General features: G+C 65.6%; 234 protein-coding genes, 3 tRNA genes and 8 pseudogenes (1 of these 245 running past the window's edge). 136 read left to right on the top strand and 109 right to left on the bottom strand.

Features of this window, described 5'->3' with window-relative positions; all coding sequences use genetic code 11:
• Window positions 1-836, bottom strand: the 5' portion of a protein-coding gene (locus WH5701_RS03500) for a hypothetical protein (RefSeq protein ID WP_006170553.1). It extends 142 nt beyond the left edge of the window; 836 of the gene's 978 nt are visible here — the first part of the coding sequence; it begins with the start codon at window positions 834-836; its stop codon lies off the left edge, out of view.
• Window positions 837-892: 56 nt separating this feature from the next.
• Complete coding sequence (locus WH5701_RS17450) at window positions 893-1,138, bottom strand: hypothetical protein (RefSeq protein ID WP_156776516.1); 246 nt, start codon at window positions 1,136-1,138, stop codon at window positions 893-895.
• 19 nt (window positions 1,139-1,157) lie between these two features.
• On the opposite strand from WH5701_RS17450, the gene WH5701_RS03495 reads away from it, so the two are divergent.
• Both WH5701_RS03495 and WH5701_RS03490 read left to right on the top strand, forming a co-directional pair.
• The gene (locus tag WH5701_RS03495; RefSeq protein ID WP_006170552.1) at window positions 1,158-1,505 is read left to right on the top strand and encodes a DUF1254 domain-containing protein; all 348 of its coding nucleotides are present in this window, start codon (window positions 1,158-1,160) and stop codon (window positions 1,503-1,505) included.
• 120 nt (window positions 1,506-1,625) lie between these two features.
• The gene (locus tag WH5701_RS03490; protein WP_006170551.1) at window positions 1,626-1,982 is read left to right on the top strand and encodes a hypothetical protein; all 357 of its coding nucleotides are present in this window, start codon (window positions 1,626-1,628) and stop codon (window positions 1,980-1,982) included.
• A gap of 135 nt (window positions 1,983-2,117) precedes the next feature.
• Here the strand turns inward: WH5701_RS03490 and WH5701_RS03485 are convergent.
• Window positions 2,118-2,189 (bottom strand) — tRNA-Lys (locus WH5701_RS03485).
• A gap of 118 nt (window positions 2,190-2,307) precedes the next feature.
• Here WH5701_RS03485 and WH5701_RS03480 point away from each other — a divergent pair.
• From WH5701_RS03480 to WH5701_RS03455, 6 genes are all read left to right on the top strand, one after another.
• On the top strand, window positions 2,308-2,811 hold the full coding sequence (locus WH5701_RS03480; RefSeq protein WP_006170550.1) for a gamma carbonic anhydrase family protein: 504 nt from the start codon (window positions 2,308-2,310) through the stop codon (window positions 2,809-2,811).
• A gap of 86 nt (window positions 2,812-2,897) precedes the next feature.
• A complete protein-coding gene (locus WH5701_RS03475) occupies window positions 2,898-3,020 on the top strand; it encodes a photosystem II protein Y (protein ID WP_006170549.1) in 123 nt (40 codons plus the stop codon).
• Window positions 3,020-4,381, top strand: a complete 1,362-nt coding sequence (gene trmFO, locus WH5701_RS03470) for an FADH(2)-oxidizing methylenetetrahydrofolate--tRNA-(uracil(54)-C(5))-methyltransferase TrmFO (RefSeq protein ID WP_006170548.1) — start codon at window positions 3,020-3,022, stop codon at window positions 4,379-4,381. Before WH5701_RS03475 ends, trmFO begins: the two co-directional genes overlap by 1 nt.
• 28 nt (window positions 4,382-4,409) lie before the next feature.
• The gene (gene crtH / locus WH5701_RS03465; protein WP_006170547.1) at window positions 4,410-5,975 is read left to right on the top strand and encodes a carotenoid isomerase; all 1,566 of its coding nucleotides are present in this window, start codon (window positions 4,410-4,412) and stop codon (window positions 5,973-5,975) included.
• Window positions 5,976-6,083: 108 nt separating this feature from the next.
• Window positions 6,084-6,317 (top strand): hypothetical protein, encoded by a 234-nt coding sequence (locus WH5701_RS03460; RefSeq protein WP_037980183.1) that lies wholly within the window; start codon window positions 6,084-6,086, stop codon window positions 6,315-6,317.
• A 5-nt stretch (window positions 6,318-6,322) separates the two neighbouring features.
• Window positions 6,323-6,892 carry a hypothetical protein gene (locus WH5701_RS03455; RefSeq protein WP_050751372.1) on the top strand — a complete coding sequence of 190 codons (570 nt, stop codon included), beginning with the start codon at window positions 6,323-6,325 and terminating at the stop codon, window positions 6,890-6,892.
• Window positions 6,893-6,905: 13 nt separating this feature from the next.
• Here WH5701_RS03455 and WH5701_RS03450 read toward each other — a convergent pair whose 3' ends face one another.
• Entirely contained in the window at window positions 6,906-7,643 is a 738-nt protein-coding gene (locus tag WH5701_RS03450; RefSeq protein WP_006170544.1) for a response regulator transcription factor, read from the bottom strand.
• Between the two features lie 175 nt (window positions 7,644-7,818).
• Between WH5701_RS03450 and WH5701_RS03445 the strand changes: the two genes are divergently transcribed.
• Window positions 7,819-8,085, top strand: a complete 267-nt coding sequence (locus WH5701_RS03445) for a DUF6761 family protein (RefSeq protein WP_006170543.1) — start codon at window positions 7,819-7,821, stop codon at window positions 8,083-8,085.
• A gap of 64 nt (window positions 8,086-8,149) precedes the next feature.
• Here WH5701_RS03445 and grxD read toward each other — a convergent pair whose 3' ends face one another.
• The 4 genes from grxD to WH5701_RS03425 are packed head-to-tail and all read right to left on the bottom strand — an operon-like array spanning window position 8,150 to window position 10,140.
• The gene (gene grxD / locus WH5701_RS03440) at window positions 8,150-8,473 is read right to left on the bottom strand and encodes a Grx4 family monothiol glutaredoxin (protein ID WP_006170542.1); all 324 of its coding nucleotides are present in this window, start codon (window positions 8,471-8,473) and stop codon (window positions 8,150-8,152) included.
• A 47-nt stretch (window positions 8,474-8,520) separates the two neighbouring features.
• The gene (locus WH5701_RS03435; protein WP_006170541.1) at window positions 8,521-8,763 is read right to left on the bottom strand and encodes a BolA family protein; all 243 of its coding nucleotides are present in this window, start codon (window positions 8,761-8,763) and stop codon (window positions 8,521-8,523) included.
• A gap of 55 nt (window positions 8,764-8,818) precedes the next feature.
• Complete coding sequence (locus WH5701_RS03430; RefSeq protein ID WP_037980181.1) at window positions 8,819-9,355, bottom strand: hypothetical protein; 537 nt, start codon at window positions 9,353-9,355, stop codon at window positions 8,819-8,821.
• A gap of 29 nt (window positions 9,356-9,384) precedes the next feature.
• The gene (locus WH5701_RS03425; protein WP_006170539.1) at window positions 9,385-10,140 is read right to left on the bottom strand and encodes a 1-acyl-sn-glycerol-3-phosphate acyltransferase; all 756 of its coding nucleotides are present in this window, start codon (window positions 10,138-10,140) and stop codon (window positions 9,385-9,387) included.
• 162 nt (window positions 10,141-10,302) lie between these two features.
• Between WH5701_RS03425 and WH5701_RS03420 the strand changes: the two genes are divergently transcribed.
• Both WH5701_RS03420 and WH5701_RS03415 read left to right on the top strand, forming a co-directional pair.
• Entirely contained in the window at window positions 10,303-11,052 is a 750-nt protein-coding gene (locus WH5701_RS03420; RefSeq protein ID WP_006170538.1) for a pyridoxine 5'-phosphate synthase, read from the top strand.
• A complete protein-coding gene (locus tag WH5701_RS03415; RefSeq protein WP_006170537.1) occupies window positions 11,049-11,387 on the top strand; it encodes an MgPME-cyclase complex family protein in 339 nt (112 codons plus the stop codon). Before WH5701_RS03420 ends, WH5701_RS03415 begins: the two co-directional genes overlap by 4 nt.
• 5 nt (window positions 11,388-11,392) lie before the next feature.
• On the opposite strand, the gene WH5701_RS03410 is transcribed toward WH5701_RS03415, so the two are convergent.
• Window positions 11,393-11,584 carry a hypothetical protein gene (locus tag WH5701_RS03410; protein ID WP_006170536.1) on the bottom strand — a complete coding sequence of 64 codons (192 nt, stop codon included), beginning with the start codon at window positions 11,582-11,584 and terminating at the stop codon, window positions 11,393-11,395.
• 103 nt (window positions 11,585-11,687) lie between these two features.
• Entirely contained in the window at window positions 11,688-12,029 is a 342-nt protein-coding gene (locus WH5701_RS03405; protein ID WP_037980177.1) for a hypothetical protein, read from the bottom strand.
• Between the two features lie 147 nt (window positions 12,030-12,176).
• On the opposite strand from WH5701_RS03405, the gene WH5701_RS03400 reads away from it, so the two are divergent.
• The 4 genes from WH5701_RS03400 to WH5701_RS03385 are packed head-to-tail and all read left to right on the top strand — an operon-like array spanning window position 12,177 to window position 21,794.
• The gene (locus tag WH5701_RS03400; protein ID WP_037979536.1) at window positions 12,177-12,857 is read left to right on the top strand and encodes a metallophosphoesterase; all 681 of its coding nucleotides are present in this window, start codon (window positions 12,177-12,179) and stop codon (window positions 12,855-12,857) included.
• 44 nt (window positions 12,858-12,901) lie between these two features.
• A complete protein-coding gene (locus WH5701_RS03395) occupies window positions 12,902-16,234 on the top strand; it encodes an exodeoxyribonuclease V subunit gamma (protein WP_006170533.1) in 3,333 nt (1,110 codons plus the stop codon).
• Window positions 16,231-20,088, top strand: a complete 3,858-nt coding sequence (locus WH5701_RS03390) for a UvrD-helicase domain-containing protein (RefSeq protein ID WP_006170532.1) — start codon at window positions 16,231-16,233, stop codon at window positions 20,086-20,088. Before WH5701_RS03395 ends, WH5701_RS03390 begins: the two co-directional genes overlap by 4 nt.
• Entirely contained in the window at window positions 20,085-21,794 is a 1,710-nt protein-coding gene (locus tag WH5701_RS03385) for an AAA family ATPase (protein WP_006170530.1), read from the top strand. The genes WH5701_RS03390 and WH5701_RS03385 overlap by 4 nt, the downstream gene beginning before the upstream one ends.
• A 16-nt stretch (window positions 21,795-21,810) precedes the next feature.
• On the opposite strand, the gene WH5701_RS03380 is transcribed toward WH5701_RS03385, so the two are convergent.
• Window positions 21,811-23,979, bottom strand: coding sequence for a glutamine synthetase III (locus tag WH5701_RS03380; protein ID WP_006170528.1), 2,169 nt, complete (start codon window positions 23,977-23,979; stop codon window positions 21,811-21,813).
• Window positions 23,980-24,148: 169 nt separating this feature from the next.
• Between WH5701_RS03380 and WH5701_RS03375 the strand changes: the two genes are divergently transcribed.
• The 4 genes from WH5701_RS03375 (at window position 24,149) to WH5701_RS03360 (ending at window position 27,255) form a co-directional block, all read left to right on the top strand.
• Window positions 24,149-24,370, top strand: coding sequence for a hypothetical protein (locus WH5701_RS03375; RefSeq protein WP_006170527.1), 222 nt, complete (start codon window positions 24,149-24,151; stop codon window positions 24,368-24,370).
• 6 nt (window positions 24,371-24,376) lie between these two features.
• Window positions 24,377-24,742 (top strand): phosphomannose isomerase type II C-terminal cupin domain, encoded by a 366-nt coding sequence (locus WH5701_RS03370; protein ID WP_006170526.1) that lies wholly within the window; start codon window positions 24,377-24,379, stop codon window positions 24,740-24,742.
• A 174-nt stretch (window positions 24,743-24,916) separates the two neighbouring features.
• The gene (locus WH5701_RS03365) at window positions 24,917-26,854 is read left to right on the top strand and encodes a DEAD/DEAH box helicase (protein ID WP_006170525.1); all 1,938 of its coding nucleotides are present in this window, start codon (window positions 24,917-24,919) and stop codon (window positions 26,852-26,854) included.
• A 41-nt stretch (window positions 26,855-26,895) separates the two neighbouring features.
• On the top strand, window positions 26,896-27,255 hold the full coding sequence (locus tag WH5701_RS03360; protein WP_006170524.1) for a hypothetical protein: 360 nt from the start codon (window positions 26,896-26,898) through the stop codon (window positions 27,253-27,255).
• Window positions 27,256-27,287: 32 nt separating this feature from the next.
• On the opposite strand, the gene WH5701_RS03355 is transcribed toward WH5701_RS03360, so the two are convergent.
• Window positions 27,288-27,488 carry a hypothetical protein gene (locus WH5701_RS03355; protein ID WP_006170523.1) on the bottom strand — a complete coding sequence of 67 codons (201 nt, stop codon included), beginning with the start codon at window positions 27,486-27,488 and terminating at the stop codon, window positions 27,288-27,290.
• A gap of 218 nt (window positions 27,489-27,706) precedes the next feature.
• Here WH5701_RS03355 and WH5701_RS17445 point away from each other — a divergent pair.
• The 4 genes and pseudogenes from WH5701_RS17445 (at window position 27,707) to WH5701_RS03340 (ending at window position 31,681) form a co-directional block, all read left to right on the top strand.
• Window positions 27,707-28,005, top strand: a pseudogene (locus WH5701_RS17445) (RNA recognition motif domain-containing protein).
• A 42-nt stretch (window positions 28,006-28,047) separates the two neighbouring features.
• Window positions 28,048-29,844 (top strand): ABC transporter ATP-binding protein, encoded by a 1,797-nt coding sequence (locus tag WH5701_RS03350; RefSeq protein WP_006170521.1) that lies wholly within the window; start codon window positions 28,048-28,050, stop codon window positions 29,842-29,844.
• 60 nt (window positions 29,845-29,904) lie between these two features.
• A complete protein-coding gene (locus WH5701_RS03345; protein ID WP_006170520.1) occupies window positions 29,905-30,546 on the top strand; it encodes a ParB/Srx family N-terminal domain-containing protein in 642 nt (213 codons plus the stop codon).
• Between the two features lie 265 nt (window positions 30,547-30,811).
• Window positions 30,812-31,681, top strand: coding sequence for an LCP family protein (locus WH5701_RS03340; protein WP_156776515.1), 870 nt, complete (start codon window positions 30,812-30,814; stop codon window positions 31,679-31,681).
• A gap of 7 nt (window positions 31,682-31,688) precedes the next feature.
• Here the strand turns inward: WH5701_RS03340 and WH5701_RS03335 are convergent, their stop codons facing one another.
• On the bottom strand, window positions 31,689-32,867 hold the full coding sequence (locus WH5701_RS03335; RefSeq protein WP_232201837.1) for an FAD-dependent oxidoreductase: 1,179 nt from the start codon (window positions 32,865-32,867) through the stop codon (window positions 31,689-31,691).
• Window positions 32,868-32,879: 12 nt separating this feature from the next.
• A complete protein-coding gene (gene psbP / locus WH5701_RS03330) occupies window positions 32,880-33,464 on the bottom strand; it encodes a photosystem II reaction center PsbP (protein WP_006170517.1) in 585 nt (194 codons plus the stop codon).
• Window positions 33,465-33,588: 124 nt separating this feature from the next.
• Here psbP and recR point away from each other — a divergent pair, with 124 nt between their 5' ends.
• Both recR and lipA read left to right on the top strand, forming a co-directional pair.
• Window positions 33,589-34,158, top strand: a complete 570-nt coding sequence (gene recR, locus WH5701_RS03325; RefSeq protein WP_037979512.1) for a recombination mediator RecR — start codon at window positions 33,589-33,591, stop codon at window positions 34,156-34,158.
• Window positions 34,159-34,175: 17 nt separating this feature from the next.
• The gene (gene lipA, locus WH5701_RS03320; RefSeq protein WP_037980171.1) at window positions 34,176-35,078 is read left to right on the top strand and encodes a lipoyl synthase; all 903 of its coding nucleotides are present in this window, start codon (window positions 34,176-34,178) and stop codon (window positions 35,076-35,078) included.
• Between the two features lie 34 nt (window positions 35,079-35,112).
• On the opposite strand, the gene WH5701_RS03315 is transcribed toward lipA, so the two are convergent.
• The gene (locus WH5701_RS03315) at window positions 35,113-35,379 is read right to left on the bottom strand and encodes a hypothetical protein (protein ID WP_006170514.1); all 267 of its coding nucleotides are present in this window, start codon (window positions 35,377-35,379) and stop codon (window positions 35,113-35,115) included.
• Between the two features lie 109 nt (window positions 35,380-35,488).
• Here WH5701_RS03315 and WH5701_RS15620 point away from each other — a divergent pair, with 109 nt between their 5' ends.
• The 5 genes from WH5701_RS15620 (at window position 35,489) to WH5701_RS03295 (ending at window position 38,712) form a co-directional block, all read left to right on the top strand.
• Complete coding sequence (locus tag WH5701_RS15620) at window positions 35,489-36,265, top strand: hypothetical protein (RefSeq protein ID WP_050751371.1); 777 nt, start codon at window positions 35,489-35,491, stop codon at window positions 36,263-36,265.
• On the top strand, window positions 36,266-36,808 hold the full coding sequence (locus tag WH5701_RS15615; protein ID WP_050751370.1) for an adenylate/guanylate cyclase domain-containing protein: 543 nt from the start codon (window positions 36,266-36,268) through the stop codon (window positions 36,806-36,808). It abuts the gene before it with no gap.
• 177 nt (window positions 36,809-36,985) lie between these two features.
• Complete coding sequence (locus tag WH5701_RS03305; protein ID WP_006170511.1) at window positions 36,986-37,921, top strand: phycobilisome rod-core linker polypeptide; 936 nt, start codon at window positions 36,986-36,988, stop codon at window positions 37,919-37,921.
• A gap of 171 nt (window positions 37,922-38,092) precedes the next feature.
• Window positions 38,093-38,419 (top strand): hypothetical protein, encoded by a 327-nt coding sequence (locus WH5701_RS03300; protein WP_006170510.1) that lies wholly within the window; start codon window positions 38,093-38,095, stop codon window positions 38,417-38,419.
• 53 nt (window positions 38,420-38,472) lie between these two features.
• Entirely contained in the window at window positions 38,473-38,712 is a 240-nt protein-coding gene (locus WH5701_RS03295; RefSeq protein ID WP_232201773.1) for a hypothetical protein, read from the top strand.
• A gap of 28 nt (window positions 38,713-38,740) precedes the next feature.
• On the opposite strand, the gene WH5701_RS03290 is transcribed toward WH5701_RS03295, so the two are convergent.
• Window positions 38,741-39,391 carry an HAD family phosphatase gene (locus WH5701_RS03290; protein ID WP_006170508.1) on the bottom strand — a complete coding sequence of 217 codons (651 nt, stop codon included), beginning with the start codon at window positions 39,389-39,391 and terminating at the stop codon, window positions 38,741-38,743.
• 47 nt (window positions 39,392-39,438) lie between these two features.
• On the opposite strand from WH5701_RS03290, the gene acs reads away from it, so the two are divergent.
• Entirely contained in the window at window positions 39,439-41,406 is a 1,968-nt protein-coding gene (gene acs, locus WH5701_RS03285) for an acetate--CoA ligase (protein WP_006170507.1), read from the top strand.
• A 24-nt stretch (window positions 41,407-41,430) separates the two neighbouring features.
• Here the strand turns inward: acs and WH5701_RS03280 are convergent, their stop codons facing one another.
• The 3 genes from WH5701_RS03280 to WH5701_RS03270 are packed head-to-tail and all read right to left on the bottom strand — an operon-like array spanning window position 41,431 to window position 43,064.
• Window positions 41,431-41,817 carry a DUF805 domain-containing protein gene (locus WH5701_RS03280; RefSeq protein WP_232201772.1) on the bottom strand — a complete coding sequence of 129 codons (387 nt, stop codon included), beginning with the start codon at window positions 41,815-41,817 and terminating at the stop codon, window positions 41,431-41,433.
• 21 nt (window positions 41,818-41,838) lie between these two features.
• Window positions 41,839-42,588: a DUF1350 family protein gene (locus WH5701_RS03275; RefSeq protein ID WP_037979509.1), complete on the bottom strand. Its 750-nt coding sequence runs from the start codon at window positions 42,586-42,588 to the stop codon at window positions 41,839-41,841.
• Between the two features lie 5 nt (window positions 42,589-42,593).
• On the bottom strand, window positions 42,594-43,064 hold the full coding sequence (locus WH5701_RS03270) for a peroxiredoxin (RefSeq protein WP_006170504.1): 471 nt from the start codon (window positions 43,062-43,064) through the stop codon (window positions 42,594-42,596).
• Window positions 43,065-43,206: 142 nt separating this feature from the next.
• On the opposite strand from WH5701_RS03270, the gene WH5701_RS03265 reads away from it, so the two are divergent.
• The 6 genes from WH5701_RS03265 (at window position 43,207) to WH5701_RS03250 (ending at window position 46,960) form a co-directional block, all read left to right on the top strand.
• Window positions 43,207-44,100, top strand: coding sequence for a 3'-5' exonuclease (locus tag WH5701_RS03265; protein WP_006170503.1), 894 nt, complete (start codon window positions 43,207-43,209; stop codon window positions 44,098-44,100).
• A gap of 108 nt (window positions 44,101-44,208) precedes the next feature.
• Window positions 44,209-44,466, top strand: coding sequence for a hypothetical protein (locus WH5701_RS03260; RefSeq protein WP_006170502.1), 258 nt, complete (start codon window positions 44,209-44,211; stop codon window positions 44,464-44,466).
• 2 nt (window positions 44,467-44,468) lie between these two features.
• Window positions 44,469-46,103, top strand: coding sequence for a Na/Pi cotransporter family protein (locus WH5701_RS03255; RefSeq protein ID WP_006170501.1), 1,635 nt, complete (start codon window positions 44,469-44,471; stop codon window positions 46,101-46,103).
• A gap of 52 nt (window positions 46,104-46,155) precedes the next feature.
• Window positions 46,156-46,308 carry a hypothetical protein gene (locus tag WH5701_RS17440; protein WP_006170500.1) on the top strand — a complete coding sequence of 51 codons (153 nt, stop codon included), beginning with the start codon at window positions 46,156-46,158 and terminating at the stop codon, window positions 46,306-46,308.
• Window positions 46,309-46,420: 112 nt separating this feature from the next.
• The gene (locus tag WH5701_RS17435; protein ID WP_006170498.1) at window positions 46,421-46,579 is read left to right on the top strand and encodes a hypothetical protein; all 159 of its coding nucleotides are present in this window, start codon (window positions 46,421-46,423) and stop codon (window positions 46,577-46,579) included.
• A 120-nt stretch (window positions 46,580-46,699) separates the two neighbouring features.
• Entirely contained in the window at window positions 46,700-46,960 is a 261-nt protein-coding gene (locus WH5701_RS03250) for a Nif11-like leader peptide family RiPP precursor (RefSeq protein ID WP_006170497.1), read from the top strand.
• A 5-nt stretch (window positions 46,961-46,965) separates the two neighbouring features.
• Here the strand turns inward: WH5701_RS03250 and WH5701_RS03245 are convergent, their stop codons facing one another.
• Window positions 46,966-47,370 (bottom strand): hypothetical protein, encoded by a 405-nt coding sequence (locus tag WH5701_RS03245; protein WP_006170496.1) that lies wholly within the window; start codon window positions 47,368-47,370, stop codon window positions 46,966-46,968.
• Between the two features lie 156 nt (window positions 47,371-47,526).
• Between WH5701_RS03245 and WH5701_RS03240 the strand changes: the two genes are divergently transcribed.
• Both WH5701_RS03240 and WH5701_RS03235 read left to right on the top strand, forming a co-directional pair.
• Window positions 47,527-48,564, top strand: coding sequence for a PstS family phosphate ABC transporter substrate-binding protein (locus WH5701_RS03240; protein ID WP_006170495.1), 1,038 nt, complete (start codon window positions 47,527-47,529; stop codon window positions 48,562-48,564).
• A gap of 53 nt (window positions 48,565-48,617) precedes the next feature.
• A complete protein-coding gene (locus WH5701_RS03235) occupies window positions 48,618-49,601 on the top strand; it encodes a CHAD domain-containing protein (protein WP_006170494.1) in 984 nt (327 codons plus the stop codon).
• A gap of 4 nt (window positions 49,602-49,605) precedes the next feature.
• Here the strand turns inward: WH5701_RS03235 and WH5701_RS03230 are convergent.
• The 8 genes from WH5701_RS03230 to WH5701_RS03195 form a co-directional block, all read right to left on the bottom strand.
• A tRNA-Pro gene (locus WH5701_RS03230) sits at window positions 49,606-49,679 on the bottom strand.
• 15 nt (window positions 49,680-49,694) lie between these two features.
• Window positions 49,695-50,060, bottom strand: a complete 366-nt coding sequence (locus tag WH5701_RS03225) for a hypothetical protein (RefSeq protein WP_037979507.1) — start codon at window positions 50,058-50,060, stop codon at window positions 49,695-49,697.
• A 5-nt stretch (window positions 50,061-50,065) separates the two neighbouring features.
• Window positions 50,066-50,251 carry a hypothetical protein gene (locus WH5701_RS03220; protein ID WP_006170492.1) on the bottom strand — a complete coding sequence of 62 codons (186 nt, stop codon included), beginning with the start codon at window positions 50,249-50,251 and terminating at the stop codon, window positions 50,066-50,068.
• Window positions 50,252-50,255: 4 nt separating this feature from the next.
• Window positions 50,256-50,612: a hypothetical protein gene (locus WH5701_RS03215; protein WP_006170491.1), complete on the bottom strand. Its 357-nt coding sequence runs from the start codon at window positions 50,610-50,612 to the stop codon at window positions 50,256-50,258.
• Between the two features lie 97 nt (window positions 50,613-50,709).
• Window positions 50,710-51,510 (bottom strand): ABC transporter ATP-binding protein, encoded by an 801-nt coding sequence (locus WH5701_RS03210; RefSeq protein ID WP_006170490.1) that lies wholly within the window; start codon window positions 51,508-51,510, stop codon window positions 50,710-50,712.
• Window positions 51,507-51,923 carry an NUDIX hydrolase gene (locus tag WH5701_RS03205; protein WP_006170489.1) on the bottom strand — a complete coding sequence of 139 codons (417 nt, stop codon included), beginning with the start codon at window positions 51,921-51,923 and terminating at the stop codon, window positions 51,507-51,509. The genes WH5701_RS03210 and WH5701_RS03205 overlap by 4 nt, the downstream gene beginning before the upstream one ends.
• Before the next feature lie 25 nt (window positions 51,924-51,948).
• On the bottom strand, window positions 51,949-52,950 hold the full coding sequence (locus tag WH5701_RS03200) for an NAD(P)-dependent alcohol dehydrogenase (RefSeq protein ID WP_006170488.1): 1,002 nt from the start codon (window positions 52,948-52,950) through the stop codon (window positions 51,949-51,951).
• A gap of 37 nt (window positions 52,951-52,987) precedes the next feature.
• Window positions 52,988-53,530, bottom strand: a complete 543-nt coding sequence (locus WH5701_RS03195; RefSeq protein ID WP_037980158.1) for a DUF4334 domain-containing protein — start codon at window positions 53,528-53,530, stop codon at window positions 52,988-52,990.
• A gap of 102 nt (window positions 53,531-53,632) precedes the next feature.
• On the opposite strand from WH5701_RS03195, the gene WH5701_RS03190 reads away from it, so the two are divergent.
• On the top strand, window positions 53,633-54,079 hold the full coding sequence (locus tag WH5701_RS03190; protein WP_037980156.1) for a TspO/MBR family protein: 447 nt from the start codon (window positions 53,633-53,635) through the stop codon (window positions 54,077-54,079).
• On the opposite strand, the gene WH5701_RS03185 is transcribed toward WH5701_RS03190, so the two are convergent.
• The 3 genes from WH5701_RS03185 to WH5701_RS03175 all read right to left on the bottom strand — a co-directional run bounded on the left by WH5701_RS03185 (window position 54,069) and on the right by WH5701_RS03175 (window position 55,908).
• On the bottom strand, window positions 54,069-54,278 hold the full coding sequence (locus WH5701_RS03185; protein ID WP_006170485.1) for a hypothetical protein: 210 nt from the start codon (window positions 54,276-54,278) through the stop codon (window positions 54,069-54,071). The genes WH5701_RS03190 and WH5701_RS03185 overlap by 11 nt on opposite strands.
• Window positions 54,279-54,365: 87 nt before the next feature.
• Window positions 54,366-54,587 carry a hypothetical protein gene (locus tag WH5701_RS03180; protein ID WP_006170484.1) on the bottom strand — a complete coding sequence of 74 codons (222 nt, stop codon included), beginning with the start codon at window positions 54,585-54,587 and terminating at the stop codon, window positions 54,366-54,368.
• Between the two features lie 229 nt (window positions 54,588-54,816).
• A complete protein-coding gene (locus tag WH5701_RS03175) occupies window positions 54,817-55,908 on the bottom strand; it encodes an IS630 family transposase (protein WP_037979344.1) in 1,092 nt (363 codons plus the stop codon).
• A 150-nt stretch (window positions 55,909-56,058) separates the two neighbouring features.
• Here WH5701_RS03175 and WH5701_RS03170 point away from each other — a divergent pair, with 150 nt between their 5' ends.
• Window positions 56,059-57,057 (top strand): cyclopropane-fatty-acyl-phospholipid synthase, encoded by a 999-nt coding sequence (locus tag WH5701_RS03170; protein ID WP_198005122.1) that lies wholly within the window; start codon window positions 56,059-56,061, stop codon window positions 57,055-57,057.
• 495 nt (window positions 57,058-57,552) lie between these two features.
• Here WH5701_RS03170 and WH5701_RS03165 read toward each other — a convergent pair whose 3' ends face one another.
• Together WH5701_RS03165 and WH5701_RS03155 are read right to left on the bottom strand one after the other, a co-directional pair.
• Window positions 57,553-58,290: a tetratricopeptide repeat protein gene (locus WH5701_RS03165; RefSeq protein ID WP_083781808.1), complete on the bottom strand. Its 738-nt coding sequence runs from the start codon at window positions 58,288-58,290 to the stop codon at window positions 57,553-57,555.
• Window positions 58,291-59,102: 812 nt separating this feature from the next.
• Window positions 59,103-59,762 (bottom strand): cupin domain-containing protein, encoded by a 660-nt coding sequence (locus tag WH5701_RS03155; protein WP_006170479.1) that lies wholly within the window; start codon window positions 59,760-59,762, stop codon window positions 59,103-59,105.
• Between the two features lie 75 nt (window positions 59,763-59,837).
• Between WH5701_RS03155 and WH5701_RS03150 the strand changes: the two genes are divergently transcribed.
• Window positions 59,838-60,113: a hypothetical protein gene (locus WH5701_RS03150; RefSeq protein WP_006170478.1), complete on the top strand. Its 276-nt coding sequence runs from the start codon at window positions 59,838-59,840 to the stop codon at window positions 60,111-60,113.
• A gap of 337 nt (window positions 60,114-60,450) precedes the next feature.
• Window positions 60,451-60,756: a hypothetical protein gene (locus tag WH5701_RS18775; RefSeq protein ID WP_367279698.1), complete on the top strand. Its 306-nt coding sequence runs from the start codon at window positions 60,451-60,453 to the stop codon at window positions 60,754-60,756.
• A gap of 444 nt (window positions 60,757-61,200) precedes the next feature.
• Here WH5701_RS18775 and WH5701_RS03140 read toward each other — a convergent pair whose 3' ends face one another.
• From WH5701_RS03140 to WH5701_RS03125, 4 genes are all read right to left on the bottom strand, one after another.
• The gene (locus WH5701_RS03140) at window positions 61,201-61,449 is read right to left on the bottom strand and encodes a hypothetical protein (protein ID WP_006170475.1); all 249 of its coding nucleotides are present in this window, start codon (window positions 61,447-61,449) and stop codon (window positions 61,201-61,203) included.
• Window positions 61,450-61,664: 215 nt separating this feature from the next.
• Window positions 61,665-62,693 (bottom strand): DUF389 domain-containing protein, encoded by a 1,029-nt coding sequence (locus WH5701_RS03135; protein WP_232201771.1) that lies wholly within the window; start codon window positions 62,691-62,693, stop codon window positions 61,665-61,667.
• Window positions 62,694-62,961: 268 nt separating this feature from the next.
• Window positions 62,962-63,513, bottom strand: a complete 552-nt coding sequence (locus tag WH5701_RS03130) for a hypothetical protein (RefSeq protein ID WP_006170473.1) — start codon at window positions 63,511-63,513, stop codon at window positions 62,962-62,964.
• Complete coding sequence (locus WH5701_RS03125) at window positions 63,514-64,122, bottom strand: alpha/beta fold hydrolase (protein WP_006170472.1); 609 nt, start codon at window positions 64,120-64,122, stop codon at window positions 63,514-63,516.
• An 18-nt stretch (window positions 64,123-64,140) separates the two neighbouring features.
• Here WH5701_RS03125 and WH5701_RS03120 point away from each other — a divergent pair, with 18 nt between their 5' ends.
• Window positions 64,141-64,488 carry a hypothetical protein gene (locus WH5701_RS03120; RefSeq protein WP_006170471.1) on the top strand — a complete coding sequence of 116 codons (348 nt, stop codon included), beginning with the start codon at window positions 64,141-64,143 and terminating at the stop codon, window positions 64,486-64,488.
• 68 nt (window positions 64,489-64,556) lie between these two features.
• On the opposite strand, the pseudogene WH5701_RS18770 reads toward WH5701_RS03120, so the two are convergent.
• Window positions 64,557-64,625: pseudogene (locus tag WH5701_RS18770) on the bottom strand (DUF1651 domain-containing protein); the annotation flags it as partial.
• Window positions 64,626-64,928: 303 nt separating this feature from the next.
• On the opposite strand from WH5701_RS18770, the gene WH5701_RS16600 reads away from it, so the two are divergent.
• The 3 genes from WH5701_RS16600 (at window position 64,929) to WH5701_RS03115 (ending at window position 68,581) form a co-directional block, all read left to right on the top strand.
• Window positions 64,929-65,723: a 1-acyl-sn-glycerol-3-phosphate acyltransferase gene (locus tag WH5701_RS16600; protein ID WP_083781807.1), complete on the top strand. Its 795-nt coding sequence runs from the start codon at window positions 64,929-64,931 to the stop codon at window positions 65,721-65,723.
• 15 nt (window positions 65,724-65,738) lie between these two features.
• Window positions 65,739-66,578: an alpha/beta fold hydrolase gene (locus tag WH5701_RS16595; RefSeq protein WP_156776512.1), complete on the top strand. Its 840-nt coding sequence runs from the start codon at window positions 65,739-65,741 to the stop codon at window positions 66,576-66,578.
• A 461-nt stretch (window positions 66,579-67,039) separates the two neighbouring features.
• The gene (locus WH5701_RS03115) at window positions 67,040-68,581 is read left to right on the top strand and encodes an IS5-like element ISSysp4 family transposase (protein WP_006170113.1); all 1,542 of its coding nucleotides are present in this window, start codon (window positions 67,040-67,042) and stop codon (window positions 68,579-68,581) included.
• A gap of 137 nt (window positions 68,582-68,718) precedes the next feature.
• Here the strand turns inward: WH5701_RS03115 and WH5701_RS03110 are convergent, their stop codons facing one another.
• Window positions 68,719-72,117, bottom strand: a complete 3,399-nt coding sequence (locus WH5701_RS03110; RefSeq protein WP_006170467.1) for an efflux RND transporter permease subunit — start codon at window positions 72,115-72,117, stop codon at window positions 68,719-68,721.
• A gap of 15 nt (window positions 72,118-72,132) precedes the next feature.
• The gene (locus WH5701_RS03105; RefSeq protein ID WP_006170466.1) at window positions 72,133-73,125 is read right to left on the bottom strand and encodes an efflux RND transporter periplasmic adaptor subunit; all 993 of its coding nucleotides are present in this window, start codon (window positions 73,123-73,125) and stop codon (window positions 72,133-72,135) included.
• A gap of 252 nt (window positions 73,126-73,377) precedes the next feature.
• Between WH5701_RS03105 and WH5701_RS18765 the strand changes: the two are divergent.
• The 4 genes and pseudogenes from WH5701_RS18765 to WH5701_RS03085 all read left to right on the top strand — a co-directional run.
• Window positions 73,378-73,545: pseudogene (locus WH5701_RS18765) on the top strand (DUF1651 domain-containing protein); the annotation flags it as partial.
• Between the two features lie 12 nt (window positions 73,546-73,557).
• Window positions 73,558-73,812, top strand: a complete 255-nt coding sequence (locus tag WH5701_RS03100) for a hypothetical protein (RefSeq protein ID WP_006170464.1) — start codon at window positions 73,558-73,560, stop codon at window positions 73,810-73,812.
• 11 nt (window positions 73,813-73,823) lie between these two features.
• Window positions 73,824-76,103, top strand: a complete 2,280-nt coding sequence (locus WH5701_RS03095; RefSeq protein WP_006170463.1) for an ATP-dependent RecD-like DNA helicase — start codon at window positions 73,824-73,826, stop codon at window positions 76,101-76,103.
• Between the two features lie 284 nt (window positions 76,104-76,387).
• The gene (locus WH5701_RS03085) at window positions 76,388-79,186 is read left to right on the top strand and encodes a cation-transporting P-type ATPase (protein WP_037979492.1); all 2,799 of its coding nucleotides are present in this window, start codon (window positions 76,388-76,390) and stop codon (window positions 79,184-79,186) included.
• Between the two features lie 260 nt (window positions 79,187-79,446).
• Here WH5701_RS03085 and WH5701_RS17425 read toward each other — a convergent pair whose 3' ends face one another.
• Window positions 79,447-79,623 (bottom strand): hypothetical protein, encoded by a 177-nt coding sequence (locus WH5701_RS17425; RefSeq protein ID WP_006170461.1) that lies wholly within the window; start codon window positions 79,621-79,623, stop codon window positions 79,447-79,449.
• Window positions 79,624-79,896: 273 nt separating this feature from the next.
• Window positions 79,897-80,247: a hypothetical protein gene (locus WH5701_RS03080; RefSeq protein ID WP_006170460.1), complete on the bottom strand. Its 351-nt coding sequence runs from the start codon at window positions 80,245-80,247 to the stop codon at window positions 79,897-79,899.
• 471 nt (window positions 80,248-80,718) lie between these two features.
• On the opposite strand from WH5701_RS03080, the gene WH5701_RS03075 reads away from it, so the two are divergent.
• From WH5701_RS03075 to WH5701_RS03070, 3 genes and pseudogenes are all read left to right on the top strand, one after another.
• A complete protein-coding gene (locus tag WH5701_RS03075; RefSeq protein WP_050751368.1) occupies window positions 80,719-81,822 on the top strand; it encodes a transporter substrate-binding domain-containing protein in 1,104 nt (367 codons plus the stop codon).
• A 276-nt stretch (window positions 81,823-82,098) separates the two neighbouring features.
• Window positions 82,099-82,288 (top strand): annotated as a pseudogene (locus tag WH5701_RS16580) (transposase); the annotation flags it as partial.
• Between the two features lie 223 nt (window positions 82,289-82,511).
• A complete protein-coding gene (locus tag WH5701_RS03070; protein WP_006170455.1) occupies window positions 82,512-83,546 on the top strand; it encodes an IS5 family transposase in 1,035 nt (344 codons plus the stop codon).
• 207 nt (window positions 83,547-83,753) lie between these two features.
• Here WH5701_RS03070 and WH5701_RS03065 read toward each other — a convergent pair whose 3' ends face one another.
• Window positions 83,754-84,125 (bottom strand): transposase, encoded by a 372-nt coding sequence (locus tag WH5701_RS03065; protein ID WP_006170458.1) that lies wholly within the window; start codon window positions 84,123-84,125, stop codon window positions 83,754-83,756.
• 199 nt (window positions 84,126-84,324) lie between these two features.
• Here WH5701_RS03065 and WH5701_RS03060 point away from each other — a divergent pair, with 199 nt between their 5' ends.
• Window positions 84,325-85,866 carry an IS5-like element ISSysp4 family transposase gene (locus WH5701_RS03060; RefSeq protein ID WP_006170457.1) on the top strand — a complete coding sequence of 514 codons (1,542 nt, stop codon included), beginning with the start codon at window positions 84,325-84,327 and terminating at the stop codon, window positions 85,864-85,866.
• Between the two features lie 72 nt (window positions 85,867-85,938).
• Here the strand turns inward: WH5701_RS03060 and WH5701_RS03055 are convergent, their stop codons facing one another.
• From WH5701_RS03055 to WH5701_RS16575, 3 genes are all read right to left on the bottom strand, one after another.
• A complete protein-coding gene (locus WH5701_RS03055) occupies window positions 85,939-86,154 on the bottom strand; it encodes a transposase (RefSeq protein ID WP_006170456.1) in 216 nt (71 codons plus the stop codon).
• Between the two features lie 401 nt (window positions 86,155-86,555).
• Window positions 86,556-87,590, bottom strand: coding sequence for an IS5 family transposase (locus WH5701_RS03050; protein ID WP_006170455.1), 1,035 nt, complete (start codon window positions 87,588-87,590; stop codon window positions 86,556-86,558).
• A gap of 37 nt (window positions 87,591-87,627) precedes the next feature.
• Entirely contained in the window at window positions 87,628-88,266 is a 639-nt protein-coding gene (locus WH5701_RS16575; RefSeq protein WP_083781804.1) for an arsenic resistance protein, read from the bottom strand.
• On the opposite strand from WH5701_RS16575, the pseudogene WH5701_RS03045 reads away from it, so the two are divergent.
• From WH5701_RS03045 to WH5701_RS03035, 3 genes and pseudogenes are all read left to right on the top strand, one after another.
• A pseudogene (locus WH5701_RS03045) lies at window positions 88,265-89,071 on the top strand (IS1595-like element ISSysp1 family transposase); the annotation flags it as partial. The gene WH5701_RS16575 and the pseudogene WH5701_RS03045 overlap by 2 nt on opposite strands.
• A 118-nt stretch (window positions 89,072-89,189) precedes the next feature.
• On the top strand, window positions 89,190-90,731 hold the full coding sequence (locus WH5701_RS03040; RefSeq protein WP_006170113.1) for an IS5-like element ISSysp4 family transposase: 1,542 nt from the start codon (window positions 89,190-89,192) through the stop codon (window positions 90,729-90,731).
• A gap of 67 nt (window positions 90,732-90,798) precedes the next feature.
• A pseudogene (locus WH5701_RS03035) lies at window positions 90,799-90,948 on the top strand (IS1595 family transposase); the annotation flags it as partial.
• On the opposite strand, the gene WH5701_RS18760 reads toward WH5701_RS03035, so the two are convergent.
• Complete coding sequence (locus WH5701_RS18760) at window positions 90,941-91,219, bottom strand: arsenic resistance protein (protein ID WP_367279712.1); 279 nt, start codon at window positions 91,217-91,219, stop codon at window positions 90,941-90,943. The pseudogene WH5701_RS03035 and the gene WH5701_RS18760 sit on opposite strands and share 8 nt — an antisense overlap.
• A 217-nt stretch (window positions 91,220-91,436) precedes the next feature.
• Between WH5701_RS18760 and WH5701_RS17420 the strand changes: the two genes are divergently transcribed.
• The 3 genes from WH5701_RS17420 (at window position 91,437) to WH5701_RS18755 (ending at window position 92,883) form a co-directional block, all read left to right on the top strand.
• The gene (locus WH5701_RS17420) at window positions 91,437-91,703 is read left to right on the top strand and encodes a hypothetical protein (protein WP_156776511.1); all 267 of its coding nucleotides are present in this window, start codon (window positions 91,437-91,439) and stop codon (window positions 91,701-91,703) included.
• A gap of 285 nt (window positions 91,704-91,988) precedes the next feature.
• The gene (locus tag WH5701_RS03030; RefSeq protein ID WP_006170453.1) at window positions 91,989-92,168 is read left to right on the top strand and encodes a hypothetical protein; all 180 of its coding nucleotides are present in this window, start codon (window positions 91,989-91,991) and stop codon (window positions 92,166-92,168) included.
• Window positions 92,169-92,256: 88 nt separating this feature from the next.
• Window positions 92,257-92,883 (top strand): thermonuclease family protein, encoded by a 627-nt coding sequence (locus WH5701_RS18755; protein WP_083781802.1) that lies wholly within the window; start codon window positions 92,257-92,259, stop codon window positions 92,881-92,883.
• Window positions 92,884-92,927: 44 nt separating this feature from the next.
• Here WH5701_RS18755 and WH5701_RS03020 read toward each other — a convergent pair whose 3' ends face one another.
• The 5 genes from WH5701_RS03020 to WH5701_RS03000 all read right to left on the bottom strand — a co-directional run bounded on the left by WH5701_RS03020 (window position 92,928) and on the right by WH5701_RS03000 (window position 96,754).
• On the bottom strand, window positions 92,928-93,134 hold the full coding sequence (locus WH5701_RS03020; protein WP_006170451.1) for a hypothetical protein: 207 nt from the start codon (window positions 93,132-93,134) through the stop codon (window positions 92,928-92,930).
• A 67-nt stretch (window positions 93,135-93,201) separates the two neighbouring features.
• On the bottom strand, window positions 93,202-93,405 hold the full coding sequence (locus WH5701_RS03015) for a hypothetical protein (RefSeq protein WP_006170450.1): 204 nt from the start codon (window positions 93,403-93,405) through the stop codon (window positions 93,202-93,204).
• Between the two features lie 477 nt (window positions 93,406-93,882).
• On the bottom strand, window positions 93,883-94,641 hold the full coding sequence (msrA, locus tag WH5701_RS03010) for a peptide-methionine (S)-S-oxide reductase MsrA (protein ID WP_006170447.1): 759 nt from the start codon (window positions 94,639-94,641) through the stop codon (window positions 93,883-93,885).
• Window positions 94,642-94,665: 24 nt separating this feature from the next.
• Window positions 94,666-94,929: a hypothetical protein gene (locus WH5701_RS03005; RefSeq protein WP_006170446.1), complete on the bottom strand. Its 264-nt coding sequence runs from the start codon at window positions 94,927-94,929 to the stop codon at window positions 94,666-94,668.
• A gap of 73 nt (window positions 94,930-95,002) precedes the next feature.
• The gene (locus WH5701_RS03000; RefSeq protein ID WP_006170445.1) at window positions 95,003-96,754 is read right to left on the bottom strand and encodes an ABC transporter ATP-binding protein; all 1,752 of its coding nucleotides are present in this window, start codon (window positions 96,752-96,754) and stop codon (window positions 95,003-95,005) included.
• Between the two features lie 38 nt (window positions 96,755-96,792).
• On the opposite strand from WH5701_RS03000, the gene WH5701_RS02995 reads away from it, so the two are divergent.
• From WH5701_RS02995 to WH5701_RS02955, 9 genes and pseudogenes are all read left to right on the top strand, one after another.
• Complete coding sequence (locus tag WH5701_RS02995; RefSeq protein WP_006170444.1) at window positions 96,793-97,122, top strand: DUF3288 family protein; 330 nt, start codon at window positions 96,793-96,795, stop codon at window positions 97,120-97,122.
• Between the two features lie 169 nt (window positions 97,123-97,291).
• Window positions 97,292-98,338 carry an anthranilate phosphoribosyltransferase gene (trpD, locus tag WH5701_RS02990; protein WP_006170443.1) on the top strand — a complete coding sequence of 349 codons (1,047 nt, stop codon included), beginning with the start codon at window positions 97,292-97,294 and terminating at the stop codon, window positions 98,336-98,338.
• A gap of 14 nt (window positions 98,339-98,352) precedes the next feature.
• Window positions 98,353-99,567, top strand: a complete 1,215-nt coding sequence (gene carA, locus WH5701_RS02985; RefSeq protein ID WP_006170441.1) for a glutamine-hydrolyzing carbamoyl-phosphate synthase small subunit — start codon at window positions 98,353-98,355, stop codon at window positions 99,565-99,567.
• Between the two features lie 125 nt (window positions 99,568-99,692).
• Window positions 99,693-100,043 carry an STAS domain-containing protein gene (locus tag WH5701_RS02980; protein ID WP_006170440.1) on the top strand — a complete coding sequence of 117 codons (351 nt, stop codon included), beginning with the start codon at window positions 99,693-99,695 and terminating at the stop codon, window positions 100,041-100,043.
• Between the two features lie 19 nt (window positions 100,044-100,062).
• Complete coding sequence (locus WH5701_RS02975) at window positions 100,063-100,485, top strand: ribonuclease III domain-containing protein (RefSeq protein ID WP_006170439.1); 423 nt, start codon at window positions 100,063-100,065, stop codon at window positions 100,483-100,485.
• The gene (gene rlmB / locus WH5701_RS02970; protein WP_006170438.1) at window positions 100,482-102,125 is read left to right on the top strand and encodes a 23S rRNA (guanosine(2251)-2'-O)-methyltransferase RlmB; all 1,644 of its coding nucleotides are present in this window, start codon (window positions 100,482-100,484) and stop codon (window positions 102,123-102,125) included. Before WH5701_RS02975 ends, rlmB begins: the two co-directional genes overlap by 4 nt.
• Window positions 102,126-102,177: 52 nt before the next feature.
• Window positions 102,178-102,426 (top strand): DUF1816 domain-containing protein, encoded by a 249-nt coding sequence (locus WH5701_RS02965; RefSeq protein WP_006170437.1) that lies wholly within the window; start codon window positions 102,178-102,180, stop codon window positions 102,424-102,426.
• A 29-nt stretch (window positions 102,427-102,455) separates the two neighbouring features.
• Window positions 102,456-103,917 (top strand): annotated as a pseudogene (gene gatA, locus WH5701_RS02960) (Asp-tRNA(Asn)/Glu-tRNA(Gln) amidotransferase subunit GatA).
• A gap of 77 nt (window positions 103,918-103,994) precedes the next feature.
• The gene (locus WH5701_RS02955; RefSeq protein WP_006170434.1) at window positions 103,995-107,534 is read left to right on the top strand and encodes a DNA polymerase III subunit alpha; all 3,540 of its coding nucleotides are present in this window, start codon (window positions 103,995-103,997) and stop codon (window positions 107,532-107,534) included.
• A gap of 4 nt (window positions 107,535-107,538) precedes the next feature.
• Here WH5701_RS02955 and WH5701_RS02950 read toward each other — a convergent pair whose 3' ends face one another.
• From WH5701_RS02950 to ruvA, 3 genes are all read right to left on the bottom strand, one after another.
• Entirely contained in the window at window positions 107,539-107,982 is a 444-nt protein-coding gene (locus tag WH5701_RS02950) for a PAM68 family protein (protein ID WP_006170433.1), read from the bottom strand.
• A gap of 8 nt (window positions 107,983-107,990) precedes the next feature.
• The gene (gene rpsO, locus WH5701_RS02945; RefSeq protein WP_006170432.1) at window positions 107,991-108,260 is read right to left on the bottom strand and encodes a 30S ribosomal protein S15; all 270 of its coding nucleotides are present in this window, start codon (window positions 108,258-108,260) and stop codon (window positions 107,991-107,993) included.
• Between the two features lie 71 nt (window positions 108,261-108,331).
• Window positions 108,332-108,997 (bottom strand): Holliday junction branch migration protein RuvA, encoded by a 666-nt coding sequence (ruvA, locus tag WH5701_RS02940; protein WP_006170431.1) that lies wholly within the window; start codon window positions 108,995-108,997, stop codon window positions 108,332-108,334.
• 23 nt (window positions 108,998-109,020) lie between these two features.
• Between ruvA and WH5701_RS02935 the strand changes: the two genes are divergently transcribed.
• The 3 genes from WH5701_RS02935 to WH5701_RS02925 all read left to right on the top strand — a co-directional run bounded on the left by WH5701_RS02935 (window position 109,021) and on the right by WH5701_RS02925 (window position 111,904).
• Window positions 109,021-109,530, top strand: coding sequence for a hypothetical protein (locus WH5701_RS02935; protein WP_006170430.1), 510 nt, complete (start codon window positions 109,021-109,023; stop codon window positions 109,528-109,530).
• A gap of 87 nt (window positions 109,531-109,617) precedes the next feature.
• Window positions 109,618-111,018, top strand: a complete 1,401-nt coding sequence (locus WH5701_RS02930) for a glutamate decarboxylase (protein ID WP_006170429.1) — start codon at window positions 109,618-109,620, stop codon at window positions 111,016-111,018.
• A gap of 10 nt (window positions 111,019-111,028) precedes the next feature.
• Complete coding sequence (locus WH5701_RS02925) at window positions 111,029-111,904, top strand: hypothetical protein (protein WP_006170428.1); 876 nt, start codon at window positions 111,029-111,031, stop codon at window positions 111,902-111,904.
• Window positions 111,905-111,924: 20 nt separating this feature from the next.
• Here the strand turns inward: WH5701_RS02925 and WH5701_RS02920 are convergent, their stop codons facing one another.
• The gene (locus WH5701_RS02920) at window positions 111,925-112,803 is read right to left on the bottom strand and encodes a DMT family transporter (protein WP_006170427.1); all 879 of its coding nucleotides are present in this window, start codon (window positions 112,801-112,803) and stop codon (window positions 111,925-111,927) included.
• 109 nt (window positions 112,804-112,912) lie between these two features.
• Between WH5701_RS02920 and dnaG the strand changes: the two genes are divergently transcribed.
• Together dnaG and WH5701_RS15605 are read left to right on the top strand one after the other, a co-directional pair.
• Complete coding sequence (gene dnaG, locus WH5701_RS02915; RefSeq protein WP_006170426.1) at window positions 112,913-114,985, top strand: DNA primase; 2,073 nt, start codon at window positions 112,913-112,915, stop codon at window positions 114,983-114,985.
• A 28-nt stretch (window positions 114,986-115,013) separates the two neighbouring features.
• Window positions 115,014-115,751 carry a hypothetical protein gene (locus WH5701_RS15605; protein ID WP_006170425.1) on the top strand — a complete coding sequence of 246 codons (738 nt, stop codon included), beginning with the start codon at window positions 115,014-115,016 and terminating at the stop codon, window positions 115,749-115,751.
• A gap of 27 nt (window positions 115,752-115,778) precedes the next feature.
• On the opposite strand, the gene WH5701_RS17415 is transcribed toward WH5701_RS15605, so the two are convergent.
• A complete protein-coding gene (locus WH5701_RS17415; RefSeq protein ID WP_156776510.1) occupies window positions 115,779-116,027 on the bottom strand; it encodes a hypothetical protein in 249 nt (82 codons plus the stop codon).
• A gap of 81 nt (window positions 116,028-116,108) precedes the next feature.
• Between WH5701_RS17415 and WH5701_RS02905 the strand changes: the two genes are divergently transcribed.
• The 3 genes from WH5701_RS02905 to WH5701_RS02895 all read left to right on the top strand — a co-directional run bounded on the left by WH5701_RS02905 (window position 116,109) and on the right by WH5701_RS02895 (window position 117,820).
• Window positions 116,109-116,402 (top strand): hypothetical protein, encoded by a 294-nt coding sequence (locus tag WH5701_RS02905; protein ID WP_006170422.1) that lies wholly within the window; start codon window positions 116,109-116,111, stop codon window positions 116,400-116,402.
• Between the two features lie 105 nt (window positions 116,403-116,507).
• Window positions 116,508-117,245: a hypothetical protein gene (locus tag WH5701_RS02900; protein WP_006170421.1), complete on the top strand. Its 738-nt coding sequence runs from the start codon at window positions 116,508-116,510 to the stop codon at window positions 117,243-117,245.
• Between the two features lie 221 nt (window positions 117,246-117,466).
• Entirely contained in the window at window positions 117,467-117,820 is a 354-nt protein-coding gene (locus WH5701_RS02895) for a hypothetical protein (RefSeq protein WP_037979485.1), read from the top strand.
• An 8-nt stretch (window positions 117,821-117,828) separates the two neighbouring features.
• On the opposite strand, the gene WH5701_RS02890 is transcribed toward WH5701_RS02895, so the two are convergent.
• On the bottom strand, window positions 117,829-118,119 hold the full coding sequence (locus WH5701_RS02890) for a hypothetical protein (RefSeq protein ID WP_006170418.1): 291 nt from the start codon (window positions 118,117-118,119) through the stop codon (window positions 117,829-117,831).
• Window positions 118,120-118,511: 392 nt separating this feature from the next.
• Between WH5701_RS02890 and WH5701_RS02885 the strand changes: the two genes are divergently transcribed.
• Both WH5701_RS02885 and WH5701_RS02880 read left to right on the top strand, forming a co-directional pair.
• Window positions 118,512-118,730: a type II toxin-antitoxin system VapB family antitoxin gene (locus WH5701_RS02885; RefSeq protein WP_006170416.1), complete on the top strand. Its 219-nt coding sequence runs from the start codon at window positions 118,512-118,514 to the stop codon at window positions 118,728-118,730.
• On the top strand, window positions 118,727-119,116 hold the full coding sequence (locus WH5701_RS02880) for a PIN domain nuclease (RefSeq protein ID WP_006170415.1): 390 nt from the start codon (window positions 118,727-118,729) through the stop codon (window positions 119,114-119,116). The genes WH5701_RS02885 and WH5701_RS02880 overlap by 4 nt, the downstream gene beginning before the upstream one ends.
• Window positions 119,117-119,724: 608 nt before the next feature.
• Here WH5701_RS02880 and WH5701_RS02870 read toward each other — a convergent pair.
• The 17 genes from WH5701_RS02870 to WH5701_RS02805 all read right to left on the bottom strand — a co-directional run bounded on the left by WH5701_RS02870 (window position 119,725) and on the right by WH5701_RS02805 (window position 135,483).
• Complete coding sequence (locus tag WH5701_RS02870) at window positions 119,725-120,231, bottom strand: cupin domain-containing protein (protein ID WP_006170412.1); 507 nt, start codon at window positions 120,229-120,231, stop codon at window positions 119,725-119,727.
• Window positions 120,232-120,768: 537 nt separating this feature from the next.
• Window positions 120,769-121,080, bottom strand: a complete 312-nt coding sequence (locus WH5701_RS17405; protein WP_156776507.1) for a cupin domain-containing protein — start codon at window positions 121,078-121,080, stop codon at window positions 120,769-120,771.
• Window positions 121,081-121,554: 474 nt separating this feature from the next.
• Window positions 121,555-122,568 (bottom strand): methyltransferase, encoded by a 1,014-nt coding sequence (locus WH5701_RS02865; protein ID WP_006170410.1) that lies wholly within the window; start codon window positions 122,566-122,568, stop codon window positions 121,555-121,557.
• A 676-nt stretch (window positions 122,569-123,244) separates the two neighbouring features.
• On the bottom strand, window positions 123,245-125,539 hold the full coding sequence (gene hsdR / locus WH5701_RS02860; protein ID WP_006170409.1) for an EcoAI/FtnUII family type I restriction enzme subunit R: 2,295 nt from the start codon (window positions 125,537-125,539) through the stop codon (window positions 123,245-123,247).
• Window positions 125,536-125,919, bottom strand: a complete 384-nt coding sequence (locus WH5701_RS02855; protein ID WP_037979481.1) for a HEPN domain-containing protein — start codon at window positions 125,917-125,919, stop codon at window positions 125,536-125,538. The genes hsdR and WH5701_RS02855 overlap by 4 nt, the downstream gene beginning before the upstream one ends.
• Window positions 125,906-126,289, bottom strand: a complete 384-nt coding sequence (locus WH5701_RS15600) for a nucleotidyltransferase domain-containing protein (protein WP_006170407.1) — start codon at window positions 126,287-126,289, stop codon at window positions 125,906-125,908. Before WH5701_RS15600 ends, WH5701_RS02855 begins: the two co-directional genes overlap by 14 nt.
• Entirely contained in the window at window positions 126,286-126,810 is a 525-nt protein-coding gene (locus WH5701_RS02845) for a DUF429 domain-containing protein (protein ID WP_083781801.1), read from the bottom strand. Before WH5701_RS02845 ends, WH5701_RS15600 begins: the two co-directional genes overlap by 4 nt.
• A complete protein-coding gene (locus WH5701_RS02840; protein WP_006170405.1) occupies window positions 126,773-126,967 on the bottom strand; it encodes a hypothetical protein in 195 nt (64 codons plus the stop codon). The genes WH5701_RS02845 and WH5701_RS02840 overlap by 38 nt, the downstream gene beginning before the upstream one ends.
• Window positions 126,968-127,216: 249 nt before the next feature.
• Window positions 127,217-128,548, bottom strand: a complete 1,332-nt coding sequence (locus WH5701_RS02835) for a DUF1254 domain-containing protein (RefSeq protein ID WP_006170404.1) — start codon at window positions 128,546-128,548, stop codon at window positions 127,217-127,219.
• Between the two features lie 139 nt (window positions 128,549-128,687).
• Window positions 128,688-129,146, bottom strand: a complete 459-nt coding sequence (locus tag WH5701_RS02830) for an RES family NAD+ phosphorylase (RefSeq protein WP_006170403.1) — start codon at window positions 129,144-129,146, stop codon at window positions 128,688-128,690.
• Complete coding sequence (locus WH5701_RS02825; RefSeq protein WP_083781800.1) at window positions 129,146-129,598, bottom strand: antitoxin Xre/MbcA/ParS toxin-binding domain-containing protein; 453 nt, start codon at window positions 129,596-129,598, stop codon at window positions 129,146-129,148. The genes WH5701_RS02830 and WH5701_RS02825 overlap by 1 nt, the downstream gene beginning before the upstream one ends.
• Window positions 129,555-129,740, bottom strand: coding sequence for a hypothetical protein (locus WH5701_RS17945; RefSeq protein ID WP_006170401.1), 186 nt, complete (start codon window positions 129,738-129,740; stop codon window positions 129,555-129,557). Before WH5701_RS17945 ends, WH5701_RS02825 begins: the two co-directional genes overlap by 44 nt.
• Before the next feature lie 221 nt (window positions 129,741-129,961).
• On the bottom strand, window positions 129,962-130,792 hold the full coding sequence (locus tag WH5701_RS16560) for a type I restriction enzyme HsdR N-terminal domain-containing protein (RefSeq protein WP_198005121.1): 831 nt from the start codon (window positions 130,790-130,792) through the stop codon (window positions 129,962-129,964).
• A 230-nt stretch (window positions 130,793-131,022) separates the two neighbouring features.
• Complete coding sequence (locus WH5701_RS02820; protein ID WP_006170400.1) at window positions 131,023-131,388, bottom strand: TMEM175 family protein; 366 nt, start codon at window positions 131,386-131,388, stop codon at window positions 131,023-131,025.
• A 49-nt stretch (window positions 131,389-131,437) separates the two neighbouring features.
• On the bottom strand, window positions 131,438-131,686 hold the full coding sequence (locus tag WH5701_RS02815; protein ID WP_006170399.1) for a hypothetical protein: 249 nt from the start codon (window positions 131,684-131,686) through the stop codon (window positions 131,438-131,440).
• Window positions 131,687-131,736: 50 nt separating this feature from the next.
• A complete protein-coding gene (nrdJ, locus tag WH5701_RS02810) occupies window positions 131,737-134,073 on the bottom strand; it encodes a ribonucleoside-triphosphate reductase, adenosylcobalamin-dependent (protein WP_050751427.1) in 2,337 nt (778 codons plus the stop codon).
• 111 nt (window positions 134,074-134,184) lie between these two features.
• Window positions 134,185-135,483 carry a serine hydrolase gene (locus WH5701_RS02805; protein WP_006170397.1) on the bottom strand — a complete coding sequence of 433 codons (1,299 nt, stop codon included), beginning with the start codon at window positions 135,481-135,483 and terminating at the stop codon, window positions 134,185-134,187.
• A gap of 54 nt (window positions 135,484-135,537) precedes the next feature.
• Between WH5701_RS02805 and WH5701_RS02800 the strand changes: the two genes are divergently transcribed.
• The 3 genes from WH5701_RS02800 (at window position 135,538) to WH5701_RS02790 (ending at window position 138,277) form a co-directional block, all read left to right on the top strand.
• A complete protein-coding gene (locus WH5701_RS02800; protein WP_006170396.1) occupies window positions 135,538-137,196 on the top strand; it encodes a peptide chain release factor 3 in 1,659 nt (552 codons plus the stop codon).
• 60 nt (window positions 137,197-137,256) lie between these two features.
• Window positions 137,257-137,481, top strand: coding sequence for a hypothetical protein (locus WH5701_RS02795; RefSeq protein WP_006170395.1), 225 nt, complete (start codon window positions 137,257-137,259; stop codon window positions 137,479-137,481).
• Window positions 137,482-137,587: 106 nt separating this feature from the next.
• Window positions 137,588-138,277: a CPP1-like family protein gene (locus tag WH5701_RS02790; RefSeq protein WP_006170394.1), complete on the top strand. Its 690-nt coding sequence runs from the start codon at window positions 137,588-137,590 to the stop codon at window positions 138,275-138,277.
• On the opposite strand, the gene hslO is transcribed toward WH5701_RS02790, so the two are convergent.
• The gene (hslO, locus tag WH5701_RS02785; RefSeq protein ID WP_006170393.1) at window positions 138,274-139,188 is read right to left on the bottom strand and encodes an Hsp33 family molecular chaperone HslO; all 915 of its coding nucleotides are present in this window, start codon (window positions 139,186-139,188) and stop codon (window positions 138,274-138,276) included. The genes WH5701_RS02790 and hslO overlap by 4 nt on opposite strands.
• A 19-nt stretch (window positions 139,189-139,207) precedes the next feature.
• On the bottom strand, window positions 139,208-139,855 hold the full coding sequence (locus WH5701_RS02780; protein ID WP_006170392.1) for an ABC transporter ATP-binding protein: 648 nt from the start codon (window positions 139,853-139,855) through the stop codon (window positions 139,208-139,210).
• Window positions 139,856-139,939: 84 nt separating this feature from the next.
• On the opposite strand from WH5701_RS02780, the gene WH5701_RS02775 reads away from it, so the two are divergent.
• Window positions 139,940-140,392 (top strand): DUF3531 family protein, encoded by a 453-nt coding sequence (locus WH5701_RS02775; RefSeq protein ID WP_006170391.1) that lies wholly within the window; start codon window positions 139,940-139,942, stop codon window positions 140,390-140,392.
• An 8-nt stretch (window positions 140,393-140,400) separates the two neighbouring features.
• Window positions 140,401-141,183, top strand: a complete 783-nt coding sequence (locus WH5701_RS02770; protein ID WP_037980124.1) for a 16S rRNA (uracil(1498)-N(3))-methyltransferase — start codon at window positions 140,401-140,403, stop codon at window positions 141,181-141,183.
• A gap of 14 nt (window positions 141,184-141,197) precedes the next feature.
• Here the strand turns inward: WH5701_RS02770 and WH5701_RS02765 are convergent, their stop codons facing one another.
• Window positions 141,198-141,581 carry a hypothetical protein gene (locus WH5701_RS02765; RefSeq protein WP_006170389.1) on the bottom strand — a complete coding sequence of 128 codons (384 nt, stop codon included), beginning with the start codon at window positions 141,579-141,581 and terminating at the stop codon, window positions 141,198-141,200.
• A gap of 113 nt (window positions 141,582-141,694) precedes the next feature.
• On the opposite strand from WH5701_RS02765, the gene WH5701_RS02760 reads away from it, so the two are divergent.
• Complete coding sequence (locus WH5701_RS02760) at window positions 141,695-142,492, top strand: DUF92 domain-containing protein (RefSeq protein WP_083781799.1); 798 nt, start codon at window positions 141,695-141,697, stop codon at window positions 142,490-142,492.
• Here the strand turns inward: WH5701_RS02760 and WH5701_RS15590 are convergent.
• From WH5701_RS15590 to WH5701_RS02725, 7 genes are all read right to left on the bottom strand, one after another.
• A complete protein-coding gene (locus WH5701_RS15590; protein WP_006170387.1) occupies window positions 142,410-143,366 on the bottom strand; it encodes a sigma-70 family RNA polymerase sigma factor in 957 nt (318 codons plus the stop codon). The genes WH5701_RS02760 and WH5701_RS15590 overlap by 83 nt on opposite strands.
• Window positions 143,367-143,497: 131 nt before the next feature.
• Entirely contained in the window at window positions 143,498-144,178 is a 681-nt protein-coding gene (locus WH5701_RS02750; protein ID WP_006170385.1) for a GDSL-type esterase/lipase family protein, read from the bottom strand.
• 11 nt (window positions 144,179-144,189) lie between these two features.
• Window positions 144,190-145,761: an ABC transporter permease gene (locus WH5701_RS02745; protein WP_006170384.1), complete on the bottom strand. Its 1,572-nt coding sequence runs from the start codon at window positions 145,759-145,761 to the stop codon at window positions 144,190-144,192.
• Window positions 145,758-146,513, bottom strand: a complete 756-nt coding sequence (locus WH5701_RS02740) for an ATP-binding cassette domain-containing protein (protein ID WP_006170383.1) — start codon at window positions 146,511-146,513, stop codon at window positions 145,758-145,760. The genes WH5701_RS02745 and WH5701_RS02740 overlap by 4 nt, the downstream gene beginning before the upstream one ends.
• 58 nt (window positions 146,514-146,571) lie before the next feature.
• Window positions 146,572-146,829, bottom strand: a complete 258-nt coding sequence (locus WH5701_RS02735) for a hypothetical protein (RefSeq protein ID WP_232201769.1) — start codon at window positions 146,827-146,829, stop codon at window positions 146,572-146,574.
• 16 nt (window positions 146,830-146,845) lie between these two features.
• Window positions 146,846-147,811 (bottom strand): putative selenate ABC transporter substrate-binding protein, encoded by a 966-nt coding sequence (locus tag WH5701_RS02730; protein WP_050751367.1) that lies wholly within the window; start codon window positions 147,809-147,811, stop codon window positions 146,846-146,848.
• Window positions 147,812-147,817: 6 nt separating this feature from the next.
• On the bottom strand, window positions 147,818-148,996 hold the full coding sequence (locus tag WH5701_RS02725; protein ID WP_037979476.1) for a pyridoxal phosphate-dependent aminotransferase: 1,179 nt from the start codon (window positions 148,994-148,996) through the stop codon (window positions 147,818-147,820).
• 151 nt (window positions 148,997-149,147) lie between these two features.
• Here WH5701_RS02725 and WH5701_RS02720 point away from each other — a divergent pair, with 151 nt between their 5' ends.
• The 3 genes from WH5701_RS02720 to WH5701_RS02710 all read left to right on the top strand — a co-directional run bounded on the left by WH5701_RS02720 (window position 149,148) and on the right by WH5701_RS02710 (window position 152,588).
• Window positions 149,148-149,855, top strand: a complete 708-nt coding sequence (locus WH5701_RS02720) for a uracil-DNA glycosylase family protein (protein ID WP_156776505.1) — start codon at window positions 149,148-149,150, stop codon at window positions 149,853-149,855.
• A gap of 40 nt (window positions 149,856-149,895) precedes the next feature.
• Window positions 149,896-151,140 carry a (E)-4-hydroxy-3-methylbut-2-enyl-diphosphate synthase gene (ispG, locus tag WH5701_RS02715; protein ID WP_006170378.1) on the top strand — a complete coding sequence of 415 codons (1,245 nt, stop codon included), beginning with the start codon at window positions 149,896-149,898 and terminating at the stop codon, window positions 151,138-151,140.
• A gap of 101 nt (window positions 151,141-151,241) precedes the next feature.
• Window positions 151,242-152,588 (top strand): S41 family peptidase, encoded by a 1,347-nt coding sequence (locus tag WH5701_RS02710; RefSeq protein ID WP_006170377.1) that lies wholly within the window; start codon window positions 151,242-151,244, stop codon window positions 152,586-152,588.
• A gap of 65 nt (window positions 152,589-152,653) precedes the next feature.
• Here WH5701_RS02710 and WH5701_RS02705 read toward each other — a convergent pair whose 3' ends face one another.
• Together WH5701_RS02705 and mfd are read right to left on the bottom strand one after the other, a co-directional pair.
• Window positions 152,654-152,833, bottom strand: a complete 180-nt coding sequence (locus WH5701_RS02705; RefSeq protein ID WP_037980114.1) for a hypothetical protein — start codon at window positions 152,831-152,833, stop codon at window positions 152,654-152,656.
• 138 nt (window positions 152,834-152,971) lie between these two features.
• The gene (mfd, locus tag WH5701_RS02700; protein ID WP_006170375.1) at window positions 152,972-156,535 is read right to left on the bottom strand and encodes a transcription-repair coupling factor; all 3,564 of its coding nucleotides are present in this window, start codon (window positions 156,533-156,535) and stop codon (window positions 152,972-152,974) included.
• A 140-nt stretch (window positions 156,536-156,675) separates the two neighbouring features.
• Between mfd and WH5701_RS02695 the strand changes: the two genes are divergently transcribed.
• Window positions 156,676-157,545, top strand: coding sequence for a hypothetical protein (locus WH5701_RS02695; protein ID WP_156776504.1), 870 nt, complete (start codon window positions 156,676-156,678; stop codon window positions 157,543-157,545).
• Here the strand turns inward: WH5701_RS02695 and WH5701_RS02690 are convergent.
• Entirely contained in the window at window positions 157,511-158,326 is an 816-nt protein-coding gene (locus WH5701_RS02690; RefSeq protein ID WP_037979473.1) for a hypothetical protein, read from the bottom strand. The genes WH5701_RS02695 and WH5701_RS02690 overlap by 35 nt on opposite strands.
• Before the next feature lie 60 nt (window positions 158,327-158,386).
• Here WH5701_RS02690 and WH5701_RS02685 point away from each other — a divergent pair, with 60 nt between their 5' ends.
• Both WH5701_RS02685 and WH5701_RS02680 read left to right on the top strand, forming a co-directional pair.
• Window positions 158,387-159,172 (top strand): DUF475 domain-containing protein, encoded by a 786-nt coding sequence (locus WH5701_RS02685; protein ID WP_006170366.1) that lies wholly within the window; start codon window positions 158,387-158,389, stop codon window positions 159,170-159,172.
• 5 nt (window positions 159,173-159,177) lie between these two features.
• Complete coding sequence (locus WH5701_RS02680) at window positions 159,178-159,531, top strand: DUF6464 family protein (protein WP_006170365.1); 354 nt, start codon at window positions 159,178-159,180, stop codon at window positions 159,529-159,531.
• A 29-nt stretch (window positions 159,532-159,560) separates the two neighbouring features.
• Here WH5701_RS02680 and WH5701_RS02675 read toward each other — a convergent pair whose 3' ends face one another.
• The 6 genes from WH5701_RS02675 to WH5701_RS02650 form a co-directional block, all read right to left on the bottom strand.
• On the bottom strand, window positions 159,561-160,208 hold the full coding sequence (locus tag WH5701_RS02675; protein WP_006170364.1) for a TMEM165/GDT1 family protein: 648 nt from the start codon (window positions 160,206-160,208) through the stop codon (window positions 159,561-159,563).
• 20 nt (window positions 160,209-160,228) lie between these two features.
• Window positions 160,229-160,510 (bottom strand): hypothetical protein, encoded by a 282-nt coding sequence (locus tag WH5701_RS02670; RefSeq protein ID WP_006170363.1) that lies wholly within the window; start codon window positions 160,508-160,510, stop codon window positions 160,229-160,231.
• A gap of 27 nt (window positions 160,511-160,537) precedes the next feature.
• The gene (locus WH5701_RS02665) at window positions 160,538-161,533 is read right to left on the bottom strand and encodes a sodium-dependent bicarbonate transport family permease (RefSeq protein ID WP_006170362.1); all 996 of its coding nucleotides are present in this window, start codon (window positions 161,531-161,533) and stop codon (window positions 160,538-160,540) included.
• 147 nt (window positions 161,534-161,680) lie between these two features.
• Window positions 161,681-162,445 (bottom strand): carbohydrate ABC transporter permease, encoded by a 765-nt coding sequence (locus WH5701_RS02660; protein WP_050751424.1) that lies wholly within the window; start codon window positions 162,443-162,445, stop codon window positions 161,681-161,683.
• Window positions 162,446-162,510: 65 nt separating this feature from the next.
• Entirely contained in the window at window positions 162,511-164,133 is a 1,623-nt protein-coding gene (locus WH5701_RS02655; RefSeq protein WP_006170359.1) for a 2-isopropylmalate synthase, read from the bottom strand.
• A gap of 39 nt (window positions 164,134-164,172) precedes the next feature.
• Complete coding sequence (locus WH5701_RS02650; protein WP_369791631.1) at window positions 164,173-164,823, bottom strand: NYN domain-containing protein; 651 nt, start codon at window positions 164,821-164,823, stop codon at window positions 164,173-164,175.
• A 99-nt stretch (window positions 164,824-164,922) separates the two neighbouring features.
• On the opposite strand from WH5701_RS02650, the gene WH5701_RS02645 reads away from it, so the two are divergent.
• From WH5701_RS02645 to WH5701_RS02635, 3 genes are all read left to right on the top strand, one after another.
• Window positions 164,923-166,536, top strand: coding sequence for a glycoside hydrolase family 57 protein (locus WH5701_RS02645; protein ID WP_006170357.1), 1,614 nt, complete (start codon window positions 164,923-164,925; stop codon window positions 166,534-166,536).
• On the top strand, window positions 166,529-167,563 hold the full coding sequence (locus WH5701_RS02640; RefSeq protein ID WP_006170356.1) for an acyltransferase: 1,035 nt from the start codon (window positions 166,529-166,531) through the stop codon (window positions 167,561-167,563). Before WH5701_RS02645 ends, WH5701_RS02640 begins: the two co-directional genes overlap by 8 nt.
• 75 nt (window positions 167,564-167,638) lie before the next feature.
• Window positions 167,639-168,082 carry a universal stress protein gene (locus tag WH5701_RS02635; RefSeq protein WP_006170355.1) on the top strand — a complete coding sequence of 148 codons (444 nt, stop codon included), beginning with the start codon at window positions 167,639-167,641 and terminating at the stop codon, window positions 168,080-168,082.
• A 15-nt stretch (window positions 168,083-168,097) separates the two neighbouring features.
• On the opposite strand, the gene crtL is transcribed toward WH5701_RS02635, so the two are convergent.
• Window positions 168,098-169,336, bottom strand: a complete 1,239-nt coding sequence (crtL, locus tag WH5701_RS02630; RefSeq protein ID WP_037979462.1) for a lycopene beta cyclase — start codon at window positions 169,334-169,336, stop codon at window positions 168,098-168,100.
• Window positions 169,333-171,933 (bottom strand): DNA gyrase subunit A, encoded by a 2,601-nt coding sequence (gyrA, locus tag WH5701_RS02625; RefSeq protein ID WP_006170353.1) that lies wholly within the window; start codon window positions 171,931-171,933, stop codon window positions 169,333-169,335. The genes crtL and gyrA overlap by 4 nt, the downstream gene beginning before the upstream one ends.
• A gap of 68 nt (window positions 171,934-172,001) precedes the next feature.
• On the opposite strand from gyrA, the gene WH5701_RS02620 reads away from it, so the two are divergent.
• The 7 genes from WH5701_RS02620 to WH5701_RS02590 all read left to right on the top strand — a co-directional run bounded on the left by WH5701_RS02620 (window position 172,002) and on the right by WH5701_RS02590 (window position 177,974).
• Entirely contained in the window at window positions 172,002-173,165 is a 1,164-nt protein-coding gene (locus WH5701_RS02620) for a homocysteine biosynthesis protein (RefSeq protein ID WP_006170352.1), read from the top strand.
• 402 nt (window positions 173,166-173,567) lie between these two features.
• The gene (locus WH5701_RS17940; protein ID WP_198005120.1) at window positions 173,568-173,936 is read left to right on the top strand and encodes a CAAD domain-containing protein; all 369 of its coding nucleotides are present in this window, start codon (window positions 173,568-173,570) and stop codon (window positions 173,934-173,936) included.
• A 45-nt stretch (window positions 173,937-173,981) separates the two neighbouring features.
• Window positions 173,982-175,145, top strand: coding sequence for a GuaB3 family IMP dehydrogenase-related protein (locus WH5701_RS02610; protein ID WP_006170350.1), 1,164 nt, complete (start codon window positions 173,982-173,984; stop codon window positions 175,143-175,145).
• A gap of 213 nt (window positions 175,146-175,358) precedes the next feature.
• On the top strand, window positions 175,359-175,682 hold the full coding sequence (trxA, locus tag WH5701_RS02605) for a thioredoxin (RefSeq protein WP_006170349.1): 324 nt from the start codon (window positions 175,359-175,361) through the stop codon (window positions 175,680-175,682).
• Window positions 175,683-175,717: 35 nt separating this feature from the next.
• A complete protein-coding gene (locus WH5701_RS02600; protein WP_006170348.1) occupies window positions 175,718-176,773 on the top strand; it encodes an LOG family protein in 1,056 nt (351 codons plus the stop codon).
• A complete protein-coding gene (gene hisH, locus WH5701_RS02595) occupies window positions 176,770-177,402 on the top strand; it encodes an imidazole glycerol phosphate synthase subunit HisH (protein ID WP_006170347.1) in 633 nt (210 codons plus the stop codon). The genes WH5701_RS02600 and hisH overlap by 4 nt, the downstream gene beginning before the upstream one ends.
• The gene (locus WH5701_RS02590) at window positions 177,399-177,974 is read left to right on the top strand and encodes an RsmD family RNA methyltransferase (protein ID WP_006170346.1); all 576 of its coding nucleotides are present in this window, start codon (window positions 177,399-177,401) and stop codon (window positions 177,972-177,974) included. Before hisH ends, WH5701_RS02590 begins: the two co-directional genes overlap by 4 nt.
• 1 nt (window position 177,975) lies before the next feature.
• Here WH5701_RS02590 and petG read toward each other — a convergent pair whose 3' ends face one another.
• Complete coding sequence (petG, locus tag WH5701_RS02585) at window positions 177,976-178,089, bottom strand: cytochrome b6-f complex subunit V (RefSeq protein ID WP_006170345.1); 114 nt, start codon at window positions 178,087-178,089, stop codon at window positions 177,976-177,978.
• Window positions 178,090-178,162: 73 nt separating this feature from the next.
• Between petG and WH5701_RS02580 the strand changes: the two genes are divergently transcribed.
• From WH5701_RS02580 to WH5701_RS02515, 14 genes are all read left to right on the top strand, one after another.
• Window positions 178,163-178,561, top strand: a complete 399-nt coding sequence (locus WH5701_RS02580) for a cytochrome c (protein ID WP_006170344.1) — start codon at window positions 178,163-178,165, stop codon at window positions 178,559-178,561.
• On the top strand, window positions 178,558-179,346 hold the full coding sequence (locus tag WH5701_RS02575; protein ID WP_006170343.1) for an RNA methyltransferase: 789 nt from the start codon (window positions 178,558-178,560) through the stop codon (window positions 179,344-179,346). Before WH5701_RS02580 ends, WH5701_RS02575 begins: the two co-directional genes overlap by 4 nt.
• 33 nt (window positions 179,347-179,379) lie before the next feature.
• The gene (locus tag WH5701_RS02570) at window positions 179,380-180,468 is read left to right on the top strand and encodes a serine hydrolase (protein ID WP_006170342.1); all 1,089 of its coding nucleotides are present in this window, start codon (window positions 179,380-179,382) and stop codon (window positions 180,466-180,468) included.
• Window positions 180,469-180,474: 6 nt separating this feature from the next.
• A complete protein-coding gene (locus tag WH5701_RS02565; protein ID WP_006170341.1) occupies window positions 180,475-181,941 on the top strand; it encodes a DUF3370 domain-containing protein in 1,467 nt (488 codons plus the stop codon).
• Complete coding sequence (gene bchI / locus WH5701_RS02560; RefSeq protein ID WP_006170340.1) at window positions 181,938-183,023, top strand: magnesium chelatase ATPase subunit I; 1,086 nt, start codon at window positions 181,938-181,940, stop codon at window positions 183,021-183,023. Before WH5701_RS02565 ends, bchI begins: the two co-directional genes overlap by 4 nt.
• Window positions 183,024-183,027: 4 nt before the next feature.
• The gene (gene ruvC, locus WH5701_RS02555) at window positions 183,028-183,489 is read left to right on the top strand and encodes a crossover junction endodeoxyribonuclease RuvC (protein WP_006170339.1); all 462 of its coding nucleotides are present in this window, start codon (window positions 183,028-183,030) and stop codon (window positions 183,487-183,489) included.
• Window positions 183,489-184,097, top strand: a complete 609-nt coding sequence (locus WH5701_RS02550; protein ID WP_006170338.1) for a 5-formyltetrahydrofolate cyclo-ligase — start codon at window positions 183,489-183,491, stop codon at window positions 184,095-184,097. Before ruvC ends, WH5701_RS02550 begins: the two co-directional genes overlap by 1 nt.
• A 50-nt stretch (window positions 184,098-184,147) precedes the next feature.
• Window positions 184,148-184,363, top strand: coding sequence for a hypothetical protein (locus WH5701_RS02545; RefSeq protein WP_156776503.1), 216 nt, complete (start codon window positions 184,148-184,150; stop codon window positions 184,361-184,363).
• Window positions 184,364-184,486: 123 nt separating this feature from the next.
• The gene (locus WH5701_RS02540) at window positions 184,487-184,936 is read left to right on the top strand and encodes a hypothetical protein (RefSeq protein WP_198005119.1); all 450 of its coding nucleotides are present in this window, start codon (window positions 184,487-184,489) and stop codon (window positions 184,934-184,936) included.
• Window positions 184,937-184,979: 43 nt separating this feature from the next.
• A complete protein-coding gene (locus WH5701_RS02535) occupies window positions 184,980-185,399 on the top strand; it encodes a SufE family protein (protein ID WP_006170334.1) in 420 nt (139 codons plus the stop codon).
• 34 nt (window positions 185,400-185,433) lie between these two features.
• On the top strand, window positions 185,434-186,738 hold the full coding sequence (locus WH5701_RS02530; protein WP_006170333.1) for a homoserine dehydrogenase: 1,305 nt from the start codon (window positions 185,434-185,436) through the stop codon (window positions 186,736-186,738).
• Between the two features lie 291 nt (window positions 186,739-187,029).
• The gene (locus tag WH5701_RS02525; RefSeq protein WP_006170330.1) at window positions 187,030-187,302 is read left to right on the top strand and encodes a hypothetical protein; all 273 of its coding nucleotides are present in this window, start codon (window positions 187,030-187,032) and stop codon (window positions 187,300-187,302) included.
• A 47-nt stretch (window positions 187,303-187,349) separates the two neighbouring features.
• Window positions 187,350-188,936 (top strand): ABC transporter substrate-binding protein, encoded by a 1,587-nt coding sequence (locus WH5701_RS02520; protein WP_006170329.1) that lies wholly within the window; start codon window positions 187,350-187,352, stop codon window positions 188,934-188,936.
• Window positions 188,933-189,952, top strand: coding sequence for an ABC transporter permease (locus WH5701_RS02515; RefSeq protein WP_006170328.1), 1,020 nt, complete (start codon window positions 188,933-188,935; stop codon window positions 189,950-189,952). The genes WH5701_RS02520 and WH5701_RS02515 overlap by 4 nt, the downstream gene beginning before the upstream one ends.
• A gap of 9 nt (window positions 189,953-189,961) precedes the next feature.
• Here WH5701_RS02515 and WH5701_RS02510 read toward each other — a convergent pair whose 3' ends face one another.
• On the bottom strand, window positions 189,962-191,560 hold the full coding sequence (locus WH5701_RS02510; RefSeq protein ID WP_232201767.1) for an alpha/beta fold hydrolase: 1,599 nt from the start codon (window positions 191,558-191,560) through the stop codon (window positions 189,962-189,964).
• On the opposite strand from WH5701_RS02510, the gene WH5701_RS02505 reads away from it, so the two are divergent.
• On the top strand, window positions 191,536-192,792 hold the full coding sequence (locus WH5701_RS02505) for an MFS transporter (RefSeq protein WP_232201766.1): 1,257 nt from the start codon (window positions 191,536-191,538) through the stop codon (window positions 192,790-192,792). The two genes, WH5701_RS02510 and WH5701_RS02505, sit on opposite strands and share 25 nt — an antisense overlap.
• 16 nt (window positions 192,793-192,808) lie before the next feature.
• On the opposite strand, the gene WH5701_RS02500 is transcribed toward WH5701_RS02505, so the two are convergent.
• Window positions 192,809-193,033, bottom strand: a complete 225-nt coding sequence (locus WH5701_RS02500) for a hypothetical protein (protein WP_006170325.1) — start codon at window positions 193,031-193,033, stop codon at window positions 192,809-192,811.
• Window positions 193,034-193,142: 109 nt separating this feature from the next.
• Here WH5701_RS02500 and WH5701_RS02495 point away from each other — a divergent pair, with 109 nt between their 5' ends.
• The gene (locus WH5701_RS02495) at window positions 193,143-193,874 is read left to right on the top strand and encodes a peptidase (protein ID WP_037979458.1); all 732 of its coding nucleotides are present in this window, start codon (window positions 193,143-193,145) and stop codon (window positions 193,872-193,874) included.
• A 41-nt stretch (window positions 193,875-193,915) separates the two neighbouring features.
• Window positions 193,916-194,152, top strand: a complete 237-nt coding sequence (locus WH5701_RS02490; protein ID WP_156776500.1) for a hypothetical protein — start codon at window positions 193,916-193,918, stop codon at window positions 194,150-194,152.
• 48 nt (window positions 194,153-194,200) lie between these two features.
• Here WH5701_RS02490 and ychF read toward each other — a convergent pair whose 3' ends face one another.
• Window positions 194,201-195,292: a redox-regulated ATPase YchF gene (gene ychF / locus WH5701_RS02485; RefSeq protein ID WP_006170322.1), complete on the bottom strand. Its 1,092-nt coding sequence runs from the start codon at window positions 195,290-195,292 to the stop codon at window positions 194,201-194,203.
• Window positions 195,293-195,455: 163 nt separating this feature from the next.
• On the opposite strand from ychF, the gene WH5701_RS02480 reads away from it, so the two are divergent.
• Window positions 195,456-196,589 carry an efflux RND transporter periplasmic adaptor subunit gene (locus WH5701_RS02480; RefSeq protein WP_156776499.1) on the top strand — a complete coding sequence of 378 codons (1,134 nt, stop codon included), beginning with the start codon at window positions 195,456-195,458 and terminating at the stop codon, window positions 196,587-196,589.
• Between the two features lie 18 nt (window positions 196,590-196,607).
• Here the strand turns inward: WH5701_RS02480 and wecB are convergent, their stop codons facing one another.
• The gene (gene wecB / locus WH5701_RS02475) at window positions 196,608-197,732 is read right to left on the bottom strand and encodes a non-hydrolyzing UDP-N-acetylglucosamine 2-epimerase (RefSeq protein ID WP_006170320.1); all 1,125 of its coding nucleotides are present in this window, start codon (window positions 197,730-197,732) and stop codon (window positions 196,608-196,610) included.
• A 104-nt stretch (window positions 197,733-197,836) separates the two neighbouring features.
• On the opposite strand from wecB, the gene WH5701_RS02470 reads away from it, so the two are divergent.
• Window positions 197,837-199,045, top strand: a complete 1,209-nt coding sequence (locus WH5701_RS02470; RefSeq protein WP_006170319.1) for a type IV pilus twitching motility protein PilT — start codon at window positions 197,837-197,839, stop codon at window positions 199,043-199,045.
• 35 nt (window positions 199,046-199,080) lie between these two features.
• Here the strand turns inward: WH5701_RS02470 and WH5701_RS02465 are convergent, their stop codons facing one another.
• The gene (locus WH5701_RS02465; RefSeq protein WP_006170318.1) at window positions 199,081-199,263 is read right to left on the bottom strand and encodes a hypothetical protein; all 183 of its coding nucleotides are present in this window, start codon (window positions 199,261-199,263) and stop codon (window positions 199,081-199,083) included.
• 42 nt (window positions 199,264-199,305) lie between these two features.
• Window positions 199,306-200,361: a tRNA (adenosine(37)-N6)-threonylcarbamoyltransferase complex transferase subunit TsaD gene (gene tsaD / locus WH5701_RS02460; RefSeq protein WP_006170317.1), complete on the bottom strand. Its 1,056-nt coding sequence runs from the start codon at window positions 200,359-200,361 to the stop codon at window positions 199,306-199,308.
• Between the two features lie 108 nt (window positions 200,362-200,469).
• On the opposite strand from tsaD, the gene WH5701_RS02455 reads away from it, so the two are divergent.
• Both WH5701_RS02455 and WH5701_RS02450 read left to right on the top strand, forming a co-directional pair.
• A complete protein-coding gene (locus tag WH5701_RS02455) occupies window positions 200,470-200,967 on the top strand; it encodes a photosystem I reaction center subunit III (PsaF) (protein WP_006170316.1) in 498 nt (165 codons plus the stop codon).
• A gap of 11 nt (window positions 200,968-200,978) precedes the next feature.
• The gene (locus WH5701_RS02450; protein WP_006170315.1) at window positions 200,979-201,095 is read left to right on the top strand and encodes a photosystem I reaction center subunit IX; all 117 of its coding nucleotides are present in this window, start codon (window positions 200,979-200,981) and stop codon (window positions 201,093-201,095) included.
• A gap of 169 nt (window positions 201,096-201,264) precedes the next feature.
• Here WH5701_RS02450 and gmk read toward each other — a convergent pair whose 3' ends face one another.
• Window positions 201,265-201,837, bottom strand: a complete 573-nt coding sequence (gene gmk, locus WH5701_RS02445; protein ID WP_037980098.1) for a guanylate kinase — start codon at window positions 201,835-201,837, stop codon at window positions 201,265-201,267.
• 67 nt (window positions 201,838-201,904) lie between these two features.
• Between gmk and WH5701_RS02440 the strand changes: the two genes are divergently transcribed.
• Together WH5701_RS02440 and tatC are read left to right on the top strand one after the other, a co-directional pair.
• Window positions 201,905-203,701 (top strand): NFACT family protein, encoded by a 1,797-nt coding sequence (locus WH5701_RS02440; protein ID WP_156776498.1) that lies wholly within the window; start codon window positions 201,905-201,907, stop codon window positions 203,699-203,701.
• Window positions 203,698-204,513: a twin-arginine translocase subunit TatC gene (tatC, locus tag WH5701_RS02435; RefSeq protein WP_006170312.1), complete on the top strand. Its 816-nt coding sequence runs from the start codon at window positions 203,698-203,700 to the stop codon at window positions 204,511-204,513. The genes WH5701_RS02440 and tatC overlap by 4 nt, the downstream gene beginning before the upstream one ends.
• A gap of 16 nt (window positions 204,514-204,529) precedes the next feature.
• Here the strand turns inward: tatC and WH5701_RS02430 are convergent, their stop codons facing one another.
• A complete protein-coding gene (locus WH5701_RS02430; protein WP_037979451.1) occupies window positions 204,530-204,880 on the bottom strand; it encodes a DUF3067 family protein in 351 nt (116 codons plus the stop codon).
• 147 nt (window positions 204,881-205,027) lie between these two features.
• Here WH5701_RS02430 and petC point away from each other — a divergent pair, with 147 nt between their 5' ends.
• From petC to WH5701_RS02405, 5 genes are all read left to right on the top strand, one after another.
• Window positions 205,028-205,564, top strand: a complete 537-nt coding sequence (gene petC / locus WH5701_RS02425; protein ID WP_006170310.1) for a cytochrome b6-f complex iron-sulfur subunit — start codon at window positions 205,028-205,030, stop codon at window positions 205,562-205,564.
• Window positions 205,565-205,610: 46 nt separating this feature from the next.
• On the top strand, window positions 205,611-206,543 hold the full coding sequence (gene petA / locus WH5701_RS02420; RefSeq protein WP_006170309.1) for a cytochrome f: 933 nt from the start codon (window positions 205,611-205,613) through the stop codon (window positions 206,541-206,543).
• A gap of 69 nt (window positions 206,544-206,612) precedes the next feature.
• Entirely contained in the window at window positions 206,613-207,473 is an 861-nt protein-coding gene (lgt, locus tag WH5701_RS02415; protein WP_037980093.1) for a prolipoprotein diacylglyceryl transferase, read from the top strand.
• A gap of 38 nt (window positions 207,474-207,511) precedes the next feature.
• Window positions 207,512-208,282 (top strand): precorrin-4 C(11)-methyltransferase, encoded by a 771-nt coding sequence (gene cobM, locus WH5701_RS02410; protein ID WP_006170307.1) that lies wholly within the window; start codon window positions 207,512-207,514, stop codon window positions 208,280-208,282.
• Window positions 208,283-208,310: 28 nt separating this feature from the next.
• A tRNA-Val gene (locus WH5701_RS02405) sits at window positions 208,311-208,382 on the top strand.
• A gap of 40 nt (window positions 208,383-208,422) precedes the next feature.
• Here WH5701_RS02405 and WH5701_RS02400 read toward each other — a convergent pair.
• Window positions 208,423-208,842 carry a tellurite resistance TerB family protein gene (locus WH5701_RS02400; RefSeq protein ID WP_006170306.1) on the bottom strand — a complete coding sequence of 140 codons (420 nt, stop codon included), beginning with the start codon at window positions 208,840-208,842 and terminating at the stop codon, window positions 208,423-208,425.
• A 68-nt stretch (window positions 208,843-208,910) separates the two neighbouring features.
• Entirely contained in the window at window positions 208,911-210,539 is a 1,629-nt protein-coding gene (locus tag WH5701_RS02395) for a Ppx/GppA phosphatase family protein (protein WP_006170305.1), read from the bottom strand.
• Between the two features lie 111 nt (window positions 210,540-210,650).
• On the opposite strand from WH5701_RS02395, the gene WH5701_RS02390 reads away from it, so the two are divergent.
• Together WH5701_RS02390 and WH5701_RS02385 are read left to right on the top strand one after the other, a co-directional pair.
• Window positions 210,651-211,532 carry a 4-hydroxybenzoate polyprenyltransferase gene (locus WH5701_RS02390; RefSeq protein WP_006170304.1) on the top strand — a complete coding sequence of 294 codons (882 nt, stop codon included), beginning with the start codon at window positions 210,651-210,653 and terminating at the stop codon, window positions 211,530-211,532.
• Window positions 211,529-212,458 (top strand): LD-carboxypeptidase, encoded by a 930-nt coding sequence (locus WH5701_RS02385; RefSeq protein ID WP_037979444.1) that lies wholly within the window; start codon window positions 211,529-211,531, stop codon window positions 212,456-212,458. Before WH5701_RS02390 ends, WH5701_RS02385 begins: the two co-directional genes overlap by 4 nt.
• Here WH5701_RS02385 and ispD read toward each other — a convergent pair.
• Window positions 212,455-213,144: a 2-C-methyl-D-erythritol 4-phosphate cytidylyltransferase gene (gene ispD / locus WH5701_RS02380; RefSeq protein WP_037979441.1), complete on the bottom strand. Its 690-nt coding sequence runs from the start codon at window positions 213,142-213,144 to the stop codon at window positions 212,455-212,457. The two genes, WH5701_RS02385 and ispD, sit on opposite strands and share 4 nt — an antisense overlap.
• Before the next feature lie 78 nt (window positions 213,145-213,222).
• On the opposite strand from ispD, the gene WH5701_RS02375 reads away from it, so the two are divergent.
• From WH5701_RS02375 to fabG, 3 genes are read left to right on the top strand one after another with little or no spacing between them, the layout of a single operon-like run.
• The gene (locus WH5701_RS02375; RefSeq protein WP_037979438.1) at window positions 213,223-214,071 is read left to right on the top strand and encodes a glycosyltransferase family 9 protein; all 849 of its coding nucleotides are present in this window, start codon (window positions 213,223-213,225) and stop codon (window positions 214,069-214,071) included.
• A gap of 29 nt (window positions 214,072-214,100) precedes the next feature.
• Window positions 214,101-215,231 (top strand): TrkA family potassium uptake protein, encoded by a 1,131-nt coding sequence (locus WH5701_RS02370; protein WP_006170300.1) that lies wholly within the window; start codon window positions 214,101-214,103, stop codon window positions 215,229-215,231.
• 48 nt (window positions 215,232-215,279) lie between these two features.
• Window positions 215,280-216,038 (top strand): 3-oxoacyl-[acyl-carrier-protein] reductase, encoded by a 759-nt coding sequence (gene fabG, locus WH5701_RS02365; protein ID WP_006170299.1) that lies wholly within the window; start codon window positions 215,280-215,282, stop codon window positions 216,036-216,038.
• Between the two features lie 7 nt (window positions 216,039-216,045).
• Here fabG and WH5701_RS02360 read toward each other — a convergent pair whose 3' ends face one another.
• Window positions 216,046-216,294, bottom strand: a complete 249-nt coding sequence (locus WH5701_RS02360; RefSeq protein ID WP_006170298.1) for a hypothetical protein — start codon at window positions 216,292-216,294, stop codon at window positions 216,046-216,048.
• Between the two features lie 199 nt (window positions 216,295-216,493).
• On the opposite strand from WH5701_RS02360, the pseudogene groL reads away from it, so the two are divergent.
• Window positions 216,494-218,154: pseudogene (gene groL / locus WH5701_RS02355) on the top strand (chaperonin GroEL); the annotation flags it as partial.

Raw genomic sequence — 218,154 nt, 5'->3', positions numbered from 1 at the left:
ATGGGAACCGTCCATTCTTCGTCCCCCTCGGGGGCTTGCCAATTGGAGGTGATGATCGGAGCCGACACCAGGTACCACCCCTTGGGCAGGTTGTAATTCAGGAAAGGCTGCACCAGGAACTGATTGACCGACTGGCGATCACTGGCCCCGGCAAACGACCAGACATTGTTACCGACGGCGCCGAAGACCATGTGCTTGGTGGTGACCACCACCACAGCGGCTGGGCCTGCGCTCCATTTACCCTGGCCGGTGAGCGACTGTGTGGCCGTAGGAAGAACAAATGTAGGCCCGAGGCCCCAGGTGATGTTGCTGTTGGTTCTTGGGCTGAAATAAAACTGGGGATTGATGTCCCCAAGGCCAAACTCACCTGTATTCCCTGATGCCGAAGTGGGTTGATAGATGAATGGAACAATCGTGCGGGTGACCAACAGCAAATCCTTGCTGAGTGGAACCGGTATGACCGGTTGAATGTTGAGAACATTCTGGGTTCGCTTTCCCAGCGGTCCGTAACCGAAAATGGTGTTGTTCTGAAAGGGCAGACTGATCAGGTTGGCGATCGGATTCTGTGCTGCCTTGGCAAGTGCTGCCGCTGCTTCCTCTGTCGATTTGCCATCGCCCGAATCCGATGCACGTTGCTCGCTCTCTGGCGAAGCCTGGACCAACGACGCAGGGGTGGAGTCCTGATCGACCGTCACGGTCTGATCGAGTGTCAGGAGTTGAAGAAAGGGCGCAGGGATGCCCGATGGATCAGCGGCCTTGGACTGGCTCGAAGGATTGGGACTGGCGATTGCCGCAGGTGTCAGTGCGAAGGACAACAGCAAGAGAAAACGCTTCATCTCGGCCGACAGTTTTCAAGGAGAACCACACCTGCAGCAAACCAGAACTCGTGCAATCAACTTCTTGGCGCATTGGGAAAGCCTGACAATCGCCAAGGCAATGATTGCAAATTCCAGGCAACTCTAAAAATGCCAAACGGGATTGCATCAATTGCATTCCCCATGGGCTTGACATTCAGCGCAGGTGCAATGAAGTTTAGCGTGGCTTTGATGGCCTTGGCATTAGGCTTTGCGATGGCTGCGCCAAGAATCTCAGTCCTGGCGAAACAACCGGAAGCCTCACCAGAGTAGGCGAAGGCCATCGAGGACTGGACTGATCCCATGGCGGTTCAGGCCGCGACCTACGGCGCCCCGCTCTTCGCCATGTACAGCCTGCGCTCCACCGTGGCCGTTGGCCCTAAGCCCAAGGCGGCACCCAACAGCATCTGGCGCATGGAGGACACCTCCACGCCACAATTGGCCACTGAATCGGGCTACGTATCACCGAACTTCGATGTGATCGATGGCTTTGGCTTTGCTGATCTTGGGGCCGAACCCGTCATCCTCACCGCGCCCGACTCCGGCAGTCGCTCCTGCATGATCGAAATTGTCGACATGTGGACCAACGCTTTCGCCTATCCGGCTGGCGGAGCCTCCGGCTACACAAGGACGGCAAGTTTGCCCTTGTAGGACCAAGCTGGAAGGGAGAGTATCCGGCAGCTCTCGCAATACAAGGATGGCGCTGCGCCGAAGCCCATCGCCTACGGCTACGAAGTCTCGAAGTTGAAGCCGGAGGTAGCCACCAGCCACATGGAGTTCGACGACCCTCTGCAGTTCTGGTCGATCTTTTCGGCAGCCATGAATGAGAACCCGCTGCCGGCCAGCCAGATCAACGCGCTGCTGCAGTCGTTCAACTATCTCGGCATTCAGCTGGGCAAGCAGTGGAAGCCGGAGAACGTGAATCCGATGATCCTCGGCCAGATGAAGAAAGCGTCCTCCCAGATCGGAGATTTGGCGCTCGGCACCATGCCGCTGGCGGGGACGCTGAAGAACAGCTGGGTCATTCCCCGCCAACACCGGCTTCGCTGGTACGGATTACAAGTCACGCCTCGACGTGGCGGTGTTCGGGCTGACGGCGAACACAACCGGGCAGTGGTTGGTGCCTAAGGACAGAAAACAGCCTCATGCTGGATCCGCCTGACACCGTGTGACTGTCTCAGGCACAAGAACTGAGCCGATTCAGAACCTAGAAAACCTGCTGAGTACTTGGTTTTTGACTGAGATCCCAGTCGTTGCCAAAGATGGGTCGCCTGAGATTCGAACTCAGGACCAATCGGTTAAAAGCCGAGTGCTCTACCGCTGAGCTAGCGACCCGCCCTGGTGGGCTGCCCTCGCGGGCACCCCTGGAACGTATCACCCAGGGGGCACCTCCTCCAAGGGAGCATGGTCGGGTCATCAGGGGGCCCTGATCCCCCGTTGCCCCCGTGACGCCATGTCTTCCTTTGTCTGGCCCGAGCCCAGCGTTCACCCTGAAGCCTGGGTGGCCCCCTCAGCGGTGCTGATCGGGGATGTGAGCCTCGGCCCAGGAGCGAGCCTCTGGCCGATGGCCGTGGCCCGGGGCGACCTCTGCAGCATTCAGATCGGGGCCAACAGCAACGTCCAGGACGGAGCCGTGCTGCATGGGGATCCAGGCCAGCCGGTGCTGATCGGCGCGGGGGTCACCATCGGCCACCGTGCCGTTGTCCATGGAGCCACCCTGGGGGATGGCTGCCTGATCGGCATCGGCGCCATCGTTCTCAATGGGGTGCAGGTGGGGGAGGGAGCACTGGTGGCCGCAGGGGCGGTGGTGACCAGAGACGTTCCCGCCCGCACCCTGGTGGCGGGAATCCCAGCAAAGGCCAAGCGCAGCCTCAGCGAGCTCGAAGCCGCCGAGCAGCTCCAGCACGCCCTGCGTTACAGCCAGCTGGCCGCTGCCCATGCCGGCCGCGGGACCTGAATGCTGCGATTTGGATCAACCGCTCAGGAGCCCTTCTGAGGCGGCAGCGGTTGTCCGTAAGATCGCCCCACGATGATTCTCCCTCGATGGACGCTCGGCTGCTGCTGGTTACCGCCCCGATCCTGCTCGCCGTGGCCTGGGCCGTGTTCAACATCGGCCGTGCGGCCATCGGTCAGTTGCAGCTGATGCTCAAGCGTTCTCGCGCCTGATGGTTCTGGTGATCGGTGCCGGCCTGGCCGGCACTGAAGCGGCCTGGCAGATCGCCCAGGCAGGGCTGCCGGTGCGGCTGGTGGAGATGCGGCCCGTACGGCGCTCTCCCGCCCACCACAGCGCCGAATTCGCTGAACTTGTCTGCAGCAACAGCTTTGGAGCCCTCTCCAGTGATCGGGCCGCCGGGCTGCTTCAGGAGGAACTCCGCCAGCTGGGGTCACTGGTCATCAGCACAGCTGACGGCCACTCGGTGCCGGCCGGCGGTGCCTTGGCTGTGGATCGCGGCCGGTTCAGCGCTGATCTCACCCGCATCCTTGAAACCCATCCCCTGATCCAGGTGGAGCGTGTCGAGCAGCTGCGGCTGCCCGAGCCCGAGGAGATCACCGTTCTGGCCACCGGCCCCCTCACCAGTGACTCCCTGGCCGAGGATCTGCGCCGTTTCACCGGCCGCGACGACTGCCATTTCTTCGACGCGGCCAGCCCGATCGTGGCGGGCGAGAGCATCGATCTGGGGGTGGCCTTCCGCGCCAGCCGCTACGACAAGGGCGACGCCGACTACATCAACTGCCCCATGAACCGGGAGCAGTACGAGCGGTTCCGGCAGGCCCTGCTGGCGGCTGAGCAGGCCGAACTCAAGGATTTCGAGCAGGAGAGCGCCAGCTACTTCGAGGGCTGTCTGCCGATCGAGGAGCTGGCCCGTCGCGGCGACGACACCATGCGCTACGGCCCGCTCAAACCCATCGGCCTCTGGGATCCCCGCTGGGGCGACCTTCACGACCGCGACGTGCGCCGCGCCAAACGGGCCTATGCCGTGGTGCAGCTGCGCCAGGAAGACCGCGACGGTCGCCTGTGGAACCTGGTGGGCTTCCAGACCAACCTGAAATGGGGGGAGCAAAAACGCGTGCTGCGCCTGATCCCAGGCCTGGAGAACGCCGAGTTCGTGCGCTTCGGGGTGATGCACCGCAACACCTTCCTTGAAGCTCCGCAGCTGCTTGATCCCACCCTGCAGTTCCGGCAGCGGCCCACCCTGCTGGCAGCGGGGCAGATCACCGGCACCGAGGGTTATGCCGCCGCGGTGGCCGGCGGCTGGCTGGCGGGCACCAACGCCGCCCGCCTCGCCCATGGCCGAAGCCCGATCGCCCTGCCGCCCACCACCATGATCGGCGCCCTCACCCACTTCATCGCCGAAGCCCCCAGCGCGAAGTTCCAGCCGATGCCCCCCAACTTCGGCCTGATGCCCGAACTGAGCGTGCGGGTGCGGGAGAAGCGGGCCCGCTACGGCGCCTACCGCGATCGCTCCCTGGCCGATCTGGCACCGTTCAAGCCCGAAGCCCGCAGTGCTGCGCTGACCTTTGCCTAGGGTCAAGCCTGCCAGCCGGCCCACCCCCGTGAGCGTCCTCTCCAGCCCTGACAGCTCGGCCACCGCCAGCACAGCCAACCCCCAGGGCTGGGACGCGCTCGTGATCGGCTCCGGCATCGGCGGCCTGGTGACGGCCACCCAGCTGGCCGCCAAAGGGGCGCGGGTGCTGGTGCTGGAGCGCTACTTGATCCCCGGCGGCAGCGGCGGCAGTTTCGAGCGCCAGGGCTACACCTTCGACGTGGGCGCCTCGATGATCTTCGGCTTCGGGGAGAAGGGTCACACCAACCTGCTCACCCGCGCCCTGGCCGACGTTGGCGAACGGCAGGACACCATCCCCGATCCGGCCCAGCTCGAGTATCACCTCCCCGGCGGTCTGACCGTGGCGGTGGATCGCGACTACGACACCTTCATCGAGCGGCTTTCGGCCAGCTTCCCCCATGAGGCCGTCGGCATCCGCCGCTTCTACGACACCTGCTGGAGCGTGTTCCGTTGTCTCGACGCGATGCCGCTGCTCTCACTCGAGGATCCGGCCTACCTGGCGAAGGTGTTTGTGCGGGCACCGCTGGCCTGCCTCGGCCTGGCCCGCTGGCTGCCCGTGAATGTGGGCGATGTGGCCCGCCGGCACATCAAGGATCCGGCGCTGCTGAAGTTCATCGACATGGAGTGCTTCTGCTGGTCGGTGATGCCAGCGGATCGCACGCCGATGATCAACGCCGGCATGGTCTTCTCCGACCGTCATGCCGGCGGGATCAACTATCCGCGCGGCGGCGTGGGCTCGATTGCGCGCCACCTGGTGAGGGGTCTGGAGCGCCACGGCGGCTCGATCCGCTACAGCTCCCGGGTCACCCGGGTGCTGATTGAAGACGGCAAAGCCGTGGGGGTGGAGCTGGCGGGGGGTGAAACGATCCGGGTCGGCCGGGTGATCTCCAACGCCACCCGCTGGGACACCTTCGGCGGGCTGGTGGAGGAGGCCAAGGTGCCGGCCGCGGAGCACACCTGGCGGCGTCGCTACAAGGCCTCGCCCTCCTTCCTGTCCCTGCATCTGGGAGTGAAGGCTGAAGTGATTCCCGCAGGCAGCCACTGCCATCACCTGCTGCTGGAGGACTGGAGCGCGATGGAGGCGGAGCAGGGGACGATCTTCGTCTCGATTCCCACCCTGCTCGATCCGGCGCTGGCACCGGAGGGAAGGCACATCGTCCATGCCTTCACTCCCTCGAGCCTGGAGGCCTGGCAGGGGCTCTCCCCCAGCGACTACCGCGCCGAAAAAGAAGCGGCGGCCGATCGCCTGATCCTCCGGCTGGAGCAGATCCTGCCCGGCCTGGGCGCGGCGATCAGCCACCGGGAAGTGGGCACCCCCCGCAGCCACCGGCGCTTCCTCGGGCGTCACCAGGGCAGCTATGGACCGGTGCCGGCCCTGCGCCTGCCGGGGCTGCTGCCTATGCCCTTCAACCGCAGCGGCATTCCCGGGCTGTATCTGGTGGGTGATTCCTGCTTTCCCGGCCAGGGGCTGAACGCGGTGGCCTTCAGCGGCTTCGCCTGCGCCCACCGGGTGGGCGCCGATCTGGGCCTCAACCCCTGGGCCCTGCCCGACTGAACCGCCATCAAGGCCCAGCGCGGGCACCAAGCCGGAAACCCGACCCAGGCACGCTCGCATCCATCACTCACGCTCCATAGGGTGAGCGCCATTGATGGTCATGCCTCCATGGGTCCTGTCCCCACCCCCAACCACGAGGATCTCGCCCGCTATCTGGAGCAGAACGACGCCCTCAGCAAGCCCTGGATGCTGCTGCAGTTGCGTCTGAGCCGGCTCAAGGAAGAGAAGGAGTCCCTCGGGGCCGATGAATACCTGCGCAGGGTGCAGGACGCCCACAACGACCTGATGCGTCTGGGCACCTTCTGGCGCGGTCGCGAAGCCGAACTGTTCGGTCACAGCTGAGCCCCATGGCCTCCAATCCGCCAGGAGATGTACCGGATCAGCCCCAGACGTACCCGGTGGCTCCGCTGATTCGCTTCACCCTGCTGGGGCTTTACCTCGCCCTGGTGCTGCCCCTGCCGCTTCTGGCCACGCCCCCATTGCGGCCGTCACTCACAGCCGCCCTGCCGTTGGGCTTCGTTTTGGTGGCCGGCCTGCTCAGCGAGCGGGTGAGGCTGGATCAGGAGGGCATCACGGTGGGCCATCCCCGCTGGTGCGCCTGGCTGCTGCGCCGGGGCTGGCAGCTGCCCTGGCAGCAGCTTGAGGCTCTCACCAGCGTCGGCACCAGCCAGGGCGGACGGGTCTATTACCTGCGCTCCCGGGATGGCCGCCGCCTGCTGCTGCCCCAGCGGGTGGCCCGCTTCCCCGCCTTCTTGCTGCAGGTGCAGCGCACCAGCGGCCTGGATCTCTCGGGCGTGGGCAGGATATCGCCTGCGTGGACCTACTGGGCCCTGGCTGGTCTCTCGCTGACCATGCTGCTGGGGGAGCTGGTGGCGATCACCACCTGGCCCATGGACAAAGTTCCGAGCCTGGGCTGAGCCAAGCTCGGCGTCAGCTGGCGCCGGCGGCCTGGGAACGCACACCACCGGCCGGGCTGAGGGAGGGCTCAGGGGCTTCAGGGAGGGTTTCAAGGCTGAAGCGATAGCCCTGCTGGCGCACGGTTTCGATGCCACCTCCTTCGCCAAGACCGGCCAGCTCAAGCTTGCGGCGCAGGGTGAGCACCTGGGTGTCGACGGAGCGGGGACCGCCGCTGAACGGGGGCCAGGCCATGCGCAGCAACTCCTGGCGGCTGCGCACCATGCCGGGGGGCATCAGCAGGGCACAGAGCAGGGCGAATTCCCTTGGGCTGAGCTCCACGGGTTGATCGCGCAGGGTCACCTGGCGCAGGAGCAGATGCACCTCCAGCGGACCGACACAGACGCGCTCCTGCAGACCGGTGCCGCTGCGGCGCAGCAGGCTGCGGCAGCGGGCCGCCAGCTCCTCAAGCCCGAAGGGCTTCCGCAGCACGTCGTCGGCACCGGCATCGAGCAGAGCCACCACCGGATCAGCGCCGCTGCGGGCCGTGAGCACCATCACCGGGGTGCGCAGATGGGCCGCCAGGCGCAGGGCTGTGCTCTCTTCGAGCAGTTCGGCGCTCACCAGCAGATCGGGGGTCTGGTCGTCGCAGAGCTGAAGGGCTTCAGACGCCGTTGCCACAGCAGCGGCCAGGTATCCATCCTGACGCAGTCTCTGGGCCAGGACCGTGCGTAGGGTTGGATGAGGGTCGACAACCAGAACACGCTTCAACATCGCTGAACCACCGGAACGTGGCTCCAGCGTCAGCTTGATGGACGTGGGATCACTGGAATCAGGCTTTGGTGTGAGCTCCACACGCGGCCACGGGTGAGTCCCTAGGCTACCCGATACACCCCGGGAGCAGTCGGTATCGATCGATGCCACCCCCGCCCAGACAGCCTGTGCCCCTATGACCGCGCTGCAGAATCCAGACGCCATCCGTCACTTCCAGTCGATCTGTGACGCCTGCCAGGACCTGGCCAGCCGCTACCACAGCCCCTCCGAACTCAGGCTCTACGCCGATGGCTATCTGCATGCCCTGCGCCGCGGTTCCGTGCTGCAACCTCTGGATCAGCGCCGCCTGGAAGACCTGATCGAGCGTTGGATCATGGACCCCTCCAGCTTCATCGGCCCCGACGGCAACCTCAGCACCCTGTTCGAGAACAGTCGCAACTGATCAGTGGCGACTGTTCAGCGCCCTGGAGGCCGGCCGGCTCGATGATGTTTCGTGAGGAGAATCCCTAGCTGGCCAGTGCCACCGTGAGGGTTTCACGCAGTTCGCCGGAGTTGTACATCTCGATGAGGATGTCGGAGCCGCCAATGAACTCGCCGTTCACATAGACCTGGGGAATGGTGGGCCATTCCGAATACTCCTTGATGCCCTGGCGAATCTCCTGATCGGAGAGCACATCGAAGGTTTCGAAGGGCAGACCCAGGGAGTTGAGGATCTGGACCACATTGTTGGAAAAACCACATTGCGGCATCAGCTTTGAGCCCTTCATGAACACCACGATCGGGCTGCTGCTCAGAAGGCTGTCGATGCGTTGCTTGACGGCGCTGTCCATGGATGCCAGGGGTAAAAGAGTTGGGGGAGTAAGGAGGAGCGGAAGGATCAGCCCACGCCAACGGGCGTTGTGGTCTGCAGGGCCAGGGCATGGATGGCCTCGCTGGCCAGCTCCCGGCGCAGGGCTGCGTAAACCAGCTGGTGCTGTTTGATCCTCGAGAGGCCGGCAAAGGCGGAGGACACCACTTTCACCTGGAGATGGTCGCCACCCCCGGTGAGATCCTCCACCTCCACCTCGGCATCAGGGAGGCTGGCGCAGATCGCTTCTTTCACCTGCTCCGATTGCACCATGACAGGGAATCCATCCACTTGAGGTGGAATCTAGAAGCCGGAGCGCCCAGCTGCCTTACGGCGTTGCCGGGGAGTCGCTCACGGCGGTGTAGGGAATGGTGGCGAAGCCGAGTTCCACCAGGGTCTGGTAAGCGCGACGCCCCTCCTCGCGGGTCGGGGTCATCACCTTCACCACCTCCACCAGAAGGGGCACGGCCACCTCAGGCTGGTTCTGTCGGCGCAGCAGGGCGGCCAGACGCAGGTTGGACTGAGCCAGCAGCTCCAGCGACTCACGGCCCTTCTGGTCCATCTCGCGGGGAATGCGCGCATCGAGACCACGGAAGGAACCGCTCAGATCTCGGTAGAAGCCGAGCAGCTTCAAGCTGGCATCCCTGGCCTGGTCGTAGTCCTTGCGGGCGGAAGCCAGATCACCACGGGCCACGGCTGCATCACCACGGCTGAGGAGGTCCTTGACGGCCTGCAGGTTGAAGGTTCCAGCCGAACCCTCAAGCACCTTCGGGGGCTCACCCTGGGCCTGAAGGGGCAGAATCGGGGCGAAGGGGAGCAGGGTTGCCGCCAGGGCAAGCCCGAGGGCAACGTAGGGCCGGCGCACGGAGAACAACACCGAAAGTTCGTCGGACTCTACGGGGAAGCGAAGGGACGACCCACAGCGATGCGGGCCGCTTCCTCAGCTGATTGCATCGCCACCGCCAGCCGGTCGTTGAGGGCGCGGACCGCGGCGCGGCCGCCATCGCCCTCCACCGCCAGGGCAGGAGCAAAGGCCAGGGCGGCCCGGCTCCTGAAGCTCGGAGGGGCCTTGCCGTAGCCGATCCCGACCGGAACCACCCGCACATCCACCCCCTGGCTGGCGGCCAGAAGCGCCAACCGTCCCAGACCCTGGTGCACCCGAATCGGTTCATCCTGACGGCGGATCTGGCCCTCGGGAAACACCACCAGCTGCTCCGAAGCGGCCAGCAGGTCGACGGCATAACGAAGGGAGCTGGTGCCCGGCCGTCCCTGGTCGATCGGGAAGCAACCCAGACGGTCGAGAAACCAGCCCTGGATCCCCCTCATCTCCGTGACGGTGACCATGAAGCGGCAATCGCGGCCACTGATCCGACGGCCGGCGGCGTAGGGCAGGAGCAGGGCGTCCCAGCGGGCCCGGTGGGTGGGAGCCAGCAGCACCGGACCCTCCAGAGGCAGGTGCTCGGATCCCAGCACCTCGATCGAGCTGAAGAACCCCGGAAGGGCCAGGTCCTGGGTCACCAGCATCGCCAATGGGGACAGCACGGGACTGATGCCCCGACAGACGCTGCTCTCCCGGGCCACCAGGCTGGAGAGATGCTTCGGCTCGGTCCTCAGTGGTCCCTCGATCACTTCCGTCGTCTTGGCCGTCACCAGAAGCCGTATCCCCCAATCGCTGCAAGTTAGAGGGCGCCGCAGTGCTTCGTTTCAGGGCACGGGCAGTTGCCTCTGCGGTTGAGCGCGACCCCGCAACGGCCTCGGAGAGACCGGGCCTGATCCATAGGATCAAAGCTTCATCGAGCACATCCGCTAGCCATGGCCAGCCTTGGCGTGAACATCGATCACATCGCCAACGTGCGTCAGGCCCGCCGGGCCCTGGAACCAGATCCGGTCACCCTGGCGCTGCTGGCGGAGCTGGGGGGCGCCGATGGGATCACCGTGCATCTGCGCGAAGACCGGCGCCACATCCAGGAGCGCGACGTCGAGCTGCTGCGGGCCACCGTGCGCAGCCGCCTCAACCTGGAGATGGCTGCCACCCCTGAGATGGAGGCGATCGCCCTGCGGATCCGCCCGGACATGGTGACCCTGGTGCCGGAACATCGCCAGGAGGTCACCACCGAAGGCGGACTCGACGTGGTGAGCCAGCTCGGCACGCTCCAGGCACTGGTGGGCCGCCTGCAGGGCTCAGGCATCCCGGTCAGCCTGTTCGTGGATCCGGAGGTCACTCAGCTGGAAGCCAGCCGTGCCAGCGGTGCCCGCTGGGTGGAGCTGCATACAGGCGCCTACGCCGAGGCCGACTGGGCTGAGCAGCCGCGGGAACTGGCGCGGCTCGAAGAGGGCAGCTTCGTGGCCCGTTCCCTGGGGCTGCGGGTCAATGCTGGCCACGGGCTCACGTACCAGAACGTGGAGCCGATCGCCGCGATCGAGGGGATCGAGGAGCTGAACATCGGCCACACGATCGTGGCCAGGGCCCTGGCCGTGGGGTTGCAGAGCGCTGTGAGGGAGATGCGCTCCCTGATTCAGAATCCACGCCGCGACCCCCTGTTCAGCAGCAACACCCCATGAGCGCCTCCCCAACCACCACCTATCACTTCATCGCCGCCAGTGAGCAATTCCTGACGGTGGAGGAACCCCTGGAGGAGGTGCTGCGCGAGCGGGTGCGCAACTACGGCGAAGTGGGCAAGGCGATCGATTTCTGGCTGCTCAAGCGTCCAGCCTTTCTGAGCGCCCCTGAGCTTTCGGCACTGGCCACCAAGGTGCCAAGCCCTGCAGCGGCCGTGGTCTCCACCGATCCCAAATTCATCGATTTCCTCAAGCTGCGGCTGGAATTCGTGGCCAAAGGCAGCTTTGAAGCCCCCAGCGCCTCAATTGAGGATCCCCTGGCCCAGCAGGCCGTCTGAGCGGCTCAGGCCGGCTGCTTCTGCTTGGTGACCATCCAGCCATCCAGCAGCTGAAGCTGGATTGGGTTAAGGGCGGCATCAGCGAGGAGCCGCTCCCTCAGACGTGCGACATCGTCTGGATGGAGCTCTCCATTTTCTTGCCAGTGGAGATCCGTGGTGATCAAGGTGTTGACGTGCTGACGTCTGGGTTGGTTCATGCTCTCAGCCTGAAGGTGGCCTGAGCGGCATGAAATCCAAGGATTTTCTTGAGAGATCCGCTGGATGTCTCAGATCACGCATGTTGCCCTGATTATCGGCCGCTCAGAACAGCCCGAGGAAGCGACGCCGAGGTTCCTGCTCCCCCCCGGCTGCCTTGGGCGCTCGCCCCTGGCCCCCGTCCTGCTGGTAACGGGGAAGGTTGTCGCCGATGGTGAGCAGCGCTTCCTTGTTCTTCCACCAGATCCAGTCGCGGATCGGCGGTGTCGCCAGCAGATCCTCGCGGCTGAGCCCCAGACCGAGCTTGCGGGAGGCGTCCACCAGCACCTCGATCATCGCGTCGCCGTCACGGCAGCGGGCCAGCGCCTCATTGGTGCGTTTCGCCCCGTTCAGGGCCTTCACCAGGGCCTGCACTCTCTGGGACACCGGCAAGGAAGCAGGATTCATCGGACCCCAGCGGCATGATTCGGACCGTACCAGCTTCAGAGGGCCGGCGAAGGATCTGGGCCAGCGCTGATCGCCATCGGGCTGACAGAAGTGGAGATCAGAGGCCACACTGGATACAGCGCAGTTCCCCTTCGGCGCATCCATTGCATGGCGTCCCCAACGCAGTCCCCCCGTCACTGGGTGATCGGTGACGTCCATGGCTGCGCCACCGCTCTCCAGGATCTGATCAGCCGACTGCCCGGCAGCGAACGTTTGATCTTCTGCGGTGATCTGATCAATCGAGGGCCCCAGATTGAGCGCACCATGCTCCTGGCCTGGGCGCTGGTGGAGCAGGGGCGGGCCGTCTGGTTGCGGGGAAACCACGAGCAGAGCCTGCTCAAGGCCCTCAGCAGGCAACGGGGGACCAGTGATCCGGCCCTGGCGGGGTCCGACACCTACCGGCAGCTGGGCAGCCGTCAATGCCGCCTCTGGCGCGAGCGGCTGGAGAGCCTTCCCCTGGCCTATTGGGGCAAGGGCTGGGTGGCCACCCATGCTGGCTTTGATCCCAGCAGCTGGTTGCCCGACCTCTCCATCCGTCATCCCTTCTGGAGCCGATACGACGGCCGCTTCGGGGACGTGATCATTGGCCACACCCCCGTGGCCCGGGTGGAGCGCAGTGCCAACGGCATCGTCAAGATCGACACCGGCGCCTGCTACGGCGGACGGCTGAGCGCCTACTGTCCGGAAACCGGCGAACTGTGCAGCGTGCCTGGCCTGCGCAGCATCGAGGCACAGCTACCGGCCCCGGGCCAGCGGCGTTCATCCAAGGTGGTGGCCGGCTCCCGCTGACGGCGATCCCATGCTGACGGCGATCCCATGCTGATGGCTGTCCAATGCTGACGGTGTATCGCAGCAACCGGGCCGACCTGCTCGCCCAGCTGCTGGGACAACACCTGCTTCTCGCCCCCCCCGACCCCTTCGAGACGGTATCGGTGGTGGTGAACACCTGGCCCACCAGCCGCTGGCTGGGGGAGCAGCTGGCCCTGGAGCTGGGGGGCATCGCCGCCAACATCCGCTTCCCCTTTCCAGGCAGCCAGCTGCGCGCCATCGTCGAGCAGCTCCTTGGCGAGAGCACCGAGGGAAGCGACCCCTGGCGGGCGGGCGACCTGGTCTGGCCGGTGCTGGAGCTGCTGCCGCAGCTGGTGGAGGCGCCGGAAGCCGCGCCGCTGCGGCGCTGGCTGGAGCACCGCGACGACGGGGGCGAGCTGGATGCCCCCCTCTGGCAACTGGCCCGCGCCATCGCCGATGGCCTCGATGACCTCAGCCTCTACAGGCCAGCGATGGCCCTGGCGTGGTGGCAGGGCGGCAGTGGTGACAGCCGCGGGAATGCCCTGCCGGAGTCGCTGGCCTGGCAGCCCCTGCTGGTTCAGCACTTGCGGGACCGCCTGGGTCAGAAGCCCTTCGGGCTCAAGGCCCTGGACCTGATCGAGCGCTTGCGCCAAGGACAGATCAGCGGCGAAGCGATCGCCTCCCCCTTGCGCCTGTTCGGCCTCAGCAGCGCCCCGCCGGTGCAGGTGCAGCTGCTCCAGGCCCTGGCCCTGGTGGTGCCCGTGGACCTCTACCTGCTCACCCCCTGCGCCGACCTCTGGCAGCGCTGCATTGAGCGCCGCCGCGAACTCCAGGACGCCCTGGCCCTGGAGCAGCCCTTCGGCCTCGACTGGTTGCTGCAGACCCCGGGTCTCGAGGCCCGCTTCGGCCGCCTGGGGGGGGAATTCCAGCAGTTGCTGGAGGGCACCGGCGAGTCGGAGCTGGGCAGTGCACAGGAGCGGGATCTGTTCCTGTTGCCGGCCACGGCGGCGGCCGCCGCCCAGCGCAACCCCAGCCTGCTGGAGCAGCTGCAGGAGCAACTCGCCCAGCGGGCGGCAGCCTCTCCCCTGAAGCGCTCTGGGGAGGACCACTCCCTGGAGTTCCACCCCTGTCCGGGGAGGCTGCGGCAGGTGCAGATCGTGCGGGATCGCCTGCTGCAGCTGCTGGCCTCGGACCCCAGCCTCGAGCCGCGCCACATCCTGGTGATGACTCCCCAGGTGGACCAGCTGGCGCCCCTGCTGGCGTCGGTCTTCTCCGACAGCGACGCCACGGGAGTTGAGCTGCCCTGGCGGCTCACCGACCGCAGCCAGCTCGATGACGCCGGCATCGCCCAGTCGTTGCTGCAGGTGCTGCGGCTGGCGGGAGAGCGCCTGACGGCCTCGGGCCTGGAAGGCCTGCTCGAGAGCACTGCCCTGCAGGAGCACCATCAGCTGGAGCCCCACGAGGCTGCCGCCATCACCAGGGCACTGCAGGCCAGTGGCTTCCGCTGGGGGCTGGACGGGAGCGAGCGCGGCGGCGCCGAGCAGCACAGCCTGAGCTGGGCGATCGATCGACTGTTGCTGGGCCTGGTGCTCCCCGACCAGCCCGGGCTGGCCATCGGCGACTGCGCGCCCCACCCCCTGGCCGGCACGCCTGAGAGCCAGGGGCGCTGGATCCTGCTGCTCACTCGCCTCAGGCGGGCGTTGGCGGAGCTGCGCCACAGCCGCCGCGCCGAGGAGTGGGGCCCCTGTCTCAGGGGCCTGCTCGAGGACCTCTTCGGCGACGGCGGCGAGAGGGCCTGGGAGCTGACAACGATCCACCAGGCCATCGCCGAGTGGACGGCCGGGGCCGCCGGCTGCACCCTGACGATCCCGCCAACGGTGGTGGCGGCGGTGCTGCAGGAGCGGCTGGCCGCCGACAGCGGCCGCTTCGGCCACCGCAGCGGCGCCCTGACGATCAGCGCCCTCGAGCCGATGCGGGCCATCCCCTACCGGGTGATCGTGCTGATGGGCCTCGATGCGGAAGTGTTCCCACGCCGCCGACAGCGGCCCAGCTTCCATCCCATGGAGCATCAGCGCCTGCTGGGGGACCCCGATCCGGCCGACCAGGACCGCTATGTGCTGCTGGAGGCGCTGCTCTCGGCCCGCGATCACCTGCTGGTCAGCTGGAGCAGCCGGGACGAGCGCAAGGGCGATCCCCTCCCACCGCCGGCCCCGGTGCGCCAGTGGCTGGATCAGCTGCGGGCCGACCTCGGTGCCGAGGGCTTCGAGGGTCTGGTGGTGGACCACGCCGTCAACCCGCTCGATCGCCGCAATTTCCTGCCGGCAGGTCACCGGCCGCCACCCAGCTGCGACCAGCGCCTGCGCCAGGCCCGCCAGCGCCTCGAGGATCCGGCGCTGGCGGTTCAACCACTTCAACCCCTGGCCCGGCGTCAGCCACCCGAGCCAGTCGCTGCAAACGGCACCAGCGCGCCTGAGGGGGATCCCACCACTGATCCCTTTGAAGACCTGCGCCGCTGGCTGATGGCGCCCCAGGACAGCTGGCTGCAGCAGCTGGGCCTGCGGCCGCGGGAATGGGCCGACCCGGTGGAAGACCTTGAAGCCCTCAGCCTCGATGAGCTGCGGCGCTCCCAGCTGCTGCGCGATCAACTGGCCCGCGGCAGCCATGACCCTGACCCGCCCGACTGGCTGCGGCTGTGGCGCGGCCGCGGCCTGGCCCCTCCCCTGACGGCGGGGGAGCTGGAAGGCGACGCCCTCAGCCAGCGCTGGTCATCGCTGCAGGAACTCCTGGTTCGGCTGGGGGAACCCCGCCGCCAGCGGCAGCGGTGGCCGGAGCGGCAGGGGGCACCACTGAGCAGGGTCCTGGAGGCGGATCTTGACTGGCGCGACGATCTGCTGGTGCTGGTGCACACCGCCCGGGCCCGCACCCCCCACCGGCTCGATCTCTGGCTGCGGCTGTTGCTGGCGGGTGCCAGCGGCCAGGCCCCGCGGCAGGCTCTCCTGATCGCTCGCGACAAGGATCGTTTCGTGGTGGCGCAGCGGTTGCAGGCCGTCGGAGCGGAGGCCGCGGCCGAACAGCTGCAGCAGTTGCTCAGCTGGCGGCAGAGCCATCGCCACCACTGCTGGCCGGTGCCCCCGGAAACCGGCTGGGCCTATGCCCAGGCTGAGCACAGCCGCCCCGGCGATGGCTCCGCCAAGGCGTTGCAGAGCTGGGAGGGGGCTCCCCCCTGGACCGACGGCGAACGGCAACAGGAGGCGATGGCCCTCTGCTTCGGCCGAGAGTGTCCGGCTGACTCCCTCCTCCGAGGCGATTTCGGAGCGTTCTCCTCCCTGGCCATGGCCCTGCATGAACCGCTGCTGGAGCAGCAGCTGAAGCCATGAGCGGCGCCGGAGCCCAGGCAGCCAATGGCCTGCCCCTGGATCCAGGGGTGCACCTGATCGAGGCCAGTGCCGGCACCGGCAAGACCTTCACCCTCGCCCACCTGGTGCTGCGGTTGGTGGGTGAGCGGCAGCTGTCGCTGCGTGCCCTGCTGGTGGTCACCTTCACCAAGGCCGCCGCCGCCGAGCTCAGGGACCGGATCGGCCGGCGGCTGCAGCAGGCCCAGCAGCTGCTGCAGACCCCTGATCCGGCAGGCCACGAGGGTCTTGATCAGGAGCTGAAGGAGTGGCTGGGGAACATCCCCCCGCAGAACTACGAGCGGCTGCGCGCCCAGCTGCTGCTGGCCCTCGAGGAACTCGACGCCGCCGACATCACCACGATCCACGGGTTCTGCCACCGCAGCCTGCAGCGTCAGGCCCTGGAGGCGGGCCTGGCCCCTGAGGTGGAGCTGGACAACGACGGGGCACTGCTGCAGGAGCAGGTGGTGCACGACTACTGGCAGCAGCAGGTGCTGCCCCTGCCCGCCCACGCCCTGCGGGGACTGATCAGCAAGGGGGTCCAGATCCAGGCGCTGCAGAGCCTGCTGGCCACCCTGGAAGGGGATCCGACCCTGGCCAGCCCGGAGCTGCCGCCGCGCTGGGACCCCGAGCGCCCCCTGCCCGACCAGTGGCTCGCCCAGTGGAAGGCCGACTGGCAGCGCTTTCAGGCCCTCTGGGAGCAGCAGGGGGAGGCGCTGGAGCAGGCTCTCTGCGCGGCGGCGGCGGAACGCAAGCAGGCCGGCCTCAAGAGCAAGGGGCCCTACAGCGCCAAACCCCGGCACAAACGCGCCCAGCTGCTGAGCGCCTGGCTGCAGCATCAGCCGTGCCCGGGCTCCTACACCGAGCTGCTGGAGGAGAAAACCAGCTGGATTCCCGACTACTTCCACCCGGGGCCGATTAGCCAGGCAGCGGCAGCGCTGGAGGGTCCGCGGCCGAAGCTGCCCCAACCCCGCTTGCTGGAAGCGGCGGCGGCCCTGGTGGACGGCCCTGCCGAGGCGGTGCTCGGCCATTTCTGCCACTGGGCCCGGGCGGAGCTGGCGCGGCGGCGGCAACGGGGAGGGCGCATGAGCTACGGCGACTTGCTCGTTGGCCTCGATCCCGGTGGCGACGGCAGCCAGCGGCCTGGCCTGATCGAGGCCCTCTCCCAGCGCTACGGGGCAGCGCTGATCGATGAGTTCCAGGACACCGATCCCCTGCAGTGGCGGATCCTGCACCGGGCCTTCGCAGCCGCTGCTGCCCAGCCCCGGCACCTGCTGGTGCTGGTGGGAGATCCCAAGCAAGCCATCTACCGTTTCCGAGGAGGCGATCTCGACACCTACCGAACGGCCAGCAGCACAGCCGCGACCAGTCACCGGCTCGCGCGCAACTTCCGCTCCTCGCCGCCCCTGCTGGAGGCGCTCAACCGTCTGATGGCCCCGGGCCTGCCGCGCTCGCAGCTGCCTGTGCCGCCCCTTCAGGCCGCCCGCCCTGAGGGGGGAGAGCCCTTGATCCTGCCGGCGGGACAACATCCCCTTCAGCTGCTCTGGCTGGGGAGCGATCGCGCCGCCGCAGAGGCGCTCCCCAGCCGAGGCGAGCTGGAGAACCGGGTGGGTGATCGGGTGGCGGCCCTGGTGCTGGATCTGCTGCTGAGGGGATGGCGGATGGGTGAAGGGGAGGGGAGCCGGCCTCTGCAACCCTCCGACCTCTGCCTGCTGGTGGACCGGCACCAGCAGGCCGAAGACCTGCGCGAGGCCCTGGAGCGCCGTGGGCTCCCCAGCCGCCTGCTCAGCCAGGGGGATGTGTTCGCCGGTGAGGGGGCCGCCCTGCTGCAGCGGTTGCTCGATGCCCTGGCGGAGCCTGGTAGCGGCCCACGCCTGCGGCTGCTGGCCGCCTCCCCCCTGCTGGGCTGGAGTCCACAGCAGCTGGCGGCCGCCGGCAGCCAGGAGTGGGATCGCCTCTCCGGCCAGCTGGCCCGCCTGGCTGAGCGCCTGCCCGACGACGGACTGCTGGCCACCCTGGGGCGACTACTGCGCAGTGAGGAGCTGGCCCGGCTCTCCCTGCAGGGTCGCTGGCTGGCCGACCTGCAGCAGTGCGCGGAGCTGGTGCAGGAGCGGCTGCACCAGCAGCGGCTCGGGGCGGCCGCCAGCGCCGACTGGTTGCGGCGGCGGCGGCTGCACCCGCCCGAGACCGCGCCGGAGAACCAGCAGCCCCACAGCGATGCGGTCGCCTCCGCGGTGGGGGTGGTGACAGTGCACCGCAGCAAGGGACTGGAATTCCCCGTGGTGATCTGTCCCTACTTCTGGCAGGGGGTAGGGAGCACCAACCGCCGGGGGGGCCGGGGCATCGGGCGCCGTTGGACCCCGCCGCAGGCCAGCGGGCCCCAGCTCGATGTGCATCTCGATCAGCGCTGGGGGCCTGGCCAGGAGGCAGCGGAGCAGGAGCAGGCCGCCCTGACGGCGGAGCGGGAACGGCTGGCCTACGTGGCCCTCACCCGCGCCAGGGAGCTGCTGGTGCTCGGCTTCGGGCCGGCCCGGGGCCAGGGCAGCAACCCCCTGATCCCCTGGCTGTTCAGCGACCAACCCCTGCCAGCCCTGGAGGCCGACGACGACATTGATGCCGGTCGCTCCGATCAGGAGTGGCTCGAGCATCTCGAGGGAGAGATCGAGCGGCGCGCCCTGCCGATCACCCTGATCAGCGGCGATCCCGAGCAGCCGGCCGCGCGGCGCTGGCAGGTGCCGGCGGAGGCCGGAGATCTGCGCACCGGCCCGGTCCCCCGCTGGTCACTGCTCTCGGGCTGGGGGCGCAGCAGCTACTCCAGCTGGACCCAGGGGGCCCATGGGGAACCGCTGGCACCGGAGGCGATCGAGGAGGGCCGCGAAACCGATGGCTTCGATCGCACCGCCAGTGATGCGGATGGCCCAGGCCCTCAGGCCACAGATCCCGTCAGCCCGAAGCAGGGGCCAGAGACCTGGGGGGGCCGCAACGGCCCTCTGGCGATGTTTCCCCGCGGCGCCGCCGCCGGTGATTGCCTGCACCGCATCCTGGAGCGGGTCGATCACCGCCAGCCTGGTGACGACCCTCTCCACCGGGAGCTGGTGGAGAGGGAGCTGGAGCGGGCTGGACTGGATCTGGAGCACGCTCCGGCCACCCTGCAGTTCCTCGAGCAGCTGCGTCACACGCCGATGGGAGGAGCGCTGGGAGAGGTGTGCCTGGCCCAGCTGGATCCTCGGCGGCAGCTGCGCGAGATGCCCTTCGATCTGCCCCTGGCCCTGGGCGCAGACGCCTCAGCAGGGCGAGCCCTGGTGCGGGCCCAGGGGTTGGCCGAGGTGTTCAGCCGGCACCCCGAGGGGAGCGTCAGCGGAACCTACCCCCAGCGGCTGGCGGAGTTGAACGTGGCCAGCCGCGGATTCCTCACCGGCTCGATCGATCTGGTCTTCACCGCGCCCGGGGGGGACGGGCAGGAGCGCTGGTGGGTGGCCGACTGGAAAAGCAACTGGCTGGGGCAGCGTGACCCCCAGGGCCAGCCGGTCGCCTGCGGGCCCCTCGACTACGGACGGGACGAGATGGCAGCTGTGATGGAGAGCCACCATTACCCGCTGCAGGCTCACCTCTATCTGGTGGCCCTGCACCGCTACCTGGGCTGGCGCCTGCCGGGCTACAACCCCCAGCGCGATCTCGGCGGCTCTGTGTACATCTTTCTGAGGGGCGTCCCCGGTGCCATCAGCCCGCCACCGGACCTGACGATGGCGGAGTTGTCGGTGCCCGGGATGTTCGTGGAGCCGGCCCCGCTGGGGCGGCTCGAAGCCCTCGATGCCCTGCTGCGGGAGGGCCAGCGATGACACCAAAAGCCCCCCTCACCCCCCTGGGGCCCGCCCTGGCCGAAGCCCTTCCCAGGCTTTACGGGATCAAGAGCGATCCGTTGCTGGCCGAGCTGATTGGGGCCCTGAGTGCGGCCCTGGTTCGTGGTGAGTTGCACCTGCCCCTGGACGGGCCAGCCCCCGAGGGCATCGTCAGCGTGGAGCACTGGCCTGAGGGTCACCGCCAGGTCCTGGTGCGCTGCGGTTGGATCCAGGGCCCAGACCAGCCTGGGGCGCCTGGCGACGACTCCCCGTCCCCGCTGATGCTCAGTGGACGGGGTGTGGGCTGGCGTCGCTGGCTTTTGCAGCTGGAGGGCACGATGGCCGAACTGGAGCGGCGGGCCACAGCCAGCGTGCAGCCGCCCCTGAGTCCCGCTTGCCGGCAGACCGCCGCCCAGCGGGCCCAGCGGCGGGGCGCGCTGGATCCCCGTCAGCAGGCGGCGGTGGCGGCCCTGCTCAGCCAGGGGCTGGTGTTGCTCGGGGGCGGCCCCGGCACCGGCAAGACCAGCACGATCGTGCAAATGCTGGCAGCGGTGCTGGAGGAACGCCCCGGCTGGAGGCTGCAGCTGGCGGCACCCACCGGCAAGGCCGCCGCCCGCCTGCGCCAGGCCATCGCCGCCGGAGGATCCACCCTGCCGCCGCCCCTGGGCGCCCAGCTGGCGGCCAGCCCCTGCACCACCCTGCATCGCCTGCTGGAGAGCCGCGGTGAGCGGTTCGGACGCAACCGGGAGCACCCCCTGGCCCTGGATCTGCTGGTGGTGGATGAGGTGTCGATGTTGGATCTCCCCCTGATGGCCGCCCTGCTGGAGGCCATGCCCGACCAGGCTCAGCTGGTGCTGGTGGGGGATCCCGATCAGCTGGCCCCGGTGGGGCCCGGGGCGGTGCTGCAGGAACTGCAGGCCCCCGCCAGGCGCCAGGCCATGGGCGATTCGGCGATCGAACTGAGCACCACCTACCGCAACGATGGGGCCCTGGCCCTGGCGGCCGGCCGGCTACGGCGCGGTGACGCCCATGGGTTTCTGCAGGACCTGAGCCTGCTCAAGGCCTCGGACAACCTCAGCTGGTGGCCTTGCCCAGCCGGCCGGTTGCCCGCCGAGTTACTCGAGCGGCTCAGGGCCCATCAGGCGCAGCTGGCTCAGCTGGCCGCCCGCTGGAGTGAGAATCCTGATGGCTTGACCCAGGAGCTGCTCGACGAGGTGGAGCGCTGCGTGGTGCTGGCCCCCACCCGGCGCGGGCGCTGGGGGGTTGAGTCGCTGAACCAGCGGCTGCTGGGCGACGACTGGAGCCGGGGACCAGCGAGCTGGCCCCCCGGCACGCCGGTGCTGTGCCAGCGCAACCTGCCGGAGCAGGGGCTCGCCAATGGCGATGTGGGGGTGGTGGTTGACGTGGAGGGCCAGCGTCAGCTGCTGTTCTGGGGAAGCCAGGATCCCGGTGACGGCAGAAATGAGGGCACCAGCGCCACCGGAGGGGGGTCGCGGCTGGTTCATCCCAGCCGGATGGCCGCCGCAGAGGTGGCCTTCGCGATCACGATCCACAAGTCGCAAGGCAGTCAGTACCAGCAGGTGCTGGTCCTGATGCCGGAGGGGGAGGGGCGCTGGGACCGGCGCCTGCTCTACACCGCGCTGACGCGGGCCAGGCAGCAGGCGGTGCTGATCACCCCCGAAGGCCAGGGGTGGCTGCCCGCCTGAGGGCAGCCGGACAGGTTCAGCGGACGAACAGCATCTCCTGGTAGGTGGGCAGCGGCCAGGTGTTGTCATCCACCAGGGTCTCGAGGCCGTCGACGGCCTCGCGGATCTTGTGCATCAGCGGCAGCAGGGTGTCGGCACAGTGGCGCATGTGGGCGACTGGGCCGTGGGGGGGATTCGGCAGGGCCGACTCCAGTGCCGTGCAGTTGGCCAGGAGCTCCTGGTTGAGGCTGGCGATACGGCCGGCCATGGCACGATCGGGGGGAAGGCCCAGATCTTCCTGGTAGCGCAGGGAATTGGCCAGACTGCCGAGATACTCCATCACCGCGGGATAGACCTGGGTGCGGGCGATCTGCAGGGCCAGCTTGGCCTCCACTTCCACCGCCAGCACGTACTGCTCGGCATAGACCTCGAAGCGGCTCTGCAGCTCCACCGGGGTGAGTACCCCCATGCGCGAGAACAGGTCCTTGATGGAGTCGCGCTCAAGCACGAGCAGGGCATCGGCAGTGGTGGGCAGGTTCTCAAGACCCCGCTCGTTAACCGCCATCTGGTGCCACTCGCTGGAGTAGCCGTCGCCGCCGAAAACGACGTTGCCATGCTCTTCCATGATCGTCTTGAGCACGGACGAGGCGGCGTCCTCCAGGCTGGCTCCGGCGGCCATCTTGGCCTCCATCTCATTGCAGATGTATTGGAGCGAATCGGCCAGCATCGTGTTCATGGCCACGAGCGGGCCAGCCACCGACTGGTTCGAGCCCACGGCCCTGAATTCGAAGCGGTTGCCGGTGAAGGCGAAGGGGGAGGTGCGGTTGCGATCGCCGGGATCCTTGGGGAACTCCGGCAGGGTGTCGACACCCAGCTGCATCAGGCCACCGTGATCGGTGCTGCCGATGTTGCCGTTCTTGATCATCGTGTAGACCTCCTCCAGCTGGCTGCCGAGGTACACGGAGATGATCGCCGGAGGGGCTTCGTTGGCACCCAGGCGGTGATCATTGCCCGCCGTGGCCACCACGGCACGCAGCAGTGGTCCGTAGAGATGAACGCCACGGATCACTGCTCCACAGAACAGCAGGAACTGCATGTTCTCCTCGGGGCTGCTGCCGGGATCGAGCAGGTTGCCCTGGGTGGCGTTACCCACCGACCAGTTCACGTGCTTGCCGGAGCCGTTGATACCCTCGAAGGGCTTCTCGTGCAGCAGGCAGTTCATGCCGTGCTTGCGCGCCGTGTTCTTCAGCAACGTCATGGTCAGCTGCTGGTGGTCGGTGGCCACGTTGGCCGCCTCAAAGAAGGGGGCCAGCTCGAACTGACCAGGCGCCACTTCGTTATGGCGAGTCTTGGCGGGAATGCCCAGCCGGTACATCTGGTACTCCACGTCCTGCATGAAGACCTGGACCCGCTGGGGGATCGCACCGAAATAGTGATCGTCGAATTGCTGTCCCTTGGGGGACGGGCTGCCGAAGAGGGTGCGGCCCGAGAGCAGCAGGTCGGGGCGGAGGCTCACGAAGGCGCTGTCCACCAGGAAATACTCCTGCTCAGCGCCACAGCTGGAGTTCACCGGGGCCACGTCGGTGTTTCCCAGGAGCTTCAGCAGACGCTGGGCCTGCTTGTTCATGGCCGCGTTGGAGCGCAGCAGCGGCGTTTTCTTGTCGAGGGCCTCCCCGGTCCACGACACGAAGACTGTGGGGATGCAGAGGGTGACGCCATTGGGCGTCGACATCAGGAAGGCCGGGCTGGTGATGTCCCAGGCGGTGTAGCCACGGGCCTCGAAGGTGGAGCGAATGCCGCCGTTGGGGAAGGAGGAGCCGTCCGGTTCGCCCTGCACCAGCACCTTGCCGGTGAATTCACAGATGGCGGAGCCGTCGCTCTGGGTGGAGATGAAACCGTCGTGCTTCTCGGCGGTGGAGTTGGTGAGCGGATAGAAGACGTGGGCGTAGTAGAGGGCACCGCGGCTCACGGCCCAGTCCTTCATCGCCTGGGCCACCACGTTGGCGACGCTGACATCGAGCTTGCCTCCCTCCTTGATGGTCTTCTGAACCGACTTGAAGATCTCCTTGGGCAAGGACGACTTCATCTTCGAGAGATTGAAGACGTCAGCGGCCCAGATCTCATCAAGGGAGGCGATGGGTGCCGTGACCGTCGCGGGGCGCTCCTGGGTGCGCTGAATGGCGGCAAGGCGATTGGTGCTGGGCATCTCAGACCATGTGTCTGGAAGACATCCAAGTCGGCAGGCAACCCCTGAGATGAAGCCGTTGCTACAGAGGCACCGGGCGCCCATGGCTCTGGAGCTGAAAGCAGGGCACTTGGGCGCTGACGCCCATGCCGCGATGAGACAGACTGGAGTTGTCCCCAGCCCGGTCCCCATGATCCGCTATTACCTCCTGCTGCCGGGACCCCAGGGAGGGGAGCCGACTCTGGGCCGGATGCTGGATGACCGAAGCGAAGCCTGCTTCGACGCCAGCACCACACCCCCCACCTGGCAGGGCTGCAGCAATCAGATTCAGCGACGTCTCCACGCCCACGACAAGATCGCTGAAATCAGCCAGGTCAGAGCCCAGGCCTGGAAACCAGCCGCCTTCGACTGATCTGCGATGGCGGAATCCGGCGGGGAAGTCGAGCGCCGCAGCGAACGCCCCTGGGGCTGGTTCGAAATCCTCATCAGTGCCAAGGGCTACCTGATCAAGCGGCTGTGGCTGCATCCTTCCAGCCGCATCAGCCTTCAACGCCATCACCACCGCAGCGAACACTGGGTGGTCGTCGAAGGCGATGGCGTCCTGGAGTGTGAGGGCGGGCAGCTGAGCGCATCTCCGGGCGTCACCCTGACCATCCCCAAGAGGGCAGTTCACCGGGCCAGCGCCGGCGAGCAGGGGCTGATGATCGTGGAAGTGCAACGGGGCGACGACCTCAACGACGACGACATCGAGCGCTTCGCCGACGACTACGGACGCCTGGGTTGACCATCCGGTTGTTCTGCAGCCGTATGGGGAGCTTCAGGGCTGGGTGTTACGATAATTGCTCACCCTTTGATTAAGGGCAAGGCAGTCTTTTTTCAGGCCCTGTGGCCGCGAGATACGGGTACCTGCCGGCCTGCGTTGAAGGAACTCCCAGGCCAAGGCCCCCATCAACTCATCGTGACCCAGTTCAACGCTAGCGAGAGCTTTGCGTGCTCCATCGACCTGAGCGCCCATCCCGCCCAAGCCCCCATCCAACCCATCGCGAGCGATCCCATCACCACCACCCCCTCCATTCAGCCCAGCACCCTCTCCAGCTGTGTCGACCTGAGCGCCCTTGAAGGGCAGTCATCGGCAGAAGCCACTGCCGTCGAATCGACCTTGATCGGCCCGCTCGATCAGCCCGGTGAAGCCGCTGAGGAAGCTCCGGCCGGCGCATTCGCCGGGTTTGGTCTGGGGGCTGAGATTCTCGCCGCCGTGGCCGACTGCGGCTATAGCGACCCGTCTCCCATTCAGAAGGCCGCCATTCCCGAGCTGATGCTCGGCCGCGACCTGGTGGGCCAGGCCCAGACCGGCACTGGCAAGACCGCCGCCTTCGCTCTGCCCCTGCTGGCGCGCCTCGATCCGCAGCAGCGCACCCCCCAGGTCCTGGTGCTCACCCCAACCCGTGAACTGGCCCTGCAGGTGGCTGAAGCCTTCAACGGCTATGCCGCCAAGCTCCCCCAGGTGCGCGTGCTGCCGATCTACGGCGGTGCTGATTTCCGCGACCAGATCGTTCGCCTCAAGCGCGGCGTGCAGATCGTGGTGGGCACCCCGGGGAGGGTGATGGACCATATGCGCCAGGGCACTCTCGACCTCTCCGGGCTGCGCTGCCTGGTGCTCGATGAAGCCGACGAGATGCTGCGCATGGGCTTCATCGATGACGTCGAATGGGTGCTTGAGCAACTCCCCCAGCAACGGCAGGTGGTGCTCTTCTCCGCCACCATGCCCTCGGAGATCCGCCGGCTCTCGCGCAAATACCTGCAAAACCCGGCTGAGGTCACCATTCAGCAGAAGGGTGCTGAAAACAGCACCATCCGTCAGCGTCACCTGGTGGTGCATGGCGCCCAGAAACTGGAGGCCCTCACGCGAGTGCTGGAGGCCGAGAGCAGCGAGGGGGTGATTATCTTCGCCCGCACCAAGGCGATCACCCTCACCGTCTCCGAAGCCCTGGAACAACAGGGTTACGACGTAGCCGTACTGAATGGTGATGTGCCCCAGAACCAACGGGAGCGCACGGTTGAGCGGCTGCGCAGCGGACAGGTGAACGTGCTCGTGGCCACCGACGTGGCCGCCCGGGGGCTGGATGTGGACCGGATCACCCTGGTGATCAACTACGACATCCCCTTCGACAGCGAGGCCTACGTGCACCGCATCGGCCGCACCGGCCGGGCGGGCCGCCAGGGCGACGCCATCCTCTTCCTCACCCCGCGGGAGCGCCGTTTCCTGGGCGGACTGGAGCGGGCCGTCGGTAAAGCCATCACTCCGATGGAGGTGCCTACCAATGCCGACATCAACCAAAGCCGGCTCGATCGCCTGCGCGAACGCGTCACCGCCCTGGTGGGAACCCCCCGCTCCGACGAGCAGGAACTGGCCCTGCTCAGCGAAATCCTGCAGCGGGTGGGCAGCGAGATCAGCGCTACCCCCGAGCAACTCGCCCTGGCCGCCCTGCAACTGGCGGTGGGCGATCGCCCCTTGCTGGTGCAAGGCGCTGAAACCTGGCGCCAGCCCACCCCCAGCCGGGAACGGCAGCGCAGCGGCGACGACGACCGACGCGGTGATCGCCGCTCACCCTCCCGCACGGGCGGCAGCCGACTGGACGCCTCCACACCTCCGGATGCCGACATGGAACGGTTCCGGATTGAGGTGGGCTGGCAGGACCGGGTCAAGCCCGGAAACATTGTCGGGGCTATCGCCAACGAAGCCGGCCTGAACGGCCGCAGCATCGGCCGCATCCAGATCTTCGACACGCACAGCACCGTGGATCTTCCCAGTGGGATGCCCGAAGATGTCTTCAACGCTCTGCGGCGTTTGCGGGTGATGAACAAAGAGCTTCAGATCACCCGGCACAACTCCTGAGTCAGCCCAGCACGCCGATCCGGCGTTCTCTTTGCCCCTCCATGTCCCTGATCTCCAGCACCAAGGCCAAAGGCCAGCGCACTCCCTCCACCTCCACCGGAGTGATCCTGCGTCTGGCCACCGTTGCCCTGGCGGGCCTGACTGATCTGACCCTGGCGGGGGGCGTGGAGGCCGAGACTCTGCTCAAGGCCTCCGCCAGCACTGCTCAGAAGGATGAGCAGGTCAGCAAATTCTGTCTAGCCACCGTGAGTGCTGCCTTCCAGGCGGCACGAAAGGTTCCCCCGCCAGGGCTCGGCTCCTTCGCCTGCTCCTGTTTCGTGGATCAGGTGAACCAGGGCGCTGGTCTTGATGTGGCTCAGAGCACCTGCCGCCAGCGCACCATGGCCCGCTACAGCCTCTGAGCTCTGAGCTGGGCGCTTGGCTCAGACTTGGCTCAGGAACACACCCCGGTGACATCGTCGGTGTGAAGCACACTCACCTGCCGGAAGGAAAGAGTCTCGATGGCGGTGATCAGGCTGACTTGAACCTCCGGTGTCTCGCAGAGCACCAGGGTCTGCAGGAGATCGAAGCGATCCTGAGGGGCGAGCTCGCCGTCCTCACACCAGTCGAGGCTCCAGGGAACAGGGGCAACCATTGCTTCGGGATCAATGCGTCTTGGTTTCATGACATTGGGTCATCCCTCCCCGGCAGGCTCCGTTCCTTGGATTTGCTTCCACTCCGCTTCACGCTTCGCCATCAAGCTCTGAAGAGCCTGTCGGTCAGACCAAAGAAGCTGCAACGCAAGCGCTCAACGGTGTCTCAGAACGCAGCGGAGAAGTTCGGACACCGTTTCCCCGCCTCACGCCCTGTATCATGAGCAGCGATTCAAAACATACAGTCCTTCTTACCGGCCAATATTTCTGCCAATATTTCTGCCAATACGGTGAAAGTCGGTCAGTGCAGCCTGCCGCTCGATCGCAAAACCGGCCGCAACAGCGGCTCCGCTTTCGTTGAACTGACCGACGACGCCTCAGAGCAAAAAGCGATCCACGATCTCCAGGATGCGGAGTGGATGGGTCACATGATTCGATGTCAACAATGCCAGCCCTCGCGAGCTTGGTGGCGGCGGGCCACCGGTGAACAGGCCGGCACTGGCTCCACACCCTCTTTAATGGCCTCTGGCCCTCCCGGCCGATGCCCAGCCGCCTGATGTCATGGCCCACCCGCGAGCGCGCACCCCGATCAGCCGTCTGCTGGAAGCCCTGAGACCTCACCGCCGGCTCGTCTGGCTGGCCTCGAGCTGCTCGGTTCTGAACAAACTGTTCGACCTGGCCCCACCGGTGCTGATCGGCCTCGCCGTGGATGTGGTGGTGCGTCAGCAGACCTCCTGGCTGGCGGAGTTGGGGCTCAGGACCGTCCCCTCCCAGCTCACGGCCCTGGCGGTGGCTTCCTTTGTGATCTGGAGCGCCGAATCACTGTTCGAATACCTCTATGGGGTGCTCTGGCGCAACCTGGCCCAGACCATGCAGCACGAGCTCAGGCTGGAGGCCTATGGCCACCTGCAGGAGCTGGAGATGGCGTTCTTCGAGGCCGGAAGCAGCGGCCGGCTGATGGCCATCCTCAACGACGACATCAATCAACTCGAGCGTTTTCTCGACCATGGCGCCAACGAACTGCTGCAGCTGACCACCACCGTGCTGGCCGTCGGTGGTGTGATGGCGGCCATCTCTCCGGGTGTGGCCGGCGTGGCCTTTCTGCCCATCCCAGTGATTCTCTGGGGCTCGATTCTGTTCCAGAAGCGGCTGGCTCCTCGCTACCGCGATGTGCGTGAACGGGCTGGAGATCTCAACAGCAGCCTCTCCAACAATCTCGCTGGGATGCTCACGATCAAGAGTTATACCGCCGAGTCCTGGGAACTGGAGCGAATCCGCGGCCAGAGTGAGGCCTACAGACTCACCAACCAGCGGGCCATTCGTCTGTCAGCTGCTTTCATTCCCCTGATCCGATTCGCCATCCTCTTCGCCTTCCTGGCGATCCTGGTCATCGGCGGACTGCAGGCCTGGCGAGGCACGATCGCCGTGGGCTCCTACAGCTTCCTGGTGTTCATCACTCAGCGTCTGCTGTGGCCGCTCACCACCCTCGGGCGCACCCTCGACGACTACCAGCGGGCCATGGCCTCGAGCAACCGGGTGCTGGATCTGCTGGATACACCGATCGCGATCCCTGGCGGTGAGCGTCCCCTGCCCCTGGCGGGCGTGCGCGGCGCCATCGAGTTTCGCTCGGTGAGTTTCGGCTACGCCGGCCGGGAGCCCCTGCTGGTCGACTTCTCCCTGGCAGTCCCAGCCGGTCACACACTGGGCATCGTGGGTGCCACCGGCTCCGGCAAAAGCACCCTGGTGAAGCTGCTGCTGCGGCTCTACGCCGTGCAACAGGGCGAGATCCTGCTGGATGACCAGCCGATCCAGGAGCTGCAGCTGGGCGACCTGCGCCATGCCATCGGCCTGGTGAGCCAGGACGTGTACCTCTTTCACGGAAGCGTGGGCGAGAACATCGCCTACGGAAGTTTTGCCGCCAGCCCGGCCGCGATTGCACGAGCCGCATCCCTGGCCGAAGCCAGTGGCTTCATCGAAGCGCTTCCCCAGGGATACGACACCGTGGTAGGGGAACGGGGGCAGCGGCTCTCAGGTGGCCAACGCCAACGTATTGCCCTGGCCCGGGCGATTCTCAAGAATCCACCAGTGCTGATCCTCGATGAAGCCACGGCCGCTGTCGACAATGAAACGGAGGCAGCGATCCAGCGCTCACTGGAGCTGATCACCGCCGAGCGCACCACCCTGGTGATCGCCCACCGGCTCAGCACCGTGCGTCACGCCGATCGGATCGTGGTGATGGAACAGGGCCGGATCGTCGAGCAGGGCTGCCATGACGAACTGTTGCGCCGCGGCGGCGCCTACGCCCGGCTCTGGCGGGTTCAGGCCGGCCTGCGCGAGGACGAGGCGCTCCTGGCCTGAATGCACCAGCATGGGGTCATGTGATTCCACCAGGTCCCCAGCGGCGGCGGCCCCTCGCCCATGGCCCAGACATCCGGTCCCTTTGAGCTGCCGCCCCTGGCCCGGCAGGAGCTGCTGGAGCTGCCCATCAGCAGGCTGCAGCCCACCCAGCTCTGCCTGGGACTGGCGGAGGTGCGCTCCAGGGCCAGTGATTTCGCCAGGGAAACGGCGGCCGAGCGTCGCCGCTACCTGCGCACCCGGCCGGTACCGGTGGCGGTGAGCAGTGCCGGGGAGCACTGGATGATCGACCGTCACCACCGGTTGCGGGCCCTGATGGAGGTGGATTCCAGCGCCACGGCCTTCTGCTCGGTGGTGCTGGAACTGGTGGGAGCCAGCCGCGCCCACTGCCTGGAGGAACTGAACCGCCGCGGTTGGCTCTACCTGCGTGATGGCGAAGGCCGGGGCCCCCTCCCGCCCGAGCGGCTGCCGATGGACCTGGGTGGTCTGGAGGATGACCCCTTCCGCAGCCTGGTCTGGAAACTGAAGCAGGAGGGTCTGATCCGCGCCCAGCCGCAGGTGCCTTTCCTGGAGTTCCACTGGGGCAGCTGGTTGCGTCACCAGAATCTGCCCGCCTTCGGCTCCATGGACCTCAGCCCCGCCCTGCCCGAGGCCCGCCGGCTGGTGCGCGGCCAGGTGGGCCTGGGAGGACCGCCCGCCAGCTGAGTGGGTCCAGCCAGGGAACTGGAACAAACTGCCCCTGGGTGGAGGAGAGCCGATTGGTCCGGATGAAATAAGGTTAATGAAGGTGACAAAGGGCCAAACCCCTCCCCCTGTCACAAAAGCTCATGCCCAGCTCTTCAGGCCACGACCCCACCCGGCTTCCCGTCGTCTTCACGACAGTTGCGGCGCTGTGGTCTTGAAGAGCCAACCTCCCCAGGTTCCGATGACCTCCAGCCAAGGATCCCGCCCCCTTCCCATTTTTCTGGCGATGCTGATGGGTCTGGGAGGAGGTCTGGCCCTCTCCGGTCCCCTGGCTTCGTTGCTGCCCCAGGACTGGGCCTCCCAGACCGCCAAGCTCACCGGCCAACTCAGCAATCCCTTCGCCGCCTGGGGGGCCAATGGCCGCGATGTGCTGGTGCTCGGCACCGACGTGGGTGGGGGCAACACTGATGTGATGTTTTCGATCCGCATCGAGAACGGCGTCACCCATGTCACCCAGGTGCCCAGAGACACCTACATCGACTCGGCCCGCTACGGGGGCATCAAGGCCAACGCCCTCTATGCCTATGGCGGAGCCGATGCGGTCAAGCAGGAGCTCTCGGAGCGGCTGGGCCGTCCGATCGACCACCACCTGCTCGTGAATCTGGGGGCGATCCGCCGCATGGGCGATGTGCTTGGCGGTGTCGAGGTGAACGTGCCCAAGCGCATGTATTACGTCGACAACAGCCAGGGCCTCTACATCGACCTGCAGCCGGGCCTGCAGACCCTCAAGGGCCGCGATCTGGAGGGATTCCTGCGCTGGCGCCATGATGAGGAGGGTGACATCGGCCGGATCGACCGTCAGAAACTGGTCCTGACCGCCCTGTTCAGCAAACTGACGCGCCCTGAGAACCTGGTGCGGCTGCCCAGCCTGATCGGAGCGGCCGGCCAGGACCTGAAAACGGATCTGGGGCCGATGGAAATCGGCGGCCTGATCACGGCCATGGCCACCACCCGCTTTGATGCAGAGCGCCTGAGCGGCCGGCCCTTCGATCTCAACGGCATCAGCTACTGGGAGGCCGACTGGCCCCCCCGTGACGTGGAAGCCATCAATGCCACGACGATCGATGGCGACAACCGCCAGCGCTTCCTCTTCTGAGTGAGGCTCAACCCCAGCCAGGACTGGCCTCTGTTGTGGCCCCCGGCAGCCTCTCCAGGGCCCGCGGCTCGCCGCTGAGTGCTTCTGCCAATAGCTCGGCCAGGGCAGGCGCCAGGGCGAATGGGCTGCTCAGCCCGGCGAACAGCCAGAGGCCAGGCGCCCCAGCCACTGGACCCACCAGAGGTGGGCCACTGCTGCAGAAGCTCACGGGCACCTGCTCAAAGCAGGCCGGCACCTGCTCAAGGCGGGGATCAATCCGCCCCAAGGCCCGCCGCAGCTCCAGCTCCAGAGCAGCGGTCTGGGGTGGGGCGCCACAGCTGGTGCCCGGCCTGATCAGGCTGCTCTGCCCCAGCAGCAGGCCCTCACCCCAGGGGGCCAGGCCCGCATCGACGATCCACTCCGGCCGCTCCAACTGATCCGCCCGTTGCTCGAGACCCTGGCGCTGGGCGACGAGCGGCATGAGGATGTCGTTGGGCTGGGTGAGAGCGGAACTGTTCAGCAGCTCGCGGCTGAGCGGACCATCATCGAGCCGCAGCACTCCGGCCCAGCTCACCCGCAGGCGATCGGGCAAAGCCGGCCAGAGGGCACGGCAGCCGGCCCCGGCAGCCAGCACCACCTGCTGGGCGGGCAGGGCCCCGGCCCGCAGGGGGCCGCAACGGCCGCGTCGCCGCCGCACCCCGGCCCGCTCCAGGGCCAGTGGCAGGGCCAGAGACAGCTGGCGACTGTCGATGCGGCCGTAGCCCAGCCGCAGCACCCGCCGCACCCCCGAGGCAGGCGAGGCATCGAGTCTCTCCACCTGATCAGGCCCCAGATGGCGGCGCGCCAGAGACTCGACCAGGGCCAGGGTCTGGTCGAGCGATGAGCTGCCGCAAGACGCCGAAGCACGGTCGCGGAACACCTGATCGTCTGCTCCTGCTGCTTCAGCTTCGCTCCAGTGCAGCCGCAGGGAGCAAGGGCTCCAGCCCAGGGGACCGTGGCGCTGCTCCAGCTGCCGCCAGGCCGCCGGGGCTGTGGCCATGAGCGAGTCGAGGGGCCCAGGGTGCCCGGCCCACCAGGGCACGCCGCCATAGCTCAGGCCGGTGGCTGAAAACCCCTGGCCCGGATCCAGCAGCTCCACCCCTGCGCCGCGCTCGGCCAGGGCCAGAGCCGCCAGGGAACCGGCCAGGCCGGCGCCGATGACCAGCACATCAGCCAAGCGTCAGATCTGCAGAGTGAAGGAGGTGATCACATTCCGGAACAGGTCCTTCACCTTCGGCCAGCGCAATTCATTGGTGCTTGCCGCCAGGGTGTAGAGGCGGCCGCGGTCGACCACCACAGTGGCCAGCTCGTGGCGATCGCGGTCGGAGAGGTGAACCGCATATTCCAGGTCATAGAACGTGTGACCGCCGTCCTCACGCTCGCCTGCCTCCACCAGCTCAGCCTCACGGCCGCTGCCCTGGGGGGCGATCACGATGCGGCCCAGCTTCTCGCCCACCGCCACGGCACTGCCAAGGGATTCCAATTCATTGGTGGCGTTCACCTCCGAGATCACCAGGCTGAGAGTCTCATCGCTGTTGATCAGATCGTGGAAGACCACCTGGGGGCCGTTGCTCACCGCCACCCGGGTCCAGCCGGTGGGATAGAGAAAGGCATAGCGCCCGTCCGGACTCTGAAAGGAATTCAGCCCGGCCGCCGCCGCGCTGCAACCGCTCAGGCCGCCCAACAGCAACAGGCTGCCCAGCAGCAGACCGAGCAGGCCCCGGCGTGCCGAGAGAAACCAGGGGAACGAAGGGCGCTGCGCCATGGGGTAACGAACAAGCGGGAGGGGTGGGAGATCACACCGGCACCATTGTTGCCGGTGGCCTCGCTCCTAGATTGGCTCCACTTGCGGCGGATTCCTGAGCGGCTTCACCAGGCCCCTGGCGCGGCTGATCGATCAGTTCGAGCGCCTGCCTGGGATCGGTCCGCGCACCGCCCAGCGCCTGGCCCTGCACCTGCTGCGCCAGCCCGAGGAACAGGTGCAGGCCTTCGCTGATGCCCTGATCGCCGCCCGCCGCCAGGTGGGTCAGTGCAGCCGCTGCTTCCACCTTTCAGCCGATCGGCTCTGTGACATCTGCCGGAATGAAGAACGGCGCAATGGCCAGCTCTGTGTGGTGGCCGACTCCCGTGACCTCCTGGCCCTGGAGCGCACCCGCGAATACAAGGGGAGTTACCACGTGCTGGGCGGACTGATCTCACCGATGGATGGCATCGGACCTGAACTGCTGCAGATCCAACCCCTGGTGAACCGGGTGGATCAGGAGACGATGACGGAGGTGATCCTGGCCCTGCCACCGAGCGTGGAAGGGGACACCACCAGCCTCTACCTGGCCCGGCTGCTGCGGCCGTTCTGCCTGGTGAGCCGCATCGCCTACGGGCTGCCGGTGGGCAGCGAGCTGGAGTACGCCGATGAAGTCACCCTGGCGCGGGCTCTCGAGGGCCGCCGCCGGATGGAGTGAGCGCCATGGTTCGCCCGATCAGCCGTTACAGCGCCATCGCCCCTGCCGAGCGGCTTCCCTCCTGGTTGCGCCGCCCGATCGGCAGTGCCTCGGCCCTGGAAACGGTGCAGGCCGTGGTCAAGGGGCAGCGGCTGCACACCATCTGCGAAGAGGGACGCTGCCCCAACCGAGGGGAGTGCTACGCCGCTGGCACCGCCACCTTTCTGCTGGGCGGACCGGTCTGCACCCGCAGCTGCGCCTTCTGTCAGGTGGAGAAGGGCCGCCCGCCCGCACCCTTCGAGGCCCAGGAAGCGGAGCGGGTGGCGAAGGCTGTGGAGCAGCTGGCCCTGCGCTATGTGGTGCTCACCGCCGTGGCCCGCGACGATCTGGCCGACCACGGCGCCGTGCTGTTCACCGGCACCATGACCGCCATCCGGCGCCGCAACCCCCTGATCGCCATTGAGGTGCTCACCCCTGATTTCTGGGGCGGCCACAGCAATCAGACCCAGGCAGAAGCCGCGCAGCGCCAGCGGCTCGCCTCCGTGCTGGCCGCCGGTCCCGTCTGCTTCAACCACAACCTCGAAACCGTGCGACGCCTTCAGGGCCAGGTCCGGCGTGGCGCCACCTATGAACGCTCGCTGGGCCTGCTGGCGGCGGCCCGGGAGCTGGCCCCGGAAATCCCCACCAAATCAGGGTTGATGCTGGGCCTGGGGGAAACCGAGCAGGACGTGGTGGAGGCCATGGAGGACCTGCGACGGGCCAACTGTCAGCGCCTCACCCTTGGCCAGTACATGCGCCCCTCCCTCGCCCACCTGCCGGTGGCCCGCTACTGGGAACCCGCCGAGTTCGAGCGCCTCGGTGCGATCGCCCGCGAGCTCGGGTTCCAGCAGGTGCGCAGTGGCCCCCTGGTGCGCAGCAGCTATCACGCGGCCGGCGATTGAGTTCCCGCGATCCCCGGAACTTCGGCCTGCTGGGCTACCAGGCCACCGAATCGAGCACGGTGGAACAGAGCCGGTAGAGGCGTTCACCACTCACCGACTCCTTCCCGCCCTTGGCCTTGAATCCTGGTAAAACCGTCTGAATCGATTTCGTGACGACAACAGGACTCTCCCCGGAGGCATAGAGCAGGCAACTCCAGTGCAACCTGTGCTCTGCAGAGCGAATCCAGAGCTGGGCTGCAGCGGTCAGGGCGATCACAGCCAGGCTGGAGGCCGCCGTGATCTGACATGACCTGGAAAGCATCGGACTGGGAAAACCGGAACACCACATTGCCATGGGTGGCCTGACGCCCCTCAGCCAGTTGCGGGTCTCATGAGGGCGACCATGATGGGTCTTGGGGAACTTGGTGAGGATGAACCGGCTCGCGAGTCACGTGCACTCCTGGTGGCGTGAAGTCGTCGCTGGTGTTGACCTGAAGGCACGACTTTCACGCCGCATCAGCTTCTGGATCTTTCTCAACTTCATCCTGGTGGAAGCCCTCGTGCTCATCCCCTCTGTGATGCGGCAGGCCGAACGGCTGGAGCAGCAGATGCGTGCACTCACCAATACCAAGGTTGAGTGGATTGTAGCCAAAGGTTTGAACGCCACAGCAACGGAACTGCTTACCGCCATTGAAGAATTGGCCTCACCTGCCATGGTGAACACGATCAGGGGGGCCAGCCTTCTGACGGATTCAAGCAGGCTTGTCCTCGGCAGCTTCGGGGAAGCTCCGACAACGGGAATCAAGCCCAGCCAAGCTGCAGGGAAAGCGTCTTCCTCCTGGATATCATTCTCCACACATTATGACGCAGTTTGGAGCCCTCAGGAGCTCGGTGGTGGTGATCTTCGCTTCGTGATCCGCCATGACGCCAGTGGCCTGCAAGCAAGCCCGGTTCGCTATGTGGGGAAGATCCTGTTGATCGTTCTTGGGATTGCGTTGTTCCTCACCTTCGCGACCATGTTCATTCTTGATCGGCTGGTGATCTCGAGGGTGCTGGCCCTGCGTGAGCAACTCACCCTGGCGGGCCGCGCATTCCTCGAAGACAGTTCGATTGATCCGGCAAACATCCTGATGCCGGTGAGGGGCAATGACGAGCTGACTGACGTGGAGTCAGCCTTCAATCAGTCGTTTTTACGCACGTATCAGTAAATGAATCGCAGAATGCAGGCAGAAATTCTGGCCAAAGATGAACAACAAAGAGTCGAGAAACTCCTGCTGAACATTCTGCCTGAACTAATCGCTGACGAGATGAAAAATGGAAGCGACCTGATCGCTCAGATTCATGCCGATGTCAGCGTTCTCTTCGCTGATATCGTCGGATTCACGGAGCTTTCGCGATTACTTCCCTGCCATGACCTTGTCTCACGCCTCAACGACGTGTTCAGCGCCTTCGACGATCTGAGCGATCGCCATGGTCTCGAAAAGATCAAGACCATCGGCGATCATTACATGGTTGCCAGTGGGCTGCCCAGATCGCTCCCTCACCACGCTGAAGCCATCGCCGACATGGCGCTGGAGATGCTGGCCATCATCCCGCGTTTCAGCCTGGATGGGGAAGCGCCGTTGACCTCAGGATCTCACCCATGGCCGCAAAGCCGAACAGGAAAAGAGCACAGGCGACGACTCCGGCTCAGGGCCGTTGCGGGGCATGATTCAACCCTTCAGAACATGAAGATTCCCTGCGTTGATTAAATGCTTGTGAAGAAATACGCGGAAACGCTCACTCAGCTTACAGTGTTGCCGGCAGCAAGAGTGGCGAAATCGTAGCAAGCACTTGTTGGCTAACAATTGCCAGCAAGCACGCGATTGATGGCACGAATGGCGCTCCTTGGCTTGCCCTCTTCTCCCTTGTCCCCCGCAACGTTTCTCATGGCACTGGTCCAGGCGCCCGCCTTAGGCATTGATCGCTTCGCGAATGATCGCAACAGGGAAAGCTGGTCAAACGGCTCCGAGCAGGACACCAAGCAGATCATTCGGGCCGTTTATCAGCAGGTGCTCGGTCAGCAGTATGTGATGGCCAGTGAGCGTCTCAATGGGGCTGAGTCCCTGTTCCGCAACGGCGCTCTGAACGTGCGGGAACTGGTGCGGACCGTGGCCAAGAGTGGCCTCTATCGATCCAGATTCTTCGAGAACTGCAATCCCTATCGCTTCATTGAACTGAACCACAAGCATCTGCTGGGGCGGGCACCTCAGAACAAGGCGGAGATGCTGCATCACTTCACGATCCTGCAGGACCAGGGTTACGACGCGGAGATCGATTCCTACATCGACAGCGACGAATACCAGGAACGCTTCGGTCTTGACACTGTGCCCTACCTGCACGGCTGGGATTACTCCAAAGGCCATGAGGGACGTCAGTTCTCCTGGCTGATGCAGCTTGCCCGCGGAGCCGCGGCTTCCGTGAAGGGAGACACCAGCGGCACCCAGTTCCGCCTGGGCAAGGCCCTGCACCAGGACAAGGCGATGCCGGTACGTGGCGCCGGTGGCCGGGTGGTGATCGTCTCGACCGAAGGACCGTTCAAGGCGCTGGTGAGCACCCAGTCGGGGATTTCCTCCGAGTTCTCCCCTGAAGCACCCCTGCGGTCCCCCTCCCAGGAGCACCGGGTCGAAGCCCTGCGGGTGTCAGCCGGTGAGAGCAGCAGCGGCAGTGGCCGTTTGGTCACCATCTCCGCCACGGGCCTGGCCAACAACGACTACGTACGCAGTGGCGCCTACGTGATCCGCGTTCCCTTCAGCCGCATGAACGAGGCCCTGCAACGGGTCAACCGTCTCGGTGGGCGGGTCACGAACGTGGTGGTGAGCTGAGGGTTGCCACAGGGTTCCCCTGGCCATCAATCTTCAGAAAGATGGAAATCCTGGGGAGCCCCCCGTTCTGCCATCCGATAGTTTGGGAAGTGGCCAAGGGTTAGGGCGAGATCCCTGAGCCAAGGGCTCGCACCGTTTAACTGTCGTGTTGCCTGTAGTAAAAGAACGTCCATGGCTGTAAGGATCGATCGCGAAACCTTCCTCAAGCGGGCGATGGAACGGTTTGGCCACCACTACAGCTACGAGGAGATCGATTACCGCAGTTATCGATCTCCAGTGAAGATCCGCTGCCTGGATCATCCCGTTCGCCTGATCGTGATCACGCCTGAGCGTCACCTGCAGACCACTGGTGGCTGCAAATACTGCCTGCGACGCTATCGCCAGCAGGCCATTGAAGCTTCGGTGAAGGTGGCTGCTGTCGAGATGACCCAGCAGCCAGGGTCCTCTCAACTATCAGCTCAGCACGAGGTGTCTGCTGCGCCTACCGGTGCCTGGTAGTCAAACGCGCCAGATGGATGGGCGTGGGATCGAAGCACAGGAGAATGCCGCAGATGTTCCGCGGCGCTGCCATGACCGGCAACCTCCAGGCCATTGGCTTCATGATCAGCTGGGTGCTGGGTTGGGGGATCGGTGGTTCCCTGATCGATGCCGGTTTCATCCAGGCCGGGGTGTACTCGATCGAGACGAACCAGCTGGGCACCCTGGCCACCTTCACGGTCTGGACGCTGCTCTGGGGCGGGCTGGGCTTTCGCCTTTACCAGCGCTTCACAAGTTCAGCCCAGGACAGCTGAGCGCCAGGCGCCGGGTCACGCTCAGCACTCAGAGCTCCAGCTCAGCCAGGGAGAGCAGACAGCGCACCTCCTGGGGGTAATGCTCCCGCCCAAGGCCGTCGGGGAGCAGCACATGCACCAGGGCTCCTGCGGCCAGGGCCGCCTGGGCCCCGGCAAGGGAATCCTCGAAGGCCCAGCAGGCACTCGCGTCCACCCCCAGCCGCCGGGCCGCCAGCAGAAAGATGTCAGGGGCAGGCTTGCCTTCCGTCAGCTCGGGATCATCACCGCAGACGATCAGCTCGATCTGCTCCAGCCAGGGATGGGGAGCGCACTTGATCCCCACGGAGTCGCGGCTGCTGCTGGTGGCCAGGGCCATCGGAATGGCCAGGTCCTGGCAGCGACGCAGCAGCTCGGGAGCCCCGGGCATCGCCCGAGCCCCGGGCAGAAGCTCCCGGGCGATCGGTTGCTGCACCGCCAGCAACTGCTCGCTGCTGGGGGGCTGACGGCCCGTCGCTTCGATCCAGGCAATCACGCTGCTGGCGTTGTCCAGGCGCCGGCGCCCGCGCAGCTCCAGCAGCTGCTGATCACTGAGCTCGAGGCCAAACTCCAGGGCCGCCTGCCGCCAGGCCTGACCGTGCAGAGGCTCGGTGTCGAGCAGCAGACCATCGAGGTCGAACAGACAGGCCGCGGGGCTGTTCATCGACGCATCCTCTCAGTCCACAATGACCTGGTGTCGCCCCCGACCCGATGAGCCAGGTCACGATCGAATCGGTGCTGCAGGAAGAGCGGGTGTTCGAGCCGCCGGCGGAGCTGGCGGCCGGGGCACGCATCGGCAGCATGGCCGCCTACCGGGAGCTGGTGGCGCGCGTTGAGGCCGACCCCGACGCCTTCTGGGGCGAGCAGGCCCGGGAGCAACTGCACTGGTTCGAGCCCTTCCACACGGTGCTCGACTGGAGCAACCCGCCCTTCGCCCGCTGGTTCGAGGGGGGGACCACCAACCTCGCCTACAACTGCCTCGATCGTCACCTGGATGGCCCCAGGGCCGAGAAGACAGCCCTGATCTGGGAAGGGGAACCCGGGGACAGCCGCCGCTTCAGCTACCGCGAGCTGCATGCTGAGGTCTGCAAGGCCGCCAACGCCCTCAAGGCGCTCGGCATCCGCAAGGGTGACCTGGTGGCCCTTTACATGCCGATGGTGCCGGAGGCCACGATTGCCATGCTGGCCTGCGCGCGCATCGGCGCGCCCCACTCGGTGGTGTTCGGCGGCTTCTCCGCCGAGGCCCTGCGCGACCGGCTGATCGATGGCGGCGTCAAGGCCGTGATCACCGCTGATGGCGGCTTCCGCAAGGACAAGGCCGTAGCACTCAAACCCGCGGTGGATCAGGCCCTGGCCGATGGCGGCTGCCCCACGGTGGAGCACGTGCTGGTGGTGCGCCGCACCGAGCAGCCCACGGCGATGGAGGAGGGCCGCGACCGCTGGTGGCATGAGCTGGTGGACGGCCAGAGCGCCGACTGCCCAGCGGAGCCGATGGCCAGCGAAGACCGCCTGTTCGTGCTCTACACCTCAGGTTCCACCGGCAAACCGAAGGGGGTGGTGCACACCACAGCGGGCTACAACCTCTGGGTCCACCTCACCTTCCAGTGGATCTTCGACCTCCGTGAAGACGACATCCACTGGTGCACCGCCGACGTGGGCTGGATCACCGGCCACAGCTACATCGTCTACGGCCCGCTCTCCAATGGCGCCACCACGGTGATGTACGAGGGGGCCCCACGGCCCTCCAAACCCGGAGCGTTCTGGGAGGTGATCGAGAAGCACAAGGTGACCCTCTTCTACACCGCCCCCACGGCGATCCGGGCCTTCATGAAGAGCGGCCGCGAGGTGCCGGATCACTACGACATGAGCACCCTGAGGATCCTCGGCACAGTCGGGGAGCCGATCAACCCCGAGGCCTGGATGTGGTACCGGGAGGTGATCGGCCATGACCGCTGCCCGATCATCGACACCTGGTGGCAGACCGAGACGGGCGGGGTGATGATCAGCCCCCTGCCCGGGGCCACCCCCACCAAACCAGGATCCGCCACCCTGCCGCTGCCCGGCATCGCCGCCGATGTTGTCGACAGTGAAGGCAGAAGCGTAGGCGTGGATGAAGGCGGTTACCTGGCGGTGCGACGACCCTGGCCGGGGATGATGCGCAACGTGCACGGCGACCCCGAGCGCTTCCGCAAGAGCTACTGGGAGCACATCACCGGCGCCGACGGCCGGCCCCTCTATTTCGCCGGTGATGGTGCCCGCCGCGACGCCGACGGTTACTACTGGGTGATGGGCCGGGTCGACGACGTGATCAGCGTCTCCGGCCACCGGCTGGGCTCGATGGAGATCGAGTCGGCCCTAGTGAGCCATCCGGCCGTGGCCGAAGCCGCCGTGGTGGGCCGCCCCGACGACCTCAAGGGTGAGGGCATCGTGGCCTTCGTGACCCTTCAAGTGGGCCTCAGCGGTGACGAAGCCCTTGGCGCCGAACTGCGCCGGCACGTGGGCACCGAGATCGGTCCGATCGCCCGCCCCGACGAGATCCGCTTCAGCGGCGCCCTTCCCAAGACCCGCAGCGGCAAGATCATGCGCCGCATCCTGCGGGCCCTGGCGGCCGGTGAGGAGGTGAGCGGTGACACCAGCACCCTGGAGGACCGCTCGGTGCTCGATGCGCTGCGGGTCTGATCGTGCCCGTTCGATCTGTCTGGCTCAGCCAGGCACCGACGGCATCACCAGCAGCACAATCAACCAGATGGCGCCGATGATGGGCACCAGCGTGATGAAGATCCAGGTCCAGGCCTTGCCTGCGTCGCGCAACCGACGCACGCAGAGGGGAATGCCCGGCACGATGGCGGCAATGGAATAGAGGGTCTGCAGTGTGCTCAATTGGCTGACCAGTTGGGCCGCCAGCCCAAGCAGGAGGGCAACGATGAAGTTGGCCAGAAAGTACCACCAGTAGTCGCCACGGGTGGATCGGCCGCTGTAATCGAAGGCGCGTTTCCAGCCGGAAATGTAGGCATCAAGCATGATCAAGCTGTCCTGGTTTGGTATCCGATCGCACAAACAGTGTCGGAGCCTGCTGGTGCTGTCAATCAATCGGTTGCAACCGTAGTAGTCCTACCCCCGCTCGGCCTGGCCCCCGTCCTGCCGCCACCAGCTGTCAATCGTGGCGGCCAGGCGATCAATCTGGCGCTGGCGCAGGGGGTCATCGGCCCACGGCCCCAGCAGGTTCTGACGCAGGCCGGCGCTGGCGGGAGTGAGGTGGTCGCCGCCCAGCTGCAGCAGAGAGCTGCCGTCACCGGGGCGCTGCTGGAGCACCTCCAGCAGCGGGGGGCTCTGGTCGAGTGGATCGCTGCCGAAGCGGATCAGCAGGTTGCGGGGCACGCCGTAGAGCTGGCTCACCAGTCGCAGGGTTTCCTGCGGCGACGGGCTGAATTCGGTGCGCACCCCCAGCCGGGGGGCCAGATCAGCGAGGAGGGGGATCGAACGGTCGGCGGAGAAGTTGTTGAAGCTCATCGCCACCAGGGCACTGCTGCCCCGGCCCCCGTCCGGCGCCAGCAGGTGCAGCTTGCAGCCAAGGCTGTGACCGAGGCGCAGCACCGGCAGCGCCGGTGTTCCCGCCGATGTTCCTTGCCGCGCCCCCCGAAAGGCCCGCCAGGCCTCGGTGGCCTGGGCCTGATGGTCGAACCCCGGCACGTAACTCCAGGCCCGCAGGCTGAGCCCGCGCCGGCAGAGAGCCTCCAGCAGACGCCGGTAGCTGATCTGGGGGGTGGCGGCCAGGTAACTGCCACCGATGAACTCGATCACACCCGATGACTCGGGAGAATCCAGACACCAGAGACTCCCCTGCTGACGCCAGCGACTCACCGCGCTCAGGCCTGGGGAACCAGCCGCTTGAGGGCGGCCAGGGCCTCACGGGCATGGGCCGGCCCATCCAGCAGGTTGTTGAACACGTGGCGCACCACCCCCTCGCCATCGATCACGTAGGTGACGCGGCCCGGCAGCAGGTTGAGCAGGGCGCCGGGCACCCCGAAGGCCTGACGCAGGCTGTTGCCCTGATCCACCAGCAGGGGATAGGGGAGTTGATGCCGCTGGGAGAAGCGCCCATGGCTGGCGCCGTCATCGCCGCTCACGCCCCAGACCTCGGCGCCGAGGGCCTGCAGCTCAGCGTGATTGTCGCGGAAGGCGCAGGCCTCCATCGTGCAGCCGGGGGTGTCGTCCTTGGGATAGAAGAAGAGCACCAGGGGGCGCCCTGCGAGCTGATCGCTGCGGCGCTCCGTGCCGTTCTGATCCTTCAGGACGATCAGGGGAGCCCTGTCACCGACCTGGATGGCCTTGCCCACGGGTGCATCAAAAACAGCTCAAGTCACCCTAGGCAGCGTGGGGGCCGCAGCGAACCCGGCTGCATGGCTTGCAGACCCATTAACCCCATCAGCTCCAGGGAGCTGGGATCATGGAACGCAACCACGCTGGGGGAGCCGGCCCATGGCAGCACCGTCGGGATCCCCTCAGCCCCTGGATCCAGCAGGCCAGCAGGCCAACCGCTGGCAGCAGACCAGTCTGCTCAGCCTCGTGCCCGATGCGGCTGAACCAGGCCGAACTGAGCCAGCGGCCGCCGCCCCCACCGCTGTTCAGACGCCGCCGGCCAAGGCCACGAGCTCCGAGCTGACCTGTCCCCAGCGGCTGCTGATCCTCGACACCGAGACCACCGGCCTGGACCCGGAGCGCGACCACTGCATCGAAGTGGGAGCGGTGCTGTTTCATGTCTCCAGCCGCGCCGTGCTGAGCCAGTTGTCGCTGCTGTTGCCTTGCCAGAGCAACACGGCCGAGGCCATCAACGGCATCGATGCCGCCGTGAGCCGACTGGAGCAGCCCTGGCAGGCAGGGTTGCTCTATTTCCAGGAGCTGGTGGCCAGCGCCGATGTGATCGTGGCCCACAACGCCGCCTTCGATCGCGCCTGGTTCGGCCGGGGGCCTCTGCCGGCGATCGACAAGCCCTGGCTGTGCAGCATGGATGACCTGCGCTGGCCGAGCGAGCGCCGGCTGAAGGCCACCCCTTCGGTGCGGGATCTGGCCCTCGCCTATGGCATCCCGGTCTGGGCCGCCCACCGGGCCCTTACGGATTGCATCTACCTGGCCCAGGTCTTCGAGCGCTGCGAAGACCTGAACTCTCTGTTTCTGGCTGGGCTTGAGCCACGGCGTCTCTACCGGGCCGAGCTGCCCTACGACCAGCGCCATCGGGCACGGGAAGCGGGATTCCGCTGGAACGATCCGGTGGCCAAGGCCTGGAGCCGGCGCCTGAGCGAGCGGGAGGCGCGCGAGCTCGATTTTTCCGTCAGGCCGGTGGAGCCGGATGCAGCCGGCCGCCACGCCGCCTGAAGCCAGTGGCTTGATTGCATCCGATCACGACTCCATCGTTGCCAATTGCTGTCAAGTGCAGCCGCCAGGCGCAAGCTGTGGGCAGCAGCGCAAGTCCTGAGGGCAGCCATGGCGATGGAGCAGCGGGCAGGACCGGTCCTGCCGGAGAGACGCCGCCATCAGCAGCAGTTGCGCCGCTGGCAGAAAGCGCGCACCTGGGCACGGCTGATCCGTGAAGCGGAGGCCCTCTGGCGGGTGAACGTGCGAGATCTGCGCCGTCTGGGAGCCCTTGAGCTCGACCAGTTGCTGCAGGAAGTGCCGCCCTCGATCCGACCACGGGTGAACCGTTGGCTGGCTGGGTACGGAGCGCTCACCAGGCTGGCCTGAGCATGGGTGGCGGTGCCGCCATCGGGGCCCTCGGGGGGCTCGGTCTGTTCCTGATGGGCATGACCGTGATGAGCGAGGCCCTGCGTGCCCTGGCCGGCAGCCGCCTGAGGGCGTGGCTGCTCCGCTTCACGCGCACCCCCTGGTCCGGCGCCCTGATCGGCGCCGCTACCACCGCAGCGCTGCAGTCGTCGTCAGCCACCACCGTGGCCACGGTGGGATTCGTTCAGGCCGGGCTGATCAGCTTTCCCAGCTCCCTGGGCATCATCTTCGGAGCGAACGTGGGCAGCACCGGCCTGGGCTGGCTGGTGGCCCTGCTCGGTCTGAAGCTTGACCTAGCCAGGCTGATGCCGCCCCTGATCGCCCTCGGCGCTTGCCTGCGACTGCTGGGCCGGGGGCGTCTGGCCCAGATCGGCTTCGCCCTGGCGGGCTTCGGGGTGCTCTTCCTCGGGATCGGCACCCTGCAGGAGGCCATGGCCGGCCATGGGGTGCTGCTGCAACCGGAGCGCTTCGATGGAGCCAGCGTGGCCGGGCGCTTTCAACTGGTGCTGCTGGGACTGCTGACCACCGTGATCACCCAGTCGTCGGGGGCGGGGGTGGCCACCGCGCTCACGGCGCTCACCGCCGGAGCGATCGATCTGGGCCAGGCCGGTGCCCTGGTGATCGGCATGGACGTGGGCACCACGATCACCGCCCAGATCGCGGCCCTTGGCGCCAACCTCAGCGCCCGGCGCACGGCCGCCGCCCACCTGGTCTTCAACCTGGCCACGGCGGTGATGGCCTTCCTGCTGCTGCCGGCCTATCTGGGCCTGGGCCAGCGCTGGCTGGCCGGGCCGATCGCCGCGGATCCCGAATTCGCGCTCACCGCCTTTCACACGGGGTTCAACCTGCTGGGGGTGGCCCTGCTGCTGCCCTTCACCAGCTCGTTCGCCCACATGATCCAGGCCCTGCTGCCCGCCCCGGACGGGCGCGCGGCCGATGATCTCGATGAGCCTCCCAGCGCCGACACCGGGCGGGCCCTGGATCTGGCCCAGACCGCCCAGCAGCGTGGGCTGCTGGAGCTGATGCGCCATCTGCGCCAGGCCCTGGGTGCCGCGGCCAGCAACGGCCAGCGCCGGGCGGCAGGCCTCGAAGATCTGGAGGCCGACCTGGCCCGGATCGAGCAGTTCCTCGATCAGATCCACCTGCGCCGTCTGGATGAACCCGAAGCCCAGCGGCTGCTGCACCTCCTGCACAGCCTCGACCACCTGCAGCGCCTGCATGAACGCTGTGAGGAAGAACCGGAGCGGGCCAGCACCGTGCGCCAGAGCGGCGCCCTGCAACGGGAGCGCCAGGACCTGCTGGCGGCCTTGGAGCAGCTGGAGCCCCTGGTGGAGGCCCAGCAGTGGGGTGAGGTGGCACGGCGCAGCCAGGCCACCGGCCGCAGCCTGCACCGGCGGGTGAAGCCGCTGAGGCAAGGGGTGATGGCGGAGGTGGCCAGCGGCGGCGTCGAGGTGGAGCTGGCGAGCCAGCGGCTGGAGGCGATCCGCTGGCTGCGGCGGGTGAGCCAGCACCTGGGCCGGATCAGCGGCCATCTCGAAGCCGCGGCCCTGGCCAGGGGCTCCGGTGCTCCACCATGCCCCACGATGTCGCCCGGGTAGCAGCGCGACGGGGGCAGGTCGTCTCAACTGCAAGGCCCCTTCCGCTGATGTCATGTCGGGCCTGCTCTGGGAACGCCGCGCACAGATCGGCTGCTGCCTGCTGCTGCAGGGAAGCCTGCTGGCAACGGGCCTGGTGCTTGAGCACCTGCTCCAGCGCACCATCCCCTCCCCCGGGGGAGCACGGATCGCCACAACGCATGGATGACGCGCTCCGATCCGGGCACCCTGCGCTCCTGGATCCGTTGCTGGAGCAGCTGGAGCAGCGGGTGGTGCTGATCTTCGAGGCCTGTGAGCTGCTGCGCCACCAGTGAGACTCGGTGACCGATGCCTACATGGCCAGCATCTATGGCAAGAATTTCGTGAACATGGCTGAGCTCAGTCTCAAGTATGGCTACCGCATTGTTGTGGTGCTGATGGGGCTGGCGGCACTGCTGCAGAGTGTCTGGCTGTGGCGCCGCGGCTTGTTTCAGGACTAGACGATCATTGGACGCTGATCAGGCCGTCTTGTCTTGACTTGTCTGGGCTGAGTCTGGGTTGGATTGACAGATCAATGGCGCTGCCTGAGGCTGACGGCTCAGCTCGATTCCTTGCCACCGATGGTTCCATCCATTGAACAGTTCATCGAGCGCCTCAAAGCTGACGAGGATCTGCAGCACAAGGTCAAACGGGCCCTCAAAGCCGAAGAACTGGCGGTGGTGGCCGGCGACGCTGGATTCAGCTTCACGGCAGCGGAACTGGTGAAGGGTTTCGCCCAGCTGCTGCTGGACAGTGAGGATGCCAGGGCCGTGGCACTCTTCAATGATCTGGGCTGGGACGCCGGCGAGCTGCTCTGGTCCCTCAAAGGCTGGGCTGGCTGAGTGAGTCAGGGCCGCTGAGCCCGGCGCCGGCGCTGCCGGCTCGCCCGGGAGCGGCAGGTGCTGGAGCAATAGCAGGCATCGCGGCGACGGGCGCTGAATACCTCACCGCAGGAGCGGCAGAGCCGGGCAGTGGTTGTGCTGGGATCCTCAAGCAGGCGCTGGCTGATGCGTTCACCCAGCACCAGATCAAGGCCATAGCCCTCCCGAAGCAGGCAGTCGGTGTCGGCGTAGCCCAGGGCCTCGGCCAGTTCCGGCGCCTCGAGCAGGAAGCGCTGCAACATCCGCACCAGCGGATACCCCTCATCCCAGAACCAGCACCGCCGCTGACGCACCAGCTCGGCCCAGTGCTCCAGTGGTTGATCGCCGAGCCGGTCATCAAAGGCGGGCTCGTCACTCCAGCCAGGATCCATCCGCCTTGAACGTCCGAACACCCGGAGCCGAGCCTATGGGGTTGTGGCAATCACAACCCAGCCCTAACCCCTCATTAACGGAGAAGCAGTCCCGCAGCCCCCAGAGTGGATTTGAAGGTCATCCATTCCATGGGCTCGACTGTGACGTTGCTTCGGTTGCCTCGTGGGCTGTGGATCTGTCTTCTGGCCGCTCTGGCTCCGCTCCCGACGCTCGGCACGTCCGGCCCAGCCCTGGGCCAGAGCAGCAAGGGGGTGATCCGTATCAGCGGATCGAGCACGGTGTTCCCGATCACCGCCGAAGCCAGCCGCCGCTTCCGCCAGAGCCCCCCCGGACGCGATGTGCGCTTCGAGCTCAAGGAAACGGGAACCACCGGCGGCTTCCGCGCGTTCTGCTCCGGGGCGGTGGCGATCAGCAACGCCTCCAGACCGATCAACAGCCAAGAACTGAAAGCCTGTGCAGCCAAGGGCATTCGCTTCATCGAACTGCCGATCGCCTTCGATGCCCTGACCGTGGCGGTCAACCCCCGCAACAGCTGGGCCAGGACGATCTCCCCCAGGGAGTTGGGGCGTCTCTGGAACCGCAGTGCCCAGGGCCGCATCATGCGCTGGAATCAGGTGAACAGCGCCTGGCCGGCCAAGCCGATCACGCTCTGCGGCCCCGACAAGGATTCAGGCACCTTCGATTATTTCAACAAAGCCGTGAACGGTAATGCCACCAACTCCCGAAGTGATTACAGAAGCAGTGAAGATGACAACGTTCTGGTGAACTGTGTGGCCAATGACCTGCAGGCCCTCGGATATTTCGGCTACAGCTACTACGCCGCCAACCGCAACCGCCTGAGGGCACTGGCGGTGGAGGGGCCAAAGGGAGCCGTGCATCCTTCGCTCGAGACCGTGCAGAAGGAGCGCTACCTCCCCTTCTCCCGTCCTCTGTTCCTGTACATCAACAACGAGCAATTGCAGGAGCGTCCTGAGCTGCAGCGGTTCGTCACGGCCTTCGTTCGCCAGGGCCGCCGGATCGTCAAGGCCGCCGGCGCCATTCCCCTGACCGAGAGCACCTACCTGCTGGTGGAAACCAAGCTCTACCGCCACGTGCTGGGCAGCTCCTTCTCCGGCGATCTGCCGGTGGGCCTCACGGTCGGCCAGGCCCTGGGCCGCAGCTTCCAGCAGTTGAAGCGGCCGCTGCCCCGCTGAGCATCGGCCCTGGGCAAGCCTGCCTGAGAATGGAGTCATCGCCAACCGCGAGCATGGAACCACCCAGGGACCAAGGCCTCGATCAGTCCGGTGCACCCCCGCTGCCGATCCCTGAAGCCATCAGCAACGGGGTCCACGCGGCCCAGCTGATCCAGAAGCAGACCAGACGGCTGGGGCGTCTGCAGCCCGAGGTGCTGGCTGATACCGATCCCGAACCCCTGCATCAGCTGCGGGTGAGCCTGCGGCGGTTACGCACCGCCCTGGTGCAGTTCCAGCCGGCCCTCACCCTGCCCGATGGCATCAGCGAGCGCCGCATCGCCCGCGTGGCCCGGCGCACTGGGCTCTGCCGTGATCTCGATGTGCTGCGCGAGCGCCTGGAGACCAGATTGCTGCCTTCGCTGCCCGACCGTGAGGCCAAGGCGCTGCGGCCCGCCATGAAACAGCTGACCCGCGATCGGCGCCGGGCATTCGAGGGATTGGCGGACTCCCTGCGCAGCCACCGTTACCTGAAGCTGCTGGAACGCCTGCACCGCTGGCAGGATCGACCCCGCTTCACCAGCCTGGGGACTTTGCCCCTGGAGCCCTGGCTGGGGGAATGGCGCGCCCAGGCCGTGACGGGGCTGTTTCTCGAACCGGGCTGGTTCAGCGACGATCCCGGCGATCCGGCGCTGCATGGATTGCGCAAGCGGATCAAGGGGGTGCGCTACGGCCTCGAGAACCTGGAGCCTTACCTCGATCCTGCCCTCAGCCGCTGGCTCACCGATCTCAGGCAGGCCCAGGACATTCTCGGGGATCTGCACGACCTGCAGGTGCTGGCCGAGGTGCTTGAGGACGTGCTCGGCTCCTGCCCCAGCCAATCCTTCCCCCAGCTCAGCCACTGGATCAAGCGCCAGCAGAGCGAAGGCTGGCAGCACTGGCTCGAGCTTGGAGGCCGGCTGAGCCAGGACAGCAACCGCTGGTCGCTTCAGGCCCTGCTGGCGGGCCAGCACACAAAAAAACCGGCTGGGGAAGCCGGTGAAGAGATGATGAACGATTAAAAAATCGGAGCGGCGGGATTTGAACCCACGACCCCCACTACCCCAAAGTGGTGCGCTACCAAGCTGCGCTACGCCCCGGTGAAATGGAAGCTATCACAGCCCCCGCGGCAGCCACGACTCCCAGGTGCGCACCCGTTTGAGCCGCCTGAGAATCCGCCTGGTGAGCCTCTCGCGGCTCTGGCTGGCGTAGCCCCAGAGGCGAAGGCGCCGCGCCAGCTGCCGCAGCTGGGCCAGGTTCAGGGCCGCCAGGCGCAGCTCCGGCAGACGGCGCCAGGCACTGGCCGTGACCGGCAGCTGGTTGCCCTGGTGCACCCCGGGGATCGAGCGCATGGCTCCGCCGGCCATCCACTCGGGCACGAGCACGAACAGCACCGCCAGCAGGCCGTAGAGCTCCACCAGCCCCTTCGGCAAGGGGTGGAGTTGTCGTTTGCCCTCCGGGCCGTCGTCGGGGGATGCCAAGGGATTCAGAGCAGGGTGCCTTTCGGCTGGGCCGCCGGTACGGCTGGGCTGCTGCGGCCGGGGGGATCCTTCCAGAGCAGCGGGGTTTCCTTGGCCGGCTGGAGCCGAACACTCCAGAACACCAGGGCCGCCACCGCTCCCAGGGTTAGGGCCATCAGCAGCAGCACGGTGCGGTCGGGGAGGGGGTTCATGCCATCAGACCTGATCCGTGCGCAGGCAGAGCATCCGCTGCGGCAGCCGCTCCAGGGTAAGTTCATCCCCGCGCAGGATCAGGCGCAGACGATCGGTGCCGTAGCGCAGGCCCGGCAGCGGAGAGTCTTCGCGGAAAACGGTGGTGCGGGAGCGGCCGGCCAGCAGCGAGGCCTGGGCATCGTTGCGTTCCACCACCACCTTGTTGGTGCCGTTGCAGAGAAAGGTTTCACGCACCTCGTAGTTCTCCCACCAGGGCGAGGACATCGCCACAGCGATGCCACCGAAGGGAAGACCCAGCAGGGGAGCCCAGGCCAGAAGCCCAAGCCAGCGCGGCCTGCGGTGCTGCTTGGTCGTCGACATCCCCGTGACCTGCCAGGACTTGAGTTTGCCCCAGCCGCCCTGGGAACGCCAGGCATCAGCGATTCCTCACCCCGGCACCAGCGGGGCTGGGGCCTGGTCAGGGGGGGGATGCGGGCAGCACCTGGCGGTAACCGGCTGCACTGAACACCTGCAGGGGCGTCTCGAACAGATCACTGAGGGGGCCATCGGTCAGCAACTCCGCCGCCGGGCCATCAGCCACGACCGCGCCCTCACGCAACAGCAGACAGCGGCTGATCTCGGGGATGATCGACTCGATCTGGTGGGTGACCAGCAGCAGGGTGGTGCCGGCCTGGGCCAGCTGGCGCAGGACCAGCAGCAACTGGTGTTTGGCGCGCAGGTCAAGGCCGGTGGTGGGTTCATCCAGCACCAGCACCTGGGGATCGTGCACCAGGGCGCGAGCCAGCAACAGGCGCATGCGCTGGCCATCGGAGAGCTGGCGGTAGGGGCGATCGGCCAGATCCTCCAGCCGCAGCCGAACCATCAGGTCCTGCACCCGCTGGCGCTGCCCCGGGCTGGGATGCTGGCTGGGACCGATCCCCACCGAACCGAAGAAGCCCGAGAGCACCACGTCACTGGCTGGAACCGCGCCGACATAGCCAACCTGGAGGTCGCGGGACACCAGCCCGATGCGGGCGCGCAGATCCCAGAGGTTGACCGTCTCATGGCCGAACAGACGCAGGTGGGAGCCCGGCTTGACCACGGGGTAGATCTCACGGCTGAGCAGCTTGATCAGGGCGCTCTTGCCGGCCCCGTTCGGCCCCAGGATCACACTGTTCTCCCCCCGGTGCAGGCGCAGGCTGAGGTTGTCGAACACCCGGCGGGTGCCCAGGTAGGCCTCAACGGCCTGCAGCTCGAGGTAAGGATCAGCCGCGGTCATGGGGTCCGGCGCAGGGTCTCCAGCGCCAGCTGCAGGGAGGGGGCGAGGGGCCGGGCCTGCTGCAGCTTCGGGCTCCAGACCTGGCCTGTGGCCAGCTCCTCAAGGCCAGCCAGGACCATGTCCTGACCCTCCAGCAACTGAAGCTTCTCCAGGGGCAGCGGCAGGCTGGAGCGAAAGAAGTGGGCAATCCGTTGCGAGGTGCTGTGGCGGAACCAGAAGGGAAGTTCCCCTGAGCACCAGTTGATTTCCTCCTGCAGCTCCCGCCTGAGGGCCTGATCCGGGCTCTCGCCAGGGTCGAGGTGGCCGCCGAAGAGGCCCCAGGTGCCCGGGGAGACAATGCCTGGGATGTCATCGCGCAGCTGCACCAACCAGCGGCCGTCGCGCTCCAGCATCGCCAGGGCCACCTCCAGCATCAGCAGAGCTCAGCTGGGGCCGCCATCAGGCCGGTCCATCAAGAACGAAGCGGTAACGCACGTCGCCCTGGCGCAGCCGCTCGATCGCCGTGTTGATCTCGGCCATCGGCAGGTGCTCCACCAGTGGTGCGATGCCGTGGCGGGCACAGAACTCGACCATGCGGCGCAGGGAAGCCGGCGACGAGGTGGGGCTGCCGGTGACGCTGCGACGGCCGGCGATCAGCGGGAACGCCGGGATCTGCAGAGGGCTGAGCGGCACACCAAGCTGATGCAGCCGGCCCAGGGGCGCGAGGCTGCCGATCAGGGCAGGCCAGTCGAGATCGTGGTTGCTGGTGTTGATGATCAGGTCGAAGACACCTGGATGGTCTCCCAGCTCGGAGAGGGCCAGCACCCGATGGGCCCCGAGGCGGCGGGCCTCGTCCGCCTTGGCCGGAGAGGTGGTGACCGCGGTGACCTCACAGCCCCAGGCGCGGGCGAACTGAAGGGCCATGTGTCCCAGCCCGCCGATGCCGATCACGGCCACCCGCGAGGTGGGCGAAACCGCCTCATCGAAGAGCGGAGCGAAGACGGTGATGCCACCGCAGAACAGCGGCCCGGCATCGGCGGCTGAAACGCCGTCGGGGATGGCCACGATCCAGTCCTGATGGGCCATGACGTGGCTGGCGAAGCCCCCATGTCGACCCACCACCGACGCCTCGAGCGAGGGACAGAGGTTGGCGTTGCCGCCGAGGCACCAGTCGCAGTGGCGGCAGCTGCCGGCGATCCAGCCCAGGCCCTGGATCGATCCCAGCAGGCCGCTGTCCACGCCGGCTCCCACCGCCGCCACCCGCCCGACCACCTCGTGGCCAGGTACGAGCGGGTAGGTGCTGATCCCCCAGGAGTTGTCGAGCATCGAGAGGTCGCTGTGGCACAGCCCGCAATGCAGCACTTCGAGCAGCACCTCATCCGGTCCTGGATCCAGCAGGGTGGCCTGGGAGCGCTCGAGCCGGCCGCCTTTGGCCAGGGCTTGCCACACGGTGATCTGCACACGACCTCAGCGGCTTGGCGTCAACGTAACCCAGGCCTCAAAGACGACGCTCCAGCAGGAACAGGTAGGGCTGGGGGTCCCCTTTCGCCTGCATCAGCCCGAGCACGGTGTCGTCGTCGACGCGGCGGAAGGCGTCATGCGCAGGCAGATGGTCGTAGAGCATCGTGGCGCTGACCACACCACGCACCTCCATGCGCCGCAGGCGGGCCTGGGAACGCCGGGTGCGCAGCAGCAACAGCGACCGGCGCAGCAGCGGCCCCGGCAGGGTGAAGGCCTGGGGGGAGACGCAGCGGGCCAGCTCCAGCGCCCCCGGCAGAGGCCGGATCGGGAACGGATCGCCCGAGCCGATGCGCATCAGCAGCGGGTGCACGGTCTCGGCATCGAGAAACTCCTTGCCATACCAGCCGCAGACCTCGAGCCAGCCCTCGATCGGATGACCAGTGCGGATCTCGCTGCCCTGCCAGCGTCCCCAGAGCATGGCCGGATCCACCGGTGGCAACGCATCGAAGACGGCCAGGGCTTCATCAAGGTTGGAGCGGCGCTCGCGCAGCAAGCGCTGGAGACTGATGGCAGTGGCCATGGGCAGGACCTTCCCGGGGTAGGGATTGATGACGGCACAGGAGAAACAGCCGTCGTGGTGGCCCATGCCCGATCAGCCTGGGGATCCATGCATGGACTGGCGATGGTGGCAGCCCTGGTGATCCTGGCGGTGATCGTGGCGGTTGGAGCCCTGCTCAACCCCTCCGGCGACGACTTCCGCTGGTTTCTGCACCTGCGACGCCCCCGCTGGCTGACCTTCGAGCGCTGGATCCCGGCGATCTGGCTGGCGATCTACCTCTGTTTCTATGCCTCGGCTCTGCTGGTGTGGCAGGCGAGCACCAGCCTGGCGCTGATGGCCGGCTACCTGGGGCTGGTGCTGCTGGTGCAGAGCTACACCTGGTTAATCTGTCGCAGCCGGACCCTGCGCAACGGCACCGTGATCGGCCTGGCCGGCTGGGCCTGGGGAGTGGCTCTGGCGGTGGTGGTGCTGCCGCTGTCGCGGCCGGCGGCACTGCTGCTGATTCCCTTCCTGCTCTGGAGCCCGGTGGGCAGCTTCGTGACCTGGCGGATGGAAGGCCTCAACCGCTGAGGGACTCAGCTGGGTGCTCGATCTTCTCCTCCACGGCCTGCCAGACCACCCGATAAGCCAGGGTCTCGGATTCACCCCATGGCTGGGTGGCGGGCTGATGCCAGGCCACCTGACGTGAAAGCTCGCCGAAATCCTCAGGTAACTGCTCCAAGTCGAGCAGGGTCAGGGCTTCGGGTAGATCCAGTGAATGAACATGCATGGGACAACCTCCTGCTGATGCAGCCAGTGGCTGGGCAGCGCGTGGTGCGTGCCCAACTCCAAGCTGGCACAACACTCCAGAAGACGCTCAGGCTCGCTTGATCAGCCGCAACAACAGCACCGCCAGCCCCGCGCCGATCGCCGCCTTGATGACGCTGTCAAGGAGCGGAGCGCCAATCGAGGGGCCCAGGCCCGCCAGCGCGAGGCCACCGATCAGGGCACCGATGATCCCGGCCAGCAGATGCATCAACAGCCCACCCGCCAGCCATCCGGCGACGACGCCCACGAGCAGGAACAACAGAACGTTCATGGGCTGACGAAAGCAGTGAATGAAAGAAACTCCCCCATCAACGCGCCCGGCTCGTGAAGGGCAACCGGAAGCTGCTTGGGGACCTCAGCGGTCAGACCGCATGATCCCTGATCGGCCGGCCGTCGTGGCGCTCTCGCAGGGAGGCTTGCAGAACGTTGCCGTCCTCGTGAATTGCGTCGACAGCAGGCTGAAGCGATGGAGAACAAGGTGAAGACCCATTGCGCTTGTTCTAGTGTCCTGTCCCGGAGATTTGTGCACAAAGCCGCTGGAGCTTCTCCAGGATTGAATCCGCTGTTGCCGTCCAGTTGAACGGTACCTTGGTCTTGTTGTAGGCGGCCACGAACTGCTCGATCTTGGCGATCAGCTCCTTGACGCTGGAGAAGCTGCCGCGTCGGATCGCCCGCTGCGTGATGATCCCAAACCAGCGCTCGACCTGGTTGAGCCAGGAGGCGTAGGTGGGGGTGTAGTGCACGTGGAAGCGGGGCCGCTGGGCAAGCCAGGCACGGACCTTGACGTGCTTGTGGGTGCAGTAGTTGTCCACGATCAGGTGCACGTCCAGATCCTCGGGGACGGACTTCTCGATCTGCCTGAGGAACCCCAGGAACTCCTGGTGCCGGTGGCGGGGTTTGCACTGGGTGATCACTTCTCCTGTGCCCACGTCCAAAGCCGCGAACAGGGTGGTGGTGCCGTGGCGGATGTAGTCGTGGGTGACGCCTTCCACGTAGCCCAGGCCCATGGGCAGCAGCGGCTGGGTGCGGTCGAGAGCCTGGATCTGTGTCTTTTCGTCGACGCAGAGCACCATCGCCTTGTCGGGCGGGTTCAGGTACAGGCCAACGATGTCGCGGACCTTTTCGACAAAGAACGGATCCGTCGACAGCTTGAAGTGCTTTTGCCGGTGGGGCTGCACCGAGAAGGTCTGCAGCCAGCGGTGAACCGTGGTCTTGGAGATGCCAGTCGCTGCAGCCAAAGTCCGAGCACTCCAGTGGGTGCTGCCATCGGTTGGCTTGGTCTGCAGGGCCCGGTTGATCACCTCGGCCACCCTGTCGTCCTCGTAGGTGCGAGGTCGGCCAGGCCTGAGCTCGTCGTGCAGTCCCTCGATGCCCAGATCGAGGTAGCGCTGGCGCCACTTGCCCACCGTTGAGCCCCTGACGCAGAAGCGTTCTGCCACGGCTGTATTGGTCTCACCAGCAGCACAGGCCAAAACGATCTGGGCGCGCTGAACGATCGAATGCGGCAAGGTCCGCGATCCAGCGAGGCTCTTGAGTTGACTCACCTCGTCTGCCGACAGCTCCAGCGGAGCCATGGGGCGACCCACAGGCATGGAACTACTCCCAGAGGAGACACTCCATATTCTACCGGCTATTTCCGGGACGGAACACTAGGGCACATTGTCATTAGGCCAGACCCAGCCGATCGTGACATCAGTGGGACCTGGAGGCTTCGCAGCCGCCAAAGATTTCTGGAGATCTCCATGCCAACCACCACAGGGATGAAAGGAGGGGGCTACTACGACGCCAACTCCAAGGCCCAACGTGCAGCAATGGAGCCATTTCTGCCCTGGCTGGAGGCTTCCATCGAGCGGTTGCCAGCTCCATCCCAGGGGCAAGATTGTTACCGTTTCCTTGACATCGGCAGCTCTGAAGGAGCCAACGCCGTGTATGCCATCAAGCGTTTGATCAGGGCTCTACGGAGAGTGTCCTCCCTGCCCATTCAGGTGGGATTCAATGACCTTCCCAGCAATGATTTCAACAGGCTGTTTCTTAATCTCTTTCCTCAGGGTCGGCTTGAGCTCGCGGCTGAGGAGATCTATGCCTGTGCCGTGGCCGGTACAGCCTTTGGCCGCCTGGTGCCGGCCGGATCGCTCCAACTCGCCACTACGTTCAATGCCATCGGCTTTCTGAACGAGAAACCGAAGGCCGATCTTCCGAATTTCATCCTGCCGATGGCACCAGGACCCCATGCTCCGCGGCGCGGTGTGGACGTGACGGATCAGGACCTGATTCCCTTCCGTACCCAGGCGGCCTCAGACCTCAAGGCCTTCTACGCAGCACGTGCAGCCGAGTTGGTGAGCGGTGGGCAGTTGCTTGTGCAGGTCTTTGGGCGCCGTGGGGAACTCTCCACCAGCCATGGGATCTATGACGTGCTCAGTGATGCCCTGCTCGATGCCGTGGAGCAGGGACGACTTCCCCAGGTGGTCTACGAGCAGCTCCTCTTTCCAATCTACTTTCGCAGCCTGGAGGAGCTATTGGCGCCTTTGCAGCCGGGTGCTGAGCATGAGGATTGCTTCGAGGTGCTTCAAGCTGAGGCCCAGGAGGTTGTGGTTCCTTTCAACCAGCAATGGGAACTCGACGGCGACGTGAATGCTTGGGCCAGGCAGTACACCGGCTTCATGCGGGCCTTCACCGAGGCCATTCTGGCGGCTGCCCTTCCCGAGAATTTGCCCCAGGCGGAAATCCTCGAGTGGATCTAGGAACGCATCGAGCAGCGCCTGATGACGACTCCAGAGCGCTATGCCTTTCACTACATCTCAATCGGGGCCTTGTTGAAGCGGCTCTGAGTGTGCTCTGGATCGTCAAGGACCATTCGACTTCATCACCTCGAGATTACGCTCACAGGTGGCTTTGTCGACGTAGATCAGAACTTCACTATGCTCGGATCTCCTGCAGGCAAATGCCGGATCTTTGAGGCCAAAGGTGCCGCTTGTCTGATGGGTACAGGTGCGAAACTGACTGATGCTTTCTGGCTGAAGTCGCGTGCAGGCGGCTGAGCTGGGCTGGAGCCAGTCGAACCCAAAAGATCCGGCCACGGGCCCCTTCGCCCGAGAAAGGCATGGAGTTGCCATCACGGCCGTATCAACCATGGTCACGCCAAGGACGGCAGCACCAAGAGCGGCAGCTCCAACTCTGGATCGGACGTATCGAGCCATCCTCACGACCCCCGATCAGGTCTTCACAACTGCCTGAGCTTAGGAGCCATGGCCCGGCTCCTTGATCTGGTTGCAGGACTGGAGGTAGGCGGCGTCGAAATCCGGCGTAGTCAAGCTGAAGTCAGGCTTCAGGTCATGACCCTGGCGAAAGCTGGAGCATCCCAGCTCCCGCTGCCCCTTGAGAAAGAGTGTCTCGCCGCGGTTGAAATAGTACAGAGCATCGTTGGGGTTGAGCTCAATTGCTTTATCGTAATCAGCCAGTGCTCCTGGATAATCCTTCAGGGAGTTCCGTGTCACCCCGCGGTTGTTGTAGGCCGTTGCATTCTTGGGATCAAGCGCGATGGCTTTGCCGTAGTCCTCCAGCACGCTGGGATAGTTCACGGGGGTGACGGCAGCCTTCACGTCGGCAAGGCGCAGATAGGCTTCTGAATTGTCAGACTCCAGCCGAATGGCTTGCTTGCAATCGGCCAGCGCCCCGCTCAACCGGGTCAGTTCGAGCTGGGCCTGGCAACGGTCGATCCAGGCGGTGGTCAGCTTCGGATTCCTCTCAATCGCCTGACTGCAAGCCTCCACGGCAGCCTGCCAATCCGAGACCTGGATCATGGCTCTGCATTGTGCAGCAGCATCGTCCATGGCCGTGGGGTTCCCCATGGCGAGGGCCGAGCTGAATCCAAGCCCGCTGGCGCGTGAGGCTGGTGGCACAACTCCCCATGGCAGGAGCATGGAGATGATGCCAGTGAGCACGGTCAGCAGGTGCCAGCGCATCCGGAGAGCCATGGTGGTGAATCGTTGGGTGAAGCCAGCGTAGACACTTTGACCCCAGAAAGATCACGGTGCTGTGCTTCCATGATGCCAGAGGGAAAGCAATGGAGACACAGAAAGAGAATGACTGTGCTGGTCTGGGTTTCTGCGCGTCAACGGTCAAAGCATGCGCAGAAATAGGTGCAGCTTCACGCCGCACCCTTCTGCCAGATCTGGCCTTCGCTAGGAGCAGAAACTCCCAGGAAAATACTGACCTAATTCAGCAAGGCACCGAGGCCGATCTGGTGGAGAATCCCCTGGCCAGAGAAGGCCTCGACCAACACCCCGATCACGAAACCAAGCATGGCGAGCCGCCCGTTCAGGAGCTCTGCACGACGGTGAAAGCCCCACCCGCTTTCGCTACCTGGGCTGGCACGGTACATCCTCGGTTCAACGACAGCGGGATCAAGCAACCTGGAGCCTTCGGACTCCCACATGCCTCCCTCTGATTCTGCGTAAGTCTTGACCTTGGTAAGTTCTGATGGAGCTGTCATGGCATTCACCCTGGCAAATGTGATGGGCTGTGGCGAAGGGAACTGAGGGGAGCATCCATGGCCTCACGATCCATGTCGTTCAACTGCAGATTTAGTGGATTTTTCATCAAACGCATCGAATCAATCTTGATCAGTCTTCCCTTCCTAACCCGAATTCTAATCGAAGTAATCTCATGGAACCGAAAAGCGATACGCCGAATCTGCCAGTGACGGATTACCGCCTGCTCGGATCAGGCATGGGTCAGCATTGACCCGGTTCTGGGTGGGGAAATCCGTATGGCCCATCCACCCTGCTCAACGGGTGAGCAGATGTCCGGTCTTGACCCAGATGGTGCAGCCCGCCTCACTCCAGGGCCGGTGTTGGCTGCCGTTGGGATTGCGCAGCCAGCTGCCGGCGGGATAGTTGCCCTGCTCGTCCTGAAAGACTCCATCCAGCACAAAGATTTCTTCGCCGCCAGGGTGCCCATGGAGCTGGAAGCGCGTACCGGGCGCCCAGCGCACCAGGGCCACATGCTCGGAGCCGAAGGCATGCAGCGGCAGCACCTGCAAGCCAGTCACCAGGCCAGGCAACCAGTCGCTGCTGCGGGTGTCGATCACCACGGTCTGCTGATCGAGCGGCTGCATCTGATGCAGCTTCACCAGAAGGGTGCAGCCCTGCTCACTGAAGGGCGCATGGGCGGAGCCGGCCGGGTTGCGCAGGTAGGTGCCTGTTGGGTAGTCGCCCTGCTCGTCGGAGAACGTGCCCTCCAGCACCAGGATCTCCTCGCCGCCCCCATGGCTGTGCCGCTCGAATCGGCTGCCGGGTTCATAACGCACGATCGAGGTGGCGCGGGCCACTTCACCGCCGAGGCGATCCAGCATCCGCCGCTCCACACCGGCCATCGGTGAGGGGCTCCAGGGGAGGGCCGTGGTGTCGAGCACTACCCGCTGGGCGAGATCGGCGTGGAGTTCCATGGCCTTGATTTTGAAGCCAGCGAGCCGCCACCGTGGCTGCTGGTGGCGCCACGGGCATGAAGGGCTCACGACTGAGTGAAGCTGAAGCATTCTCTCGATCCACCGGGTTCACCGATATCTCCAGCACCATTCAGTGAGCTTGTCTTCGAGTTCCCGGGTGACGGGTACTGGGAGCTCGACTCCATCCACTTCCCCCGACCGGTAAGCCGCTATGGCACTGCCGATTTCGCCCGTGCCTACGGCCTGCTGTTCGAGGCCCTGGAGATGGCCTACGTGCATGGCTTCGCCTACCGGCCGGGTGACACCCCTGGCCGAAGCCGAGCTGCCCGAACGCGTCCAGCGCGCTGCTGATCGCCGCGCTGCAACAGGATCCCCCGGCCCGCGAAACCCTCCAGACCACGGACGATCCCGCCGCCGACATGGAGGCCCTGCGGACGCGCGATGGACGCACGGGCCTTGCGATGGCGGCCTATCTGGATCTGGTGGGTAACCGCCTGCTCGATGGCTTCGACATCACCAACCCCCGTGCCCTGGAGTTGCCCGACGTGCTGCTGCGGGGCCTGGCCGCCAGTCCCGGCGTCTACGAGGGCCCGGTCCGGCGGGTGTCGCTGCCCCCGGAGTTCGATCGGATCCAGAAGGGCGACGTGCTCGTGACCGACAGGGGTGGCCTGCTGTCCACTCTGCGGTCGTGGCGCGGGAATACGGAATCCCTGGGGTGGTGGGAACCCGCGAGGCCAGCCGGTGCCCCCGGGATTCGCCCTCTCCGGAACGTTCGTGGACGCGGTGGCCGCCGCCAGTTTTGCCGGCCAGCACCAGACCCTCCTCAATGTGCCCTCGGTGGGAGAGCTGGAGGAGGCCCTGTGCGAGATCTGGTGGTTGGCGAATTCCTAATCGCTCAAATCACCCTGCTGTTCAAGGAACGGGACTTCGAGGCCGGCGAAATGCTGCGCGTTGCCAGGGCCGACAGCAGGTGAAGACCTTTGTCATGAGATGAAGACCCATTGCGCCCGGAGCACAACCCCCTTGCGTGGGCAGGACGTCCGTCCGATTGTGTGCACATCGGGATTCGGAGGTTCCAGGACATGGACGACACCCCCCCTGAGCAGCCACCAGGAGCGAACTGACGTTCGGACCCTGCTCCAACAATCTTCAGGGATCACTGGTTTCCCTGGCGTTGCCCATCGACACTGTCTTTTGCACCGCCGTCGATTGCACCGTCTCAGGTGCCCCGGACCCATCGGGAGACCCCGCTAGAGCCATGGCCCCAGGTGCCATCGCCAGGCAGCTCCGCCCCACAATTGAAGACACCAGAACGGACGCAACGTCCGCTTGAGCAGCTGCGATCCTTCACCGGCAACACAGCTGACCAGACAAAGCCCGGGGCCAACCCTCCGGGCTTTGTTACGGGCACCAATTCTTCGGCGCCAGGGGCCTGAGTTCAGAGCCTGATCGGCTCATTGGAACTGGGCAACACGCAGTGCTGAATGCCCCAGTCGTACTGCGCCCAGACCGCCTCAGGCAGAGGGAAGCAGGGGCCGGGGAACGGGGTGAGCCGCACGCCGCTGGGGCGGGCCGAGCAGTGGGGCCAGCTGCCTGGCCGAGCCAGGAACTGCCGGCAGTAGTTGGAAGGGGTATGCAGGGGCACACTCCTGAACAGGCAGGGGATCTCGAGCAGGAGCCAGTTCATGAGACCACCCCGGAGTTAACGATGTCAGGGGCCGAATCTGTCCAATAAAAGCCATCCACCTCAACCTACTCACCTGGGATAGTCGAGTGTTGAACCGCAGGATCCGCATGGGCAAGATACCACTTGCAAAGACATACTGAATTACCTGATTAATAGCCTGGATGAAATGTGTTCAGGAAGGCTAGAGGCAAACCTGCCCAGCAAAGACGGCTATTTTACAGTTTCGACATCTTGTGCTTTCCAGCTGCTGCGGAATGCCTGATGCCAATGCAGGTTATCGTTGAAACAATCTCTATGGCTACATCAGCTTGACATGAGGCTTTATTCATGACCTCGGCGCCAATCTCATGGGCCAGGGTGTCTAGCGCAAAACCTCTATTTTGACAACGCAATCTGATGTCCACAATTGCATCGCGCTCGCCCAGGAGAGTCACGTCGACGCTACTGCCGATGGCAACGAAATGCGGTACACCCTTGAGGATCCCTGCCGCGATGGCACGAATCGACTTTTCAAGTTCAAGGTGCCGACGGCGCACACCGCTGATGGCGAGAACAGAGATACTGCCAACGAGATCCAATGCCACGACGTTGAGGACTAGCAGGCAGAACGCATTCCAGCTTTGCTCTGGCTTACCGACTACCCATCCGATGCCGATTACGGCTGCTGGTGGAATAAGGGAGATCGCCACTTGGACCCCTATAACCGCATCGATTGCTTGCCCCCAGGGGTGTTCTGCAATTTTAGGATGTGCAACCAGGGCTAGCGATGCTGCCGCACCTGCTGACACGGCGATCAGTACGTTCAAGACAACCTCCTTCCCAGAGGGCATCGCCCTTAGCAGGATCTCCGGAGTAGTATCGATATCTGGAATGTACATCCTCAACACGAATGTGATCACCGCCGAAAGACAGGCCCCGATCGCAAGTAGCCCGAAAAACTGTTTGACGAATCCTCCGACTAAAATACGACCATTTCGGAAAAGTGCGCCAATGCATACAGCCCGTGAGGGAGCCATGAATGGGGCGACGCACATCGAACCGATGACAACTGCCGCACTGTTGAGCAGAAGCCCAGCTGTTGCCATCACCGTTGCGGCAACCACCATGGAGATGTATCCGCCGGTAATGGTTGCACCAGCTATGGCACGCTGCTCCAAGGTGGTGTGGTAATTGCGGACCCCCCATGCACCAAAGTTGACCTCAATGTCCCTGGGAAGCAATTCTTCAGAGTTGTTTGGAATCATGATTGCAGAATCAAATCCCTGTTCTTTTTAGAATAGCTATGATTCCCGAGAAAACTAGGCAGACCCTGGAATCATCATGCCGTACACTCACTTGGTGAACCCCTGAACGATGTCAACGATATCGGGGGAACCCCAAAGTCTCGGCCTCGTCTTTGTGTAGATAGCCTACGGACCAAGCCTCTGGACATTGCGCCGTAAGGAAATGATGGCGGAAACCGCCAACGGGGAATCGGATCAGCCTTCATCCCCTTCGATAATCGATTTCCCATCAAAGGGCATAGCGCAGGATCGCGGCGACGGGGGCACCATCGGGGAGGTCCTCCTTCCGCACACTCAGCACCTCTCCGCCGGAGAGCAGCACCCGCCTCGCGATCTCATTGAGCACGCTACAGGAGCTGGCGCCGGGGGCCATGACCTCGTCGATGCGGCCGTCCGTTTCGTCAACGTGCCCGTCGATCACCCTGTCCATGTCCACCAGCAAACTCTGCACTGCCTCGAAGGTGGCGGCCCTGGCCACCTGGGCGACATCGGTGCTTGCACGGCCTTGGTTGCGGCGCAGGCCGAACCGCTCGCGCCAGTCGGCCAGCCGCTGCCGGTTGAGCGCATCGAACACAGGACGGGCCGCCTGGGCCAGCTCGTCATCGGAGCGGCGCTCAGGGCTGCCCTCGATACCGGCGGCGGCCAAATAGGGGGAGCTGTTCACCGAGCGGTAGATCGCACCAAGGCTGTCCACCGCGGCCAGAATGAGTGGCAGGTCTTGCCCGGATAGGTAATACCGCAGGCCCCGCTCCACCTTGCGGGCGTACTGCCGCAGCGGCACTTAAGTGCTCAGGTGCCGATCGATCAGTGGGGCGATCTCCTGAGCTCGCTCCATCGCCAGATCATGGGTCCCGCCTGAAAGAATCACCAGATGGGCGCCAGGGAGTCGTGAGGCCAGCCGCTTCCCCACCTCCACCGGGCTGATCGGATCGGCATCGCCCCACAGCAGCAGGGTGGGGATGGTCAGCGCAGGCAGCTGATCGGAGAGGTCCACGTTGGAGGCGGCGAACCAGTCGGGCAGCTGGAGATGGGCGGCGGCGAAGGCCTCACGCCAGTCTTCGGCCCCGTGCTCGACCATCGGCAGGCCGCCAGAGGTGACGGCGAGCACCAGGTGGGTGATCCGATGGGGTGCGGCAAGGGCGGCCTGGAGGGCCAGCACACCACCCATCGACTGGGCGATCACGGCGGTGGGTCGATCCAGACGCTCAAGGACAAGTTGAAGCAGGTCGTCAAACCCCTGCACCCTCGAATCCAGCCGTTCGCCCCCAAAGCCCGGCCAGCCTTGATGGATCCGCTCAGCGCCGTGCCTGAGGCGCTCAGCGACTGGCCGCCAGATCTCCGTGTTGCCGGAGGCGCCAGGAAGGAAGAGAAGCCTGGTGGGAGGATCCAAGGCCCAGATTCGTATCCGATGGATCGTCGCCTTCATCTTGCTCTCGGCGTCGCAGATATCGAGGCCTCCATTGCCGACTACAGCGCTCGGCTGGGGTTGGAGCCGGACTGCATCGTTCCAGGTGACTATGCGCTCTGGCGAACCACGGCGCTGAATTTCTCGATCCGCGTCGTACCCGTCGGGGAGGCCGGCCAGCTGCGCCATCTCGGCTGGGAGGATCCGAACGCAACGGTGATGGAGACATCGGTGGATATCAACGGCATCCTCTGGGAGCGATTTTCCTGCTCGGTGCAGCGACAGGAAATCGAGGCCCTGTGGGGCACGGCTGCCAGGTTCAAAGGAACTCCTCAAGAGCCAACTGGCTGAAGCACGCGACCCTGCTCCGCCGCGCAGTCTGAGGTGGAAGCAACTCAGCGCCGACGGGTTGATCTCGGCTACCACTGCGCCTCCACCCGTCTCCAGCCCGCCTTCCGCAGCTTCTGCCACTGCTCGATCGCTCGCTTACCGGAAAGCCTCTGTCACCGCTGGAGCAGGGCAGGCCGCTCGAGGATCGGCTCCCCTCGGTCGATGAAGGGAAAGTGCACCTAACGCGGTTTAGCCAAGAGCACTGTATAATAACTTTTTGATATATTTAGCAGCTTGTCATTGAATCAGTCGCCCAAGTCGGCACGCCTTTGGCCAGCTGCTGTCTCGCTGGAAGGAGCCCTCAAACGTGGAATATTTTGCCCCTGCATCGCTCGTAATTCAAACCAATCAATAGACAACCTACTCTGCCGACCTTTAGCGATGTTGAGCATTCCAGAACTATGATAGGACGACAATTCAGATCCCCATTACCAAGCCCTTTGTCAGCGAGCACCGTTGCATCAGCGCCTGAGCTGATTGCCGACCTTCCGCTCCATCTCTCGCGGCTTCTTATTAGTGCCGCAGGCACGAAAGCCACTTACCACTTTATCGAGCGAGTTCCCGCTGTTAATCGCATCATCCTTGTTAGCAACCATCGCAGCTTACTAGACGCTCCTTTGCTGATGGCAGCGCTGAACCGGCCAATACGATTTGTATGCCACTACTACATGAGTCGGGTCCCAGGCTTGAGGGAGATGGTCTCAGCGATGGGGGCATTCCCTCTCGATGCACCACAACAAAGGCCCAAGGAATTCTTTCAGAAAGCCGTCAGCCTGCTGCATGAGAAAGAAGTTGTCGGGATCTTTCCAGAAGGCGCAGAACCTATGATTCAATCTACGACACCAAATCGAATCAGGTCCTTCCACCGCGGTTTTGCCCACCTCGCCATGCGGGCTCCCGTTGGCGATGTAGCCATCCTGCCAGTAGCCATCGCTTCGCTTCAGGAGCAGACAAGTAACCTCGCCCCACTCAGCCTCTTCAAATTGGCTGACCCATCAGAGCCCTTGTTTGATCGTGGTGGCTGGCACCACAGCGTTCGTTATCAGCATGTCCGCGTGCTTGTGGGACACCCCCTATGGGTAAAAGATAAGCAAAGAGCCGAGTATTGCGGGCGACAGGGTGGATTGCTTGCACGAGAGCTGACCGACTCTTGCCGGAATCAGATCATCGAACTGATGCGCCAAGGCTGCTCGTAACTGGTTCTTTCCTCCATGCCATTTCTAGTCAATCCACTGTCCTCCCCCCTTGGCGAGTCTCTCAAGCCGTCTCGTCCTCTGTTTGTCTATCTGCCAGGGATGGATGGCACTGGAGAATTACTCAGGCCTCAGCTTTCAGGGTTGAAGGCCTCATTCGACATCCGCTGCCTTTCCATGCCCTCGGATGACTTGACCGGCTGGGAAACACTTGTCGAGCAAATTGCTCGGTTGATCGCCAATGAGCAGCATCAAATCCAATCACGACCTACCTACATCTGCGGTGAATCCTTTGGCGGTTGTCTGGCCCTGCAGCTTGCAGCCTCCTTCCCTTCCCTTTGCCAACATCTGATTCTCATCAATCCTGCCACTTCTGCTGCTCATCAACCATGGGTCAGCTGGGGAGCATCAATCACTCAACGCTTGCCGCCCAAACTGTATCGGCTATCTACCTTCGGCCTGCTCCCACTCCTGATCCAGCCACAGCGGGTCTCTCTGTCTAATCGACAGGCTTTATTGCAGGCTATGCAATCAGTTTCTCCCAGAAGTGCTGCCTGGAGGATTTCCCTGCTCTCGAAGTTCGCCCTTGAGACGTTGCCGCTGGAACGAATCATTCAGCCCGTCCTGCTGCTGGCGTCAGGTGCAGACCGGCTTCTCCCATCCGTTGACGAAGCCGGAAGACTCGTTCGACACCTGCCCAATGCGCGTACTGTGCAGCTACCAGACAGTGGCCATGCTTGCCTATTGGAATCTGAGGTGAATCTCGGAAAGCTCCTGAAGTCAACAGAATTTGATCCTTCTATCCGCGGTGGTAGAGAGCTTCTTCTCCACCCTCAAGCTGGAGCTCAATCTGGATGACAATCGAAAAGTTTTGACCTCACCCCAGCAGCCTCAGCGTGATCTGGCCTTCTCGATCGAGGGTTACAACAACCGCGAACGCCGCTATTCAAAGATCGGCAACATCAGCCCTCAATGACCGCAAAGCTCCAGAATTCAGCCCTGTGTGGTTTCTGTCTGGGGATCGCTAGGAAACCCTCGGTCAGATCGTTGCTTCGAGCGAAAGATTGCCGATTGGCCCCAACCGAACAAGAAACATACTGATAAAACCCGCATCTGTGGCCACCGTCAAGACGTCAACGTCTTGTCAGGGGCCATCACTGGCAGGCAAGGGCTGGCTGGAGCCATAGCCACTCACTCTATTTAGGGCTTCCTGAAGATCTCCAGACCGCTTGCAGTGCAGTGGATCTGGGCACTTCTATGGCGGTATAATGTGCGCAAATCGGCTGGATTGAGCCGAAAAGCTGCACCAAGTTTTCCACATGTACCGCCGCAAGGAAGGCAATCAGCTCTCCTTTGATGATTTCTTCCTCCCATTCGGCGGGAAGCTCTCGGGGGATAACCGCTGGGTGAAGTTGGCGGATCTGATCCCTTGGGATGAGCTGGAGCATCACTACGCCTCGCAGTTTTCAAAGGGGTTCGGAGCGCCTGCCAAGCCTTTTCGCATGGCCCTTGGTGCCTTGATCATCAAGGAGCGCTTGCAGGTCACCGACGAAGAGCTCGTTGAGCAGATCAAGGAAAATCCCTATCTTCAGTTCTTTCTTGGCTTGGAAGGCTTCCAGTTCGAGGCACCGTTTGATCCCTCGATGATGGTGTATTTCCGTCGTCGGCTGCCAGAGAAGACCATCAATGACTGCAACGAGCGGATCGTCCGGCATGGCAAACAACAAATTGCACAGAATAAACAAGGCGACAATGATGATCCTGATGATGGTGACGGATCAGTGCCTGCCGCTCTTGAACGCCCCAGCCAAGATGCGAAGGCGCCCAAGAGGCATCAAGGAATCCTTCTGATTGACGCCACATGCGTGCCCAGCGATATTCGCTATCCCACTGATCTCTCTCTTCTCAATGAAGCCCGCGAAACGACAGAGAAGCTGATTGATGAGATGCACAAGCAAGTGCGTGATGTGTTTGGCCACAAACCAAGAACCAACCGGCGTCAGGCCCGTCGTCAATTCCTGGCGGTGGCCAAGAAGAAGCGTCCGCGCCTCAGCAAGATTCGCAAGGCCATTGGTCAGCAGCTCCGGCATCTGGCTCGAAACCTGTCCAGTATCGATGCTCTGATCGCCTGCGGTGCAAGAGTTTTGGCGGCTGGTCGCCATTGGTATCGCAAGCTGTTGGTGATCAGTGAGCTGGTGAGGCAGCAAAAGATCCTGTATCACTCAGACACCAGAAGTATTCAGGATCGAATCGTCAGTTTGACACAACCCCACATCAGGCCAATCGTTCGTGGCAAGACTAGAAATAATGTTGAATTTGGTGCCAAGATCTCGATCTCGGTCAGTGGCGATGGATTTGCATTCCTGGATCGTCTCAGCTGGGATCCCTACAACGAAGGAGAAGACCTAAAATCCCAGGTACGCACTTTTCACCGTCGCCATGGCTTTTATCCAAAGGTTGTCTGTGCTGATCAGATCTATCGCACACGATCCAACCGCGCCTTTTGCATGAGGCATGGAATTCGCTTGAGCGGGCCGCGTCTTGGCAGGCCAAAAAATGATCCTGATCTCGTCGCTGCAGAGAAGAAGATCGCTCTAGATGATCAGAGGCGGCGCAACGGTGTAGAGGGGAAGTTCGGCCAAGGGAAGCGCCGTTTCGGGCTTGGGCTCGTTCGTGAGAAGCTGGCCGAGACCTCAGGTTGCACCATCGCCATAAATCTGTTGGTCATGAACCTCGAGAAGCTCCTGGAGCTTCTTGTTGTATTGATTGCCATACTCCAAGGCTTGCTAATGGCATGTATCGCCTCTGAGAGGCGTCCCACGCTGCTCATTTCATCGGGACTGAGTTTGGCTACATGCTGAGATGATCACGGCGCAGGCATCTCTGGATCAGAGGCTGGCCCGAGCAATAGCTTTTTCAGGAGGCCCTATTTAAAAGCAGCGGCTGAACACAATCGTGACTCCACCACAAAGGATTTGACTACGGAGCTTCTGTGGTTTCAGATCTTCTTCTCTTCGCTCTTTTCAGCCTGGCGCCCAAGCCAGCTTTTGAGCTCCACATAAAACACCGGCACCACGAACAGCGACAGTACGGTGGCGACGGCCAAGCCGCCGAAGACCACAGTGCCAAGGGAAATCTGGCTACGTGCACCAGCACCGCTGGAGAACACCAGGGGCAGGAATCCGAGCAAAGACGCGATTGCTGTCATCAGGATCGGACGCAGTCTGGATCGAGCGGACTCCCGGGCTGACTCCAGGACATCAAGGCCACCAGCCAGGCGCTGATTCGCCAGGTCGACGATCAGAATTCCATTCTTTGCCGCCAGGCCGATCAACATCACCAGGCCCACCTGTGCATAGACGTTTAACACTTCACCCCGTAAGCTTAGGAACAGCAGGGCCCCCAACATGGCAGTGGGAACGGTCATGAGCACGATCAGTGGATCGCTGACGCTCTCGTACTGGGCTGCCAGTACCAGATACACCACGAGGATCCCCAGGGCGAAGATCGCCAGCGCCAGGGAGCCGGCCTTGATTTCCTCGCGGGAGATGCCTGTCCAGTCGTAGCCGAGGCCGTTGATCTGCAGACTGCGAAACAGGTTCTGCATGCCCTTGATCACCTCACCGGTACTACGGCCCGGCGCCGTAGTCCCTTCGATTTTGATAGCGCGGTAAAGGTTGAAGTGGGGGATCACTGCAGGGCCAGTTATGGGCTCAACTCTGAAGAATTCCGAGAGGACGATCGGCTTACCGACGCGGTTGTTCACGTACAGCGAAGCAAGCCGTTCGGGGGTGGAACGGTAGCCTTGGTCGGCCTGCACATAGACACGACGTACTTTGCCGGACTGGAATGTGTCATTCACATAGCTACCACCCATGCTCACGCTGAAGGCCTGCATGGCCTCGCCGAAATCAACATCAAGGGCCTCCATCCGATCGCGATCCACTTGAACTCGCAGCTTCGGGGAGACGGCCGAAAACTGGGTGAAGGCAACGCCGAACGCGTCATCGGCATTGGCTTTTCCGATCAGCTCGTCCGCTGCCCCTGAAAACTTGGCCAGACCCAGAGCACCTCCACTCCTATCAAGTAACTGGAACTCAAAGCCCCCAGAATTTCCATACCCGCGAATCGGCGGCGGCTCCACGACGATCATGCGAGCGTCTTCGATCACCGCGAGCTGTCTATTGAGGCGACCCACGATCGCAGCAGCACTCTGATCCGGTCTTCGTCGCTCCTCCCATGGCTTCAGCCCGAAGAAGAAGAAGCCTCGGTTTGGGGTGTTCCCCTCGAAGCCAGCTCCACTGAACAACGCAGCCGTCGCGATCTCCGGCTCATTGCGCAGGATCTCTGCCACACGTCGGTTGATTCGCTCCGTGTTCTGAAGCGAGGTTCCCTCAGGCGCCTGCAGGATGCCCAGGGCATACCCTTGATCCTCCACAGGCACGAAGCCGGTGGGAATTGCCGTGAAGGCCACACCCGTGAGAACAATCCCCCCCAGTAACAGTCCCATGACTAGCCGCCTGTGGCCCAGCACCCAGTCCAGGCCGCTGTGGTAGCGACCTTCCATTGCGGCATAGATCACGTTGAAGCGGCTGAAGATTTCGGGCGTGAACCAACTCACCAGAAACCCCAGGGCGGTGCAGATCACCACGGTGAGCGGATGTTCCGTCCCGCCGATCACCACACCGGTAAGGGCTCCTGCAATGGCCATGGGCAACATCAGTGGCCTGCCGGTGATGTTGCCCATGCCGTAGCCCAGCACAGTCCCGATTACAAGAGCAGCAAGAATCGTAAGAACGCCACCACCGCTCAGCAGCACGCCAAAGATGAAGGCCAGGGTGGTTCCGCCGGTGGCGTAGTTGGCACGGCTGGGAGATCCCTCATAACGATCCAGTAGAAGGCCCGAGAGCATCGGTGAGAAGGTAAGAGCGTTGAACGTAGAAATTGCGATCGCCGCCATGATCGTGACGCCAAACTGCTTGTAGATCGTCCCTGTCGCACCTGGGAAGAACAGCACTGGGACGAACACGGCGATCAGCACCAGCGAGGTGGCGAGGATGGCTCCGAACAGTTCGTTCATGGCGGCCCGCGCTGCTGAGAGAGCGTCAAGGCCTGAGCGCATTTTGCTCACGGTGTCTTCAATCACCACGATGCCGTCATCGACCACCAGTCCGGTCGCCAGCACAAGTCCGAACAGCGTCAGTTGGTTGAGCGATACGCCGACCAGCTTGGCAACGGCGAAGGTGCCGATCAGCGATACAGGAATGGCGATCGTTGGCACCAACGTCGCCTTCCAGTCCTGCAGGAACAGGAATAGAATTAACACCACCAGCACGATTGCGTCCCGCAGTGCCCCAACGACCTCTTCGATCGACGCGTTGATGAAATCGCTGTTGTCGTAAACCTTCTCCATCTTCACCCCGACCGGTAGGGTGCTGGCGAAGCTCTCGAGTACTTTCTTGACACCGGTAGATACCTCCAGTGCATTGCTGCCGCTGAGTTGATAAACGGCCATCCCCACCGACGGGACGTCGTTGAGGTCGGTACTGCTGACGTCATAGCTCTCACCGCCCAGAGTGACCCTGCCGACGTCCTTAAGGCGGACCAGACCGCCGCTGGGGGTCCTGCGCACGATCAGGTTCTCAAACTCCTCAACAGAGGTGAGCCGGCCCTGCAGCTCGATACTGAAGGTGAATTCCTGATCGGCTGGAGCAGGCGAGCCGCCGATCTGGCCGGCCGGCACCAGCCTGTTCTGGCTCGTTAGAGAATCCACCACGTCGCTGGCTGTCAGGCCATTGACGGCCAGACTGGTTGGGTTGAGCCAGAGGCGGATAGCGAGCTGGCGGTTGCCGAAGTAGGCCACGTCGCCGACCCCCGTCACCCGCTTGATCTCGTCGGTGAGACCCTGGTCAAGCAGGCCACTGATCGTCTCAACGCTGTACGGCTTCTTGGCATCGGAGCTTCCAAAGATATAGACGAGCAGGATCGAGGTTGAGGCCTTGTTCACACTGACACCTGACTGGCGCACCTCCTCTGGCAATTGGGGTTCCGCTAGACCAACCCGGTTTTGCACATTCACCTGGTTGATGTTCTTGTCACTGCCGCTGGCGAAGGCCACAGTGATAGCGCTACTTCCATCGGAAGCGCTGCTGGAGGTGATGTATTCCATCCCCTCGACACCGTTGATTTGTTGTTCCAGTACGGAGGTAACGCCTTGCTCGACACTGATCGCGTCGGCGCCGGTGTAGTTGGCCGACACGCTCACGGTGGGTGGTGCGATGTCCGGCAGGTTCTCAACGGGCAGCAGCGGGATCGAGATCAGCCCGGCGATTACGATCAGCAGGCTGCAGACCGCAGTGAGCACTGGTCGCCGGATGAATTGGTTCGAGAGCGACATGGGGCAGACGGCGGATCAGGGCTTGGGCTGAATCGGAAGACCGTGACGGAGGTTGATCAGGTTGGATGTGATCACGGTCTCTCCAGGGCTGAGGCCGCTCAACACTGGATAGCGCTTGTTCTGGAGCGGCCCAAGAACCACAGGACGCTGCAGGGCCACCAGGGTGGTGGGTGGCAGCTTGGCGAGGGAGGCCAGGTCAGCCCTGTCGGGGTTGGCGCGGAGCTGGGTGAGGCTTCCGGGGATGAACACGAAGCTCTGACCGGGGAGCTGCTGCACGGCCTTGAACGGCACCGAGAGTTGTTGGCTTTGCTCCAGCACCAATTGCGTGCGGACCTTGACGCCGTTGCGTAAACGGCCGCCCTGGTTATCGAACTCAGCCTTGGCCAGCAGCGTCTGACTCCCATCGCCGACCACCGGATCGATCGATTTCACTCGGCCGTTGGCCAGAGGGCGGTCTGTGGCCGGGTCGCTGAGGAAAACGGGCTGGCCGATCCGCACCCGCTCGGCGTAAACCACCGGTATCTCTATTCGGACCATTAGCCGATCGTTTCGCACCAGCTTGGTGAAGGGGTCACCACTCGTGATCACGTCACCCTGTTTGACCTGCAGATCGGCGACTATGCCGCTGATCGGTGCGCGCAGGTTACGGAAGCGGAGATCTGCCTCCCTTGCAATCAGGGCTTCCCTGGATGCAATCGATTCCTGGCGAAACTGATCCCGCTGTATGGGACTGGCGGCCCCTTGGCGGACAAGTGATTCGTAGCGCTCGTAGTTGAGCTGGTCGGTGGCGGCCTTGGCTCGCAGGTTGATGACGTCGGCCTTCTGTTGCTCCTGATCCAGCACCAACAGCAGGTCACCTTTTCGGACCTGACTGCCTTGGCGCACCAAGATCTGCTCGATCCTGCCGCCCGCCTGGGCGGAAAGCTGGACTAGATCAAGGGCCTCGAGGCTGCTCACCGTGTCGACGCTGGTGCTGAAGTCAGCCAGCCGGGCGGGCTCTGTCTGCACCGGCAGTGGCCCTTCTCTTGGTGGTCCCGGGGGGTTGGAACAGCCGGTAGAGATGAGCGTCAGCACCCCCGTCGCCAGAGGCAGACCCCAATGGCGGGGTGCCTGAACGCGCACAGAAACTGCACGCAACGACATGGAAAGTGACCGCGAACTTGTGTGTCATCTTGGCCTCCCCCTGCTCAGACGCAGTTGCAGGCACCTGACCAGGCTCGCGTCCATTAGCGCTCCCAGCGGGTCGGTCGTAAGCGCAGCACCTGGGATCGCCACATCCAGCGGCTGGAGATCACGAGCGGTGAGTGGCTGAGTGGGGAGCCGATTCCACTGCTGAAGAAGCGCAAGAAGCTGAGCCGAAAGGAAGCCCTCAAGCTCTGGAGTGAACTGCGTCAGAAGGGCTGGCAGGCCTGCAGTTCCCAATGGTGATCGCCAGCACCGATGGCCGACACCTCCCTGATGAGCACCAGCCCCCAGCCACGCCGCTACCGGATGGTGGATCAACAGGGTCAGCCCCACCCGGAGCTCAATAAGCACGTCGAATCGTCCGAGGAGGCGTGGGACTTCGCCAGGCGTTGGTGGAACCGGATCGGCGAAAGCCGCGACGGCCACCCAGGTGACAGCCCGATTGGCCTCGGAGGGGAGGTGAGCACCGAGAGCGTTCACTGGCGCACCCTGCGCCACGCGCAAGGCTGAACCCTGCAAAGGTGAGCGAACAGGCCACTCTTGCCCTGGCACGCCCGTCTCCCACCGATCCTGCCCAGGCCAGCCCGCAGCCCACCGAGGTGTTGGCGGGCTCGATCGAGCGTGTCACCTTCCACAACGCCGAGAACGGCTTCTGCGTGCTGCGCATCAAGGCCCGCGGCCACCGCGAGCTGGTGACGGTGGTGGGTCATGCCGCTGAGATCAGCGCTGGCGAATGGGTGACGGTGAGCGGCACCTGGGTGAACAGCCGGGAGCACGGCCAGCAGTTCAAGGCCTCCTTCCTCAGGGCCTCAGCGCCCACCACCGCCGAGGGAATTGAGAAGTACCTGGGCTCGGGAATGATCCGCGGCATCGGCCCGATCTACGCCAGCAAGCTTGTGGCGGTGTTCGGGGATCAGGTGTTCGAGGTGATCGAGCAGGCCCCGGAGCGCCTGCGGGAGGTGCCCGGCATCGGCCCGGTGCGGGGCCAGCGGATCAGCCAGGCCTGGGCGGATCAGAAGGTGGTGCGCGAAATCATGGTCTTCCTGCACAGCCATGGTGTCGGCACAGCCCGGGCGGTGCGGATCTTCAAGACGTACGGCAATGACGCCGTGCAGGTGATGGCCGAAAACCCCTACCGCCTGGCCCGTGACATCCGCGGCATTGGCTTCCGCACCGCCGATGCGATCGCTGCACGGCTGGGCATCGAGCCTGAGGCCATGATCCGCCTGCGGGCTGGGATCAACTACGCGCTGCTGGAGGCCAGCGGTGATGGCCACTGCGGCCTGCCCAGCGCCGAGCTGCTCAAGCTGGCCGGTGAACTGCTGGCGGTGGAGCGGCCCAGTGGGCCACTCGATGAGACCGGCGCCACCAAGCGGGTGCCCCTGGAGAGCGGTCTGATCCAGAGCGCCCTGGATCTTGAGCTGAGCGAGGGCTCCCTGGTGGCCGACACCCTGGGCGCTGAGCCGGCGATCTTCCTTTCAAATCTGCACCGCGATGAGCGGCGCATCGCGGCGGCTCTTCAGGAGCTGGCGCAAGGCCGCCCGCCCTGGGGAACGATCGAGGCCGGCAAGGCGATGGGCTGGGTGGAGCAACGTCTGGGCCTTGAGCTGGCTGCCAGCCAGAAGGCAGCGGTGGAGCAGGCCCTCTCCAGCAAGGTGCTGGTGATCACCGGTGGGCCTGGGGTGGGCAAGACCACCTTGATCAACGCCATCCTGCGCATCCTGGCGGCCAAGAAGCTGCGGATCCTGCTCTGCGCCCCCACCGGCCGGGCCGCCAAGCGGATGGGTGAAACCACCGGGTTGGAGGCCAAGACGATCCACCGGCTGCTGGAGTTCGACCCGGCGGCCTTCGGCTTCAAGCGCAGCGCCGAGCTGCAGCTGGAGTGCGATCTGCTGGTGGTGGATGAAACCTCCATGGTGGATGTGCCCTTGATGGCCTCCCTGCTTGAGGCCCTGCCACCAGAGGCTGCCCTGCTGCTGGTGGGTGATGTCGACCAGCTGCCCTCAGTGGGGCCCGGCCAGGTGCTCGCTGATCTGATCAACAGCGGCGCATTGCCGGTGGCCCGGCTCACGGAGGTGTTCCGCCAGGCGGCCTCCAGCCGCATCATCACCACCGCCCACGCCATCAACGCCGGCACCATCCCCGATCTGCGCCCCCCACCGGCTGAGGCCACCACCGACTTCTATTTCCTTCCTGCCGAGACACCCGAGCAGGCGGTGGCCTTGATCCTCAAGGTGGTGGGCGAACGCATCCCGGCCCGCTTCGGCCTCGATCCGATCGCCCAGGTGCAGGTGCTCTGCCCGATGGCCCGCGGTGGTTGCGGCTCCCGCTCCTTGAATATCGAGCTGCAGCACCTGCTCAACCCGGATCCCACCGAGCAGGTGGAGCGCTTCGGCTGGCGGTTCGCGCCGGCCGACAAGGTGATGCAGGTGGCCAACGACTACGAGAAGGAGGTGTTCAATGGCGATGTGGGCACCGTGGAAACGATCGACGCCGATGCCAGTGAATTGACGGTGCGATTTGACGGCCGGGAGGTGACCTACGGCTGGGGGGAACTCGACAACCTGGTTCCCGCTTATGCCTGCACGATCCACAAGAGCCAGGGCAGCGAATACCCCGCCGTGGTGATTCCCCTGCTTACCCAGCACTACGCGATGCTGCAGCGCAATCTGGTGTACACCGGCATTACCCGTGGCAAGCAGTTGGTGGTGCTGGTGGGGCAGAAGAAAGCCCTGGCCATGGCCGTGAAGAACCACCTGGGCCGCAGGCGTTTCACCAAGCTGGCGGAGTGGCTCAGCTGACCAGCAGTAGTGAAAGGAGCGCCGTGCTGGCGAATCCCTGGACGGGCAATCCCCTGGGGATCAGCCCGGGCAGAACCTGCCAGCCATCGACCCCCGCAACGCGATCGGCGCTCGTGATCCCCAGACTTGTTCCAAGGCCGCAGAGGAGCTTGCTGAGCACCGCCAGGAGCGACTGACCTTCACTTCGGGCGGGCTCAGTCGGGCCTGCAGGAGTCCTCCCAGAGCGCCTCCAGCAGGGAGCTGATTCCAGTGGCTTTCCCCAGCGACAACGACAGTGTTCTGTGATGCGAAAAAGTGACTTGAACTTCAGCCTGTCACCGTTGAGCCGCCCTGTTCCGCCTGCCTGGCACAGCCTCACTCCCCAGGACTGCCTCCGGGAGCTTGATGCCAGCACCGAGGGGCTGAGCACGGCCCAGACGGCCGAGCGCCTGGCCCGGCAGGGACCCAACCGGCTGGAGCTGGCAGCCGGCCGCAGCCACCTGAGCATCCTCTGGGATCAGCTCAGCAACATCATGCTGCTCATGCTGCTGGCCGTGGCCGCAATGTCGGCCGCCATCGCCTTCCAGGCCCATCGCTTCCCGAAAGATGCGATCGCCATCGTGCTGATCGTTGGGCTGAACGCCCTGCTGGGCTATATCCAGGAAAGCCGGGCGCAACAGGCCCTGCTGGCGCTGCGTGAGATGGCCCAGCCCCTGGTCACGGTTCGGCGTGACGCTCATTGGGAGCGGCTTTCGAGCGAGCTGCTGGTGCCTGGCGATCTGATCCGCCTGGAAGCGGGCGATCGGGTCCCCGCCGATGCCCGGCTGCTGGAGGCGGCAGAGCTGGGCCTGCGCGAGGCGGCCCTCACCGGCGAGGCCGAGGCCGTGTTCAAGAAGGCGGATCTGTTGCTGGAGGCCTCCACCCCGGTGCTGGAGCGGCAGAACTGTCTGTTTCAGGGCACCGAGGTGGTGCGGGGGCGTGGCACGGCGGTGGTGACCGCCACCGGTATGGACACGGAGTTGGGCCAGATCGCCCAGCTGATCAACACCGCCGGGGGTGAATCGACCCCCCTGCAGGAGAGGCTTGATGGCCTGGCCAACGTGCTGGTCATCTCGGCACTGGCCCTGGTGGCCGTGGTGGTGCTGGGAGGCTGGCTGCTCGGCCAGCCGTTGCTGGGCCTGCTGGAAGTGGCGCTCAGCATGGCCGTGGCGATCGTGCCGGAGGGTCTGCCCGCCGTGATCACCGTGACCCTGGCGATCGGCACCCAGCGCATGGTGCAGCGAGCCGCCCTGATCCGCCGCCTGCCCGCCGTAGAGACCCTCGGCTCGGTCACAGTGATCTGCACCGACAAGACCGGCACCCTCACATTGAACCGTCAGGTGGTGGTGGAGCTGCGCTGCGGCAGCCAATCGATCGTGGTGAGTGGCCAGGGCTACGACCCCCACGGCTCCTTCACTCCAGCTGAGCTCACCGCCCCCGAGGGTGCGGTGGCTGGGATCACCGCTGGTGCCAGGGATCTGCTGCTTGCGGCCGGGGTGCTGTGCAGCGATGCCGAGCTCAAGAAGGCAGAGGATGGCAGCTGGGATGTGTTGGGCGATCCCACCGAAGGGGCCTTGGTGGTGGCTGCCGGCAAGGCCCAGCTGGATGTCTTCGCCCTCCGCAGCCGGTACAGACGCACCGCTGAAATTCCCTTCAGCTCGGAGCGCCAGTTGATGGCGGTGTGGGTGGAGGACAGCGAGGGCACCCTGCAACACCCCCTTGGGGAGGTGGCCAGCGCATCCCACACCCTGCTGATCACAAAAGGGGCGCCTGAGGTGATCCTCCGCAGCTGTGATCGCTGGATCGGCGGCAATGGTGTGACGGCGCTCAATGCTTCCCAGCGGCATTGGTGGCTGGAGCAGGCCCGGGGTCTGGCCGCTTCCGGCCTCCGGGTGCTTGCTTTCGGCTGCGCGCCCCATCACTCCAGCCCCGAGCAAGCGCTCGATCATCTGGTGTTGCTCGGGCTGATGGCCCAGCTCGATCCGCCCCGCCCGGGAGTGGCCGTGGCCGTGGCCCGCTGTCGGGAGGCCGGCATCCGGCCGGTCATGATCACCGGCGACCATCCTCTCACCGCCCGGGCCATCGGCCAGGCCATCGGCCTGCTGGATGGGGAGGCGGAGGTGGTGCTGGGCAGGGAGCTTGAGCAGTTCAACGACGCAAGGCTCCAGGAGGTCCTCAGCCGCTGCAGCGTCTATGCCCGCGTGCCGCCCGAGCAGAAGCTGCGGATCGTCAAAGCGCTGCAGGCCAATGGCCAGGTGGTGGCGATGACCGGCGACGGCGTCAACGACGCCCCGGCCCTGAAGCAGGCCCACATCGGCGTGGCGATGGGCATCACCGGCACCGAGGTAAGCAAGGAAGCCTCCGATATGGTGCTGCTCGATGACAACTTCGCCACGATCGTCAATGCGGTCGAGGAAGGACGGTTGGTGTACGCCAACATCCGCCGCTTCATCAAGTACATCTTCGGCAGCAACGTCGGCGAGCTGATCACCATCGCCTCGGCGCCGCTGCTCGGCCTGGTGGGCGTTCCCCTCACCCCCCTCCAGATCCTCTGGATGAATCTGGTGACCGATGGCTTCCCCGCCCTGGCGCTGGCCCTGGAGCCCGGCGAGGAGGGTCTGATGCAACGGCCGCCGGCCGAGCCGGGTGAATCGATCTTCGCCAGGGGGATCGGCCGTTACGTCCTGCGCATCGGTGTGGTGTTCGCGGCGATCACGATCGTGTTGATGGTCTATGCCTTCAGATCTGGGGCCCCATGGCAGACGATGGTATTCACCACGCTCTGTCTGGCCCAAATGGGCCATGCCCTGACAGCCCGCAGCGATCTACCCCTGGTGCAGGTGAATCCGTTCTCCAATCCCTGGCTGCTCTGGGCCGTGCTTGTCACCTCCGCCCTGCAGATGGCGCTGCTTTACGTGCCGGCCCTTTCCAATTTCTTCGTGACCACGCCGCTGTGCCTTCATGATCTGGCCATCTGCGTGGGATTCAGCCTGCTGTTTTTCCTCTATCTGGAGCTGGACAAGATGTGGCGGCTATGGCGCCGCCGCGCCCATGCCGATGCCTGATGTTCTGGTACGGGATCGCTCAGTGCCTACGAGGTGTCCGCCCAAAAGGGGAAACGCGTGGATACTTCTGGCCTAGGCGCCACAGCTCATTGCAATGGGTACCCGGCTCCACCGCGCGCAGCCGACAGACAAGACTGAAAAGATCCTGAGGCGCCAATTCACCATTCCTCTGCCATCTCAGAGCAACGGGCGGAACAGAGTGGTGCGGGAAAGGCATGGGAGACAACGTAAAATAAAAGTTTCTGATGTATGGACGATCCTCAGGTGTGAATCTGATCTGGGTCGACGGAGGCCACGGCGGCCGTGAGCAGTTGTTCCGCCAGTCCATCCGGGCCGTCGATGGCCTCGATGCCCGGGCAGGCACCACTTTGCAGCTGTGGGTAGGTGGAGCGGTTATCAAGCAGCCGGGCCAGGAACAGCTCGTGGTCCTGCAGCATCGAGGGGTCGAGGCTTCCATGACTCCCGCCGATGCACCAGTGGAGGCCACCGGCTGCATCGCTGATCAGGACTGCAGGCCGTTAGGGGAGGGAGTCGAGCACCCGTACCCGATCGGTGTGCTGCCAAAGAAGGCCTCGGCCTCCTCGCTGGTGCAGCGGACGAGCTGAGCAGCCCGTGCCAGCGGCCGTACACGACGCAGCGCCTGGGAGAGATCGAACACCGGGGTGTGTCAATCCGCTTGAGGCGTGCAGGGGGCACCCCAGCGCTGCCGATCAGCTCTGCTTGCTCACGAACTCGTGGAATCGCCCAGCAAGCTCCTGGAAGAACGTGTCGCTCTGCTGAAGAAGGGATTCCCAGCTGTCCTGAGTGGCCTTCTGGAGGCTTTCCAGTTGGACATTGGCCTGATCACGGGCTTGGCGCAGCTCGGCCAGCCGCTTCTCGGTTTCACCGCGAACGCTTTCAGCAGCACTCTGCAGTCTTTGCTGCATTTCATCGATCTGGGCGGACCATGCCTCGATTTGAGCCTGCTTCTTGTCAAGGATCGCTTGGCGGAGCTGTTCATTGGCGCGTCGCTGATCCACTTCGCTGCTGGTGGTCGGCATCGGGTTATGGGTGGTGGTCATGAATGTTTCTCCTGAAGTTCAACAACGGAGCACCCTTGCGCATTGCTTCTCGGGAGTGCCTGGAAGACAAATCCAGCTATTCACCGGAATGAGTGATGGCAGAGTTAAGGTCCACTTCTGGAATCCAAAAAATCGAGCGCTCACATGGCACTGCCACAGCCTTTGGCAAGCGCTGATTATTGATATGGACCAGAAGCGAACTGGTTATCCGTTATTTCGATCTTAACATAGAGTGAGTGGTTGTCAACACCCCGAGCAGAGGTAAGCGGATTGCCGAGATGGCGAATTCTGTTCAGATCCGTTGTGAGCCAGGGCATCTCGGCGAGCCAGCTCGTCGAATCTGGCGCTTTGTGCTTTGAGGTCGCTTCGATGGCAAGGAGAGCTTGGGTTAGGTGTGTCGTGCCACCAGAAGGAACCATGATTCGCGCCTGCCCAGAGGGAGACTGTCCAACGCCAGAACCGATCAGGCCAATGAGGGCAGCTCACCGTCGCCCCCTGCTCCTGCTGCTCGCTGCGGCCCTTGTGTGTCCTGTCGTTCGGCCTGTCCCGTCCCCAGCTCGCGAACTACGGGTGGGAGTGAGCGGTTCTCCTCCATTCGTGATCCGCACCCCTGGGGAGACGGCCGAAGGCGCCGAAGGCATCAGCGTGGATGTGTGGGAGGAGATCGCCGGCGCCAACGATCTCGACTTTGAGCTCGTGCCGATGCCCAGCACCGAGGCCAATGTGAAGGCCGTTGGCGAGGGGGAACTCGATCTGGCGATCGGGCCGATCAGCATCACGGCCGAGCGGTTGCGGCCTGGCCGGATCACCTTCACCCAGCCGTATTTCTACGGGAAGGTGGGCGTGCTCCTGCCAGCCCAGCCGTCCTCGCTCTGGCAGCGCATCCGTCCGTTTTTCGGCCTGGCGGCGCTTTCCTCGGTGGGCATTCTTCTGCTCTCCCTGTTCCTGGTTGGCAACCTGATCTGGCTGGCGGAGCGGCGCCGCAATGACGCTCAGTTTCCTCGTGCTTATCTCAGCGGTCTGGGCAGTGGGATGTGGTTTGCCCTGGTCACGCTCACCACCGTCGGCTACGGCGACAAGGCTCCGCTCACCAAAGCGGGGCGGATCATCGCGGGTGTCTGGATGGTGGTGACCCTGTTGGCGGTGTCGTCGATTACGGCCGGCCTCGCTTCGGCCTTCACGGTCTCGCTCGCGCAGGTGGGGACATCCAGCATCCGCGATCCAGAAGATCTGCGAGGGGCTCGACTGGCGGTGGTGGCCGGCACCACCAGCCGGCGCTGGGGAGAGTCGGCTGGTGCCCGGGTGCGCGTCAGCGACTCACTCTCTGATGCGGTGGCGCTGGTGAAGCGCGGCGAGGTGGATGGGTTGGTCTTCGATCAGCCGGCGCTGCAGTACTACCTGCGTCAGCATCCAGAGGCTGATCTTCACCTTGCTTCATTCAGCCTTGCCACCGATACCTACGGCCTGGTGATTCCCGCGCAGAGCGACCTTCGCCTGCCCCTCAACCTAAGCCTGCTGGATCTGCACCGCAGCGGCCACATCGAAGAGATCACGAACCGTTGGCTGGGTCCCTGACCGTGGCCTTGATGGAGATGGCCGTGGTGATGGGGCGGGGCACCTCCGGGCCGTCATCTCATATCGTCGTCTCAAGGTGACCAGTGGTGAACGTCAGCTGCGCATCGGCTGCGTCTCGATGTCCTCCGCGACCAGACCCAGAGGCAGTCACGTTGACGTGAACCCCATCCGTGGTCCAAGCCGAAAGAGAGTGGGTGTATCTCATCGCCTTTGGAGAAAGGGCACCGTACCTGCATCTGCACCTCATCCCCCTCCAGGTCACAGTATTTCTCATAAGGACGGCCATCGGTGCCGCCAGAGCAATTGCTGCTCGCCTCGTTACTGCATCCGTTCTATGGCATCCGCATGAGAGTCTGCCACTCGAGCAGCTCGATTACAATTTGATCTTCCGCTGGTTTGTAGGCCTGAGTCCCGACGATCCGACTGGCACCCGACCACGTTCACCAAGAACAGAGATCGTCCGCTGCATGAACCAAGGTCACCCTCAGTTAGGGAACCTCTGGTCAAGACGCCTTAATCCGAATAATCTAGTCTCATTCTCGTCAATGAGGCGATACTGAGCAGATGTTGCCCACTTTTCGCTCAGGGCAGCCCTTGAAAAGATATTTAGGGGCACCTCGAAAAATCTACGTCGCTCCCTGACAGCCTATGAAATATGCAATAGAATTGGTTCAGTTCAACACAGCTGAATGGGACAGCGTGGATTCTGGGATGAGGAGAAGCGCATCCACAGGCTTCAGCAGAAGAAGCCCACGTTAGCGACCCTGTCCGAGACGATTCCCTGGGATGCCTTCAGGCCACTGCTGGAGCAGGGTTACAGCCATGAACGCAAGAGCAATGCTGGCCGTAAGCGGATTGATCCGATCATCCTCTTCAAGATGCTGGTGCTGCAGCAGCTGTTCAACCTCAGTGATGAGGAGCTGGAATTTCAGGTCAACGACAGACGCTCATTCGAGGAGTTTGTCGGACTGGGAGTGATGAACACCATTCCCGATGCCACCACTATTGCCTTCTTCCGCGAGCGGCTCCGCAAGGCGGGTGTTGTCGATGAGCTTTTTGAACGTTTTGAGGAGCACCTGCGGACCCATGGGCTGGAGGCCCGTGGTGGGCAGATCATCGATGCAACACTTGTCCCAGTTCCCAAACAGCGAAACTCAAGGGAGGAGAACAAGACCATCAAGGATGGAGCCATTCCAGAGAAGTGGTTGGACAAGCCAAACCGCTTGCGCCAGAAGGACACTGACGCTCGCTGGGTCAAGAAGAATGGCGTCAACCACTACGGCTACAAGAACAGCATCTGCATTGATGCCACTCACGGCTTCATTCGCAGATTTGCCATTACCCCAGCTAATATTCACGACAGCCAGATGCTTACGCAGGTGCTAGACCCTGAAAATAGGGATGACTTTGTCTGGGCTGATTCTGGCTATGCAGGTGCTCAGTTTGAGGATCTCCTGGACCTGGGTGGTTTTGAGAGCCGAATTCATGAAAAGGGCTCACGCTGCCATCCCTTGAGCGAGGAGGCCAAGGAACGGAACAAGGTCCGATCAACTGTACGGGCCAGGGTTGAGCATGTCTTTGGTGCAATCACAACCTGCATGCGCGGCAAGCTGACAAGGCGGATTGGACTGGCCAGAACGAAAGCTTGGTGGGGACTGCGTAATCTGACTTACAACTTTCTTCGATACCTGCATTGCAACTCAAAGGCAATGCTGGCTGTCTGATCATTCGGCAACGGGATAATTATCCCGCATTTAAGTCATGAATGTCAGTCATCAGGCGGATCTGCACGTGCAGAGGATGAGCATTTTGCTTCTCAAGGCAGCCTGGGTAGTGGCAATATTTCGAGGTGCCCTTAGGTAGTTTCCACCATGCGTTTTGGCTTGATTTCTGGATGATGATCGATTTTATAGACACACTAAGCCCTTGCTTCACGCTGAATCAGGTATTCGTTCCCGAACCATCCAGAGGTTTGCCAGGGCAAAAAGCAACTTCAGTATGAGGTCGTTCTTGCGTATCCATCTGTAGAAGACCTTCCGGAAGCCAAACTGACATTTGATGATTCGAAAGGGATGCTCAACTTTGGCGCGGAAGTGGGCCTTCGCCGTCTCAATCAGATCCAGAAGCCTGCCCTCTGATGTCTCTGGAAGCACTCTGCTCTGGCCGGGCTTCATGGCAATCCTGAACTCAGCTTCGCAGTCCTGGAAATCGACACGTTTCTCGACGCCGATGTGGCCGGCATCCCCGTAGATGAGGTGTTGATCCCCTTTTGGCGTAGATCTGCTCGTTGTCCGTGAAGCCAAGCTGGAGGGGTTCGGCCATCCGTTCCAGTCTCAGTCTTGGATCTTGAGTGAGTTTAGCGAGTTTTTCAGGGGTTCCTTAAGTAGGGCTTCCTGAAGATCTCCAGACCGCTTGCAGTGCAGTGGATCTGGGCACTTCTATGGCGGTATAATGTGCGCAAATCGGCTGGATTGAGCCGAAAAGCTGCACCAAGTTTTCCACATGTACCGCCGCAAGGAAGGCAATCAGCTCTCCTTTGATGATTTCTTCCTCCCATTCGGCGGGAAGCTCTCGGGGGATAACCGCTGGGTGAAGTTGGCGGATCTGATCCCTTGGGATGAGCTGGAGCATCACTACGCCTCGCAGTTTTCAAAGGGGTTCGGAGCGCCTGCCAAGCCTTTTCGCATGGCCCTTGGTGCCTTGATCATCAAGGAGCGCTTGCAGGTCACCGACGAAGAGCTCGTTGAGCAGATCAAGGAAAATCCCTATCTTCAGTTCTTTCTTGGCTTGGAAGGCTTCCAGTTCGAGGCACCGTTTGATCCCTCGATGATGGTGTATTTCCGTCGTCGGCTGCCAGAGAAGACCATCAATGACTGCAACGAGCGGATCGTCCGGCATGGCAAACAACAAATTGCGCAGAATAAACAAGGCGACAATGATGATCCTGATGATGGTGACGGATCAGTGCCTGCCGCTCTTGAACGCCCCAGCCAAGATGCGAAGGCGCCCAAGAGGCATCAAGGAATCCTTCTGATTGACGCCACATGCGTGCCCAGCGATATTCGCTATCCCACTGATCTCTCTCTTCTCAATGAAGCCCGCGAAACGACAGAGAAGCTGATTGATGAGATGCACAAGCAAGTGCGTGATGTGTTTGGCCACAAACCAAGAACCAACCAGCGTCAGGCCCGTCGTCAATTCCTGGCGGTGGCCAAGAAGAAGCGTCCGCGCCTCAGCAAGATTCGCAAGGCCATTGGTCAGCAGCTCCGGCATCTGGCTCGGAACCTGTCCAGTATCGATGCTCTGATCGCCTGCGGTGCAAGAGTTTTGGCGGCTGGTCGCCATTGGTATCGCAAGCTGTTGGTGATCAGTGAGCTGGTGAGGCAGCAAAAGATCCTGTATCACTCAGACACCAGAAGTATTCAGGATCGAATCGTCAGCTTGACACAACCTCACATCAGGCCAATCGTTCGTGGCAAGACCAGAAATAATGTTGAATTCGGTGCCAAGATCTCGATCTCGGTCAGTGGCGATGGGTTTGCATTCCTGGATCGTCTCAGCTGGGATCCCTACAACGAAGGAGAAGACCTAAAATCCCAGGTACGCACTTTTCACCGTCGCCATGGCTTTTATCCAAAGGTTGTCTGTGCTGATCAGATCTATCGCACACGATCCAATCGCGCCTTATGCATGAGGCATGGAATTCGCTTGAGCGGGCCGCGTCTTGGCAGGCCAAAAAATGATCCTGATCTCGTCGCTGCAGAGAAGAAGATCGCTCTCGATGATCAGAGGCAACGCAACGGTGTAGAGGGGAAGTTCGGCCAAGGGAAACGCCGTTTCGGGCTTGGGCTCGTTCGTGAGAAGCTGGCCGAGACCTCAGGTTGCACCATCGCCATGAATCTGTTGGTCATGAACCTCGAGAAGCTCCTGGAGCTTCTTTTTGTATTGATTGCCATATTCCAAGGCTTGCTAATGGTATGTATCGCCTCTAAGAGGCGCCCCACGCTGCTCATTTCATCGGGACTGAGTTTGGCTACATGCTGAGATGATCACGGCACAGGCATCTCTGGATATGAGGCTGGCCCGAGCAATAGCTTTTTCAGGAGGCCCTAAGTATCAATTAGAGTATCGTTCGTCCTGAGGCGAGTCAAGTGTTTCCTGGTCTCTAGGAGTCAGATGCGGATTGCCAAGAAGCTGCTTCTTCCACTGGCTCACCTGGATCATATGCACCGCATGATCAGCGGCGATCTCCTGGAGCGGCTTGCGACCACTGATCGCCTCCATGGCGACCCCGGCCTTGAACTCGGGGCTGTGTGCGCGGTGCTTGCTCATCGGTGGGAGCCCCTTTCAGGGGCGGTGCCCCGCCTCAGAGGTTAACGATGGGAACTGTCCAGAAAAACCAGACCACCTCACTTAGCTACAGATAAGCTCATTTGGTACCTTTATCTGTAGCCTAGGCACGATCAGGAAAGCCACTATCCATTCCAAAAAGATATTCGTCTTAGGTATTTACCAAAATACACCAATCCCAACATAATTGGCACTTCCCAGAATAGTCCCATGGTTGTACCGAGGGCAGCTTGAGATCCTAAGCCAAATAGAGGGCACCTCGAAATATTGCCACTACCCAGGCTGCCTTGAGAAGCAAAATGCTCATCCTCTGCACGTGCAGATCCGCCTGATGACTGACATTCATGACTTAAATGCGGGATAATTATCCCGTTGCCGAATGATCAGACAGCCAGCATTGCCTTTGAGTTGCAATGCAGGTATCGAAGAAAGTTGTAAGTCAGATTACGCAGTCCCCACCAAGCTTTCGTTCTGGCCAGTCCAATCCGCCTTGTCAGCTTGCCGCGCATGCAGGTTGTGATTGCACCAAAGACATGCTCAACCCTGGCCCGTACAGTTGATCGGACCTTGTTCCGTTCCTTGGCCTCCTCGCTCAAGGGATGGCAGCGTGAGCCCTTTTCATGAATTCGGCTCTCAAAACCACCCAGGTCCAGGAGATCCTCAAACTGAGCACCTGCATAGCCAGAATCAGCCCAGACAAAGTCATCCCTATTTTCAGGGTCTAGCACCTGCGTAAGCATCTGGCTGTCGTGAATATTAGCTGGGGTAATGGCAAATCTGCGAATGAAGCCGTGAGTGGCATCAATGCAGATGCTGTTCTTGTAGCCGTAGTGGTTGACGCCATTCTTCTTGACCCAGCGAGCGTCAGTGTCCTTCTGGCGCAAGCGGTTTGGCTTGTCCAACCACTTCTCTGGAATGGCTCCATCCTTGATGGTCTTGTTCTCCTCCCTTGAGTTTCGCTGTTTGGGAACTGGGACAAGTGTTGCATCGATGATCTGCCCACCACGGGCCTCCAGCCCATGGGTCCGCAGGTGCTCCTCAAAACGTTCAAAAAGCTCATCGACAACACCCGCCTTGCGGAGCCGCTCGCGGAAGAAGGCAATAGTGGTGGCATCGGGAATGGTGTTCATCACTCCCAGTCCGACAAACTCCTCGAATGAGCGTCTGTCGTTGACCTGAAATTCCAGCTCCTCATCACTGAGGTTGAACAGCTGCTGCAGCACCAGCATCTTGAAGAGGATGATCGGATCAATCCGCTTACGGCCAGCATTGCTCTTGCGTTCATGGCTGTAACCCTGCTCCAGCAGTGGCCTGAAGGCATCCCAGGGAATCGTCTCGGACAGGGTCGCTAACGTGGGCTTCTTCTGCTGAAGCCTGTGGATGCGCTTCTCCTCATCCCAGAATCCACGCTGTCCCATTCAGCTGTGTTGAACTGAACCAATTCTATTGCATATTTCATAGGCTGTCAGGGAGCGACGTAGATTTTTCGAGGTGCCCTAGAGCTATAGCAGTGGCTATAGCAATTTCAAAATGACTCGAAGAGCCTATTATTACAGTTACAATTGCTTCTTTATATTTCAATTTGAATAACTTTGTTAAAAGTATGTTCAATGCTACTATAATCACAAACCCAATCAAAAGTGGTACTGAAACTAGAAGCATGTCTTGAGGGTTTTGCATCAACACTTCTCCATTTAAAGTGAATAGGAGTATCAAGGTAAATAGTAATGCAATTATAGCAATCTTGCCCAAAAGAGGTCTGTAAACAGTTTCGAACCAGACTCTCCCTTTACGCTTGATTAGAAGTTTACGCGAGACAAGGCTCGTCAGCATGGGGATGCCAATGAATACCAAAACAGAAATGAATAACTCGAATTTATCAATGTCTATCCCTTGAACGCCTGTTAGCAGGATGACAACTGGGGCATATAAGAACATTATTGTAAAAGTGTTTATACTTGTTGTAATCACATTTTGTTCTTGATTGCCCTTTGCTAAGCTTCCCCAAACAATAACCATCTTGATTAGGTAGCAAGCTCCGTCAGCCGGCTTTGTCGCATAAGCTGGTACGTGTGTACCAGGGGTGATTGGCATGGCTATGAATCGGATTCAGTTCCAGGCCAGCCTGTCGCTGCCCAAGTTCATCGAGCTCTACGGCACCGAGGAGAATTGCGAGGCCGCCCTGGAGCAGGCGCGCTGGCCCGACAGCTTCAGATGCCCCCGTTGTGAGGGCAAGGAGTATGGGCTCATCGGTGGCCGTCGCCACAAGCGCTATCAGTGCCGGAGCTGCCGCCATCAGGCCACCCTCACGGCCGGCACCATCATGGAGGCGACCAAGTTACCGCTGACCACCTGGTTCCTGGCTTTCTATCTGGTGGGCCAGGCCAAGACTGGCATTTCTTCCCTCGCCCTGATGCGCCATCTCGGGGTGAACTACCGAACAGCGTGGCTGGTTCACAACAAGATCATGCAGGCGATGAGCGAGCGGGAGGAGGCCTATGTCCTGCGGGGAAAGGTGCAGGTGGATGATGCCTACCTTGGCGGAGAACGCTGTGGTGGCAAGGCAGGACGGGGATCGGAGAACAAGGTGCCGATTGTGGCGGCCGTCTCTCTCGATGATGCGGGCCACCCCCGGCACGTGAAGCTTGCCACCGTGGCCACGTTCTCCTTTGCCGCCATCGCTGACTGGGCTCAAGATGCACTGGCGATTGGATGTGAGGTGATCTCTGACGGACTTGCCTGCTTCCGTGCCGTAGCAGAAGTCGGTTGCTTTCATCAAGCTGTGGTCGTGAAGGGGCGCCATCCCAACGAACTGCCTGAATTCCGCTGGATCAACACGGTACTCAGTAACTTGAAAACCAGCTTCAGCGGAACGTTCCATGCTCTGCGATTCGATAAATAGGGCTTCCTGAAGATCTCCAGACCGCTTGCAGTGCAGTGGATCTGGGCACTTCTATGGCGGTATAATGTGCGCAAATCGGCTGGATTGAGCCGAAAAGCTGCACCAAGTTTTCCACATGTACCGCCGCAAGGAAGGCAATCAGCTCTCCTTTGATGATTTCTTCCTCCCATTCGGCGGGAAGCTCTCGGGGGATAACCGCTGGGTGAAGTTGGCGGATCTGATCCCTTGGGATGAGCTGGAGCATCACTACGCCTCGCAGTTTTCAAAGGGGTTCGGAGCGCCTGCCAAGCCTTTTCGCATGGCCCTTGGTGCCTTGATCATCAAGGAGCGCTTGCAGGTCACCGACGAAGAGCTCGTTGAGCAGATCAAGGAAAATCCCTATCTTCAGTTCTTTCTTGGCTTGGAAGGCTTCCAGTTCGAGGCACCGTTTGATCCCTCGATGATGGTGTATTTCCGTCGTCGGCTGCCAGAGAAGACCATCAATGACTGCAACGAGCGGATCGTCCGGCATGGCAAACAACAAATTGCACAGAATAAACAAGGCGACAATGATGATCCTGATGATGGTGACGGATCAGTGCCTGCCGCTCTTGAACGCCCCAGCCAAGATGCGAAGGCGCCCAAGAGGCATCAAGGAATCCTTCTGATTGACGCCACATGCGTGCCCAGCGATATTCGCTATCCCACTGATCTCTCTCTTCTCAATGAAGCCCGCGAAACGACAGAGAAGCTGATTGATGAGATGCACAAGCAAGTGCGTGATGTGTTTGGCCACAAACCAAGAACCAACCGGCGTCAGGCCCGTCGTCAATTCCTGGCGGTGGCCAAGAAGAAGCGTCCGCGCCTCAGCAAGATTCGCAAGGCCATTGGTCAGCAGCTCCGGCATCTGGCTCGAAACCTGTCCAGTATCGATGCTCTGATCGCCTGCGGTGCAAGAGTTTTGGCGGCTGGTCGCCATTGGTATCGCAAGCTGTTGGTGATCAGTGAGCTGGTGAGGCAGCAAAAGATCCTGTATCACTCAGACACCAGAAGTATTCAGGATCGAATCGTCAGTTTGACACAACCCCACATCAGGCCAATCGTTCGTGGCAAGACTAGAAATAATGTTGAATTTGGTGCCAAGATCTCGATCTCGGTCAGTGGCGATGGATTTGCATTCCTGGATCGTCTCAGCTGGGATCCCTACAACGAAGGAGAAGACCTAAAATCCCAGGTACGCACTTTTCACCGTCGCCATGGCTTTTATCCAAAGGTTGTCTGTGCTGATCAGATCTATCGCACACGATCCAACCGCGCCTTTTGCATGAGGCATGGAATTCGCTTGAGCGGGCCGCGTCTTGGCAGGCCAAAAAATGATCCTGATCTCGTCGCTGCAGAGAAGAAGATCGCTCTAGATGATCAGAGGCGGCGCAACGGTGTAGAGGGGAAGTTCGGCCAAGGGAAGCGCCGTTTCGGGCTTGGGCTCGTTCGTGAGAAGCTGGCCGAGACCTCAGGTTGCACCATCGCCATAAATCTGTTGGTCATGAACCTCGAGAAGCTCCTGGAGCTTCTTGTTGTATTGATTGCCATACTCCAAGGCTTGCTAATGGCATGTATCGCCTCTGAGAGGCGTCCCACGCTGCTCATTTCATCGGGACTGAGTTTGGCTACATGCTGAGATGATCACGGCGCAGGCATCTCTGGATCAGAGGCTGGCCCGAGCAATAGCTTTTTCAGGAGGCCCTAAATACGCAGACCGCTACCTGGGCGCCTTCAATTACCGTTTCAACCGGCGCTTCAACTTGGGAGAGATGACCGAGCGGGTGGTTCATGCCATCTGCAGCTGCACCGCACGGCCGGAGCACCTCCTGAGGAGCGCGGAGTTTGCTACCTAATCAAGATAACCATTGCCGTACAAGGGCTGGAACCTAGCAATATAAGTGCCACAATCAGCTGATCGTGTCCTTCTAGAAAATAATAGGCTAGAACTGCTGTTACCAATGGAGCGATCAACCAATTAGACAATAAGGTAAGTACTATTGGTTTGGGAGCCTTAAGAAGCTTTTTTACCTCACTGACTTGGAAATTAAGCAATGCTGGATACATCATTAAAAACAGACAGACTCCTATGGGTATTGAAACATTCCCTATTTTCCATTTATTCATTATTGAGCTAAGGCCGGGAAAATATTGAGCAAGAAATATTCCAATCAACATACACAGCAAGACCCATAACCAGAGGTACTTTTCAAATTTTCCTAAACCTTTTTCCATATTTCACTCGTGCTTTAAAGGTATACCCTAAGAGCGTAGCATGGATAAGAAATCATGTCTTACGAAAGTAAGAAACGGTTTTTGGCTTGTTCGGTATTGTGATTAGCCGTTGCGTCTGCCCCCTCCTGAAAATGCCAGAGAGATTCTAGAAAACCGAGGGCAACTACGCGAGAACTGGAATCCCAATCCGGAGGCGAGTGATAAAGTCATCTCGCTTCGACGAAAAGCCGATATCCGCATCAAAGACCAGTGGCCTGACCATCTGAATTGGATGGTTGATGTTGTGATTCGCATTCGGAAAGTTTTTGGGCCACGAATTAAGGCCCTTCAATTGGATGGGTTTAGTAGCGGCAGCGAAGCAGTAGAGCCCGAGTAGGGTGCGCAAGTGGTGAGTCAACTTGACCGGGAAGTCAGCTTATGCGTTGGCTGGATTCTTTCACCCGTATGGTATTGCCACCACGGACCGAGTCCACAGTGGCCTTGGTCGATCCGGCAGTGACAGTCGTTATACCCATCGGACTGGTCCGAAACCACAGTCCAACCAGCAAAAGGAAGAGTCAGGGGGGATTGCACTGAAGCAGGGAGCGCACCACCACCAGACATCTGCGCCGGAACGGGACTGGCGGCGTTCCTTCCCATCATCAGCCCCGCGGCAAGGGCGATGCGAATCCATGGGGCTCCGTTCTCGCCTACAGAGCGGCGCTTCCTCCAGCTGGTGGCGCTGCCCTTGCTGGAGCAGCTCCTCGATCGCCTCCAGCTGATCCGGGTCAGTCAGGAGCAGGAGCAGTGGGATCGTTTTCGGCAGCGGCCGGGCGGGGCTTCCAGCCCTTGCGTCACTTGACCAAGCAGATGGGCGAACCGTCCACGAAGCGGCAGGCATTCCTGCGCAGCAAACCAGTCATCACCGTTGCGAACCCATTGATCCAGGCATGAAGTCTCCGGCACCTTCCAGGCGATGGCTGCTCGTGCTCTGCTCCCTGGCCATCCTGCTGGTCTGTCCTCAGCCGGCAGTTGCTCAGCGGTGCTCCAATTTCCGCACCTGTGAGGAGGCGATGCGATCCCTGAAGTCGGGGAACACGCGCATCGATGGTGATGGCGACGGCATCCCCTGCGAAGCCCTCTGTAAGGGGGGCAAAGGTGGATCACCTCCGCCCAGAGGCCCATCCAGTCCTCGGCCCAAGGCAACACTGATCAGTGGCAGGGCCGGGCTGATCTCAGTCGGTGACAGCGACACCATCCGGGTCAGGGCCAGCAGCGGTGAGTCCGTCACCGTCCGTCTGGACTGTATTGACGCTCCGGAGACGGCCCAGGGCGCCAGCGACGCAGCCGCCACCCAGACCCTGCGCCAGCTGGTTGGGAGCGGTCCCCTCGAGATCAGGCCCCAGACGATCGATCGCTACGGCCGAACCGTGGCTGAGGTGTATGCAAACGGGCGCAACCTCAATGTTGAGATGGTCAGGCTTGAGTGGCTCGCGCCATGGGAAACCCTTGTGAGTGCAACGAAACATTACGAATGTCGCCGACTAGTTGACGTAAGAAGCGATACCCAGCCCTGATCTGGGCACAAACTCTGGCCTCGTGCAGGTGGGCGGTCTGCCTGTCAGAGGTCACCTCCGCTCCGGCTTTCGATGCGTTCCTCCACCGCTTCCCACACCACCCGGTAGGCCAGGCTCTGGGCGTCGCTGATGGCCTCCGCAGCAGGGTGCATCCAGGCCACCTGGCAGGCCAACGCCTCGAAATCCTCCGGGACCACCGTCAGACCCAGAAGCTCCAGCGCCGTCGCCACATCTGGTGGATCGGGAACCATCGACCATCTCCTCATAGGTCCGCTCAGCAAGTCCGCCGCTGCTGATCCTTGCGGCGATGGTCGTTCCTCAGGCCGCCACTGGGACATCAGCCTCGCAGCCGCTCTCCAGTTCTTCCCACACCCGCCGGTAGGCCGCAGTCTGCACGGCGCTCCATGGCTGGGAGGCCGGGTGGCAGCGCGCCACAAGCCGCGCCAGGTCGTGCCGGCTTCTGGGTTTGGTGTTCAGGCCCAGGGCAGCCAGGGCTGCCCGGTGTTCCGTTGACGATCCCATGGCTGTCGTCGATAAGCGTGGGGAAGCGGATGGTCGCAGCCAATACTTCTGGCGCAAGGCGAGCGGCCACAAGCGTCGAGGATCTTGATGGATCACATGGCGGAGCCCCTCCTCATCCCCCGGCCAGGGTGACGCTCACGACCTCACCGCCCTGGACCTCGATCCGCTCGATCGCACGCATCATTTGCCGTCGTACCACCGTCATCGTGTAGAGATCAGGCCCGATAGCTGGCAGCAGATGCGCCAGCTGGCGAGTAGCTGCTTGTCGGCTGGGGCCAGGGCTGGCGCTTGTAGGTGGGCTTGCCGCTCCCTTCTTCGGGCTCGATCCGTGCATACCGCTCTGCCGTGGTGTGCCCCTGCAGTTCTGCAGCAGTCAGCTCCAGCCATCCGGGAGCAGCCCGCTGCCGCAGGAAACTGGAGTCCTGATCTCTTCCCTCAGTGCTGACCCTCAAGTAGGCAACGAGTCGCCCGTGTGGTTCAGAGCGTGATGGGGCCGCCGGGACTGCGTAGGACGCAATGGGGCTGGCTCCAGTCGTAGTGCTCCCAGACGGAAGCCGGGAGCTTGAAGTCAGAACCGGGGAAGGCGCTCAGTCGAACGCCGGTGGGTCGAGCCGAGCAATAGGGCCGACTGCCTGGCCGTTCCAGGTACTGCTGGTGGTGGGTCTCGGCGAAAAAGAAGGGCTTGCCGGCGAGCAACTCGGTGGTGATCGCCGGGAAGCCGGCTGCGCTCAACTGCTGCTGGTAATGATCGCGGCTGGCGCGGGCCAGTTCGGCCTGGGCCTCGGTGCTGGCCACGATCGCCGAGCGGTACTGGCTGCCGCGATCGTTCCCCTGGGCCATGCCCTGGGTGGGGTCATGGCACTCCCAGAACAACTTGAGCAGATCGGCGAAGCCCACCTGATCGGTGTCCCACACCACCCGCACCGCTTCGGTGTGGCCGGTGCGTCCGGAGCAGACCTCCTCGTAGGTGGGGTTGGGGGTGTGGCCGCCGCAGTAGCCCACGGCCGTGGTGATCACACCCGGCAGGCGCCAGAACCCTTTCTCGGCCCCCCAGAAACAGCCGCAGCCGAAGAAAGCCTCCTCCTGGCCAGGCTGGAGAGGCGCCTGGAGGGGCGTGCCGAGGACCACATGGGTGCTGGCCGTGGCGATCGGGGTGTCACGCCCTGGCAGGGCCTCCTCGGCGGACACGATCCTGCCCTTGGCCGCGCCGGGGGCCTGGTTGAAAAGTCCGAACACCGCTGCTCTGCTTAAGACTTGAGCCTAGGCAACGCGATCCGGGGCCGGAGAGGGTTCCAGGGCGATGTGGTTCAGCAGGGTGGTGGTGAAGGCGAACAGCAGGAAGGGCAGCGAGAGCACCAGGATCACGCCCACCCCCACCAGGGCGAAGATCGGCTTGCTGGAGCCCATCAGAGCCAGCCCCGCCGCCAGGCTCACGAAGATCACCACCATCCACACCAGCACCTGGCCGTAGATGTCGCCGAAGGTGAGGGTGCAGCGCAGGTTGTAGCCCTTGGGGTTCTCCATCGTCCTCGCGTGATCTGCCTCAGCTAAGCCCCTCCCCGCGGGCTTGTCTGTGCTGTTCAACAACTCGTGCGAATCAGGCCACCTGCTGCAGCCGTTCCTCCGCCCGCTCCCGCTCCCACAGGCGCCGGTAGGTGCCCGGGATGGCCACCAGCTCCTGGTGATGGCCCTGCTGCACCAGACGGCCGTCCTCCATCACCAGCACCCGGTCGCAGGCGGCGGCGGCAGAAAGCTGGTGGCTGATCATCAGGATCGTGCGCCCCTTCTCGGCGCGGATCGAATCGAGGATTTCCGCGGCCGTGTTGTTGTCCACGCTGGCCAGGGCGTCATCAAGCACCAGCAGGGGAGCTGACACCAGCAGCGCCCGCCCGAGCGCCGCCCGCTGGCGCTGGCCGCCGCTGAGGGTGATGCCCCGCTCCCCCACCAGGGTCTGATAGCCATCAGGAAAACCGCGGATGTCGCCAGCGAGGCGGGCCTGCTCGGCCGCCGCCTCCACCCGGGCGTCGTCGGCCTCCGGGTCGCCGTAACGCAGGTTGTCGGCCAGGGTGGCTGTGAACAGATAGCCCTCCTGGGGCACCAGGGCCACCTGACGGCGCAGATCATCGAGGGAGAGCGCCGTGACATCGACCCCATCGAGGAACAGCTGCCCCTCGGGCACCTCCACCATCCGCCCCAGCGCCCGGGCCAGGGTGGTCTTGCCGCAACCCACGGGGCCCACCAGCGCCACCAGTTCCCCTGGCCGCAGCTGGAAGCTCACGTCCTGGAGGGCCTCACGCTGGGCGCCGTCGTAGCGCACGCTGAGCCCACGGGCCTCCACAGCCCCGCGCGCGACCCTGGCCGGGGCCTTGGGCACGGGCGGTGACACCACCCGCGGCTCCCGCGCCAGCAGCTCCTCCACACGCTCCAGGCTCACCTGGCCGGTCTGGAAGGTGTTGAGGGTGAAGCCCAGCAGGGCGGTGGGGAACACCAGCCGCTCCACGAACAGGATCAGGGCCACCAGATTGCCGATGCTCAGCCGGCCGCTCTCGAGCTGGCCGCTGCCCAGCGCCAGCAACAGCAACAGGCTGATCGAGGAAATGCCCTCCAGCAGTGGGAAGAGCGTGCTGCGGGTTCGCGCCAGGGAGAGCGCCGCGTCGCGGTAGCGGCCATTGCGCCGGGAGAAGGCCCCCTGCTCGTGATCCTCCTGCCCATAGATCTTGATGGCGCTGATGCCGGAGAGGTCTTCCTGGATCAGGTCGCTGAGGCTGCCGAGCGCCTCCTGCTGGCGCCGCTGCTGACGCATCATCCGCCCGCCGAACAGGCGCACCACCACCAGCATCACCGGGTAGAGCCCCACCGCCGCCAGGCTGAGGCCGGGGTCGATCGCCAGCATCGCCGGCAAGGTGAGGGCATAGGCCAGAGCGGTGTTGGAGAGGCTGAGCACGGCGAAGCCCAGCAGCCGGCGCACGTTCTCCACATCACTGGTGGCGCGGCTGATCACTTCACCGCTGCCGGTGGCCTGCACCCAGCCCGGCTCCTGGCGGAGCATGTGATCGAACAGGCGCTGGCGCAGGTTGGCCTCCACCTGCCGGCCGACGCCGAACACAAGCATGCGCGAGAGCTGGCGGGCGCCCGCCATCACCGTGGCGAGCAGCACGATCACCCCCGCGTGACGCAGCAGCGTCGATGAGGAAAAACCGTCCTGGAGGTCGTCGATGACGCCTCTCACCAGCAGCGGAATACTGACGCTCAGCAGGTTCACCACCACCAGGGCGGTGACACCGAGGTACACCTCGCGCCGGTGGGGGCGGAGGTAGCGCCAGATCAGGCCCAGACGGATGGCGGCCATGATGCGGAGCAGATGGACCCAACCTAAGGATTCGCCCCATGGCCCCGTCCGACGGCTCCGCCGCCCACTCCCAGGCCCATCCCCTCTATGCCACCGACCGGGAGCTGGTGGACGGCCTGCTGGCGGCCCAGCAGCCAAGCGACGGCCAGCTGGCGGAACTGGCCCGGCTGCTCAACCGCTACGACGGCTTCCCCGGCGCTGAGGATCTGCAGGACGACCTGAGCAAGACCCTGCGCCTGTGGGGCCTGAGCCTGGAGGACCTGCAGCGCCGCACCCGCGCCATCTGGGCGCAGGGCTACCGGCCTGGGGCTGTGGTGGGCGCCGAGGCGGTGGGCAGCGGCTTCGACACCTCCTCGACGGAGGGATAACGACGGAGGGGGTAACGAACGGTGAGCAAGGGCCCGCTCAGCGGCGGCAGCAACCGCAGCGGAGCGCCGTTGGCAGAGATAGTGGAAACTTCCCCATCACCCGGCCCGGCGTGCCTCGCACCCGGGTTTTTTTTCTGACCGGGCCTCCTCCCACGTTCGTCTCGCACCGATGGCTGCTCCCTCTCCCTGGCCGACTCTGCTGGAGCAGCTGCTGCAGGGCCAGCCGCTCTCGGAACCCCAGGCCACGGCCTTGATGCAGGGCTGGCTGGCGGGGAGCCTGGAGCCCGAACTCACCGGAGCCCTGCTGGCGGCCCTGCGCAGCAAGGGGGTGAGCGGCGAGGAACTGGCGGCGATGGCGCGGGTGCTGCGCGAGGCCTCCTGCCTGCCCGGCGAGCGCCCGCCCCTGAAGCTGGTCGACACCTGCGGCACCGGCGGCGACGGGGCCGACACCTTCAACATCTCCACCGCCGTGGCCTTCGTGGCCGCCGCCTGCGGCGCCACGGTGGCCAAGCACGGCAACCGCAGTGCCAGCGGCAAGGTGGGTTCCGCTGATGTGCTCGAGGCGATCGGCCTTAACCTCAGGGCCGATCCCCAGACCGTGGTGGCCGCCTTACCCAGCAGCGGGGTCACCTTCCTGTTCGCCCCGGGCTGGCATCCGGCCCTGGTGGAGCTCGCCCCGGTGCGCCGGCGCCTGGGGGTGCGCACCGTCTTCAACCTGCTCGGACCGCTGGTGAATCCCCTGCAGCCGGAAGCGCAGGTGCTGGGGGTGGCCAAAGCGGATCTGCTGGAGCCGATGGCCGATGCCCTCGCCCGCCTGGGACTGGAGCGGGCGGTGGTGGTGCACGGCCATGGCGGCCTGGATGAGGCCTCCCTGGCGGGAGTCAATCAGCTGCGCCTGGTGGAGGGGGGAACGGTGCGGGCCATGGAGGTCGACCCCCAGGAGCTGGGCCTGGGGCTGGCCCCCCTCTCCGCGCTGGCGGGCGGGGATCTTGAGACCAACCGCCGCATCCTCGAAGCCGTGCTGCGCGGGCAGGCCACCAGCCCCCAGCGCGAGGTGGTGGCCCTGAATACGGCCCTGGTGCTCTGGGCCGCCGGACTGGCCGATTCGGTGGCGGCCGGGCTGGAGCAGGCCCTCGTGGCCCTCAGCGGTGAGGCCCCCTGGCAGCGACTGGAGCAGCTCAGGGCCGCCCTGCAGGCGCCGCCGTCAGCCAGCTGAGCGCCGCCTGGGGGATGATCGATTCACCCGACATCCCCCCCTTGAGCGCTGCAGCCCCGGCTTCGGCCAGCACCACCGAGCCCGCCAGCGGCAGCCCGGCCGCCAACGAGGCCGTGCTGGTGCTGGCGGATGGCACCCTGCTGCGGGGCACGGCCTTCGGGGCGCGGGGCACCGCCATCGGTGAAGTGGTTTTCAACACCGGCATGACGGGGTATCAGGAGGTGATGACCGATCCCAGCTACTCCGGTCAGCTGGTGACCTTCACCTATCCGGAACTGGGCAACACCGGTGTCAACCCGGAGGATCAGGAGGCCGAGGCCCCCCATGTGCGCGGCGTGATCGCCCGCCAGCTGGCGCCCGCCCCCAGCAGCTGGCGCAGCCGGGGCGACCTGCCGAGCTGGCTGGCCTCCCATGGGGTGGTGGGCATCGCCGGAGTGGACACCCGCGCCCTGGTGCGCCACCTGCGCGAGCGGGGGGCCATGAACGGCGTGATCAGCAGTGATGGCACCGCCCCCCGCGAGCTGCTGGAGCTGGTGCGCCGCAGCCCCTCGATGGAGGGGCTGAACCTGGCCGCGAGGGTGACCGCCCCCAGCGCTTATCTCTGGCAGCAACTGTGCGCCACCGGCTTCGATCAGCGCCTGCAACCGTCGCCGGAGCGGCCCTATCGGGTGGTGGCGATCGATTTCGGCATCAAGCGGGCCATCCTCGAGCGGCTCACGGCCCATGGCTGCACGGTCACGGTGCTTCCCGCCAGCAGCACCATCGCCGAGGTGCTGGCGCTGGAGCCGGAGGGGGTGTTCCTCTCCAACGGCCCGGGCGATCCGGCGGCGGTGGCGGAAGGCATCGCCCTGGCCAGGGATCTGCTCGGTCAGGCCGATCTGCCGGTGTTCGGCATCTGCCTGGGCCACCAGATCCTGGGCCTGGCCCTGGGCGGCAGCACCTTCAAACTCGGCTACGGCCACCGCGGGCTGAACCATCCCTGCGGCGGCGAGGGCCTGGTGGAGATCACCAGCCAGAACCATGGCTTCGCGATCGAGGCCAGCTCACTGCCCGAGGACCTGGTGGAGGTCACCCACTACAACCTCAACGACCGCACCGTGGCGGCCCTGCGCCATCGCCTTCAGCCGGTGTTCGGCGTGCAGTACCACCCAGAGGCCAGCCCCGGGCCCCACGACGCGGATCACCACTTCGGCCGTTTCGTGCGACTGATGGCCGAGCGACGCCCCTGAGGCAGCACCGGCGGCCACGCTTTCATGCCAGACCTTCAACCGGCGCTGAACCTGCTCCCATCCCTGCTTACACTTCAGCCTCTTGTTTTCTCGCGAGGGCTGGAACGATTCCTGAACTGCACCGGTTGACCGTATCTCTGCGGGGCGGCTTAGAGCGACGGGAGGATTGTCTGCTGTTCAGCTTCACCGGCCAGCTCGACGCCTACTCCGACAAGCAGTTCCGCGATTTCATCACCGAGCAGCGCGGCAGCGACAAGCGAGCCGTGCTGCTGGATCTCACCCACATCGATTTCATCGATTCCTCCGGACTGGGTGTGCTGGTGCAGCTGGCCAAACAGTGCGCCGATGCCAAGGTGGGCTTTGTGATGGTGGGCAATGCCCGCGTGATCCAGACGGTGAAACTCGTGAGGCTGGAGCAGTTCCTGCACCTCCAGCCTGATCTGAACACGGCCCTGGCCGCCCTTGCCAAACCCTGAACACGACGGCCGGGCCTGGTTGCGCCAGATCCAGCCCGATCCCCGGCACCGTCACCAGCCCGAGACCCTCGGTGCCCTCCAGCTCGCCTGGCTGGGGGACGCGGTCTGGGAGCTGCACCAGCGCCTGCGCCACTGCCACCAGGCGGGCCGCCCCGATGAACTGCACCAGGCCGTGGTGGCTCGGGTGCGGGCCCAGGCCCAGGCCCAGGCGCTGCAGTGCCTGGAGCCGCTGCTGGACGAACGGGAGCGCGAGCTGGTGCGCCGCGGCCGCAACCGGGCCGGCCGGGGTCCTCGCGGCGGTGATCCCGCCAGCTACGGCCGGGCCACGGGATTTGAGACAATGGTGGGCTGGCTCTTTTTGCGGAATCCCGAGCGGCTTGCCCAGCTTCTGGATCATCTGGACGAGACCGACCTTTCTGACCCTTTGCCGAGCGACCCATGAGCCAACGTTTTGAGCGCCGCAAGCCGAAGGGTGCTGGTTCCGGTGATCGCCCTTCCGGTGGGGCCAGAGGAGGCAAACCTTCCCGCTTCGGCGGGCCCCGTCCCGAATGGCGCGGCAGCAGCGAGGGGCGCGACGGGCGGGAGGACCGCCCCCGGCGTGAGAGTGTCCAGCGTCCCCAGGGGGAGGGCCGCCCTGCCGGTCGCCCCACCCGCGTGATCGGCGCCCGCCCCGCAGCGCGACGCTTCGACGACCAGCGCCCGGGAGCGGGTCGCCGGCCTGAAGGTCGTTTCGAGGGCAGGCCCGAGCGCCGCCCAGAAGGCCGCCCGGAGGGCCGATCCGAGGGGCGCCCTGAGGGCCGTGATCAGGGCCGCCGCCCCAGCTTCGGGGCGCCCCGCTTCAGCCGACCCGATGGCGACAGGCCCCGCTTCCAGCCGGGCCGTCCCCCCGCCCGCCCATCGCGTTTCAGCGAGCCCGAAGCCCCGGGTCCTGAGGCCAGCGGCAGTTCCGAGCGTTTCGGCGCCGAGCCCGCCGACGATCTGGTCTGGGGCCGCCACCCGGCCCAGGCCGCCCTGGAGGGCGATCGTCCAATCCACCGCATCTGGTGCACCCCGGAGCTGCGCTTCGCCCCACGCTTCCTGCAATTGCTGCGCGATGCCAAGGCCAATGGCGTGCTGGTGGAGGAAGTCACCTGGGCGCGCCTGGGTCAGATCAGCGGCGGCGCCGTGCACCAGGGGATCGTGCTGCAGGCTGCGGCAGCAGAAACCCTGGATCTGGCCAGCCTGATCGATGGCTGCAGCACCATCGGTGAAGCGCCGCTGCTGATGGCGGTCGACGGGCTCACCGATCCCCACAATCTGGGGGCGATCGTGCGCAGCGCCGAGGCTCTCGGTGCCCATGGCCTGGTGCTGCCCCAGCGGCGCAACGCGGGCCTCACCGGCTCGGTGGCCAAGGTGGCGGCCGGCGCCCTCGAGCACCTGCCCGTGGCCCGGGTGGTGAATCTCAACCGCTCGATCGAGCAGCTCAAGGACGCGGGCTACCGCGTCGTGGGCCTGGCCGAGGAAGGCAACGTGAGCCTGATGGAGGCGGATCTCGATGGTCCCCTGGTGGTGGTCACCGGCTCGGAGGCCCAGGGCCTCTCGATGCTCACCCGCAAGCATTGCGACCAGTTGATCCGCATTCCCCTGCGCGGCGCCACCCCCAGCCTGAACGCTTCGGTGGCCACCGCCCTGCTGCTCTATGAAATCGCCCGGCGGGGCTGGATGAAGAACATCAGCGGCAACGCCCCGGCACCGCGGCTGGTGCGGCCCCAGGTGCCGACCACCGCGGCCGCCAGCAGCAGCCCGGCCGTGCCCCCCGCCGAACCAGTGCCCGAGACCACATCGCCAGAGACCGACAGCTCTGGCGATCCCGCTCCTGAGGCGACCAGCGAGATCCAGGAGGTGATCGAGGAGCCGATCGAGGAGATCGCCGAGGAGGGCATTCAGAACGACGTTCAGGACGACGTTCAGGACACGAGTCCGGAGGCGGCTCCAGAGAACCCCGCTCCTGAGCTGGAACTGCAGGTGGCCCTCCCCGAAGAGATCGAGCTGAGCTTCACGCCCCCCACCGGCTCGCCCTTCCAGGGAGACATCCGCCTCTGATGCGAGGGAGCGGCCCTTCAATCGGCACAATGGTGCGGTTCGCCCAGGTTCGATGAACCCCTTGATTCGGCTGCTCAGAGGCATGGCCAACGGTCTGGGGGTGGCCTGGTGGGCCCGGGTGGAAACCCAAGCGCCGCATGTCATCTACTGGTTCGGGCCCTTCGTGCGCCGGGAGGATCTGGAGGCGAAGCTTCCCGTATTTCTCGGCGATGTGAACAACGAGCAACCGGGCTCGATCGAGCACGAACTGCTGCAGGCCCGCCGCGGTGAACCCCTCACCGAAGACCTGGACCCTGGCTGATAGCGTCGCCCGATGCAAGGCAAGGGCTGATGGGGATCGCCGAGTGGCGTGGGCAACTGGAGCGCGGCGAGGTGTCGGCCCGGGAGCTCACCGACCAGCACCTGGCCCGGATCGAGGCCGTCGAGGGCACCCTCCATTCCTTCCTGGAGGTCACAGCGGAGCGGGCCCGCGCCGATGCCGACCGCATCGATGCCGCTCGCGCTGCCGGTGAAACCCTGCCGCCCCTGGCCGGGATACCCCTGGCGATCAAGGACAACCTCTGCACCAAAGGCATCCGCACCACCTGCTCCAGCCGGATGCTGGAGCAATTCGTGCCGCCCTACGAATCCACTGTGACCGAGCGGTTGTGGCAGGCCGGAGGAATCCTGATCGGCAAGACCAACCTCGATGAGTTCGCCATGGGCAGCTCCACCGAGACCTCCGCCTTCGGACCCAGCCGCAACCCCTGGAACCCCGAGCGGGTCCCGGGCGGCAGCTCCGGCGGCAGTGCCGCCGCCGTGGCCGCCGGCGAATGCGTCGCCTCCCTGGGCTCCGACACCGGCGGCTCGATCCGCCAGCCGGCCGCCTTCTGCGGGGGTGGTGGGCCTTAAGCCCACCTACGGGCGGGTGAGCCGCTGGGGCCTGGTGGCCTTCGCCAGTTCCCTCGATCAGGTGGGACCGTTCAGCACCAGCGTGGCCGATGCCGCCGAGCTGCTCCAGGTGATCGCCGGTGAGGACCGCCGCGATGGCACCTGCCTCAAGGCTGACGTTCCCGATTACAGCGCCGCTCTGCAGGCACCCGTGAAGGGCCTGCGGGTGGGTCTGGTGAAGGAATGCTTCGAGGCCGAGGGCCTCGATCCCCAGGTGAAGGCCTCGGTACTGGCGGCCGCCGCCCAGCTTGAGGCCCTGGGTTGCGAGCTGGTGGACGTGAGCTGCCCCCGCTTCAACGACGGCATCGCCACCTACTACGTGATCGCCCCCTCGGAGGCCTCGGCCAACCTGGCCCGCTACGACGGCGTGAAGTACGGCTACCGCTCCGAGCAGGCCGGCAGCCTGGCGGAGATGACGGCCCGCAGCCGCGCCGAGGGCTTCGGAGATGAAGTGCAGCGCCGGATCCTGATCGGCACCTATGCCCTCTCGGCCGGCTACGTGGATGCCTACTACAAGAAGGCCCAGCAGGTGCGCACCCTGATCCGCCGCGATTTCGATGCGGCCTTCGGCGCGGTGGATGTGCTGCTCACACCCACCTCCCCCACCACCGCCTTCCGCTTCGGCGCCCACGCCGAGGATCCCCTGGCGATGTACCTGGCCGATCTGCTCACGATCCCGGCGAACATGGCCGGCCTGCCGGCGATCAGCGTGCCCTGCGGCTTCGACGACGGCGGCCTGCCGATCGGCCTGCAGCTGATCACCGGCGTGCTCGAGGAGCCCCGCCTGCTGCAGGTGGCCCACCACTACGAGCAGGCCGCCCGGGTGATGGACACCAGACCCACCGCAGCCCTGGTGCCCTGAGTCAGCCGCCGGCTGACACCACATCTGGTGGCCGGTAACGTGGCAACACCCTGTGGTGGCGTCTGACGCCTGAGTCCTTGGCCTTCGTCCCCCTCCACAACCACAGCGATTACAGCCTGCTGGATGGCGCCAGCCAGCTGCCGCAGATGGTGGAGCGGGCCGTGGCACTGGGCATGCCGGCCCTGGCCCTCACTGATCACGGGGTGATGTACGGCGCGATCGAGCTGCTGAAGCTCTGCCAGGCGGCCGGCATCAAGCCGATCATCGGCAACGAGATGTACGTGATCAACGGCTCGATCGATGATCCCTGGGTGAAGGGCGAACGCCGGTATCACCTGGTGGTGCTCGCCAAGAACGACACCGGCTACCGCAACCTGGTGAAGCTCACCAGCCTCAGCCACCTGCGCGGCATGCGCGGCCGCGGCATCTTCTCGCGGGCCTGCATCGACAAGCAGCTGCTGGAGCAGCACCGCGAAGGACTGATCCTGGCCACTGCCTGCCTGGGCGGTGAGATTCCCCAGGCGATCCTCAAGGGCCGCCAGGATGTGGCCCGCGACGTGGCCCGCTGGTACCACCAGCGCTTCGGAGCCGACTTCTACCTGGAGATCCAGGACCACGGCTCGCCGGAAGACCGGATCGTGAACGTGGAGCTGGTGCGGATCGCCAGGGAGCTGGGCATCGAGCTGATCGCCACCAACGATGCCCACTACCTCAGCAGTGCCGACGTGGAGGCCCACGACGCCCTGCTCTGCGTGCTCACCGGCAAGCTCGTGACCGACGAGAAGCGCCTGCGCTACACCGGCACCGAATACATCAAGAGCGAAGCGGAAATGGGCCGCCTCTTCGCCGATCACCTCGAGCCGGAGGTGGTAGCCGAAGCGATCGCCAACACCGCAGCGGTGGCCGAGAAGGTTGAGGCCTACGACATCCTCGGCCGCCAGCAGATGCCCCGCTTCCCGATCCCTGACGGGCACACGGCGGTGAGTTATCTGGCGGAGGTGTCAGAGGCGGGGCTGCGCCAGCGGCTGCACCTGGGCAGCAGTGATCCGATCGATCCGCTCTACGGCGAGCGGCTGGCCTTCGAGCTTCAGGTGATGGAGCAGATGGGCTTCCCCACCTACTTCCTGGTGGTGTGGGACTACATCCGCTTCGCCCGCGAACAGGGCATTCCAGTGGGGCCGGGCCGGGGTTCGGCCGCCGGCTCCCTGGTGGCCTATGCCCTGGGCATCACCAACATCGATCCCGTCAGCAACGGTCTGCTGTTCGAGCGCTTCCTCAACCCCGAGCGCAAGTCGATGCCTGACATCGACACCGATTTCTGCATCGAGCGCCGCGGCGAGGTGATCGAGTACGTCACCCAGCGCTACGGCGAGGACAAGGTGGCCCAGATCATCACCTTCAACCGGATGACCTCGAAGGCGGTGCTCAAGGATGTGGCCCGCGTGCTGGACATCCCCTACGGCGATGCCGACCGCCTGGCCAAACTGATTCCCGTCGTGCGGGGCAAGCCTGCCAAACTCAAGGAGATGATCGGCCCCGAGTCGCCGGCACCGGAATTCCGCGAGAAGTATGAGAACGATGCCCAGGTGCGCCGCTGGGTCGACATGGCCCGCCGCATTGAGGGCACCAACAAGACCTTCGGCGTGCATGCCGCCGGTGTGGTGATCGCGGCTGAACCGCTGGATTCGCTGGTGCCGCTGCAGCGCAACAACGATGGCCAGGTGATCACCCAGTACTTCATGGAAGACGTGGAGGCGATGGGGCTGCTGAAGATGGACTTCCTCGGCCTCAAGAACCTCACGATGATCGACAAGACCCTCGATCTCGTGGAGCAGTGCAGCGGTGAGCGCATTGATCCCGACGACCTACCCCCCTGCGATGACGACACCTTCGCCCTGCTGGCGCGCGGCGACCTGGAGGGCATCTTCCAGCTCGAATCCAGCGGCATGCGTCAGATCGTGCGCGACCTCAAGCCCTCCTCGCTGGAGGACATCTCCTCGATCCTGGCCCTCTACCGGCCAGGTCCGCTCGATGCCGGCCTGATTCCGAAATTCATCAACCGCAAGCATGGCCGCGAAGCGATCGATTTCGCCTGCCCGGCCCTGGAGCCGATCCTCAAGGAGACCTACGGGATCATGGTCTACCAGGAGCAGATCATGCGCATTGCTCAGGATCTGGCTGGCTATTCCCTCGGAGAAGCCGATCTGCTGCGGCGGGCGATGGGAAAGAAGAAGGTGTCGGAGATGCAGAAACACCGCAGCCAGTTCGTGGAGGGAGCCACGGCGCGGGGGGTGAGCGCCGCGGTGGCCGAAGCGCTGTTCGAGCAGATGGTGCTGTTCGCCGAATACTGCTTCAACAAGAGCCACTCCACCGCCTACGGCGCCGTCACGTATCAGACGGCCTACCTCAAGGCCCATTACCCCGTGGCCTACATGGCCGCCCTGCTGACGGTGAATGCCAGCAGCACGGACAAGGTGCAGCGCTACATCGCCAATTGCCAGGCGATGGGCATCGAGGTGATGCCCCCCGATCTCAATGCCTCAGGCATCGATTTCACCCCGAAAGGGGAGAAGATCCTCTTCGGACTCTCGGCGGTACGTAACCTCGGCGATGGCGCCATTCGCCAGCTGCTGGAGGCCCGTGTCCAGGACGGTCCCTTCGCCTCCCTGGCCGACCTCTGCGACCGGATCCCCACCACGCTGATGAACCGGCGGGCGCTGGAGTCGCTGATCCACTGCGGTGCCCTCGATGGGCTGGAACCCAGTGCCAACCGCGCCCAGCTGATGGCCGACCTCGATCTGGTGCTCGACTGGGCCAGCTCCCGCGCCAGGGACCGCGCCAGCGGCCAGGGCAACCTGTTCGATCTCTTCGCCACCCCCGGTGAAGCCGCCGGATCGGCAGCAGCCGAACCAGGCCCCGCCAATCAGAGCACCGCCCCGAAGGCGGCGCCGGTGGCCGACTACCCCCCCAAGGAGAAACTGCGCCTGGAGAAGGAGCTGGTGGGCTTCTACCTCTCGGATCACCCCCTGCGCCAGCTGGCACGGCCGATCAGGATGCTCTCGCCGATCAGCCTCGGGCGGCTGGAGGAACAGGCCGACAAGGCTCGCGTCAGTGTGGTGGCGATGCTGCCGGAGGTGCGCCAGGTGACCACCCGCAAGGGCGATCGCATGGCCGTGCTGCAGCTCGAGGACCTCAGCGGCAGTGCCGAGTGCGTGGTGTTCCCCAAGGCCTACGCCCGCCTCAGTGACAACCTGATGGTGGATGCGCGGCTGATGATCTGGGGATCAGTGGACCGCCGCGACGACCGGGTGCAGCTGATCCTGGATGATTGCCGCGCCATCGACGACCTCGATGTGCTGCTGGTGGAGCTGATGGCTGATCAGGCCAGCGACATCACCGTGCAGCACCGCCTGAGGGAGTGTCTGGTGCGGCACCGACCGGAGCAGGAGGAGGCCGGCGTGCGAGTGCCGGTGGTGGCGAAGGTGCAGCTCCACGACGAAGCCCGTTACGTGCGCCTCGGTCACCAGTTCTGCGTGCGCGATGGCGCCGCTGCACTGAGCACCCTCACTGAAGCCGCCTTCACCGCCAGGCTTCACTCGGCGCTGCAGAACGCCTGAAGCCTCAGGCGCCGCTGCCGCTGCCCTGGCGGATGGCCTTGATCGAGGCCTTCATGCGGGCGATGTTGGTGCCGATCTGCTCGGTGCCCAGCAGGGTGCCTGGCTCCTGCTCCCAACTGGCGGAGAGCACGCCATAACTCAGACCGAGCACTCCCAGCAGAAACAGGCCCCCTGAGCTGGCCAGGGTGACCACAGGCGGCACGTCGAGGATGCCGTGGCTCACCAGCAGGTAGCTGCCGATGAACACGCCCATGCCCAGCACGGAAGGAATACCGGTGGCCACACCGATGCGACGGGCCATGCGGTTGGCCACGGCCGGCGGAATCACCTGGGAGCCCTTGGGCTGAGCCTTGCTGCCAGATCTGGCTGTCGTGCCGGCCTTGGCTGTGGCGCCGGCCCTGGGCTGACGCTCCGGCTCAAACGGCAGGGGCTTGCGCTTGGCCGCCATGGCTGAACTCAGCCCCGAATGCCGAGTTTGGCGATCAGCTGGCTGTAACGCTCCTCGCTCTCAGCGCGCAGATAACCGAGCAGCCGCTTGCGGCGGCCGATCATCTTCAGCAGCCCCTGGCGGGAGGAGAAGTCGTGCTTGTTCTTCTGCAGGTGGCCGGTGAGCTGGGTCACCCGCTCGCTCAGCATCGCCACCTGAACCTCGACCGAACCGGTGTCGGTGCCGTGGGTCTGGTGGGAGTTGATCAGTTCCTGCTTCTTGGTGGTATCGAGCGGCATGCCGGCGTCGGGCCCTGACGGTGCAAACAATCAACCTAACGCCTCAGGGTGCTGGCCACCAAGCGGCCCGCTCAGGCGGCCTCGCGGGCGAGCCAGCGCAGACAGGCGCTCAGCCAGGCGTCGGCGTCGTGGGCCGGATCGAGTCCTTCCCGACCGAGGGCACGCAGGGCACGGCTGATCTCCAGAGGCTCGTAGCCCAGGGCCGTGAGGGTGAGCTGCAGCTCTTCGCGGGTGGAAGCAGCCGGCCCGGGGTCGCCATCGGTGCTGCCGGCCACCCCATCGAGCAGGTCGTCATCGCCAGCGGCGGCAGCCGCCCCGAAGCTCTCAGCCAGCTTGCCGCGCAGCTCAACCGCCAGCCGCTCGGCCGTGCGCTTGCCCACCCCCGGCGCCCGGCAGAGACGGCGCAGGTCGGCCTGAACGATCGCCCGCACCAGTTCCTCGCAGGGCATGGTGCCCAGCAGGGCCAGGGCCATCTGGGGTCCGACACCGCTGACGGCCACCAGCAGGCGGAACAGATCGCGCTCGTGGCGTGCCCCGAAACCGAACAGCGTCCAGCCGTCGTCACGGATCGACTGGTGTGTGTAAAGGCAGAGCGGGCTGCCAGCCGGGGGCAGCAGCTCCCAGTGGCGGCGGGTGAGCTGCACTTCGTAGCCCACGCCGGCGCAGGCCAGCAGGAGCCCGCAACGGTTGCCCTGCTGCCACGGCTCTGCCACATGGCCTTGCAGCCAGCCGATCATGGAGACCACTCCTGAACCGATCCATGCTGCCCGGTCCGCCAACCCCCGCCAGCCGGTCTGTGGCCATCCCCCTCCCGCGGAGCCAGTGGAGGAGGTCGCTGCTGAGCGCCCTGCTGGTGCTCCTGCTCGGGGTGGGGCTGCTGGGGCTGGGCGGCTGCCAGGCGGTGGGCCAACCGCCCCGGGCCGTGCTGCTGCAGGCCCTGGGGCTGCAGATCGAGCTCACCCAGCGAGCCATCGCCGACGCCCTGGCGCTGGAGCCCAGCGAGGGGCGGCCCCAGGTGAGCCGGGTGCGCGTCGATCACCAGGAGGCCATTCCGATCGGGCTGGGCAAGGGCCTGCACCTCACCGGGCAGTTCGACTGGCGCCTGGCGGACGATCCCTACCGGGTGGACAGCCCCTTTGAGCTGTATCTGCTGCGGGGCGAGCGGGGGGAGAGCTGGCGGCTGGCCCGCCCGGTCGGGGCGGCCGCCGACAGCCTCAGCCAGGAGTGGCTGGTGGATCCACTGCCGCTCGAGCGCGACCGGCCAGCCTGATCAGGGCCAGCCGCCTCACAACAAAGGCGCCAGTAATCAATCTGCAAATGCCATAGAGTTAGCTCAATCGAATCGCCAAGTTATTCAATGGCATCCAAGCCAGATCTTCAATCTGAGCGTCACTCCAGCGACGACGACATCTATGCCTCCGGCGATCTCTCGACTGGCATGCCGAAGCGCACGTTTCCAGCCAAGGAGAAAGATCCCAGGGCTGTGTATGCCGCCATCCACGATGAGTTGATGCTCGATGGCAACTCCCGCCAGAACCTGGCCACCTTCTGCCAGACATGGCTGGAGCCGGAAGTTCATCAGCTGATGAATGAGTGCATCAACAAGAACATGGAGGACAAGGACGAATATCCGCAGACTGCCGAAATCGAGTCCCGCTGCGCCCGCATGCTGGCCGATCTCTGGAATGCCCCGTCGATCGATGGGGCGATCGGCTGCACCACACTCGGATCGAGCGAAGCGGCCATGCTTGGCGGCATGGCGATGAAACGCCGCTGGGAGGCCAGCCGGCGCCAGCAGGGGAAGCCCACGGACCGGCCGAATCTCGTCACTGGTCCTGTACAGATCTGCTGGCATAAGTTCACGCGCTACTGGGACATCGAGCACCGGGAGATCCCCATGGAATCCGGTTGCTTGATGATGACGCCGGAGCAGGTGCTCAAGCATTGCGATGAGAACACGATCGGAGTGGTGCCCACGCTGGGCGTCACCTTCACTGGGCAGTATGAGCCGGTGCAGCAGGTGGCCGAAGCGCTCGATGCTTATGAACAGCAGACCGGCCTCGACATCCCCATCCACGTGGATGGTGCCAGCGGGGGATTTCTTGCCCCGTTCTGCAGCCCGGATCTGATCTGGGATTTCCGCCTGCCCAGGGTGAAATCGATCAATGCCTCAGGCCACAAATTCGGCCTGGCACCGCTTGGCGTCGGCTGGGTGCTGTGGCGAGAGGCGAAGGATCTTCCCGAGGAGATGGTGTTCTGGGTGAACTACCTGGGCGGCAACATGCGCGACATCACCCTGAACTTCTCCAAGCCCGGCGGCCAGGTGGTCTGCCAGTACTACAACTTCATCCGCCTGGGCAAAGAGGGCTACCGCAAGGTGCACAACGCCTGCTATGCCACCGCCCAGCACCTAGCGAAGGAGATCGAAACACTTGGTCCGTTCGAGATCATCTACGGCGGTGATCCCGACACAGGAATTCCCGCCCTGTGCTGGAGGATCAAGGATGGCGTGGATCCGGGTTTCAACCTCTTCGACCTGGCCGATCGCCTGCGGGTGCGGGGCTGGCAGGTGCCTGCCTACACCCTGCCGGCCCACTGCAGCGATCAGGCCATCCAGCGGATCCTGGTGCGGCACGGCGTCAGCCGTGACCTCGCCGACCTGCTGCTGGAGGACATCAGGAGCGCCATTGATCATCTCCAGCTCCATCCCGTCAGCACCTCGCTGAGCAGCCGGGAAGCGTCGGGTTTCCATCACTGAGACAGCTGCGATGACGATCAGCGCCGACCGGCCTGGACGCTCCGTCTTGGTGCAGGACGGTCCATGGCCGTTCATCACCAAGCGCGTGACCTGGAGAGAGGGGCAGATCGTGAGCCTGTGGCGCTCACGCCACAATCGCAAGGGTCTGCCTGTGCAAGCGGGTGACAACGCCCTGGCCCTGGAGATGGCCCTGCGTCGATGCCTGTGGATGCCACGGGAGCTGAACTGGTGGATCGGCGTGTTGTTTGCCCTTGGATCAGTGCTGTTCGGGCTCGGAAGCTGGCTGAGCCTCCACCCACCGCTGGCCCAGCAGTGGCGTCTGAGCCCGGAGGCCGTGAGCAGGGTGTTCCTTCTGGGTTCCTTCCCGTTCACCACCGCCGCCTACCTGCAGTTGTTTCAGGCCGCCAACGCCCCTCCGGTCTCCGGCCAGCAAAAGCGCAGTCGAAGACACTGGCATTGGTTCGGGTGGAAGCCCGGGGATCTGGGTTGGCTCAGCTGTGCCCTGCAGTTCCCCGGCACGCTGTTGTTCAATCTCAACACCTACAACGCGCTCAACACCGGGCTGGACTGGTTCGACCAGGACCTGTTGATCTGGGCGCCCAACATTCTCGGTTCGTTGCTGTTCATGGCCTCCGGCTCTTTCGCCTTCATGGAAACCTGCCATTCCCCGTGGGCATGGCAGCCCCGCAGCCTGTCCTGGTGGGTCACCACCACCAACCTGCTTGGTTGTGTGGGGTTCCTGCTGTCAGCCGTGGTCAGCATTGTGCTGCCCTCCAGCATGGGGCCGGCTTTCCCAACGGTGTCGCTGATCTTCACCCTCGTGGGGGCGATGGGTTTTCTGATCGGTTCCCTGCTGATGCTTCCCGAATCCGTCGTTCCCTCCTGACTCTCTCCACAACTGACCAATCACGTCGAGGCGGAGCGGCTGGCCGGGGCAGGACTGGCCCGCAGGCTGAGCAGGGTGGCCAGCAGCACCAGCAGAGCCGATAACCCGGCTCTGGCCGGCACGGTCTCGCCGAACCACCACACCCCCCAAAGCGCCGCCAGCGGCACCTGCACGTAGCTGATGGCCGTGGCCCGGGCGGCCGCCATGCCCATCAATCCGTAGGTGAGTGCGATCTGCCCCAGCTGGGTGAAGACCCCCACCCCCAGCAACCAGCCGAGCTCAGCGGCCGTGGGGGCCACCGGCTGCAACAAGACCAGCGGCAGGCTGAGCGGCAGGGCCATCAGCGGGAAATAGAACACCACCACCAGGGGATGCTCGCTGCTGCGCAGGGCGCGCACGCTCACGTAGGCCAGGGCCGAGAGCAGGGCACCGGCCAGGGCGAACAGCAGCGGCAGGGCCGGCAGACCAGCGTCAGCCGCAGCGCCAAAACCGGCACCAACCGCCCCGGCCCCGCCCGGAGCGGCCAGCACCGCCACCCCCAGAAAACCCAGCAGCACGGCGCCCCACACCCGCCAGCCCGGCCGCTCGGCCAGCAGCGGCCAGGCCAGCAGGGCCGTGAAGGTGGGGTGCAGGTACTGCAGCACCGTGGCCACCGCCAGCGGCAGGCCAGTGAGGGCCAGGTAGACGCAATAGAGCCCTGCGGTGCCGAGGATGCCGCGGCCCACCAGCAACCGCCGCCGCTGGCCCCAGGGGTTGAGGCCGGCGCGCCGCAGCATCCACCAGCTGATCAGCAGGCTCACCAGCGCCCGCGCCAGCACCACCTCCGCCACCGGCAGGCGGCCGCCCAGGGCCTTGACGCACACCCCCATCAGGCTGAAGGCCAGGGCGCTGGCGACCATCCACAGGCCCGCCCGCCAGGCCGGGGGCTGCACTGGATCGGAGACGCACCACTTCTGGTGTGGTGGGGCAGAATGGGCTCCAGAGCCACCCCAGCGGTAGCGCCATCCCTTGAGCCAGTCCCAACCCCACGCCCGCCTCCACCCCCGCACGATCGAAGCGGTGAAGGAGCGCGCGGACATCGTTGATGTGGTGGGCGAGCACGTGGTGCTCAAGAAGAAGGGGCGGGAGTTCGTGGGGATCTGCCCCTTCCACGACGACAAGTCGCCGTCGATGACGGTGTCGCCCGCCAAGCAGTTCTACTACTGCTTCTCCTGCGGGGCCGGCGGCAACGCCATCAAGTTCCTGATGGAGCTGCAGCGCATCAGCTTCAGCGAGGTGGTGCTGGATCTGGCGCGCAAGTACCAGCTGCCGGTGGAAACGCTGGATGGACCGCAGCAGGAGCGCCTGCGCAGGCAGCTCTCCCGCCGTGAGGCGTTGCTGCGCGCCCTCGGCCTGGCGGCGGGCTGGTTCCGCAGCCAGCTGCGCAGCCCCGAAGGCGCCGGCGCCCTGGCCTACCTCAGCAAGGAGCGGGGTCTGAGTGAGGGCACGATCGACGCCTTCGACCTGGGCTATGCGCCCGAGCGCTGGGACGGTCTGCTCAACCACCTCGGCCAGGTGGAGAACCTGGCGCCGGAGCTGCTGGAGGCGGCCGGGCTGGTGGTGCCGCGCAAGGGCGGCGACGGCTTCTACGACCGCTTCCGCCACCGGGTGATGGTGCCGATCCGCGACCGTCAGGGCCGGGTGATCGGCTTCGGCGGACGCAGCCTCGATGGCGGCGAGCCGAAATACCTCAACTCGCCGGAAACGGAGGTGTTTGAGAAGGGCAAGCACCTGTTCGGCCTGGATCGCGCCAGCAACGCCATCCGCAAGGACGACCAGGCGGTGGTGGTGGAGGGCTACTTCGATGTGATCGCCCTCCATGCCGCCGGCATCACCAATGCGGTGGCGTCGCTGGGCACGGCCCTGAGCAGCCAGCAGATCACCCAGCTCTGCCGCTGCTGCGACAGCCGCCGCCTGGTGCTCAATTTCGACACCGACGGTGCCGGCGTGCGCGCCGCCCAGCGGGCGATCGGGGCGGTGGAGCAGCAGGCGCTGCAGGGTCAGCTGGAGCTGCGGGTGCTGCACCTGCCCGCCGGCAAGGACCCCGATGAATTCCTCCAGCAGCATGGTGCCGGGGAGTACCGGGCCCTGCTGGAGCGGGCACCCCTCTGGCTCGACTGGCAGATCGAGCAGGCGCTGGAGGGCAAGGATCTGGCCCGCTCCGACCAGTTCCAGCAGGCAGTGGCCTCGCTGGTGGAACTGCTGGGCAAGCTGCCCCAGAGCGCCGTGCGCAGCCACTACCTCCAGCAGGTGGCCGAGCGGCTCAGCGGTGGCCAGGCGCGGCTGGCCCAGAAGCTGGAGGAAGACCTGCGCCAGCAGGTGAAGGGGGAACGCTGGCATGGCCGGGCCAGCCGCTGGGAGCAACCCGGGGAGATCGGCCTGCGCGAGCGCGCCGAAGCGGAGCTGCTGCGGCTCTACCTGCATGCCGGCCGCCACCGCGGCGCCATCAGGCGGGAGCTGCGCCAGCGGGAGCTGGAGGATTTCGCCATCGCCCACCACCGCCTGCTCTGGGCAAGCATCAGCGAACTGGAAGAAGACAACCTCGGCGTCGGCCGGCTGGAGGCGATCAACCGGGGCAGCGATCCGGGCGACGATCTGGCCGATCTGGATCTGCCGCGTCTCCTGAGCGACCGGCTGCTGGTGGAGGAAAGCGAGCTGCTGAACAGGCTCACCCCCCTGTTGGAGCCGAGCGAACTGCAACGCATGGCCCTGGCTGAACCCCTGCTGCAGCTGCGCGGCACCACGGCGGTGCTGGAGCGTCAGCGCAGCCTCAAGCGCTGCCGCCATCTGCTTGATGCCTGGGGGTCTCAGCGGCTGGAAACGCTGGAGCGCTGCATCGCCCGGCTGCTGGAGGAGAGTGAGGCGGAGGCCAGCGCCGCCGCTGCCCTGAGCATGGAAAGCAGGATCGATTCGATGTTCAGCGAACTGAACGGCGATGCCCTGCGCTTCCAGGAGCTGTACTACAACGAACGGCGACACATCAGCCACCTCGACCAGCAGCGCTGCGCCGATCCCCTGGCGGCGGCGCGGCTGGCCAGCTGAGCTGCACTCGCCTTCGCCCCGCAACCCCATGGCCCCTGGCATCCCGCATTTCCGGATCGGCCCGGCGGCCCTGGGCACCGCTGCCGCCCTGCTGGCGCTGGCCGGAACCCTGCAGAACGCATCAGCCCAGCTGAGCGGTCCAGCCCCCCGGATCCGTCAGATCGTGGCTCCGATCGCCACAGCGAACCGCGTCCTGGAAGAGGCGCTGCAACAGGAGTTGTTTCCCGTATCGGTGCTGGACGACCAGGGCCATGGGCCCGACCCGGGTACGGCGGAATGGCGTCAGGCCGAGATCCATCAGCGCCGCAACGCCTGTCGGGCGGCGGGCCCCTTGCGCTATGCCTACAACCGCATCGACCTGAACGGAGACCGGCAGGACGAGCTGGTGGCCACCGTCATCGGCCCTTACACCTGCGGCACCGGCGGCTGCAACGCCTATGTGTTCCAGAGCGGACCCAAAGGCAAGGGTCTGCGCCTGGTGTCACAGATGTCGCTGTTCAAGCCGCCGCTGGTGGTGAGCGACCAGCGCCACAACGGCTGGAGAGACCTGATCAGCCGGGTGCGGATCGATGCGGGCCACGGCTACTACGCCCGTCTGCCCTTCAACGGCCGCGGCTATCCGAGCAATCCTTCAACGCCCCCGGCTGAACCCCTGCGCAGCGCCCTCCCGGGCGTGGCCATGCTCAACACCGACGACGACGCCAGCCCCACCCATCCCCTGCCCTGCGACAGGCCCGCCATCGCCGCGCCGCCACGCGGCCTCTGATCCAGGCAAGGCCTGGCTGCCTTCTGCTCAGAACTGGGTGGACCGCACCGGCTCGAGTTGCCCCATCGCCTCGCCCGGCACCAGCTTGTAGGTCACCTGGCGGGTGCCACCGGTGGGATTGGCATTGCTGTCGCCGCTCCTAGGGAGAACTCCGGTGCGTCGCTCACTAGGCCAGCACCCACTGTGGGCCGCCCGGCCTGGCGCAGTGCCCTGACCAGCCAGGCCTCCAAGGCACCGTTCATCAGCTCGTTCCTGGTCAAGGATGGGCAACTGCATCAGTGCCTTCTCGCTTGTGGCGGCATTCTGTTCTAGGTAAGGAAACTCTCACGCTCCTGTGGGAGCCCTCGGTAGTGAACGGTGGCCCTCCTCACTGAAGTCCTGGTCGGACAACCCGGCCACATTCTGATCGTGGCCCTGGTCCTGCTTGCTGGCTGGTCCGTGCTGCGCTTCTCCGGTGCCGTCAGCGGGCCGTCAGCCCGCCCCCTGCTGTGGGCCTCCCTGGCCTGGGGGGTGTATGCCGCCTGGGAGGCTCTGGTGCAGCTCCGCACGCCTGAGGCCAACATCCGGGTGGATCTGCTGCTGATCTGGCCGCTGCTGGCCGCGCTGACGCTGTTCGGTTTGATCAGGGGAACCATCGGGGCAAGTCGGTGAGCAAAGGGTCCAATCGGCTTGGCCTAGCCCTGAAGCGTGTGTTATGCGTCAAACGTGGACTGTCAATGAGGCGGTCTGATCAGAATTTCACTTTCAGCATTAACTATGGTTCGCAGCTTTCGTCAAACCTCTGCAGCCCTCGGCGCTGGCCTTCTCCTGGCGGGCCTGTCCGCCCCCTTCGCCCCGGCGGCCATGGCCGAGGTGCTGGTCAGGGCCCAGGGCCGTTGCAAGCTCATGACCGGTGGCTACGCAGCCTTCAATGGACACTGCACCTTCAAGCACAAAAAGGCAGGCAACACCGATGCCTATGTCGTGAAGCTCGATGACGGCACTGAGTTCAGCTTCTCGGGTCCTAATGTGCAGGCGCTGAGTGTGCAGACCTACGACGGAATTCGCAGCGTCATTCACAGCGCCCAGTCGGACCATGAGGTGTTCAGCTGGAACGACGGGGAACCCCGCAAGCTCTCCGTTCGGCTCGACCGTGTCGAGAACCCCGACGCCCGTTTCGAGGATTCCGCCCAGAAGGCTGATTCCAGCACACTCCTGGGTGCCGCGGTGGGCGCCCTGATCGGCGGTCTGATCTCCGGCAAGCCCATCACCACGACCGAGCCGGCCCGGGAGGGCGCTCCGGTCTCCGATCTGCAATCCCTGGTGGGCGCCAAAGGGGGCCAGGCCGAAGGAACCCTGACGTCGAAGGGCTACACCTACCGCGGTGGCACCAAGCTGGCCGACAGTTCCTTCACCTACTGGGAGCAGCCCTCCACGAACAACTGCGTGACGATTCGCACCACCGACGGCCGTTATCAGTCGATCACCTACACCAAGAAAAGCGACTGCAACTGACCAGCTGCTGGATCAATTGCAGTCGATGCAGTAGCAGCAACTGGATCACCCTTTGATCGCACCCCCCGTAGCCCTCAAGCCACAGGGGGGTTTTCCTTTGGCGACCTGGCCTTCAGGCCTTTAGTGTTCAGGCGCGCTTGAGCAGCCGCAGGATCACCAGCGGGATCACGGCACCGAGGGTGACCACCACAATGCTGCCCAGCACGCCGCCTCTCCTCGCCATGACCAGATTGCTCTCACGCCGTCTCCCCCTGCTGCTCACGGCCATCGCCGGCTGCCTTGTCAGCCACCCGGCTGCCGCATTGGCAGCCCCGGCAGGCAGCAACCTGGCGGTGCTGCTTCAGGCAGCGGGCGGCCAGCCCCTGGGCCTCTACGACGGTGTGCGCTTCGTGCGGATCAACGCCACCGACGGCACCCGCATCACCGTCACGATCAACTGCGAGCAGGAGCTCTGGCGGGTGGCCCGCATTGAGCCCAGAACCGGCCGAGCGGACTTCCGCGACGATCGCTTCCAGAGTGCTGCCGGCATCGGCCGCAGCCGCTGGTGCACCACCCCCGTGCGCACGATGGAGTGAGTCTGGGCTCACTCCTCCAGCAGCTGCACCTGGTACACGGCCACATTGCTGTGGGCAAGCGAGCGCACGATCTCAGGCACCATCTGCATCGGGGTGCAGAGCGTCAGCGAGCGGCGCCTGCCGGCGGCCATCTCCGCCAGGTGCTGGGGATCGATGCTGGTGGAGCGCTGCTGCGCTGCAGCCTCAAACACCTCCACCGCTGGGCTCTTCCCGGAACCCAGCACAAACAGCACCCGCCGGGGCGTCTCGCTGTAGTCGCGGCTGAGGGCCTCCAGGGCAGGGATGTCCGGGTGTGTCATGGCCTGCTGGTGGCGGGGGAAACGCTCGACAAGCTGGCGTGCACCTCAAACAGCCAGGGCACCTGGTGCAGGGTGGGCTACCCAGGCCAGAGCGGCCGGGTGCTGTGGGTGAACCGGGACTCGCTGATCTTCCTGGGGGACGGGGAGTAAGTCATCGCCCCTGCATTTGCTTGCCCTGGCCGGGTTCTCTGACCTGGCCTTTGCAGCTGCCCATGCGATCGGGATGGAGAAGCGCATCACCCAGCACTACGGCCGCTCCCGGCCGTCCCGTCAAAAAGCCCCGCTTCATGCCCGCCGAAGGGGCCCTTGCGCTGGCGCGCAAGCTGGCCGCCAGCGCGAGCAATCAAGATGTGTATAACATGTCAACGCTCTACACATCAGGGAGGCCGGCCATGCGCACGAACATCGTCATCGACGACCAGCTGATGCGCGATGCGATGCAGGCCAGTGGCGCCCGCACCAAGAGGGAAGCCGTCGAGATCGGCCTGCGCACCCTCGTGAGGCTGGAACAGCAGAAGCGCATCAGGGCCTTCCGAGGCCGGCTGTCCTGGGAGGGCAACCTGGAGAGCCTCCGCCAGGACCAGTCCCCTGCAGAGGCCGAGTCAGCGTGATCGTTGTCGATTCATCGGTCTGGATCGACTTCTTCAATGGCGTCAGCACCCCCGAGGTGGAGCGCCTGGATGGCCTGCTGGGCAGCACGCCGGTGGCGATCGGTGATCTGATCCTGGTGGAGGTGCTGCAGGGCTTCCGCCACGACCGAGATGTCGCCACAGCCCGCCAGTTGTTTCGCGCCATCCCCATGCTGGCGATGCTCGGGCCCCAGAACGCCTACAAGGCGGCGGAGAACTACCGCAGCCTGCGCAGTCGGGGCATCACGGTGCGCAAAACGATCGACGGAATCATCGCCACCGCCTGCATCGAGGCGACTGTGCCCCTGCTGTTCAGCGATCGCGACTTCCAGCCCTACGTGGATCACCTGGGCTTGGAAGCGGCTTGAGCCACCATCGCGGCCATCGGCATCGGCTGATCAGTCTGCTCAAGATCAGCGGTGGGAAGTAGTTCTGTTCATGCACCCTAAACGTCTGAGCCCGACCGCCGGATCCTGAACCTGGGCCCATGACTGACAGGCCAACATGGACACCCTAGTGCCTACCAAGCTTACCCAATTCACTGTCAAGCAGGCTCACCATCTTATGAGCAGCTCCGGTTACTGCCTGCTCAGTTGTACGGGCCAGGTCGCTCACGGCTGTCGGCTCGCGTCCCGCCAGCCGCGCCTCAAGCAAGCATCGCTTGTCAATTGTGCCTGTCTTCGATGTACTATCCTCGTCGCTGAGGTGCACTTCCAGCCTGGTGATGTGATCAGCGAAGCGCGCTAGAACTTGATGAAGAGTGTCTTCGACATTCTGAGCCAGAGCCTCGTGCCCTGAGATATTCTTGTCTGTGTTCACTTGGATCTGCATGACGGCTGTCTCCAGCGATAGTGGGCGCTGTGGGCCCATCTCACAATTAGCTAGATCCATACAAGATGCCAGCCATGGCTTCACATCCCGTACAAGACGCTGCCTTGAATACCCGGACCTCCTGAAGAAACGGGCCAGCCAGCGGTCATGGGGCTGGAGAGCCAGGAGTCGAATCGGCTTTAGGGGCGGGTTCGAGCACGGTGAACGGCTTCCCCTTCACCCCCGCATAAACCACCACGATCTCGGCGGGTTCCGTGCCGTTGTTGCTGCCGTAGTGGGGCTGATTCACCATCTCGATCAGCCCGTCCCCCGCCCTCAGCTGCAGGCTGGGACCCGCCTCGCTGATCACCAGCAGCTGCCCGCGGATCAGCATGCCGGCGTTGATGACTGGGTGGATGTGCATGGGCAGCTTCATCCCCGGAGGAATCGTGATGTGCAGCACGGTGACTTCCGGCTCGCCTCTGGGATAAGGGGGCAGCGGTGTGCCGTTCCATGCCTCACCGGAGCGGACCAGCGTCTGCACCTTGACCCCTGCCGGCTCCTGATCCGCCAGTGCCCGCGGGCCTGCCAGCAGTAGGCCGCCGCCGAGCAGGAGCAGGGCCAGCCAGCGCTGACGAGTCTTGAGGCTTATCGCGGGACAGAAGACGGACATAGGACGCATGCGATCGAGGGGAAGTCTGGGGAGGGGTCGGCGCAGGTGCATACCCGTGTTAGCCGGGGAGCGGCTTCAAGCGAGGCGATGCCGCGCTCCAGAGGGGTGGCATGAAGAAGGTGCAGGAACCAGGCCAGAGGCACAGAGTTGGAGCAGAGATGGAGTGTCCATCTGCGAGATCAGCCCTCAGCTTGTCCTCTGTGCAAACAACCTCAATGACCCGCTCGCCAGGGCTGGCCATGAAACTCCTCCCAAAGCTGATAGACCATATTGCATCTCGGATGATTGTAATAGGCGGCTATAGCATCTTGACAAGCTCATACCGAGGCCGCCAAGTCACCTCGCAATCAGTATCGGCAAGAAATTGATATTAATTGGCACGCTTCAGGTCGGTGGCCTGCTCGGAATCAGTGAATCCAAGCCGCATACCGCCCATGACCCCAGTCCAGTCCTGGACTGCGATCACTAACCAATCTGCCGCAATCAGCATTGTTATCCAGGGCCTCTTCAGCTCCTACTTCGCGCGGAATCACTCCTTCATCTCAGCCCATCGATGTGCAGCAGGCAGCATTCTTCAAGCGCCTCTGCTCTATGACCGCGACCACAGGGATCATCAAAAGCAAATAAGTCTCCCGGCTTAAACACTCGAGCTTCAACCATGCATTCAGCTCCAACAGAAATCTGAAAAGCGCCTTCTAATACATAAAGAAAATCCAAGCTAGGTGCATTATGCCAGTCCCACGCCCATCCCTTATCCATTCTCATAAAAGACATGCCCCCTGGCGGCAACGGATCCGTGCCCCAGAACGCCGGGGCATCGCCCCCTTCCACCAAAGGCTTCTCCTCCAAGTATTCCTCGACAAACCGAGTAAAGCCAAGAGATTGGTCGGAACGAATATATGTAACCCTATGTAGCCGGCCAGTCCTTTCCATGAGCATCTCCACAACGAGGTTGACTACTTGTAGGCAGCGACAACAGCATATGCCAGAGAAGTCGGCCACACTCGTCCTTGTGGCATAAAAGCAGAGGACCAACTACTCTGATCCAAGTGTGAAGAGAGTGGAATGACGTGTTGTCACTCCGAGGGAGTCAATGCAACTCCTGCTTCCACAGAGAATCCGGACGACTGAATTATCAACTCGATTCTCTGAATTGCCAATGCTTTGGTGGGATTTGTCCGCAAATGTCGCAAAGCCAAGCCTGAACCACTTCCAGTTGAAGTTTGCCTGGGTGCGTAAATATGAACCGGAAAAATTGGCAGCCGGCGCCGGGATCACCGCAGACAACAGATGCTTGATTAAGGCATTGTTCAGGAAGATAGGCTATTTGATGCCAACCACCATAGAGTCGGGCCCGACCAGTTCTTCGACCCAGGTTGACGTAAACCCAGCTTCTAGCATCCATCGGACGCAGTCAGCCCCCGTGTAGTCGAAGCCACCAGGAGTCTCGATGAGCATGTTCAGGCTCATCATCAATCCAAACGCGTTCTTTGAGCGGTCATCATCGATGATAGCTTCATAGACGACAAGGGCGCCGCCAGTGGGCACGGCATCGAAAGCTTTTCTGATCAGCATCTTCTTGGTTGGCAGATCCCAGTCGTGCAGGATATGTCCCATCAGAATGACGTCGGCCGGAGGAATATCCTGAGTGAAGAAGCTGCCCGGCACGAAAGTCAGCCGATCCTTGATGCCGAGGCCCTCGATGTACTCCTCGAAGATCGGCGCCACTTCGGGCAGGTCAAAGCCCTCGCCCCGTAGATGCGGGTTGGCTAGGATGATCTGTGCAGCGAGATCGCCCTGTGCAGTGCCCACGTCGACGAATGTACGGTATTCCTTCCACGGAAATGTCTTCGCAATCTTCATATTCGCACCGTGGCTGATCCCTGACATGGCGGCAAGGAATTCCTTGAGGCGTGCCGGGTCTGCATACAGAATCTCGAAGAGCTCGGGGCCACCCGACTTGGCTTCATTCTGCGGCTGTCCGGTGCGGAGTGCTTCCGTTAGATTGTTCCAAAATGGATACAAGCGGTGGTTTGCCATCTCGAGGATGCCTCCTAGGTACGAAGGCTTGTTCCGGTCGAGGAAGAGTTCCGTTTCAGGGGTGTTGGAGTACTCGCCGCCCGTGCGTGTCAAGAAGCCCAACGCCACCAAAGCATCGAGGAAGTCACGGGCCGAGCGTGGATGCAAGCCAAGACGTCCGCTCAGTTTGTCGAGGCTCTCTGGACCGCTCGACAATTCGGTAAACAGTCCCATTTCGACGGCACTCAACAACGTCTTTGACGCCCAGAACGCGAGGCCAGTCTGGAGGATCTTTTCTGGATTCAGCTGCTCATTCATTCGTCGCACCCACCTGTCCAATCCGATGAAAGCCAAGTCTGCCAGAAAAGGTGGACTGTCCAACGCCCAAGCTCAGAACCAAGTGGGGATTCTGCCGAGACGCAACCCCGGCGACCCCATTTTCTGTATCTGAATGTGAGCCAGTCGCCTATAGAAGGGTTTCAGCCCTAGTGGAGCGAAGCCGACTTAAAAGCAAGGAACTTCCGGGCTAGAGGATTATGGATAGCTGATAATTTGCACCGGGCGAAATCTTATTTATTTCTGGGCTTGACGGCATGTTGCAAACTTCTCCCAAACGATACCATTACAGTCAGCTTCAACTGTGAACTCTGTGGCATCTGTATCTTCCCAGTCAAGGTGGCACATGGCTCCAGAACACTCAGCTGTTTTTCTAACTGACAGATTCACCGCCAGAGCCTGCCATAACGCATGCCCTCCTGGAACAACAACGACAGGCGATACTCAGAAACTGGCGGAATAATCAGCAACGGCTTGCTCAATGTTCAATATAGCAAGAACCCGGTGAAATGCTCTCATGAAAACCTGTGAGGTCTCCCGATCACTTGCCCGCCAAGAGCTGGTGGGAGTTTCAGCAAGCCCTGGGTGGCGGGTCAGATGCATCGGATTGTTTGGCTCTATCTGTTCTCGGCCACTGGCCTTGGTGAAGCAGGATTCATCAGGCTGAAGTCTCATAAAGATACCTCTGGAAGCCTGAAAAGAGCTGGCCGATTTCTTCTGGTCGTCCCAGATCGGCCACGGCATCAGCAATGGAGTTCTGGTAGCGGAGCTGCAGTAACGGTGTGAGCTTTTCCTGGGCCAGTTCCTGCACGCCCATCGTCACGTAGTGCTGGAGAACAAAATCCAGGAAGAGCTGCTGCTTGCTGGTGAACCTGGAATGGATGTACAGGCGTGCATGCTCGGCTCGCTCTTCGCGGGGGATGGGCTGCAGGGCATAGGCCACATGGGCCAGGACATCGAACAGATCACTGTTCTCGGCATTGATGATCTTCTGCATCTCGGCCAGCTGGGCTGCACCGAAACCCTTCTCCTCGAGGCCCGTTAGCAGCTTACGGCGAGTGTCTGGCGAACTCCAGAGTTCCCGAAGCTCGGCCTCGTCCTTGACGAACTCCGGCAGCTTGCCATAAAGCAGTTCAAGGAACTGCTGCGAACTCATCGGTGTGCCGTCTGGGTGCCAGAAGCTGGTCACCATCATGTGCTGGATGGAGCGTTCCTTGCCATCGCCCAGCTTGATGCGGGCCTTGCTGCGGCGGGTCTGGTCGCTGGTTTCATCCTTGCCGTCGTGGTCCTTGGCTTCCGGGGGTTCGATGGGAGGACGAGGTGGTCGAGAGACAACGTCTTCCGGTTCCGGGGGTTCGCCGTCCCACTCGGGATCGCTGAAAAGTTGATGCGCTTTTACGAAGTCGTAGATGGTGAAATAATCCTTGCCGTCGTACAGGCGGGTGCCGCGGCCGATGTTGCGCACATTGCGGGCATCCACGCCGGTGGAAAGCTTCTGGGAGGTGGTGAGGATGGTTGGGATGGACTTCTCATTGTCCTGGAAGGTCCGCAGCCAGGTGTTGCCCAGTTCGCCATCATTGGCAGTGACCCGCTGGCAATAGTTGGGATCGGTGCTGGTCTTGAGCTGGTTGATCAGATCACGGATCGCCAGGGCGTGATCCTGGGTGGCGCAGAACACCAGGGTTTTCTCACATTGATCGATCTGACCCAGAAAGATCTCAACCCGCTGCTGTTCCCGCTGTTTGATCTCGATGATCCTGTTGAAGTCAGCCTCCTTGTAGAGCTTGCCTTCCTCGATCTCGCCTTCCACCACCGTGTCGTCGGGCGTGTAGACGTACTCATCGAGGGTGGTCGTGACCTGCTTAACGCGAAAGGGAGTGAGGAAGCCATCATTGATGCCTTCCTTGAGGGAGTAGGTGAACACCGGCTCGCCGAAGTAGGCGTAGGTGTCGGTGTTGTCGGTGCGGCGGGGGGTGGCGGTGAGGCCGAGCTGCACGGCGGGGGCGAAGTACTCGAGGATGCCGCGCCAGGTGGATTCGTTGTTGGCGCCACCGCGGTGGCATTCATCGATCACGATGAAATCGAAGAAATCGGGCGGGTACTGGCCGAACCAGGGGGAGGGCTTGCCGTCCGCCGCCGGTCCGCTCATGAAGGTCTGGAAGATGGTGAGGAACACACTGGCGTTCGTGGGAACCCGGCCCTTCTTGCGCAGTGCATCAGGTTCGATGCGGGCCAGGGCGTTGTCTTCGAAGGCGGCAAAACCGGTGAAGTCGTTGAAGGCCTGATCGGCGAGGTTGTTCCGATCAGCCAGGAAGAGGATGCGGGGCCGGCGGGTGGCCTGCCAGGAGAGGTTCCAACGGGCCTGAAACAGCTTCCAGATGATCTGGAAGGCGATCGAGGTTTTGCCGGTGCCGGTGGCCAGCGTCAGCAGGATGCGGTCGTGGCCGCTGGCGATGGCCTCCAGCACACGGGTCACGGCGATGTCCTGGTAGAAGCGGATCTGCCAGCTGCCGCCCTTGTCGGGATAGGAGATGGCAGCGAAGCGATTACGCCAGGCGTTCTCCTCGGCAAAGGTACGGTCCCACAGGTCCTGCGGCGTGGGGAAACCGGCGGCCTCGGCCTCCTCGCCCGTGGCCATGTCGATGGCGTAGACGCCCTTGCCGTTGCTGGCGTAGGTGAAGCGGATCTGCAGCTTGGCGGCGTAATCATTGGCCTGGCCCACGCCTTCGCTGAGTGACAGGGTGTCGGCCTTGGCTTCCACCACCGCCAGCTGGGTGTTGCGGTAGGTGAGCACGTAGTCGGCGGTGAGCGGCTTGCCGCGCTTGCCGCCGCCCTCGATCCGGCCGGGAGTGATCGAGAACTCACGCCGGATGCGGCTGCCTTCCACCACGCCCCAGCCAGCCGCCGCCAGCAGCGGATCAATCAGTTCAGCGCGGGTTTCGGCCTCGTTCATGGGATCAGCGCGGCCACGTGGGCGTGCAGGTCAGCGCAGAGCTGGTTCCAGGCGGCGCGATCGAGGTGTTCCAGCTCCGGCTCTTCGTCGTAGCGCCACACCACAGCAAAGAGGGTGAAGCGGCTGAGTCCAAGGAAGGGCTCAACAGCGGCGCCCTGGTCGCGCAGCATCTGAAACAACAGCCTGAGGTTGTGACTGAAGGGTGGTTGCTCAGGCGTGAGCACCAGCAGCCAGGCCTTCAGAGTCTTCTCGATCGCCTGCTGCAGATGAAATCCCCAGGTGGATTCCTCAAAAAGGGACGGATCCGCCATGGCCATCGCGGTTCGCAGATCACGGTGCGCGATGCGCAGAAAGCCGGACGACGTTTCAGCCGGGGCCATGCAGTGGCTCCGCAGGATCCAGCCGCCGCCCATAGCGGAAGGCCTCGGCGATCACATTGATCCCCCCACGACGACGATGCTCCACCTCGCTGGCGGAGTAAAGCAGCAGCTCGATCGGGAGGCGGTGATGGGCCAATTTCCAACCCAGGGCATCCGTTTCCTCCAAACGCGAATGGCTGGCCAGCCAGGCATCCGGCACGGTGACCAGAAGATCCAAATCGGAATCGGGGCGGGCAGTGCCGCGGGCGCGGGAGCCGAACAGGCGTACTTCAGCGCCTGGGATGGCTGCCTGGATCTCGGCCGTGATGGTGCGCAGCAGTGGCTCATCCACCACGTAGTGATAGCTGGAGGGGCGGGCTGAGGCGCTCATGAAGGGCAGTCTGGCCGAACTCCACGGCTGGAGGCCATTGCGGCAGGGAAGCTGGGAACGATGATCAGGCCCGATTCCGGCTCGCCATGGATCAGGCACTCCCCACCGGTGGCGGCGTGGTGGGCGGTGAGGGCGCACAAGGCGGCATCGATCCAGTCGATGTTGGTGAGCGGTGCCAGGTCGATTCCTGCTTGCTGCAGCAACTCACGCCGCTGCGTGCGCTTCTGGGGCGCCTTGGCCTTGCCGGCGCGCAGGTGCCAGGTGATGGCATGGGGGAAGGTTTCCGAGCAGCCAGGCCCGGCGATGGGCAAGCGGCAGATCAGGGGATGGGACGCCGCCAGCGCCTGGTAGAGCTTCTCCCCCTGCAGCATCCAGCCGAAGTAATCGGTGCGATGGGGGGTGTGGGCCTTCTGACGGGTGGGGGAGGAGAAACACCAGATCCCCTTCTGCATCAACTCCCGTTCACAGGGCCGCGCGCGGCCATCACTGCTCCAGCGGCAGGGGGCATGGATGGCGATCACACGTGCCTGTCAAGCGGGCCTCGTCCCACTCCAGCGTCTCCCGCAGGCGACCATTGCCCGCAGATCCGCCCAAGGCGGCGAGAGCGCCGAGGAATTCATCGTGGAGATCATCGTTGCTGCCGGCGTCGCTCAGCGGGCTCTCAGCGGCGTAGGACAACGGGGGGAAGAGTTCAGTCTCCTCAGGATGCCAGGAGGGTTACGACCGGGGCAAGGCTGAACGGTGCTGGGCTCCGCCCAGGGGGGCAAGGTTATTCCCGCAAGATTGAACCTTCCGAAGGAGTGAAGCAATGAGGGTTCAGTGGGTTTTTTATGTGCCTAACGCCGGGCACAAGGCTCCGCCGTAGGCGGCCGCCTTGTGCCCTTGTTAATGAAACCGAGGGGGACTCGTCCGTGTTGGCTTAGGGGATCACCGCGTCTTTATCACGGCCGGGGGCGCCCATCGGCCATCAGTGACCTCGCTCTTGGGTGCATACACTCGCATAGTCAGGTTGAAGTCTCCTGCCGGTGCCGGCAGCCAGTTCGACTCTCTCTCGGCCCCAGGCGACACATGCTGGATGTACAAATCGACCGAGCCATCCGCGTTGAACGTGAGTGCATCGCGATCGCCGATGGCGTTTCGCTGCAGGTCATTGGCGGTTGGGAACCCATGCTCGTCGTACAACGTAATCGACCAGAAGGCCTGAGCGGGCGGAATCTCATTCTGGGCGAAGTGCAGCACGTACTGGTTTGCCCCGTTCAGCGGGTTGCCGTCCGCGTCGCCGATGTTCAGCGGATAGACCGCGTCCTCCGGCAGGTTGGCGCCCAGACCGACCAGCGCGACAATGGCCCGCTTGAGATAGTAGTTCCCATACACACCCATCGTGTCCGTGTTCATCTGCCAGCCATTCACGACGCGGGCAAGCGTTGGAATCTTCGCCCGCATGGCCTTAAGAGCGGCAGGCGCTGCGCGCTCCAGTGCACGCTTGACAGCCAGATCAGCTTTCCCGAGATCAAAGGACTTGCCGGGGTCGATCCCGAATTGTCGCATCCGCGCGACAATGGGTTGGTCTGTGATGTGCGGCGGATTGACCTTCAGGAGTTCAGCGGCGTAGCCGAAATACTTGCCCGCGTCCATACCATCAACCTGCGTCATCGGAGGCGTCTTCATGTCCACGGTCGGATCAATCGTTGCCCTGACCGGCTGCGGAGTCTTGCCCAGCTGTGACAGTGGCGTCGTCGTGTAGCCAGTTTGCACCTGATGGACGGCCCCGTAGTCCTTTTCGCCGTTGGTCTGCGTGCGCCCGATGATCCAGACATAGGGCGTCGGCGCGTCGATGCGCTGGACGCCTTCGGGAAGCCTGCCCTGCCAACCGGGCGGCACAACCGCGAAACGACCTGCGCCGGTGCCCGTCGTGCGCTTGCCAGGGCAGGCAAACACGTCCGACCACATGTCGAGCATCGGGAGCATGTAGTAGCGGTCCTGCGTGTCCGGAACCGCGACCACCATCGGTTCTTTCGTGAGGTCCAGCCAAGCGATCGAGTACAGCGTGTCGAAGTTTGGCCGCACAACATCGCGGAAATCCGCCGGGGGGAATGCCGGGACGTGCGTGAAGGTGTTCATCGGTCCACGCCCGAAGGCCTTCCCGGCTTCGACGTTGACAGCCTGACGCCGCGTCGCGTCCATCACAACGAGCGGGTAAAGATAGGTGTAGGCCTCGATTCCGATCTCGTAGGCTTGCTGCTCATCGATTTGGTTCATGGGTTCGATTTCCTTTCGTGTGCTTTGTTAAGTTTCTGCCAGCTAACGCTTGCCATCGTCTGGCTGCAGTGAGTGATGCTTAAAGCAGATTAGCTCGCGGTGGCGGCACAGATGGATGGCGTTGTTGGCTGGCTTCTCGTCATAAGAGCCGCGTATCGAACGTGAAAGCCTCATCGCTGATGATACGTATTTTCTGCGCTTCTGGATGCCGAGGATTGAGCAGAAAGTTGCGTTCGACCGTGATGACTGCGGACGGCACGTTCAAAGCCGCAGTGCGTCCGCTCGTGAGCCACGAAGACCCGAGTGCTTGGAGCGATGCAGGAGCTGGCACGGAATGCCAGTCCTCCGGCAGCGTGACCGGTTCGAGTACTTCTGTGGTCAGGTCATCAGGGATTTCGATGGCGAGCAGCCTTAAATCGGTCGGAGCCGTGAGTGGATCGACATGGACGAGCACTTCCAGCGCCGCGAGCGCCGCAGAGGTGGCGGTGTAGACAATGGGATGCCCCTTGATGTGCCAGCGTCCAGAGGTGTACATACCGCCGATTCCATCAAGCGCTATATCCACGTAGGGCTTGCGGCAGATCCGCCAAACGCGCATCAGCTAAAGATCCCGTAGTTGAGGCGCAGCAAGACTTCTTCGACCTGACGAGCGCCGATTTCGGTGTCTAGAAGATCGAGAGGCATCTCGCACCCCAGTGCACGGTTGGGAGTTTTCAGCCACACGCGGGCCTTGTCGATGGAGCCAAGGACCTCGACGGCCTGCGAGACCACTCTTGCAACCCGATAAAGCCGATCAGACTCCTGGGGGTTGAGGTGTCGCGCCTCCTTCCTGCGGGCGACGGTTCGAGGAGGGATCCCGAAAACTGCTGTGAAGTGCTGCGGAGAAATTTCGAGTTGCGTTGTCAGCGCCACAAACGCGGAGAAAGGCAGACCACTGCGGACAGCATCGCGAAGCCCGGCCAAGCTGGTTGCTCGCAGACGCAAGATTGAGGCTGGTCCTCCCTGGTCAGGGCTGAAAGAAGCAGTTGTCGGTGCGTTCTGACTTGCCATCTGGCAATTTTAGCACGGCCATCTGGCGTCGCGAGGCAAGCCGCTCGTGGGAGTCTCCAGTATTTCCGAGGCCCACGACCATAGCAAGGTGCATGTTGAAGTTCTTGCCGGTAGGAGTCAAAGCAAGGAGCAGGAGCTGCATATAGTTAACACCTTCGAATGGATCAACTACAACGGATCTACCGTTCCCGCTGGGAATTATTGATGCCGAGCACTCCAGTGTTCATGTTGCTTGCGTCAAATGTTCCAGTCATCATCGGCCCTGCCAACGCTCAAGATCAGCGGCGGAGCGTATCCATATGCCTTCAGAAGGTTCGGGAATGCCCGGCCGCTGGATCTTGATGTTGGATGGCAACAGGAGAGTCATGTTGCCTCTTCAGTAGATGAAAGCTTCCCTAGGTAGTGGCTGGTTAGTGATTCTTTGGATACCAGCTCGTACAGCTCCGGGAAGCGTAACTTGAGGTCTTGTCGCTCACATTCAAAGAGTGGCTCAATGTCGTCGTACGTGCCACGACCAACACGATAGACATGCGTACTCTGGCCATCTGTTACCATAAAGAAGTCGCACTGAGTCCAGTAGCAGTAGCTTTTGGCTTGATCATGTGCTTGATGTAGCTGCCTTGTCTTAGATAGATAGCTGTCACGCTTAGCCTCGATCGTCATAAGTGGCTGCCCCTTTAATGCATCTAGTTGTGAATTGAAAGCAGCATGATCAATTACTAAAGTTGAGCCGCGTGAGCCGTGCGATGCCGGAACGGGCATGCCATCAAACCTGTCCTCTTCAGAGTATCCAAGACGGATGAGAAGTGGAACCGCGAATTTGATCTCTACTTCCTTTTCGGTTCTTAATAACAAGCTGGCAACTCTGTCAAACCATCCATCTGAATTCCAGCTCCGAGGCGGAGAAACGCCTCGGCTTATGCTCTCGACCGAGTCTTTGGCAATGGAGAGGTAAATCCAGTCTTCTGTACTTATCTCCCAATTGTCCCCGTACCTCACCAAAGGTGGATTAACAACGAGGCCCGCTTCGCTTAGAGCCTTAGTAATTTCAGCCGTATTGCTGTCCGATCTCTTTTCGTAGCCAAACTTGGCGAGAAGGGTACGAAGCTTTAGACGCTTCGAATCTGATGCCGCACTCTCGACATCAGAGGCAAGAGCCTGGGCGATCGCGGGGAATTGATCAGGTGATTTCATGTGCAGAGTATAAGATCGGATTGCCCTTCCAACCTGTCATTGGATGGTTCCGGGAACCACCCGCCACTGTCTCCCCCATTCCGTGAACCACTTGCTGACCAGCCTCGGTGATGCCACGAACCCCTGATGAGGTCTGAGTTTTGCACACCGGTCCCAAAATGGGAGCGATGGTTCTCTGACCAGAGAACCATCGGTTCACAGCGATGCAGTCCGTTGGCCGGATCATCAGCTCACTCCTCCAGCAGGGCCTGCTCGATGCGTCGATCGGGGATGATCCAGATCAAGGCCACCAGCACATACACCGCTTGCGCCAGCCATGGTGCTGCGAAGGCAGCGAGCACGGCAAGGGCATAGAGCAGCAGCGAGAGGCGGCCCTTCAGGTCGCGGCCGATGGCCTTCCGCAGCAGGGAGTTCTTCCCTTCGTTGCTGATAATCGCCTGCTGCAGGATCCAGTAGGCCACGGCGGCCAGCAGCAGGTTGAGGCCGTAGACCGCCGTGGGCAGGGCGGCGTAGTGGTTTTCGCCGATCCAGCGGGTCGCGAAGGGAACCAGCGACAACCAGAAGAGCAGATGCAGATTGGCCCAGAGCACCCCCATCCCTGAAAGCTTCGAGGCGGCCGCGACCCATGGTTGAACTCCTGCTGAATCAGTACAACGACGAGCAGGTGCTCGTATTGGTGAGCTTCATCAGCGACCACAGCGCGCCATATTGAGCCTGGGAGAGCGACAGCTCGGTTTGCATGCGCTTGCCCATCGGTGAACCCGGTGCGGCGGTGGCCCCCAGTTCGGTGTTGATCACCGCCAGGCCCTGGCACATCTTCTCGATATCGGGGTTGAGATCGCTGCTGGCCCGAGCCGGGAGGACAGGCAGAACCAGGACCAGCAGGCTGATCACCAGGCCCGCCCATGGAGCTTCTAAACCCGCATGGCGCCGGCTGCAAATACTCATGGGGCTGGTTTGGCCAGGGGCAGCAGGCACTTGTCGGAATCGCAACCGGCAGGACCAGCTTCCACCAGTTCACCCTGGTCGTAACGCTGCAGCGCCTCGAAGAAATCAGCCGTGCGGCGGCGGGCAACCACCTCCTGCTGCAGGCGGGTGTAGGTGGCCAGATCGATCGGCTCGAACGGCAGCCGCGGGAATGTGGCATTGGCATCGAAGCGGGCCAGCAGCGCCGCCGAGATGTAACCCTCACCGCCATCGATCGCCTGGTGGATCGCTTCGGCCAGCCCTTCGATCTCGTTCTCGCGGAACTCCACCGTGGCGGAGGTGTTGTGGGCCGTGTAGTGCTTCTGCACCTGCATGTAGAAGTCGAACTGGGCCAGGGCCGAGAAATTGTTGATCTCCACCGCATCGGCGCCGGGGATGTTCGCCCAGCTCACCTCGGTGGGGATCTCCACCAGCCATTCGCCGCAACGGGGATCGAAAGGATCATCCAGCAGCCGTCCGTTCTCGTCCTTGTCGGATTGGCTGGGCACGATCGTGTAGCCGTAGTCCATGCAGGCCAGGGCCACCGGATCGTTCTTGCGGAAGGTGATGCGGCGGATGAAGCGTTGCGCCTTGGGCGGGTGCCAGCCGGGGCTGGCGCCGGTGAGCAGGCTCTTGGTGCCGGCCGGTTGCACGGTGGTGCAACGGTTGGGGCGGCGCAGGCCATGGCGGTCGCAGTAGTCCCACACCGCCTCGTTCACGATCTCCTTCCAGCGGCCCAGATACTCCGCTTCCTGGGCCTTGAACGCCAGGCCTTCCTCGGTTTCAGGGCGGCCCTGCTCCCACCAGCGCAGCCAGGGCGTGCCGAAGGCATGCACGAAGAAGTCGAACAGGCCGGTGAAGCTCACCCCCACGATCGGATCCCAGGCGCGGCTCTGGCGATAGCGCTCCACTTCGAAGTCGTGGTTGAGCAGGCAGGCCACCGCCAGGCCACCGGCCCTGAAGGCATCGGCCTGGGCCTGGTGGTCGGCGGGATCGATCCGGTTCAGGTGGATCTCGGCCAGGTTGCAGTGGAAATCAGCGCCGAGGATCTCGCCGCAGGGATTAAGCCCGTAGCGCCCCAGCCGGTGCTCCAGCTCGGCGGCCGTGATCTCGGGGTGGTGCAGCTGCAGCCAGCGGCCGGCTTCCTCGCGGCCCTGATCAACATAGATATCGATGAACTCGCTGCGCAGTTCAGCGGTGGGCAGCAGATCGGCATTGGAGCGGGCGATGGCTTCGGGAGCGAACTGGATCGCGCCTTCCCCGCTCTGGAACTGCTTGAGCACCGCCTCCAGCACCACCTCCTTGCTGGGGCGGCTGTGGAACACCCGCGTGTGGTTGGCCATCCGCAGTGCATCACGCTCGGGGTCGATGCTCCAGTTGCCACTGGCGTCCTGCTGCCAGAGATTTTCCTTGGCGCCAGCGGCGGAGAGATCCTCGGCGGCGAACTGGCGCATGCCGGCGGAGCGCCTGATGTTGCCGGCCACGATCGTGACCGCCGCCTCATCAATCAGCAGGCAGCATTCCACCGAGGTGAGCCGGCGGCCGATCGCCTTGTTGAGGATCTGGGCCACGCGGCCGTAGAGGTCCCCCAGCTTGACGGGGTTGGCCATGCCGCCGAAGCCCTTGAGCGTTTCGCCCACCGGCCGCACGTCGGAGAGATCCACGCTCACCCGGATCGGGCTGTCGGCATCGAAACGCTCGTCGCTGCAGAGCTCCAGCAGCAGCTGGTAGCTGTCGACCCAGCCGCGGCGGGTGTCACCCACCTTGATCGCCACCCGCTGCCCCTCCACCGTGTGGCTGGTGGCCTCCTGACGCGCTCCGGCCGGGGTGAGGCCGATCGGCGTCACACTCTCGATCACCAGCCGGTTGCGCACCAGCGGCAGGCGCTCGATCAGGTGCGGCTCGATGATGGCGCCGGTACCGCAGCCCATCATCGCCAGGTCCATCATCAGACCGAAGGCTTCCCAGTCGATCAGGTTGGTGGAGGTGCAGTTGTAGGCACCGGAGAAGTTGTGGCGCTGCTCGATCCAGGGGGTGCCGCCGATCCAGAGCCAGCGCCCCGAGGGCAGGGCCTGCTGGTGCTTCTGCATGCGCCGGATCAGCTCCACCTCCGCCGCATCGAGATGGCCCAGCTGGCGCAGTCCCTCCAGATTGCGCTCGGACACCTGGTGCCAGCTTTCGCGACCGCCCTCGGTGCGGCGGGAATAGGTGCGGTAAAAAACGGGGTTCGCCGCCGGGGCGGTGGCCGGGAAATCGGGCTCCAGCAGGCCGTTGGCACCGATCTGGCCGCCCTGAAGGCGCCCAGCGGGATCGATCAGATCGGGGCGCGCTGGGGTGAGGGTCACGGCGGAGGGGGTGGTCAGGTTCGTGAACCATAACGCCACCCGTAGGGGGTGCAAGCGCTGGCGGCCACCAGTGGCAGTGCCTTACCGAGCGGCTGGGTTCGGCTCCACCATCGGGTGGCCGAGCGCGGCCGCCAGGGCCTGGGCAATGCGCGATGCGGCGGACTGACACGGACCGACACCAGGGTTCCCGGGCACGGTCGGCTGGCCCTCCGCGCAGGTCTGCCCCGAGGCGATGTCGGTGTTCACCATCACCACCAGGGTGATGCCCTTCGGCTTGTAGTGCTGCACCTCAGTGTTGAAGCCCGGCAGCTCCCCCTCATGGCCGTACCAGTCGAGGGCGCGGGCGAGGCCCATGCCATAGGCCCTTGCCGGGGTCTGGGGCGCCCGTGCATCAGGCCCGAGGTAGATCGGGATGGTGAAGTCGAACGAGGCGAGGCGCTTGGCCTGGGTCGCGCCCGAGAGGATCCCCTTGCCGGTGCCGAGCGCTTCACCCCACACCAGAAGGTCGTTGAGATTGGAGATCATCGCCCCGGCCGTCCACCCCCACGACGGGTTCCAGTCCGTGGCATCAACCGGTTGTCTGCCCTTGACGCCCTGAAGCGTGTAGCCCTGGGCGTGCGGCGCCGCAAAGGTCGCGTCGGTGGGCATCAGCGTGTGGTCGAGCCCCAGCGGCTTGAGGATCTGCTCAGCCAGCACAGTCTCGATGGGCTTGGCCGTGACTTGCTCGATCACCATCCCCAGCAGCACGAGGTTGGTGTTCGAGTAGAAGACCATCTCTCCCGGTGGGAACAACGGCGCGTCCTGTTTCACAAGGTCGACGAGCTGCTGGGGCGTCCACGGAGTATCGGGATCGGCGAAAAGCGCGTCCTGGAAGCTCTGGTTGAAGGTGTAGCTGGGGATGCCGCTGCGCATCCCGGCCAGCTGGGCCAGAGTCGCCCTGCCGTTGGGCATTCCCGGCACGTAGGTCTCGATGGGGTCGTCGAGCGAGAGCGCGCCCCGCTCGGCCAGTTGGAGCAGCGCCGTCACCGTGAAGGTCTTGGTGACGCTGCCGATGCGCTGGTTGACGTCCGCGGCCATAGGCACGGTCCTGGCCCAGTCCTCGTAGCCAAGCGTCGCCACCCAGGTGCCCTCGGCGGTCTTCACGGCCATCACGGCGCCGGGTGCACTGGTTTCTGCGAAGGCGGCACTGGCGGACTGGTTGAGCGCCTTGGTGGTTGCGGCGCTGAGCCCGCTCTCCACAAGCGTGATCCTGTCACTTGCCAGCGCCGTGGTCTCTGCTGCCGGTCGGTCGGCGCCATAGACCACCGAACTCATCACCAGGGCGGTGGTGAGAGCCAGGGCCGAGAAGCGTTTGATAATGAATGCCCCAGGTTCCCTCAAGCTAGATCGGCTTCGCGGGCCGCTCGCCACAACCAGGGGTGGCAGGCTGGGGGGATGACAGCCCAAGCCTCAGCCCCGGCCGCCCAGGCCGCCGATCCCGAGCAGCAGGCCCTGGCTGACGCCGTGGCCCGGCGCCGCAACTTCGCGATCATTTCCCACCCCGACGCCGGCAAGACCACCCTCACCGAAAAACTGCTGCTCTACGGCGGTGCCATCCAGCAGGCCGGGGCGGTGAAGGCCAAGGGCGAGCAGCGCAAGGTCACCTCCGACTGGATGGAACTGGAGAAGCAGCGCGGCATCTCGATCACCTCCACCGTGCTCCAGTTCGACTACGACGGCAGCACGATCAACCTGCTCGACACCCCCGGCCACCAGGACTTCTCGGAAGACACCTACCGCACACTGGCGGCCGCCGATAACGCGGTGATGCTCGAAGACGCCGCCAAGGGCCTCGAGCCCCAGACCCGCAAACTGTTCGAGGTCTGCCGCATGCGGCGGATTCCGATCTTCACCTTCATCAACAAGATGGACCGGCCGGGGCGTGAGCCCCTGGAGCTGATCGATGAGATCGAGAGCGAGCTGGGCCTCACCTGCTGGCCGGTGAACTGGCCGATCGGCAGCGGCGACCGCTTCCGTGGGGTGATCGACCGCCGCAGCCGCGATGTGATCCTGTTCACGCGGGCCGAACGGGGCCGTCAGGCCGCCGAGCAGCGTCTGGCCGCCGGCAGCCCCGAACTGGCCGAACTGGTGGAGCCGGAACTCCTGGCTCAGGCCCTTGAGGAACTGGAGTTGCTCGATGGCGCCGGTGCCGACCTCGACCTTGAGCTGGTCCATGCCGGTGAACTCAGCCCGGTGTTCTTCGGCTCGGCGATGACCAACTTCGGCGTGCACCCCTTCCTCGATGCCTTCCTGGAGCTGGCCCAGCGGCCCGTGGCCAGGACCAGCCATGGCGGCCCCGTCGATCCGCTGCGACCTGAGTTCAGCGGCTTCGTGTTCAAGCTGCAGGCCAACATGGACCCGCGTCACCGCGACCGCATCGCCTTCGTGCGGGTCTGCTCGGGCCGCTTCGAGAAGGACATGAGCGTGCGCCATGCCCGCAGCGGCCGCACCATCCGCCTCTCCCGTCCCCAGAAGCTGTTCGGCCAGGACCGCGAGGTGGTCGATACCGCCTACCCCGGCGATGTGATCGGCCTGAACAACCCCGGCATGTTCGCCATCGGCGACACCCTCTATGTGGGCCCGAAGGTGGAATACGAGGGCATCCCCTGCTTCAGCCCGGAAATCTTCGCCTGGTTGCGCAACCCCAACCCCTCGGCCTTCAAGAGCTTCCGCAAGGGGGTCAATGAGCTGCGCGAGGAAGGTGCCGTGCAGATCCTCTACGACACCGACGCCAGCAAGCGTGATCCGATCCTGGCGGCGGTGGGCCAGCTGCAAATGGAGGTGGTGCAGTACCGGCTGGAGAACGAATACGGGGTGGACACACGCCTGGAGCCCCTCGGCTTCAGCGTGGCGCGCTGGGTGGTGGGCGGCTGGCCGGCGCTGGAGAGTGTCGGCCGCATCTTCAACTGCAAGACCGTGCGCGACGCCTGGGACCGGCCAGTGCTGCTGTTCAAGAACGAGTGGAACCTCAACCAGCTCAAGGAGGATCACCCCGAGCTCGAGCTCAGCGCCGTGGCGCCGGTGGTGAGCGGCGTCGAACCGATCGCGATCTGAGCCACAGCCCGCCGCCGGCCTCGCCAGAATCAATTGCAACGAAAGGTCAAGGTAACGGCCATGCCTCAGCCGATCTGGCTGGTTCGCCCCCGCAGGGATGGAGGTTCTGATTACGTCCGCTTTCTGCCCAGCCAGGAAGCCGTGGAAATCCGCGAAGGCAGCCACCTGCCCCCCCAGTTGCCCCTGCTCAAGAGCCGCCACTGGCTGGCGATCGACGAAGCCGAGGCCCGGCGTCTGGAGCTGCAGCAGGACGCGGGCTACCACTGCAGCGAGCCCCTGTTCTGAGCCGCAGCAGCAGGGCCGGCAGGTCTCAATCGCCCCCTGACGCACAGCCACACGCCCCGCGCCTCGATACGCTCGGGCCACGACCCAGCCCCACGCACCGGAGGCCATGACCAACGGTTCTGAACCCGCCCCCAGCGGCAGCCCCTACGAACGGCTTGGCGTCACCCCCGACGCCAGCTTCGATGAGGTGCAGATGGCCCGCCAGCGTCAGCTGGAGGCGGTCGCAGGCGACCCCCAGGCTCGCGCCAAGGTGGAGGCCGCCTACGACGCGGTGCTGATGGAGCGGCTGCGGGAGCGGCAGCAGGGCAAGGTGAGCAGCGCTGCGGTCACCGCCTCCAAGCGCGAGGAGATCAAGCCGGCGCCGGCGAGGGTTCCTTCGCGGCCTTCCCTGCCCCAGCTGCCCTCCCTGCCCCAGCTCAGTGGCGGCAACAAGCTGCAGGCCCCCAGCTTCTCCATGCCCAGCATTGCCCTGGCGGACGGGCGCGAACGCTGGTTTCCCCTGGTGGCCGATGGCCTGCTGCTGCTTCTGGTGCTGATCACCCCGCCCGGCTCAGCTGAGGTGCTTCTGGCCTTGGCCACCGGCGTCACGGTGGTCAACCTCAGGCGCCGAAACGGCCGCTTCCTGGCCGCCGTGGGCTGGAGCTTCGCCCTGCTCAGCGTGGGCCTGCTGCTGGGAGGTCTGCTCACCCTGGGGCTCGATCCGGCCCTGCCCCTCGGTCTGCCCCTGGCCCTGAATCAGGTGCAGAGCCTGCCGGCCCTGATCCTGTTGCTGCTCGGCGCCCTGCTGATCGCCTAGGCCAGCGATAGCTCGGCGATCAGCTCCCGCAGTTCCCTTTCCTCCACGCCATACACCTCGTTGCAGAAGTGGCAGGTGAGCTCGGCGCGGCCGTCTTCCTGCAGGATCGAGGCGAGCTCCTGCTCACCCAGCAGCCGCAGGGCATTGACGCTGCGGCGGCGGGTGCAGGGGCAGTGAAAGGTCACATCCTGACGGGCCTCGGCGTCCTCCAGCAGCTGGGGATCGAGGTCGGGGAAGATGTCTTCCAGCAGCAGTTTGAGGTCGTCCTTGCAGGCGGCCAGGCGAGCACTGAAGCCAGTGATCTCCCGGCAACGCTCCTCCAGCAGCGCCACCAGCGCCGGCTCCCGCGCCGCCTTGGGCAGCACCTGCACCAGCACTCCACCGGAGCAGCGCACGCCGCTGCTGTCGATCTGCTCGCCCACGAACACCGCCGAGGGGGTCTGCTCGGAATGGAGCAGGTAGGAGGCCACGTCGTCGCCGATGCCGCCGCTCACCAACTCCACCGTGCTGCTGAACGGCTCCCCCTTGCCCAGGTCACGCACCACATGCAGGTAGCCGGTGCCGGTGGCCTTGCGGAAGTCGAACTGATGCAGGCCCTCGGCGTCCTCGATCAGATCGAGCTCCAGGCCGGGGTTGCCCACATAGCCGCGCACACTGCCGTCGCGGCCCGCATCCACCATCAGCCCGCGCAGCGGGCCATCCGACTGGATGCGCAGGTTCACCCGCCCGTGGGCCACCTTCATCGAACTGGCCAGCAGCAACCCCGCCGTCATCGCCCGCCCCAGCAGCGCCGTGGTGAGATACGACAGGCCATGGCGCCGCCGGGCGTAGCGGCTGGTGACGGTCGTGAGCGCCGCCACCAGGCGGATTCCCCCATCGGCCGCCGTGGCCCGTACCAACTGATCGGGCATCGCTGCGCCCTCCGCCAACTCAGGGCATCGTACGGAGCGCCGGCAGGGCCTGAAGGCCCCCGTCGCTCAGGCGCCAGGCCTGCCTCACCACGCTCTGGAACACCTCCGGCTCATGGGTGACCACCAGCAGAGCCCGCTGGCGGCCGAGCTGGGCGATCAGCTGCAGCACCTCGTGGCGCACCGACCAGTCCAGCCCTGCGGTGGGCTCATCCAGCAGCAGCACCTTCGGGTCACGCAGCAGCTGCACCGCCAGGGCCAGGCGCCGCTGCTGGCCGCCGCTGAGCCGCTCCGGCGCCTGCTGCAGCGACACCCCCTGCAGACCCACCTGGCCCAGCACCGCCTCCAGCCGCTCGCTCCCCAGCCGGCGCTGCCCCAGCTTCAGCTCCTGGCCCACGCTCAGGCCGAGGAAATGGCGTTCGGGAAACTGGAACACCAGGCCGCTCAGCCAGCGGCGCTGACGGCCCGTCACCGGCTGGCCCTGCCAGAGAATCGTGCCGCCGCTGGGTTCCGCCAGCCCACTGATCAGCTCCAGCAGGGTGCTCTTGCCGCTGCCGCTGCGACCAGCCACCAGCACCGGCTCGCCCACGGGCAGTGTCAGGCTGAGATCGCGCAGCACCGGCTCGGGGGTGGTGGCCGGGTGGTAGCGGATCGATCGGAGCTCCAGCATGGCGGACCACGGACCGCACCAGCTTGCAGCAGCCGCCACCGTGTTTGATGGGGTCACCAGTCGATGCTGGAAGGAGCAACGCCCATGGACATTCGCTTCCGCGAGGTGGATCCGTTCAACTGCTGGATCTGGTTGCGCTTCCCCAATCCCCCCGGTCAGGGGGAGAAGGGATACATCGACACGGTGTTCGACAGCTGGTTCTTCCTGGGCAAGCTGGGCGGGTTCAACGCCGAATGCCTGCAGGTGCACGAGGAGGGGATCGACCTCAGCGCCATGCACTACGACATTGAGGCCGCCGAGGCGACTCTCCCCGCGCTGATGCACAGCATGGGTGAACCGGAATACCGCGACGCCTGGTGCCGCTGCTGGGTCGACCTGGGCACCAGCGATGGGGTGGCTCTCGATGTGCTCATCAACGCCCTGCGTCAGCTCGACAACGACGTGGTGGAGATCGAGGAGATCGTGATCGGCGGCGTCAATGACGACTGGCCAGTGGAGGAGGTGCCCGAGGCCCTCTTCCCCCACGGCGCCAACTGAGGCCAGTGGTGCGTGAGCTGCGCCGCCTGCTGATCGCCCCCGAGCGGCTGGCGGCCGGCACCACCCTGGCTCTGGCCCCCGAGGAAAGCCGCTACCTCAGCCGCGTGCTGCGCTACGGCCCCGGAGAGCGCTTCGCCGTGGTCGACGGCTGGGGCCAGCTCTGGAGTGCGGTGCTGCTCGATGGCCCCCAGGCCCGCCTGGAGCAGCCTCTTGGCCAGCCCCTGCAGCGCCAGGCGGCCGCCAGCCCCTGGCTGGAGCTGGCCGTGGCCATCCCCCGCCTCGACTTCGACGTGGTGGTGCGCATGGCCTGCGAGCTGGGGGTGGACCGCCTCCAGCCCCTGGTGGCCGAGCACGGGGCGAGACGGGGCAGCTGGAAGGCGTCCCGCTGGCAGGCGATCCTGCGCGAGGCCTGCGAGCAGTGCGAACGCCTCTGGCTGCCGCAGCTGCTGGAGCCTCTGGAAGCGATCACTTACCTGGGCGAAACACGGGCTGCGCTGGCCCTGCTGGCCAGCACCCGGGAGGCGGAGCTGCCGTTGCTGGGTACTGCCCTGGCGCAGGCCCCAGCCGATCCACTGGCCGGGGCCATGGATGGGGTGGCGCTGGCGATCGGGGCCGAGGGAGGCTGGAGCCCAGCGGAAGGCGCGGCCGCGCAGGCAGCCGGCTGGCAGGCCGTGAGCCTCGGCCCCCACATCCTGCGCACCTCCACAGCGGCCGTGGCGGGATTGGCCTCGCTGGTGCAGTGGCGGGAGGAAGCCAGGGGGAAACCACTGGACGGCAGCCTCGATCCCTGAAGGTGGCGCTCAGCTCAGCGGCCGAGCATGCCGCTGGCCATCTCCTTGAACAGGCCCAGATTGGCGCCGGCGCGGCGGCGGGCCCGGGGCAGCGCGCCGGATGGGATCAGGCACTCGGGGGAGAAGGTGACGACGCTGGGGGCCGGGCGGTTCTCCTGCTCACGGCGCAGCTCGGCAGCGATCGCCTCGGCGGTGGTGAGCGCCGGGGCCGCTGCAGCGGAGGCGGAGGACGAGGAGGTGGCGGCGGGAGCGTCAGCACCCGCAGGGGCAGTTACGGCCTCAACCGGTTCAGCCTTGGCTCGCTTTGCTGGCTTGGCGGCCACGGGTGCCACCACCGCCGGCTTGGCGTCCGCGTCCTTGTCGAGGTTGAGAAAGAACCCCTTGGGCTTGAAGATCATGACGCCGGCCAGCCAGGACGTTTGGGCTGATTATCCGCCGCCGCGGCTCCGCCACCGCCAGCCCTTAGGGGAGTGCAACAGAGGCCTGCCGCGGCGCCAGCGCCGGCAGCGCCATGGGTGCCGGGGAAACTGGTGGTCATCGTCCGTGTGCCGTGCTGCCCGCCTTGCCCTCCGCCCCGCCGCCTGCGACCCAGTGGCTGCTGGCCTTCGTGATCAATGCCGTGCTGATCGCCCTGGCCCAGCGGCTGCCGCTGCTCACCAGGGCCGGCTGGGTGCACGCCGGCATCCTCGGCACCCTGCTCTGGGGCTCTCTGGGCTGGCGCGGCTGGCTGGCAGTGGTGCTCTACCTGGCCATGGGCTCGACCGTGACCCGGCTCGGGATCCGGCGTAAGCAGCAGCAGGGGCTGGCAGAAGGCCGTGGCGGCCGGCGCGGGCCCGAGAACGTCTGGGGCTCGGCGGCCACCGGTGCCGTGCTGGCCCTGCTCACCACCGTGCCTGGCGCACCGGCTCCGCTGTTGATGTTGGGCTTCGCCGCCAGCTTCGCCGCCAAGCTGGCCGACACCTGCGGCAGCGAGATCGGCAAACGCTGGGGCCGCACCACCGTGCTGATCACCACCCTGCGGCCGGTGCCCCCGGGCAGCGAAGGGGCCATCAGCCTGGAGGGGACCATCGCCAGCCTCGGCGGCAGCGCCGTGATGGCCGCGGCTCTGCTGGTCCTTGGCCTGCTGCCCACCGTCGCCGCGGCCCTGCTGGTGGCGGCAGTGGGGCTGGTGGCCACACTGATCGAGAGCCTGATCGGCGCCACCCTGCAGGGGCGTCTGGCCTGGCTCAGCAATGAACTGGTGAACGGTCTGCAGACCTTGATCGCCGCCCTGCTGGCGATGGGGCTGGCCCCGCTGCTGGAGCTCTGAGCGCAGGGGCCACCACGGGCGAACGCACCGGCCAGACCGGCGGGGCCTGGCGCGCCAGCACCAACTGCTGGATTTCTTCGCGCAACAGCAGCACCAGCGCATCGAAGCGCCGTTGGCTGGCCCGGGCCGGCAGCCCCTGATCCACCCCAAGCCGCCGCCAGGACGCACCATGGAGCACCCGCTCCAGCATCAGCTGGCGCAGGCTGGGATCGAGCCGCTCCAGCCGGCGCTTCAGCCAGCGCTGGTTCTCGCCTTCGCAGCAGAGGGAATCCCCCTCGTGATCGGCGCGGCAGGGATCAGGCAGCTCCCGGGCCGGCAGGCGCTCCAGCAGCGTGTCGCCCCGCTCCTCCCCATCGCTGGCGGGGGCATCGAGGCTGCGCAGCCGCAGGGCCTGATGCAGCTCCAGCGCCTCGCGCCAGCGTTGCGGCGAGCAGCCCAGGGCCGCAGCCAGCTCCTCCTCCCCCAGCGCAGGCAGCTGGCGATGCTGACGCTGCTGCAGCAGGGCCTGGCCACGCCGGTGCAGCTCGCGCAGCTGACGGGAGCAGCGCAGAGGCTGCTCGTGGTCACGCAGGTGGTGCTGCATCTCCCCGCGGATGTAGAGCACAGCGAAGCTGCTCAGGGCGGTGTGGCGCGACGGATCAAAGGCCTCGATCGCGCGGATCAGCCCGAGGCAGCCCAGCTGCACCAGATCGTCGAGCGGCACCCTGGTGCTCCCGCTCTGACGCACGGCCACCTGGCGCACCAGGGGCAGATTCAGCTCCACCAGCCGGTTGCGCAGGCGGTGGTCACCGCTGCTGTGAAAGCGCTGCAGCAGCTCGGCATTGCGGCTGTGGAGGTCCTGGTCCTGGTGGGGCTGGGGTCGTGGATCGGGCATGGTGGGGACAGCGGTGGGTCCGTGTTTCCACCCTCTGCCGCCTGGCCCCGGCGGCGCTTCACCCCATCCGGGGAACCCACCTCCCCCAGATGGGTGATTGATCCGGTGGATGGATGAAGAGGCCGGCGAGCTCAGTGGGCCGGCGTGCGCTCCAATCGCGTCTCCAGTCCCGCCCAGGCCAGCAGGGCCGGCCACTGGCGCATGTGCTCGTAGACCCGGCCATGGCCATCGGCATTGAGATGCAGGCCGTCTGCACTGAGCAGCCGGCTCCAGTGGGGATCCTCAAGCAGAGGCTCCAGCAGGGGCAGGAAGGGCACATCGGCCTCCAGGCAGGCCTCCTCCAGCAGGCGCTCGTACTGGTGCACGGTGGCCAGCTGATACCAGAGGCAACCGGCGAAGGGCATCACCGCCTCGTCCACCGGCGTCAGCCCGATCACCAGCACCGGCGCCAGGCGCACCGCCTCCCGCAACAGCTGCTGCAACCCGAACAGAAAAGCCTCCGGCGCCAGCTGGTGGCGGCCGTCGGGCCGCCCGACCCGGGCGGTGTCGTTGAGGCCCACGCCGATCACGATCCCCTGGGGTGCCTGACGGCGCAGCTCACCCCGGGAGCTCACCTCCGCATGCAGCCGCGCCGCCAGCCGCTCCAGGCCATCACCACGCACCCCAAGGTTGTAGAGCACGGGTCCATCGGGCAGCCCCATCCAGTGGCGCCGCAGCCGCTCGCACCAGCCGCCGCCGTCAGGATCACCCCAGCCGTACACACCGCTGTCCCCCAGGACGATCAGCTTGCGCGGCGTCGCGGTCACGGCCATGGGCTCGGGCGTCAGGCCGCCAGCAGGCGCCGGCGGAGGCGGTCGCTGAGATCTTCCCCCATCAGGGTCAGCACCACATAGACCGCCACCAGGGCGATCAGCTGATCGATCGCGAAGGAACTGAGAGCCTCCAACAGCAAGCTGCCCAGCCCGGCCGCACCCACCAGGCCCACCACCACCGTCTCGCGCAGGATCACATCGGCGCGGTAGGCGCCATAGGCCAGGTAGGAGCGGGCCAGGGCACTGAAGCGGCCATAGAGCAGGGCCAGCCGCGGTCCGGCGCCGGCGGCGGCCAGGGCCTCCTCCGCCTGCAGCGGCGCCGACTCCTCCGCCTCCAGCAGCAACCGCCCGAGGATGCCCAGGTTGTGGAAGGCCAGAGCCAGGGCGGCCGTGAGCACCCCCGGTTGCAGCACGAACAGCAGCAGCAGGGCCGTGAGCGGCGGCGGCCAGAGGCGCCCCAGGGCCCAGACGGCCTGCATCAGCACCCGGCCCCAGGGCCAGGGGGCCATCAGCAGCAGCAGCAACGGTGCACTGCCCACCGCCAGGGCGGCCGCCAGCAGGGTGAGCCCGAGGGTGGAGCCGATCAGCGAGGGCCAGGGCAAGGCCACCACCGCCGGCCAGTCGGCCGTCCAGGGCGGGAGGGGCTGGAGTTGCCCCAGCTGCAGCGGGTTGACCCCCAGGGCCACGGCCACCAGCACCAGCAGCGGCAGCAGCAACAACAGGCCCAGGGCCACCTCCCGGCCACCACGCCCTACGGAGCGGCGCGTCAGACCGAAGCGGGCCGGCATCGCCCAGCGCTGACGCAATACCCGAAGCATGGCCTCCAGAGCCAGCATCACCAGCAGCAGCATCCACAGCCCGCTCCAGAGTTCACGGAACTGCAACGACTGGAGCGTGAGGCGCAGGTCGGTGCCCAGCCCGCCAAGACCGAACACCCCCAGCAGGGTGGCGCTGCGCAGGGCGCACTCCAGCCGGTAACCGCCATAACTGATCACTCCCGGCTGCAGCGCCGGTCCCAGGGCTGTGAGCAGGGCCGGGCCCGCCGGGGCACCCTCCAGGCGCAGGGCTTCCAGTCCCTGGGTGGGGAGAGCGTCGAGCAGATCACTCACCACCCGAGCCACCAAGGCGGCGTAGGGGATCGTGATCGCCAGCACCGCCACGACCGGCTGCAGGCCCAGCAGTTGCAGCAGCAGCAGGCCCCAGAGCAGCTCATGCACCGCCCGCGGCACCGCCAGCAGCCGCCGGATCCACTCCGCCGGCCAGGCGCCGCCGATGGTCGTGCGCCACACCGTGCGGGAGCTGAGCACCCCCCCAAACAACCCCAGCGCCAGGCTCAGGGCCCAGCCGAGCAGGGCGATCCCCACGGTGACCTCAAGGCCGGAGAAGGCCGAGCCCAGCACCAGCGGATCCAGCGACGGGCTGAAGGCCGCCCCGGCGAACTGGCCGATCAGGTCCCAGCCGCCGCCGTGGCTCACGGCAGGCAGCACCAGCAGCACCGGCAGCCAGACCAGGGCCGGCAGCAGTGGCAGCAGCGGCGGGGCCAGGCGCAGCGGCCCCCAGCTCCAGGCGGATGTGGCCGTCATGCTTCCGAGCGGTAGAGGGCCGCCAGCTGGGGGCCCGCCAGCGCCGAGGGCGCCGCATCCAGCACCACGCGGCCCTTGCGCAGGGCCACCACCCGGTCGAAGCCATCGAGCAGATCGGGGCGGTGCAGGCTGAGCAGCAGGGCGCGGCGGCCGCTGGCCTGCTCCAGCAGCAGGCCCAGCAGGTCGCGCGCCAGGCGCGGATCCAGGTGAGCCAGCGGTTCATCCGCCAGCAGCAGCAGAGGGTCCTGCCGCAGCAAGCGGGCCAGAGCCAGGCGCTGGCGCTGGCCGCCGGAGAGGGCGGTCACGGGTTGCTCCAGCAGTTCAGCGCTGAGGTCGACCCGGGCGAGAACCGCCGCGTTGGCGGCGGTCTCGATGGGCAGCACGAGGTTGAGCAGGGCCCGCGGCCAACCCCAGCGGGCCAGCCGCGCTGCGTTCAGGTTCTGCTGCACCGTCAGCTCCTCGATCAGGCGCAGGTCCTGCCAGAGGGTGCCGATCAGAGCCTGCTGCCGCCTGCGCCGGCGCCTGGAGCGCGCCGGTGCGGCGCCGTTCCAGAGCACCTCGCCACGTTCAGGGCTGAGCAGGCCATTGGCCACGGCCAGCAGGGTGCTCTTGCCCGCACCGCTGGGGCCCACCAGGGCCACCCGCTCACCCGGCCGCAGCTGCAACGACACATCGTCCAGACGGGGGGCGGTGCGGCCCGGCACACGGACGGCGCGCAGCTCCAGCAGAGGACGGTCGGGGGAGCTGATCAAGGCAGGAGATTCAGGCCGGATGAGAACGGAGACCACTCAGTCGCCAGCATCCTGGGGCTCAGGCGAGCAGCGCCTTGAGCGCCGCCTCCAGATCCACCCGCTGGGCCGGGTCCCCCACCAGGCTGAGGTCCCCGCTGCGGGGCCACCAGTTCAGGCGGATGTTGGTCTCCTCGTCGTCGAGAACGTACATCTCGAACGCCCCCTGGTGGACCCAGTGGCCGGGTTGCCCCAGCTGGGCCACGAGGGCCTGCAGCTCTTCCAGACTGCCGTTGAAGCGCATACCACCGCCCGGATCTGTCTTCCAGGCTAGGGGCATGGGCCTTGGCCGCGGCTCAGCGGATCTTGCCGATCTCGCGGCCCACCTTCTCGATGGCGCTGTACTGGCCCACCAGCGCTGGCACGAACTGCTGGGCCCCGAACAGCTCCAGGATCTGGGCCTGCTGCGGGTTACTGCGGCGCAGGCTCACGAAGGCTTTCTGCACCCTGCCGGTGAAGCCCTTGCCGAAACGCTGATCCAGGTTGGGCTGCGCGATCCAGTGGTAGTCGGGATAGCCGGGGGTGCGCCAGATCACACTCACCTTGCGGCGATCGGCCTTGCCGGAGCGCAGGCTGCTCTTCCACACCTGCTCGTTGACCGCACCGGCCTGGTAAGCACCGCTCTGGACCAGGGCGATGGTGGCGTCGTGGCTGCCACTGAAACCTGGGGCGCCCCCGGCAAAATCCTTGAGCTTCACCCCGGCCTGGCTGAGGTAGTACTGCGGCATCAGGCGCCCGGAGGTGGAACTCTCCGAACCGAAGGTGAAGCGCTTGCCCTTCAGTTCCGCCAGACCCTTGACGCCGAGCACGGGCTTCAGGCCCGCCGAGGTGTTGGCGATGAAGACGCTGTGGAAAGAGGCGTCGATGTCGCGCTGGGCGAGAACCCTGGCGCCGGGCTTCTGCAGACGGGCCTGCACGCCGGTGAGGCCACCGAACCAGACCAGATCCAGATCGCCGGTGCGGAAGGCGCTCACCGCGGCGGTGTAGTCGGTGACGGGAACGTATTTGACGGGCACCTTCAACTGGCGACTGAGCTCATTGGCCACCAGCCCGTAGAGGCGGTTGAGCTTCTCGGGGTTCTGATCGGGAATGGCGCTGATGCGCAGAACCTTCTGCTGGGCCTGGGCGCCGGCGAGCTGGGGTGCGGCCTGCTGCAGCTGGGGCGGCAGCGCCGCCGGCACCACGGCCAGGGCGAGGCCGGCCAGCAGAGCCACGCGAACACTGTCGCGCGGTAGGCGAGCGCGGAAGGCGAGGGGTTGCATGGGGGATCAGAGGGAGGAGATGAAGTGACCGAGCCGGGCCAGACCATCGCGCAGGGTGGCTGGGGAAGCGGCACAGGAGAGGCGGACGCAGCGGTCGTCACCGAAGGCGACACCCGGCACCAGGGCCAGGCCCACCTCGTTGAGCAGGCGGTTGCAGAACGTCATTGAATCGAGCCCATAGGCGCTCACATCGGGGAAGGCATAGAACGCCCCCTCCGGTGGCTGCAGGGTGAGCCCCGGCAGGGAGGCGAGTCCCTGATGCAGCAGGGCGCGTCGCTCACTGAACTGCCGGGCCATCTCCACAACGCAGTCGCGCGGGCCGCTCACCGCCGCCAGGGCACCGAACTGGGCGAAGGAGCAGACGTTGCTCGTGCTCTGGCTCTGCAGGGCGATCGCGGCGCTCACCACGGCGCTGGGGCCGGCCAGGAAGCCCAGCCGCCAGCCGGTCATGGCCCAGCCCTTGGCAAAGCCATTGACGATGAACACCCGATCGCTCAGATCGGGTGCCACCGCCGCGAAGCTGTGGTGCACATGGCCCGGGGCCAGCAGGAATTCATAGATCTCGTCGCAGACCACCGCCACGTGGGGATGACGGCGCAGCACCGCGGCGATGGCCTCCAGCTCCTGGCGGCTGAGCACCATCCCGGTGGGATTGGAGGGACTGTTGAGCACCAGCAGGCGGCTGGCCGGGGTGATCGCCGCCTCCAGCTGCTGAGGATCGAGGCGGAAGCCGTGCTCGGCGTCGCTGGGCAGCAGCCGCACCGAGGCCCCGGCCAGCTGCACCATCTCGGGGTAGCTGAGCCAGTAGGGGGCGGGAAGAAGCACCTCATCGCCCGGGCCCAGCAGCACCTGGAAGAGGTTGAACAGAGCCTGTTTGCCGCCGTTGGTGACCAGCACCTGCTCGGCCTTGGTGGGGACCCCGTTCTCCTCGCTGAGCTTGACGGCAATCGCCTCGCGCAGGGCCGGCTCACCGGCGGCCGGGCCATAGCGGGTGGCACCGGCCTCAAGGGCTTCGCTGGCTGCCTGTCGGATGAAGGCCGGGGTGTCGAAGTCGGGTTCGCCCGCGCTCAGGCTGCAGATGTCCTGGCCCTGGGCCCGCAACTGCTTGGCGCGGGCTGCGATGGCCAGGGTGAGTGAGGGGTGCAGGGCTTCGGCCCGGGCCGAGAGCTTCAACGGGCGGGGCATCAGCGGGGGCGCGGCCGACGGCCGCAGCGCGAAGCGGCCACGAAGGGCCGCGGCGCTTCAAAGATGAAGCGCCAGGGAGATCTTGCATCCTGCCTGACGCCCCTCCTGGGAAAGGTTCGAGCGGGCACCCTCGCGCCGGGCACCTGGACAGGTGCCCCCCGTTGCCGCCAGCGTGGAAGCTCAGCCACAGGGGAGAAGCAGTGTGGAGGGTGATCCCGGCACAGCGGGGCAGGCAACGGCGCTGCGGGAGGGGGCGCTGCAGCAACTCGCCGGAGGCTGCGCCGAGTGCCGCCGCTGCTCCCTGGCGGATGGCCGCCAGCAGGTGGTGGTGAGCCGGGGTGACCCCCACGCCGCCCTGATGGTGATCGGCGAGGGCCCTGGCGCTCAGGAAGACGCCAGCGGCTCCCCCTTCGTGGGCCGGGCTGGGCAGCTGCTCGATCGGATGCTTGCCAGCGTCGGCATCGACAGCAACCGCGACGCCTACATCTGCAATGTGGTGAAGTGCCGTCCGCCAGAGAACCGCAAGCCCACCCCCCAGGAGATGGCCGCCTGCCTGCCCTGGCTGCTGCAGCAGGTGGAGCTGGTGCAACCGCAGGTGGTGCTGCTGGCCGGCGCCACCGCGGTGGAAGGGGTGCTGGGGATCAAAGGCGGCATCACCCGCCTGCGGGGCCAGTGGCGGACGTGGCAGGGACGCTGGTGCCTGCCGATCTTTCACCCCTCCTATTTATTACGCAATCCCTCGCGGGAGCCGGAGACACCCAAGTGGCACACCTGGCAGGATCTCAAAGCGGTCAGGAGTCGCCTCGACCAGCTCAGGGCCGCCCCAGACCTCGCTCCGGATTCGTCAGGCGACCCCTGATCTGTGGCAGGGTTAGCCCACTTCCCGGCCCCCCCTGGCGATGACCGGCACCCTCGCCCGCCCCGACACCAGCCTTCCGGGCCTCCCCGCCGACTGGTCCAGCAACCCCCGCTACGACACCCTGATCCATCGCCGCAAGACCCGCAGCGTGCGGGTGGGCGACGTCTGGGTGGGCAGCGAGCATCCGGTGGTGGTGCAGTCGATGATCAACGAGGACACCCTCGACATCGAAGGCGCCACGGCTGGGATTCGCCGCCTGCATGAAGCCGGCTGCGAGATCGTGCGCCTCACCGTGCCCAGCCTGGCCCACGCCAAGGCGGTGGGGGAAATCCGCAAGCGCCTCGAAGACAGCTACCAGCCGGTGCCCCTGGTGGCCGATGTGCACCACAACGGCATGAAGATCGCCCTCGAGGTGGCCCAGCACGTCGACAAGGTGCGCATCAACCCGGGCCTCTACGTGTTCGACAAGCCCGATCCCAACCGCACCGAGTTCACGCCCGAGGAAGTGGAGGCCATCGGTGCACGCATCCAGGCCACCCTCGAACCCCTGGTGAGCCTGCTCAGGGAGCAGGACAAGGCCCTGCGCATCGGCGTGAACCACGGCTCGCTGGCCGAGCGGATGCTGTTCACCTATGGCGACACGCCTCTGGGGATGGTGGAGAGCGCCATGGAGTTCATCCACATCTGTGATCGCCTCGACTTCCATAACATCGTGGTGTCGATGAAGGCCTCGCGGGCGCCGGTGATGCTGGCCGCCTACCGGATGATGGCCGACCGCATGGATGCAGGCGGCTTCCATTACCCCCTGCACCTGGGGGTCACCGAAGCGGGCGATGGCGACTACGGCCGCATCAAGAGCACGGCCGGCATCGCCACCCTCCTGGCCGAAGGCCTCGGCGACACCATCCGGGTGTCGCTCACCGAGGCGCCCGAGAAGGAGATCCCTGTCTGCTACTCGATCCTGCAGGCCCTGGGCCTGAGGAAAACGATGGTGGAATACGTGGCCTGCCCCAGCTGCGGCCGCACCCTCTTCAATCTGGAGGAGGTGCTGCACGTGGTGCGCAACGCCACAGCCCACCTCACCGGCCTGGACATCGCCGTGATGGGCTGCATCGTCAACGGCCCCGGCGAGATGGCCGACGCCGACTACGGCTACGTGGGCAAGACCCCCGGCACCATCTCCCTCTACCGCGGCCGCGACGAGATCCGCCGGGTCCCCGAGGCCGAAGGCGTGCAGGCCCTGATCGCCCTGATCAAGGAGGACGGCCGCTGGGTCGATCCCTGACGGGTCACATCCTGACTTGCCTGTGACCGTCCCCGATCCCTCGCTCACCCCCACAGAGCGGGCTAGCTTGAGAGGACAGTCAAACGCCAGGGAATCAGCCAATGGGCAGGGGTCGCACCGGTATCGCCGTTCTCGCCGGACTGGGTGCCTGCGCCACCGCCGTGATCGTCGGCACCGACTGGCTGGGCTCCCCGAGCGCCGCCTCGCTGATCACCGACAGTCCCAAGGAGGTGATGGATCAGGCCTGGCAGATCGTCTTCCGCGACTACCTCGACACCACCGGCAAATACACCCCCGATCAGTGGCGCAAACTGCGCCGTGACCTGCTGGCCAAGAGCTACGGCAGCACCAAGGAAAGCTATGAGGCGATCCGGGGGATGCTCGGCACCCTCGATGATCCCTACACCCGCTTCATGGATCCGCGGGAATTCAAGGAGATGCAGATCGACACCTCCGGAGAACTCTCCGGGGTGGGCATCCAGCTGAGCCTCGACAAGGAGACCAAGGAGCTGGTGGTGGTCTCACCGATCGATGGCTCCCCCGCCTCTGAGGCGGGCGTCCAGCCCAAAGACGTGATCGTCTCGATCGACGGCAAGAGCACCAAGGGCATGACCACCGAGGATGCGGTCAAGCTGATCCGCGGCCAGGCCGGCACCAAGGTCACGCTGGAGCTGCGTCGCAACAGCAAAGTGGTCTCCGTGCCGCTCACCCGCGCCCGCATCGAGCTGCATGCCGTCGAGCACCAGATCAACACCGGCCCCGATGGCGTCAAGGTGGGTTACATCCGCCTGAAGCAGTTCAACGCCAACGCCGCCAAGGACATGCGCGCCGCCATCCGCGACCTTGAGCAGAAGGGCGTGCAGGGCTATGTGATCGACCTGCGCAGCAATCCCGGCGGCCTGCTGATGGCCAGTGTGGAGATAGCCCGCCAGTTGCTGGATGAGGGCATCATCGTCTCCACCCGCACCCGCGACGGCATCCAGGACGTGCGCCGCGCCAATGGCCGCGCCCTGACCAAATCACCGATCGTGGTGCTGGTGAATGAAGGCTCCGCCAGCGCCAGCGAGATCCTCTCCGGCGCCCTGCAGGACAACAAGCGCGCGGTGCTGGTGGGTCAGAAAACCTTCGGCAAGGGCCTCGTGCAGTCGGTCCGTGGTCTCTCCGATGGTTCCGGCATGACCGTGACCATCGCCAAGTACCTCACCCCCAGCGGCCGCGACATTCACAAGCACGGCATCGACCCGGATGTGTCGGTGAAATTGAGTGAAGCGGAGGCCTCCAAGCTCAAGCTCGAAGACCTGGGCACCTCAAAAGATGTGCAGTACAGGGCTGCCGAATCGACCCTGGTCAAGAAGCTGCGCGCAACCAGCGCCTCCCGCACCACCTTCAACCCCACAAGCGCCAACTTGCCGGCGGCCCTGGGCACATCTGCGACCCCCACCCCCTGAAGACGGGGATGGGGGTCTACGAAGCTGCACCGTGACCGGCAGCTTCGAGGTGACGTTGCCGTGCCTCAGGCCACGGGCTGCATCAGTCCGCCACCGGGGTTGGAGTCGTCGTCGTCGTTCTCCTGGTCGTTCTGGAACAAGGCGAAGAGGCCGAGGGCCAGCACGCTGATCACAGCCGAAGCGAGCGCGTAGCCGCTCTGGAGCTCAGCCGTGATGCCGCCGGTCCCGCCCACAAATTCACCCATGATCACGTTTCATTTCGCTGCACTGTAACGAACTTTTGCGGAGATGAGACAGAAGACAATCTGAAACCTTCCTGAAACAGCCCAGGAGGACCCCCGGGTCCTGCTGGGCGATCTGGATGCCCTCACAGCATCAACTCCTCACACCGACAACACCGCCGCATTCTTCGCGGCCGCCTGCTCCATCCTCTGGGCGTCGGTGAGGCCATCGGCTCCGGGGATCTGCTCGGCCATCGCCGCCAGCCACTCCTTGAGCATGTCGAGCTGGCGCTCGGCCGCCAGCACATTCAGCCCGCGGGCCAGCACTTTGGCCGTGCTGCCGCCGCCCCCCTGATACACCAGCCGGCCATGGAGGTGCTGGGGCAGACCTTGGCGCAGCAGGCGGAAGGCAGGCTCCTCCATCGGGGTTTCCAGCACGATGTTGGGCTTCTCCAACCGGATGCGTGAGAAGCCGCAGCGCCGCGCCAGCAACTTCAGCTCCATCAACTGCAGCAGGCTCGCCACCGGCGAGGGCAGGGCGCCGTAGCGGTCCACCCAGTCGGCGGCCAGCTGCACCAGTTCCTCGCGGGTGCGGCAGTCGGCGGCGGCGCGGTAGGCGGCCATCTTCTCGTCGCTCTCGGGAATCCAGTCGGCGGGGATGAAGGCGGTGATCGGCAGATCGATCTGGGTCTCCTCCACCACCGGGATGTCCTGGCCCTGGATCTCCGCCAGCGACTCCTGCAGCATCTCCATGTAGAGATCGAAGCCGATCGTCTCCATCTGGCCGCTCTGCTCCACCCCCAGCAGGTTGCCGACGCCGCGGATCTCCATGTCGCGCATGGCCAGCTGGTAGCCGGACCCCAGTTGGGCGAACTCCTGGATCGCCCGCAGTCGCTGGCGCGCCGCTTCACTCAGGGAGGCATCACCGGGATAAAACAGCCAGGCATGGGCCTGGACGCCGCTGCGGCCCACCCGACCACGCAACTGATAAAGCTGGGCGAGGCCGAACTTGTGGGCGTCCTCCACCAGGATCGTGTTCACCCGCGGAATATCTAGGCCTGATTCGATGATCGTTGTGCAGAGCATCACGTCGGCCTCGCCGGCGTTGAAGGCCACCATCGCGCTCTCCAGCTCTCCCTCGCCCATCTGGCCGTGGGCCACCAGCAGCTTCAGGCCCGGCAGCATCTCGCGCAGCTGGCCCGCCACCTCCTCGATCCCCTCCACCCGTGGCACCACATAGAACACCTGGCCGCCGCGGTCGAGCTCCTGGCGGATGGCGCTGCGCACCGCCTCCTCATCCAACGCCGCCAGGTGGGTCTTGATCGGCCGGCGCAGGGGCGGTGGGGTGGTGATCAGGCTCATCTCCCGCACCCCCGAGAGGCTCATGTAGAGCGTGCGCGGGATCGGCGTGGCCGAGAGGGTCAGCACATCCACGTCTTTACGCAGCGCCTTGATCTTCTCCTTCTGGTTCACCCCGAAGCGCTGCTCCTCATCCACCACCAGCAACCCCAGTTTTTCGAAACTGGTGCCCTTGCTCAGCAGCTGGTGGGTGCCCACCACCACGTCCACCGTTCCATCCCTGAGCCCATCGAGGATCGTCTTGCGCTCGGCGGTGGTGCGAAAACGGTTGAGCAGAGCCACCTTGAGCGGATAGGGAGCGAAGCGTTCGCTGAGGGTGCGCCAGTGCTGCTGAGCCAGCACCGTGGTGGGGGCCAGCAGGGCGCATTGCTTGCCGGCGGTCACCGCCTTGAACACCGCCCGGATCGCCACTTCGGTTTTGCCGAAGCCCACATCGCCGCAGACCAGCCGGTCCATCGGCTCGGGCTTCTCCATGTCGCGCTTCACCTCGGCGATCGCCTTCACCTGATCAGGCGTTGGTTCGTAGGGGAAGGAGTCCTCCAACTCGCCCTGCCAGGGGCCATCGGCCGGGAAGGGGAAGCCGGCCGCCTGCTGACGCTCCGCATAGAGCTTCACCAGGTCCATCGCCACCTTGCGCACCGCCTTGCGGGCGCGCTCCTTGGCCCGGGTCCAGGCCACACCGGCCATGCGGTTCAGCTCCGGCGGGCTGTCGGTGCTGGCGCGGAAACGCCCCAGGCTGCCCAGCTGGTCGGCCGCCACCCGCAGCAGCCCATCGGCGTACTGAACCACCAGGTAATCGCGCGATTCGCCGCTGATCGCCAGCTTCTCCAGCCTGAGGAAACGGCCGATGCCATGGTTGCGGTGCACCACGAAGTCGCCGGGGCGCATCTTGTTGGGGTCCACCGTGCGGCTGGCCGCCTTGCGGCGCCGGCGTACATAGCCCGAGGCCGCCAGGCTGTGCTGGCCGAAGAACTCCCGGTCGGTGAGCAGCACCAGCCGCCAGGCCGGGAGCTGCAGCCCCTCCAGCTCAGCGGTGCCGCGCAGCTTCAGGGCCACCGGTGTGGCCTGCTCGATCAGACGCTCGATCGCCGGAAAATCGTGGGGGTTGGGCACGAAGCGGGCGGGGCAGTCGTGCTCCTCCAGCAGCGCCACCGCGCGGCTGGGCTGGGCCGACACCAGCCACACCCGCGCCTTCTCCTGCTGATAACCCTTCACCAGCGCCGCCAGACGACCGAAGGCATTGGGATGAGCCGGCACCGGACGGCTGGAGAGATCGAAGGCGTTGGGGTGCCGGTCGCTCTCGTGCAGCTCGGCCAGGTCGAAACCGGCGAAGCGATCGGCCTCCGCCAGGGCTGCCGCCACCGGCCGATGCAACGACGGCGGCAGGGTGTCAGCTGGCAACGGAGCGCTCACCTCGGCGTGGTGGTCGCTGGCGTGGTCGAACCACTGCTGGCCGTGGGCCAGCCCCTGGCGTCGCTCATCAACCGCGATCAGGGTGGCGCCGGGCAGGTAGTCGAGCAGGGAAGCCGGCTGCTCCCAGGCCAGACCCATCAGGCGCCGCATCCCCTCGGGCGTGCCCCCCTCCAGCAACTGCTCGAGAGCTTCTGAGGCCAGCAGCTCGGTGAGCGCCTCCGGCATCGACTCACGCAGGGCATCGGCGATCAGCGGCCCGTAGCCCGTGGGGGTGAGGCGCACCGCCTCGATCGCATCGAGGGAGCGCTGGGTGGCGGGATCGAACTCCCGCAGCTTCTCTAGGTCTTCACCGAAGAACTCCAGCCGCACCGGCAGCTCGGCGCTCACCGGGAACACATCGACGATGTCGCCGCGGCGGCTCCAGCTGCCCTCCTGCTCAATCGTCGGCACCCGCTCGTAGCCGAGGCGGGTGAGGGTGTCGGCCAGCTCCTCGAGATCGACGCTGCTGCCCTTGCGCAGGCTGAGGCAACGGGCGGCCAGGGCGGCGGGTGGCGGCAGATGGGGCTGCAGGGCCCGCTCAGTGGCCACGATCGCTCCGGCCCAGGAACGGCCCGAGCCATCGATCAGCTCACCGAGCACCTGCAACTGGCCCCAGGTGATCTCGCTGGTGGGATCGAAGGGTTCGTAGGGGGAGCCCTCGCTGGTGGGGTAGAGCTGAGCCGTGGGCCAGCCCATCAGCTCCAGCAGGGCGGCCCAGCGGCCCGCCTCCTCCAGCGTGGGCACGATCACCACCAGGGGCCTGCCGCCGCGACGGGCCAGGGCACTGGTGATCAGGGCACGGGCTGCCCGTCCGGCCCCGCTGAGCCGCAGCCGCTCGGGCCGACCGCTGCGCTCCAGCACCTCCCCGGTGAGGGGCACCTGCTCGAGCTGGCGCACCAGGGCGGTGAGGGGCATCGGAGGGCAGCCGGGCACGGGCTTCGATCTTCGCAAGCAGCGGCATCGGCCGCGGCCCGCCGCCAGGGGGCCTCCCACGCGCTATGAACAAACTCCCGAGGCCTTCAGCGCCTGCCTCGGTCCGCGCGCCTGGCGCCGTCATGAGCAAAGCCCGTCGCCCCTCGCGCCGATCCAGCCCACCCCGACGCTCCCGAGGCCCCAGGACCCGCTCAGCGGCCGGGGGCCTCACCTCCCTGCTGATGGGCCTGGCCCTCAGTGCCGCTGGTGGTCTGGCCGCCCTGGCGCTGCTCTTCCCCCAGCCGCGCCGCAGCGACACCCTCCTGGCCCTGCAGGACCTCACCATCCAGCTGCAGGAGGTGGTGCTCGCCAGCCGTCCGGAGCCACCGCGGCCCGGCGATCGGGTGCTCACCAGCGCCGGTCTGCCTGGGCTTCTGGCCCAGCTCGACACGGCTGATCAGAGCTGGCTGCCACGGGCTGAACCCCTTGGCAACGGACGCATCCGCTATCTCTACAAACGGCGCCTGGAAGACCCGCCCCTGAGCATCGCCCAGATCGAGGAGCTGCGCCGCAATCCACCCAGCCACCAGCTGGAACGTGACGCCATCGCCAGCCTGCTGACCTTGCTGGAGCGGGCGGGGGTGCAGGTGGTGATCGGACCGCCCCGCAAAGCCCGGGCCGCCGGGGAATGGGAACCGGCAGCCCGCACCCTGCGCATCCGCCCCGATGTGATCGAGAAGGGAAGCGTTGAGTTCGCGCGGGTGCTCAACCACGAAGCGATTCACGTGGCCCAGAGCTGCCGCCACGGCGGCCTGGGGGCCCGGCCCAAGCTGCTCGGGCTCTCGATCGTGCTGGATCCGATCAGCCGGCGCCATCTGGAGGATCCCGTCTATGCCAGGGCCAGCCCCACCGAGATCCGCCTGGAGCAGGAGGCCTACGCCAACCAGAACCAGCTCAGCCTGGGGCCGGCCCTGCTGGTCAAGGAGTGCCGTGCTCCGGGCTGGACGCGGTAAGGGCCTCCAGCTGTTGCGCCAGGAGGTCGTTGAAGCGCAGCAGGTCGTCGTCGCTGAGCTGCTGGCGGCTGGCCAGATTGAATTCCCGCTCCAAGAGGGCGCGCCCCTGGGCCGCTCCCCAGCCCAGGCTCGCCAGCAGCCCATCTGAGCTGCGCAGGAGGTCCGAGCGGCGCAGGGGCAGGGCGGCCTGGGCCGGATCCACCCCAGGCTCAAGCTGGCGCAGAGCGGCGAGGTAGGCGAGCAGGTCGGCGTAGCGGATCAGGCGGCTGCGGCTTGGGTGACCGAAGGCCCTCTGCAGATAGATCGATTCCTGCTCACGCTCCCAGCCCAGCTGCCTCAGCAGCCGCTCCAGCTCGGCCAGTTCCTCGCTCCAGTCGTCGGGATCGGCCAACGGTTCGGCTTCCGCGACGGCCGGGCGGTCGGGGCCCCCTGTGGGTTCCAGGGCCGGCGCGGGCGCGGGCGCTGATGGGGTTGGTGCTGGTGTTGGTGTTGGCGTTGGTGTTGGGGCTGGACCGGGAGATGGAGATGGAGATGGTCTGACTTCTGACTGCGCTGGCGGCGTTGTTGCCCCCACCCCCTGCTGGGGAACAACGATCGGCGCTGACAGCGGGGCCTGTTCCTGCAGCCGCTGCAGCAGCCGCTGCAGCGCCCTGTCTTCGGCAGCCTCGGCGCTGGGGGCCTCCCCGAGGGCGCTGCCCAAGCAGCGGCCTTCCTCCCAGGCACTCACCTCCACCACCCGCTGACCGGAGTCGGCATGGGCCAGTCGCGCCCGAAGCTGCATCGCGGGGAAGCCGGTGTAGGGGACTTTCTAGAGTGGCGCTACCGAACCCGCTGCACGCCAATGGAAGCGGAGTCGATCTCCTCCCTCACTCCCCTGCTGGAAGAGGCGGATCATTGGGGGGAGCTGCTGCTGCTGCTGCCGCTGCTGGTGGCTCTCGAGGCGGTGCTCTCCGCCGACAACGCCATCGCCCTGGCGGCCATCTCAAGGCGGCTGCTGGATCCGCAACTCCAGCGTCAGGCCCTGAACCTCGGCCTCGGCCTGGCCCTGGTCTTCCGCCTGGGGCTGATCCTGCTGGCCCGCTGGGTTCTGAACTTCTGGCCCCTGCAACTGGCTGCCGCCGCCTATCTGCTCTGGCTGAGCAGTACCAACCTGTTGCGGCCTGGGGAGGCCTCCAGCGGCGATGAACCTGAGCGGCCCAGCGATGGTGCGTCCGCCTCCGCTGCGCAGGCTCTTCAGGGCGCCAGCTCCAGCGGCCATGCCGGTGCGTCTGGACTAGGGGCTGTGGTGCTCACCCTTGCGGTCACCGATCTCGCCTTTTCGCTCGACAGCGTGGCGGCCGCGGTGGCCGTGAGCGATCGCCTCTGGCTGGTGATGACCGGTGGGGTGATCGGGGTGATCGCCCTGCGCCTCACCGCCGAGCTGTTCATCCGCTGGCTGGGGATCTACCCCAACCTGGAGCGGGCCGGTTACCTGGCTGTCGGACTGGTGGGCCTGCGCCTGCTGCTCCGCCTCGGGCTGCCCCAGCTTGTGCCGCCCGAGTGGACCCTGCTGCTGCTGGTGGCGGTCCTGTTCCTCTGGGGGTTCTCCAGACGCGTGAGCGGCGAGGCCGGTGAGGTGAACCCCTGAAACCCTTGCGCATCGAACTTCGTCAGGCCGGCAGTGGCCGCCTGCTGGACCAGCTCGAGCTCGAGGAGCTGGATGAGATTCCCCAGCCTGGCCGTTGGTTTCTCCATGGCAGCCGCAGTTTCCTGGTGCTGCAGCGGCACCACCGCTACCAGCTGCGCAATGGCCGCTACGAACTGGTCACCGTGGCCCTGCAGGTGAAAGCGGAGCGGCAGCCCAGCGAAGCGCGCTGGTGGAGAGGAGGCTGGGTGATCGGCGACCCCAGCTGCCGCTTCAATGCCCGTTCGCCGCTGTTGCGCTGCGCCGTGCTGCCTGACGGCCCCTGTGAGCGCTGCGCCCACTACAGCGGCCGCCAGAGCTGAGCAACAACCCTGCCGTGCTCCCTCATCCCTCAGCCCAGGGCCTGCCGCAGGGCCACCACGGCGAAGGCCAGGAACAGACCCCCACTGAGCCGGTAGAGGAGGCGCTCGGAGAGAAGCTGACCGATCCACTTGCCCGCCCCCACCGCCAGACCCGTGACCAGGGCATGACCCGCCAGGGTGCCGGCCAGCAGGGCACTGAAGGTGAACCCCGGCGCGGTGGCCAGAAAAATAGTGGCGAACTGGGTGCGATCCCCCAGTTCGGCCATGAACACCAGCAGGAAGGCTTCCCGCACCACCAGCCAGCCCCCGGCCCGGCTCTGGTCCTGGTTGGCTTCGGCGGCATTCACCAGATCCTCGGCCTCCTGGGCCTCCTGCTCGGCGGCCTGCGCACCCATGGCCTGGGCATCGATCAGCAGCTTCAGGCCGAACCCGCCGAAGAGCAGGGCTGCCAGCCAGGGCACCAGCTCCACCGGCAGCAGACTGCGCAGCCCCAGACCGAAGGCCAGGGAAATCATGGTGACGGCCGCCAGGGCAGCGAACGCCCCGATGAAGACCCAGCGGGCCCGGTGGCGGGCGGCCAGCAGGAACGCTACGAAGAACGTCTTGTCCCCCAGCTCTGCCAGGGTGATGGCGGTGAAGCTTGAGCCGAACGCGGCGATGGCGGGATCGCTAGCCATGAAGGGGTTGGGGCTGGTGCTCAGAGCGGCTCGGCCTGGGAGACGAAGCCAACCCCTCCGTAGTACTCCAGGATCGGCCGCAGCCCCTGGCGGAGGGTCTCGAGCGCCTCGCTCTCGCAGAACACGATCACGTGGACATTGGCTCCCAGGCCGCTGAACTCCATCGACTCCGAGACGGAGCCATGGGGTCCGCGGCCCGTGACATGACGAACCACCGAGTAGCCGGGAGCACCGGCGGTGTCGATCAGGTGAACCACCCGCTCGAGTTCCCGTTCACTGCAGATCAGATCGAGGCGTTGCATGGCAAGGGCCGGACATTCAGAGAGGGGTCAGACGGCAGGGATGACGAGCCTCACCATCGCCATGTAGAGCGGGATCCCCACAACGATGTTGAACGGGAAGGTCACCCCCAGGGCGGTGGAGATGTAGAGGCTCGGGCTGGCCTGCGGCACGGTCATCCGCATCGCCGCTGGCACGGCGATGTAAGAGGCACTGGCACTGAGCACCATGAACAGCAGGGCATCCCCCTGCGGAAGCCCCAGCATCCAAGACACCGCCAGTCCCACCCCGGCATTGAACAGGGGCATGAGCAGGGCGAAGCCGATCAGGAAAGCTCCGGCCCGCCTGAGATCCCCCACCCGCTGGGCCGCCACGATGCCCATGTCGAGCAGAAAGAAGCTGAGGGCTCCGTAGAAGAGCTCGCCGGTGAAGGGCTCCATCTTGCCCAGCCCCGACGGACTGAAGGCCGCCACCAGGCCACCGATCACCAGGCTGCCCACAAGCAGCAGCACGGAGCTGTTCAGGAAGGCCTCATGCAGAAGTGAGCCCCAGCGGATCCCCTCCCGGGGTTGTTCGGCCGCTGCGCTGGAGGCCAGCTTCACCAGCAGCAGGCCGACGATGATCGCCGGGGATTCCATCAGCGCCAGGGCCGCCACCATGAAGCCGTCGTGGGGCATGCCGGTGAGGCCCAGGAAGCTCTCGGCCGTGATGAAGGTGACGGCGCTGATCGAGCCATAGGTGGCGGCGATCGCCGCCGCGTTGAAGGTGTCGAGCTGGCGCTTGAGCACCAGGAAGCTGTAGAGGGGCACCAGGGCCGACATCAGCATCGCCGCCGCGATCGTGCTGATCACCTGCGGACCGAGGCCGCTGTGGAGCAACTCCACCCCCCCCTTGAAGCCGATCGCCAGCAGCAGGTAGAGGGAGAACAGCTTCGGCAGCGGCGCCGGGATCTCCAGGTCGGAGCCCACCAGCACGGCGATCACCCCGAGGGCGAAGAACAGCACCGGCGGTGAGAGCAGATTCTGCAGAACCAGGCTGGTCTCCATTCCGGCGCCCGGTGGGTGATCGACTCTCAGGAACGCAGAGTACCGAGGGCAGAACCAACACCAGCAAGGCGATGCACTTTGTTCGCACAGGAGTGAATCCCGGCCCATGAACCCAGGCCGTGGAGCTGGTCGTTGTCGTGGTAGGGCTCAGCCCTTCACCGCATCACCGCTGGCGCTGGGGAGGATGTAGCGCTGCAGCAGCACGAACAGCACCAGCACCGGCAGGATCGAAACCACCGATCCTGCCGCTACCAGGCGCCAGTCGAGGGAGAAACTGCTGGCCAGTTGCTGCAGTCCCAGGGGCAGGGTGTAAAGCCTGGGGTCGTCGAGGATCACCAGGGGCCAGAGGAAGTCACTCCAGGTGCCGATGAACACGAACATCGCCAGGGTGATCAGGTCGGCCCTGGCCGCGGGAATCATCACGTTCCACCATTCCCCCACCGGCGTGCAGCCATCAATGCGGGCCGCTTCCTCCAGCTCCACAGGCACCCCGAGAAAACTCTGACGCAGCAGAAAGATGCCGAAGGCCGTGGCTGCCTGGGGGACAATCAAGGCCCAGAGGGTGTTTCTCAGGCCCAGCTGCACCATCATCAGATAGAGCGGAATCATCACCACCTGAAAGGGAATCAGGATGGTGGCCACCACCAGGGCCAGCACCAGGCCGCGGCCGGCGAAGCGCATCCGTGCCAGCGGATAGGCCGCCAGCGAGCAGAACAGCAGATTTCCCAGCACCGCCAGCAGGCTCACCACCGTGCTGTTGAACAGGTACAGGCCCAGGGGATGGTCGGCGAAGAGGCGGCCATAGGCCTCCAGGCTCGGCTGGGCGGGAATCAGCGACGGCGGGGTGGAGAAGATGTTTTCGGCGGGGCCCTTGAGCGAGGTGCTCACCAGCCAGAGCAGAGGCACCAACATCAGCAAGGCCAGCAACAGCAGGGACACCAGCTGCAGGGCGCTCACCCAGAGAGGCCGCTGCTCCTTCACAGCCGCGGCAGCTCCGCCACCGGCAGCGACGCTTTCTGAGGATGCAGGGGCTGACGCTCCATCCCGTGCACCAGCCGGTTGAGGGCATTGACGAAGGCCTGGGCCGCAGCCACCACGATGTCGGTGTCAGCGGCATGGCCGGCGTAGAGAACCCCATGGTGGCGCAGGCGGATCGTGACCTCGCCCATGGCATCGATGCCCTCGGTGACCGACTTGACGCTGAACTCCACCAGCTCGTTGGGCACCCGCGCCAGGCTGTTGAGGGCCTGGCAGACGGCATCGACCGGACCGGTGCCGATGGCGGCCTCGGTGAGCTCGGCGCCATCACTGGTGGTGAGAGTCACGGTGGCGGTGGGCTGCAGGTTGGTGCCCGTGCTCACCTGCACCAGCTTGAGCACGTAACGGGCCTCGGTCTGCTGGGCCTGATCACTCACGATCGCCTCGAGATCCCGGTCGGTGATTTCCCGCTTGCGATCGGCCAGCTCCTTGAAGCGGGCGAAAGCCTCGTCGAGGTCGTCGCGCTCGAGGGTGTAACCCAGATCCTCCAGGCGCGCCCGGAAGGCACTGCGGCCGCTCAGTTTGCCGAGGGAGATGCGGTTGTCGGCCAGGCCGATGGTGCGGGCATCGACGATCTCGTAGGTGAGGCGGTTCTTGAGCACACCGTCCTGATGGATGCCCGATTCATGGGCAAAGGCGTTGGCACCCACGATCGCTTTGTTGGGTTGCACCGCCATGCCGGTGAGATTACTCACCAGGCGGGAAGTCTTGTAGATCTCCTCGGTGCGCACCCCTGTGAGCGGCTCGCTGCTGCTGGCCTGGCGGCCGAGGAAGGGGTTGAAATAGGCCCGGCGCACATGCAGCGCCATCACCAGCTCCTCGAGAGAGGCGTTGCCGGCCCGCTCGCCGATACCGTTGATCGTGCACTCCAGCTGGCGGGCACCGTTCTTGACCGCCTCGAGGAAGTTGGCCACCGCCAGACCGAGGTCGTTATGGCCGTGCACCGAGATCACCGCCTGATCAATGTTGGGCACATGGGCCTCAATGCCGGCGATCAGGCCCCCGAATTCGGCCGGGGTGGTGTAGCCCACGGTGTCGGGGATGTTGATCGTGGTGGCGCCAGCAGCGATGGCGGCCTCGATCACCTCATAGAGGTAGTGAGGATCGGAGCGGCCAGCGTCCTCGCAGGAGAATTCCACGTCCTCGACGAGGGAGCGGGCATAGGCCACCATCTCTGCGGTGATCGCCACCACCTCGGCGCGGCTCTTGCGCAGCTTGTGCTCCAGATGGATGTCGCTGGTGGCGATGAAGGTGTGAATGCGGCGGTTGGCGGCGGGGGCCACCGCTTCTGCGCAGGCCTTGATGTCGCCGCGGGCAGCCCGGGCCAGGCCACAGATCACCGGCCCTTCGGGGGTGCCGACAGCGGCGGCGATGCGCTGAACCGCATTGAAATCACCGGGGCTGGCGAAGGGAAAGCCGGCTTCAATGATGTCGACGCGCAGGCGCGCAAGCTGATGGGCAATCGCCAGCTTCTCCTCCAGGTTGAGGCTGGCCCCGGGGGATTGCTCACCATCCCGGAGGGTGGTGTCGAAGATCAGAACGCGGCCGGGGTCCTTGGCCATGACCGTTGCAAGTCGATGTGACTATGAGTTGAATCGATCCTAGAGGGGTGGGGCGATCACCACCTCCCTGGGACCGCTCTCCTGACGCTCCTGCGGACGGCGCACCAGCTCCCGGCTGAGCGGCTCGACCCGCAGCGGACTCTCCAGGCCCCGCTGAAACACCGGCGCCTGAGCCGCTTCGGCCTTCTCCAGTTGCTTGCGCCGCCCGGCCAGATCCAGGAAGACATCCACAGCGTTGCGCAGCTCCCGGGGCACCATCCCATCGGCATTCAGCAGCGTGATCCGGATGCCCTTGGCCCGCAGGGTTTCCACAAGCCGCTCCAGATCCCGACTGCCACTCAACAGCCAGACCTCATCCAGGCGGTGGGCCACCATCATCAGGTCCAGGCAGATCTCCACATCGAGGTTCGCCCGGGCGAACTGGCGGTGCTCGGGATCCGCGCCGAATTCCCGCAGGGGTTTGCTGCGAACCGTGTAGCCAAGGCTGGTGAGCGCATCACGGAACGGCCTCTGATCGGCCGGATCCTTCAGGCCCGTGTACCAGTAGGCGCCATCAAGTTCCACGCCAGGGTCGGCGGTGGCCAACTCCAGCAGCCGACGTGGATCGAAGAACCAGCCCAGCTTCTGCTGGGCGTAGAACATGCCGTGGCCATCCACGATCACCACGCGCCGGATCTTGCCTTGATCCACCCGAAACCCATCTCGTCTCATGGGTTCAGCGTAGAGACGTGTGGCCTTGAGAACTCGCAGAAGGGTGCGCCGTAAGGTGGCTTCATTGATGGATGGTCGATGGCCACAGGCACCCTGGCCCTGGTCCTTCATGCCCATCTCCCCTTTGTCCGGGACAGCCAGCCGGGCTCCCTGGAGGAAGACTGGTACTTCCAGGCCCTGCTGGAGAGCTATCTGCCGCTGCTCCAGGTGCTGGAAGCCAGCCGGGATGATCCCGCCCAGCAGCCCTGCCTCAGCCTCGGGCTCTCGCCCACCCTGCTCAGCCTGATCAGCGATCCCGTGCTGAGCGCGCGCTTCCCCGACTGGCTCGCCCAGCGCCAACGGTTACTTCGTCAGGCCCCGTCCAGCCACCGCAGCGCCGCCACCGCCCTGGCCGACACCCTCGAGAGCACCCGCCAGAGCTGGGTCGAAAGCGGCGGCCAGCTGCTGCACCGCTTCCGGCAACTGCAGCAGGACGGGGTGCTTGACCTGCTCACCTGCGCCGCAACCCACGGCTACCTGCCGCTGCTGCGTCACTGCCCCGAAGCCGTGCGGGCCCAGCTGATCAATGCCGTGCGCGAGCACCAACGGTTACTGGGGGAGCGACCGCTTGGCATCTGGCTGCCGGAGTGCGCCTACTACGAAGGTCTCGATCTGCTGCTGCGGCAGTGCGGCCTGCGCTACGCCGTTCTCGATGCCCATGGCCTGCTTCATGCTCTGCCAAGGCCTCGTTATGGGGTGTACGCGCCGATCTGCTCGCCGGCGGGCATCGCCTTCTTTGCCCGCGATGGCGCCGCCACCCTGCCGGTGTGGTCGGCCTCGGAAGGATATCCAGGTGATGGCAGCTACCGGGAGTTTCACCGCGACCTGGGCTGGGATCTGCCCGAAGCGGAGCTGCACGTCCATGGCATCACCAGCTCAAGGCCCCTCGGCCTGAAATTGCACAGGGTCAGCAGCCAGGGCTCGGCGCTCGATCAGAAACTGCCCTACGACCCGGTGGCAGCGGCCAGCCGGACGGTGGAGCACGCCAGCGCCTACCTGGCCGGCCGCAGCGAGGAGCTGGCGGTCCTGGCTGCGGCCATGGCCCGCCCCCCCCTGCTGGTGGCACCCTTCGACGCGGAGTTGTTCGGCCACTGGTGGTATGAGGGACCCCAGTTTCTCGCCGAACTGTTCCGTCAGGGACCTGCCGCTGGCGTGGAGTTCAGCAGCCTGCGAGGCTCCCTCGAGCGGGGGGAGCCCCTGCAGATCTGCCGGCCTTCCCCCTCGAGCTGGGGGCAGGGGGGCTACCACCACTACTGGCTCAACCAGAGCAATGCCTGGGTGGTGCCGGAGTGGCATCGCGCCTCCGCTGCGATGGTGAAGCAGGTGAACGGCGGCGTGGCCACGGAGCGCCAGAGGCGGCTGCTCACCCAAGCGGGACGGGAACTGCTGCTGGCCCAGAGCTCAGACTGGAGTTTCATCCTCCGGGCCGGCACCACCACCGGGCTGGCCCGGGAGCGGATCCACCGCCATCTCGATCGTTTCTGGCGGTTGATGCATGCCATCGACACCGGCGCGGCGTTGCCAGAGGGCTGGCTCGAAGCCATCGAGGCCGACGATGGTCTGTTTCCCCAGCTGAACGCGGCGGACTGGGCCAGTGTCAGCGGCCAGCAGCCTTATCCACCAACCGACGAGCGACCCCTCACCCATGCCTGAGCAACAGCCGCTGAGCACGCCGGCCCCGCGCCAGCGCAATCAGGCCATCGATCTGATGCGGGCCACCTGCATCCTCTGGATCGTCGGCTTCTGGCACCTGCTGGGCTACGCCGAATCGATCGATGGCTACAAGAACGACGTCACCTACCGGGTGACGGTGGTGGTGCTGGGGCTGTTCGTGTTCATCTCCGGGCATCTGATCGGCAGGTCCCGGATCACGAATGCTGCCGAAGTCTGGCGGTTCTACCAGCGGCGGATGGTCCGGATCTATCCCCCCTACCTGGCGGCCCTGCTGCTCTTCGATCTCTGCGGACTGCTCAAGCCGGGTCAGTTCATCGGGGCGGCACTTCTGAGCGCAAGTTTCAGCCTGGAGCCGCCCCTGACCCTCTGGTACATCTCGATGATCGTGGTGTTCTACCTGCTCGCGCCGTTACTGCTGCTGCTGGTTCACAGCCTGGGCCAGACGCCCTGGCGCTGGACATCGAACCGCCTGGTGGTGTGTGCCGGGATCATCGGCCTCAACGTGCTGCTGGGCAAACTGCTGGATGGAGTGGATGCGCGCCTGTTCCTCTACTTCCCGTCCTTCGTGGCAGGCCTTGTACTCTCCCCGGCGCTGGTGGAGCCAAGGGTGAGATTCCGCACCATCGCCCTCACGGCCCTGGCCACCGTGGCGGCCACCCTGTTCTCCTTCCATCACCAGGCCAGGATCGACTCGAGCCTCAATGCCATCCCCCTGGCGGTGTTCGGTCCGCTGCTGACCTTTTTGGTCTGTGAGCGCTGGGGCCGCCATCTGCGTCTGCCCCCCCTGATTCTGGCGATCAGCACCGCCAGTTTCTTCATGTATCTCTTTCACCGGCCCATCTTTCTGCTCTTCACCAGCCACGGATTCCCGAGCAGCGCGCCCCTTCAGCTCGCCGTGCTGCTCCTGTTGGCCCTGCCAGTGATTGTGGCGGTCTCCTGGAAGGGGCAAGCCCTCTACGACTCCGCTGTGCGACGGTTGCAGCGGCCCGCCGCCGCCCCTGGCTGAAGAACTCCGGCACCAGCCCAGGTACGCTCCTTGGTAAGGACTTCCTCGGGCTTGCCATACCCCAGGCCTGCAGCCATGTACTCCCATCTGCTCGTTCCCATCGACGGATCCGACATCTCCGTGAAGGCCGTTCATGGGGCCGTGGCTTTCGCCAAGGAGGTGGGTGCGCGCATCACCTTTTTCAATGCCCGCAGTGTCCTGCCGGTGTCGATGGTGGGCACCGGAACCATGCTCGATGCCGGCACGTTGGAGCACCTCAGCCTCGTGGCGCGGGAAAATGCCGAGCGGATTCTGGCGGACGCCCAAGCCGTGGCCGAGAGCGCCGGTGTGCCCTGCAGCAGTGAGGGGGTGATCAACGATCTGCCCCATGAGGCGATCATCGAGGCGGCCGCTCAACACGGCTGCGATCTGATCTTCATGGCCTCCCATGGGCGCCGGGGCCTGAGCGGACTGTTGCTGGGCAGCCAGACTCAGAGGGTGCTGATCCATGCCGCGCTGCCAGTGCTGGTGTTCCGTTGAGCATCCGCGGGTCGGCTACCCCCGCACGGCCCGCCAGAGCAACTGCGCCTCGCGCCCCTTCGGCTGCATCAGCCCCCAGCGCACATCGGCTGGTGCCTGGGCAAACAGGCGCACCATCGCCGCCACCAGCTCGCTGAGGCTGAGGGTGTTGGTCAGGAACCCATACCACTGCCGCTCGGGCAGGGCGAAGAAGGTGCTGAAGAACTCGCGCAGGTCCTGCTCGGAGAAACGCATCAGCTTCTCCAGGCCGAACTGGTAGATGCCGTGCTTGCGCACCAGCTCCGGTGTCCAAAGGGCGCCCCAGGCCGTCTCGGCCACCTGGGCGGCGGAGAGATCAGGTCTGGCCAGGGCGGCGGCGATGGCAGCCGCCAGACCGGGGGCGCGCCGCAGCAGGGAGCCCACCAGGTAGCCCGAAGCGGGGTGCACCAGGCTGGCGGCCCCTCCGAAGCCCAGCACCCGCTGGCTGAAGTCGGGCAGCGGCAGATTCATCGGGAACAGGCAGCGCTCCTCGTGCTCCACCTGCAGCACCGCCACGCCCCGATGGGCCAGCCTTCGCCTCAGGCGATCCTGGAGCACCTTGATCGGCACCGGCGGCGCCAGAGCCAGGGAGGTTTCCTCCACGAAGAAGCGCCCCTCGCCCAGGTCCATGGCGTACAGGAACGTTGGGGGACCCTGGCGCTCCTCCGGGCTCAGGTGCTCGCTACGGTAGTCCATCAGCACGAACTGGCCAGGCGGCACCGGATCCGCCGTGAAGAGGCCCACAATCCCGTAGGCAGCCTGTGCGGCCACGGGCCCCAGGGCCGGCCGGCGCACGAACACCGGGTCGTGGCCAGTGGTGTCGATCACCAAGCGGGCCCTGAGCACCTCCCCCTCCCGGGTGGTCACCTGGGAGCCCTGCGTGTCGTGGTTCAGCTCAGCCGCCAGTCCCTGCCGCCAATCCATGCCGGAGCAGCGCCCCAGCCAGTGGCCCTGGAGTTTCCCACGATCAAACAGGCCGTAATCGTGGCTGAGCGCCACGGGATCGGCTCCGAAATAACTGACGCAGTTCGACCAGCGATGCTCCAGCAGATGGGAGAGGTGGAGCTGATCCAGCTCCGGAGCCCAGATGCCGTAGGTGTTCGGCCATGGGCTGGCTGGATCGCCTGCAGCCAGCCCCATCACCCGCAGGCCGAGGGGGACGAGCTCACTGGCGATCGCCAGCCCTGCCGGGCCGGCCCCGAGCACCAGTACATCGGCCGCGGGGGGGAGCGTCAGGGGGACTCCGGTGCCGTGCTGGTCTCAGCGGTGTCAGCGAGATCCTCCTCATCGGGGGCCGGGGGCACGAGCACCACCTCACTGAGACGATCACCGCTGTCGAGCTTCTGCAGGCGCACACCCGTGGCAGCCCGCGACTGCTGGGGAATCGCGTCGGCCTGCATGCGCACGATCACCCCCCGCTCACTCACCAGCAGCAGTTCCTCCCCGGGGCCCATCACCGTCAGCCCCACCAGCACGTCCCCGTCGCGACGGAACTTGATGGCGCGCAGGCCCAGACCGGCCCGGCGCTGCAGACGGAACTGGGTCACCGGCACCCGCTTACCAAGCCCGCTGGCGGACGCCACCAGCACCCAGGGCCCATCGGAACTCTCGCCAGCCTCCGGAGCATCCTCCTCCTCGTTCTCGGATGCGGACGAGCTGGCCACCTGATCGGCCAGTTCAGCCGGCAGCACGTCCATGCTCACCAGCTCATCCCCAGGCCGCAGGGCCATGGCGCGCACACCCCGGGCAGTGCGGCCCAGGGGCCGCAGTTCCCCATCGGTGAGGCGGAAGTGGATCGTCATCCCCTTGAGCGAACCGATCAGGACGCTGTCGCCGGGCAGGGCCAGCCGCGCCCAGCGCAGGGCGTCGCCGTCTTCGAGGCTGATGGCAATCAGGCCGTTGGAGCGGATGTTGGCGAAAGCCGAGAGTCTGGTGCGCTTGATGTAGCCGCCGCTGGTGAGCATCAGCAGCTGAACATCGTCGTCGAAGGCACTCACAGCCACCAGCGAGGTGATCTGCTCTTCGCGGGGAATCGGCAGCAACTGCACCACCGGAGTGCCCTTCGCACCACGACTTCCCACCGGCACCCGATAGGCCGGCACGGCATAGACCACGCCGCGATCGCTGAACAACAGCAGGGTGTCGTGGTCGTTGCAGCTGATGAACAGGCGCACCGCCTCCTCACCCTGGCTGCGGGTTCCGGCCTTGCCGCGGGTGCCGCGGCTGGTGGCCTCGAACTCGCTCACCGGCATGCGCTTGAGATAGCCGTTCTCGGTGAGCAGCACCACGGATCGCTCATTGGCGATCAGATCGATGTCTTCAAGCCCACCCTCGAGATCAAGAATCTCGGTGCGGCGCTCAGACGGGTAGCGCTCGCGCAGCTGAATCAATTCGGCTTCGATCAGTCCGAGCACCCGCTCCCGCCGGCCCAGGATGTCCTTGTAGTCGGCGATCTTGGTGACAAGATCCTCATGCTCCAGGCGGATCTTGTCAGCTTCGAGGGCGGTGAGCCTGCGCAGCTGCATCTGCAGAATCGCGTCAGACTGGATCTCACTGAGGCCGTGGCGCTCCTGCAACTGCAGACGGGCCGTGGCCGCATCCGAGGCCGCACGGATCAGGGCGATGATCGGATCCAGTTGATCGAGGGCCAGCAGCAGACCCAGGAGGATGTGATCCCGTTCCTCAGCCTTGCGCAAGAAGTAACGGGTGCGCCGCTCGATTGTCTCGATGCGGAACTCGAGGAACACCTGCAGCATCCGCCGCAGGGTGAGCAGCACCGGTTCGCTGTTGACCAGCGCCAGCATATGGGCACTGAAATTGCTCTGCAGAGGTGTGAGCTTGAACAGATTGTTCAGCACCACCTGCGGATAGGCATCCCGGCGCAGTTCAATCACGATGCGCATGCCATCGCGATCGCTTTCGTCGCGAATGTCGGAGATGCCGTCGAGCTTCTTGTCGTTGACCATCTCGGCGATGCGCTCAATCAGCGCCGCTTTGTTGGTCTGATACGGGAGCTCGGTGATGATCACGGCATCGCGATCGGGCCGGCCGGGAATTTCCAGTGTTTCGATCGAGGCCACCCCGCGCATGGTCACTGAGCCGCGGCCGGTGGTGTAGGTCTCGCGGATGCCGCGGCGGCCCAGAATCTGACCGCCTGTGGGAAAATCAGGCCCGGGAATCAGGGCCAGCAGGGCCCGGTCATCAAGCTCCGGATCGGCGATCAGGGCCAGCAGGCCATTGATCAGTTCGGTGAGGTTGTGAGGCGGGATGTTGGTGGCCATGCCCACCGCGATGCCCGACGACCCATTCAACAGAAGGTGAGGAACCCGCGCCGGCATCACCGTGGGTTCTTGCTGCGAACCGTCGAAGTTGTCGATGTAATCGACGGTTTCCGCTTCGATGTCTTCCAGCAGGCTGTCGGTGGTGAGCGCCTGCAGCCGCGATTCGGTGTACCGCATCGCCGCCGGGGGGTCGTTGTCGACCGAGCCGAAGTTGCCGTGCCCATCGATGAGTGGCATGCGCATCGAGAAGTCCTGGGCCATGCGCACGAGGGCGTCGTAGACGGCCGTATCCCCATGGGGGTGGTATTTGCCGAGCACCTCGCCCACCACCCGGGCGCACTTGCGGTAGGGCCGGTCGCTGGTGAGACCGAGCTCGTACATCGCGTAGAGGATGCGCCGGTGCACCGGCTTGAGCCCGTCGCGGGCGTCGGGCAAAGCCCGGCCCACGATCACGCTCATCGCGTACTCCAGGTAGGAGCGCGACATCTCATTGCGCAGGTCGGTCTGGATGATCCGTCCGTCGGACTCGCCGGGACCCGTTGGATCCGCCATCTCTCACCACACTGCCGAAGGCCAGGTTAAGCGAGGCTGGGTCCACCGTCTCCGGGCTGCTTGCGCCGATGGGATCCGCCCCCCCTCGCTCCCGCACCGAAGCGCAGCTGCAGGAGCGCCAGAGCGCCGGTGATCTGGCGGTGAGGAGCGCTGCGGACTACCGGGCCCTGGTGGCCGCCGAGGGACTGGAGGCGGCCTACTCCCGCACCGATGTGGTGGTGGCCGCCAACGCCGAGTTCACCGACCAGGCCACGCTCCAGCTCAGCCTCGGCCCCTGTGATCCGCCCATGCGCCTGCGCGAGGCGCGGCTGGATGGGGTCATGGCCCTGGGCTCCAGCGGCAGCGGCGGCCTGACCCTTCCAATCGGAGGTGGGATCTCAGACCCGGAGCACCTAGGCGGCGCCCAGGTGCTGGGGAAGTTGCTGGCGGGCCTGGAGGTGGAGCTGGTGGCCAGTGGTGAAGGCACGGCCCTGCATCCGCGCCGTGAACTCCAGGCCCGGCTCAAGCTCGAAAGCCTGGGCGTGGCACGCCTGCTGCTGCACCGGGCCATCAGCGAAAACGGCATCGTGGCGGTGAGCAGCGCCGAAGGAGTCACCCAAAGCCCGTACGGCCCCCTGCTGGGCCCGTACGGCAGCGCCCTCTACAGCAGTGGTGGATCTCGCAGCATCGGCCTGACCATGCCTGGCCTGAGCCTGCTGGGCCCCGGCTCGCCCGTGCTGGTGGGAGGAGCGATCGGCTGGGTGATCGGCGCCGGCAGCGGCCATCAGCCGCAGATCCGGCGGCTGCCGAGCGGCCATGCCCGCGGGCCGGGGGCCGTAGCGGCGGTGAGCGTCGACCTGGCGGAGCTGAAGGCCGAGTGGATCCGCCCCTGCCACTTCGAAGGTCATGGCAGTGCCCTGCTGGTGGCGATCGCGGCGCCGGTTCCCCTGATCAACCTGGCCGTTGCCCGTCAGGCGGCCTGCGGCGACGACCAGCTTGAGGCCCCCGTGCTCGATTTCTCGATTCCCCGCCGAATCCGGCCGAGCTTCGGCTTCGTTCCCTACAGCCACCTGCTCGCCGGCGAGATCCAGGTGGACGCCCGCCGCCTGCGTTGCGCACCTGCCCACAGCCCCCGCCTGGGCGAGGAAATCGGCGCCGGTCTGATCCAGCGCCTGCGCGAGGGCTCCTTTCCCCTGAGGCTTCCCCTGCTCCCTCTGAGTGATCGCCCGGGCCTGATTCCCCTCGAGGGCTGAGCGCAGCAGCGGCAAAGACAAGCCGGAGGAATCGGCGTAAGCTCCACCGGCGGTTTTGCGCGGTAACCGGTGGTCGAGTCCTCTGCTGCATCCCATGAGCCCGATCAGGGCCAGGACCTGCCATCCCCGACTCCCCTCGGTGAGGAGGATCTCAGCGCCTCGTCCGCGCCAGGTCCATCAGCCCCGGACGAGGCGGCGACAGCTGACACCGAGGTGAGCAGCATCGGGGCCGAGTCTGCAGTGGAGCCCGAACCGCAACCAGCCCCAGAACCCGAGCCCACGCCTGAGGTGCAGCCGGAGCCGCAGCCCATCGAGGAGCTTGAGCCTCAACCAGATTTAGAGCCTCAACCAGATCCTGAACCTGCGCCAGCGCCCGTTGTTCAGCCCCAGGCCGATCCAGCCGTGGCCACAACTCTGCACGTCCCTGCCAGTGACGAGAGCGGGAGCGGCGAAGGAGGCGGCGAGTGGGAGCTGCTCAGCAGCAAGGTGCGTGACTGGTTCAGCAGCGGTGACTTTCAGCGGCAGGTGCAGCAGTACAGCGGCCCCCTGAAGCTGCTGGCGGGCTTTGTGGGCCTGCTGCTGCTGCTCAGGATCTACGCAGCCCTGCTGGGGGCGATCGAGAGCCTGCCCCTGGTTCCCGGTCTGCTGGAGCTGGCCGGGGTGATCTGGCTGAGCCGCTTCGTGCTCACCCACCTGGTGCGCAGCAGCGACCGCCAGACCCTGCTGGCCTCGTGGCGGGAGCGCTGGGCGTCGTTCCGTGGTCAACCCTGAGGCCAGACCGGTTGATAGCTTGGCCCGACTGCAGAAACCCCAGTGGTGTCCATTCAGTTAGGCCGATCCCGAACCGTCCGCCGCGCCTACGGGATCGACGAGATCGCCCTGGTCCCCGGTGGTCGCACCGTGGACCCCGAGGTGACAGACAGCCGCTGGACCATCGGTGGAATCGAACGGGAGATCCCGATCATCGCCAGCGCCATGGACGGTGTGGTGGATGTGTCGGTGGCGGTCGAACTGTCCCGGCTGGGGGCCCTGGGGGTGCTGAACCTGGAGGGGGTCCAGTGCCGCTACGACGACCCGAACCCGATCCTGGATCGCATTGCTGAGGTGGGCAAGGAGGCCTTCGTGCCCCTGATGCAGGAGCTCTACGCCCAGCCCGTGCGCGAAGACCTGATCCGCCAGCGCATCGCGGCGATCAAGGCCGCCGGTGGCATCGCCGCCGTCAGCGCCACACCGGCGGCGGCCCTGCGCTTCGGACAGGCGGTGGCCGAAGCCGGGGCCGACCTCTTCTTCGTTCAGGCCACGGTGGTCTCCACCGACCACATCGGACCGGCCGGGCGCGAGACCCTCGATCTGGCCGCCCTCTGCCGTGATCTCGGCATTCCAGTGGTGATCGGCAACTGTGTCACCTATGACGTGGCTCTCGAACTGATGCGCGCCGGCGCTGCCGCGGTGATGGTGGGCATCGGCCCCGGCGCCGCCTGCACGTCCCGGGGCGTGCTGGGTGTGGGCATCCCCCAGGCCACGGCTGTGGCCGATTGCGCCGCCGCCCGCGACGACCACGAGCGTGAGACCGGCCAGTACGTGCCGATCGTCGCCGATGGCGGCATCGTCACCGGTGGTGACATTTGCAAGTGCATCGCCTGCGGCGCCGATGCGGTGATGATCGGCTCGCCGATCGCCAGGGCCAGCGAAGCCCCAGGCCGTGGCTTCCACTGGGGCATGGCCACCCCCAGTCCGGTGCTGCCCAGGGGCACCAGGATCAGCGTGGGCACCACCGGCAGTCTCGAGAAGATCCTGCGCGGTCCGGCTGGCCTCGACGACGGCACCCAGAATCTTCTTGGCGCCCTGCGCACATCGATGGGAACCCTTGGTGCCCGAACGATTAAGGAGATGCAACAGGTCGATGTGGTGGTGGCCCCATCCCTGCTCACCGAAGGAAAGGTGTATCAGAAAGCCCAGCAGCTGGGCATGGGCAAGTAGCCCCTCGCACCAGGGCTCCTGTTCAGGCCCGAAACGACGGAATCCCGGCGGAGACGGGCGTTAACCTCAAGGTGTGGGGGCTCCGGCTCGCACACTCCTCACACCAACCCGCCCGGCGCGTCCGGGCATTTTGTCTTCCTACGGTCCCTCCGCCGCCATGGGGGATTCCGGGTCCTCGTTGCTAGATTCCAGGCACCTTGTCCCCTCCCTCGGATGTCCAGCGCCACTGCCGTCACCGATGCCTCCTTTGAGCTGGATGTGCTCAAGAGTGACGTGCCCGTGCTGGTTGATTTCTGGGCCCCCTGGTGCGGCCCGTGCCGCATGGTGGCTCCGATCGTCGACGAGATCGCCAAGGAATTCGAGGGCAAGCTGAAGGTCTACAAGCTCAACACCGACGAGAACCCCAACGTCGCCAGCCAGTACGGCATCCGCAGCATCCCCACCCTGATGATCTTCAAGGGAGGGCAGAAAGTGGACACCGTGGTGGGCGCCGTTCCCAAGAACACACTCTCCGGCACGATCGCCAAATACCTCTGAGCAGCCCTTCAGCTCCTGCCGCCTCACCCCCACCGATGGCTCCTGCCTCTCCCTCGCTGGAGCGGTTGGGAGATGACCTGGTTGATCATCCCCATCGCCTGCTGATCGAGCGCTCGCTTCACTCGATTCTGGAGATGGCCCGCATCGCCGATGACACGGACGACTGGCGGTTGATCTCAGGTGCCCTGAGCGATCTGCATGAGGCCCTGGCTGCCTTCCACTCCTACCGCAGCACCCGCAAGGTGGCTGTGTTCGGATCGGCCCGCAGCCTGCCGCAGAGCTCCAATTACCAGCTGGCGGAGGAGGTCGGCCGTGAAGCCATGGCCGCCGGCTTTGAAGTGATCACCGGCGCTGGCGGCGGGGTGATGGAAGCGGCGAACAGAGGAGCGGGAGCGGAGCACAGCTTCGGTCTCAACATCCAGCTGCCCTTTGAGCAAGACCCCAACCCCTACGTCAGCGCAGCAGGCGATCGCCTGGTTCACTTCCGCTACTTCTTCACCCGCAAGCTGTTCTTCCTTCGTGAGAGCGATGCCCTGGTGGTGCTCCCCGGCGGTTTCGGCACCCTCGACGAACTGTTCGAGGCACTGACCCTGATCCAGACGGGACGAACGGCTCCGATTCCGGTGGTGCTCCTGGCGCCCCCGGGCCATGAGCTCTGGCAACACTGGCCTCAGGACCTTCTCACCGGCCTCGAGCGCGAGGGCTTGATCGGTCCAGACGACGGAGACCTGATCAGCCGCGCCGGCAGCGCCTTCGAGGCGATCGAGCTGATCCGCCACTTCTACCGGGTGTTCCACACCACCCGCATCAACGACGACGAGCTGGAGCTGCTGCTGCATGTGCCCCTGGCGGAGGCTGATCTGCTGACCATCCGCTCCGGCTTCCAGGATCTGCTTCGCAGCGGCGATTTCAAGCTGGGAGAGAGCTGCGACGACAACGATCGCCTGCGGCACTGCCTGCGTTTCGACTTCGATCAACGCCGCGTCGGCCGTCTCTACCAGCTCATCGCCGCCATCAACGCGCTCGATCTGCCCCGCAGCGACGACCTGCTCCATCCGGAGCAACGCAGCTGCCTGGAGCCGCAGCCATGAGCAGCCGGATCGGCCTGATCGATTACGGCATGGGCAACCTGCATTCGGTAGCCCGAGCCGTGGAGCGACTCGGTGCAGAGCTGATTCCAGTGCTGGACGCCCCAGCGATGGAGGCCTGCGACGCTTTGATCCTGCCGGGAGTGGGATCGTTCGATCCGGCCATGGAGCGCCTCCACCGGGCCCGCCTGGCAGATCCGCTGCGGGAGTGGAGCGCCAGAGGACGCCCCCTGCTGGGGATCTGCCTGGGCCTGCAGTTGCTGTTCGAGGGCAGCGAGGAGGGAGAGGCACCAGGCCTCGGCCTGCTCAAGGGCAGGGTGAAGGCCCTGCCCTCCGCTCCGGGGCATCCGATCCCCCACATGGGCTGGGCACCGCTGATCTCCACCAACCCCAGCCCCTTGCTGCCCGAAGGTCATCCAGCAGCCTGGGTCTATTTCGTGCACTCCTACGCCGCCGCTCCCAACGACCCGGCCTGCAGCACCGCCGAGGTCCTCTTCGCTGATCAGCCGGTGACCGCGGCGGTTTGGCAAGGGCCCCTGGCGGCCTGCCAGTTCCACCCCGAGAAGTCCGGACCCCAGGGGCAGCGCATGCTCGAGCGCTGGCTGGGCTGGGTGGAGCAGGACGGAGCGTGAGCCTGAGGCTGAGTGGCGGGCGCAAACTGCTCAGTCCGCAAGGGCAGCAGGCACGCCCCACCAGCTCCAGGGTGCGGCTGGCGGTGCTCAACCTGCTGGCGAGTGAACTGACTGGTTGCCGCTGGCTCGATCTCTGCTGCGGCAGCGGTGTGATGAGCTGCGAAGCCCTGCAACGTTGCGCCCAGCGGGTGGTGGCCGTGGATCACGACCGAACCACCCTCAGCATCGCCCGGCGCAATCTGGAGGCCGTCAAGGCCGGCGTGAATCCAGCCTGCGACCTGCGGGTGATCAGGGCTGGGCTACCTCAGTGGCTGTGCCAAAGCCCAGGGCAACAGCTGGGGGAGGAAGCTGCAGGTGGCTTCGATCTGATCTACGCCGATCCCCCCTACGCATCGGAGCTCTACGCCCCGATCGCCGAGGGGGTAGCCGCCTCGGGCTGGCTGGCTGAGGGGGGACGCCTGCTGTGGGAATGCTCAAGCGACGCATACCCGGACATTCCTCGAGGCTGGCACCTGAGCGATCGACGCCGCTATGGCAGTTGTGGGCTGATGGTTCTGGTGCCTGAGGCCTGACTCAGCCGCCCAAGGCGCTGCCACGGCGGTACTGGTTCCAGGCCGCCACGAACAGGCCCACCAGGGTGATCGGGATCAAACCCAGAACGATGCCGCAGAGGAGGGGTTCGATCATCGGGAGCGTGAAGTCGTGCCTGACGCAATTCTCCCACGGCCAAGGCAGGCTGGGTGAGTCTTCCGAGTGATCCGTGACCGGCGATCCTTCCACCATCCTGGAGGCCACCCCGGCGCCGGTGCAGCGCCAAGGCCTGATCACCGCTCTGGTGCTTCTGGCCGCAGCCGGCTGCATCCTGCTGCTGCTGCTCGTCCTGCCGGCGGCCCGCAGCGACCCCTACACCCGGCGCACCCTGGAGCTTTCGGGCTCGCTCGAGACCGGTGGTCGCCTCTTTCGGATGAACTGCGCCGGCTGCCACGGCATCGCCGCCCAGGGGCTGGTGGGCCCCAGCCTGCACGGGGTCAGCCAGCGCCGCAGCGACCGCCAGTTGATCCGCCAGGTCGTGAGCGGCCGCACTCCACCGATGCCTCGCTTCCAGCCCGAACCCCAGGCCATGGCCGACCTCCTGGCCCATCTGCACAGCCTGGAGTGAGGGGCGGCGCGACGCCTGGCCACCCTGGGCTGGCCCTGGTGCTGGTGGAACCCGCAGGCCCCCTGAATGTGGGCAGCGTGGCCAGGCTGTGCGCCAATTTCGCGCTTCAGGACTTGCGATTGGTGGCCCCCCGCTGCGATCACCTCGGCGAGGAAGCGAGACGCATGGCCGTCCACGGCGGGGCGTTGCTGGAGCGCGCCCAGCTCTATCCGGATCTGGCGGCGGCCATCGCCGACCGCACCCGGGTGGTCGCCGCCAGTGGACGGGTGGACTCTCAGGCCGTGCCCATCGAAGGTCCCGCCGAGGCCATCCCCTGGCTGCTGGAGCACCAGGCCGGGCCTGGGCCGTCGGAACGGCCCAGCGCCCCAGCGCTGGTCTTCGGGCGGGAAGACCGGGGCCTGAGCACCGACGAACTGCTCCAGGCGGGCCGCATTCTGCGGATCAGCACCGACGACGGTTACACCTCCCTCAACCTCTCCCATGCGGTGGCCATCACCCTGCATGAGCTGCGCCGCTGCCAGCAGGGGGGCACTGAACGCCGGCCAAGCGGTCCGGCCCCCGTGATCAGGCCGGAACCCGCCAGCCGGGAGTTGCTCGAAGCCGCCCTGGCCGATGCCGAGGAGCTGCTGTTGGAGGTGGGGTTTCTGCTCCCTCACACGGCCCATGCCCGGATGGCCAAGCTGCGGGCGCTGCTGCAGCGGGCCCAGATCAGCGCCGAGGAAGTGGCCCTGGTCCGGGGGATGGTCCGCCAGCTGCGCTGGGCCAGCCAGCGGGGAACCCCCTAAGGTCCTGAAATCTCCGTCGCCTCTGGCTTCATCGTGCGTTCGGGCCGCTCCCCCCGTTCCGGATCACCCGGCTGGTTCCAACCCCTCGCCCTTGTCCTGCGCCTGCTGGTGATGGGTCTTGGTCTCGGGGTGCTCACCGGCACCGCCTTGAAACAACTGGCTCCGAAGCTGGCCCAGGGGGCGATGGAAGCCCCCAAGGCCAGCAGCGCCAGCTCACCGGTGCCCACCCCCAAGGGGGGCCTGGCTCTGGGCCGCTTCGAGCCCCGGGTGGAGCTCACCAAGCTCAGCCAGCGCTGGAAGGCCCTGGCCGCCGAGCAGAAGGATCTCAAGGTGGGCGGCTTCCTGCTGGTGCTGGATGACGGCCGTTTTGCCCAGCTCAATCCCGACACGCCCCTGCCGGCGGCGAGCTCGATCAAGACCCCGATCCTGCTGGCGGCCCTCGACGACCTCGACGCCGGCAAGCTGCGCTGGAACGAACCGCTACCTCTGACCAAAGAGGTGATGGGCGGGGGTGCCGGCTGGATGGCCAGCCGGCCACTGGGCACCCGCTTCCCGTTCTATGAAGCCGCCACCGAAATGATCCGGGTGAGCGACAACAGCGCCACCAACCTGCTGATCAAGCGCCTCGGCGGCAAGGCCGCCACCAATGCCCACTTCCAGGCCCTGGGCTTGCCCGCCACGGTGGTCAACAACTGGCTGCCCGATCTCGACGGCACCAACACCACCAGCCCCCGCGACCTGGCCCGCTCGATCGCCCTGGTGGACATCGGCGAGAAGCTCAGTCCGCGGGCCCGCGACCATTTCCGCACGATCATGGCCACCTCCCGCACCAACACGCTCCTGCCCGCCGGACTGCTTAAGGGTCTGGGGGGCGCCTCCAGCGACCCCGACAGCGAGCTGATGGCCCGGGGACTGACCGTGCTCAACAAAACCGGCGACATCGGCATCGCCTATGCCGACGCCGGACTGATCGAACTCCCCAACGGCAAGAGAGCCGTGGCAGGGTTCATGGTCAAAGGCCCGTTCAACGACCCCCGCTCCACCGATCTGATCCGGGCCATGGCCGCCGCCGTGAGCCAAACCCTCGTGGATCGCAGCGATCCCTCTCCCCAACCGCGCTGAGGTCTGATGCCCTTCCTGACCACGGCCGCCGGCCTGCTGCTCACTGCAGGCTTGGCCCAGGCCAACAAAGCCCCTGCGGCGGTCCCGGCACCTGCTCCAGCACCGGCCGTGGCCCCCAGCACCGAGCTGAGAACCCAGCAGGTGCGTCCCCTCAGCGGCGGGCTCGATCGGGTGGCGGTGGTCAACGACAACAACCCCGAGCTGATCATCCAGCCCGGCATCCTGCTCTCCACCTTCAACGGCCGCGGAACCCTCTCGGGCCAGCCGTTCTCCAGCCCAGACGCACACCTGAATGTTCCCCTGCAGGGACGCTTCGACCTGTTCAGCCATCACGTCTATGCCGGCCGGCCGGAAACCCTCGACTCGGTGCTCTGGCTGGGGGTGGTGGCCGCCCCGGTGAGCAGCAGGCCGGTGCGGCTGCGGGTGCTGGCTGGATCCACGGCCCTCTCCCAGTCGAGCGACCCGAGCCAGCCGGCGGCTCCCTTCCTGCCGCTGCCGCCCCTGATGCCCCACGACGGCACGTCGGTGTTCGCAGGCCCCGGCTCACGGGTGGCCGCCGAACTGCTGCAGAACCGCCGCGGAGCCGGGATTCCCCAGGAATGGAGCCTGGCCCCGGGGCAGCTCACCACCCTGCTGGCCCTGCCGATTCCCGTGAAGGGGCTCGATCCCCTGCTCAACGGCCGCAACCTGCAGCTGCGGCTGGAGAGCGACGGCCCCGTGGAGTTGGCCACCCTGGCCGCCTTCGGGGGCGAGCAGCCACCGGAGCCGGAGGTCTGGAGCCGCCTGCTGCGCGCCGGGCTCAGCGCCAAGGAACACGTACCCACGCCCAGGGGACAGCCCGGGGGCATCATCTATTCGCGGGTGAGCGGCGTGCAGACGGGCAGCCGCTGGAGCGCCCGGCTCACCGATCCGGGCACCAAGTCGCTCTCCGTGCGCAGTGCGCCGGTGTCCTGGCCGATCGCCTCGCTGGAGCGGGGCAGCCTTGGCAGCGGCCAGGTGCAGACCGCCGAACTGCAGGCCTTCTACCCGGGCACCGCCTGGGCCGCGCATGGCAACTACGGCGTGGAGTACGACCTGACCCTCCCCCTGGTGAACAACACCAAGGCCCCGGTGGCCCTCGATCTGGCCCTCGAATCCCCTCGCAAAACCGACAAGCCCGAGGGCGGCCTGCGCTTCAACCTCACCCCACCGAGGGCGGTGGTCTTTCGCGGCACGGTGGAGGTGAGCGGGCTGGATGGGCCGGCGGGGCGTCCCGCCGGCCGGCGCTGGTTCCATCTGGTGCAGCGCCAGGGCGAGAAGGGCCCCAGCCTCGGGCGCATCAGCCTGGCCCCCGGCCAGCAGCGCCAGGTGAGGGTGAGGCTGATCTACCCCGCCGACGCCACACCCCCGCAGGTGCTGAGCCTGCTGCCCGCTCCAGTGCTCCCACAGGCAGCTGTGAAACAATCCGGATCCGTGCCGGCCCCCCGTCCGTGAGTCAGACCCGCAAACGCAGGGCGTTCCCCTTCACCGCCATCGTCGGCCAGGAGGAGATGAAGCTCGCCCTGCTGTTGAACGTGATCGATCCCCGCATCGGCGGGGTGATGATCATGGGCGACCGGGGCACGGGTAAATCCACCACGATCCGCGCCCTCGCAGATCTGCTGCCGGAGATCGACGTCGTTGCCGGCGATCCCTACAACAGCTCCCCCAGCGACCCCGACCTTCAGAGCGCCGAGGTGCGCCAGCGGGCCGAGAGCGGCGAAGCGCTACCTGTGGAGCCGCGCCAGGTGCCGATGGTGGACCTGCCCCTGGGCGCCACCGAAGACCGCCTCTGCGGAACGATCGACATTGAGAAAGCCCTGAGCGAAGGGGTGCGTGCCTTCGAGCCGGGCCTGCTGGCCAAGGCCAACCGCGGCCTGCTCTACGTCGATGAGGTGAACCTGCTCGACGACCACCTGGTGGACGTTCTGCTGGATTCGGCCGCTTCCGGCTGGAACACGGTCGAGCGGGAGGGGGTGTCGGTGCGCCACCCGGCCCGCTTTGTGCTGATCGGCTCCGGCAACCCCGAGGAAGGGGAACTGAGGCCCCAGCTGCTCGATCGCTTCGGCATGAGCGTGGAAGTGCGCACGGTGCGCGATCCGGAGCTGCGGGTGCAGGTGGTGGACCAGCGCACCGGCTACGACAGCGATCCCGATGGCTTCAACAGCCACCACCAAGCCACCCAGGACGCGCTGCAGCAACGGGTGGTGGACGCCCAGCAACGGCTGCCCCAGGTGCTGATCGATCCTGATCTGCGCATCCGCATCTCGGCGGTCTGCGGCGAGCTGGATGTGGACGGCCTGCGCGGCGACATCGTCACCAACCGGGCGGCCAGGGCCCTGGCCGCCTTCGAAGGCCGCACCGAAGTGAGCGACGACGACGTGGCGCGGGTGGTGGCCTGCTGCTTGCGCCACCGGCTGCGCAAGGATCCGCTGGAGCAGATCGATTCCGGTGATCGCGTGATCAAGGTGTTCTGCAAGATCTTCGAGATGGCCGACATCGCCCGCGACGCCTTCCAGCTGGCCCTGGCGGCCTGAGACCTTGCGCATCCTCGGCATCGATCCTGGCCTGGCCCGTGTCGGCTATGGCCTGATCGAGACCGGTCCGCCCCAGCGACTGCTGGATTGCGGAATGATCCGCACCGAGGCCGGCACGCCTGAGGGGGAGCGGCTGGTGGAGATCGCCCGCGACCTGCGCTGGCTGGTGCGCCGCTGGAGCCCCGAGCTGGCCTCCGTCGAGAAATTCTTCTTTTACCGCTCCAGCACCACCATTTCCGTCGTGCAGGCCCGGGGGGTGGTGATGATGACCCTGGCCAGGCTGCGGGTGCCGGTGGTGGAGTTCCCACCGATGCAGATCAAGCAGGCGCTCACAGGCTCCGGCCATGCCGACAAGAACGACGTGCTTGATGCCGTGATGAGGGAACTGGACCTGGCGCATCCCCCCCGCCCCGATGACGCCGCCGATGCCCTGGCCGTGGCCCTCACCGGCTGGTTTCAGCGCTGATGGCGGGCGAACCGGGGCTGGGCGACCCCAAACCCCTCTGGCGCCGGCACTTCCGCCAGCGGCGGGCTGATCAGCCTGAGGCGCAGCAGCGGCTGCTGCTGGGTCAGGCCCTGAGTGGGGTGCCCCCGATGGTCAGGGCAGACCAGCGGCTGGGGCTCTACTGGCCCCTGGCAGGTGAGCCGGATCTGCGTGAGCTGGCCTGGGTGCTTCCAGACCGGCTGGCCCTGCCCGCCATCCGGCCTACGGCAGGAGAGCGAAGGCTCCGCTACGAAATCTGGCAGCCCGGGGATTCGCTCCAGCCCGATGCCGCGGGGGTGCTGGCACCAGCGCTGGCGGGGACGCCGCTGCCGGCCACGGCCCTTGGCCTGCTGCTGGTGCCGGCCCTCGCCTTCGACCGCCGCGGCTTCCGACTGGGCTATGGCGGCGGCTGGTTCGACAGGTTGCGGGCTGATCCCTGCTGGCGCTCGGTGCCGGCCCTGATCGTGGCCCCCGCCTCCTGCGCCGTGGAGCAGTTGCCGAGGGATCCGTGGGACGTTCCCTTCGACGGTTGGCTCAGCGACGGGGGGATCGAATGGTTGCAACCTGTTGAGAGGCCCGGACTGTGGTGATCCACGCGCCGATCCTTTGCCAGGATCCCCAGGTGCGACCCCCAGCTTCCTTGGACCTCAGCTTCGATCACTCCCGCCCATCACCCGCCCGCCGCGTCGGTGCCACCGCGATCGGGTCCGGCACGGTGCCCGAGCGGGTGATGGCCGCGGAGCTTGGCCACCGCTCCCAGCCCAGTGAAGCCCTCTCGATGATGGTCAGCTCGATGGTCCGCATGGTTCAGGCCGGCAAGGGCCAGGCCGCCGGCAGCCGCTGGTCGGCCTCCTGAAGACGCTTTAGCTTTGGGGAGCCTCCCCTCGGACGCGACCACGCCCTGCCGATGACGACTCCACACTTCACCCGGCTTTGCAGCCTGCTTGCCCTCCCAGCCCTGGGGACTTTGGTTGGCTTGATGGCGGCCCCAGGCAGGGTCGAGGCCCACGCGATCGAGTCGAGCCTGGATCGGCTCGAATCCCTGAGGGAAGGGCTGATGCTTGAAAGCCACTTCTCCAATGGGGAACCCGTGAAGGGTGCCATGGTGCGGCTGGTGCCACCCAATGGGGGACAGCCCGTGGAAGTGGGTCAGATGAATGCCCAGGGGCGCCTCAGCTTCAACATGCCCCACGGCGCCGATGGCGACTGGGAGTTGCAGGTGGATGCGGGCCCCGGACACCGCGACTTCCTCGAGGTGCCCACCCAAGCGGGCCAGGCGCAGCTCGATCGGGTGAGCAGCGCCGATCCGGAGCTGAAGTCCACGCTGTTCTCGGCCCATCAACACAGCTCGCTGCTACTGATGGGCGGCATCACCGGCCTGGGCGCTGTGGTGGGTGGTCTGGCGGTGCAGCGGCGCCGCCGCAGCTGAGGGCAGGCGCCACACTGGGGCGACTTCCGCCCTGGCCCCATCCATGAGCACCGGCAGCGACAGCCTCGACGCGATCGTGGAGCGACTGCGCGGCACCAGTGACCCCAAGCGCCGCTACGAGTACGTGCTCTGGCTGGCCAAGAAGCTTGCGCCCTTGCCCGACGAATTCCGTCAGGAGGTGTTCAAGGTGAAGGGCTGTGTCTCCCAGGTGTATGTGGTGGGGCAGCTGGTCGACGGCAAGCTCCACTGGCAGGGGGATTCCGATGCCCAGATCACCAAGGGGCTGCTGGCACTGCTGATCGCCGGTCTGGAGGGCCTGGAACCAAACCAGGCCGCTGGGCTGGACCCCGGTTTTCTGGCTGAGACGGGCCTTCAGGCCAGCCTCACCCCCTCCCGCGCCAATGGATTCCTGAACATCCTGAAGATGATGCAGGCCCAGGCCAGGGGCCTGGCGACGGAATGATTTCTAGGATCATCGGTTTCGCGGCGCAATCGGCATGACCATTGGCATCGGCTTGCTCGGTCTGGGCACGGTGGGAGCCGGTGTCGCCGAGATCCTCACCTCCCCGGAAGGGCGCCATCCGCTGGTGGCGGAGCTGGAGCTGCGCCGCATCGCCGTACGCGATCTCAACCGGCCCCGGTCCGTGGCCCTGGCTCCCGAGTTGCTCTGCACCGACCCGGCCGAGGTGGTGAACGATCCCTCGGTGGAGATCGTCGTGGAGGTGATGGGAGGTCTGGAGCCAGCCCGCACCCTGATCCTCGCGGCGATTGCCGCAGGTAAGTCGGTGGTGACGGCCAACAAGGCCGTGATCGCCCGCCATGGCGAGGAGATCGCCGATGCCGCGGCCCGTCAGGGGGTTTACGTGCTGATCGAAGCGGCGGTGGGTGGCGGGATTCCCATCATCGAGCCCCTCAAACAATCCCTGGGAGGCAACCGCATCCACCGAGTGAGCGGCATCATCAACGGCACCACCAACTACATCCTCAGCCGCATGACGGATGAGGGGGCCGCCTACGCCGAGGTGCTGGCGGAGGCCCAAAGGCTGGGTTATGCCGAGGCCGACCCCGCCGCCGATGTGGAGGGTGATGACGCGGCCGACAAGATCGCCATCCTCGCCGGTCTGGCCTACGGCGGCTCGGTGGAGCGTTCGTTGATTCCCACCGCCGGCATCAGTGACCTGCAGGCGAGGGATGTGGGCTATGCCAGCCAACTGGGCTACCGGGTGAAACTGCTGGCTGTGGCCCAGCACCTGGGCACCGCGGCAGATGGCAGCGAATGCCTCGATGTACGGGTGCACCCGACGCTGGTGCCCGCTGACCATCCCCTGGCGGTGGTCAATGGGGTCAACAACGCGATCCTGGTGGAGGGAGATCCCGTGGGGCGGGTGATGTTCTACGGCCCCGGGGCAGGGGCAGGCCCCACCGCCTCGGCCGTGGTGGCCGACATCCTCAACATCGCCGGCATCCGCCAGGTGGGCGGCTCCGGCGGCGGGCTGGATCCGCTGCTGGCGGCCAGCCGCTGGCGCCGCTGCCGTCTGGTGGACAGCGCCCGCACCAGCCACCGCAACTACGTCCGTCTGCAGACCAGCGACCAGGCCGGAGTGATCGGCCGAATCGGCAGCTGCTTCGGTCAGGAGGAGGTCTCGATCCAGTCGATCGTGCAGCTGGAGGCCAGCGGCGGCCAGGCCGAAATCGTGGTCATCACCCATGAAGTGGAGGAGGCCCGATTCCAGGCGGCCCTCACCGCGATCCAGTCCCTCTGTGACGTTCAGAGCGTGGCGGCTTGTCTGCGCACCCTCTGAGGCCATCAGCAGACCTTCTTGTGGCGAGAACGAGTGCTCATGCCGCAATGGTTGACGGGCAGGGGCAGGGCAAGGCCAAGATGGAAACATTGCGCAAATTTGACGCGGATGCTGATGCCCTCACGTGACCACGGCAGTTGTCCAGATTGAACGCCACCTGAGCCACCCCTGCGAAACCCTGAGCCCATAACGGCCTCACCACTCTTATCCGCTTCCCGGTTCCCAGCCCTGACCGCCTTCCCTGCCAGCCCTGATCAGGGCAGCCGTTCGCCCCACCACCCCGCGACCGCCATGACCCTTCATCAGGGTGACTGCGTACACCTCGCCACCGATGTGGCCCTCAGCGCCGGTCTTCCGGGCGGCGAGTGCTCCTCCACCTGGACCATCGGCGAGACAGCTCAGGCCACTACTTATCAGGTGATCGGTGTGGATGCGCCCCGTGACCGCTGCTGGGTGCGGCGCTGGCCCCTGGCACGGCACGGCTCTCCGGTTTTTGAGGTGTCGATCCGCCAGGTGGAACTTCATCACCTGCCCCATTCCCAGAGCTGCTCGTCGCGGTCTTGAATGGGCGCCTCTGAGCACCCGGGAACATCCTGCACGCTTTGCCTGCCTTGAAGGGGCTGCGCTCGGTCTCCCTGCTGGCCGCCCTGCTGGTGCTGCTGCTGGGTTGCCAGCCCCAACGGCCCGGGGGGAGGCTGGTGGTGGGCAGTCGCACCAGGATCGATTCGGTTGACCCGGCGGCCACCTACAGCTTCGGGGCGCTGCAGCTGATCAGCGCGCTGGGAGATCCCCTCTATGTCATCGATGCCAAGGGCGAGCTGCGGCCCCGTCTGGCCACGGCCCTGCCGAGGCTGAGTCCGGATCGGCTCACCGCCTGGGTGCCGCTCCGGAAGGGGGTGCGCTTCCACGACGGCACCCGCTTCGATGCCGCCGCCATGGTGTTCACCCTGGAGCGCTTTCTGGCCATCGGCAAGCTCAGCTACCTGCTGGGGGATCGCATCGTTTCGGTGCGCGCCAGCGGCAGCCATGAGCTGGAGCTGAAGCTGCGGCGCCCTTTCACCGCCCTGCCCCAGCTGCTGAGCGCCGTCAGTCTCACGCCCCTCTCTCCCACCGCCTACCAAAACCACGACAAGCGCTTCCTCAACGACCGCTTCGTGGGTACGGGCCCTTACAAACTCACCTTCTTCGCCGACCAGCAGCAACGGCTTGAGCCCTTCGCCGACTACTGGGGAGAGCGTCCCGCCAACAAGGGGCTCGATCTGGTCAACCTCAGCAACTCCACCGCCCTCTATGGGGCCCTGCGCAGCGGCGAGGTGGATGTGCTGCTCTCCACCAGCCTGGAGGGCGACCAACAGCTCTCGCTGCATCAGGACGCCCAGAAGGGGCGCTTGCTGGAAGGGGTGGGTCCAGCGCTGGAGATCGGCTACCTGACCCTGCTCAGCGACCAGCCGCCCCTGAAGAACCCCGTGGTGCGCCGTGCCATTGCCCACAGCCTCGACCATGAGCTGATCAGCCAGCGGGTGACCCATGGCCTGCGTCCACCGCTGCGAGATCTGGTGCCCCCCAGCCTGAGCGGCTCCGAACCCACCGCCTGGCCGGCCTATGACCCGGCGGAAGCCCGGCGGCTGTTCGAGCAGGCCGGCTACTGCCGGGGCAAGACGCTGAACCTGCCCTTCACCTTCCGCTCCAACATCCCCGCCGACAAGCTGTTCGCCCTGATCTGGAAGGAACAACTGCGCCGGGATCTGGGTGATTGCATCGTGCTGGAGGTGAGCGGGATGGAATCCACCACGGCCTACCGTCAGCTCGGCGAGGGGGCTTTCGCCTCGATCCTGCTGGAGTGGATGGGCGACTACCCCGACGCCGACAACTATCTCCAGCCACTGCTGGGCTGCGACAAGGCCGTGGGACAGCGCTGCATGGAGGGACCCAGTGCCGCCAGCGGCAGCTTCTGGACCCGCCCTGGCCTGAACGACGACCTCCTCCTCAGTCAGAGCCTGGAGGGCGCCAAGCGGATCGAGCTGCTCCAGCGTCTCCAGCGGGAGACCGCCGCCGCGGCCCCCTACATCCCGGTCTGGCTGGTGGCACCCAGGGCCTGGGCCCAGGCCGGGCTGAGCACCCCGGTGTTCGATGGTTCCGGCCGTGTGGTGCTCAGCCGGCTCCAGCAGCGGCCTGCCGCTTCGAGGCCTGAGCCATGAGCCGCCGCCGCCAGCTGCTGGGCTATCTGGGCAGCCGGCTGCTGCTCGCTCCTGTGATGCTCTGGCTGATCGCCACCCTGGTGTTTCTGCTGCTGCGGCTGGCCCCGGGGGATCCCATCGATGCCCTGCTGGGCACCCGAGCGCCGGAGGCGGCGCGGCAGGCCCTGCGCCAGCAGCTGGGGCTCGACCAGCCCCTGCCGGTCCAGTACAGCCACTTCCTGGCCGATCTGCTCAAGGGCAATCTGGGGGAATCGCTCACCAACCAGACCCCGGTGCTGGAGGTGATCCGCCAGAGCCTGCCGGCCAGCCTGGAGCTGGGGCTGTGTGCTCTGCTGATCGCCGCCGTGCTGGGGCTGGCGGTGGGCTTCAGCGGCATCGCCCGCCCCGAGGGCAAGCTCGACCTGGCCGGCAGGCTCTATGGCATCGGTACCTATGCCCTGCCGCCGTTCTGGGCGGCGATGGTGATCCAGCTGATCTTTGCCGTCTGGCTGGGCTGGCTGCCGGTGGGAGGGCGTTTCCCCGCCACCCTGATGCCCCCCAGCGGCAGCGGCTTTTATCTGCTCGACAGCCTGCGTGCCGCCAATCCCCAGCAGCTGGCCGGCAGCCTGCGGCACCTGGTGCTGCCCGCCAGCACCCTGGGCCTGCTGCTCAGCGGCATCTTCGCCAACGCCCTGCGGCTCAACCTCCGGCGGGTCTTGCGCTCCGACTATGTCGAGGCGGCCCGCAGCCGCGGCCTCAGCGAAACCCGGGTGGTGCTGCGCCATGCCCTCCCCAATGCCCTCCTGCCGGTGCTCACGATCACCGGCATCACCGTGGCCTCATTGATCGGTGGCGCCCTGCTGATCGAGGTCACCTATTCCTGGCCCGGGATCGCCTTCCGTCTACAGGAGGCCATCGGTCAACGCGACTACCCCCTGGTGCAGGGGATCGTGGTGGTGGTGGCAGCCCTGGTGGTGCTGGTGAGCGTGACGGTGGACATGCTGGTGGCGGTGCTGGATCCACGCATCCGCTTCTGAGCCACTCCTTCAGGGGCCGATGCGGCTGCGCCAGCGCCGGGCGCTGCGGCCATCGAGCACATACGCCGTCACGCCATCGCGGCTGCGCCGCTGTGGGGCCATCGGAATGGCCGTGTCCACCGACCCCAGGAAATCGGACGTGAGGCCGAGCAGTAACTCCTGGACCCGCACCGGCTCCACCCCCACCAGGCCATCGCCGAGTCGCCAGAGAGCCTGCTCGTGCTCCTTGACGCGCACCACGGAAAAGTGGCTGCCGCCTTCCACCATCACCAGACGGCTGCGAGGATCCGGGTGCTGCAGGAACAGCGCCAACTGCTCGCTCACCGGCGGGGTGACCAGATCCAGCCCGCCGCCGATGATCAGCAGCGGGGCCTTGAGGCGCTCCAGACCCCGGCCAGGCCAGAGCAGGCTGCCGAAGCCATTCAGACTCACCACGGCGGCCAGGGTTCTCGGCCGGCCCCTCGCCGGCTCCGGCAGGGGCACCTCCTGGAGCTGACACTGCAACAGCCTGGAGATGTTGATCAGGGGGATCACATCCAGAGCCCGCTCACAGCGGCGGGCCAGGCCCGGGACCGGGCGCAGGCCACTCGCCAGCAGCGCTGAAAGCCCTCCCAGGGAGTGGCCCATCAGCACCACCGAGGGGCCAAGACGGGGGATCTGCCCCTGCCGTTCCGCCGCCAGCACCGCCTCCACATCAGCCAGACGATCGGGCAGGGTTTCAGCCCCGGGTGGGGGCCGCTGGCCATCGAGCATCTGGCGCACCGCCGTCTCGTTGCTGCCTGGGTGCTCGATCAGCACCACCGGCCAGCCCCGGGCCGCCAGGCCTTGGGCCAACCAGCCGAGCTGGGCACTGCTGCCACCGAGTCCCGGCATCAGCACCACCCAGGAGCCCTGGCGGGGCTTGACGGCCGGCCAGAGTTCCAACTCCAGCGGTGCTGATCTGTGGGCCACCGTCAGGGCGATGGTTCTGGGCCTGAGATCGGGATGAATCGCCGCCAGTCGTGTACTGGTATCGGAATCCTCCCGAATGCGCAGCGGCAGATCCCGCAACCGCTCCAGCGCCAGGGTCTGCTCCTCCAGCTGATGCCGCCAGAGGGCAGCGAGCTGCAGCAGCCCATCGAGATCAAGGGTGAGCTGGGGCGTGGGCACCTCGAGCAGCAGTTCCACGAACCGGATCGGCTCGGGCCGCTGCAGACGCTCCCGCAGAGTGGTCAGCAGCAACACACCGCTGCCGGGCTTCCCTCCGGCGAACAGTTCCCCCACCGCCTCCAGCACCTGGCGGCCCGCCCAGCTCTGCAGCAACTGCAGAGCAAAGCCCCGATCAGGCAGCAGGGGTGATCGCAGCAGGGTCACCAGATCGTCGCGGCTGCTCTCGTCGAGCAGTTCGAACCAGATGGCCAGTTCATTGCGGCTGCCCTTCGGATCCCGGCTCCAGGCATCGAGCTGGTGCAGGTCGAGGGGCAGCGAGAGGCCATCGAGCTGCACATCCAGCCGGTCGGCCGCCCGTGCCGACTCCGCCAGCAGTGGCGTTCCCGAGCCCACCAGCAGACTGGCCAGGAGTGCCAGCCCCCGACGGACGTGTTGTGACAGAGCCGCAGGCAGGAGCAAGCCAACCAATCTGGTGGCTCCAGTTTCCCGCGCCGCTGCGCGAACTCACCGTGATCCGCCTGGTGGGCAGCTTCGGGGCCGGGGGGATCCTCTATCTCACCCCGGTGGTGTTCCACCAGGCACAGTTCTCAGCCCTGGCGGTGGGTCAGGGTCTGGCCGCGGCGGCGCTGGCCGGCACCCTGGGTCGGCTGCTGAGCGGCTGGTGGCTCGACCATGGCCTCAGCACCACCCGGCCGGTCCTGCTGGCGGCACTGATCTCGGTGCTGGCCGACAGCCGGCTGTTCAGCGCGGAAACCTTCACCGCCTTTGTGCTGGGGCAAGTGCTTCTCGGCACGGCGATGGGGATCTACTGGCCGGCCATCGAGCTGGCGGTGCCCCTGAGTGCGCCGCCCCAGTCCAGCAGCCGTGCCTATGCCCTGGTACGAACCGGTGATGCCCTGGGCGTAGCCCTGGGGGTGCTCCTGGGAGCCCTGCTGGCCGGCAGCCGGCACCTGCGCGGCATCTATCTGGTCGACATCACCTGCATGGTGGTGGTGATCAGCCTGCTGCTGCGCTCACCCCTGCCCGTGGCGGCGCCCGCGGGCGACCAGGATCGCAGGCTCCCCTGGCGCCGGTTGGTGAAACCCCTGCTGCCACTGCTCGGGGTGACGCTGCTGGCCACGGCGATGGTGTCGCTGCTGCAGAGCGCCTTGCCGCTGGATCTGGTGCGGGGCGGACTGGAGCGTGCGCCGCTGAGCGAGAGCCTCGGAGCCCTGCTGCTGGGCCTGCAGCTCAGCTTGCTGCTGCTGTTCCAGTGGCCCCTGGGGCGCTGGCTGGCGGAGCGGCCTGTGTCTTTCGGGCTGGGCTGGAGCCTGCTGGGCTTTGCCTTCGGCAGCCTGCTGCTGGCCCTCTCTGCCCTGGGCTGGCAGAGCCTGTCCCTACTGGTGATGGCCCAGGTGCCCCTGGCGGCAGCGGCGGCGGCCTTCCTCCCCACGGCCAGCGAAGCGGTGATCGAGGTCACGCCGGCGTCGCACCAGGGGATGGCCCTGGCCCTGTTCTCCCAGTGTTTCGCCATCAGCTCCTTCGTGGCCCCCCTGATGGGGGGCTGGTTGCTGGAGAGCCAGCGGCATGGAGCCGGCCTGTGGCTGCTGATGACGCTGCTTAGCCTGCTCGGGCTGCTGCTGGTGGGGCAACTGAACCGCTTCCATCCCCACCCCAGTCAACGGCGGATCCAACCAGACCCAGACACCTGAGGGCGCGTGACGTCGCTCAGGTGTCCTTGGCCTGGGCCTTGGCCTTCTGGGCACGGATCCAGGCCTCCGACTCATGGGGGAGAGGCTCGGTGCCGTATTCCCAGTCGTCGTAGTCGGGGTCGTTGCGGATCCGCTGGTGCAGTTCCTTCTGGACGTCGAAGTTGTGGGGGTGACCGGCTGGAGCGGCCGGATCGATGGGCGCTTCTGGATCGTTGGCGGGGGACGTCTGGGATGAGGGCATCACCGGCCATTGCTGCTGATCCCATTGTCCCCCCTGGCCGGGGCCGGCCGGCACAGACGCCGGAGCCTGTCCGCCGCAACAATGGATTCACCCAAGCGAAGACCTGGCCGTGACCTATTGCGTGGGCATGCTGCTGCAGGAGGGCCTTGTGATGGCCTCCGATTCACGCACCAACGCCGGTGTCGATGATTTCGCCAGGTTCTGCAAGATGAGCACCTTCGAGCGTCCCGGGGATCGGGTGATCGTGCTGCTCAGTTCCGGCAGCCTGGCCGGCACCCAGGCGGTGGTAAGTCTGCTGAAGCAACGGGCCAGCCGCAACGACGGCGCCATGACCCTGTGGACCGCCCAGACCCTGTTCGATGTGGCCGTGCTGGTGTCGGATGTGATGCGCGAGATCGAACATCGCGATGCCCCCTTCCTGGAGGGCAATGCGGTGACATTCAACGCCTCATTCATTCTGGGCGGCCAGATCAAGGGAGAAGCCCCGCGGCTGTTCCGCATCTACGCCGAAGGCAACTTCATCGAAGCCGGCGACGACACGCCCTTCCTGCAGACCGGCGAGGCGAAATACGGCAAGCCGATCATCGACCGTGTGATCACCCCAACCACGACAATGGCCGATGCCACCAAGTGCGTATTGGTGTCCTTCGATTCCACCATGCGCAGCAATCTTTCGGTGGGCATGCCGATCGACCTGATCTGTTATGAGCGCGACAGCCTGGCGATTCACCACAGACGCCGCTTCCACGACGGCGACTCCTACTTCTCCACCCTGAGCACCGGCTGGAGTGCAGGCGTGCGCCAGGCTTTCCGAGACCTTCCCGCTCTGGAATGGTCTTGATCTCTGCATCGAGAATGAAGGATTCAGGCAACCAGGGATCCATGAATCTGCCGCTGAATCCTGAACATATCCTGCAGACCTGGATGACCTTCTGGGCCTCAAAGGCGCTGATGCGCGCGATCGAGGTCGATGTGTTCTCAGAACCGGCCCGGGGGGTGGGGGCCATTGTCTTGCATGTGTTCAACTCCAACAAGACTGCTTTGCAGCTTTATGCGACAGCTGGATACGAAGTGGCCAGCCTGAACCTGCAGAAAAAGTTGACACGATCTACAGGATGAAGCATGCGCTCAGTGGCAGCTCGCCACCCTTGCCATCGCAGCATGTCGTCAGACGTTGAAGAGAAACTCCATCACGTCGCCTTCCTGAACCACATACTCCTTGCCCTCGCTGCGCAGCCAGCCGCGGTTGCGGGCTTCCGGCAGGGAGCCGGCCTCCAGCAGCTGGGCATAGGCCACGGTCTGGGCGCGGATGAATCCCCGCTCGAAGTCGGTGTGGATCACCCCGGCGGCCTGGGGGGCGGTCATACCGGCGGTGATTGTCCAGGCGCGGGTTTCCTTCTCACCGGTGGTGAAGTAAGTGCGCAGGCCCAGCAGGCCGTAGGTGGCGTGGATCAGGCTCTGAAGCCCGCCCTCGCTCACCCCGAGGCCCTCGAGGTAATCGGCACGCTCGGCCTCGCCCAGCTCGATCAGCTCCGCCTCCACCTGGGCCGAGATACGCACGGCGCCGGCGCCTTCCTTGCGGGCCAGTTCCTCCACGGCGCGGCTGAAGGGATTGCCCTGCGCCAGGTCGTCTTCCGAGACGTTGGTGGCGTAAATGATCGGCTTGGCGGTAAGTAGCCCCAGGGGCTTCAGCATGGGCGCCTCCTCCTCCCCCAGCTCCACGTTGCGGGCGGCACCGCCCTGCTCCAGCTCGGCCTGGATCCGCGCGAGGACGGCATCCTCAACCTGTGCCTCCTTGCTGGTACGCGCCTGCTTCTTCAGCCGCTCGCGGCGCTTCTCGATCTGGCCCAGATCCGCCAGGCCCAGCTCCAGATTGATCACCTCGGCGTCCCGCACCGGATCCACATCCCCCGACACGTGAATCACGTCGTCGTCCTCGAAGCAGCGCACCACGTGCACGATCGCGTCCACCTCGCGGATGTTGGCGAGGAACTTGTTGCCCAGGCCCTCTCCCTGGCTGGCGCCTTTCACGAGGCCGGCGATGTCGACGAACTCCACCCGGGTGGGGACGATCTCGCGGGAGCTGGACACATCCGAGAGCATCTTCAGCCGCGGATCGGGAACCGCAACGACGCCCACATTCGGCTCGATCGTGCAGAACGGGAAATTGGCTGCCTGGGCCTGGGCGTTGGCCACCAGGGCGTTGAACAGGGTGGATTTGCCCACGTTGGGCAGCCCCACGATTCCGGCTTTGAGCATGGGACGAAATCTAGAGGGGCACCCTCCAGGGACCGGGGCCACAGTTGGGGGCGACACCAGGAAGACTGGTCCCAGTCAATGGAGCAGGGCCATCGCCACGCGGATGCTCGAACAACCCCCAGCCACGAAGCCTCCCGAGTCTCCGCTGTCTCCCAGCGTGACCATGACTCCAACTGGGGTTGGCGGCCTGGCTCCCCGCCGCCGCTGGGGGCGGCTGGCGGCCGGGGCCGTGGCCCTGCTGGTGGTGGTGGGAGGTGTGACCGTCTGGCAGCGACAGCGTCAGGCCGCCAAGCGCAGCAATCTGGCCGACTACACCGTCGTGGCCAAGCGAGGCACCCTGCCGGGAGTGGTGAGCGCCAGCGGCGAGCTGGAGGCAGGACGCAGTGTCAACGTGAGCCCCAAGCGCGGTGGGGTTCTTGAATCGCTGTTCGTGGATGAAGGCGACCGGGTGAGCAAGGGCCAGCCCATCGCCCAGATGGACAGCGGTGATCTGAGCCAGCGGGAGCTGGAACTGGGGGCCCAGGTTCGCCTGGCTGAGGCGGAAGAGAGCCGCGCCCGCTCCGACTACGAACGCCGCAAAAAGCTGTTCGAGGAGGGGGCCATCAGCGAAGACGACATCGTGTCCTTCCGCACCCGTGCCCTCACGGCCCGGGCCTCATTGGACGTGGCCCGCAAGCGTTTCAATCAGCGCACGGTGGAACGCGATGAGCTCACGATCCGGGCCCCCTTCGACGGGGTGATCACCCAGCGATTCGCCGATCCCGGCGCCTTCGTGACCCCCACCACCTCCGCCTCGGCTAACGCCGGCGCCTCCAGTTCCTCGGTGGTGGAGCTGGCCCAGGGGATGGAGGTGGTCGCCAAGGTGCCTGAGAACGACATCGGCCGGATCAGTATTGGTCAGAGCGCCAGCGTGAGGGCGGATGCCTTCCCCGACAAGCGGTTCGCCGCCCGGGTGGTCCAGGTGGCCCCGCGGGCGGTGAAGAACAACAACGTCACGTCGTTCGAGGTGAAACTCGCCCTCAGCGATCCCAACAACCTTCTGCGCATCGGCATGACCGCCGACATCGACTTTCAGACCGGCAGTCTTCCCCCACAGACCCTTGTGCCGACTGTGGCGGTCGTCACGGAGGAAGGGCGGCCAGGCGTGCTGCTGGTGGGCAAGGACAACCAGCCCCGCTTTCAGCCGGTGACCCTGGGCTCGAGCAGTGGCCGCGACACGCAGATCATCACGGGTCTCGAGGAAGGCACCAGGGTGTTCATCGACCTCCCCCCCTGGGCGAAGAAACGGGGTTCCTGAGAGCGTCTGGGCCCCCGGTCAGCTCCGGCCTCCGTTCAGGAAGCTGCGGCTGGCCTCGAGGATCCGACCGCTGGCCTGACCATCGCCGAAGGGGTTATGGGCCTGGGCCATGGCCGCATAAGCCTCGGGATCATCGAGCAGCCGACTGCCTTCGTTGACGATCGACTCGCTGTCGGTTCCGATCAGGCGCGCTGTTCCGGCCGTAACCGCTTCGGGCCGCTCCGTGGTGCGCCGAAGCACCAGCACCGGCTTGCCCAGGGCCGGTGCCTCCTCCTGCAGACCACCGGAATCGGAGAGCAGCAGCGTGCAGCCCCGGATCGCCCCCACCAGCTGGTCGTAGTCGAGCGGTTCGCAGAGATGAGCGCGGGGATGATCGCCCAACAGCTCCTGCAAGGGCTCCCGGACCGTGGGGTTGCGGTGCAAGGGCAGCAGCAGGGCCGTGTCGGGATGGCGATCCAGCAGCTGGCGGAACCCCCGCCCGATGCTGCTGAGCCGCTCCCCCCAGTTCTCACGACGGTGGACGGTGGCCAGGATCACCCGCTGCCTCTCCCAGTCGAGGCCTGGGACCTGGGGCAGGGGGGCCGATGCGGCCATCAGCAGCAGCGCGTCGATCACTGTGTTGCCTGTGACCAGGATCTCCCCGACCACGCCGGACGCCTTCAGGTTCGCTTCGGAGACGCCGGTGGGAGCGAAGTGCAACTGGGCCACCTGGGAGATCAGGCGCCGGTTCGCCTCCTCCGGGAAGGGGTCAAGCAGGTTGTCGGTGCGCAGCCCGGCCTCCACATGGCCCACGGGGATCTGCTCGTAGAAAGCCGCCAGGGCCGAAGCGAAGGCGGTGGTGGTGTCGCCCTGGACCAGCACCAGCTCGGGGCGATGCTCCAGGAACTCCTCGCGCAGGCCCTGCAGTGCCGCGCAGGTGACATGGGTGAGGGTCTGCTTCGGGGCCATCAGGGCCAGGTCGCGGTCGGGGGCGAGCCCGAACAGATCCATCACCTGGGCCACCATCTCCCGGTGCTGACCCGTGAGCACCACCCGGGTGCGGAAGCCTGGATCACGCTGGAACGCCAGGATCACCGGTGCCAGTTTGATCGCTTCTGGCCGGGTGCCCAGCACGATGCTCACGAGCGGTGCGGTGGCGGTCAAGGGGGCGAGGCGGTGGCTGGGATCCTAGGGAAGGGGCCCTGAGGCGCCTGCATGACAGGGGCTGAGTTTCGAGCAATGCTGAGCGCGATGGCCGCACCCAACCCGTGAACCCGCTCGAGAGCAACAGCGCTCCCCAGGCCATGGTCGAGGCCACAGCCGTCAGGCTGCCGCCCCCACCTCCGCCGGCGCCCTCACCAGTGGGTTCGTTCGATCCCATGCCGGAACCCGCACAACCCACCTTTGGCGATCTGCCAGCCAGCCTTGAAGCCATCGTGGCGATCGCCGAAGCCAGGGGTTACTCCGATGTGCATCTCGGAGTCGGTGAATCACCGCGTTTCCGAGGCCAGGGGATCATCCTGACCACGGGTTGGCCCATCACAGACCGGGAGCAATTCCGGCGCTGGCTGGAGGAGATCCTGCAGCCCACCGACCTGGATCGCTTCGGCAACGACCTCGACTTCGACGGGGCCCACGCCTTCCCCTTTGCGCGCATCCGCATCAACCTGCTGGAGAGCGTGCGCGGCCCGGCGATGGTGCTGCGGCTGATCCCCCTCGAGGTGCCGAGCCTGGATCAACTGGCCATGCCGCCGGTGTTGAAAGAGTTGGCCACCTATCCGAAGGGGCTGGTGTTGATGACCGGACCCACAGGCTGCGGCAAGAGCACCACCCTTGCCGCCATGATCGACTGGATCAACAGAACCGCTGCCAAACACGTCATCACGGTCGAAGATCCGGTGGAATTCGTTCACACCAGCCGCACCAGCCTGATCCGGCAGCGGCAGGTGGGGCATCACACCAAGCACTTCCACACGGCACTGAGAGCGGCGCTGCGGGAAGATCCCGATGTAATCCTGATCGGTGAAATCCGCGACCGAGACACCCTCTCCACCGCCCTCGAAGCGGCTCAGACCGGCCACCTGGTGTTCGGCACCCTCCACACCAATTCAGCGGTGCGCTCGGTCGATCGGGTGATGGGACTATTTGATCCGCAGAGCAAGGAGCAGATGCGCCGGGAGCTGGCGGAATCCCTGCTGGCGGTGATCTCCCAGGGGCTGATCCGCACCCGGGGTGGGAGTCGCACGGCCTATCACGATCTGTTGGTCAACACTGAAGCCTGCCGGGATTACATCCAGCGGGGGGATCTCGATGAAGTGGAACAGATCATGGCCCGCAGCGCCTTTGACGGGATGCAGACAATCAATCAGTCTCTGGCAGCGCTGGTGGAAGAAGGAGCGGTGGCCCCCCAGGAAGCCCTCTCCCACAGCCTCAAGCCGAACGAACTGGCCCAGACATTGCGCGGCCGGATCAGCTGAAACACCGGATCAGCTGATCCGGCCGCGGTTGCCGCTCAGGAGCGGGTGGCCAGACGGATCAGCAGCAGACTTGCCAGACCCAGTGACAGGCCAAGCATGGCCAGGCGTCCGTTCCAGATCTCAGCCTGGGGGGTGAAGCCACGTCGCCAGGCGTTGAGTTCCTGGGGATCGACATCGACGGGCTCAAGCCGGTTCTCGCTGATCTCAGCAGGGGCCATCTGTTCTCGTCTCAAGACAGAGTTGAAAACACTCTAAAGGGATTAACAACCGGACCGTGTTTCGTAAAGGCTGCCGGCCTGCTCGAGAGGAAGCCGTGCCAGTACCCCCAGATCGCAGCCGCTGCGGGCCCCGCCGGCCAGACGGGCCGCGGCCGCCACGCCGATCATCGCGGCGTTGTCCGTGCAGTAGGCCAGGGGAGCGACACGCCAGTGCAGGCCGAGGGCATCGCAGCGTTCCTCCATGGCCTGGCGCAGGCGGCGGTTGGCTGCCACCCCGCCCACCAGCACCACGGTGTCCAGCCCCTGATCCAGGGCGCAGCGACAGCTCCGCTCCACCAGCACGTCCACCACCACCCGCTCGAAACTGGCGGCGATGTCGGCCAGCGGCAGCGCCTGGGGCTCCTGCTCCAGGCGCTGTACCAGCCGCAGCACCGCGGTTTTGAGACCACTGAAACTGAAGTCGTAGGGATGGAAGCCACCCTCAGGCCTGGACACCCGTCCCTTGGGCAAGGGGAAGCGCTCGGGATCGCCGGCGGCAGCCGCCGCCTGGATGGCGGGGCCGCCGGGATAACCCAGTCCCATCAGCCGCGCCACCTTGTCGAAGGCCTCCCCGGCCGCGTCGTCATGGCTGCGCCCGAGCCGCTGGTACGCCCCGACCCCCTCCACCCGCACCAGCTCGGTGTGACCGCCACTGACCAGCAACACCAGGTAGGGGCCTGGCGGCAGGGGCTCCCCCAGCTGCACCGAGCAGAGGTGACCCTCCAGGTGGTGCACCCCCAGGAAGGGCAGGTCGTGCAGGCGGGCGAGGGTACGGCCGGTGACCGATCCCACCAGAAGGGCCCCCACCAGGCCCGGCGCCACCGTGGCGGCGATGCCATCGAGATCGCCGTAGCTCAGGCCCGACTCGGCCATCACCCGCTCCACCAGGTGGGGCAGGGCTTCCACATGCCGCCTGGAGGCGATTTCCGGCACCACACCCCCCCAGCGGGCGTGCTCCTCCACCTGGGAGGCCACTGCGCCGGCCAGCACCGTGCGATCGCGCACAATCGCAGCCGCTGACTCGTCACAACTTGTTTCGAGGGCCAGAACCGTTGGCATGGCGCCCAGGGAGCTCCCTTACTGTCCGCGTGTGACATCCTGCCCCGCGGCCCCACGCCGATGCAGGGCTCCGCAGGGCACTCCCCCCGGCTTCTACCCAGGCTCTCCATGCGACGTCTTCTCCCCCGCCTGTGCGCGGTTCTGCTCTCGGCCTTTCTCCTTATCGGCTTTGCGCCCGTGGCTTCGGCTACGGAATCGGTGGCAGGCCTGACCCCCTGTGCCGAGAGCCCCCGCTTCCAGCAGCGGGCCTCGGCGGCCAGCACCGACCAGGCCAATGCACGGTTCAACGCGTACAGCCAGGCCCTCTGCGGCGATGACGGCCTGCCCCGCCTGATCGTGGATGGCCGCTTCAGCCATGCCGGTGATTTCCTCATTCCCGGCCTCCTCTTCCTTTACATCGCTGGCACGATCGGCTGGGCCGGCCGCTCTTACCTAATCGCCATTCGCGGCAGCAAGGACGCCACCATGCGGGAGATCCAGATCGACATGCCCCTGGCGTTCAAATCCACCCTGGCCGCAGCCGTCTGGCCCCTGGCCGCCTTCAACGAGTTCGTCGGCGGAAAAATGATTGAAGCCGACTCCAAAGTGACCGTTTCCCCCCGCTGATTCCTGGAACCATGAAAAAATTCCTCACCACTGCTCCCGTTGTGGCCGCCATCTGGTTCACCTTCACGGCGGGCCTCACCATTGAGATTTTCCGGCTCTTCCCCGACCTGATCCTTCACCCGCTTTGAAGGAACTCTCGTTTACGCTTTAGTCGCGGTGCCCTGCAGAACCTCCAACGACTGATCGACAGGACCAACGGATGTCTGCCCGCGATGTCCTGTCGTTCTGCCAACCGGCTTCCGACTGTCATTCAGATTCAATCAGCGGCCCCTCGGGGCCGCTTTTTTATGGCGGCTGTCAGCCGGCGGCCAGTCCAAGGGCCGCTTCCAGCTCAGCCACGGCCACTTCCAGGTCGCCGTTCACCAGCACCGCATCGAATTCCGCTTCAGCCTCGAGCTCCTGGTGGGCGCGGCCGAGCCGCCGCTGGATGGCCTCCTCGCGCTCGGTGCCCCTCCCACGGATGCGCCGCTCCAGCTCCTCGAAGCTGGGGGGCTTGATGAACACCTGAAACCCTTCCGGAAAACTACGCCGCACCTGACGGGCCCCCTCCAGTTCGATCTCCAGCAACACCGATCGTCCCTGGGCCAGCTGGTCCTCCACAGGGGCCCGCGGCGTGCCGTAGAGATAGCCAGCGAACTCAGCCCACTCCAGGAAGCCACCCGCCTGAACCTGAGCCTCGAAGCGCTCGCGATCGAGAAAGCGATAGGTGACCCCATCGATGTCTCCTGGTCTGGGTGCCCGGGTGGTGGCCGACACCGAAAGCCAGAGGCCGGGATGGCGCTGCAGAAGAGACGCCACGAGTGTGCCCTTGCCCACACCACTGGGGCCGCTGATCACGGTGAGCCGTCCTGGCGTTGAAGGCGATCCCATGAAGGTCTTCGGCTGGCCAGCAGAGTAGTGGGATCCCACCGCACGCTCCGGCTTGGAGCGGCAGCCCATGGCGCCCCAGACCCAGCCGAGCCCAGCCATCCAGGCCATGGACCTCACCACCTTGCGGGCGGTGCTGGCGGAGCTGCGTCCCCTGCTGGTGCCGGCCCGCTTCGAGAAGGCCCAGCAGCCCAATCCCCACACCCTGCAGCTGGGGCTGCGTGGTCTGAGCGGGATGCGCTGGCTGGAGATCAGCTGGCTGGCGGCGGCCCCCCGGCTGCTGGCGATCGATCCGCCGCCGAAACAGGGTGACGGCAGCACCCTGGCCCGCGTGCTGCAGCACGGCCTGGGGGGGCTGGCCCTGGTGGCGATCGAGCAGGAGGGCTTCGAGCGGGTGGTGGATCTGCATTTCGCACCCCGGCCCGGGGAGGCCAGTGGCCGCCGTCTGGTGGTGGAACTGATGGGCCGCCACAGCAACGTGTTCCTGCTTGATGCCCAGGGACGGGTGGTGAGCCTGGCCCGCCAGGTGAGGGAGCAGCAATCACGGCTTCGGCCGATCGCCAGCGGCTCCAGCTACGGACGACCACCGGCCCTGCAGTCGGATCCCCCCAGCCTCGAAGAATCCCAGGAGCACTGGCGGCGGCGGCTGCAGCTGGTGCCCGTGTCCCTGCGCCAGGCCCTGCAGCAGACCTACCAGGGAATCAGTCCGGCCCTGGCGCTGCAACTGGTCGATGGGGCGCCGGAGCCGGCGGCGGAGCTGCTGGCCCAACCGGTGGGCACGCTCAGCCAGGAGCACTGGGATCACCTCTGGGCGCGCTGGCAGCGCTGGTTGCACGATCTTGAGCAGGAGCGCTTCGGCTGGGAGGTCGATGACTCCAGGAGTGGCTCTGGCGGCTCAAGCCAGTACCGCTGCTGGGGCACCGCCAGCTCTGGCCCCGTGAACGCCCCCCTGGCGGCCTACTACCGCCAGCGGCTGGGCCAGGGGGAGCTGCAACGACGGCGGGCGAGCCTGGAGCTGAAGCTGCTGGCCGCCCGGGAGCGGGAGGAACGCCTGCGGCAGCAGCAGCAAGACCTGCTCGATCAGGTGGAGAGCGGGGATGATCTGAGCCGTCAGGCCGACGCCCTGCTCTGCCTGGCAGCTCCCAGCCGCGACCAGGTAGCCGAAGCCCAGGCCCTCTACCGGCGCGCCCGGCGGCTTCGGCGCTCGGTGGTCTCGATCACCCCCCGGCTGGAGCTGCATCAGCGCCAGCTTGACCGACTCGACGCCAGCCTGGCCTTCCTCGCCCTGCACGGCCCCGAGCTGAGCCACGGCCTCCACCACGACGGGGATCTGGAGGAGGCCCTCTGCCAGCTGCAGGCCCTCGAGCAGGAAAGCGAGGAACTGCTGGCCCGGGTAGGCACCGAAGGGCGCCGCTCCGGGCGCCGCGCTCCGCCCCGTTCAGCCCCTGCCAGCACCCCGTCCCCCCTGGAGTTGCTCACCCCCGGCGGCCTGAGGGTGCAGGTGGGCCGCAACCACCGCCAGAACGAGTGGATCAGCCTGCGCCAGGCCCGCCGTGGCGACCTCTGGTTCCACGCCCAGGAATGTCCCGGCAGCCACGTGATGCTCAAGGCGTCGGCCGCTGAGGCAGCCGACGCCGACCTCCAGCTGGCCGCTGACCTGGCCGCCCACTTCAGCCGAGCCCGTCACAATGGGCGGGTGCCGGTGCTGAAGGTGCCCTGCGATCAGCTGCAACGAATCGCCGGAGCTGCCGCCGGCACCGTGACCCACAAGGGGGGAGAGGTGGTCTGGGCCTCACCGCAGCGAGCCGCCCACTGGCTCGCTGCGGCGGAATCTGTGCCTAAGGTCCCAGCGGAGCCAGGGCCATGAGCGAACCAACCCCATCCACAGCCAGCAGCGGAGCCACCGAAACCGCCCTGCCCGCGCCAGCACCCATCCGCGTCAGCTGCCCGGATGAGTTCCCCGGCGAAGTGGAGATGAGCCTGCTGGAGCACCTGGAGGAGCTGCGGCGTCGCGTGCTGCGCAGCCTGCTGGCCCTCGTGGTTTCGGCGGCCGTCTGCCTGGTGCTGGTGCGCCCCCTGGTGCGCCTGCTGCAGGTGCCGGCGGTGGGAATGCGTTTCCTGCAACTGGCCCCGGGGGAATTTCTGTTCGTCTCCCTCAAGGTGGCCGGTTACGCCGGGCTCACCCTTGTGCTCCCCTACGTCCTCTATGAAGTGCTCTCCTTCGTGCTTCCCGGCCTGACCAGGCGCGAGCGCCGGCTGGTGGCCCCCGCGGTAGCGGCCTCGGCGGTGCTGTTCATGGCCGGATTGGCCTTCGCCTGGTGGGCGCTGGTGCCCGCGGCCCTGCGCTTCCTGGTGAACTACGGCGCCGATGTGGTGGAGCCGATCTGGTCAATCGAGCGCTACCTCGACTTCGTGCTGTTGTTGATGGTGGCCACTGGGCTGGCCTTTGAGCTACCGGTGCTGCAGCTGCTGCTCGGTGCTTTCGGTCTGGTGGGATCCCGCACCATGCTGGGGGCCTGGCGCTGGGTGGTGCTGGGCTCGGCCCTGGCCGGCGCCGTGCTCACCCCCTCCACCGACCCGGTCACGATGCTGCTGCTCACCGGAGCGATCACGGCCCTGTTCCTGATCGGGGTGGCGCTGGTGGCCCTGGTGGAGCAGGTGCGCCCCGAGCCCGCTTGACCACTCGCCGTTCGCGTCAGAGCAGAAATTCACTGCTGCGCCCATCCGCTGCGGGCTCCAGGGCCAGGCTCATCGCCTTGCCCAGCCGCGGCCGGTCCTTCGTGGTGCTGAGCCACCCCCTCACTTGCTCAGCCACCTGGAGGTTGTTGAGCACCTCCACCAGCTCCCGCAGGCGGGCTTCGTAGCCAGCGGCATCGAGGGGGAAGGACTGCTGCTCGAGGTAGGCCCACATCACCTGCAGGTACAACCGCCCGCGGCGCTGGACCAGCTGCAGGTCGTAGGAGGCCTGCCATCGGGAGCGCAGCAGCGCGATCACCTCTTCATAACGAAGTGGCGCTGGGGCGTGGGGGGCGGCGGGATCGGACAACAGCGAGGACGGCGGGGTGGAGCGCTCCGGGGGAGTGACAACAGCATGTTGCGGCAGCAGGTCAGACCCCCGGTCTGGGCCCCGGTTGCCGGAGGGGCAACGGTCATAATGGGCGGCACGTTGCTTCGGCACCCAGGAACGCCTCGTATGACCCAGATCCCTGTGAGCGATGTGCCCGGAATGGGTCGTCGGCAGTTCATGAATCTGCTCACCTTCGGCACGGTCACTGGGGTGGCCCTCGGGGCTCTCTATCCGGTGGCGAGGTACTTCATTCCCCCCAAGGCGGCCGGCAGCGGCGGTGGCATCACCGCCAAGGATGAGCTGGGCAACACCGTCACGGCCACGGGCTGGCTCTCCACCCACAAGGAGGGCGACCGAAGCCTGGTGCAGGGTCTCAAGGGTGACCCCACCTACCTGCTGGTGGAGGGTCCTGAGGCGATCGGCAGTTACGGCATCAATGCCATCTGCACCCACCTGGGCTGCGTCGTGCCCTGGAACAGCGGCTCCAACAAGTTCATGTGCCCCTGCCACGGCAGCCAGTACGACGCCACCGGCAAAGTGGTGCGTGGCCCTGCACCCCTCTCTCTGGCCCTGGCCAACGTCACGGTTGAGAACGACACCGTGTTCCTGAGCCAGTGGAGCGACACCGACTTCCGCAGCGGCGACAAGCCGTGGTGGGTCTGATCCACCGCGTTCTCCCTCTCCTTCGTCGCCCGTTCGCCCACCCCCCATGCGTCGCTCCCTCTCCCTGCTGCTGAGCTCCCTGCTCGTCGCTGCTGCCCTCTTGGTGGCTCCCCAGGCCAGCTGGGCCTACCCGTTCTGGGCCCAGCAGAATTACGACAGCCCCCGCGAAGCCACCGGCAAGATCGTTTGCGCCAATTGCCACCTGGCCAAGAAAGCCACCCAGGTGGAGGTGCCCCAGGCCGTGATGCCCGACACCGTCTTCAAGGCAGTCGTGAAGATCCCTTACGACACCACCCTGCAGCAGGTGGGGGCCGACGGCAGCCGCTCCGGGCTGAACGTGGGGGCGGTGGTGATGCTTCCCGATGGCTTCAAGCTGGCTCCGCCGGAGCGGCTGAGCGACGAACTGAAGGAAGAAACCGCAGGGGTGTACTTCACCCAGTACAGCGACAACGACCCCAACATCCTGCTGGTGGGCCCCCTGCCCGGCGACCAGCACCAGGAGATCGTCTTCCCGATCCTCTCGCCTGATCCCGGCAGCGACAGCTCCATTCACTTCGGCAAGTATTCGATCCACGTGGGCGGCAACCGCGGCCGCGGCCAGGTCTATCCCACCGGAGAGAAGAGCAACAACGGGGTCTTCAATGCCTCCGTGGACGGCACCGTGGCCGCCATCACCCCCGGTGAGAATGGAGCCTCGGTGGTGGAGATCAGCACCGCCGATGGTCAGAGCGTGAACGACACCATTCCCGCCGGTCCCACCCTCACCGTGGCGGTGGGTGACAGCGTCAGCGCCGGTGCGCCGCTCTCGGACGACCCCAACGTGGGTGGCTTCGGCCAGCTCGATGCTGAAATCGTCCTTCAGAATCCTGTCCGTCTCTACGGGATGATCGCCTTCTTCGCTGCGGTGGCTCTGGCCCAGATCATGCTGGTGCTGAAGAAGAAGCAGGTGGAGAAAGTTCAGGCCGCCGAGGGCATCTGACCCTTGGCCACCATGCCGTTCGCCTGAGTGCATTCGTTGGAGTTTCTCTCCCCGGCCACGGCCCTGGCCGTGTTCGCCTCGCCGGGGCCCCTGATCTTTCAGCTGGGCCCCTTTTCCCTGCGCTGGTATGGCCTGCTGATCGCCTTGGCGGTGCTGATCGGTCTGCTGCTGGCCACCCGGCTGGGGAAGGCCCGGGGCATCGACCCCGTGCTGATCGCTGACCTGCTGCCTCTGCTGGTGCTGGCGGCTGTTCTGGGCGCCCGCCTTTACTACGTGCTGCTGGAGTGGCGCCAGTATCAGCTCAACTGGCTGGAAGCCCTGGCCATCTGGCGTGGCGGCATCGCAATCCATGGTGCCCTGATCGGCGGCACCCTGGCGGTGATCGCCTATTGCCGCTGGCGCAAGCTGGCGTTCTGGAACCTTCTCGATGTACTGGTCCCATCCGTTGCCCTCGGCCAGGCGATCGGGCGCTGGGGCAACTTCTTCAATTCAGAGGCCTTCGGTCTGCCCACCGACCTGCCCTGGAAGCTCTACATCCCAACCCTCAACAGGCCTGGACCGTTCCTCGATCAGCAGTATTTCCACCCGACGTTCCTGTACGAATCCCTCTGGAACATCGCTGTGGTGGCCCTGCTTCTGTTTCTGTTCCGCGCAGGGATCAAGGGCAGCATCCCCTTGCCGGCCGGCGCCCTGAGCTGCGTCTACCTGGTGAGCTACAGCCTCGGCAGAGTCTGGATCGAAGGGCTGCGCACCGACCCCCTCTGTCTGTTCTCCACGCCGCCCTTCTGCGAAGGAGGTCTGCGCATGGCCCAGCTGATGAGCCTGCTGCTGATCGCTCTCGGCAGCTTCGGCCTCTGGTGGATCTACGGCCAGGAGCGCTCCCTGCCCGATCCTGGCGGTGCTCCTCCCTTGCCGCGGAACCACTCTTGATCGCAACGTCAACTCCTGTTCCAGGTGCTGCCAGCCCTGTGCGGATCGTGGGTGCAGGCCCAGGCGCCATCGATCTCATGACCGTGCGGGCCACCCGTGCCGTCGAAGCCGCGGACGTACTGGTGTGGACCGATTCCCTGGTGTCGCCCCAGATTGCCGCCCTGGCACCGCAGCACTGCGAGCGGATCCGCACCAGCACGCTCACGCTGGAAGAGGTGATGGAGCTGGTGGTGGAGCGGGCGCGGGCTGGATTGCGGGTGGTGCGCCTGCACGATGGTGATCCCTGCCTCTACGGAGCCCTGGCGGAGCAGATCTGCCGCCTGGCCGATGCTGGCCTGGAGGTGGAGGTGGTGCCTGGCCTGAGTGCCTACCAGGCCACCGCTGCGGCCCTCAAGGCCGAGCTCACGATCCCGGGACTGGTCCAGACCATCGTGCTCAGCCGTGCCGGCGGGCGCACGGGGGTGCCGGAGCGGGAGTCGCTGGCACATCTGGCCTCCCTGCGGGCCTCCCTCTGCCTGTACCTGAGCGCCCGCCATGTGGAGTCGGTGCAGCAGGAGTTGCTGGAGCACTACGCCGCCGACACCCCGGTGGCGATCGGCTACCGGGTGAGCTGGCCGGATCAGTGGCTGCAGGTGGTGCCCCTGGAGCAGATGGCGGCCGTGAGCCGGGAGCGACAGCTGATCCGCACCACCCTCTATGTGGTGAGCCCAGCACTGGCCGCCCCTGAGCAGGCCCGCTCCCGGCTGTACTCCGCCAGCCATGATCATCTGTTCCGAGCGGCCACCGCTGCAGGGGGGTCAGAGGGCTGAACCGCCGTGTTTTAAGATCAACGGGTGCGGGCGATTAGCACAGCGGTAGCGCACTTCCTTCACACGGAAGGGGTCACTGGTTCGAATCCAGTATCGCCCATTCTCTAATTCAGGTCTGAGCTCTGGCCGACTGAGCAGCATCAGGCTGCCACCGGACTGCAGACCAGCTCGGCATGCAGGATGTCCATCACCTCAAGAATCCGGGCTGATTCGCTGGTCTCAATCTCCAGCTGAGCCGCAAGATCAGCGAGGATCTGCTGTTCCTGGGCCACCAATGGCCCATCAGAGCGCATGATCTCAGCCGCCACCGCAAAGGCCGTGCGGCGCTCGTGGGGATCAAGTTGCAACGCCGCGCGGGCCATCAGGATCGGTGCCCCATCGCTGCGCAGATCAGCCAGCAACCGGTCGAACAGCTGAATCATCGCCGCATCCCCCATCTGATTGAAGGGCACGCGGTAGTCGAGCGAGTGGCGCAGGGCCCGGGAACCGGCGCGGGTGAGCACCCCATCCCAGGACACGGCGGCAAGGGCCACGGCCACGAAGGCGGTCGGAGAATCCATGGAACTGGCAGCAGGAATGTCCTGCCTCTGTCATGGCGACAGCAGGGCCGGTTCTGCGGTCGTCATCGCTACCGGCCGTCGGATTCCACCAGCAACCTCACCCCTGTGGCCTCCGCCAGGGGCTCGGCGCACCCCTGCAGGCTCCAGCGCTCCAGGCTCAGGTCAAGAGCTGAGGCCGGCTCGAGCCCGATGCTCAGCTCACTGGTGCTGCAGGAGATGCGCAGGCCTGCCACCGCCGGTGTGGGACGGCGATCGAGGGAAGCGGCCAGCCGCAGGAGCATCGCCATCGCGTTGACGGTGCGCCTCTGCTCACGCCCCGGCAGCAGCAGCCAGGCCTCGTGGCGCTTCTTGGGGAGGCTGCGGCGGTGGTAGCGGGCAATGGCCGCCACCATCAGCTGCTCGGTTTCGGAGTAGCCGAGCAGGTCGCCATGGCGGATCAGATACCAGCTGTGTTTGTGGTAGGCGCCGATGTTGATGTGCTGGCCCGAGCCATGCAGCATCGCCGCGGCCCAGAGCAGTTGCCGCCCCTCGCCCTCGTCGTGATGCAGCACCCCGCGGCAACGGTCGTAGAGGCTGAGGGCATGCTGGGCCACCCGATCCGCACGCGTCTGATCGACGCCATAGCGCTGGGCCAGCTGCAGCACCGTGCGCCGGCGGATGCCGCTCTGGTAGGCGAAGCGATCGACGATCAGGTCGTGGCGAAGCATCCAGTCGACGATCAGGCCTTCGCGCAGGGCCCGCTCGCTGATCACCATCTCCCCGGCCTGCAGCATCGCCATCGCCTGCTGCAGCACCAGCGCCCCCGGCACGATGATCTCGGCGCGGCGCTCATTGATCGCAGGCAGGGAGCGGCGCTGCTCCGGCGTCAGGGTCGTCAGCCGGTTCACCTGCTGATCGATCTGCTCCCGGCTCATGCGGAATCCCTGCAGGCGCAGGGGGGTGCGTTCCTGCTCGGCGGCCACCAGGGCAGCCAGGGCCGTGGCGGTGCCGCTGGTGCCCACCATCACCGGCACTTCCCCTGGCCGCAGCTGACGTTTCACCCGCTCCACGGCCGGCTCCAGTGACCCCTGGATGAACGCCCGCAGGAAGGTGAGCCGAGCCGGCGGCATTGGGTCCTCGCGGATGAAATCCCTCTGCAGACGAACCGCGCCGATGCGGGTGCTGGTGAGTTCACGGGCATCGGACCCGTCGGCCAGGATCAGCTCGGTGGAGCCGCCACCGATGTCGAGGATCAGGTGGGGGGTATCCCCGAAGGCCATGCCCGAGAGCACCCCGAGATAGATAAGGCGGGCCTCTTCCTGGCCGCTGACCAGATCCACCTCCAGACCCAGTTGCTCCTGCACCGCCTGCACGAACAGGCGGCCATTGGGTGCCTCCCGCACCGCGCTGGTGGCGGCCGTGAGGATCTGCTCCACCCCGTGGCTTTCAGCCAGCTGACGGCAGTGGCGCAGGGCGATGAAGGCGCGCTCGATCGCCTCGGGGGTGAGATCACCCGTCTCGGGATCCCGCTCCCCCAGCCTGGTGGTCGACTTCTCCGCCAGCACCAGGCGGAAGCTGCGCAATTCCGGGTCCACCGCCGCGATCAGCAGGTGAATGGAGTTGGTGCCGATGTCGATGGCCGCCACATGCCGGAGTCCAGCGCCGGGGCCCTGGCTGGCGGGAGCGGCCACCGTGGCGGCGGGGTCGGGAGGGACCATCGGGCGACCAGCCGGCACTGACCGCGTCACTTTGCCACCGAAGCACGCAACCAGTCGCCTCACGCCGCCGCCCCGGGCCGACCCAGCCCCGAAGCGCCGTAACCTGCGCCGATGAACATCCGCGCCTCCCTGCGGGGTTGGTTCGAGCTGCTGCGCTGGCACAAGCCCAGCGGACGTCTGATCCTGCTGATCCCGGCCGGCTGGGCCCTCTGGCTCACCCCCCAGGCGCCGCCAGCCCCCTCCCTGGTGGGTCTGATCGTGGCCGGCGGCCTGGCCGTGAGCGGCGCCGGCTGCGTGGCCAATGACCTCTGGGACCGGCGCATCGATCCCTTGGTGGAGCGCACCCGCACGCGCCCCCTGGCCAGTGGCCGGGTTGGAGTGGTCGAGGCCGTGCTGCTGCTGCTCGCCTGCCTGCTGGTCGCCCTGGCGGTGGTGCTGGCTCTGCCGGCGGCCGGCCGCGGCCTCTGCCTGGCCCTGGCGGCCGCCACCCTGCCGCCAGTGCTGCTCTACCCCTCGGCCAAGCGCTGGTTCGCCTATCCCCAGCTGGTGCTGGCCTTCTGCTGGGGGTTCGCCGTGCTGATCCCCTGGGCCGCGGCCACCGCCGGACTGGGAGGTGGCTGGCCCCTGCCGCTTGCCTGGCTGGCCACGCTGCTGTGGACCTTCGGCTTCGACACCGTGTACGCCATGGCCGACCGGACGGATGATGCCGTCCTGGGTGTGCGCAGCAGTGCCATCAGCCTTGGGGAGGGCGCTGCCACTGCGGTGGCCCTCTGTTATGCCGCCGCCGCCCTGCTGCTGGCGGTGGCGGCCACCGGCGCCGGAGTGAGCTGGATCTTCTGGCCCCTGTGGACCCTGGCGGCGGCGGGCATGCAACGGGAAGCCGGGCGGCTGCGGGGGCAGCCGCCGCGCTCGCGCTACGGGGAGCACTTCAGCCGCCAGGTGCAGCTCGGCTCCCTGCTGCTGCTGGCCCTGGTGCTGGGACGCGGGGCATGAGCGTCTGGTTGCCACCCCCCCTGCGGCCAGGGGACCGGGTGAGGCTGGTGGCAGCCAGCTCCGCCCTGGCGGAGCGCCAGAGGCTGGAGGCTGGCATCGCTGTGCTGGAGGGATGGGGACTGAAGGTGGAGCTCCCCTTTACCCCGGAGCGCCGCTGGGGTTATCTGGCCGGCCGGGATCATGAACGCCTGGCCGACCTGCTGCCGGATGCAGAGGCCAGCACTGGCGAACTGACAGCCTCTGTCGAGCCGGCCGCGCTGCTGGCCTGCGTGCGGGGAGGCTGGGGCGCAGCACGCCTGCTGGAGCAACCGCTGCCCCTGCCTGAGGGCTGGCTGCTGGGTTTCTCCGATGTGACCTCCCTGCTGCTGGCCCAGCAGGCCCGGGGCCTGCGGGGCGCAGTTCATGGTCCGATGGTCACCACCCTGGCGGCCGAGCCGCCCTGGAGCCAGGACCGGCTGCACCGGCTGCTCTTCGGCGAAGCGCCTGGGGCGTTGCAGGGAACCCCATGGCAGGGCGGGCAGGCCGAAGGACCATTGCTGGTGGCCAATCTCACTGTGGCCACCCACCTGCTGGGCACGGAACACCTGCCCGATCTCAGGGGGGCGGTGCTGATCCTGGAAGACGTGGGTGAAGCCCCCTACCGGATCGAGCGGATGCTCACCCACTGGCGCCTCTGCGGCGCGTTGCAGCAGCTGGCTGGGATCGGCTTCGGCAGCTTCCAGGGCTGTGAGGAACCTGACAAGGAGACGGTATCGGCCGGAGAACGCTTCAGCCTCGAGCAAGTGCTACGCGAACGCACTGCCGACCTCGGCATCCCCGTCCTCGCGGGACTGCCCGTGGGTCATGAGCCCGGCAACGGCGCCCTGCCCCTGGGGGTGCCCTGCCGCCTGGATGGGGAATGCGGCGAGTTGAGCCTGCTGCTCTAAGAACAGCCGCTGCGGGCAGCCAGCACCGCCTCGGCGATGGTGAGATCAAAAGGGGTGGTGAGCTTGATGTTTGAGGCTGAGGCCTCGATCACCCGCACCGGCCAGCCCAGGCGCTCGAACAGCGAGGCGTCGTCGGTGACACTCCAACCCTCGGCCGCTGCCGTGGCATGGCCGCGGCGCAGCTGGGCCAGAGGAAAGCCCTGCGGAGTCTGGGCCGCCCAGAGCGCCTGGCGATCGGGGGTGTCCTCGATGGTGCCGTCGGCCGCCACCCGCTTGATCGTGTCCGACACCGGCACCGCGGCAATCACAGCCTCTCCCCGGGCTGCCGCAGCGGCGCAGCGGCTGATCAGTTCCGGCTCCACCAGGCAGCGGGCGCCGTCGTGGATGAGAAGCGCTTCAGCGTCCGGCGGCAGGGCCGCCAGGCCGAGGCGCACCGAGTCCTGGCGGGTGTCACCGCCCTCGATCCAGTGCACGGGCCGATCGGGCGCCGCGGCCGCCACCAGGGCCGCCACCTCCGCCTGATCCCGGCTCTGGCCCACCACCCCGATCCAGCTGATCTCAGGCGTGGCGAGAGCCGCCTCCAGGGTCCAGGCCAGCACGGGGCGCCCTGCCACGGGCAGCAGCAGCTTGTTGCGCTCGGCACCCATCCGGCGGCCACTGCCAGCAGCGGCGATCAGCAAATGCACAAGGGACTCCCTCGCTGCGGACAAACCAGACCAGATTCATACAATCAGGCCGCCCGCCGCCCTTCAGCCACCGCTCCGATGCGTGTTCTTGTACTGATCCCGGGCGGCATGGCAACCCAGCTCCAGGCCATTCCGGCGGTGGCCGCCGTCGCCAACCATCTCCATGCCCAGGTGCAGGTGGCCTGCCCCGCCGGGGTGGCCGCGGCCTGGAAGCTGGTGCCGGCGGTGGAGAAAGTTCTTGGCTATGGCTTCGATCAGGGGGTGAGCCTGGCCGACTGGGCCAACCTGCTGGGGGGCGTGCGCGAACCCGATTTCCAGGTCTGCCTGAACCTGGGCAGCGGCTGGTCGATCGATCTGATGCTGTCCCTCGGCCACATCCCCACCCGGATCGCGACCGGGGGCTTCTCCGCCACCAGCATCGTCAGCCGACAGACTGGTTGGCCCAACCAGACGCTCGAGGCCTGGCTGCGCCCGATCGGCGTGCCCCTCGACGCGGCCAGCTACCGCCTCAGCCTGCCCAAAACCGCGCTGGAGAAGGCGATGGCCGCTGCGCCGGCAGGCGATGGCCCGCTGCTGCTGCTGGCTCCTGACCCCCAGCCCACGGCGGCAGAACCTGACTGGCCGTCGCAGCGATGGCAGGAGCTGCCGGAAGCGATCCGGACCCGGCTGCCCCAGCTGCGCGTGCAGCAGGCCCGCCCCGATGGCAGCCCCGTAGAGCGCGCCACCCAGGTGGCCGCCGCCGACGTGGTGCTCAGCAGCGATCCGATCACCACCGAACTCGCCCTCCTGAGCGGCACCCCCCTGGTGGCCCTGGGTCGCAGCGGCGACAGCCTGCCCTCCCGCCCTGGTGTACAAGGACTCGGTCTGGCAACGTCCCTGCACGAGCTCGATGTTGCTGACGTCTTGCAAGCCCTTGGCCTGGGCTGAGCGTCCCCTCTTCAACCCCGGCGCCTCGGATGCCTCCACCCACCAGGCGTCGACGCCCCAGGCCTCCCTCCTCCAGGATCCGGCAGCCCTGGCGATCCCCCCTGATCGCCCTGGTCGCCCTGGTGAATTTCTCGGCGGCGGGCTACCGCATCACCGAGGGCTGGGACTGGGGCGACTGCTACTGGATGGTGCTGGTCATCCTCACCACCCTGGGCTGGAGCGACGGCACCACCGAGCCCCTCTCCGGGGCCGGCCGTGTGGTCACCACCCTCTCGATCGCCGGGGGGTTGGTGGTGGTCCAGATGACCATCCAGGGCCTGCTTGGGCTCACCGATTCCGGCTACTTCCGCCGGATGCGCGAACTCCGCTTCCGCCGCTGGCTTCTCACGATGAATGACCACGTGATTCTCTGCGGCTATGGCCGCATCGGCCGGGAGATCGCCGACCAGATCACCGCCGAGGGCGTCCCCCTGCTGGTGGTGGAGATGGATCAGGGCCGCAAGGAGGCCGCCGAGGAGCATGGCCTTCCAGTGCTTCAGGCCGATGCCACCCTCGATGAAACCCTGATGGAAGCGGGCATTCACCACTGCCGCAGCCTGGTGGCCGCCCTGCCCAGCAACGCCGCCAATCTCTACGTGGTGCTCAGTGCCCGGGGCATCGCGCCCCGCTGCCGCCTGATCGCCCGCTCCGACAGTGATGAGGCGGCACGCAAGCTGCGGCTGGCCGGCGCCGATCAGGTGGTGAGTCCCTACGTGGCGGGTGGGCGCAGCATGGCTGCCACGGCCCTGCGCCCCCTGGCGGTGCAGTTCATGGACCTGCTGGCCGGATCGGACTGCGAGGTGGAGGAGTTTCAGCTCAGCAGCAACGGGCAGCTACTGGGCGATCTCAACGGCCGCACCCTGGCCGAGCTGGAACTGCGCCGGCGCACCGGGGCCCTGGTGCTGGCCGTGCGCATGCCCGCCCCGAAGGCGAACAACTCTTCCGTGTATCGCGGCATCACCAGCGCTCCCCTTCCCCCGAAACTGATCACCAACCCCAATGGCGATGTGAGGCTGCTGCCGGGCCAGTTGCTGGTGGTGATGGGCAGCAAGGAGGAATTGCAACGCTTCGCCCAGCTTCTGGGCCCCGCCCTCGAGGGGGTCGAAGCGATGACCAACTGAGGGCGGCCAGGGGGCGCATACGATCGCCCTCTCCTCGCCGCCCCTCCGATGACCGGATCCGCTGTTGCCCCACTCACGGGCCAGGTGGCTCTGGTCACAGGAGCCAGCCGCGGCATCGGCCGGGCCATCGCTCTGGAACTGGCCGCCAGCGGAGCGGAGGTGGTGGTGAACTATGCCGCTTCCGCTGACGCGGCCGAAGCTGTGGTGGCGGCCATCACCGCCGCCGGCGGCCGGGCCTGGAGTCACCGCGCCGATGTCTCCCAGGAGGCGGACGTGGAGGCCATGGTCAAGCAGGTGCTGGAGCGCAGCGGCCGCCTCGACATACTGGTGAACAACGCGGGCATCACCCGTGACGGCCTGCTGATGCGCATGAAGACCGCTGACTGGCAGAGCGTGATCGACCTCAACCTCAGCGGCGTCTTCCTCTGCACCCGTGCCGTCTGCCGCACGATGCTCAAGGCCCGCAGCGGACGCATCATCAACATCACCTCGGTGGTGGGGCTGATGGGCAACCCAGGCCAGGCCAACTACAGCGCCGCCAAGGCCGGTGTGATCGGCTTCACCCGCAGCACCGCCGCCGAGCTGGCCAGCCGTGGGGTCACTGTCAACGCCGTGGCCCCTGGCTTCATCGCCTCCGACATGACGAAAGACCTGGACGTCGAGCGGATCCAGGCGGCCATCCCCCTGGGTCGGCTCGGTCAGCCCGAGGACGTGGCCGGTGTGGTGCGCTTTCTGGCCGCCGATCCCGCCGCCGCTTACATGACTGGCCAGGTGCTGCAGGTGGATGGTGGCCTGGTGATGCGCTGAGGCCCGATCACGACTGGATCGGCTGCCCCAGCTCCTCCCTCAGGCGGCGGATGCGCTGCAGCAGCCGCAGCCGCCGACTGCGGGCCGTGATCGTGAGGAACAGGCGCAGGGGAACGTAGACCAGCGCCATCGCCAGTCCCAGGCCGGCGATGACCAGGAAGACCATCAGGCTGGCCCCCGAAACCGTGTCGATCGCAGGATCGGTGAGCGCATCGGCCACCGACGCCGAGAGGCTGGCGCGCAGGTTTTCCTCCATCTCAGGACCTTATCGGCAGATGGGGCCTGCCGCAGCGCCTGGGTGGGCGAGCGATTCGGCTTTCCCCACCAGCGGGACCCTGACTGGGCCCCGGCCGCTGTGGGACGCTGAATTCCATTGGGTGCGGTGGCCGTGCCCAGTTCCGCCTGGGAGGTCGTCCCACCCCGGCGTCAGACCTTCTCCACCTCCTGCACGACCGATGGCCAAGCTGATCAGTTTTTCCGACGCCTCCAGGGGCTCGCTTGAGCGTGGGGTGAATGCCCTGGCCGATGCCGTACGGGTCACGATCGGACCGAAGGGCCGCAACGTGGTGCTGGAGAAGTCGTTCGGAGCACCCGACATCGTCAATGACGGGGTGACGATCGCCAAGGAAATCAGCCTGGAGGATCCCTTCGAGAACGTGGGAGCCCGGCTGATCCAGCAGGTGGCCTCCAAGACCAAGGACCAGGCCGGCGATGGCACCACCACCGCCACGGTGCTGGCCCAGGCACTGGTGCACGAGGGACTGCGCAACGTGGCCGCCGGCGCCAACCCGGTGGGGCTGCGCCGCGGCATGGAGAGGGCGGCGGCCCGGGTGGTGGAGGGCATCGCCGCCCTCGCCCAGCCCGTTGCCGGTGACGCCATCCGTCAGGTGGCCACCGTGAGCTCCGGCGGCGATGAGGAAGTGGGCCGGATGGTGGCTGAGGCCATGGACAAGGTGAGCACCGACGGGGTGATCACCGTGGAGGAATCCCGCTCCCTCTCCACCGAGCTGGAGGTCACCGAGGGCATGGCCTTTGATCGGGGCTACTCCTCCCCCTATTTCGTCACCGATGGCGACCGCCAGGTGTGCGAGTACGACAACGCTCTGCTGCTCGTGACTGATCGCAAGATCAGCAGCATCAACGATCTGGTTCCGGTTCTGGAAGCCGTCTCCCGGGCGGGTGCTCCCCTGGTGATCCTGGCCGAGGAGGTGGCTGGCGAGGCGCTCGCCACCCTGGTGGTGAACAAGAACCGGGGAGTACTGCAGGTGGCGGCCGTTCGCGCGCCCGGATTCGGCGACCGCCGCAAGGCCATGCTCCAGGACATCGCCATCCTCACCGGCGCCACCCTGATCAGCGAGGACCGGGCCATGACCCTTGAGAAGGTGGCTCTGGGTGATCTCGGCCGCATGCGCAGGATCACGATCAGCAAGGACAGCACCACCATCGTGGGCACCGAGGACCACAGCGCCGCCGTGGCCGACCGCGTGGCCTCGATCCGCCGTGAACTGGAAGCCACCGACTCCGAGTATGACCGCGAAAAGCTGAACGAGCGCCTGGCCAAGCTGGCCGGCGGTGTAGCCGTGATCAAGGTGGGCGCCCCCACCGAAACCGAGCTGCGCAACCGCAAGCTGCGCATCGAAGACGCCCTCAATGCCACCCGTGCGGCAGTGGAGGAGGGAATCGTGGCGGGCGGCGGATTCACGCTGCTGCAGCTGGCCACGGAACTCGACCAGTTGATCGCCGACCTGAGCGGCGATGAGCGCACCGGCGCTGAGATCGTGCAGCGTGCCCTGGCGGCACCAGCCCGTCAGATCGCCAACAACGCCGGTGCCAACGGCTCCGTTGTGGTGGCCGAGGCCCAGCACCTTGGCAAGGGCTACAACGCCATCACCGGCGCTTACGACGACATGGTGGCCGTCGGCATCCTCGATGCCGCCAAGGTGGTGCGCCTCGCCCTGCAGACGCCGTCTCGATCGCCGCGCTGCTGATCACCACCGAAGTGGTGATCACCGACAAACCGGAACCACCAGCCCCAGCCGGTGCCGGTGGTGGCATGGACGGTATGGGTGGCATGGGCGGTATGGGAGATGGGTGGCATGGGTGGCATGGGCGGATG

It is taken from the genome of Synechococcus sp. WH 5701, from assembly GCF_000153045.1.
GTDB lineage: Bacteria > Cyanobacteriota > Cyanobacteriia > PCC-6307 > Cyanobiaceae > Regnicoccus_A > Regnicoccus_A antarcticus.
This window is presented reverse-complemented; position numbering and strand designations above follow the sequence as displayed.

What these genes read in the sequence shown, in the direction of transcription:
- grxD (WP_006170542.1), bottom strand. Translation starts at nt 8,473, where the DNA reads ATGGACAGCGCCGTCAAGCAACGCATCGACAGCCTTCTGAGCAGCAGC.
- WH5701_RS03030 (WP_006170453.1), top strand. Translation starts at nt 91,989, where the DNA reads ATGCGAATCCATGGGGCTCCGTTCTCGCCTACAGAGCGGCGCTTCCTC.
- trxA (WP_006170349.1), top strand. Translation starts at nt 175,359, where the DNA reads ATGTCCAGCGCCACTGCCGTCACCGATGCCTCCTTTGAGCTGGATGTG.
- WH5701_RS02525 (WP_006170330.1), top strand. Translation starts at nt 187,030, where the DNA reads ATGACCCTTCATCAGGGTGACTGCGTACACCTCGCCACCGATGTGGCC.
- WH5701_RS02465 (WP_006170318.1), bottom strand. Translation starts at nt 199,263, where the DNA reads ATGGCCCCTGCTGAGATCAGCGAGAACCGGCTTGAGCCCGTCGATGTC.
- WH5701_RS02820 (WP_006170400.1), bottom strand. Translation starts at nt 131,388, where the DNA reads ATGGGGGTGCTCTGGGCCAATCTGCATCTGCTCTTCTGGTTGTCGCTG.
- WH5701_RS03220 (WP_006170492.1), bottom strand. Translation starts at nt 50,251, where the DNA reads ATGAACCCCCTCCCCGACCGCACCGTGCTGCTGCTGATGGCCCTAACC.
- WH5701_RS03415 (WP_006170537.1), top strand. Translation starts at nt 11,049, where the DNA reads ATGAGCGCCTCCCCAACCACCACCTATCACTTCATCGCCGCCAGTGAG.
- WH5701_RS03360 (WP_006170524.1), top strand. Translation starts at nt 26,896, where the DNA reads ATGTCCCTGATCTCCAGCACCAAGGCCAAAGGCCAGCGCACTCCCTCC.
- WH5701_RS02675 (WP_006170364.1), bottom strand. Translation starts at nt 160,208, where the DNA reads ATGGCTAGCGATCCCGCCATCGCCGCGTTCGGCTCAAGCTTCACCGCC.
- WH5701_RS03040 (WP_006170113.1), top strand. Translation starts at nt 89,190, where the DNA reads ATGTACCGCCGCAAGGAAGGCAATCAGCTCTCCTTTGATGATTTCTTC.
- WH5701_RS03445 (WP_006170543.1), top strand. Translation starts at nt 7,819, where the DNA reads ATGACCGCGCTGCAGAATCCAGACGCCATCCGTCACTTCCAGTCGATC.
- WH5701_RS03120 (WP_006170471.1), top strand. Translation starts at nt 64,141, where the DNA reads ATGGATCGTCGCCTTCATCTTGCTCTCGGCGTCGCAGATATCGAGGCC.
- WH5701_RS03020 (WP_006170451.1), bottom strand. Translation starts at nt 93,134, where the DNA reads ATGGTTCCCGATCCACCAGATGTGGCGACGGCGCTGGAGCTTCTGGGT.
- WH5701_RS03495 (WP_006170552.1), top strand. Translation starts at nt 1,158, where the DNA reads ATGGCGGTTCAGGCCGCGACCTACGGCGCCCCGCTCTTCGCCATGTAC.
- WH5701_RS03265 (WP_006170503.1), top strand. Translation starts at nt 43,207, where the DNA reads ATGGCAGCACCGTCGGGATCCCCTCAGCCCCTGGATCCAGCAGGCCAG.
- WH5701_RS03055 (WP_006170456.1), bottom strand. Translation starts at nt 86,154, where the DNA reads ATGAGCAAGCACCGCGCACACAGCCCCGAGTTCAAGGCCGGGGTCGCC.
- WH5701_RS02965 (WP_006170437.1), top strand. Translation starts at nt 102,178, where the DNA reads ATGAACCCCTTGATTCGGCTGCTCAGAGGCATGGCCAACGGTCTGGGG.
- WH5701_RS03245 (WP_006170496.1), bottom strand. Translation starts at nt 47,370, where the DNA reads ATGGATCCTGGCTGGAGTGACGAGCCCGCCTTTGATGACCGGCTCGGC.
- WH5701_RS02540 (WP_198005119.1), top strand. Translation starts at nt 184,487, where the DNA reads ATGGCGGCCCCAGGCAGGGTCGAGGCCCACGCGATCGAGTCGAGCCTG.
- WH5701_RS03155 (WP_006170479.1), bottom strand. Translation starts at nt 59,762, where the DNA reads ATGGAACTCCACGCCGATCTCGCCCAGCGGGTAGTGCTCGACACCACG.
- WH5701_RS03375 (WP_006170527.1), top strand. Translation starts at nt 24,149, where the DNA reads ATGATCCGCTATTACCTCCTGCTGCCGGGACCCCAGGGAGGGGAGCCG.
- WH5701_RS02750 (WP_006170385.1), bottom strand. Translation starts at nt 144,178, where the DNA reads ATGGCCGTGACCGCGACGCCGCGCAAGCTGATCGTCCTGGGGGACAGC.
- WH5701_RS02640 (WP_006170356.1), top strand. Translation starts at nt 166,529, where the DNA reads ATGCCTGAGCAACAGCCGCTGAGCACGCCGGCCCCGCGCCAGCGCAAT.
- WH5701_RS03115 (WP_006170113.1), top strand. Translation starts at nt 67,040, where the DNA reads ATGTACCGCCGCAAGGAAGGCAATCAGCTCTCCTTTGATGATTTCTTC.
- WH5701_RS03195 (WP_037980158.1), bottom strand. Translation starts at nt 53,530, where the DNA reads ATGGCCACTGCCATCAGTCTCCAGCGCTTGCTGCGCGAGCGCCGCTCC.
- WH5701_RS03205 (WP_006170489.1), bottom strand. Translation starts at nt 51,923, where the DNA reads ATGCTGGAGGTGGCCCTGGCGATGCTGGAGCGCGACGGCCGCTGGTTG.
- WH5701_RS02400 (WP_006170306.1), bottom strand. Translation starts at nt 208,842, where the DNA reads ATGGATTCTCCGACCGCCTTCGTGGCCGTGGCCCTTGCCGCCGTGTCC.
- WH5701_RS02695 (WP_156776504.1), top strand. Translation starts at nt 156,676, where the DNA reads ATGAGCAAAGCCCGTCGCCCCTCGCGCCGATCCAGCCCACCCCGACGC.
- gmk (WP_037980098.1), bottom strand. Translation starts at nt 201,837, where the DNA reads ATGGGATCGCCTTCAACGCCAGGACGGCTCACCGTGATCAGCGGCCCC.
- WH5701_RS03235 (WP_006170494.1), top strand. Translation starts at nt 48,618, where the DNA reads ATGGAACCACCCAGGGACCAAGGCCTCGATCAGTCCGGTGCACCCCCG.
- WH5701_RS03050 (WP_006170455.1), bottom strand. Translation starts at nt 87,590, where the DNA reads ATGGGACAGCGTGGATTCTGGGATGAGGAGAAGCGCATCCACAGGCTT.
- rpsO (WP_006170432.1), bottom strand. Translation starts at nt 108,260, where the DNA reads ATGCCGCTCGATACCACCAAGAAGCAGGAACTGATCAACTCCCACCAG.
- WH5701_RS16575 (WP_083781804.1), bottom strand. Translation starts at nt 88,266, where the DNA reads ATGCCAATCACCCCTGGTACACACGTACCAGCTTATGCGACAAAGCCG.
- WH5701_RS03390 (WP_006170532.1), top strand. Translation starts at nt 16,231, where the DNA reads ATGAGCGGCGCCGGAGCCCAGGCAGCCAATGGCCTGCCCCTGGATCCA.
- WH5701_RS03315 (WP_006170514.1), bottom strand. Translation starts at nt 35,379, where the DNA reads ATGCTTTCCAGGTCATGTCAGATCACGGCGGCCTCCAGCCTGGCTGTG.
- rlmB (WP_006170438.1), top strand. Translation starts at nt 100,482, where the DNA reads ATGAGCCAACGTTTTGAGCGCCGCAAGCCGAAGGGTGCTGGTTCCGGT.
- WH5701_RS02800 (WP_006170396.1), top strand. Translation starts at nt 135,538, where the DNA reads ATGACAGCCCAAGCCTCAGCCCCGGCCGCCCAGGCCGCCGATCCCGAG.
- WH5701_RS02645 (WP_006170357.1), top strand. Translation starts at nt 164,923, where the DNA reads ATGGCCACAGGCACCCTGGCCCTGGTCCTTCATGCCCATCTCCCCTTT.
- WH5701_RS02660 (WP_050751424.1), bottom strand. Translation starts at nt 162,445, where the DNA reads ATGTTGGTGCCTCTGCTCTGGCTGGTGAGCACCTCGCTCAAGGGCCCC.
- WH5701_RS02870 (WP_006170412.1), bottom strand. Translation starts at nt 120,231, where the DNA reads ATGTCCGTCTTCTGTCCCGCGATAAGCCTCAAGACTCGTCAGCGCTGG.
- WH5701_RS03190 (WP_037980156.1), top strand. Translation starts at nt 53,633, where the DNA reads ATGGTGGCAGCCCTGGTGATCCTGGCGGTGATCGTGGCGGTTGGAGCC.
- WH5701_RS02865 (WP_006170410.1), bottom strand. Translation starts at nt 122,568, where the DNA reads ATGAATGAGCAGCTGAATCCAGAAAAGATCCTCCAGACTGGCCTCGCG.
- WH5701_RS02795 (WP_006170395.1), top strand. Translation starts at nt 137,257, where the DNA reads ATGCCTCAGCCGATCTGGCTGGTTCGCCCCCGCAGGGATGGAGGTTCT.
- WH5701_RS17425 (WP_006170461.1), bottom strand. Translation starts at nt 79,623, where the DNA reads ATGCTGCAGGACCACGAGCTGTTCCTGGCCCGGCTGCTTGATAACCGC.
- WH5701_RS15620 (WP_050751371.1), top strand. Translation starts at nt 35,489, where the DNA reads ATGAACCGGCTCGCGAGTCACGTGCACTCCTGGTGGCGTGAAGTCGTC.
- ychF (WP_006170322.1), bottom strand. Translation starts at nt 195,292, where the DNA reads ATGCTCAAAGCCGGAATCGTGGGGCTGCCCAACGTGGGCAAATCCACC.
- WH5701_RS02790 (WP_006170394.1), top strand. Translation starts at nt 137,588, where the DNA reads ATGACCAACGGTTCTGAACCCGCCCCCAGCGGCAGCCCCTACGAACGG.
- WH5701_RS03435 (WP_006170541.1), bottom strand. Translation starts at nt 8,763, where the DNA reads ATGGTGCAATCGGAGCAGGTGAAAGAAGCGATCTGCGCCAGCCTCCCT.
- WH5701_RS02440 (WP_156776498.1), top strand. Translation starts at nt 201,905, where the DNA reads ATGGCGCCCCAGACCCAGCCGAGCCCAGCCATCCAGGCCATGGACCTC.
- WH5701_RS03005 (WP_006170446.1), bottom strand. Translation starts at nt 94,929, where the DNA reads ATGGAGAACCCCAAGGGCTACAACCTGCGCTGCACCCTCACCTTCGGC.
- WH5701_RS03140 (WP_006170475.1), bottom strand. Translation starts at nt 61,449, where the DNA reads ATGAACTGGCTCCTGCTCGAGATCCCCTGCCTGTTCAGGAGTGTGCCC.
- WH5701_RS02385 (WP_037979444.1), top strand. Translation starts at nt 211,529, where the DNA reads ATGAGCGTCTGGTTGCCACCCCCCCTGCGGCCAGGGGACCGGGTGAGG.
- WH5701_RS02735 (WP_232201769.1), bottom strand. Translation starts at nt 146,829, where the DNA reads ATGCCCCTAGCCTGGAAGACAGATCCGGGCGGTGGTATGCGCTTCAAC.
- tsaD (WP_006170317.1), bottom strand. Translation starts at nt 200,361, where the DNA reads ATGCCAACGGTTCTGGCCCTCGAAACAAGTTGTGACGAGTCAGCGGCT.
- WH5701_RS02665 (WP_006170362.1), bottom strand. Translation starts at nt 161,533, where the DNA reads ATGGAGACCAGCCTGGTTCTGCAGAATCTGCTCTCACCGCCGGTGCTG.
- WH5701_RS03455 (WP_050751372.1), top strand. Translation starts at nt 6,323, where the DNA reads ATGGCCTCCAATCCGCCAGGAGATGTACCGGATCAGCCCCAGACGTAC.
- trpD (WP_006170443.1), top strand. Translation starts at nt 97,292, where the DNA reads ATGGCTGCTCCCTCTCCCTGGCCGACTCTGCTGGAGCAGCTGCTGCAG.
- ruvA (WP_006170431.1), bottom strand. Translation starts at nt 108,997, where the DNA reads ATGATCGGCTGGCTGCAAGGCCATGTGGCAGAGCCGTGGCAGCAGGGC.
- WH5701_RS03075 (WP_050751368.1), top strand. Translation starts at nt 80,719, where the DNA reads ATGAGGGCAGCTCACCGTCGCCCCCTGCTCCTGCTGCTCGCTGCGGCC.
- WH5701_RS03135 (WP_232201771.1), bottom strand. Translation starts at nt 62,693, where the DNA reads ATGATTCCAAACAACTCTGAAGAATTGCTTCCCAGGGACATTGAGGTC.
- WH5701_RS03420 (WP_006170538.1), top strand. Translation starts at nt 10,303, where the DNA reads ATGGCCAGCCTTGGCGTGAACATCGATCACATCGCCAACGTGCGTCAG.
- WH5701_RS02390 (WP_006170304.1), top strand. Translation starts at nt 210,651, where the DNA reads ATGAACATCCGCGCCTCCCTGCGGGGTTGGTTCGAGCTGCTGCGCTGG.
- petG (WP_006170345.1), bottom strand. Translation starts at nt 178,089, where the DNA reads ATGATCGAACCCCTCCTCTGCGGCATCGTTCTGGGTTTGATCCCGATC.
- WH5701_RS03255 (WP_006170501.1), top strand. Translation starts at nt 44,469, where the DNA reads ATGGGTGGCGGTGCCGCCATCGGGGCCCTCGGGGGGCTCGGTCTGTTC.
- WH5701_RS03395 (WP_006170533.1), top strand. Translation starts at nt 12,902, where the DNA reads ATGCTGACGGTGTATCGCAGCAACCGGGCCGACCTGCTCGCCCAGCTG.
- WH5701_RS02360 (WP_006170298.1), bottom strand. Translation starts at nt 216,294, where the DNA reads ATGGAGGAAAACCTGCGCGCCAGCCTCTCGGCGTCGGTGGCCGATGCG.
- WH5701_RS02395 (WP_006170305.1), bottom strand. Translation starts at nt 210,539, where the DNA reads ATGGTCCCTCCCGACCCCGCCGCCACGGTGGCCGCTCCCGCCAGCCAG.
- WH5701_RS02565 (WP_006170341.1), top strand. Translation starts at nt 180,475, where the DNA reads ATGCCCTTCCTGACCACGGCCGCCGGCCTGCTGCTCACTGCAGGCTTG.
- WH5701_RS16595 (WP_156776512.1), top strand. Translation starts at nt 65,739, where the DNA reads ATGCCATTTCTAGTCAATCCACTGTCCTCCCCCCTTGGCGAGTCTCTC.
- WH5701_RS03000 (WP_006170445.1), bottom strand. Translation starts at nt 96,754, where the DNA reads ATGGCCGCCATCCGTCTGGGCCTGATCTGGCGCTACCTCCGCCCCCAC.
- WH5701_RS02890 (WP_006170418.1), bottom strand. Translation starts at nt 118,119, where the DNA reads ATGACACACCCGGACATCCCTGCCCTGGAGGCCCTCAGCCGCGACTAC.
- WH5701_RS03175 (WP_037979344.1), bottom strand. Translation starts at nt 55,908, where the DNA reads ATGCCTGTGGGTCGCCCCATGGCTCCGCTGGAGCTGTCGGCAGACGAG.
- WH5701_RS02705 (WP_037980114.1), bottom strand. Translation starts at nt 152,833, where the DNA reads ATGGGTGAATTTGTGGGCGGGACCGGCGGCATCACGGCTGAGCTCCAG.
- trmFO (WP_006170548.1), top strand. Translation starts at nt 3,020, where the DNA reads ATGGTTCTGGTGATCGGTGCCGGCCTGGCCGGCACTGAAGCGGCCTGG.
- WH5701_RS02725 (WP_037979476.1), bottom strand. Translation starts at nt 148,996, where the DNA reads ATGCCCCGCCCGTTGAAGCTCTCGGCCCGGGCCGAAGCCCTGCACCCC.
- WH5701_RS02635 (WP_006170355.1), top strand. Translation starts at nt 167,639, where the DNA reads ATGTACTCCCATCTGCTCGTTCCCATCGACGGATCCGACATCTCCGTG.
- WH5701_RS03350 (WP_006170521.1), top strand. Translation starts at nt 28,048, where the DNA reads ATGGCCCACCCGCGAGCGCGCACCCCGATCAGCCGTCTGCTGGAAGCC.
- WH5701_RS02670 (WP_006170363.1), bottom strand. Translation starts at nt 160,510, where the DNA reads ATGCAACGCCTCGATCTGATCTGCAGTGAACGGGAACTCGAGCGGGTG.
- WH5701_RS16600 (WP_083781807.1), top strand. Translation starts at nt 64,929, where the DNA reads ATGATAGGACGACAATTCAGATCCCCATTACCAAGCCCTTTGTCAGCG.
- WH5701_RS02855 (WP_037979481.1), bottom strand. Translation starts at nt 125,919, where the DNA reads ATGGCCCCGGCTGAAACGTCGTCCGGCTTTCTGCGCATCGCGCACCGT.
- WH5701_RS16560 (WP_198005121.1), bottom strand. Translation starts at nt 130,792, where the DNA reads ATGAAATCACCTGATCAATTCCCCGCGATCGCCCAGGCTCTTGCCTCT.
- WH5701_RS03185 (WP_006170485.1), bottom strand. Translation starts at nt 54,278, where the DNA reads ATGCATGTTCATTCACTGGATCTACCCGAAGCCCTGACCCTGCTCGAC.
- WH5701_RS03480 (WP_006170550.1), top strand. Translation starts at nt 2,308, where the DNA reads ATGTCTTCCTTTGTCTGGCCCGAGCCCAGCGTTCACCCTGAAGCCTGG.
- acs (WP_006170507.1), top strand. Translation starts at nt 39,439, where the DNA reads ATGAGCCAGGTCACGATCGAATCGGTGCTGCAGGAAGAGCGGGTGTTC.
- WH5701_RS17450 (WP_156776516.1), bottom strand. Translation starts at nt 1,138, where the DNA reads ATGGCCTTCGCCTACTCTGGTGAGGCTTCCGGTTGTTTCGCCAGGACT.
- mfd (WP_006170375.1), bottom strand. Translation starts at nt 156,535, where the DNA reads ATGCCCCTCACCGCCCTGGTGCGCCAGCTCGAGCAGGTGCCCCTCACC.
- WH5701_RS02490 (WP_156776500.1), top strand. Translation starts at nt 193,916, where the DNA reads ATGAATCTGCCGCTGAATCCTGAACATATCCTGCAGACCTGGATGACC.
- WH5701_RS02710 (WP_006170377.1), top strand. Translation starts at nt 151,242, where the DNA reads ATGGGCAGGGGTCGCACCGGTATCGCCGTTCTCGCCGGACTGGGTGCC.
- carA (WP_006170441.1), top strand. Translation starts at nt 98,353, where the DNA reads ATGATCGATTCACCCGACATCCCCCCCTTGAGCGCTGCAGCCCCGGCT.
- WH5701_RS02885 (WP_006170416.1), top strand. Translation starts at nt 118,512, where the DNA reads ATGCGCACGAACATCGTCATCGACGACCAGCTGATGCGCGATGCGATG.
- WH5701_RS15590 (WP_006170387.1), bottom strand. Translation starts at nt 143,366, where the DNA reads ATGCCCGATCCACGACCCCAGCCCCACCAGGACCAGGACCTCCACAGC.
- WH5701_RS02620 (WP_006170352.1), top strand. Translation starts at nt 172,002, where the DNA reads ATGGGATCCGCCCCCCCTCGCTCCCGCACCGAAGCGCAGCTGCAGGAG.
- WH5701_RS02765 (WP_006170389.1), bottom strand. Translation starts at nt 141,581, where the DNA reads ATGATCTTCAAGCCCAAGGGGTTCTTTCTCAACCTCGACAAGGACGCG.
- WH5701_RS03300 (WP_006170510.1), top strand. Translation starts at nt 38,093, where the DNA reads ATGGCTGTAAGGATCGATCGCGAAACCTTCCTCAAGCGGGCGATGGAA.
- WH5701_RS03295 (WP_232201773.1), top strand. Translation starts at nt 38,473, where the DNA reads ATGTTCCGCGGCGCTGCCATGACCGGCAACCTCCAGGCCATTGGCTTC.
- WH5701_RS02920 (WP_006170427.1), bottom strand. Translation starts at nt 112,803, where the DNA reads ATGGTCGCCAGCGCCCTGGCCTTCAGCCTGATGGGGGTGTGCGTCAAG.
- WH5701_RS03490 (WP_006170551.1), top strand. Translation starts at nt 1,626, where the DNA reads ATGGAGTTCGACGACCCTCTGCAGTTCTGGTCGATCTTTTCGGCAGCC.
- WH5701_RS15615 (WP_050751370.1), top strand. Translation starts at nt 36,266, where the DNA reads ATGAATCGCAGAATGCAGGCAGAAATTCTGGCCAAAGATGAACAACAA.
- WH5701_RS17945 (WP_006170401.1), bottom strand. Translation starts at nt 129,740, where the DNA reads ATGCAGCTCCTGCTCCTTGCTTTGACTCCTACCGGCAAGAACTTCAAC.
- fabG (WP_006170299.1), top strand. Translation starts at nt 215,280, where the DNA reads ATGACCGGATCCGCTGTTGCCCCACTCACGGGCCAGGTGGCTCTGGTC.
- WH5701_RS02370 (WP_006170300.1), top strand. Translation starts at nt 214,101, where the DNA reads ATGCCTCCACCCACCAGGCGTCGACGCCCCAGGCCTCCCTCCTCCAGG.
- petC (WP_006170310.1), top strand. Translation starts at nt 205,028, where the DNA reads ATGACCCAGATCCCTGTGAGCGATGTGCCCGGAATGGGTCGTCGGCAG.
- WH5701_RS03210 (WP_006170490.1), bottom strand. Translation starts at nt 51,510, where the DNA reads ATGACCGCGGCTGATCCTTACCTCGAGCTGCAGGCCGTTGAGGCCTAC.
- WH5701_RS03450 (WP_006170544.1), bottom strand. Translation starts at nt 7,643, where the DNA reads ATGTTGAAGCGTGTTCTGGTTGTCGACCCTCATCCAACCCTACGCACG.
- WH5701_RS02730 (WP_050751367.1), bottom strand. Translation starts at nt 147,811, where the DNA reads ATGCAACCCCTCGCCTTCCGCGCTCGCCTACCGCGCGACAGTGTTCGC.
- WH5701_RS02515 (WP_006170328.1), top strand. Translation starts at nt 188,933, where the DNA reads ATGAGCCGCCGCCGCCAGCTGCTGGGCTATCTGGGCAGCCGGCTGCTG.
- WH5701_RS15605 (WP_006170425.1), top strand. Translation starts at nt 115,014, where the DNA reads ATGGCCCCTGGCATCCCGCATTTCCGGATCGGCCCGGCGGCCCTGGGC.
- WH5701_RS03170 (WP_198005122.1), top strand. Translation starts at nt 56,059, where the DNA reads ATGCCAACCACCACAGGGATGAAAGGAGGGGGCTACTACGACGCCAAC.
- hsdR (WP_006170409.1), bottom strand. Translation starts at nt 125,539, where the DNA reads ATGAACGAGGCCGAAACCCGCGCTGAACTGATTGATCCGCTGCTGGCG.
- WH5701_RS03215 (WP_006170491.1), bottom strand. Translation starts at nt 50,612, where the DNA reads ATGTCGACGACCAAGCAGCACCGCAGGCCGCGCTGGCTTGGGCTTCTG.
- tatC (WP_006170312.1), top strand. Translation starts at nt 203,698, where the DNA reads ATGAGCGAACCAACCCCATCCACAGCCAGCAGCGGAGCCACCGAAACC.
- gyrA (WP_006170353.1), bottom strand. Translation starts at nt 171,933, where the DNA reads ATGGCGGATCCAACGGGTCCCGGCGAGTCCGACGGACGGATCATCCAG.
- WH5701_RS03260 (WP_006170502.1), top strand. Translation starts at nt 44,209, where the DNA reads ATGGCGATGGAGCAGCGGGCAGGACCGGTCCTGCCGGAGAGACGCCGC.
- WH5701_RS03355 (WP_006170523.1), bottom strand. Translation starts at nt 27,488, where the DNA reads ATGGTTGCCCCTGTTCCCTGGAGCCTCGACTGGTGTGAGGACGGCGAG.
- WH5701_RS03305 (WP_006170511.1), top strand. Translation starts at nt 36,986, where the DNA reads ATGGCACTGGTCCAGGCGCCCGCCTTAGGCATTGATCGCTTCGCGAAT.
- WH5701_RS03015 (WP_006170450.1), bottom strand. Translation starts at nt 93,405, where the DNA reads ATGGGATCGTCAACGGAACACCGGGCAGCCCTGGCTGCCCTGGGCCTG.
- WH5701_RS02995 (WP_006170444.1), top strand. Translation starts at nt 96,793, where the DNA reads ATGGCCCCGTCCGACGGCTCCGCCGCCCACTCCCAGGCCCATCCCCTC.
- WH5701_RS02480 (WP_156776499.1), top strand. Translation starts at nt 195,456, where the DNA reads ATGACTCCAACTGGGGTTGGCGGCCTGGCTCCCCGCCGCCGCTGGGGG.
- WH5701_RS02950 (WP_006170433.1), bottom strand. Translation starts at nt 107,982, where the DNA reads ATGGCGGCCAAGCGCAAGCCCCTGCCGTTTGAGCCGGAGCGTCAGCCC.
- ispG (WP_006170378.1), top strand. Translation starts at nt 149,896, where the DNA reads ATGACCGGCACCCTCGCCCGCCCCGACACCAGCCTTCCGGGCCTCCCC.
- WH5701_RS15600 (WP_006170407.1), bottom strand. Translation starts at nt 126,289, where the DNA reads ATGAGCGCCTCAGCCCGCCCCTCCAGCTATCACTACGTGGTGGATGAG.
- WH5701_RS03405 (WP_037980177.1), bottom strand. Translation starts at nt 12,029, where the DNA reads ATGAATCCTGCTTCCTTGCCGGTGTCCCAGAGAGTGCAGGCCCTGGTG.
- WH5701_RS02375 (WP_037979438.1), top strand. Translation starts at nt 213,223, where the DNA reads ATGCGTGTTCTTGTACTGATCCCGGGCGGCATGGCAACCCAGCTCCAG.
- WH5701_RS02600 (WP_006170348.1), top strand. Translation starts at nt 175,718, where the DNA reads ATGGCTCCTGCCTCTCCCTCGCTGGAGCGGTTGGGAGATGACCTGGTT.
- WH5701_RS02930 (WP_006170429.1), top strand. Translation starts at nt 109,618, where the DNA reads ATGGCATCCAAGCCAGATCTTCAATCTGAGCGTCACTCCAGCGACGAC.
- WH5701_RS02500 (WP_006170325.1), bottom strand. Translation starts at nt 193,033, where the DNA reads ATGCCCTCATCCCAGACGTCCCCCGCCAACGATCCAGAAGCGCCCATC.
- WH5701_RS02895 (WP_037979485.1), top strand. Translation starts at nt 117,467, where the DNA reads ATGACCAGATTGCTCTCACGCCGTCTCCCCCTGCTGCTCACGGCCATC.
- WH5701_RS02535 (WP_006170334.1), top strand. Translation starts at nt 184,980, where the DNA reads ATGAGCACCGGCAGCGACAGCCTCGACGCGATCGTGGAGCGACTGCGC.
- WH5701_RS03110 (WP_006170467.1), bottom strand. Translation starts at nt 72,117, where the DNA reads ATGTCGCTCTCGAACCAATTCATCCGGCGACCAGTGCTCACTGCGGTC.
- WH5701_RS02530 (WP_006170333.1), top strand. Translation starts at nt 185,434, where the DNA reads ATGACCATTGGCATCGGCTTGCTCGGTCTGGGCACGGTGGGAGCCGGT.
- WH5701_RS03385 (WP_006170530.1), top strand. Translation starts at nt 20,085, where the DNA reads ATGACACCAAAAGCCCCCCTCACCCCCCTGGGGCCCGCCCTGGCCGAA.
- WH5701_RS03400 (WP_037979536.1), top strand. Translation starts at nt 12,177, where the DNA reads ATGGCGTCCCCAACGCAGTCCCCCCGTCACTGGGTGATCGGTGACGTC.
- WH5701_RS02760 (WP_083781799.1), top strand. Translation starts at nt 141,695, where the DNA reads ATGGGTGCCGGGGAAACTGGTGGTCATCGTCCGTGTGCCGTGCTGCCC.
- hslO (WP_006170393.1), bottom strand. Translation starts at nt 139,188, where the DNA reads ATGCCCGATCAGTTGGTACGGGCCACGGCGGCCGATGGGGGAATCCGC.
- WH5701_RS03460 (WP_037980183.1), top strand. Translation starts at nt 6,084, where the DNA reads ATGGGTCCTGTCCCCACCCCCAACCACGAGGATCTCGCCCGCTATCTG.
- WH5701_RS02550 (WP_006170338.1), top strand. Translation starts at nt 183,489, where the DNA reads ATGGCGGGCGAACCGGGGCTGGGCGACCCCAAACCCCTCTGGCGCCGG.
- WH5701_RS03410 (WP_006170536.1), bottom strand. Translation starts at nt 11,584, where the DNA reads ATGAACCAACCCAGACGTCAGCACGTCAACACCTTGATCACCACGGAT.
- WH5701_RS02835 (WP_006170404.1), bottom strand. Translation starts at nt 128,548, where the DNA reads ATGAACCAAATCGATGAGCAGCAAGCCTACGAGATCGGAATCGAGGCC.
- WH5701_RS03085 (WP_037979492.1), top strand. Translation starts at nt 76,388, where the DNA reads ATGCGAAAAAGTGACTTGAACTTCAGCCTGTCACCGTTGAGCCGCCCT.
- WH5701_RS17440 (WP_006170500.1), top strand. Translation starts at nt 46,156, where the DNA reads ATGTCGGGCCTGCTCTGGGAACGCCGCGCACAGATCGGCTGCTGCCTG.
- WH5701_RS03100 (WP_006170464.1), top strand. Translation starts at nt 73,558, where the DNA reads ATGGCCGACACCTCCCTGATGAGCACCAGCCCCCAGCCACGCCGCTAC.
- WH5701_RS02775 (WP_006170391.1), top strand. Translation starts at nt 139,940, where the DNA reads ATGGACATTCGCTTCCGCGAGGTGGATCCGTTCAACTGCTGGATCTGG.
- WH5701_RS02925 (WP_006170428.1), top strand. Translation starts at nt 111,029, where the DNA reads ATGACGATCAGCGCCGACCGGCCTGGACGCTCCGTCTTGGTGCAGGAC.
- WH5701_RS02830 (WP_006170403.1), bottom strand. Translation starts at nt 129,146, where the DNA reads ATGCGCGTTTGGCGGATCTGCCGCAAGCCCTACGTGGATATAGCGCTT.
- psbP (WP_006170517.1), bottom strand. Translation starts at nt 33,464, where the DNA reads ATGGCGCAGCGCCCTTCGTTCCCCTGGTTTCTCTCGGCACGCCGGGGC.
- WH5701_RS03380 (WP_006170528.1), bottom strand. Translation starts at nt 23,979, where the DNA reads ATGCCCAGCACCAATCGCCTTGCCGCCATTCAGCGCACCCAGGAGCGC.
- WH5701_RS02935 (WP_006170430.1), top strand. Translation starts at nt 109,021, where the DNA reads ATGCTGCCCGGTCCGCCAACCCCCGCCAGCCGGTCTGTGGCCATCCCC.
- WH5701_RS02900 (WP_006170421.1), top strand. Translation starts at nt 116,508, where the DNA reads ATGGTTCGCAGCTTTCGTCAAACCTCTGCAGCCCTCGGCGCTGGCCTT.
- WH5701_RS03290 (WP_006170508.1), bottom strand. Translation starts at nt 39,391, where the DNA reads ATGAACAGCCCCGCGGCCTGTCTGTTCGACCTCGATGGTCTGCTGCTC.
- WH5701_RS03070 (WP_006170455.1), top strand. Translation starts at nt 82,512, where the DNA reads ATGGGACAGCGTGGATTCTGGGATGAGGAGAAGCGCATCCACAGGCTT.
- petA (WP_006170309.1), top strand. Translation starts at nt 205,611, where the DNA reads ATGCGTCGCTCCCTCTCCCTGCTGCTGAGCTCCCTGCTCGTCGCTGCT.
- hisH (WP_006170347.1), top strand. Translation starts at nt 176,770, where the DNA reads ATGAGCAGCCGGATCGGCCTGATCGATTACGGCATGGGCAACCTGCAT.
- WH5701_RS02450 (WP_006170315.1), top strand. Translation starts at nt 200,979, where the DNA reads ATGAAAAAATTCCTCACCACTGCTCCCGTTGTGGCCGCCATCTGGTTC.
- WH5701_RS02745 (WP_006170384.1), bottom strand. Translation starts at nt 145,761, where the DNA reads ATGACGGCCACATCCGCCTGGAGCTGGGGGCCGCTGCGCCTGGCCCCG.
- WH5701_RS02780 (WP_006170392.1), bottom strand. Translation starts at nt 139,855, where the DNA reads ATGCTGGAGCTCCGATCGATCCGCTACCACCCGGCCACCACCCCCGAG.
- WH5701_RS18755 (WP_083781802.1), top strand. Translation starts at nt 92,257, where the DNA reads ATGAAGTCTCCGGCACCTTCCAGGCGATGGCTGCTCGTGCTCTGCTCC.
- WH5701_RS03080 (WP_006170460.1), bottom strand. Translation starts at nt 80,247, where the DNA reads ATGACCACCACCCATAACCCGATGCCGACCACCAGCAGCGAAGTGGAT.
- WH5701_RS02825 (WP_083781800.1), bottom strand. Translation starts at nt 129,598, where the DNA reads ATGGCAAGTCAGAACGCACCGACAACTGCTTCTTTCAGCCCTGACCAG.
- WH5701_RS18760 (WP_367279712.1), bottom strand. Translation starts at nt 91,219, where the DNA reads ATGAATAAATGGAAAATAGGGAATGTTTCAATACCCATAGGAGTCTGT.
- WH5701_RS03340 (WP_156776515.1), top strand. Translation starts at nt 30,812, where the DNA reads ATGCTGATGGGTCTGGGAGGAGGTCTGGCCCTCTCCGGTCCCCTGGCT.
- WH5701_RS03165 (WP_083781808.1), bottom strand. Translation starts at nt 58,290, where the DNA reads ATGGCTCTCCGGATGCGCTGGCACCTGCTGACCGTGCTCACTGGCATC.
- WH5701_RS03370 (WP_006170526.1), top strand. Translation starts at nt 24,377, where the DNA reads ATGGCGGAATCCGGCGGGGAAGTCGAGCGCCGCAGCGAACGCCCCTGG.
- WH5701_RS02455 (WP_006170316.1), top strand. Translation starts at nt 200,470, where the DNA reads ATGCGACGTCTTCTCCCCCGCCTGTGCGCGGTTCTGCTCTCGGCCTTT.
- WH5701_RS02655 (WP_006170359.1), bottom strand. Translation starts at nt 164,133, where the DNA reads ATGGCCAAGGACCCCGGCCGCGTTCTGATCTTCGACACCACCCTCCGG.
- WH5701_RS03250 (WP_006170497.1), top strand. Translation starts at nt 46,700, where the DNA reads ATGGTTCCATCCATTGAACAGTTCATCGAGCGCCTCAAAGCTGACGAG.
- WH5701_RS17415 (WP_156776510.1), bottom strand. Translation starts at nt 116,027, where the DNA reads ATGCAGTTGCCCATCCTTGACCAGGAACGAGCTGATGAACGGTGCCTT.
- WH5701_RS03060 (WP_006170457.1), top strand. Translation starts at nt 84,325, where the DNA reads ATGTACCGCCGCAAGGAAGGCAATCAGCTCTCCTTTGATGATTTCTTC.
- WH5701_RS02690 (WP_037979473.1), bottom strand. Translation starts at nt 158,326, where the DNA reads ATGCAGCTTCGGGCGCGACTGGCCCATGCCGACTCCGGTCAGCGGGTG.
- WH5701_RS02685 (WP_006170366.1), top strand. Translation starts at nt 158,387, where the DNA reads ATGGAAGCGGAGTCGATCTCCTCCCTCACTCCCCTGCTGGAAGAGGCG.
- WH5701_RS03180 (WP_006170484.1), bottom strand. Translation starts at nt 54,587, where the DNA reads ATGAACGTTCTGTTGTTCCTGCTCGTGGGCGTCGTCGCCGGATGGCTG.
- WH5701_RS03475 (WP_006170549.1), top strand. Translation starts at nt 2,898, where the DNA reads ATGGACGCTCGGCTGCTGCTGGTTACCGCCCCGATCCTGCTCGCCGTG.
- WH5701_RS03345 (WP_006170520.1), top strand. Translation starts at nt 29,905, where the DNA reads ATGGCCCAGACATCCGGTCCCTTTGAGCTGCCGCCCCTGGCCCGGCAG.